236 protein-coding genes, 1 tRNA gene, 1 other RNA gene, 1 pseudogene and 4 other annotated features (2 of these 243 cut by a window edge) are annotated in these 230,686 nt (G+C 48.4%); of the genes and pseudogenes, 190 read left to right on the forward strand and 49 right to left on the reverse strand.

Annotated features, from left to right (window positions below; genetic code table 11):
• Nucleotides 1-684 carry the 5' portion of a hypothetical protein gene (locus tag LCM29_RS00905; protein WP_224860362.1) on the reverse strand. Its footprint begins 81 nt before the window's first position, so the window shows 684 of its 765 coding nt (coding positions 1-684); it begins with the start codon at nucleotides 682-684; its stop codon lies off the left edge, out of view.
• Between the two features lie 183 nt (nucleotides 685-867).
• Here LCM29_RS00905 and LCM29_RS00910 point away from each other — a divergent pair, with 183 nt between their 5' ends.
• The 16 genes from LCM29_RS00910 to mnhG all read left to right on the forward strand — a co-directional run bounded on the left by LCM29_RS00910 (nucleotide 868) and on the right by mnhG (nucleotide 14,581).
• Complete coding sequence (locus tag LCM29_RS00910; RefSeq protein WP_074032742.1) at nucleotides 868-1,257, forward strand: GntR family transcriptional regulator; 390 nt, start codon at nucleotides 868-870, stop codon at nucleotides 1,255-1,257.
• Complete coding sequence (locus LCM29_RS00915; protein ID WP_224860364.1) at nucleotides 1,244-2,125, forward strand: ABC transporter ATP-binding protein; 882 nt, start codon at nucleotides 1,244-1,246, stop codon at nucleotides 2,123-2,125. The genes LCM29_RS00910 and LCM29_RS00915 overlap by 14 nt, the downstream gene beginning before the upstream one ends.
• Complete coding sequence (locus tag LCM29_RS00920; RefSeq protein WP_224860366.1) at nucleotides 2,115-3,239, forward strand: ABC transporter permease subunit; 1,125 nt, start codon at nucleotides 2,115-2,117, stop codon at nucleotides 3,237-3,239. The genes LCM29_RS00915 and LCM29_RS00920 overlap by 11 nt, the downstream gene beginning before the upstream one ends.
• A gap of 12 nt (nucleotides 3,240-3,251) precedes the next feature.
• Entirely contained in the window at nucleotides 3,252-3,716 is a 465-nt protein-coding gene (locus tag LCM29_RS00925; protein ID WP_224860368.1) for a DUF4825 domain-containing protein, read from the forward strand.
• Between the two features lie 136 nt (nucleotides 3,717-3,852).
• On the forward strand, nucleotides 3,853-5,526 hold the full coding sequence (locus LCM29_RS00930) for an AMP-binding protein (protein ID WP_224860370.1): 1,674 nt from the start codon (nucleotides 3,853-3,855) through the stop codon (nucleotides 5,524-5,526).
• Between the two features lie 79 nt (nucleotides 5,527-5,605).
• A complete protein-coding gene (locus LCM29_RS00935; protein ID WP_224860372.1) occupies nucleotides 5,606-6,184 on the forward strand; it encodes a TetR/AcrR family transcriptional regulator in 579 nt (192 codons plus the stop codon).
• A gap of 80 nt (nucleotides 6,185-6,264) precedes the next feature.
• Complete coding sequence (locus tag LCM29_RS00940) at nucleotides 6,265-7,038, forward strand: electron transfer flavoprotein subunit beta/FixA family protein (protein WP_031421365.1); 774 nt, start codon at nucleotides 6,265-6,267, stop codon at nucleotides 7,036-7,038.
• A gap of 14 nt (nucleotides 7,039-7,052) precedes the next feature.
• A complete protein-coding gene (locus LCM29_RS00945; RefSeq protein WP_224860374.1) occupies nucleotides 7,053-8,018 on the forward strand; it encodes an electron transfer flavoprotein subunit alpha/FixB family protein in 966 nt (321 codons plus the stop codon).
• A gap of 107 nt (nucleotides 8,019-8,125) precedes the next feature.
• Nucleotides 8,126-8,440 carry a thioredoxin gene (trxA, locus tag LCM29_RS00950; RefSeq protein ID WP_015881090.1) on the forward strand — a complete coding sequence of 105 codons (315 nt, stop codon included), beginning with the start codon at nucleotides 8,126-8,128 and terminating at the stop codon, nucleotides 8,438-8,440.
• Nucleotides 8,441-8,786: 346 nt separating this feature from the next.
• A complete protein-coding gene (locus tag LCM29_RS00955) occupies nucleotides 8,787-11,228 on the forward strand; it encodes a Na+/H+ antiporter subunit A (RefSeq protein ID WP_224860376.1) in 2,442 nt (813 codons plus the stop codon).
• A complete protein-coding gene (locus LCM29_RS00960) occupies nucleotides 11,200-11,637 on the forward strand; it encodes a Na(+)/H(+) antiporter subunit B (protein WP_214785305.1) in 438 nt (145 codons plus the stop codon). Before LCM29_RS00955 ends, LCM29_RS00960 begins: the two co-directional genes overlap by 29 nt.
• A complete protein-coding gene (locus LCM29_RS00965) occupies nucleotides 11,637-11,978 on the forward strand; it encodes a Na(+)/H(+) antiporter subunit C (RefSeq protein ID WP_015881093.1) in 342 nt (113 codons plus the stop codon). Before LCM29_RS00960 ends, LCM29_RS00965 begins: the two co-directional genes overlap by 1 nt.
• Nucleotides 11,971-13,455, forward strand: a complete 1,485-nt coding sequence (locus LCM29_RS00970) for a Na+/H+ antiporter subunit D (RefSeq protein ID WP_224860378.1) — start codon at nucleotides 11,971-11,973, stop codon at nucleotides 13,453-13,455. The genes LCM29_RS00965 and LCM29_RS00970 overlap by 8 nt, the downstream gene beginning before the upstream one ends.
• 7 nt (nucleotides 13,456-13,462) lie before the next feature.
• Nucleotides 13,463-13,948 (forward strand): Na+/H+ antiporter subunit E, encoded by a 486-nt coding sequence (locus tag LCM29_RS00975; RefSeq protein WP_224860380.1) that lies wholly within the window; start codon nucleotides 13,463-13,465, stop codon nucleotides 13,946-13,948.
• The gene (locus LCM29_RS00980; RefSeq protein ID WP_026826530.1) at nucleotides 13,948-14,244 is read left to right on the forward strand and encodes a Na(+)/H(+) antiporter subunit F1; all 297 of its coding nucleotides are present in this window, start codon (nucleotides 13,948-13,950) and stop codon (nucleotides 14,242-14,244) included. Before LCM29_RS00975 ends, LCM29_RS00980 begins: the two co-directional genes overlap by 1 nt.
• The gene (gene mnhG, locus LCM29_RS00985) at nucleotides 14,222-14,581 is read left to right on the forward strand and encodes a monovalent cation/H(+) antiporter subunit G (RefSeq protein ID WP_015881097.1); all 360 of its coding nucleotides are present in this window, start codon (nucleotides 14,222-14,224) and stop codon (nucleotides 14,579-14,581) included. Before LCM29_RS00980 ends, mnhG begins: the two co-directional genes overlap by 23 nt.
• Nucleotides 14,582-14,623: 42 nt before the next feature.
• Here the strand turns inward: mnhG and LCM29_RS00990 are convergent, their stop codons facing one another.
• The gene (locus LCM29_RS00990) at nucleotides 14,624-15,937 is read right to left on the reverse strand and encodes a dihydrolipoyl dehydrogenase family protein (RefSeq protein WP_224860382.1); all 1,314 of its coding nucleotides are present in this window, start codon (nucleotides 15,935-15,937) and stop codon (nucleotides 14,624-14,626) included.
• Nucleotides 15,938-16,007: 70 nt separating this feature from the next.
• Between LCM29_RS00990 and uvrC the strand changes: the two genes are divergently transcribed.
• Both uvrC and LCM29_RS01000 read left to right on the forward strand, forming a co-directional pair.
• Nucleotides 16,008-17,798 (forward strand): excinuclease ABC subunit UvrC, encoded by a 1,791-nt coding sequence (uvrC, locus tag LCM29_RS00995; protein WP_224860384.1) that lies wholly within the window; start codon nucleotides 16,008-16,010, stop codon nucleotides 17,796-17,798.
• Entirely contained in the window at nucleotides 17,795-18,571 is a 777-nt protein-coding gene (locus tag LCM29_RS01000) for an aminoglycoside adenylyltransferase domain-containing protein (protein ID WP_224860386.1), read from the forward strand. Before uvrC ends, LCM29_RS01000 begins: the two co-directional genes overlap by 4 nt.
• 25 nt (nucleotides 18,572-18,596) lie before the next feature.
• On the opposite strand, the gene LCM29_RS01005 is transcribed toward LCM29_RS01000, so the two are convergent.
• Complete coding sequence (locus LCM29_RS01005; protein ID WP_224860388.1) at nucleotides 18,597-18,989, reverse strand: YslB family protein; 393 nt, start codon at nucleotides 18,987-18,989, stop codon at nucleotides 18,597-18,599.
• Between the two features lie 222 nt (nucleotides 18,990-19,211).
• Between LCM29_RS01005 and LCM29_RS01010 the strand changes: the two genes are divergently transcribed.
• The 24 genes from LCM29_RS01010 (at nucleotide 19,212) to LCM29_RS01125 (ending at nucleotide 44,333) form a co-directional block, all read left to right on the forward strand.
• Nucleotides 19,212-19,829, forward strand: coding sequence for a succinate dehydrogenase cytochrome b558 subunit (locus LCM29_RS01010; RefSeq protein ID WP_015881102.1), 618 nt, complete (start codon nucleotides 19,212-19,214; stop codon nucleotides 19,827-19,829).
• A gap of 16 nt (nucleotides 19,830-19,845) precedes the next feature.
• On the forward strand, nucleotides 19,846-21,603 hold the full coding sequence (sdhA, locus tag LCM29_RS01015) for a succinate dehydrogenase flavoprotein subunit (protein WP_074032768.1): 1,758 nt from the start codon (nucleotides 19,846-19,848) through the stop codon (nucleotides 21,601-21,603).
• Between the two features lie 8 nt (nucleotides 21,604-21,611).
• The gene (gene sdhB, locus LCM29_RS01020; RefSeq protein ID WP_193343274.1) at nucleotides 21,612-22,400 is read left to right on the forward strand and encodes a succinate dehydrogenase iron-sulfur subunit; all 789 of its coding nucleotides are present in this window, start codon (nucleotides 21,612-21,614) and stop codon (nucleotides 22,398-22,400) included.
• Nucleotides 22,401-22,408: 8 nt separating this feature from the next.
• Nucleotides 22,409-22,849 (forward strand): acyl-CoA thioesterase, encoded by a 441-nt coding sequence (locus LCM29_RS01025; RefSeq protein WP_224860390.1) that lies wholly within the window; start codon nucleotides 22,409-22,411, stop codon nucleotides 22,847-22,849.
• A gap of 74 nt (nucleotides 22,850-22,923) precedes the next feature.
• Nucleotides 22,924-23,187 (forward strand): phosphocarrier protein HPr, encoded by a 264-nt coding sequence (locus tag LCM29_RS01030; RefSeq protein WP_015881106.1) that lies wholly within the window; start codon nucleotides 22,924-22,926, stop codon nucleotides 23,185-23,187.
• A gap of 113 nt (nucleotides 23,188-23,300) precedes the next feature.
• Complete coding sequence (gene racE / locus LCM29_RS01035; protein ID WP_224860392.1) at nucleotides 23,301-24,104, forward strand: glutamate racemase; 804 nt, start codon at nucleotides 23,301-23,303, stop codon at nucleotides 24,102-24,104.
• Complete coding sequence (gene rph / locus LCM29_RS01040; protein WP_214760500.1) at nucleotides 24,097-24,846, forward strand: ribonuclease PH; 750 nt, start codon at nucleotides 24,097-24,099, stop codon at nucleotides 24,844-24,846. Before racE ends, rph begins: the two co-directional genes overlap by 8 nt.
• Nucleotides 24,843-25,433 carry an XTP/dITP diphosphatase gene (locus tag LCM29_RS01045; protein ID WP_224860394.1) on the forward strand — a complete coding sequence of 197 codons (591 nt, stop codon included), beginning with the start codon at nucleotides 24,843-24,845 and terminating at the stop codon, nucleotides 25,431-25,433. Before rph ends, LCM29_RS01045 begins: the two co-directional genes overlap by 4 nt.
• Before the next feature lie 5 nt (nucleotides 25,434-25,438).
• Entirely contained in the window at nucleotides 25,439-25,951 is a 513-nt protein-coding gene (locus LCM29_RS01050) for a metallophosphoesterase family protein (protein ID WP_224860396.1), read from the forward strand.
• 60 nt (nucleotides 25,952-26,011) lie between these two features.
• Nucleotides 26,012-26,085 (forward strand) — tRNA-Arg (locus LCM29_RS01055).
• 124 nt (nucleotides 26,086-26,209) lie between these two features.
• Entirely contained in the window at nucleotides 26,210-27,121 is a 912-nt protein-coding gene (locus tag LCM29_RS01060) for a hypothetical protein (protein WP_214749751.1), read from the forward strand.
• A gap of 89 nt (nucleotides 27,122-27,210) precedes the next feature.
• Entirely contained in the window at nucleotides 27,211-28,503 is a 1,293-nt protein-coding gene (gene tig / locus LCM29_RS01065) for a trigger factor (RefSeq protein WP_214695268.1), read from the forward strand.
• Between the two features lie 211 nt (nucleotides 28,504-28,714).
• Nucleotides 28,715-29,983, forward strand: coding sequence for an ATP-dependent protease ATP-binding subunit ClpX (gene clpX, locus LCM29_RS01070; protein WP_015881113.1), 1,269 nt, complete (start codon nucleotides 28,715-28,717; stop codon nucleotides 29,981-29,983).
• A 73-nt stretch (nucleotides 29,984-30,056) separates the two neighbouring features.
• The gene (gene lon, locus LCM29_RS01075; protein ID WP_214760505.1) at nucleotides 30,057-32,357 is read left to right on the forward strand and encodes an endopeptidase La; all 2,301 of its coding nucleotides are present in this window, start codon (nucleotides 30,057-30,059) and stop codon (nucleotides 32,355-32,357) included.
• Nucleotides 32,358-32,951, forward strand: a complete 594-nt coding sequence (gene yihA / locus LCM29_RS01080; RefSeq protein ID WP_074032795.1) for a ribosome biogenesis GTP-binding protein YihA/YsxC — start codon at nucleotides 32,358-32,360, stop codon at nucleotides 32,949-32,951.
• Nucleotides 32,952-33,061: 110 nt separating this feature from the next.
• Entirely contained in the window at nucleotides 33,062-34,231 is a 1,170-nt protein-coding gene (locus tag LCM29_RS01085) for an AI-2E family transporter (protein WP_224860398.1), read from the forward strand.
• Between the two features lie 184 nt (nucleotides 34,232-34,415).
• Nucleotides 34,416-35,762: a glutamyl-tRNA reductase gene (gene hemA, locus LCM29_RS01090; RefSeq protein ID WP_214760507.1), complete on the forward strand. Its 1,347-nt coding sequence runs from the start codon at nucleotides 34,416-34,418 to the stop codon at nucleotides 35,760-35,762.
• Nucleotides 35,763-35,815: 53 nt separating this feature from the next.
• Nucleotides 35,816-36,733, forward strand: a complete 918-nt coding sequence (hemC, locus tag LCM29_RS01095) for a hydroxymethylbilane synthase (protein WP_224860400.1) — start codon at nucleotides 35,816-35,818, stop codon at nucleotides 36,731-36,733.
• A gap of 25 nt (nucleotides 36,734-36,758) precedes the next feature.
• Nucleotides 36,759-37,391, forward strand: a complete 633-nt coding sequence (locus LCM29_RS01100) for a uroporphyrinogen-III synthase (protein WP_224860402.1) — start codon at nucleotides 36,759-36,761, stop codon at nucleotides 37,389-37,391.
• Entirely contained in the window at nucleotides 37,388-38,368 is a 981-nt protein-coding gene (hemB, locus tag LCM29_RS01105) for a porphobilinogen synthase (protein WP_224860404.1), read from the forward strand. Before LCM29_RS01100 ends, hemB begins: the two co-directional genes overlap by 4 nt.
• Nucleotides 38,365-39,669 carry a glutamate-1-semialdehyde 2,1-aminomutase gene (gene hemL, locus LCM29_RS01110; protein ID WP_031421390.1) on the forward strand — a complete coding sequence of 435 codons (1,305 nt, stop codon included), beginning with the start codon at nucleotides 38,365-38,367 and terminating at the stop codon, nucleotides 39,667-39,669. The genes hemB and hemL overlap by 4 nt, the downstream gene beginning before the upstream one ends.
• 47 nt (nucleotides 39,670-39,716) lie before the next feature.
• Nucleotides 39,717-39,940: a binding site (T-box leader), on the forward strand.
• 57 nt (nucleotides 39,941-39,997) lie between these two features.
• A complete protein-coding gene (locus LCM29_RS01115; RefSeq protein WP_224860406.1) occupies nucleotides 39,998-42,649 on the forward strand; it encodes a valine--tRNA ligase in 2,652 nt (883 codons plus the stop codon).
• A 94-nt stretch (nucleotides 42,650-42,743) separates the two neighbouring features.
• Nucleotides 42,744-43,496: a hypothetical protein gene (locus LCM29_RS01120; protein WP_224860408.1), complete on the forward strand. Its 753-nt coding sequence runs from the start codon at nucleotides 42,744-42,746 to the stop codon at nucleotides 43,494-43,496.
• 81 nt (nucleotides 43,497-43,577) lie between these two features.
• Entirely contained in the window at nucleotides 43,578-44,333 is a 756-nt protein-coding gene (locus LCM29_RS01125; RefSeq protein WP_224860410.1) for a hypothetical protein, read from the forward strand.
• Nucleotides 44,334-44,349: 16 nt separating this feature from the next.
• On the opposite strand, the gene LCM29_RS01130 is transcribed toward LCM29_RS01125, so the two are convergent.
• The 4 genes from LCM29_RS01130 to LCM29_RS01145 all read right to left on the reverse strand — a co-directional run bounded on the left by LCM29_RS01130 (nucleotide 44,350) and on the right by LCM29_RS01145 (nucleotide 46,417).
• Nucleotides 44,350-44,526 carry a hypothetical protein gene (locus LCM29_RS01130; RefSeq protein ID WP_224860412.1) on the reverse strand — a complete coding sequence of 59 codons (177 nt, stop codon included), beginning with the start codon at nucleotides 44,524-44,526 and terminating at the stop codon, nucleotides 44,350-44,352.
• Nucleotides 44,523-44,717 (reverse strand): hypothetical protein, encoded by a 195-nt coding sequence (locus LCM29_RS01135; protein ID WP_224860414.1) that lies wholly within the window; start codon nucleotides 44,715-44,717, stop codon nucleotides 44,523-44,525. Before LCM29_RS01135 ends, LCM29_RS01130 begins: the two co-directional genes overlap by 4 nt.
• On the reverse strand, nucleotides 44,714-44,890 hold the full coding sequence (locus tag LCM29_RS01140; RefSeq protein WP_224860416.1) for a hypothetical protein: 177 nt from the start codon (nucleotides 44,888-44,890) through the stop codon (nucleotides 44,714-44,716). The genes LCM29_RS01135 and LCM29_RS01140 overlap by 4 nt, the downstream gene beginning before the upstream one ends.
• 90 nt (nucleotides 44,891-44,980) lie before the next feature.
• Nucleotides 44,981-46,417 (reverse strand): protein adenylyltransferase SelO, encoded by a 1,437-nt coding sequence (locus LCM29_RS01145; RefSeq protein ID WP_224860418.1) that lies wholly within the window; start codon nucleotides 46,415-46,417, stop codon nucleotides 44,981-44,983.
• Between the two features lie 109 nt (nucleotides 46,418-46,526).
• On the opposite strand from LCM29_RS01145, the gene LCM29_RS01150 reads away from it, so the two are divergent.
• A complete protein-coding gene (locus tag LCM29_RS01150) occupies nucleotides 46,527-47,741 on the forward strand; it encodes a bifunctional folylpolyglutamate synthase/dihydrofolate synthase (RefSeq protein WP_224860420.1) in 1,215 nt (404 codons plus the stop codon).
• 668 nt (nucleotides 47,742-48,409) lie between these two features.
• The gene (locus tag LCM29_RS01155; RefSeq protein ID WP_224860422.1) at nucleotides 48,410-49,336 is read left to right on the forward strand and encodes a hypothetical protein; all 927 of its coding nucleotides are present in this window, start codon (nucleotides 48,410-48,412) and stop codon (nucleotides 49,334-49,336) included.
• A gap of 45 nt (nucleotides 49,337-49,381) precedes the next feature.
• Here LCM29_RS01155 and LCM29_RS01160 read toward each other — a convergent pair whose 3' ends face one another.
• From LCM29_RS01160 to LCM29_RS01170, 3 genes are read right to left on the reverse strand one after another with little or no spacing between them, the layout of a single operon-like run.
• A complete protein-coding gene (locus LCM29_RS01160) occupies nucleotides 49,382-51,019 on the reverse strand; it encodes a hypothetical protein (protein ID WP_224860424.1) in 1,638 nt (545 codons plus the stop codon).
• A 16-nt stretch (nucleotides 51,020-51,035) separates the two neighbouring features.
• Entirely contained in the window at nucleotides 51,036-51,596 is a 561-nt protein-coding gene (locus LCM29_RS01165; protein ID WP_224860426.1) for a PilW family protein, read from the reverse strand.
• Complete coding sequence (locus LCM29_RS01170) at nucleotides 51,538-51,987, reverse strand: prepilin-type N-terminal cleavage/methylation domain-containing protein (RefSeq protein WP_224860428.1); 450 nt, start codon at nucleotides 51,985-51,987, stop codon at nucleotides 51,538-51,540. Before LCM29_RS01170 ends, LCM29_RS01165 begins: the two co-directional genes overlap by 59 nt.
• A gap of 158 nt (nucleotides 51,988-52,145) precedes the next feature.
• Between LCM29_RS01170 and LCM29_RS01175 the strand changes: the two genes are divergently transcribed.
• The 11 genes from LCM29_RS01175 (at nucleotide 52,146) to radC (ending at nucleotide 62,709) form a co-directional block, all read left to right on the forward strand.
• Nucleotides 52,146-53,357 (forward strand): G5 domain-containing protein, encoded by a 1,212-nt coding sequence (locus tag LCM29_RS01175; RefSeq protein ID WP_224860430.1) that lies wholly within the window; start codon nucleotides 52,146-52,148, stop codon nucleotides 53,355-53,357.
• On the forward strand, nucleotides 53,354-53,638 hold the full coding sequence (locus LCM29_RS01180; protein WP_214760538.1) for a hypothetical protein: 285 nt from the start codon (nucleotides 53,354-53,356) through the stop codon (nucleotides 53,636-53,638). Before LCM29_RS01175 ends, LCM29_RS01180 begins: the two co-directional genes overlap by 4 nt.
• A 1-nt stretch (nucleotide 53,639) precedes the next feature.
• Complete coding sequence (locus tag LCM29_RS01185) at nucleotides 53,640-55,310, forward strand: GspE/PulE family protein (protein ID WP_214819407.1); 1,671 nt, start codon at nucleotides 53,640-53,642, stop codon at nucleotides 55,308-55,310.
• On the forward strand, nucleotides 55,303-56,340 hold the full coding sequence (locus tag LCM29_RS01190; protein ID WP_214749689.1) for a type IV pilus twitching motility protein PilT: 1,038 nt from the start codon (nucleotides 55,303-55,305) through the stop codon (nucleotides 56,338-56,340). Before LCM29_RS01185 ends, LCM29_RS01190 begins: the two co-directional genes overlap by 8 nt.
• Nucleotides 56,341-56,346: 6 nt before the next feature.
• A complete protein-coding gene (locus tag LCM29_RS01195; protein ID WP_214785280.1) occupies nucleotides 56,347-57,564 on the forward strand; it encodes a type II secretion system F family protein in 1,218 nt (405 codons plus the stop codon).
• A 142-nt stretch (nucleotides 57,565-57,706) separates the two neighbouring features.
• Nucleotides 57,707-58,207 carry a prepilin-type N-terminal cleavage/methylation domain-containing protein gene (locus LCM29_RS01200; RefSeq protein ID WP_224860432.1) on the forward strand — a complete coding sequence of 167 codons (501 nt, stop codon included), beginning with the start codon at nucleotides 57,707-57,709 and terminating at the stop codon, nucleotides 58,205-58,207.
• A gap of 83 nt (nucleotides 58,208-58,290) precedes the next feature.
• On the forward strand, nucleotides 58,291-59,043 hold the full coding sequence (locus LCM29_RS01205) for a prepilin peptidase (RefSeq protein WP_224860434.1): 753 nt from the start codon (nucleotides 58,291-58,293) through the stop codon (nucleotides 59,041-59,043).
• Between the two features lie 13 nt (nucleotides 59,044-59,056).
• Nucleotides 59,057-60,625, forward strand: coding sequence for a pilus assembly protein PilM (gene pilM, locus LCM29_RS01210; protein ID WP_224860436.1), 1,569 nt, complete (start codon nucleotides 59,057-59,059; stop codon nucleotides 60,623-60,625).
• Nucleotides 60,622-61,329 carry a hypothetical protein gene (locus LCM29_RS01215; protein WP_224860438.1) on the forward strand — a complete coding sequence of 236 codons (708 nt, stop codon included), beginning with the start codon at nucleotides 60,622-60,624 and terminating at the stop codon, nucleotides 61,327-61,329. Before pilM ends, LCM29_RS01215 begins: the two co-directional genes overlap by 4 nt.
• A gap of 142 nt (nucleotides 61,330-61,471) precedes the next feature.
• Nucleotides 61,472-62,056, forward strand: coding sequence for a Maf family protein (locus LCM29_RS01220; protein WP_224860440.1), 585 nt, complete (start codon nucleotides 61,472-61,474; stop codon nucleotides 62,054-62,056).
• A gap of 23 nt (nucleotides 62,057-62,079) precedes the next feature.
• On the forward strand, nucleotides 62,080-62,709 hold the full coding sequence (radC, locus tag LCM29_RS01225; RefSeq protein WP_224860442.1) for a RadC family protein: 630 nt from the start codon (nucleotides 62,080-62,082) through the stop codon (nucleotides 62,707-62,709).
• 337 nt (nucleotides 62,710-63,046) lie between these two features.
• On the opposite strand, the gene LCM29_RS01230 is transcribed toward radC, so the two are convergent.
• Nucleotides 63,047-63,550, reverse strand: a complete 504-nt coding sequence (locus tag LCM29_RS01230) for a hypothetical protein (protein ID WP_224860444.1) — start codon at nucleotides 63,548-63,550, stop codon at nucleotides 63,047-63,049.
• Nucleotides 63,551-63,595: 45 nt separating this feature from the next.
• On the reverse strand, nucleotides 63,596-64,783 hold the full coding sequence (locus LCM29_RS01235) for a hypothetical protein (RefSeq protein WP_224860446.1): 1,188 nt from the start codon (nucleotides 64,781-64,783) through the stop codon (nucleotides 63,596-63,598).
• Nucleotides 64,784-65,206: 423 nt separating this feature from the next.
• Between LCM29_RS01235 and LCM29_RS01240 the strand changes: the two genes are divergently transcribed.
• The 13 genes from LCM29_RS01240 (at nucleotide 65,207) to LCM29_RS01300 (ending at nucleotide 75,390) form a co-directional block, all read left to right on the forward strand.
• Nucleotides 65,207-65,647: a hypothetical protein gene (locus LCM29_RS01240; RefSeq protein ID WP_224860448.1), complete on the forward strand. Its 441-nt coding sequence runs from the start codon at nucleotides 65,207-65,209 to the stop codon at nucleotides 65,645-65,647.
• 197 nt (nucleotides 65,648-65,844) lie between these two features.
• Nucleotides 65,845-66,882 (forward strand): rod shape-determining protein, encoded by a 1,038-nt coding sequence (locus LCM29_RS01245; RefSeq protein WP_214695333.1) that lies wholly within the window; start codon nucleotides 65,845-65,847, stop codon nucleotides 66,880-66,882.
• Nucleotides 66,883-66,895: 13 nt separating this feature from the next.
• Nucleotides 66,896-67,786, forward strand: coding sequence for a rod shape-determining protein MreC (gene mreC / locus LCM29_RS01250; protein WP_074035245.1), 891 nt, complete (start codon nucleotides 66,896-66,898; stop codon nucleotides 67,784-67,786).
• Nucleotide 67,787: 1 nt separating this feature from the next.
• Complete coding sequence (gene mreD / locus LCM29_RS01255) at nucleotides 67,788-68,282, forward strand: rod shape-determining protein MreD (RefSeq protein WP_083600174.1); 495 nt, start codon at nucleotides 67,788-67,790, stop codon at nucleotides 68,280-68,282.
• A gap of 5 nt (nucleotides 68,283-68,287) precedes the next feature.
• Entirely contained in the window at nucleotides 68,288-68,956 is a 669-nt protein-coding gene (locus tag LCM29_RS01260) for a septum site-determining protein MinC (protein ID WP_224860450.1), read from the forward strand.
• Nucleotides 68,957-68,961: 5 nt separating this feature from the next.
• Nucleotides 68,962-69,819 (forward strand): septum site-determining protein MinD, encoded by an 858-nt coding sequence (minD, locus tag LCM29_RS01265; protein ID WP_214695335.1) that lies wholly within the window; start codon nucleotides 68,962-68,964, stop codon nucleotides 69,817-69,819.
• A 43-nt stretch (nucleotides 69,820-69,862) separates the two neighbouring features.
• Entirely contained in the window at nucleotides 69,863-71,188 is a 1,326-nt protein-coding gene (locus LCM29_RS01270) for a ribonuclease E/G (RefSeq protein ID WP_224860452.1), read from the forward strand.
• 55 nt (nucleotides 71,189-71,243) lie between these two features.
• Nucleotides 71,244-71,316: a sequence feature (ribosomal protein L21 leader region), on the forward strand.
• 15 nt (nucleotides 71,317-71,331) lie between these two features.
• Entirely contained in the window at nucleotides 71,332-71,640 is a 309-nt protein-coding gene (gene rplU / locus LCM29_RS01275; protein WP_015881153.1) for a 50S ribosomal protein L21, read from the forward strand.
• A 3-nt stretch (nucleotides 71,641-71,643) separates the two neighbouring features.
• Nucleotides 71,644-71,979 carry a ribosomal-processing cysteine protease Prp gene (locus LCM29_RS01280; RefSeq protein WP_074035231.1) on the forward strand — a complete coding sequence of 112 codons (336 nt, stop codon included), beginning with the start codon at nucleotides 71,644-71,646 and terminating at the stop codon, nucleotides 71,977-71,979.
• A 12-nt stretch (nucleotides 71,980-71,991) separates the two neighbouring features.
• A complete protein-coding gene (rpmA, locus tag LCM29_RS01285; protein WP_015881155.1) occupies nucleotides 71,992-72,273 on the forward strand; it encodes a 50S ribosomal protein L27 in 282 nt (93 codons plus the stop codon).
• 66 nt (nucleotides 72,274-72,339) lie between these two features.
• Nucleotides 72,340-72,780 (forward strand): Spo0B domain-containing protein, encoded by a 441-nt coding sequence (locus LCM29_RS01290; protein WP_224860454.1) that lies wholly within the window; start codon nucleotides 72,340-72,342, stop codon nucleotides 72,778-72,780.
• Nucleotides 72,781-74,070 carry a GTPase ObgE gene (obgE, locus tag LCM29_RS01295; RefSeq protein ID WP_074035227.1) on the forward strand — a complete coding sequence of 430 codons (1,290 nt, stop codon included), beginning with the start codon at nucleotides 72,781-72,783 and terminating at the stop codon, nucleotides 74,068-74,070. It abuts the gene before it with no gap.
• 51 nt (nucleotides 74,071-74,121) lie between these two features.
• Nucleotides 74,122-75,390 (forward strand): hemolysin family protein, encoded by a 1,269-nt coding sequence (locus tag LCM29_RS01300; protein WP_318247825.1) that lies wholly within the window; start codon nucleotides 74,122-74,124, stop codon nucleotides 75,388-75,390.
• 43 nt (nucleotides 75,391-75,433) lie between these two features.
• On the opposite strand, the gene LCM29_RS01305 is transcribed toward LCM29_RS01300, so the two are convergent.
• The 4 genes from LCM29_RS01305 to LCM29_RS01320 all read right to left on the reverse strand — a co-directional run bounded on the left by LCM29_RS01305 (nucleotide 75,434) and on the right by LCM29_RS01320 (nucleotide 78,660).
• On the reverse strand, nucleotides 75,434-76,207 hold the full coding sequence (locus LCM29_RS01305) for an NUDIX domain-containing protein (RefSeq protein WP_214695345.1): 774 nt from the start codon (nucleotides 76,205-76,207) through the stop codon (nucleotides 75,434-75,436).
• Nucleotides 76,208-76,326: 119 nt separating this feature from the next.
• Nucleotides 76,327-76,905 (reverse strand): DedA family protein, encoded by a 579-nt coding sequence (locus LCM29_RS01310; RefSeq protein ID WP_224860458.1) that lies wholly within the window; start codon nucleotides 76,903-76,905, stop codon nucleotides 76,327-76,329.
• Nucleotides 76,906-77,012: 107 nt separating this feature from the next.
• Complete coding sequence (locus LCM29_RS01315; protein ID WP_214695354.1) at nucleotides 77,013-77,552, reverse strand: transcription repressor NadR; 540 nt, start codon at nucleotides 77,550-77,552, stop codon at nucleotides 77,013-77,015.
• Nucleotides 77,530-78,660 carry a cysteine desulfurase family protein gene (locus tag LCM29_RS01320; RefSeq protein ID WP_224860460.1) on the reverse strand — a complete coding sequence of 377 codons (1,131 nt, stop codon included), beginning with the start codon at nucleotides 78,658-78,660 and terminating at the stop codon, nucleotides 77,530-77,532. Before LCM29_RS01320 ends, LCM29_RS01315 begins: the two co-directional genes overlap by 23 nt.
• A gap of 95 nt (nucleotides 78,661-78,755) precedes the next feature.
• Between LCM29_RS01320 and LCM29_RS01325 the strand changes: the two genes are divergently transcribed.
• From LCM29_RS01325 to yajC, 8 genes are all read left to right on the forward strand, one after another.
• Complete coding sequence (locus LCM29_RS01325; RefSeq protein ID WP_224860462.1) at nucleotides 78,756-80,189, forward strand: L-aspartate oxidase; 1,434 nt, start codon at nucleotides 78,756-78,758, stop codon at nucleotides 80,187-80,189.
• Nucleotides 80,143-81,012, forward strand: coding sequence for a carboxylating nicotinate-nucleotide diphosphorylase (nadC, locus tag LCM29_RS01330; RefSeq protein WP_224860464.1), 870 nt, complete (start codon nucleotides 80,143-80,145; stop codon nucleotides 81,010-81,012). Before LCM29_RS01325 ends, nadC begins: the two co-directional genes overlap by 47 nt.
• The gene (nadA, locus tag LCM29_RS01335; RefSeq protein ID WP_224860466.1) at nucleotides 80,975-82,054 is read left to right on the forward strand and encodes a quinolinate synthase NadA; all 1,080 of its coding nucleotides are present in this window, start codon (nucleotides 80,975-80,977) and stop codon (nucleotides 82,052-82,054) included. The genes nadC and nadA overlap by 38 nt, the downstream gene beginning before the upstream one ends.
• A gap of 703 nt (nucleotides 82,055-82,757) precedes the next feature.
• Nucleotides 82,758-83,345 (forward strand): Holliday junction branch migration protein RuvA, encoded by a 588-nt coding sequence (gene ruvA, locus LCM29_RS01340; RefSeq protein WP_015881166.1) that lies wholly within the window; start codon nucleotides 82,758-82,760, stop codon nucleotides 83,343-83,345.
• Between the two features lie 10 nt (nucleotides 83,346-83,355).
• Nucleotides 83,356-84,357 carry a Holliday junction branch migration DNA helicase RuvB gene (ruvB, locus tag LCM29_RS01345; protein WP_214695364.1) on the forward strand — a complete coding sequence of 334 codons (1,002 nt, stop codon included), beginning with the start codon at nucleotides 83,356-83,358 and terminating at the stop codon, nucleotides 84,355-84,357.
• Nucleotides 84,358-84,360: 3 nt separating this feature from the next.
• Entirely contained in the window at nucleotides 84,361-85,419 is a 1,059-nt protein-coding gene (queA, locus tag LCM29_RS01350) for a tRNA preQ1(34) S-adenosylmethionine ribosyltransferase-isomerase QueA (RefSeq protein WP_412093967.1), read from the forward strand.
• Nucleotides 85,416-86,561 carry a tRNA guanosine(34) transglycosylase Tgt gene (tgt, locus tag LCM29_RS01355; protein WP_015881169.1) on the forward strand — a complete coding sequence of 382 codons (1,146 nt, stop codon included), beginning with the start codon at nucleotides 85,416-85,418 and terminating at the stop codon, nucleotides 86,559-86,561. The genes queA and tgt overlap by 4 nt, the downstream gene beginning before the upstream one ends.
• 84 nt (nucleotides 86,562-86,645) lie before the next feature.
• On the forward strand, nucleotides 86,646-86,924 hold the full coding sequence (gene yajC / locus LCM29_RS01360) for a preprotein translocase subunit YajC (protein ID WP_031421435.1): 279 nt from the start codon (nucleotides 86,646-86,648) through the stop codon (nucleotides 86,922-86,924).
• Nucleotides 86,925-86,943: 19 nt separating this feature from the next.
• On the opposite strand, the gene LCM29_RS01365 is transcribed toward yajC, so the two are convergent.
• Nucleotides 86,944-88,101 (reverse strand): NAD(P)-binding domain-containing protein, encoded by a 1,158-nt coding sequence (locus tag LCM29_RS01365; protein WP_224860468.1) that lies wholly within the window; start codon nucleotides 88,099-88,101, stop codon nucleotides 86,944-86,946.
• Between the two features lie 180 nt (nucleotides 88,102-88,281).
• Here LCM29_RS01365 and LCM29_RS01370 point away from each other — a divergent pair, with 180 nt between their 5' ends.
• Nucleotides 88,282-90,054, forward strand: coding sequence for a methyl-accepting chemotaxis protein (locus LCM29_RS01370; protein ID WP_224860470.1), 1,773 nt, complete (start codon nucleotides 88,282-88,284; stop codon nucleotides 90,052-90,054).
• Nucleotides 90,055-90,089: 35 nt separating this feature from the next.
• Here the strand turns inward: LCM29_RS01370 and zupT are convergent, their stop codons facing one another.
• Entirely contained in the window at nucleotides 90,090-90,950 is an 861-nt protein-coding gene (zupT, locus tag LCM29_RS01375; protein ID WP_224860472.1) for a zinc transporter ZupT, read from the reverse strand.
• A 211-nt stretch (nucleotides 90,951-91,161) separates the two neighbouring features.
• Between zupT and secD the strand changes: the two are divergent.
• The 8 genes and pseudogenes from secD (at nucleotide 91,162) to LCM29_RS01420 (ending at nucleotide 103,795) form a co-directional block, all read left to right on the forward strand.
• Nucleotides 91,162-93,379: pseudogene (secD, locus tag LCM29_RS15285) on the forward strand (protein translocase subunit SecD).
• Nucleotides 93,380-93,478: 99 nt separating this feature from the next.
• Entirely contained in the window at nucleotides 93,479-95,773 is a 2,295-nt protein-coding gene (gene recJ / locus LCM29_RS01390; protein ID WP_224860478.1) for a single-stranded-DNA-specific exonuclease RecJ, read from the forward strand.
• Between the two features lies 1 nt (nucleotide 95,774).
• Nucleotides 95,775-96,293 carry an adenine phosphoribosyltransferase gene (locus tag LCM29_RS01395; RefSeq protein WP_074035183.1) on the forward strand — a complete coding sequence of 173 codons (519 nt, stop codon included), beginning with the start codon at nucleotides 95,775-95,777 and terminating at the stop codon, nucleotides 96,291-96,293.
• 189 nt (nucleotides 96,294-96,482) lie between these two features.
• The gene (locus LCM29_RS01400) at nucleotides 96,483-98,672 is read left to right on the forward strand and encodes a RelA/SpoT family protein (protein ID WP_074035181.1); all 2,190 of its coding nucleotides are present in this window, start codon (nucleotides 96,483-96,485) and stop codon (nucleotides 98,670-98,672) included.
• 16 nt (nucleotides 98,673-98,688) lie between these two features.
• Nucleotides 98,689-99,132, forward strand: a complete 444-nt coding sequence (gene dtd / locus LCM29_RS01405) for a D-aminoacyl-tRNA deacylase (protein WP_224860480.1) — start codon at nucleotides 98,689-98,691, stop codon at nucleotides 99,130-99,132.
• A 38-nt stretch (nucleotides 99,133-99,170) separates the two neighbouring features.
• Nucleotides 99,171-99,405 (forward strand) — a binding site (T-box leader).
• A 43-nt stretch (nucleotides 99,406-99,448) separates the two neighbouring features.
• Nucleotides 99,449-100,729: a histidine--tRNA ligase gene (gene hisS / locus LCM29_RS01410; protein ID WP_214794588.1), complete on the forward strand. Its 1,281-nt coding sequence runs from the start codon at nucleotides 99,449-99,451 to the stop codon at nucleotides 100,727-100,729.
• Nucleotides 100,726-102,498: an aspartate--tRNA ligase gene (gene aspS, locus LCM29_RS01415; RefSeq protein WP_224860483.1), complete on the forward strand. Its 1,773-nt coding sequence runs from the start codon at nucleotides 100,726-100,728 to the stop codon at nucleotides 102,496-102,498. Before hisS ends, aspS begins: the two co-directional genes overlap by 4 nt.
• 169 nt (nucleotides 102,499-102,667) lie before the next feature.
• Nucleotides 102,668-103,795, forward strand: coding sequence for a hypothetical protein (locus tag LCM29_RS01420; protein ID WP_224860485.1), 1,128 nt, complete (start codon nucleotides 102,668-102,670; stop codon nucleotides 103,793-103,795).
• Nucleotides 103,796-103,884: 89 nt separating this feature from the next.
• Here the strand turns inward: LCM29_RS01420 and LCM29_RS01425 are convergent, their stop codons facing one another.
• The 3 genes from LCM29_RS01425 to LCM29_RS01435 all read right to left on the reverse strand — a co-directional run bounded on the left by LCM29_RS01425 (nucleotide 103,885) and on the right by LCM29_RS01435 (nucleotide 105,331).
• On the reverse strand, nucleotides 103,885-104,724 hold the full coding sequence (locus LCM29_RS01425) for an alpha/beta fold hydrolase (protein ID WP_224860487.1): 840 nt from the start codon (nucleotides 104,722-104,724) through the stop codon (nucleotides 103,885-103,887).
• A 62-nt stretch (nucleotides 104,725-104,786) separates the two neighbouring features.
• Nucleotides 104,787-105,008 (reverse strand): hypothetical protein, encoded by a 222-nt coding sequence (locus tag LCM29_RS01430; protein ID WP_224860489.1) that lies wholly within the window; start codon nucleotides 105,006-105,008, stop codon nucleotides 104,787-104,789.
• Nucleotides 104,981-105,331, reverse strand: a complete 351-nt coding sequence (locus LCM29_RS01435; protein WP_214748512.1) for an iron-sulfur cluster biosynthesis family protein — start codon at nucleotides 105,329-105,331, stop codon at nucleotides 104,981-104,983. Before LCM29_RS01435 ends, LCM29_RS01430 begins: the two co-directional genes overlap by 28 nt.
• Nucleotides 105,332-105,451: 120 nt before the next feature.
• Here LCM29_RS01435 and LCM29_RS01440 point away from each other — a divergent pair, with 120 nt between their 5' ends.
• Nucleotides 105,452-107,164, forward strand: coding sequence for an ABC transporter ATP-binding protein (locus LCM29_RS01440; RefSeq protein WP_214875321.1), 1,713 nt, complete (start codon nucleotides 105,452-105,454; stop codon nucleotides 107,162-107,164).
• Nucleotides 107,165-107,265: 101 nt separating this feature from the next.
• The gene (locus tag LCM29_RS01445; protein WP_224860491.1) at nucleotides 107,266-108,306 is read left to right on the forward strand and encodes an alcohol dehydrogenase family protein; all 1,041 of its coding nucleotides are present in this window, start codon (nucleotides 107,266-107,268) and stop codon (nucleotides 108,304-108,306) included.
• 28 nt (nucleotides 108,307-108,334) lie between these two features.
• Here the strand turns inward: LCM29_RS01445 and LCM29_RS01450 are convergent, their stop codons facing one another.
• Nucleotides 108,335-108,988 carry a YczE/YyaS/YitT family protein gene (locus tag LCM29_RS01450; RefSeq protein WP_224860493.1) on the reverse strand — a complete coding sequence of 218 codons (654 nt, stop codon included), beginning with the start codon at nucleotides 108,986-108,988 and terminating at the stop codon, nucleotides 108,335-108,337.
• Nucleotides 108,989-109,324: 336 nt separating this feature from the next.
• Here LCM29_RS01450 and LCM29_RS01455 point away from each other — a divergent pair, with 336 nt between their 5' ends.
• From LCM29_RS01455 to LCM29_RS01465, 3 genes are all read left to right on the forward strand, one after another.
• The gene (locus tag LCM29_RS01455) at nucleotides 109,325-110,539 is read left to right on the forward strand and encodes a DASH family cryptochrome (RefSeq protein WP_224860495.1); all 1,215 of its coding nucleotides are present in this window, start codon (nucleotides 109,325-109,327) and stop codon (nucleotides 110,537-110,539) included.
• Between the two features lie 74 nt (nucleotides 110,540-110,613).
• Nucleotides 110,614-110,800, forward strand: a non-coding RNA gene (gene ssrS, locus LCM29_RS01460) — 6S RNA.
• 95 nt (nucleotides 110,801-110,895) lie between these two features.
• On the forward strand, nucleotides 110,896-111,663 hold the full coding sequence (locus LCM29_RS01465; protein ID WP_214819470.1) for a ThiF family adenylyltransferase: 768 nt from the start codon (nucleotides 110,896-110,898) through the stop codon (nucleotides 111,661-111,663).
• 12 nt (nucleotides 111,664-111,675) lie between these two features.
• Here the strand turns inward: LCM29_RS01465 and LCM29_RS01470 are convergent, their stop codons facing one another.
• Entirely contained in the window at nucleotides 111,676-112,992 is a 1,317-nt protein-coding gene (locus LCM29_RS01470; protein WP_224860497.1) for a replication-associated recombination protein A, read from the reverse strand.
• A gap of 60 nt (nucleotides 112,993-113,052) precedes the next feature.
• Between LCM29_RS01470 and cymR the strand changes: the two genes are divergently transcribed.
• The 4 genes from cymR to LCM29_RS01490 are packed head-to-tail and all read left to right on the forward strand — an operon-like array spanning nucleotide 113,053 to nucleotide 116,407.
• Nucleotides 113,053-113,460 (forward strand): cysteine metabolism transcriptional regulator CymR, encoded by a 408-nt coding sequence (gene cymR / locus LCM29_RS01475; RefSeq protein WP_026826435.1) that lies wholly within the window; start codon nucleotides 113,053-113,055, stop codon nucleotides 113,458-113,460.
• Nucleotides 113,461-113,478: 18 nt separating this feature from the next.
• Nucleotides 113,479-114,615, forward strand: a complete 1,137-nt coding sequence (locus LCM29_RS01480; RefSeq protein WP_224860499.1) for a cysteine desulfurase family protein — start codon at nucleotides 113,479-113,481, stop codon at nucleotides 114,613-114,615.
• Complete coding sequence (mnmA, locus tag LCM29_RS01485; protein ID WP_214785248.1) at nucleotides 114,616-115,737, forward strand: tRNA 2-thiouridine(34) synthase MnmA; 1,122 nt, start codon at nucleotides 114,616-114,618, stop codon at nucleotides 115,735-115,737. It abuts the gene before it with no gap.
• A 10-nt stretch (nucleotides 115,738-115,747) separates the two neighbouring features.
• On the forward strand, nucleotides 115,748-116,407 hold the full coding sequence (locus tag LCM29_RS01490; RefSeq protein ID WP_214760583.1) for a tetratricopeptide repeat protein: 660 nt from the start codon (nucleotides 115,748-115,750) through the stop codon (nucleotides 116,405-116,407).
• Nucleotides 116,408-116,464: 57 nt separating this feature from the next.
• Here the strand turns inward: LCM29_RS01490 and LCM29_RS01495 are convergent, their stop codons facing one another.
• Nucleotides 116,465-117,013, reverse strand: a complete 549-nt coding sequence (locus LCM29_RS01495) for a VOC family protein (RefSeq protein WP_224860500.1) — start codon at nucleotides 117,011-117,013, stop codon at nucleotides 116,465-116,467.
• Between the two features lie 115 nt (nucleotides 117,014-117,128).
• Here LCM29_RS01495 and LCM29_RS01500 point away from each other — a divergent pair, with 115 nt between their 5' ends.
• The 15 genes from LCM29_RS01500 to LCM29_RS01570 all read left to right on the forward strand — a co-directional run bounded on the left by LCM29_RS01500 (nucleotide 117,129) and on the right by LCM29_RS01570 (nucleotide 133,679).
• The gene (locus LCM29_RS01500; RefSeq protein ID WP_224860502.1) at nucleotides 117,129-117,815 is read left to right on the forward strand and encodes a hypothetical protein; all 687 of its coding nucleotides are present in this window, start codon (nucleotides 117,129-117,131) and stop codon (nucleotides 117,813-117,815) included.
• Nucleotides 117,816-117,885: 70 nt separating this feature from the next.
• Entirely contained in the window at nucleotides 117,886-120,093 is a 2,208-nt protein-coding gene (locus LCM29_RS01505) for an ATP-dependent RecD-like DNA helicase (protein ID WP_224860504.1), read from the forward strand.
• Between the two features lie 309 nt (nucleotides 120,094-120,402).
• Nucleotides 120,403-123,045 (forward strand): alanine--tRNA ligase, encoded by a 2,643-nt coding sequence (alaS, locus tag LCM29_RS01510; RefSeq protein ID WP_224860506.1) that lies wholly within the window; start codon nucleotides 120,403-120,405, stop codon nucleotides 123,043-123,045.
• Nucleotides 123,046-123,082: 37 nt separating this feature from the next.
• On the forward strand, nucleotides 123,083-123,349 hold the full coding sequence (locus LCM29_RS01515) for an IreB family regulatory phosphoprotein (RefSeq protein WP_015881196.1): 267 nt from the start codon (nucleotides 123,083-123,085) through the stop codon (nucleotides 123,347-123,349).
• Between the two features lies 1 nt (nucleotide 123,350).
• Nucleotides 123,351-123,773, forward strand: coding sequence for a Holliday junction resolvase RuvX (gene ruvX / locus LCM29_RS01520; protein ID WP_015881197.1), 423 nt, complete (start codon nucleotides 123,351-123,353; stop codon nucleotides 123,771-123,773).
• Nucleotides 123,774-123,786: 13 nt separating this feature from the next.
• Nucleotides 123,787-124,083 (forward strand): DUF1292 domain-containing protein, encoded by a 297-nt coding sequence (locus LCM29_RS01525; RefSeq protein ID WP_078146594.1) that lies wholly within the window; start codon nucleotides 123,787-123,789, stop codon nucleotides 124,081-124,083.
• A gap of 67 nt (nucleotides 124,084-124,150) precedes the next feature.
• Complete coding sequence (mltG, locus tag LCM29_RS01530; RefSeq protein WP_214695437.1) at nucleotides 124,151-125,293, forward strand: endolytic transglycosylase MltG; 1,143 nt, start codon at nucleotides 124,151-124,153, stop codon at nucleotides 125,291-125,293.
• A gap of 62 nt (nucleotides 125,294-125,355) precedes the next feature.
• Nucleotides 125,356-125,997, forward strand: coding sequence for an O-methyltransferase (locus tag LCM29_RS01535; protein WP_224862724.1), 642 nt, complete (start codon nucleotides 125,356-125,358; stop codon nucleotides 125,995-125,997).
• 16 nt (nucleotides 125,998-126,013) lie between these two features.
• Complete coding sequence (udk, locus tag LCM29_RS01540) at nucleotides 126,014-126,649, forward strand: uridine kinase (RefSeq protein WP_074035132.1); 636 nt, start codon at nucleotides 126,014-126,016, stop codon at nucleotides 126,647-126,649.
• A 66-nt stretch (nucleotides 126,650-126,715) separates the two neighbouring features.
• Nucleotides 126,716-127,189 carry a transcription elongation factor GreA gene (greA, locus tag LCM29_RS01545; protein ID WP_074035127.1) on the forward strand — a complete coding sequence of 158 codons (474 nt, stop codon included), beginning with the start codon at nucleotides 126,716-126,718 and terminating at the stop codon, nucleotides 127,187-127,189.
• A 54-nt stretch (nucleotides 127,190-127,243) separates the two neighbouring features.
• Nucleotides 127,244-127,945: a 5'-methylthioadenosine/S-adenosylhomocysteine nucleosidase gene (mtnN, locus tag LCM29_RS01550; RefSeq protein WP_224860508.1), complete on the forward strand. Its 702-nt coding sequence runs from the start codon at nucleotides 127,244-127,246 to the stop codon at nucleotides 127,943-127,945.
• Nucleotides 127,946-128,030: 85 nt separating this feature from the next.
• A complete protein-coding gene (locus LCM29_RS01555; protein WP_224860510.1) occupies nucleotides 128,031-128,990 on the forward strand; it encodes a beta-ketoacyl-ACP synthase III in 960 nt (319 codons plus the stop codon).
• A complete protein-coding gene (gene fabF / locus LCM29_RS01560) occupies nucleotides 128,987-130,219 on the forward strand; it encodes a beta-ketoacyl-ACP synthase II (RefSeq protein ID WP_214695452.1) in 1,233 nt (410 codons plus the stop codon). The genes LCM29_RS01555 and fabF overlap by 4 nt, the downstream gene beginning before the upstream one ends.
• A 66-nt stretch (nucleotides 130,220-130,285) precedes the next feature.
• A complete protein-coding gene (locus LCM29_RS01565; protein ID WP_224860512.1) occupies nucleotides 130,286-131,818 on the forward strand; it encodes a peptide ABC transporter substrate-binding protein in 1,533 nt (510 codons plus the stop codon).
• Nucleotides 131,819-132,020: 202 nt separating this feature from the next.
• The gene (locus LCM29_RS01570; RefSeq protein ID WP_224860514.1) at nucleotides 132,021-133,679 is read left to right on the forward strand and encodes a peptide ABC transporter substrate-binding protein; all 1,659 of its coding nucleotides are present in this window, start codon (nucleotides 132,021-132,023) and stop codon (nucleotides 133,677-133,679) included.
• Nucleotides 133,680-133,785: 106 nt separating this feature from the next.
• On the opposite strand, the gene trpS is transcribed toward LCM29_RS01570, so the two are convergent.
• Nucleotides 133,786-134,787 (reverse strand): tryptophan--tRNA ligase, encoded by a 1,002-nt coding sequence (gene trpS, locus LCM29_RS01575; protein WP_214815784.1) that lies wholly within the window; start codon nucleotides 134,785-134,787, stop codon nucleotides 133,786-133,788.
• Nucleotides 134,788-134,838: 51 nt separating this feature from the next.
• Nucleotides 134,839-135,045: a binding site (T-box leader), on the reverse strand.
• Between the two features lie 42 nt (nucleotides 135,046-135,087).
• Nucleotides 135,088-135,456 (reverse strand): DUF3899 domain-containing protein, encoded by a 369-nt coding sequence (locus LCM29_RS01580; RefSeq protein ID WP_224860516.1) that lies wholly within the window; start codon nucleotides 135,454-135,456, stop codon nucleotides 135,088-135,090.
• A gap of 269 nt (nucleotides 135,457-135,725) precedes the next feature.
• Here LCM29_RS01580 and LCM29_RS01585 point away from each other — a divergent pair, with 269 nt between their 5' ends.
• The 5 genes from LCM29_RS01585 (at nucleotide 135,726) to LCM29_RS01605 (ending at nucleotide 141,650) form a co-directional block, all read left to right on the forward strand.
• Nucleotides 135,726-137,345, forward strand: coding sequence for a peptide ABC transporter substrate-binding protein (locus tag LCM29_RS01585; RefSeq protein ID WP_224860517.1), 1,620 nt, complete (start codon nucleotides 135,726-135,728; stop codon nucleotides 137,343-137,345).
• 306 nt (nucleotides 137,346-137,651) lie between these two features.
• A complete protein-coding gene (gene opp3b / locus LCM29_RS01590) occupies nucleotides 137,652-138,578 on the forward strand; it encodes an oligopeptide ABC transporter permease (protein WP_214695468.1) in 927 nt (308 codons plus the stop codon).
• Nucleotides 138,578-139,603 (forward strand): oligopeptide ABC transporter permease, encoded by a 1,026-nt coding sequence (gene opp3C / locus LCM29_RS01595; RefSeq protein WP_412093968.1) that lies wholly within the window; start codon nucleotides 138,578-138,580, stop codon nucleotides 139,601-139,603. The genes opp3b and opp3C overlap by 1 nt, the downstream gene beginning before the upstream one ends.
• A gap of 23 nt (nucleotides 139,604-139,626) precedes the next feature.
• Nucleotides 139,627-140,700 carry an ABC transporter ATP-binding protein gene (locus LCM29_RS01600; protein ID WP_214695470.1) on the forward strand — a complete coding sequence of 358 codons (1,074 nt, stop codon included), beginning with the start codon at nucleotides 139,627-139,629 and terminating at the stop codon, nucleotides 140,698-140,700.
• Nucleotides 140,700-141,650, forward strand: a complete 951-nt coding sequence (locus tag LCM29_RS01605; RefSeq protein WP_074035095.1) for an ABC transporter ATP-binding protein — start codon at nucleotides 140,700-140,702, stop codon at nucleotides 141,648-141,650. The genes LCM29_RS01600 and LCM29_RS01605 overlap by 1 nt, the downstream gene beginning before the upstream one ends.
• Before the next feature lie 79 nt (nucleotides 141,651-141,729).
• Here the strand turns inward: LCM29_RS01605 and LCM29_RS01610 are convergent, their stop codons facing one another.
• Entirely contained in the window at nucleotides 141,730-142,263 is a 534-nt protein-coding gene (locus tag LCM29_RS01610) for an HD domain-containing protein (protein WP_074035089.1), read from the reverse strand.
• A gap of 220 nt (nucleotides 142,264-142,483) precedes the next feature.
• On the opposite strand from LCM29_RS01610, the gene LCM29_RS01615 reads away from it, so the two are divergent.
• The 4 genes from LCM29_RS01615 to LCM29_RS01630 all read left to right on the forward strand — a co-directional run bounded on the left by LCM29_RS01615 (nucleotide 142,484) and on the right by LCM29_RS01630 (nucleotide 145,322).
• Nucleotides 142,484-142,621, forward strand: a complete 138-nt coding sequence (locus LCM29_RS01615; RefSeq protein ID WP_015881216.1) for a hypothetical protein — start codon at nucleotides 142,484-142,486, stop codon at nucleotides 142,619-142,621.
• 177 nt (nucleotides 142,622-142,798) lie between these two features.
• A complete protein-coding gene (spxA, locus tag LCM29_RS01620; protein WP_015881217.1) occupies nucleotides 142,799-143,197 on the forward strand; it encodes a transcriptional regulator SpxA in 399 nt (132 codons plus the stop codon).
• Between the two features lie 171 nt (nucleotides 143,198-143,368).
• Nucleotides 143,369-144,025 (forward strand): adaptor protein MecA, encoded by a 657-nt coding sequence (gene mecA, locus LCM29_RS01625; RefSeq protein ID WP_214695474.1) that lies wholly within the window; start codon nucleotides 143,369-143,371, stop codon nucleotides 144,023-144,025.
• A 64-nt stretch (nucleotides 144,026-144,089) separates the two neighbouring features.
• Nucleotides 144,090-145,322 (forward strand): DUF2254 domain-containing protein, encoded by a 1,233-nt coding sequence (locus LCM29_RS01630; RefSeq protein ID WP_224860519.1) that lies wholly within the window; start codon nucleotides 144,090-144,092, stop codon nucleotides 145,320-145,322.
• Nucleotides 145,323-145,360: 38 nt separating this feature from the next.
• Here the strand turns inward: LCM29_RS01630 and LCM29_RS01635 are convergent, their stop codons facing one another.
• Nucleotides 145,361-146,086 carry an SDR family NAD(P)-dependent oxidoreductase gene (locus LCM29_RS01635; RefSeq protein WP_224860521.1) on the reverse strand — a complete coding sequence of 242 codons (726 nt, stop codon included), beginning with the start codon at nucleotides 146,084-146,086 and terminating at the stop codon, nucleotides 145,361-145,363.
• An 83-nt stretch (nucleotides 146,087-146,169) separates the two neighbouring features.
• Here LCM29_RS01635 and cls point away from each other — a divergent pair, with 83 nt between their 5' ends.
• The 3 genes from cls to pepF are packed head-to-tail and all read left to right on the forward strand — an operon-like array spanning nucleotide 146,170 to nucleotide 150,575.
• Complete coding sequence (gene cls / locus LCM29_RS01640) at nucleotides 146,170-147,681, forward strand: cardiolipin synthase (protein WP_214695480.1); 1,512 nt, start codon at nucleotides 146,170-146,172, stop codon at nucleotides 147,679-147,681.
• Nucleotides 147,682-147,693: 12 nt separating this feature from the next.
• The gene (locus LCM29_RS01645; protein ID WP_224860523.1) at nucleotides 147,694-148,788 is read left to right on the forward strand and encodes a competence protein CoiA; all 1,095 of its coding nucleotides are present in this window, start codon (nucleotides 147,694-147,696) and stop codon (nucleotides 148,786-148,788) included.
• Nucleotides 148,773-150,575, forward strand: coding sequence for an oligoendopeptidase F (gene pepF / locus LCM29_RS01650; RefSeq protein WP_224860525.1), 1,803 nt, complete (start codon nucleotides 148,773-148,775; stop codon nucleotides 150,573-150,575). The genes LCM29_RS01645 and pepF overlap by 16 nt, the downstream gene beginning before the upstream one ends.
• A gap of 204 nt (nucleotides 150,576-150,779) precedes the next feature.
• On the opposite strand, the gene LCM29_RS01655 is transcribed toward pepF, so the two are convergent.
• Nucleotides 150,780-151,553: a DsbA family protein gene (locus tag LCM29_RS01655; RefSeq protein ID WP_224860527.1), complete on the reverse strand. Its 774-nt coding sequence runs from the start codon at nucleotides 151,551-151,553 to the stop codon at nucleotides 150,780-150,782.
• 86 nt (nucleotides 151,554-151,639) lie between these two features.
• Nucleotides 151,640-152,221, reverse strand: coding sequence for a CYTH domain-containing protein (locus LCM29_RS01660; RefSeq protein ID WP_224860529.1), 582 nt, complete (start codon nucleotides 152,219-152,221; stop codon nucleotides 151,640-151,642).
• 109 nt (nucleotides 152,222-152,330) lie between these two features.
• On the opposite strand from LCM29_RS01660, the gene LCM29_RS01665 reads away from it, so the two are divergent.
• The 6 genes from LCM29_RS01665 to LCM29_RS01690 all read left to right on the forward strand — a co-directional run bounded on the left by LCM29_RS01665 (nucleotide 152,331) and on the right by LCM29_RS01690 (nucleotide 156,325).
• Nucleotides 152,331-152,975 (forward strand): GTP pyrophosphokinase family protein, encoded by a 645-nt coding sequence (locus LCM29_RS01665; RefSeq protein WP_015881226.1) that lies wholly within the window; start codon nucleotides 152,331-152,333, stop codon nucleotides 152,973-152,975.
• Between the two features lie 12 nt (nucleotides 152,976-152,987).
• Complete coding sequence (locus LCM29_RS01670) at nucleotides 152,988-153,785, forward strand: NAD kinase (RefSeq protein ID WP_214695497.1); 798 nt, start codon at nucleotides 152,988-152,990, stop codon at nucleotides 153,783-153,785.
• A 3-nt stretch (nucleotides 153,786-153,788) separates the two neighbouring features.
• Nucleotides 153,789-154,661: an RluA family pseudouridine synthase gene (locus LCM29_RS01675; RefSeq protein ID WP_224860531.1), complete on the forward strand. Its 873-nt coding sequence runs from the start codon at nucleotides 153,789-153,791 to the stop codon at nucleotides 154,659-154,661.
• Nucleotides 154,662-154,836: 175 nt separating this feature from the next.
• Nucleotides 154,837-155,166, forward strand: a complete 330-nt coding sequence (locus tag LCM29_RS01680; protein WP_214695505.1) for an ArsR/SmtB family transcription factor — start codon at nucleotides 154,837-154,839, stop codon at nucleotides 155,164-155,166.
• A gap of 110 nt (nucleotides 155,167-155,276) precedes the next feature.
• Nucleotides 155,277-156,140, forward strand: coding sequence for a permease (locus LCM29_RS01685; protein ID WP_224860533.1), 864 nt, complete (start codon nucleotides 155,277-155,279; stop codon nucleotides 156,138-156,140).
• Between the two features lie 20 nt (nucleotides 156,141-156,160).
• Nucleotides 156,161-156,325, forward strand: coding sequence for a hypothetical protein (locus LCM29_RS01690; protein WP_224860535.1), 165 nt, complete (start codon nucleotides 156,161-156,163; stop codon nucleotides 156,323-156,325).
• Between the two features lie 62 nt (nucleotides 156,326-156,387).
• Here the strand turns inward: LCM29_RS01690 and LCM29_RS01695 are convergent, their stop codons facing one another.
• Complete coding sequence (locus LCM29_RS01695; protein WP_224860537.1) at nucleotides 156,388-157,554, reverse strand: FtsW/RodA/SpoVE family cell cycle protein; 1,167 nt, start codon at nucleotides 157,552-157,554, stop codon at nucleotides 156,388-156,390.
• Nucleotides 157,555-157,703: 149 nt separating this feature from the next.
• On the opposite strand from LCM29_RS01695, the gene fabI reads away from it, so the two are divergent.
• Both fabI and LCM29_RS01705 read left to right on the forward strand, forming a co-directional pair.
• Nucleotides 157,704-158,477, forward strand: a complete 774-nt coding sequence (fabI, locus tag LCM29_RS01700) for an enoyl-ACP reductase FabI (protein ID WP_214695521.1) — start codon at nucleotides 157,704-157,706, stop codon at nucleotides 158,475-158,477.
• 83 nt (nucleotides 158,478-158,560) lie between these two features.
• Nucleotides 158,561-158,749: a hypothetical protein gene (locus LCM29_RS01705; protein ID WP_074035057.1), complete on the forward strand. Its 189-nt coding sequence runs from the start codon at nucleotides 158,561-158,563 to the stop codon at nucleotides 158,747-158,749.
• 2 nt (nucleotides 158,750-158,751) lie between these two features.
• Here the strand turns inward: LCM29_RS01705 and LCM29_RS01710 are convergent, their stop codons facing one another.
• Nucleotides 158,752-159,261, reverse strand: coding sequence for a YjcG family protein (locus tag LCM29_RS01710; RefSeq protein WP_214695523.1), 510 nt, complete (start codon nucleotides 159,259-159,261; stop codon nucleotides 158,752-158,754).
• 175 nt (nucleotides 159,262-159,436) lie between these two features.
• Here LCM29_RS01710 and LCM29_RS01715 point away from each other — a divergent pair, with 175 nt between their 5' ends.
• The 7 genes from LCM29_RS01715 to LCM29_RS01745 all read left to right on the forward strand — a co-directional run bounded on the left by LCM29_RS01715 (nucleotide 159,437) and on the right by LCM29_RS01745 (nucleotide 165,028).
• Nucleotides 159,437-159,982 (forward strand): phosphatidylglycerophosphatase A, encoded by a 546-nt coding sequence (locus LCM29_RS01715; protein WP_015881233.1) that lies wholly within the window; start codon nucleotides 159,437-159,439, stop codon nucleotides 159,980-159,982.
• On the forward strand, nucleotides 159,982-160,569 hold the full coding sequence (locus LCM29_RS01720; protein ID WP_224860539.1) for a phosphatase PAP2 family protein: 588 nt from the start codon (nucleotides 159,982-159,984) through the stop codon (nucleotides 160,567-160,569). The genes LCM29_RS01715 and LCM29_RS01720 overlap by 1 nt, the downstream gene beginning before the upstream one ends.
• Entirely contained in the window at nucleotides 160,566-161,102 is a 537-nt protein-coding gene (locus tag LCM29_RS01725; RefSeq protein WP_224860541.1) for a hypothetical protein, read from the forward strand. Before LCM29_RS01720 ends, LCM29_RS01725 begins: the two co-directional genes overlap by 4 nt.
• Complete coding sequence (locus LCM29_RS01730) at nucleotides 161,095-161,286, forward strand: hypothetical protein (RefSeq protein ID WP_224860543.1); 192 nt, start codon at nucleotides 161,095-161,097, stop codon at nucleotides 161,284-161,286. Before LCM29_RS01725 ends, LCM29_RS01730 begins: the two co-directional genes overlap by 8 nt.
• Before the next feature lie 160 nt (nucleotides 161,287-161,446).
• A complete protein-coding gene (locus LCM29_RS01735) occupies nucleotides 161,447-163,471 on the forward strand; it encodes a BglG family transcription antiterminator (RefSeq protein ID WP_224860545.1) in 2,025 nt (674 codons plus the stop codon).
• Nucleotides 163,468-163,734 carry a PTS sugar transporter subunit IIB gene (locus LCM29_RS01740; protein WP_214739852.1) on the forward strand — a complete coding sequence of 89 codons (267 nt, stop codon included), beginning with the start codon at nucleotides 163,468-163,470 and terminating at the stop codon, nucleotides 163,732-163,734. The genes LCM29_RS01735 and LCM29_RS01740 overlap by 4 nt, the downstream gene beginning before the upstream one ends.
• Nucleotides 163,735-163,765: 31 nt before the next feature.
• Entirely contained in the window at nucleotides 163,766-165,028 is a 1,263-nt protein-coding gene (locus LCM29_RS01745) for a PTS ascorbate transporter subunit IIC (RefSeq protein ID WP_214748392.1), read from the forward strand.
• 48 nt (nucleotides 165,029-165,076) lie between these two features.
• Here LCM29_RS01745 and LCM29_RS01750 read toward each other — a convergent pair whose 3' ends face one another.
• Entirely contained in the window at nucleotides 165,077-165,364 is a 288-nt protein-coding gene (locus LCM29_RS01750) for a hypothetical protein (protein ID WP_015881237.1), read from the reverse strand.
• Between the two features lie 273 nt (nucleotides 165,365-165,637).
• A complete protein-coding gene (locus LCM29_RS01755) occupies nucleotides 165,638-166,369 on the reverse strand; it encodes a hypothetical protein (RefSeq protein WP_214748386.1) in 732 nt (243 codons plus the stop codon).
• A gap of 149 nt (nucleotides 166,370-166,518) precedes the next feature.
• Here LCM29_RS01755 and LCM29_RS01760 point away from each other — a divergent pair, with 149 nt between their 5' ends.
• From LCM29_RS01760 to nadE, 8 genes are all read left to right on the forward strand, one after another.
• Nucleotides 166,519-167,094, forward strand: coding sequence for a GNAT family N-acetyltransferase (locus LCM29_RS01760; RefSeq protein WP_214695532.1), 576 nt, complete (start codon nucleotides 166,519-166,521; stop codon nucleotides 167,092-167,094).
• Nucleotides 167,091-167,810 carry an alpha/beta fold hydrolase gene (locus LCM29_RS01765; protein ID WP_224860547.1) on the forward strand — a complete coding sequence of 240 codons (720 nt, stop codon included), beginning with the start codon at nucleotides 167,091-167,093 and terminating at the stop codon, nucleotides 167,808-167,810. The genes LCM29_RS01760 and LCM29_RS01765 overlap by 4 nt, the downstream gene beginning before the upstream one ends.
• Complete coding sequence (locus tag LCM29_RS01770) at nucleotides 167,797-168,357, forward strand: NADPH-dependent FMN reductase (RefSeq protein WP_224860549.1); 561 nt, start codon at nucleotides 167,797-167,799, stop codon at nucleotides 168,355-168,357. The genes LCM29_RS01765 and LCM29_RS01770 overlap by 14 nt, the downstream gene beginning before the upstream one ends.
• 68 nt (nucleotides 168,358-168,425) lie before the next feature.
• Nucleotides 168,426-168,665, forward strand: a complete 240-nt coding sequence (locus LCM29_RS01775) for a hypothetical protein (protein WP_074035023.1) — start codon at nucleotides 168,426-168,428, stop codon at nucleotides 168,663-168,665.
• 85 nt (nucleotides 168,666-168,750) lie between these two features.
• Complete coding sequence (locus tag LCM29_RS01780) at nucleotides 168,751-169,842, forward strand: virulence factor (protein WP_224860551.1); 1,092 nt, start codon at nucleotides 168,751-168,753, stop codon at nucleotides 169,840-169,842.
• 245 nt (nucleotides 169,843-170,087) lie between these two features.
• On the forward strand, nucleotides 170,088-170,282 hold the full coding sequence (locus tag LCM29_RS01785) for a hypothetical protein (protein ID WP_224860553.1): 195 nt from the start codon (nucleotides 170,088-170,090) through the stop codon (nucleotides 170,280-170,282).
• A gap of 99 nt (nucleotides 170,283-170,381) precedes the next feature.
• Nucleotides 170,382-171,176, forward strand: coding sequence for a BsuPI-related putative proteinase inhibitor (locus tag LCM29_RS01790; RefSeq protein ID WP_224860555.1), 795 nt, complete (start codon nucleotides 170,382-170,384; stop codon nucleotides 171,174-171,176).
• A gap of 111 nt (nucleotides 171,177-171,287) precedes the next feature.
• Complete coding sequence (gene nadE / locus LCM29_RS01795; protein ID WP_224860557.1) at nucleotides 171,288-172,103, forward strand: ammonia-dependent NAD(+) synthetase; 816 nt, start codon at nucleotides 171,288-171,290, stop codon at nucleotides 172,101-172,103.
• A 45-nt stretch (nucleotides 172,104-172,148) separates the two neighbouring features.
• On the opposite strand, the gene LCM29_RS01800 is transcribed toward nadE, so the two are convergent.
• Nucleotides 172,149-172,535 (reverse strand): disulfide bond formation protein B, encoded by a 387-nt coding sequence (locus LCM29_RS01800; RefSeq protein ID WP_214748368.1) that lies wholly within the window; start codon nucleotides 172,533-172,535, stop codon nucleotides 172,149-172,151.
• 108 nt (nucleotides 172,536-172,643) lie between these two features.
• On the opposite strand from LCM29_RS01800, the gene LCM29_RS01805 reads away from it, so the two are divergent.
• The 6 genes from LCM29_RS01805 (at nucleotide 172,644) to tnpB (ending at nucleotide 179,511) form a co-directional block, all read left to right on the forward strand.
• Nucleotides 172,644-173,522, forward strand: coding sequence for a LysR family transcriptional regulator (locus LCM29_RS01805; RefSeq protein ID WP_214785219.1), 879 nt, complete (start codon nucleotides 172,644-172,646; stop codon nucleotides 173,520-173,522).
• Nucleotides 173,519-174,640, forward strand: a complete 1,122-nt coding sequence (locus LCM29_RS01810) for an N-acetyldiaminopimelate deacetylase (RefSeq protein ID WP_074035009.1) — start codon at nucleotides 173,519-173,521, stop codon at nucleotides 174,638-174,640. The genes LCM29_RS01805 and LCM29_RS01810 overlap by 4 nt, the downstream gene beginning before the upstream one ends.
• A 259-nt stretch (nucleotides 174,641-174,899) precedes the next feature.
• Nucleotides 174,900-176,288, forward strand: a complete 1,389-nt coding sequence (locus LCM29_RS01815) for a cytochrome ubiquinol oxidase subunit I (protein WP_224860559.1) — start codon at nucleotides 174,900-174,902, stop codon at nucleotides 176,286-176,288.
• Nucleotides 176,289-176,302: 14 nt separating this feature from the next.
• Nucleotides 176,303-177,334, forward strand: coding sequence for a cytochrome d ubiquinol oxidase subunit II (locus LCM29_RS01820; protein ID WP_214748358.1), 1,032 nt, complete (start codon nucleotides 176,303-176,305; stop codon nucleotides 177,332-177,334).
• Between the two features lie 129 nt (nucleotides 177,335-177,463).
• Nucleotides 177,464-178,126: a potassium channel family protein gene (locus tag LCM29_RS01825; protein WP_074035000.1), complete on the forward strand. Its 663-nt coding sequence runs from the start codon at nucleotides 177,464-177,466 to the stop codon at nucleotides 178,124-178,126.
• Between the two features lie 290 nt (nucleotides 178,127-178,416).
• Nucleotides 178,417-179,511 (forward strand): IS200/IS605 family element RNA-guided endonuclease TnpB, encoded by a 1,095-nt coding sequence (tnpB, locus tag LCM29_RS01830; RefSeq protein ID WP_224860561.1) that lies wholly within the window; start codon nucleotides 178,417-178,419, stop codon nucleotides 179,509-179,511.
• Between the two features lie 117 nt (nucleotides 179,512-179,628).
• On the opposite strand, the gene LCM29_RS01835 is transcribed toward tnpB, so the two are convergent.
• Nucleotides 179,629-180,417: a Cof-type HAD-IIB family hydrolase gene (locus tag LCM29_RS01835; protein ID WP_224860563.1), complete on the reverse strand. Its 789-nt coding sequence runs from the start codon at nucleotides 180,415-180,417 to the stop codon at nucleotides 179,629-179,631.
• A 200-nt stretch (nucleotides 180,418-180,617) separates the two neighbouring features.
• On the opposite strand from LCM29_RS01835, the gene rnjA reads away from it, so the two are divergent.
• Entirely contained in the window at nucleotides 180,618-182,285 is a 1,668-nt protein-coding gene (rnjA, locus tag LCM29_RS01840; protein WP_015881254.1) for a ribonuclease J1, read from the forward strand.
• 60 nt (nucleotides 182,286-182,345) lie between these two features.
• Nucleotides 182,346-183,803: a phospholipase D family protein gene (locus LCM29_RS01845; protein ID WP_224860565.1), complete on the forward strand. Its 1,458-nt coding sequence runs from the start codon at nucleotides 182,346-182,348 to the stop codon at nucleotides 183,801-183,803.
• Between the two features lie 39 nt (nucleotides 183,804-183,842).
• Here LCM29_RS01845 and LCM29_RS01850 read toward each other — a convergent pair whose 3' ends face one another.
• Nucleotides 183,843-185,468: an alpha/beta hydrolase gene (locus LCM29_RS01850; RefSeq protein ID WP_263600774.1), complete on the reverse strand. Its 1,626-nt coding sequence runs from the start codon at nucleotides 185,466-185,468 to the stop codon at nucleotides 183,843-183,845.
• A 1-nt stretch (nucleotide 185,469) separates the two neighbouring features.
• Nucleotides 185,470-186,009: a peptide deformylase gene (gene def / locus LCM29_RS01855; RefSeq protein ID WP_214783980.1), complete on the reverse strand. Its 540-nt coding sequence runs from the start codon at nucleotides 186,007-186,009 to the stop codon at nucleotides 185,470-185,472.
• A 331-nt stretch (nucleotides 186,010-186,340) separates the two neighbouring features.
• Here def and pdhA point away from each other — a divergent pair, with 331 nt between their 5' ends.
• The 4 genes from pdhA (at nucleotide 186,341) to lpdA (ending at nucleotide 191,195) form a co-directional block, all read left to right on the forward strand.
• The gene (pdhA, locus tag LCM29_RS01860) at nucleotides 186,341-187,426 is read left to right on the forward strand and encodes a pyruvate dehydrogenase (acetyl-transferring) E1 component subunit alpha (protein WP_015881258.1); all 1,086 of its coding nucleotides are present in this window, start codon (nucleotides 186,341-186,343) and stop codon (nucleotides 187,424-187,426) included.
• A gap of 3 nt (nucleotides 187,427-187,429) precedes the next feature.
• Nucleotides 187,430-188,407 (forward strand): alpha-ketoacid dehydrogenase subunit beta, encoded by a 978-nt coding sequence (locus tag LCM29_RS01865; protein ID WP_074034993.1) that lies wholly within the window; start codon nucleotides 187,430-187,432, stop codon nucleotides 188,405-188,407.
• A gap of 78 nt (nucleotides 188,408-188,485) precedes the next feature.
• Nucleotides 188,486-189,778 carry a dihydrolipoamide acetyltransferase family protein gene (locus LCM29_RS01870; protein ID WP_214819549.1) on the forward strand — a complete coding sequence of 431 codons (1,293 nt, stop codon included), beginning with the start codon at nucleotides 188,486-188,488 and terminating at the stop codon, nucleotides 189,776-189,778.
• Nucleotides 189,779-189,782: 4 nt separating this feature from the next.
• Nucleotides 189,783-191,195, forward strand: a complete 1,413-nt coding sequence (lpdA, locus tag LCM29_RS01875; RefSeq protein ID WP_074034989.1) for a dihydrolipoyl dehydrogenase — start codon at nucleotides 189,783-189,785, stop codon at nucleotides 191,193-191,195.
• A 20-nt stretch (nucleotides 191,196-191,215) separates the two neighbouring features.
• Here the strand turns inward: lpdA and aac(6') are convergent, their stop codons facing one another.
• Nucleotides 191,216-191,665 (reverse strand): aminoglycoside 6'-N-acetyltransferase, encoded by a 450-nt coding sequence (gene aac(6') / locus LCM29_RS01880; RefSeq protein WP_224860569.1) that lies wholly within the window; start codon nucleotides 191,663-191,665, stop codon nucleotides 191,216-191,218.
• Nucleotides 191,666-191,740: 75 nt separating this feature from the next.
• Here aac(6') and LCM29_RS01885 point away from each other — a divergent pair, with 75 nt between their 5' ends.
• The gene (locus tag LCM29_RS01885; protein WP_074034985.1) at nucleotides 191,741-192,046 is read left to right on the forward strand and encodes a DUF3055 domain-containing protein; all 306 of its coding nucleotides are present in this window, start codon (nucleotides 191,741-191,743) and stop codon (nucleotides 192,044-192,046) included.
• Between the two features lie 118 nt (nucleotides 192,047-192,164).
• Here LCM29_RS01885 and LCM29_RS01890 read toward each other — a convergent pair whose 3' ends face one another.
• Nucleotides 192,165-193,646, reverse strand: a complete 1,482-nt coding sequence (locus LCM29_RS01890; protein WP_214760628.1) for an aminotransferase class I/II-fold pyridoxal phosphate-dependent enzyme — start codon at nucleotides 193,644-193,646, stop codon at nucleotides 192,165-192,167.
• A gap of 159 nt (nucleotides 193,647-193,805) precedes the next feature.
• On the opposite strand from LCM29_RS01890, the gene LCM29_RS01895 reads away from it, so the two are divergent.
• The 3 genes from LCM29_RS01895 (at nucleotide 193,806) to LCM29_RS01905 (ending at nucleotide 195,830) form a co-directional block, all read left to right on the forward strand.
• A complete protein-coding gene (locus LCM29_RS01895; protein ID WP_224860571.1) occupies nucleotides 193,806-194,072 on the forward strand; it encodes a UPF0223 family protein in 267 nt (88 codons plus the stop codon).
• A 237-nt stretch (nucleotides 194,073-194,309) separates the two neighbouring features.
• Nucleotides 194,310-194,498: a hypothetical protein gene (locus LCM29_RS01900; RefSeq protein WP_015881266.1), complete on the forward strand. Its 189-nt coding sequence runs from the start codon at nucleotides 194,310-194,312 to the stop codon at nucleotides 194,496-194,498.
• 78 nt (nucleotides 194,499-194,576) lie between these two features.
• Nucleotides 194,577-195,830, forward strand: coding sequence for an inositol monophosphatase family protein (locus tag LCM29_RS01905; RefSeq protein ID WP_224860573.1), 1,254 nt, complete (start codon nucleotides 194,577-194,579; stop codon nucleotides 195,828-195,830).
• 61 nt (nucleotides 195,831-195,891) lie between these two features.
• Here LCM29_RS01905 and LCM29_RS01910 read toward each other — a convergent pair whose 3' ends face one another.
• On the reverse strand, nucleotides 195,892-196,068 hold the full coding sequence (locus LCM29_RS01910) for a DUF5325 family protein (protein WP_214748310.1): 177 nt from the start codon (nucleotides 196,066-196,068) through the stop codon (nucleotides 195,892-195,894).
• A 163-nt stretch (nucleotides 196,069-196,231) separates the two neighbouring features.
• Between LCM29_RS01910 and typA the strand changes: the two genes are divergently transcribed.
• Both typA and LCM29_RS01920 read left to right on the forward strand, forming a co-directional pair.
• Nucleotides 196,232-198,076, forward strand: coding sequence for a translational GTPase TypA (gene typA, locus LCM29_RS01915; protein WP_214819560.1), 1,845 nt, complete (start codon nucleotides 196,232-196,234; stop codon nucleotides 198,074-198,076).
• 87 nt (nucleotides 198,077-198,163) lie between these two features.
• Nucleotides 198,164-198,508, forward strand: coding sequence for a YlaH-like family protein (locus LCM29_RS01920; RefSeq protein WP_074034961.1), 345 nt, complete (start codon nucleotides 198,164-198,166; stop codon nucleotides 198,506-198,508).
• A gap of 36 nt (nucleotides 198,509-198,544) precedes the next feature.
• Here LCM29_RS01920 and LCM29_RS01925 read toward each other — a convergent pair whose 3' ends face one another.
• A complete protein-coding gene (locus LCM29_RS01925; protein ID WP_214819563.1) occupies nucleotides 198,545-198,745 on the reverse strand; it encodes a YlaI family protein in 201 nt (66 codons plus the stop codon).
• A gap of 115 nt (nucleotides 198,746-198,860) precedes the next feature.
• Between LCM29_RS01925 and LCM29_RS01930 the strand changes: the two genes are divergently transcribed.
• Entirely contained in the window at nucleotides 198,861-199,310 is a 450-nt protein-coding gene (locus LCM29_RS01930) for a hypothetical protein (protein WP_224860575.1), read from the forward strand.
• A gap of 33 nt (nucleotides 199,311-199,343) precedes the next feature.
• Nucleotides 199,344-200,660 carry a PhoH family protein gene (locus LCM29_RS01935; RefSeq protein ID WP_214695586.1) on the forward strand — a complete coding sequence of 439 codons (1,317 nt, stop codon included), beginning with the start codon at nucleotides 199,344-199,346 and terminating at the stop codon, nucleotides 200,658-200,660.
• 38 nt (nucleotides 200,661-200,698) lie between these two features.
• Here the strand turns inward: LCM29_RS01935 and LCM29_RS01940 are convergent, their stop codons facing one another.
• Nucleotides 200,699-201,895 carry a multidrug efflux MFS transporter gene (locus tag LCM29_RS01940; RefSeq protein ID WP_214760428.1) on the reverse strand — a complete coding sequence of 399 codons (1,197 nt, stop codon included), beginning with the start codon at nucleotides 201,893-201,895 and terminating at the stop codon, nucleotides 200,699-200,701.
• 100 nt (nucleotides 201,896-201,995) lie between these two features.
• Nucleotides 201,996-202,463: a hypothetical protein gene (locus tag LCM29_RS01945; protein WP_224860578.1), complete on the reverse strand. Its 468-nt coding sequence runs from the start codon at nucleotides 202,461-202,463 to the stop codon at nucleotides 201,996-201,998.
• Between the two features lie 172 nt (nucleotides 202,464-202,635).
• Between LCM29_RS01945 and LCM29_RS01950 the strand changes: the two genes are divergently transcribed.
• From LCM29_RS01950 to LCM29_RS01965, 4 genes are all read left to right on the forward strand, one after another.
• Nucleotides 202,636-202,914 (forward strand): YlaN family protein, encoded by a 279-nt coding sequence (locus LCM29_RS01950; protein ID WP_015881276.1) that lies wholly within the window; start codon nucleotides 202,636-202,638, stop codon nucleotides 202,912-202,914.
• Nucleotides 202,915-203,000: 86 nt separating this feature from the next.
• Nucleotides 203,001-204,236: an FtsW/RodA/SpoVE family cell cycle protein gene (locus LCM29_RS01955; protein ID WP_224860580.1), complete on the forward strand. Its 1,236-nt coding sequence runs from the start codon at nucleotides 203,001-203,003 to the stop codon at nucleotides 204,234-204,236.
• Nucleotides 204,237-204,271: 35 nt separating this feature from the next.
• A complete protein-coding gene (locus LCM29_RS01960; protein WP_224860582.1) occupies nucleotides 204,272-207,706 on the forward strand; it encodes a pyruvate carboxylase in 3,435 nt (1,144 codons plus the stop codon).
• 54 nt (nucleotides 207,707-207,760) lie between these two features.
• The gene (locus tag LCM29_RS01965) at nucleotides 207,761-209,113 is read left to right on the forward strand and encodes a cryptochrome/photolyase family protein (RefSeq protein ID WP_224860584.1); all 1,353 of its coding nucleotides are present in this window, start codon (nucleotides 207,761-207,763) and stop codon (nucleotides 209,111-209,113) included.
• A gap of 32 nt (nucleotides 209,114-209,145) precedes the next feature.
• On the opposite strand, the gene LCM29_RS01970 is transcribed toward LCM29_RS01965, so the two are convergent.
• Complete coding sequence (locus LCM29_RS01970) at nucleotides 209,146-210,051, reverse strand: COX15/CtaA family protein (RefSeq protein ID WP_214783952.1); 906 nt, start codon at nucleotides 210,049-210,051, stop codon at nucleotides 209,146-209,148.
• A 333-nt stretch (nucleotides 210,052-210,384) separates the two neighbouring features.
• On the opposite strand from LCM29_RS01970, the gene cyoE reads away from it, so the two are divergent.
• From cyoE to LCM29_RS02015, 9 genes are all read left to right on the forward strand, one after another.
• Entirely contained in the window at nucleotides 210,385-211,308 is a 924-nt protein-coding gene (gene cyoE / locus LCM29_RS01975) for a heme o synthase (RefSeq protein WP_224860586.1), read from the forward strand.
• 97 nt (nucleotides 211,309-211,405) lie between these two features.
• The gene (coxB, locus tag LCM29_RS01980) at nucleotides 211,406-212,383 is read left to right on the forward strand and encodes a cytochrome c oxidase subunit II (protein ID WP_074035327.1); all 978 of its coding nucleotides are present in this window, start codon (nucleotides 211,406-211,408) and stop codon (nucleotides 212,381-212,383) included.
• Nucleotides 212,384-212,421: 38 nt separating this feature from the next.
• Nucleotides 212,422-214,290 carry a cytochrome c oxidase subunit I gene (ctaD, locus tag LCM29_RS01985; protein WP_224862726.1) on the forward strand — a complete coding sequence of 623 codons (1,869 nt, stop codon included), beginning with the start codon at nucleotides 212,422-212,424 and terminating at the stop codon, nucleotides 214,288-214,290.
• The gene (locus LCM29_RS01990) at nucleotides 214,291-214,917 is read left to right on the forward strand and encodes a cytochrome (ubi)quinol oxidase subunit III (RefSeq protein WP_214875353.1); all 627 of its coding nucleotides are present in this window, start codon (nucleotides 214,291-214,293) and stop codon (nucleotides 214,915-214,917) included.
• 1 nt (nucleotide 214,918) lies between these two features.
• The gene (locus tag LCM29_RS01995) at nucleotides 214,919-215,248 is read left to right on the forward strand and encodes a cytochrome C oxidase subunit IV family protein (RefSeq protein ID WP_214691743.1); all 330 of its coding nucleotides are present in this window, start codon (nucleotides 214,919-214,921) and stop codon (nucleotides 215,246-215,248) included.
• Between the two features lie 134 nt (nucleotides 215,249-215,382).
• The gene (locus LCM29_RS02000; protein WP_214691744.1) at nucleotides 215,383-216,306 is read left to right on the forward strand and encodes a cytochrome c oxidase assembly protein; all 924 of its coding nucleotides are present in this window, start codon (nucleotides 215,383-215,385) and stop codon (nucleotides 216,304-216,306) included.
• Nucleotides 216,307-216,329: 23 nt separating this feature from the next.
• Nucleotides 216,330-216,791, forward strand: a complete 462-nt coding sequence (locus tag LCM29_RS02005) for a DUF420 domain-containing protein (RefSeq protein WP_214691745.1) — start codon at nucleotides 216,330-216,332, stop codon at nucleotides 216,789-216,791.
• A gap of 21 nt (nucleotides 216,792-216,812) precedes the next feature.
• Complete coding sequence (locus LCM29_RS02010; RefSeq protein ID WP_074034929.1) at nucleotides 216,813-217,427, forward strand: SCO family protein; 615 nt, start codon at nucleotides 216,813-216,815, stop codon at nucleotides 217,425-217,427.
• A gap of 5 nt (nucleotides 217,428-217,432) precedes the next feature.
• Nucleotides 217,433-217,708, forward strand: a complete 276-nt coding sequence (locus tag LCM29_RS02015) for a hypothetical protein (protein ID WP_074034927.1) — start codon at nucleotides 217,433-217,435, stop codon at nucleotides 217,706-217,708.
• A 56-nt stretch (nucleotides 217,709-217,764) separates the two neighbouring features.
• Here LCM29_RS02015 and LCM29_RS02020 read toward each other — a convergent pair whose 3' ends face one another.
• The 3 genes from LCM29_RS02020 to LCM29_RS02030 all read right to left on the reverse strand — a co-directional run bounded on the left by LCM29_RS02020 (nucleotide 217,765) and on the right by LCM29_RS02030 (nucleotide 219,362).
• Entirely contained in the window at nucleotides 217,765-218,118 is a 354-nt protein-coding gene (locus LCM29_RS02020) for a hypothetical protein (protein WP_224860588.1), read from the reverse strand.
• Between the two features lie 42 nt (nucleotides 218,119-218,160).
• Complete coding sequence (locus LCM29_RS02025) at nucleotides 218,161-218,523, reverse strand: YugN family protein (protein ID WP_015881291.1); 363 nt, start codon at nucleotides 218,521-218,523, stop codon at nucleotides 218,161-218,163.
• Nucleotides 218,524-218,627: 104 nt separating this feature from the next.
• Nucleotides 218,628-219,362, reverse strand: a complete 735-nt coding sequence (locus LCM29_RS02030; RefSeq protein WP_224860590.1) for an ATP-grasp domain-containing protein — start codon at nucleotides 219,360-219,362, stop codon at nucleotides 218,628-218,630.
• 153 nt (nucleotides 219,363-219,515) lie between these two features.
• Here LCM29_RS02030 and LCM29_RS02035 point away from each other — a divergent pair, with 153 nt between their 5' ends.
• The 5 genes from LCM29_RS02035 to LCM29_RS02055 are packed head-to-tail and all read left to right on the forward strand — an operon-like array spanning nucleotide 219,516 to nucleotide 222,311.
• Nucleotides 219,516-219,965 carry a YlbF family regulator gene (locus tag LCM29_RS02035; protein ID WP_015881293.1) on the forward strand — a complete coding sequence of 150 codons (450 nt, stop codon included), beginning with the start codon at nucleotides 219,516-219,518 and terminating at the stop codon, nucleotides 219,963-219,965.
• Complete coding sequence (locus tag LCM29_RS02040) at nucleotides 219,949-220,203, forward strand: YlbG family protein (protein ID WP_143406649.1); 255 nt, start codon at nucleotides 219,949-219,951, stop codon at nucleotides 220,201-220,203. Before LCM29_RS02035 ends, LCM29_RS02040 begins: the two co-directional genes overlap by 17 nt.
• Before the next feature lie 52 nt (nucleotides 220,204-220,255).
• Entirely contained in the window at nucleotides 220,256-220,822 is a 567-nt protein-coding gene (gene rsmD / locus LCM29_RS02045) for a 16S rRNA (guanine(966)-N(2))-methyltransferase RsmD (RefSeq protein WP_214691750.1), read from the forward strand.
• Between the two features lie 5 nt (nucleotides 220,823-220,827).
• Nucleotides 220,828-221,322 carry a pantetheine-phosphate adenylyltransferase gene (coaD, locus tag LCM29_RS02050; protein WP_074034918.1) on the forward strand — a complete coding sequence of 165 codons (495 nt, stop codon included), beginning with the start codon at nucleotides 220,828-220,830 and terminating at the stop codon, nucleotides 221,320-221,322.
• Nucleotides 221,319-222,311 carry a SepM family pheromone-processing serine protease gene (locus tag LCM29_RS02055; RefSeq protein ID WP_224860592.1) on the forward strand — a complete coding sequence of 331 codons (993 nt, stop codon included), beginning with the start codon at nucleotides 221,319-221,321 and terminating at the stop codon, nucleotides 222,309-222,311. Before coaD ends, LCM29_RS02055 begins: the two co-directional genes overlap by 4 nt.
• Here LCM29_RS02055 and LCM29_RS02060 read toward each other — a convergent pair.
• Nucleotides 222,290-223,420: a nucleotidyltransferase family protein gene (locus LCM29_RS02060; RefSeq protein ID WP_224860594.1), complete on the reverse strand. Its 1,131-nt coding sequence runs from the start codon at nucleotides 223,418-223,420 to the stop codon at nucleotides 222,290-222,292. The two genes, LCM29_RS02055 and LCM29_RS02060, sit on opposite strands and share 22 nt — an antisense overlap.
• A gap of 156 nt (nucleotides 223,421-223,576) precedes the next feature.
• On the opposite strand from LCM29_RS02060, the gene LCM29_RS02065 reads away from it, so the two are divergent.
• The 8 genes from LCM29_RS02065 to LCM29_RS02100 all read left to right on the forward strand — a co-directional run.
• Nucleotides 223,577-224,104 carry a YceD family protein gene (locus LCM29_RS02065; protein ID WP_074034907.1) on the forward strand — a complete coding sequence of 176 codons (528 nt, stop codon included), beginning with the start codon at nucleotides 223,577-223,579 and terminating at the stop codon, nucleotides 224,102-224,104.
• A gap of 22 nt (nucleotides 224,105-224,126) precedes the next feature.
• Nucleotides 224,127-224,300, forward strand: coding sequence for a 50S ribosomal protein L32 (rpmF, locus tag LCM29_RS02070; RefSeq protein WP_015881300.1), 174 nt, complete (start codon nucleotides 224,127-224,129; stop codon nucleotides 224,298-224,300).
• Nucleotides 224,301-224,421: 121 nt separating this feature from the next.
• A complete protein-coding gene (locus LCM29_RS02075) occupies nucleotides 224,422-225,261 on the forward strand; it encodes a 2-dehydropantoate 2-reductase (RefSeq protein WP_224860597.1) in 840 nt (279 codons plus the stop codon).
• A complete protein-coding gene (locus LCM29_RS02080) occupies nucleotides 225,255-225,614 on the forward strand; it encodes a DUF3397 domain-containing protein (RefSeq protein ID WP_214783918.1) in 360 nt (119 codons plus the stop codon). The genes LCM29_RS02075 and LCM29_RS02080 overlap by 7 nt, the downstream gene beginning before the upstream one ends.
• A 24-nt stretch (nucleotides 225,615-225,638) precedes the next feature.
• Nucleotides 225,639-227,195: a bacillithiol biosynthesis cysteine-adding enzyme BshC gene (bshC, locus tag LCM29_RS02085; protein WP_224860599.1), complete on the forward strand. Its 1,557-nt coding sequence runs from the start codon at nucleotides 225,639-225,641 to the stop codon at nucleotides 227,193-227,195.
• 159 nt (nucleotides 227,196-227,354) lie between these two features.
• Entirely contained in the window at nucleotides 227,355-228,287 is a 933-nt protein-coding gene (gene rsmH / locus LCM29_RS02090; RefSeq protein ID WP_214783915.1) for a 16S rRNA (cytosine(1402)-N(4))-methyltransferase RsmH, read from the forward strand.
• A 23-nt stretch (nucleotides 228,288-228,310) separates the two neighbouring features.
• Nucleotides 228,311-228,673: a cell division protein FtsL gene (gene ftsL, locus LCM29_RS02095; RefSeq protein ID WP_214691757.1), complete on the forward strand. Its 363-nt coding sequence runs from the start codon at nucleotides 228,311-228,313 to the stop codon at nucleotides 228,671-228,673.
• Nucleotides 228,673-230,686: the 5' portion of a penicillin-binding protein gene (locus tag LCM29_RS02100; protein ID WP_214819591.1), read on the forward strand. 134 nt of this gene lie beyond the right edge of the window; only the first 2,014 of its 2,148 coding nucleotides appear in the window; it begins with the start codon at nucleotides 228,673-228,675; its stop codon lies beyond the right edge, outside the window. The genes ftsL and LCM29_RS02100 overlap by 1 nt, the downstream gene beginning before the upstream one ends.

Here is a 230,686-nt window from a genome sequence, read left to right on the forward strand (position 1 = left end):
ACGGTCGTATTCGTTCAAATCCTCAATCGTCCGCACGTCGAGGAATGAAGGGTCGATATCAGACGCTGCACGCGTGAACATCATATACCGTTCCGTATAGTCGTCATTGCCACCTGGTTTCCCGTCGAACGAGAAATGGATCGAGTAGACGTCAGGCTCGATGTCACGCATGACGTTGAGAATGCGCTGTTTCTGTTCGTCCGTGTTGTTCCAGTCTTCATGAAACATGATTGAGACGTCGAGATACGTCTCCGGATTCGTCTCATAGATAGACGTCGGGGTCGTGGTGACGTTCGCTTGCGCATCATCGGACACACCGGTTGGCACCTCTGCCCGGACGGTCTCTTCCTCTTTTAGGATTTCTTCCGACACGAGCCGTTCGTGAATTGTCCGCTCCGCCTCGCGTTCCCAATACGTCTCGAGCACGTTGTCATGGATGGAGCCGTCGCCATACGTCTCTAGAAAATAAGTGCCGGCGAATGGTTCTTTTGTCAATGTCACTTCCCCGACATAACCGCCCATCTTCCAATCCCGTGACAGTTCGATGTCGGGTTGTTCCTGATACGTTTCTTTTACATAAGTACTATATGCATCTCGTGCCTCGGATTTCTCAAGTGTCGTATACGTAAAGAAGCTAGCAGCGAGAAGCCCGCCGACAATGCCTGCCACGATTCGTTTTTTCATCCATTCGTCACCTCTTTCCCAATGTACCTCATATATCGAGGAGAAACCTCGGTCCAAAGTCTTATTCAAATCATTTCCATTTCCCTGTAAACTGAAAGTGCCCTCGAAATACTATTGCAATTACGTGTACTAATACATATAATACACTTAAAGAGTGACATTGACTATGAGAGGGTGTGACCCATGTTATACAAAATTGATATGAAGAGTTCAGAACCGCTTTACGAACAAATCGTCAATCAAACGAAAGAACTCGTCATCCGCGGCATCTTACGTCCGGGAGACAAGGTGATGTCTGTACGCGAACTTGCCACCGACCTCGTCATCAATCCAAATACGGTCAGTAAGGCGTATCAGGAGTTGGAGAGACTCGGTCTCCTCGAGATGCGACGCGGGCGCGGGACGTTCGTCTCCGAAGATTGGGTAGACGATGATGCATCAAGAGAACCGGTCATCGCATCAATCAAGAAGATCGCGATTGATTGCCATTATGCGAATGTGCCGTTAGAAGAAGCCATCGACGTATTGCGGACCGAATATGAGAAAGTAGGGGAAGCCAATGCTGAAAGTTGAGCAATTGAGTAAACAAATCGACCGTCAGACGATTTTGGACGGAATTGACTTTACCGTCGAATCAGGAGAAATCGTTGCGCTTGTCGGGCGTAACGGTGCCGGCAAGACGACACTTCTCCGGACAATGGTCGGAATCATCCGCCCCGATCAGGGAGACGTGTTATATGGAACGAAAAGTATCTTTAAAGACGCAGGATTGAAGCGGGACGTCATCTTCGTACCGGATTCAGCGGATGCACTCAAACACTACACGGTGAACGAAGCGACCGACTTATACGAATCAATCTATCCATCGTTCAATCGTTCCGCTTTCCGTGAGACGTTGACGCGTTACAACATTGAGAACAAAAAGATTCGCCAACTGTCAAAAGGACAGAAGGCGCTCGTCACGTTATCGCTCGCTTTCGCCGTCCAAGCGAAATACTATCTGCTTGATGAACCGACGGACGGTTTAGACGTAGTTGCCAAGTCAGACGTGTTGAAACTGATGATCGCCCAGGTCGAGAAACGGAACTGCTCGATTATCGTCTCGAGCCACCAATTACACGAACTCGAACGAATCGCCGACCGTATCATCATGATCGAGAGCGGACGCGTCAAAGCAATCATGTCGCTTGAAGAGGCGCGTGCCCTCAGCATTAAGTGGCAAGTCGTCTTCAACGACCATGTCCCGGTCGAATTGCTCGAACGAAAAGATATCGAAATCATCAGCGTGACTGGACGTGTCGTGCTGTTCATGGCGAAAGAACGGACGGAGGAGCTCGAGACGTTCATCGATTCATACAATCCGATGCTCATCGAAGAGATCCCGATGTCTCTCGAAGACGTATTCCGTATCCAGTTAGGAGGAGAAGCTCATGCTGTCTAAAGTGTTGTTGAAGAAAGATTGGAAACAAGTGTCGCTGCTTTGGATCTTGCTCGTCTTCTTAGGAATCGTCGCCTTCACGGTGCCGGTATGGACGGATATGTATGCGTACGAACAACAGATTCTTGAAATTAAACAAAACCCGAGCGACTTCCCAGATATCGTGACAGGTGATGTGAACGAGATGGTGCCGGAAGACTTCTTCGGGGATGGATCTGGATACGGATACCTCGGAGGTCTGAACGGACTCATTCCGTCAGGCGGTGTCATTTTCTTGTTTGTCATCTTTGGTGCCCTCATGGCGTCCGTGTTGATCGGAAGTGAACGCAATAGCCAAATGTCCGATTTCACGATGTCGTTACCGTACACGCGTACCCAGCTATACATATCGAAATGGGTGCTCGGTGCGACAGGAATTGTAACATCGACCTTGATTGGTGGGACGTTGATGTTCCTCATCATCCGCTTCTCCGATTACTCCTTCTTGATGGAAGGAAAAGAGTTCAAGGTGATCGCGATGATTCTATTCTTGATGCTATCTGGAATTTCGTTCTTCTCGCTCTCATTATGGATGGGATCGTTTGGCGGAGAGTCCATCTCACAAGTCATCTGGACGTTTGTCGCGCTCATCTTTCCGATGGGGATTTTACTCCTCGTCCAAGGTTCACTCTATGCGTTTTTCCCAGATCGACTCTTCTCGTTTGTTGATGAAGCGTTCGAGAGTATCCCGATGCGAATTTTGTCACCGCTAAACAATATCTTCAATGTCGATATGTATTCAGTGTATACCGATCAATCGGTGTGGAATGACTTTATCACGTACGCCCCGATCCTTGCGATTGCGAACATCGTGCTCACATTTGGTCTCGGGTTGTGGATGTTTAAGGAAGCACCACAAGAGAACAACGGACGCTTCTTCATGTTCTCGAGCTGGTTGTGGCTCATCCATATCGTCATCGTCATTTGCTTCGCGATGTTAGGTGGCGTATTGTTCTCGGTCATCTCGTACCCGCAAAACATGATCTTGTATGTGATTGGATTTGTGATTGCGGCCTTCCTGGCTCACTTACTCGCCAAACGCTTGCTCTACCGCTTCAACTTGAAACTCAAATCGTAAGGAGGGACACCTATGAAACGCTTCTGTCTGTTGCTCGTTCTCGCCATCTCACTAGTAGGTTGCACGAATCCGGAACCGAACGCCTTTGAATATAGAGGTTCGAAAGTCGGGGACAATGCCGCCGTCGTCGGGATTGCCGGGAGCTTACCGCTACACGAATGCTATCAATCGGTCGAGTTGCAGACGAAGAAGCGTCCTTATGGGTTGACCGTCCGTTACGAAGATCCAGGAATGGAGCGAGCGGAGCAAGAGCGTCTTGCGATTCGGAATGCGGCTACTTACTTCACGCTCATTCCGAATGCGGAAATCGTCCGCTTCGCCTTCCCGAACCGGACGTATGCCTTCTCTAGACCAGAGATGGAGGCGTGGTTCGGAACGGATTTCTCGAACATCCGTCACGAGAATGAGTTACAACAATTAATGAATCAGAAGCTTGAACAGCTGGATTCGAACAATTCCTATTTTAGGCGGGTATAACAGCGATTGGATGACAAATCCAATCGCTTTTTTTGATATTTTCTGAAAATTATCGGGTAAAGGGTAGATGAAAGCGTTTTCTTAGCATTATAATGGAGTTAACTGAATGAGTATTCATTTCCAAGGAGGAACAGCGATGAACAAACCGTGGTTACAAGATTATCCAGAAGGTATGCCCCAGTCGATTGATTACGAGGTAAAGCCGCTCTATGAGGCATTGTCTCGCGCAGCAAAGGATTATCCGAATCGTACGGCCGTCTCCTTTATCGGGAAAGAGTGGACATTCGCGGAGATCGATGATGCCGCACGTCGACTCGCCACGATGCTCCAAGCGAAAGGACTTGAAAAAGGGGACCGCGTCAGCCTCATGCTTCCGAACTGTCCTCAATACGTCATCTCGTTCTATGCCGTGCTCTATGCAGGAGGGACGGTCGTCCAGACGAACCCGCTTTATACGGAGCGGGAGCTTGATAACCTCATCACGGATGCGGGCGTCAAAATTGTCATCACCCTCGACTTGCTCTATCCGAAAACGCTTCGCGTCAGTGAAAAGACGGAGATCCAAACCGTGATCACGACAAGTATCGCCGATTACTTACCGTTCCCGAAAAACAAGCTGTATCCGATCAAAGTGAAACGAGAAAATAATATCGTGATCGACACGACCGGCTCGACGCCGTTTAAAGACTACAAAGACTTTAATCCGGTCACGCCGCTCGACATCAATCCGAAAGAAGACGTCGCGGTTCTTCAATATACAGGCGGGACGACGGGACTTCCGAAAGGCGTCATGTTGACCCACTTCAACTTGACGGCGAACGCGGACCAAATCACGAACTTATTCTATAAGTATAATCGCGGGGACGAGAAGCGCGTCTTGTGTGTCGTTCCGTTCTTCCACGTCTACGGGATGTCGTGCTGTCTGAACTTCGGTGTCACGAACGGGTATGAGCTCGTCCTCGTGCCGCGCTTCGAAGTGACGGATGTCCTGAAGACGATTCAGAAGAAAAAGCCGCACTTCTTCCCGGGCGCTCCGACGATGTACGTCGGGATCTTGAACGACCCGAAACTGAAAAAATACGACTTGTCATCCATTGAAGCGTGTATCTCTGGTTCGGCACCGCTTCCGATTGAGGTACAAGAGGAGTTCGAGAAGATCACAGGTGGTCGCATCGTCGAAGGATATGGTTTGTCTGAGACGTCGCCGGTTACGCACGCAAACTTCTTATGGGATAAGCGAATCGTCGGCTCAATCGGTGCGCCGCTGTCGGATACTTCTGCTAAAATAGTAAAAGCAGACGGAGAGACGGAAGCAGATATCGGGGAAATCGGTGAAATCATGCTGAGTGGTCCACAAGTCATGAAAGGCTATTGGCAAAAACCGGAGGAGACGGCAGCCGTCTTGAAAGATGGATGGCTCGCGACGGGTGACCTCGGTTATATGGGTGAGGATGGATTCTTCTATATTGTCGACCGGAAGAAAGATATGATCATCGCCGGTGGATTCAACGTCTATCCACGTGAAATCGAAGAAGTGCTCTACGAACATCCGGCCGTCAAGGAAGCGGTCTGTATCGGTGTCCCTGACCCGTATCGTGGTGAGACGGTCAAAGCGTTCATCGTCCTTCGTGACGGGTCGAGCGTGACTGAAGAACAACTCGACAAGCATTGTCGTGAGAAGCTCGCGGCTTATAAAGTGCCGAAGCTGTACGAGTTCCGTGACGAGTTGCCGAAGACGTTCGTCGGTAAGATTTTACGCCGTGTCCTCGTCGATGAAGAGAAGGCGAAACAAGTGAAACAAAGCAGTTGACACCAAGCGTACGCATGATAGAATAATAAATGAATGAACCATCATTCATTTTTCTGCAGCGGTAAGGAGCTTGGGGTTAATGACAAATCATATTTCGAAAAGTGACCGAATCATTGATGCGGCGGTCAAAGTAATTGCCAATCACGGCTATCACGGTGCAAAGGTGACAGCCATCGCCAAAGAGGCGGGTGTCGCGGACGGCACGATCTATTTGTACTTCAAAAACAAGGAGCATCTCTTGATCGAGTTGTTCCAAGCGAAGATGGGGTTGTTCATCGACTACTCGAAACAACAAATCGGGAAAGAGACGACAGCCGGAGATCAGTTGTATCAGTTGATCGAATCACACTTAAAACAACTGTCGGCCGATTACGACCTTGCCGTCGTGACACAAATCGAACTGCGACAGTCGAACTTGGTGCTTCGCCAAAAAATCGGAGAAGTGCTCAAACCATACTTGAATTTAATCGATTCGGTCGTCAAACACGGAATCGAGACAGGAGAGTTCGACAAGGATCTAGATTATCGACTCGCCCGTCAGATGATTTTCGGCACAATCGATGAGGTTGTGACGAGCTGGATGGCGAGCGGCTTCAAATATGACTTGATGTCGACGCTTCCGAATGTGCACCATATGTTAAAGAAGGGGCTTACTTAACAGTGAGCCCTATCACTAGCTCAAAAAATGAATGCTGATTCATGAATGATGGGAAAGAATTGACTAAAGGGGGATCAACCATGAATATTTTTGTTTTGCTGAAACGTACGTTTGATACTGAGGAAGCGATTCAGCTCGAGAATGGGGAAATTCAAGAAGACGGCGCTGAGTTCATCATCAACCCGTATGACGAATATGCGGTCGAAGAAGCGATTCAAAAACGTGACGCACTCGGGGGAGAGGTCACGGTCGTCACGGTAGGACCGGAAGACGCGGACAAAGAGCTTCGTACAGCACTCGCCATGGGAGCGGACAAAGCTGTTCGTATCTCGATCGAGGACGATGTCGAAGATGCGGACCACGTCACGATTTCAAAAGTGCTCGCCACATACTTGAAAGAACAAGATGCAGACCTCATCTTTGCAGGGAACGTTGCAATCGATGGCGGTAGCGGACAAGTCGCACCACGTGTCGCAGAACTTCTCGACATGAACTACGTGACGACGATCACGGCTCTTGAAATCGACGGCACGACGGCTACGGTCACACGTGACGTCGAAGGGGATACAGAAGTCATCGAAGTTGCACTCCCACTTCTCGTGACGGCGCAACAAGGGTTGAACGAACCACGTTACCCGAGCTTGCCAGGGATCATGAAAGCGAAGAAAAAACCACTCGAAGAACTTGAACTCATGGACATCGACCTCGATGAAGATGAAATCGAAGCGAAAATCGAGACGATCGAACGATTCTTACCAGAAGAGAAGAAAGCCGGCCGTATCCTTGAAGGCGACATGTCGACACAAGTGAGCGAGCTCGTACAACTTCTTCGCACGGAAGCGAAAGTCATTTAAGGGGGAGATCATAGATGAGAGCTTTAGTACTCGCAGAAGCGCGTGAAGGCGCGTTACGTAACGTATCATTCGAAGCCATCGCTGCGGCGAAGCAATTGACAGACGATGTGACGGCAGTCGTGATTGGGGATCACGTGCAATCACTCGCGCAAGAACTTGGGGAGTATGGCGCAAGCCGTGTCCTCGTCGTTGAAGACGATCGCCTCAAACACTATACGCCAGACGGCTACGGGCAAGTGCTCCGTCAGTTGATCGAGCAAGAAAGTCCGGACATGATCGTCCTCGGACACACAGCACTCGGGAAAGACATCGCACCGAAACTCGCGGCACGTCTCGATGCTGGACTCATCAGTGACGTCGTCTCTATCGAAGGAACAGGTCGTGACGCTGAATTCGTTCGCCCAATCTACTCAGGGAAGGCGTTCGAGAAAGTGAAGTTCAAAGACTCGGTCATGTTCTTCACAATTCGTCCGAACAACATCGACGCACTCGCGCGTCAAGCAGGTGCAAGCGTCTCAGTTGAAACGCCAGCAGTCGAATTGAAAGACCTCGCGATGATCGTCAAAGAAGTCGTTCGTAAGGCGACTGGGAAAGTCGACTTGGCGGAAGCGAAAGTCATCGTCGCAGGCGGACGTGGCGTGAAGAGCGAAGACGGCTTCAAACCACTTGAAGAGTTGGCTGAACTTCTCGGAGGAGCGGTTGGTGCTTCACGTGGAGCATGTGACGCCGACTACTGCGACTATGCGCTTCAAATCGGACAAACGGGTAAAGTCGTCACACCAGACCTTTATATCGCGTGCGGAATCTCTGGGGCAATCCAACACTTGGCAGGGATGAGTAACGCGAAGGTCATCGTCGCGATCAACAAAGATCCGGAAGCGAACATCTTCAGCGTGGCGGATTATGGCATCGTCGGTGATTTGTTCGATGTCGTTCCAATGTTGACAGAAGAGTTCCGCAAGCACCTCGTCAATAGCTAATAAGCAAAACGTTTTGGGGTTGTTACCCTCCGTGGTATACTCTGAACATGAATTGCATGAGAGTTCTACATCAGGACTCTCTCATCTTATTGGGGAGGTTTTTACAAATGGCTATTAAACACGCAACGACTCAATCGTTTGAACAAGATGTAAAAGAGGGCGTAGTCCTCGTTGATTTCTGGGCAACTTGGTGTGGACCATGTCGCATGATCGCGCCAGTTCTCGAAGAACTCGATCAAGAAATGGGTGACCAAGTCCAAATCGTGAAACTCGACGTCGACGAAAATCCTGAAGTCGCAGGTGCTTTCCAAATCCAAAGTATCCCGACACTCATGATGTTCAAAGATGGCGAGCCTGTTTCGAAAACAATGGGCTTCCAACCAAAAGAAGCATTGAAAGAGTTTATCGCAACAGCACAATAATTGCGTAGCAGCCGATTGAAATCGGCTGCTTTTTTGTTTTGTCGAGCGGAAAAGAAGGAAAAGGACAGGCAAGTAGGGAATAGGTTGAGTTATTCCACACCCCCTCATTCACGGAAAAATCCGATACATATCGTCTGATTTCAAAATTTTTTTGAAGAAATTCCGTCGGCTTCCTTCATATTTAAAAGATTCGGAATTTTAGTGAGGGCGTGCGCGGACTGGAAGCTTTTATCATGGAAACAGACTGAAAATTTACGCTATACTCATGAGGAAGACATGATGGAGTCAAGTGACCTTACTTTACGGCTCGATCTATTGTACGACTCTGTTCGAAGGAGGAATTTTCTTGTCGCTGTTACATTTAGCTATTTTGTTGCCGCTTCTCGCGGCACCGTTCATCCCGTTCTTGTTTCGGGGGATGAAGCAAATTCATACAGGCTGGTTCGTCTTGATCGTACCGGTCGTGCTCGTCACCTACTTCGCCGGATTCATTCCGATCACGAGTGCAGGGGACGTCGTGACAGAGACGATTGCGTGGATGCCGTCCCTCGGGATCAACTTCACGGCATACGTTGACGGACTCAGTCTACTGTTCGCCCTCCTCATCACGGGGATCGGCGCACTCGTTGTCTTATATTCCATTTACTATTTGAATAAGGACAAAGAGTCACTCGGGCATTTCTATGTGTATCTCTTGATGTTCATGAGTGCGATGCTCGGGGTCGTTCTCTCGGACAACATGATTGTCATGTATATGTTCTGGGAGCTCACATCGATTTCATCATTCCTGTTGATTGGTTACTGGTATGAGAAAGAGCGTTCACGTTACGGCGCACAGAAGTCGATGCTTCTTACCGTATTCGGTGGATTGTCGATGCTCGGGGGGATCGTCTTACTCGAGTCGATGATTGGTTCGTACAGCATTCGTGATATGGTCACGAACTCTGGCGTCATCGCCGAGAGCCCGTTCTTCCTTGTCGCGATGGTTCTCATCTTGCTCGGGGCGTTCACGAAATCAGCGCAGTTCCCGTTCCACATCTGGTTACCTGACGCGATGGAAGCACCGACTCCGGTCAGTGCGTACCTCCACTCGGCAACGATGGTCAAGGCGGGTCTCTACCTCGTGGCCCGTATGAGCCCGGTGTTCCAAGAGTCATCGGTCTGGCTATGGACGATTGCCGGAGTCGGGATGTTCACGATGTTCTGGGGCTCGTTCAACGCCGTGAAGCAGACCGACTTGAAGGGAATCTTGGCATTCTCGACAGTCAGTCAGCTCGGGCTGATCATGTCACTCCTCGGTCTTGGTGCGGCTGCGCTCCACTATGACGGAATGGATGACAATATCTTTATGGTCGCGACGATCGCAGCAATCTTCCATTTGATTAACCACGCGACGTTCAAAGGCTCGCTCTTTATGATGGCTGGGATCGTCGACCACGAGACGGGCACACGTGACATTCGTAAGCTTGGCGGTCTGATGACGGTCATGCCGATCACGTTCACGATTGCCGTCATCGGTTCATTATCGATGGCCGGTCTTCCGCCGTTTAATGGTTTCTTAAGTAAAGAGATGTTCTTGAAGGCGACGACGAAAGTCTTCTCGGCCGACTTCTTCGCGCTCGATACGATTGGAATTTTGCTTCCGGTCATTGCATTTGTCGGAAGTGTGTTCACGTTCATCTACAGCATCATGCTGTTCACACGGACGTTCATGGGCAAGGCGAAGTTCGACCAATTGCCGAAGAAACCGCATGAGGCGCCGATCGGCATGTTGATTTCGCCGGCCATCCTCGCGCTTCTCGTTGTCGGTCTCGGGTTCTTCCCGAACGTCTTGTCGAACTCGCTCATCAAACCAGCCGTCGAGTCGATCTATCCGACACTCGTCGCACAAGGGCAAGAAGTCGATGTTCATATCTATTTCTGGCACGGTTTGACGCCAGAGTTGTTCATGACGATCGGGGTCGTCCTTCTCGGTTCGTTGCTATTCTGGCAAATGGGCAAATGGATGGGGATCTACAACCGCATCCCACACCGTTTGACGCTCAACGGGATGTACGATGGTACGCTCGTCTGGTCGAATAAGGCAGCATACCGCTTTAAAGACAACTACATGACTGGCTTCATCCGGTCGTACTTGATCTATATTTTCGTCTTCCTCTCAGGCATGATGCTCTTTAGCATCTGGTGGTTCGACATGTACCGATTCTCGTTCGAGAACTTGGCAGAGATTGCACCATATGAATATGTGCTCGGAGCCGTCGTCATGCTTGCGGCGCTCGCGATTCTATTTATGCGTTCGCGTCTACCGTCCATCATCTTACTCGGGGTTGTCGGGTACGGCGTGGCACTGTTCTTCGTCTTCTTCGGTGCACCTGACTTGGCACTCACACAGCTCGTCATCGAGACGGTCTCGGTTGCCTTGTTCTTGCTCGTGTTCTATCACATGCCGGACATCAGCAAGAAGGAAGTACGGATGCGTTTTAAAGTCGGGAATGCCATCGTGGCCATTCTCGTCGGGACGACCGTGATGCTTCTCAGCTTCATGGCGCTCACGAACAAATCGCTCACCTCGATCTCCGAGTATTACAAAGAGAACGTGTATGAGCTTGCAGCAGGTAAAAACATGGTCAACGTCGTCCTCGTCGATTTCCGTGGATTTGATACTTTGTTTGAAATCGTCGTTCTCGGAATTGCGGCTTTCGGGATCTACACGATGATTAAATTTAGAACAACACGACGTACGAAAGGAGAAGGTGCACATGAAGCAAAACAGCAAACGCGTCAATGACGTTATTTTGCAGACGGCCGCGATTATCATTTTCTTCATCATCGTCATCTTCTCGATCGATTTGTTCTTTGCCGGTCATTATTCACCAGGTGGAGGGTTCATCGGTGGATTGATGACATCCGCGGCACTCGTCTTGTTGCTACTCGCATTTGATTCGAAGACGCTCGCGAACGTGCTCCCAATCGACTACCGTCTCATGACGGCAAGTGGATTGTTGATTGCACTCGCGACAGGTCTTCACTCGGTATTCTTGGGTCGTCCGTTCTTGACGCATGCTTACGGGAAGTTCGACTTACCACTTCTCGGTGAACAGACGCTCCACACGGCGATTGCGTTCGACTTAGGGGTTTATCTCGTAGTCATCGGAATCACCTTGACGATTATACAAACGATTGGAGAGAGTGAATAATGGAAATCTTCGTTAGCATCATTATCGGTGTCTTGACGATGTGTGCCGTCTATCTTGTTCTCTCAAGAAGTTTGTTACGCATCATCATCGGCACAGCCTTGTTCAGTCACGCGGCACACCTTCTCGTCTTGACGACGGCAGGTTTGAAGACAGGGGCAGCCCCTGTCCTCGTCGACGGTGTGACTGAATTCACAGACCCGTTACCGCAAGCGCTCGTCTTGACGGCAATCGTCATCAGTTTCGGGGTGACGGCGTTCTTCCTCGTACTTGCCTACCGCACGTATCAGGAGCTCAGCACGGACAATATGGAAGAAATGAAAGGAACAGAATCGTATGATTAACTTACCGGTCTTTCCAATCGTCATTCCTGCGCTTGCGGCCATCATCATGATGTTCATGCCAAAACGGGTCCAGCTGCAGCGTGTGATGGCTCTTGGAGCTTTAGTTATTACGGCGATCGTGTCACTCTTCCTTGTGCACACGGTCTCCACGGAGGGGATTCAAACCCTCAACCTCGGGAACTGGCAAGCGCCGTTCGGGATCACACTCGTATCGGATATGTTGTCAGCCCTACTCGTGACGACGTCGACTCTCCTCACGCTCTTCATCGTGTGGTTCGCCGTCCATTACTTCTCAGATTCATATGAAGGCAACTACTTGTACATCTCGATGCTCTTCTTGCTCGTCGGGGTGAACGGTGCCTTCACGACAGGTGATATTTTCAACTTGTTCGTTTTCTTCGAGGTTTTCTTGATGTCTTCATACGTGTTGATTGTGCTTGGTGGACGTGGCGTCCAGTTACGTGAGTCCATCAAATACTTGCTCGTGAACATCATCGCCTCGGCACTCTTCGTCATGTCGGTCGCCTTGCTCTATGGCGTTACAGGTACGCTCAACTTGGCAGACTTGGCGATGAAAATCCCACTCGTCGATAACCCGGACGTCATTACCGTCATCGGTGTAATGTTTGTCATCGTCTTCGGGATGAAAGGGGCACTCGTCCCACTTCACTACTGGCTCCCTGGGGCGTATGTAGTCGCACCGACACCGATTCTCGCGATGTTCGGTGCACTCCTGACGAAAGTCGGGGTCTACTCGATTTTACGGACGTACACGTTACTCTTTGACGGGAACGGTGAGTTTTTACAGACGTTCCTCATGGTGCTCGCTGTCTTCACGATCTTCATCGGGATGACAGGGGCCATCGCTTATAACGACGTGAAGCTGATCATCATATACAACATCATGATTGCGGTCGGGGTCATTTTGTACGGGATCTCGGTCAACACGCAGACGTCCCTTGAAGGGTCGCTCTACTACTTGATTCACGATATGATCATCAAGGCAGTTCTCTTCATGCTCGTCGGGATGATGATTGGGATCACCAAATCCGGTCAATTGCGCGATATGGGTGGACTCATCACACGCTTCCCGCTGTTCGGATGGACGTTCTTCATCGCAGCGCTCTCGCTTGCAGGGATTCCGCCACTCAGTGGATTCTTCGGGAAGTTATTGATCGTATCAGGTGGGATGGACGAAGGAGAACTGTTCGGACCACTACTTGTCCTCTTATCAAGTCTCTTCGTCCTCTATTCGGTCATGAAGATTTTCTTGAACGGATTCTGGGGAGAGGCGAAGCATGAGTATGACGGACCACTCGTCCCATATACGAAACGTTTGATTATACCGGTCTTCTTGTTGCTCATCATTGCGGTCGCATACGGATTTGGGGCAGAAGCCATCCATCCGTATATCACGCAAGCAATTGAGCCGCTCGTCAATCCAGAAATCTATATCGATGCCGTGATAAAGGAGTGAAATACAGATGGCTTATCAACTATTGATTAACTTTTTCTTGGCGTTCATCTGGATGTTCCTCACGGGATCGTTCACAACGAGCGGATTCTTCGTCGGGTATATACTCGGATTGCTCATCTTGTTCATGATGCGCCGATTCTTCAAATCAGGGGGAGGCAGCTTTTACTTTGCACGCGTCTGGCGTCTGTTCAAACTGCTCCTCATCTTCATCCGAGAACTGTTCCTCGCGAACTTCGAGGTGTTACGTCTCGTCCTTAGTCCAAAGCTGAAGATTCAACCAGGAATCTTCCGGTATGAGACGTCTCTCGACAAAGGCTGGAAAGTCAGCTTGCTCTCGATGCTGATCACGCTCACACCAGGGACGCTCGTCGTTCAGGTGTCAAAAGACAATTCCGTGCTCTATATCCACGCGCTCAACATGCCGGATAAGGAAGCATTACAAAAAGATATTTATGATAACTTTGAATCAAGCATTAAGGAGGCGACAGAGTGATGGATTTACTAGACATTCTCATCTACATCTCGCTCGCCATTCTCTTGCTTGCGATGTTGATGATGTTGTATCGCGTCGTCAAAGGACCGACGACGGCAGACCGGGTCATCGCCCTCGACTCAATCGGGATCGCGCTCATCTCGGTCGTCGCGTTACTGTCGATCCTGCTCGATACGACGTTATATTTTGAAGTCATCTTGCTACTCAGTATTTTGGCCTTCATCGGAACGGTGGCGTTCTCGAAATTCTTAGAGAGGGGAGAGATTATCCAACATGACCGCGACAATGATCTTTGATCTCATTACCGGCATCTTCACGATCATCGGCGTCTTCTTCACGGTCGTCGCCGCGATCGGTCTCATCCGTCTCCCAGATATTTATTCGAGAACACACGCTGCCTCAAAGAGTGCGACACTCGGTGTCATGTTCGTCCTCTTTGCGGCCGTCCTTCACGTATATGTCGATGAACGGGTATTTGATGCAAGACTCTTGCTCGGTCTCTTCTTCGTCCTCTTGACGGCTCCTGTTGGGGGGCACCTCATCTCACGTGCGGCGCATGCGAAAGGGGTCCCGCTTTGGGAGAAGTCATTACAAGACGCATTGAAAGAAGACAAGGATAAAGGAATCGAATAAGAGAAAGACGGGATTCGCCATGAGGCGAGTCCCGTCTTTTGTTTAGATCAGATAGGTCAGGTCGGAGGCAGCCGTCGGATAGGCGACTTCTAAGTGCTTCACGTGTTGATGCGACAGTTTGTTCTGTATAATGAAAGAGAACAGATTGATGAGTTCCGGGGCATGGTGTCCAATCAGATGTGCCCCGATGATATGACCTTCCGCACTCAATAATACTTTCGAATAGGCGGTCGCGTCATTGATGCGTGAATAGGTGAGGAAATGGGACATGTCCGTTTCTTTCACGTCGAAGTCGATTCCTTCTGTCTCCGCTTCCTCTACGGTAAGACCGACTTTGGCAATCGGTGGCGTCGCATAGACGATGGTCGGTGCCGGACGCTCCGGGAGTGCCCGCGTATTCCCGTGAAGCATGTTCAATGCAGCGAGACGACCTTCCTGACCGGCGAACGGAGTGAGGGCAGGATTTGGACTGTTAGCGACGTCTCCGGCGGCGTATATATTCGGATTGCTCGTCTGGAGATGCTCGTTCACCTGAACACCATGATGATCGGCGTTGACGCCTGCTGCTTCGAGATGAAGTCGCTCGATGCTTGGAATTCGCCCGGTGGCGTTAAGGACAACTCCTTCAAGGGTAGAGTCATCTGATAACGTTAAGACGTTCCCGTCGATTCGTGTCGGTTCGACGTCGTGTCGGACGGTGATGCCGATTCGCTTCGACTCCTCGACGAGCCGATGGACGACGTTCGGGTCGAATGCCTTCAGCGCACGTGAACGAACGAGAAGGGTCACGTCGCTTCCGAAGCGGCGGAAGATATGAGCGAATTCAAAAGCGATATAGCCGGCACCGACGATGTGAATCGCTTCAGGTAAGACGTCGAGGTCGAACACATCATCGCTCGTGATCGCTAGTTCACCACCAGGGATGTCGAGAGGGCGTGGTGTTTGACCCGTCGCGATTAAAAATTGAGGGGCGGAGAGCTCATGACCATCGATGACGATCGAGTCTTCATCGATAAAGTGAGGCTCCCCTTGATATAAATCAATGTTCATCTCGTTCCAATGTTGCGTTTTTGACGTAGGAATCGAGAAGCGATATTCATCAATCCGCTTTTTAAAGGACGACCAATCGAGGGATAGGCTTCCTTCGACGCCGAGATCGCGCATACGTTCCGTGCGGGCGAGTAGTTCGGCACCTTCGGCGAGCATTTTTTTCGGGTCACATCCACGTTGAGGACACGTTCCTCCGAACGTCCAGTTTTCAATGATGGCAATTTCTTTACCGGCTTCGCGTAAAATGGAAGCGGCTTGCCCCGCTGCGGATCCGCTACCGATAATGATGACATCGTATCGTTTCATAATATAAAATCCTCCTCTGACGAGATATCACACTCTTTTTCCCGTCCAGGAGGAAGCTAAACTGAGGTGAATGGAATTGAGTCATACCGACCACATTAAACATAAATTGGCACTACTCCCGGACGAACCGGGTTGCTATCTGCACAAAAATGAATATGGCGAGGTCATCTATGTAGGGAAAGCAAAAAACCTCAAGAATCGGGTCCGCTCTTACTTCACGGGCGCGCACGACATCAAGACGATGCGTCTCGTCGCAGAGATTCGTGACTTTGAGTACATCGTGACGGCGAGCGAACTCGAGGCGTTGCTCCTTGAAATGACGCTCATCAAAAAGCACGACCCGAAGTACAACATTCGCCTGAAAGACGACAAGACGTATCCATACATCAAAATTACGAACGAACCGTATCCGCGTCTATTGACGACACGGAAGTTAAAGAAAGACGGTGGACATTACTTCGGACCGTATCCGAATGCTTACGCGGCGAACGAGACGAAACGTCTGCTCGATAAACTCTACCCGCTCCGTAAATGTCAGCCGATGCCAAAGAAACTTTGTCTCTATTATCACATCGGGCAGTGCTTAGGACCTTGTGAGCTCGCGGTCGACACGGATTCGCAAAAAGAGATCGTCAACGAGATTCGTCGTTTCCTGAACGGTGAGACGAGTGAGACGCTCGCCAAGCTGAATGTGGAGATGGGACGTGCCGCTGAAGACATGCAGTTCGAGCGGGCTGCTGAACTACGCGACCAGATTCGAGCGGTCGAATCGATCATGAATAAACAGAACATGATTACGGCCGACCCGACGGCGCGAGACGTCTTCGGTTATACGCTTGACCGAGGCTGGATGTGTGTCCAAGTATTCTATATGCGTGGCGGGAAGATGATCGAGCGAGACGTCTCTCTCTTCCCGATGCATGGGGAACCTTCCGAAGAGCTCGAAAGTTTTATCGTTCAGTTCTATGAACAAAACGTCGTGCCGAAAGAAATTCTTGTACCCGAAACGGTCCGCCTCGATTTATTAAATGACGCCATCGGCACGAAAGTGATGCAACCGAAACGTGGGGCGAAAAAGCAACTACTCGATTTGGCGACGAAAAACGCAACGATCGCCTTGAACGAGAAGTTCGAATTGCTCGCTCGGGATGAAGAGCGAACGTTACTCGCGATGCGCGAACTCGGGGAAGCAATCGGTGTTCCTAACTTGTCGCGTGTCGACATCATCGATAACGCGAACATTCAAGGGGCGGACGCTGTATCGGCGCTCGTCGTCTTTGAAGACGGGAAGCCGCTCAAGAAAGAGTATCGGAAATATAAGATTCGGACCGTCCAAGGGCCGGACGATTACGAGACGATGCGCGAAGTCGTGCGGCGACGGTTCCGCCGCCTGTTGACGGAAGACAAGCGTCTACCGGATCTCCTATTGATTGATGGAGGAATCGGGCAATTGAATGCCGCGCTCGACGTCATCCAAAATGAATTCGGACTCGATTTACCGGTCGGCTCACTCAAAAAGGATGACCGACATCGGACGAGTCAACTGTTGTTCGGTGAACATGGTGCGGTCGTGGAACTTCATCCACGATCGAGTGCCTTTTATCTATTACAGCGGATGCAAGACGAGGTCCACCGTTTCGCCATCACCTTCCACCGTAGCTTGCGGACGAAGAAGATGACGAAGTCGATCCTAGACGAGATTCCAGGAGTTGGTCCGAAACGTCGTCAACAGCTCATCCGTCATTTCGGGTCGATGAAGCAGATTCGTCTTGCCTCGCTCGAACAATTGAAAGAAGCGGGACTACCGGAAAAACTGGCGGAGACTGTCCTTCAATATGTGCACGAGGATACGGATGAATGAGACAGCTTCCGACAGACGTGGAGAATACAATCGCTTCATTCGTGAGAGCGATTGATGAATTTCTACCAACCGTTCAGCATATATACATTCATGGTTCATTAGCGATGGGTGGCTTTCATCCGAAGCGAAGTGATGTAGATTTGTTGCTCGTCGTATCGAACGCATTGACTCGGGAGGAACGACAAAAAATCATCGACTGTTGTCTTTTATACTCAAACGAACCATATCCGCTCGAACTGAGTATCATGACGATGGCCCAGCTAAAAGACTGGTGTCACCCGAGTCCCTTCGAGTTTCACTATAGTGAAGGGTGGCGTTCTCGTTTTGAAAAGGCAGGTGGGGAAGAGCGAACCGAATTGCAACAAGGATTCACCGATTCTGATTTGGCAGCTCATATGTTGATGATTTTACAACGTGGTATCACTTGGCGCGGACAGCCACTTCATCAATTGCTCTGCGGATTCGATTCTGCTCATTTTTCTGATGCGATTCGGGCAGATGCGCTCGACTGTCTCAACACAATAGAGGAAAATCCGATTTATTGCGTGTTAAACTTGGTGCGCGGATTGGCCTATGAACAAGCGCGTGCCCTGCTCTCGAAACAAGAAGCGCTCGGTTGGCTGATAGAGAACGAACATTTTCCGGGAAATGTTGTAGCGGTCGTTCGTAAGGCGACTCAGGGCTATGAAGGGGAAGACGTGACATTTGATCAACATGAACTCAACGGTTTCCGTCGCTACATGCGTCAACAACTTCAGCAGAATCAAAAATAAGAGTCGATGCGTTTGGCATCGACTCTTATTCGTAATCGTCTTTCCGGTCTAGTTGGACGGTGATTTGGACAGTTTTTCGGGCGGGATCGGCATATCCTTCCGCGACGCACTGGAAACGACCTGCAATCTGTTCGGCTAAAAATCCAGCTTCGAGCTGATAGTAACCTGTCGCCTTGGCTTGGGACGAAGGTGGTGGGATCAGTTCGTATGTAAATTTACTCCCACGTTCCTTTTTGAGCGTCAACGCTCCCCAACCTGCCTCGTCGAAGAATGCAGTCAGTTCATCGTCAGACATCGTCGGGAATTTGCGCGCGACCCGTTTTCCTGACCAATAGATGACTTGGGCGTAATCTTCACCAAGCAAGTCCGTCAACACATAGTCGCGAAGAAGTTCAATCGCGAAAATTGGTTGGCTCATCGTTTCCATTCTATCCCATCACTCCAATCTCTCTATATCATTATAACGACCAATCTGAATTTGGTCATCCTGTATTTTTGAAAAGAATGTGGCACAAATCGGCTAGGTTATCTTGTCATACAATTTTCACAAGAGTAGAATAGGAGTCAGAAAGCTATATCTGCATTTGAAAACGCTTTTATTGACAAAACGAGCCAATGCTCGTGAAAAGGGGGAACTAGAATGGCAGCGCATCGTGACTACTTCAGTCGTAAAGTCCATTCGCTACTTGGGGTCATTCCAATCGGTTTGTTTTTGATCGTTCACTTATCGGTCAACTACTACATCGTCGATGGGGTGGAGTCATTCAACAAAGCAGCAAAATTCATGGAGAACTTACCGTATTTGTACTTCCTTGAAGTGACGATTATCGCATTGCCGATGATCTTCCACGGCGTGTACGGCGTGTACTATGCGTTTCTTGGATCGATTAACTCGAACCGTTACTCATACGCACGCAACTGGTTGTATCTCTTCCAACGCTTCACAGGGGTCTTCCTCGTGATTTTTATCGCATGGCACGTTTGGGAAACGCGCTTAGCGAAATTACGCGGGGTAGAAGTCAATGCGGAGATGATGCAAAACATCGTCGACAACCCGCTCATGTTGATCTTCTACATAGTCGGAATTCTTTCGGCTACGTTCCACTTCGCGAACGGTCTTTGGTCGTTCTCGATCACGTGGGGAATCACACAGTCACCTCGTTCGCAACGTCTCATGAGCTACGTATCAGGTGTCGTGTTCTTGGCACTATCTTTTGTCGGCATCCGTTCGATTTTGACGTTTGCAGGCATCTTGTAATTAGGGGGAATTTTACATGGCAAATCAAAGTTTGATCGTCATCGGTGGCGGTCTAGCTGGACTCATGGCGACAATCAAGTCGGCAGAGATGGGTGTTCCGGTAAAACTATTCTCGCTTGTACCGGTCAAGCGTTCACATTCAGTTTGTGCCCAAGGTGGCATCAACGGGGCCGTCAACACGAAAGGGGAAGGCGATTCTCCATGGCAACACTTTGACGACACGGTCTACGGTGGCGACTTCCTCGCCAACCAACCACCTGTTCAAAAAATGGCAGAGAATGCACCAAAAATCATCCACATGTTCGACCGGATGGGTGTCATGTTCAACCGTACGCCAGAAGGTCTCTTAGACTTCCGTCGTTTCGGTGGAACGCTTCACCACCGTACGGCTTACGCTGGAGCGACAACAGGTCAACAACTTCTCTATGCACTCGATGAGCAGGTTCGTCGTTATGAAGCACAAGGTCTTGTCGAGAAATATGAGGGATGGGAATTCCTTCGTGCCGTCATCGATGAAGAAGGGATCTGCCGCGGTGCGGTCTGTCAGGATTTGCGCTCGATGGAAATTAAAGCGTTCCCATCGGACGCGGTGATCTTGGCGACAGGTGGCCCAGGGGTCATCTTCGGTAAGTCGACAAACTCGGTCATCAACACAGGACAAGCAGCGGCAGCGGTTTACCGCCAAGGTGCAGTCTATGCGAACGGGGAGTTCATCCAAATTCACCCGACTGCGATTCCTGGGGACGACAAACTTCGTCTCATGAGTGAATCGGCTCGTGGGGAAGGTGGACGTGTCTGGACATACAAAGACGGGAAACCATGGTACTTCCTCGAAGAGAAATATCCAGCATACGGAAACCTCGTACCGCGTGACATCGCGACACGTGAGATTTTCGATGTATGTGTTAACCAAAAACTCGGCGTCAACGGCGAGAACATGGTGTACCTCGACTTGTCTCACAAAGATTCGAAAGAACTCGACATCAAACTTGGTGGGATTCTCGAAATCTACGAGAAATTCGTAGGGGACGACCCACGTAAAGTACCGATGAAGATCTTCCCGGCAGTCCACTATTCGATGGGCGGACTGTGGGTCGACTACGATCAAATGACAAACATCCCTGGACTCTTCGCAGCCGGTGAATGTGACTACTCGATGCACGGTGCGAACCGTCTCGGGGCGAACTCACTCCTCTCAGCCGTTCATGGCGGAATGGAAGCAGGTCCTGCAGCGGTCAACTACATGCGTGGTCTCGACCAAGCGACAGAAAGCGTCTCAGACGCGCTCTTCAATTTCAACGAGCGTGAAGAAATTGAACGCTTCAACGACATCCTTGCGATGGACGGAACAGAGAACGCGTATCAAATCCACCGTGAACTCGGTGAACTCATGACGGATAACGTCACAGTCGTTCGTTATAACGATAAGCTCGAAGCAACGGACAAAAAAATCCAAGAATTGCGTGAACGTTTCCATAACATCTCGGCTACGGATACGGCACGCTGGAGCAACCAAGGGGCATCGTTCATTCGACAGCTCGACCACATGCTCGACCTCGCACGCGTCATCACACTCGGCGCACTCAAGCGGGACGAGAGCCGTGGGGCCCATTACAAACCGGAATTCCCGGAACGTAATGACGAGCAGTTCATGAAGACGACGATGGCACGTTACAAAGATGGGGAAGTCGATATCTCGTATGAAGACATCGATGTTTCGTTAATCCCGCCACGTAAACGGGATTACTCGAAGAAAGGGGCGAAGACGAAATGACGACGCCAATGCAATCTGAACAAAAAGACATCCGTTTCATCATCGAACGCCAAGATGGACCGGATCAAGCAACGTATACTGAAGAATTCACGGTGCCGTACCGTCCGAACATGAACGTGATCTCGGCATTGATGGAAATCCGCCGTAACCCGGTCAACGCGAACGGGGACAAGACGACACCGATCAACTGGGACATGAACTGTCTCGAGGAAGTATGTGGTGCGTGCTCGATGATCATCAACGGGAAGCCACGCCAGTCGTGTACAGCGCTCGTCGATAAACTCGAGCAACCGATCCGCCTCGCGCCGATGAAGACGTTCCCGGTTATCCGTGACCTTCAAGTCGACCGTCAGCGCATGTTCGACGCGTTGAAAAAAGTGAAGGCATGGGTTCCAATCGATGGAACGTATGACCTCGGTCCAGGACCGCGTATGCCAGAAAACAAACGCCAATGGGCGTACGAATTATCAAAATGTATGACATGTGGGGTTTGTCTTGAAGCGTGTCCAAACGTCAACGACAAATCGGACTTCATCGGTCCAGCGGCGATCTCGCAAGTCCGTCTCTTCAACTCGCATCCAACAGGTGCCTTCCACGCGGAAGACCGCCTCGAAGCACTTATGGAAGACGGCGGCATCATGCAGTGCGGAAACGCACAAAACTGTGTCGAAGTTTGTCCGAAAGGCATCCCGCTCACGACGTCAATCGCTTCGATGAACCGTCAAACGACGCTTCACTCGTTCAAACAGTTCTTCGGTAGTGACAAAGGTCGCACCGGTTCTGCGGTCGAGGCGTAAGCGAGCCGATGACCAAGTACTTTCGAGAGCCAGATTGGGAAACACGTGTCAAAGCAGGGGTCGCACTCGATGTAAAAGTTCGCTTTTCGGAGTGCGATCCGTACGGTCACATGAACAACACGATCCCGTTCATCTATTTCGAAGATGCGCGAATCGAGTTGCTAGAAGCGACAGGATTCTCCTTAAAGGACGGATTTGTCGTCGTCGCCGATGCGCAATGTGACTATGTTCGACAAGTCATGCCACGTCAACAGCTGACCGTGCATGCCAATATCTTGACGGTCGGAAACACTTCATGTGATATTCATTACGGGGCATATGACGGAGAACAACTCCTCTTCGCGGGACGAACGAGCCTCGTTCATTTGACGAAGGAAGGTCGTCCAACGGAATGGACTCCGGAATATAAAAACCGCTTGCAGAATTTTTGCGAATCCGCTATCATTTGATAATGAGTTCACAAACAAAAAATATTCTGCCGGTTCGCCTGTAGAATTGAATTTTGAAGGGAGACCATCATCTCATGGAAAAAACGTTCACAGTCGTTGCTGATTCAGGAATTCACGCTCGTCCAGCTACTCAGTTGGTTAACACAGCTTCTAAGTTCCAATCAGACATCAACCTCGAGTACAATGGTAAAACAGTTAACTTGAAGTCGATCATGGGTGTACTTTCACTCGGTATCGCAAAAGATTCTACAATCAAGATCACTGCTGAAGGTGAAGATGCAGAAGAAGCGATCAACACGCTTTCTGACATGCTCACTAGCGAAGGTCTTGCTCAGTAATTCGGGTAAGGGACGAGGCGCCATTGGCGACCTCGTCTTTTTTTGTCATGGGAACGTTTCTTTTTCCGTCTGATGTTTTTTGGTAAGATAGGTGAGAATGGAAGTGATGCAAAATGAAACGAGCGATTGGAGTCCTCGATTCAGGAGTCGGCGGGTTGACGGTAGTCAAAGAATTGATGCGCCAGCTCCCTAAAGAAGAAATTATCTATATCGGGGATACGGAACGCTGTCCATACGGACCGCGTCCGCACGATGAGATTGAAGCTTATACATGGGAACTCATTGAGTTTCTATTGAAGAAAGACGTCAAAATGATTGTCATCGCGTGTAACACGGCGACGGCGGTCGTCTTGAAAGAGGCGCGGAAACGCCTCGATATCCCGGTCATCGGTGTCATCGACCCAGGTGCCCGTGCGGCCGTCAAAGGGACGCGAAATAAACATATCGGTGTCATCGGTACGAAGATGACGATTGAGAGTGCTTCGTATGAAAAGGCGCTTCGTCACGTAGCTGGTGAGGTCGACGTGTACTCACTCGCTTGCCCACCTTTTGTGCCGCTCGTCGAAGCGGGGAACGTGTCGGGAGACCGCGTCCGTCAAATCGTGGAAGAGACGTTGCGTCCGCTACAACCTTCCGAGATGGATACACTCATTCTCGGTTGCACGCATTATCCGATTCTTGCTCCTGTCATCCAGGACGTGGTCGGACCGAACGTGCACCTCATCTCGTCTGGTGACGAGACGGCGCTCGAAGTCGCAGCGATGCTTGATTATCAAGAGCTCGAGAACGGATTAGATACCGTCCCATCCCATGCCTTTTATGCGACGGGGGATATTGAACTATTTGACCGATTGGCGAGCGAATGGCTCGGTCGTCCGGTCCATGCGGAGAAAGTCGAGGTGACCGGCATTGCGTGATACGAGACGATTTGATGAATTACGAACAGTCGAGATTGTACCGCATGTGAATAAGCATGCGGAAGGATCTGTCCTTATTTCAATCGGTGATACGAAAGTCATCTGTACAGCGACCGTCGAAGAACGTGTACCGAACTTCCTTCGCGGGAAGAAGCAAGGCTGGATCAATGCCGAGTATGCCATGTTGCCACGTGCGACAGGTGACCGGACCGTCCGAGAAGCGGTACGTGGGAAGCAATCGGGTCGAACGATGGAGATTCAACGTCTCATCGCCCGATCACTCCGCTCGGTCGTTGACTTGGAACGTCTCGGCGAACGCACGATTTGGATTGACTGTGATGTTATCCAAGCGGATGGCGGTACACGTACGGCATCCATCACAGGTGGTTTTTGTGCCCTCGTCCTCGCCGTCGATCGGTTGATCCGTCAAGGGAAACTCGACGATACACCAATCAAAGAAGGCGTCGCGGCAATCTCGGTCGGACGTACCGATGAACTCGTTCTCGACTTGGACTATATGGAAGACGCGGCGGCTGAAGTCGACATGAACGTTGTCATGACGGCGAGCGGTCGGTTCGTCGAAGTTCAGGGGACAGGTGAAGAGGCGACGTTCACGCTTCAAGAGATGAACGAGATGCTCGCGCTCGCACAACACGGAATCGAATCATTATTCAAGACGGCACAAGAGGCACTCGGTGCTTCGTGGTGGTACGTCGGAGAACGTTCGGAGGAGACATTATGAAGTTGATCATTGCGACACACAATCCTGGAAAAGTGAAAGAACTAGAAGGGATGTTGACACCGCTCGGATTTGAGGTCGAATCACTACTCGACTATCCGGATGCGCCGGAAACAGATGAGACAGGGACGACATTTGAAGAAAATGCGGCGTTAAAAGCGACGGAAGCAGCTGTCTATTTCGGGCATGCCGTTCTCGCGGATGACTCCGGTCTTGAAGTTGACGCGCTCGATGGGGCACCTGGCGTATATTCAGCTCGCTTCGCCGGTCCTGAAAAGTCGGATGAGGCGAACAATGCGCTTCTTCTTGAAAAATTGAACGGGCAAACGAATCGCGTGGCTCGCTTCGTCTGTGCCCTCTGCCTGGCGAAACCGACAGGAGAGACGTTGACCGTTCGCGGAACGATTGAAGGGACAATCGGCTATTCCCCACGTGGCGAGAACGGTTTCGGATACGACCCACTCTTTATCGTCCCATCGCTCCACAAGACGGCGGCCGAACTAGAACGTGAAGAAAAAGCGGTCGTCAGTCACCGTGGACAGGCATTACGAAAACTGGAGGCAGAAATCATTCCATTCATGAAAGGATGAAGCTTATGCGTTTTCTAATAGTGAGTGATAGTCATGGTCTGACGGAAGAATTGACAACGATTTTTGAACGACACGAGGCAGAGATTGATGACGCGTTCCATTGCGGTGATTCACAACTCGCGCTTGTCGATGAACATCTATTGCCGTATCGAACGGTCCGTGGGAATTGTGATTTTGGTGGAGACCTTCCGCTCGAACGGATTGAGACGACGGATGCCGGTACGATCCTCATCGTCCACGGGCATCATCACGACGTCAAATTCGACTTGAATCGGCTGCGTTACCGGGCTGAAGAAGTGGACGCGAACGTTGTCTTGTTCGGTCACTCGCATGTGGCGGGTGCTTTGATCGAGGATGGGGTCGTCTACATCAACCCGGGTTCGATTCGGATGCCACGGGGACGTTCGGACAAAACGTATGCGCTTCTTGACCTAGAAAACGGGGAAGCCACGGTACGTTTTTATCGCTCGGAAGACGGTTCTCACGTCGAAGATTTGGACATCGCAGGAAAACTATGAGTTTCGAATGGGAAATCAATTGACAGGAAACCATTTTTCTATTATAGTTTTCATGTCAATGTCCCAATAGCTCAGCAGGATAGAGCAACGGCCTTCTAAGCCGTCGGTCGGGGGTTCGAATCCCTCTTGGGACGCTTCCATTAAAATAGAGACGCTCTCTACGGAGAACGTCTCTTTTTTCATTTTCCGGGAAATCGATTGACAAGGAATCGCGTCCTAACGGAAGATGAAAGGGAATGGAAGAGAGGGTGAGGGAAGATGGAGAAGGAAAAGGACCAGGACTATCCGTTCCCCGGGAATTGGTCGCGTCTGCACAAGATGATTCAAGAAGCAGATGCTTCTGGGGAACGACAGCGGATCGAACCGATTTTATGGGATTGGTATCAGGCGATTCCGGGTGACCCGTTTATTTTCATGGAAATCTTCCAATGTGCGATGGAAAAACCGGACGACCCGGAAACGCTCGAGAAGTTGCAGGAACTCGTCGCCATCCAGATGGCGGAAGCGGAAGAACCGGCTTCGGGCGGATTACAGATCGCGCAGTATTACATCATGCGGGACCAGCCGTTTGAAGCGGCGCACTGGATCAACCAGTACCTCGAATGGCAAGACAAAAAAGATACGGTCAACACACAGGCACATCAAGTGCTTCAAGTGTTGAAGATGACCGAGTTTCCGGCGGCCATCGCCAAATTGAAACGGACGTTGACGCGAGGCAGTACAGGGGAACAAATCGAGGCGTTGCAACATGTCCATTTCAATATCGATTCGGTGCTCGACAATGTGTTGCATGAGCTACTCGTATCCAAGCGACCGAAGCTCGTCAAATTAATCGTGTTAGAGAAGGCTTTTGCCGAACTTGCGGTCATCAAGTGGTCGGATGGGGATTCGACGAACGAGATGTCGCAAATGGAGGCAACATCGCACATCGAGACGTGGGAGAAGACCGTCCTCTCGCTTCAAAAATCAGTTGAGGGCGATGAGATCGGGACTCAGTTGTTGATGAACTATATGTATACGCATTATCCGTATGTGCCGGCTGAAAAAGCGGACGTGGAACAGGCGCTCGTACAGGCGAAACAAGCGATTTTGCATGATGAGGCAGTCGACGGTTTGGCAGCTGCGATTTTAGAGGCGGATCTGCGCTTCACACAGGCGTTATTAGACTAAATCCTTGTGTGCATACCGAGGATTTATGCTATAATACGGATTGTTGTACATTTTTGTACGGTATAAACGAATTGTTGGAGGGACTTAGCATGACAGCAAAATGGGAAAAAACATCAGGTAGCCAAGGCGTACTCACGTACGAAGCTCCTGCAGAAGCTTTTGATAAAGCAGTTGACGCCGCATTTAAAACAGTCGTCAAAGACTTGAACGTGCCTGGCTTCCGTAAAGGTAAATTGCCACGCCCAATGTTCAACAAAATGTATGGAGAAGAAGCACTCTATCAAGATGCGCTCGACATTCTCTACCGCGACACAATCCAAGGTGCGGTTGAAGAAGCTGGTTTCGAACCAATCGCGCTCGAAAACATCGATGTAGACGGCACGCTCGAGAAAGGCAAACCAGTCGCTTTCAAAGTGACATTCGTGGTTGAGCCAGAAGCTGAGCTTGGCGAATACAAAGGCCTCGAGTACGAAGCTGTTTCAACTGAAGTAACAGAAGACGAAGTAACAGCAGAACTTGAAGCACTTCAACAGCAAGGCGCAGAACTCGCTGTTAAAGAAGGTGCAATCGAAAACGGCGATACAGCTGTATTTGATTTCGCAGGTTTCGCTGACGGTGAGCAGTTCGAAGGCGGCACAGCTGAGAACTACACACTCGAAATCGGTTCTGGTCAATTCATCCCAGGATTCGAAGAGCAAATGATCGGCATGACTGCTGGTGAAGAAAAAGACGTTGAAGTAACATTCCCTGAAGAGTACCATGCTGAAAACTTAGCGGGTAAACCAGCGACATTCAAAGTCAAACTTCACGAAGTTAAAACAAAACAAGTTCCTGAACTCGACGACGAGTTCGCAAAAGACATCGACGAGTCTGTTTCGACACTCGACGAGTTGAAAGCGAGCATCCGTGAGCGTTTAGAAGCTGGTAAGAAACAAGAAGCTGAAGGTACAATGCGCGACCAACTCGTTGAGCAGGCAACTGCTAACGCGACAATCGACGTACCACAAGTTCTCGTTGACCAAGAAGTAGACCGCATGGTACAAGAATTCGGTTCACGTGTATCTTCACAAGGAATCGACCTTAACATGTACTTCGAACTCACTGGTACTTCTGAAGAAGCAATGCGCGAAGAGATGAAAGAGCAAGCTGAAGAGCGCGTTAAAGCTCGTCTCGTCTTGAAAGCAATCGCTGACAAAGAAGCAATCGAAGTATCTGACGAAGATGCTGAGAAAGAGCTTGAAGAAATGTCTAAACTTTACAACATCGCACCGGACCAACTCCGTACGATGCTCGCTCCACAAGGCGGTCTTGAGACACTTAAAGGTGACCTCAAATTCCGTAAAGCGATCGACATCCTCGTTGAAAACGGTAAAGCGAAGTAAGTTGATTTTTAGTGGGACGACTGCTTAGCGGTCGTCCTTTTTTCTGTCACAACACTTTAAATGTGTAATTCTTTGAAGTCGCAATATGTTCATGCTACAATTATTTCAACGCAGAGATGTAAAATGTCTTTTCACGGTGCATCGCACCAGAAAATACAAATCGCGATTTATCGCACTTACATCCATTTTCACCACAGAAGGGGTGTATCGAATGTTCAAATTTAACGAGGAAAAGGGGCAACTCAAGTGCTCGTTTTGCGGAAAATCGCAAGAACAAGTTCGTAAGTTAGTCGCCGGACCAGGCGTATACATTTGCGATGAGTGTATCGAACTTTGCAATGAAATCGTTGAGGAAGAGCTCGGTGTAGAGGAAGAAGTCGAATTCAAAGACATTCCGAAACCACAAGAGATTCGTAACATTCTAGACGATTATGTCATTGGACAAGACCGTGCGAAACGTGCGCTTTCAGTCGCTGTCTATAACCACTATAAACGCATCAACGCCGGCGGCCGTTCAGATGATGTCGAACTTGCGAAGTCGAACATCGTCATGATCGGACCAACTGGTAGCGGGAAGACGCTTCTCGCCCAGACGATGGCTCGCGTCTTGAACGTCCCATTCGCAATCGCGGATGCGACAAGCTTGACGGAAGCGGGTTACGTCGGTGAAGACGTCGAAAATATCTTGCTCAAATTGATCCAATCAGCTGACTATGATGTCGAGAAGGCTGAAAAAGGAATCATCTATATTGATGAAATCGATAAGATTGCTCGTAAGTCTGAAAACCCATCGATTACGCGCGACGTATCCGGTGAAGGCGTTCAGCAGGCACTTCTTAAAATTCTTGAAGGGACGACAGCAAGCGTACCGCCACAAGGTGGACGTAAGCATCCGCATCAAGAATTCATCCAAATCGATACGACAAACATTCTCTTCATCGTCGGCGGAGCATTCGCCGGGATTGAATCGGTCGTCAAACGCCGAATCGGGAAGAAAGTCATCGGTTTCGGAAACGATCAAGAGAATCGCGAGTTGACGCAAGAAGACTTGCTCGCCCGCGCACTTCCTGAAGACCTTCAAAAATTCGGTTTGATTCCTGAGTTCATCGGTCGTTTGCCAGTCATGGCGACGCTCACGACACTCGATGAGGAAGCACTCGTTGAAATCTTGACGAAGCCGAAAAATGCCCTCGTTCGTCAGTACGAGAAAATGCTCGAGCTTGACGATGTCGAATTGACGTTCACAGACGAGGCATTGATCGAAATCGCCAAACTTGCGATCAAACGTAAGACTGGCGCGCGCGGTCTCCGCTCGATTATCGAAGAAATGATGCTCGATGTGATGTTCACTGTCCCATCGCGTGACGATATCGAGAAAGTCATCATCACAGATGAAACGATTACGGGTCTTGCCGGTCCGAAATACGTCCTTCGTGATGGTACTGTCGAACAGACAGGGGACAACAAAGAGACAGCATAATTTGTTAACGAAGAAGGCTCAAACACTCGGCACACTCCGAGTTTTGGGCCTTTTTGCACAGGAGGCGTTGTAGATGGAAAAATTACCAATCCTTCCGTTGCGAGGAGTCGTCGTATATCCGCTCATCGGTGTGACAATCGATGTCGGACGCCCGTTATCACTTCGGGCGCTCCTTGCTGCAAAGGAGCATGAAACGGATTTAATTGTCGTCACTCAAAAAGAGACCGGAAACGAATCACCAGAACCGGAAGACTTGTACACGATTGGAACGCGTGTTCATATCGCCAAGATGAGCGAATTGTCGAACGAGACGATTCGGGTTCGCATCGTCGGGAAAGAGCGTGTCCGCGTCGACTCGGTCGAATCGACGGATGAAGGCTGGTTCGCTAACGTCGAACCACTCGAGCTTGCTGAAGGGGAAGAGGTCGAGCGTACGGCGCTCGTCCGTCTGTTGAAAGAGCAGTTCGGTAAACTTGTCGCCAACATCAAAGGCATGTCCCCGGACGAACGTCGTCGTTTCGAGATGTATGAGCGACTCGAATCGCTCACGGACTATATCACGTCGAAACTAGATGTCGATGTCGAACTTCGCCAAGCGATGCTCGAAGAAGCAGATGCGGTCAAACGAGGGCTTGAACTGCTTGAAATCATCGCACACGAGGTGGAAGTGATCGAACTCGAGCAAGAGATGCGCGAGCGGACGAAGAAGTCGATTGAGCAGTCACAGCGCGAGTACTACTTACGGGAACAGATGAAGACGATTCAACAAGAGCTCGGTGACCAGACACAAGAGTCTGAGCCGAATCGCCTCCGCGAGAAGTTAGAAGCGCTCGACTTGCCAGAGACGACTCGAAAGAACGTCATGCGTGAAGCAGAGCGATTGAACGTCGTCCCACAAACGTCGCCGGAATATGCGGTCATCCGTAACTATCTCGACTGGGTCGCATCCCTTCCATGGGGCATCGAGACGGAAGACAAGCTCGATGTGAAACATGCGGCAGACGTCCTCGACGATGACCATTACGGCCTAGAATCGGTGAAAGACCGAATCCTCGAATACTTGGCCGTTCGTCAGTTGACGAACTCGCTTCGTGGACCAATCCTTTGTCTCGCCGGACCTCCAGGGGTCGGGAAGACGTCGCTCGCCCGTTCGATCGCCTCGGCGCTTGAACGTCACTTCGTTCGTGTCTCACTCGGTGGGGTACGCGATGAGGCAGAAATCCGTGGTCACCGCCGGACGTATATCGGCGCGATGCCAGGACGTGTTATCCGCGGGTTGAAGCAAGCGGAAAGCAAGAACCCGGTCTTCTTACTCGATGAAATCGACAAGATGGCTTCTGACTTCAGAGGAGACCCGGCGTCGGCGATGCTCGAAGTACTTGACCCAGAGCAAAACGTATCGTTCTCGGACCACTACATCGAAGAACCGTTCGATTTGTCGAACGTCCTCTTCATCGCGACAGCGAACGATGTCTCGCAAATTCCGGCACCGCTCCTTGACCGGATGGAACTCATCCAAATCGGTGGGTATACGGAGCTTGAGAAAGTCGAAATCGCGAAGCGTCACTTAGTGCCGAAACAGTTGAAAGAGCACGGATTGAAGAAGAGCCAATTGACGATCAAAGAAGATGCGCTCTATGAAGTCGTGCGTCGCTACACACGTGAAGCGGGTGTCCGGAACTTAGAACGCGTCATCGGTTCGCTCTGCCGTAAAGCAGCGAAACAAATCGCGATCGGTGAGAAGAAACGGGTCACGATTTCGAAGAAAGCCATCATCACGTATCTCGGAAAACCGAAGTATCGTTACGGAAAAGGAGAGACCGAGGACTCAATCGGTGCAGTGACAGGTCTTGCCTACACGGCGTTCGGTGGAGACACGCTCACAATCGAAGTGGCGCTCGCACCTGGTAAAGGCAAGCTTCAGTTGACGGGTAAACTCGGTGACGTGATGCAGGAGTCGGCACAGACGGCATATAGCTATGTCCGTGCGAATGCGGAGCGGTTCGGGATTGACCCGACGTTCTATGAGCGACAAGACATCCATATCCACGTTCCGGAAGGTGCCGTACCGAAAGACGGACCATCGGCCGGGATCACGATTGCGACAGCACTCATTTCCGCGTTGACCGGGAAGAAAGTCCATCGCGATGTCGGGATGACGGGGGAGATCACACTTCGTGGACGCGTCTTACCGATTGGTGGATTGAAAGAAAAAGCGCTCGCCGCTCATCGGGCCGGGTTGACGACCATCGTCATTCCGAAAGATAATGAGCGAGACATCGATGACATTCAAGAAACGGTGCGTGAGAAACTGACGTTCGTTCCCGTGACGACCCTCGATGAAGTACTAGATGTAGCATTTGGAGGAAATTAAATGAAGATCAACAAAGCAGAATTCGTGACGAGTGCCGTCGCGCCAGACCATTATCCGGTCCATGAGTTGCCGGAAGTGGCGCTTGCCGGACGGTCGAACGTCGGGAAGTCGTCGTTCATCAATAAGATTTGCCAACGGAAGGCGCTCGCACGGACGTCTTCAAAACCAGGAAAGACTCAGACCCTCAACTTCTTCAATATCAATGATGAAATCATGTTCGTTGACGTTCCAGGATACGGTTACGCGAAAGTATCAAAGACAGAGCGTGAGAAGTGGGGCGTCATGATGGAGCAATATTTGACGAGCCAAGAGGCACTTCGCGGCGTCGTCTTGCTTGTCGATATCCGTCATGAGCCGACGGGTGACGATGTGACGATGTACAACTTCTTGAAGCACTATGACATTCCTGTCATCGTCGTAGCGACGAAGCTCGATAAGATCAAGAAGAGCCAGCGTCAAAAGCACGAGGCAGCGGTAAAACGTAAGCTTCAGTTCGATCCATCTGACCGTTTCGTCGCTTTCTCAGCCGAAACAGCAGAAGGAAAAGACGATGCGTGGAAAGCAATTTATGCACTCATCACGGAAGGTGAATGAAGTATGGGCGAAGGGATTCCTTCGCCTTTTTGTTTTTCTCATCCCGTAAGCGGGTAATTATCGTATAATCATAGTTAGTACATAGTCATAATCGTAAACGAGGTGGAGAAATGCAGCGCATGTTTGAAAACAAATGGTACCGCGCCCTCTTTTGGACGCTGACCATCTTTTTAGTCATTTGGGTCGGAACAGAGATCTCATTCGTGTTTGAACCGATTCAAGTTATTTTGGCACTCGTCACGGTCCCACTCATTGTGGCCGGGCTCTTCTTTTATTTCTTGGTCGGCATCGTCGACTTTTTAGAAAAACGGTTGAAAGGGAAACGGGCACTCGCGGTCGCGATGACACTGATCGGTCTCGTGCTCATCTTTACCATCGTCTTCAGTATTCTCGGACCGGTCCTTGCTGAGCAGGTCACGTCGCTCATCAATGCGATGCCGAGTATCGCGAAAGAGCTTCAACAACAAGCGTTCGCCGTCCGAGACACGTTACTCCAAAACGAGTTCTTGTCGCGCTTCATGGCACAAAATGATGAGATGTTCCGCAATTTGACGACGAACATCACGTCGTATTTAGGAGATTTGTTCGGAAACATCGCGTCGTCATTCGGGCAAGTCGTCGGATTCGTGACGTCGGCGGTCATCACAATCGTCGTCATCCCGTTCATGCTTCTTTACATGTTACTTGACGGGAAGCGTCTGCCGGACGCTATCGTCAAACTCTTGCCATCAAGCTATGAGAAAGAGACGCGTCACATCTTGCATGACATGCACGAGACGGTGCGAAGCTATGTCAACGCTCAACTGCTCGTCGCGTTCTTCGTCGGGATCACGTCGCTCATCGGTCTTTGGATCGTCGGGGTAGATTATGCCATCTTGCTCGCTCTCTTCATGATGGTGACGAACATCATCCCATACGTCGGACCGTTCTTAGGTGCCGTACCAGCTGTCATCGTGGCGTTCATTCAAGATCCGATCAAAGTCATCTGGGTCATCGTCGTCATCATCATCGTGCAGCAGATCGAATCGAACGTCATCTCGCCGCTCATTCAAGGGAAGTCCTTAAAAGTACATCCGCTCACGATTATCATCGTCTTGCTCGTGGCTGGGAACTTGGCAGGGATCATCGGGATGCTCATCGCCGTACCGTTCTATGCGGTCGCTAAAACAGTTGTCCAAAATATCGTTCGTATCTATAAACTAAAAGAGCGCGAACAATATTTGGACAAAGAAGAGACGGAAAGCCCCATTATTACTGATCCAAACTCACCAAATGCATAAGAAGAAGTGTAGAAATGGGGTTTCGCCATTTCTACTTCTTTTTGTCACAAAAAGTTCTTATTTTATTTCAGGAAAATCAAACAGAAGATTATAGTTACCAGATAAGAACTGTTATAATGTACGGTAGAGATTGAAAAAAAGAAGAGACAACCGTCGGTGGATTTTAGATGAGGGGAAGAGATACATGCATATTGTCGTCGTTGGACTAAATAACAAGACAGCCCCTGTCGCGATTCGGGAGCAGTTCTCGTTTGGGGAGCAAGAAATCGTGGATGCGATGATTGCACTTCGCGAAGAGAAGAGCATTTTCGAGTCGGTTATTTTGTCTACGTGTAACCGGACGGAGCTGTACGTCGTGACAGATCAACTCCATACTGGACGTTATTACACGAAACGTTTCTTGGCGAACTGGTTCAATCTAGAGATGGAGCAGTTCACACCATACTTGTCGATTCGAGAAGGGGAAGAGGCGATTCGTCACTTGTTCCGTGTCACATCGGGCCTCGACTCAATGATCATCGGGGAAACACAAATTTTAGGTCAGGTGAAGACAAGTTTCTTCCGTGCCCAAGAGCATGGAACGACAGGAACGGTCTTCAACAAATTATTCAAAGAAGCGGTCACACTCGCCAAGCGCGCCCATACGGACACGCAAATTGGGGAAATGTCTGTATCGGTCAGCTCGGCTGCCGTGACGCTCGCACAAGAAATGTACCAACAGCTCGAAGATAAGCAAGTTGTCGTCGTCGGAGCCGGAGAAACGGGTGAACTGACAACACTCAACTTGTTCGAGGCTGGTGCCAAACAGATCGCCGTCTTCAACCGGACGGAGAGCAAGGCGAAAGCTGTTGCGGATAAGTTCAAAGGTCGTGCCCATTCGATTCGTGAAATCGCATGTGGCTTACTCGATGCGGATATTTTAATCAGTTCGACCGGGGCGAAAGACGCCGTCATCGGATATGACGATGTGGCAGCGGCACAATTGTTGCGCCGTGAACGTCCACTTCTTCTCATTGACATTGCTGTGCCGCGAGATATCGATCCAGCGGTCGCGACACTTCCAGGTGTTCATTTGTTCGATGTCGATGATTTGAATGGAATCGTCAACAAGAATCTCGAAGCTCGTCTCCTCGAGGCCGAGAAGATCGAGATGAAGATTGATGAAGCGATTCAAGAGTTCCAAACATGGCTCGTCACGCTCGGTGTCGTACCGATTATGAACGAGTTGCGTGCCCGTGCCCTTGATATTCAAGAAGACACGATGACGAGTCTAGAGCGTAAGCTCGACCACTTGTCGGCGCGTGACAAGAAAGTCATCGGGAAACATATGAAGTCAATCATCAATCAGATGCTTCGTGACCCGATTGACTACATTAAAGACGCAGCGGCACAGCCAGACGCAAACGTTCGAATTGCCCAGTTTGTCGAGACGTTCGGACTCGATGTCGAGTTGCCAGAACAGCCGGTAGACGAAGTGGAAGAAACAGATGCCACTTCTGCCAAAGCACCACTTCGCGCATTGATGCGCTAACAAGATATAAAAGGCGACATGTGTCGCCTTTTTCTATGAAGGAGAGACTCAACATGCGAAAAATCATCGTCGGCTCACGCCGTTCCCAACTTGCCATGACTCAAACGAAATGGGTCATCGAACAATTGAAACAAGCCGGAGCACAAAATGAGTTCGAGATTAAAGAAATCGTGACGAAAGGGGATCAAATCGTCGACGTACAATTGTCGAAAGTCGGCGGGAAAGGTCTATTCGTCAAAGAGATTCAACAACAGATGCTCGACGGGGACATCGACTTCGCCGTCCACAGCATGAAAGACGTTCCAGCCGAACTTCCGGAAGAACTCTATATCAGCTGCATGCCAAAACGTGTCGACGCACGTGACGTCCTTATCTGCGAGAACGGCTACACGTTCGAGACGCTTCCGAAAGGTTCAATCGTCGGAACGAGCTCGCTCCGTCGTGGGGCACAAATCTTAGCGGCACGTCCCGATCTTGAAATTCAATGGATCCGCGGAAACATCGACACACGTCTGAAGAAGTTGGATTCGGAGAACTACAACGCCATCTTGCTCGCGAAAGCCGGGCTCGAACGGATGGGGTGGACGGACCGTGTCGACTTCGAAGCGCTTGACCCGGACGTCATGGTACCTGCTGTCGGACAAGGTGTACTCGCGATCGAGAGCCGTAAAGACGATGCAGAAGTAACGGCAGTGCTTCAGTTGTTACACGATGACGTGACGGCCAAAGCCGCGACAGCGGAACGGACTTTCTTAAAAGCCATCGAAGGTAGCTGTCACGTCCCGGTCGGCGGTTACGCAACGGTCGACGGTGATGAAGTGACGCTCACGGGCCTCATCGCGTCAGTGGACGGGAAAGAAGTGCTTCGCGTGACGAAAACGTCAACGGACGGGGTCGCACTCGGAATGGACGTCGCTGAAGAATTGCTTGGACGTGGCGGGCGTGAAATCCTCGCCTCGGTCAATGAGTGACGTCTGGTACACGGGAACGAAACGAATGACCGCTTCGCAACGGGCACTGCTCGAGGCGAGCGGTCTTTCCGTTCATCATGTCCCGCTCATTCAGACGAGAGAGACGCACGTCCCACCACCCGTGGAGAGATTCGACTGGCTCGTCGTCACGAGCCAGAACGCGGTGCCCGCGCTTCGAAATCTGACGCGTGACGTCAAGGTTGCTGCTGTCGGTGAGAAGACGAAGCGGGCGCTTGAAGCGGAAGGGTTTATCGTCTCGCTCATGCCGGAGACGTATACGGGTGAGGCGCTCTTTGAGCAGTTACGCGATGTCGTTTCCGCCGATGAGGTCGTCTTGTTCGCGCGTGGCAATTTGGCGAACACGTCGCATATGACGATGCTCTCTCACGTGCAGGACTGGGTCGTCTACGAGACGATTCCAGTGCCGTTGACACCGGCGCAACAGCAACAACTCGAGGCCGTGAAGGCGCTGCTCGTCTTGAGCCCGTCGGCCGTCGAGGCGCTCACACCGCACTTGTCCCGCTTCACCGGGACGTGGTACGCCATCGGCGAAGTGACCGAACGTGCCGTCCGACAAGTGTCGACGTTACCGGTACGAGTGCCAGAATGTTATACTATGGATGCATTAATACAGTGTGTAGGGGAGGATTTTTCATGAACCAGTTTGACCGTCACCGTCGTCTTCGCTCATCGAAGTCGATGCGTGCCCTCGTACGTGAAAATCATGTTCGGAAAGAAGATTTGATTTACCCACTCTTCATCATTGAAGGGACTAACATTAAACGTGAAGTCAGCTCGATGCCTGGCGTCTTTAATTATTCACTTGACCGACTCGAAGAAGAAATCAAAGAAATCGTCGACCTCGGTCTCCAATCCGTGCTCTTGTTCGGCGTGCCGGAACATAAAGACCCGGAAGGCAGTGAAGCGTATCACGACCACGGCATTGTCCAAGAAGCAATCCGTAAAGTAAAAGAGTGGGCGCCACAGCTCACGGTCATCGCCGATACGTGCCTATGTGAGTACACGTCTACAGGTCACTGTGGCCTCGTGAAGGACGGGAACGTCGATAACGACGCATCGCTTCCACTTCACGTCCAGACGGCGATCACGCAAGCACAAGCGGGTGCCGATATCATCGCGCCGAGCTCGATGATGGACGGATTCGTCGCAGCCATCCGTGAAGGTCTCGACCAAAACGGATTCAGCCACATCCCAATCATGAGCTATGGCGTAAAATATGCGTCGGCGTATTACGGACCGTTCCGTGACGCTGCCCAATCAGCTCCTGGTGAAGGCGACCGTAAAGGTTATCAGATGGACCCGGCGAACCGTCGTGAGGCGTTCCGCGAGTCACAATCGGACGTCGAACAAGGTGCCGACTTCATGATCGTCAAACCGGCTCTCGCGTTCATGGATATCATCCGTGATATGCGCGATTCACTCGATATGCCAATCGTGGCGTATAACGTGAGCGGAGAGTACGCGATGATCAAAGCCGCGTCACTCAACGACTGGGTCGACGAAGAGCGCATCGTCATGGAGACGATGGTCGGATTCAAACGTGCCGGTGCCGATCTCATCGTTACGTATTTCGCAAAAGACGTCTGTCGCTATTTGGAAGGAGACTACGCATGACATACAACCAAACGCGCTCACAAGAAGCGTTCGAACAAGCCCGCCCACTCATGCCAGGCGGTGTCAACAGTCCGGTCCGTGCCTACAAATCGGTCGGTATGACGCCAATCTTCGCCGAACGTGGTGAAGGTTCACGCGTCTATGACATCGACGGCAACGAGTATATCGATTACGTCCTCTCATGGGGACCACTCATCCTCGGTCACCGTGACCCTGTCGTCACGAAAGCGATTCAAGAGCAAGCTGAAAAAGGCTGGACGTTCGGAACGCCGACCGAGCTCGAGACGAAGATGGCAGAACTCGTCATCGACCGCGTCCCATCAATCGAGATGGTTCGTATGGTCAACTCGGGTACGGAAGCGACGATGGCGGCACTTCGCCTCGCACGCGGCTATACAGGGAAGACGAAGATTTTGAAGTTCGAAGGATGCTACCACGGACACGGCGACTCGCTACTCATTAAAGCCGGTTCTGGTGTCGCAACACTCGGTCTCCCGGACTCACCAGGTGTACCGAAAGAACTCGCAAGCCACACGCTCACCGTTCCTTACAACGACTTGGACGCAGTCCGCGTCGCGTTTGAGAAATACGGTGACGATCTCGCTGGTGTCATCGTCGAACCAGCGGCTGGAAACATGGGCTTCGTACCACCACAACCAGGATTCCTCGAAGGACTCCGTGAAATCACGGAACAAAATGGCGCGCTTCTCATATTTGATGAGGTCATGACGGGCTTCCGTGTCGGGTATAACTGTGCACAAGGATACTTCGGTGTCACACCGGACCTCACGTGTCTCGGTAAGGTCATCGGCGGTGGACTTCCGGTCGGTGCTTACGGCGGGAAACGCGAAATCATGGAACAGATCGCGCCGCAAGGTCCAATCTATCAAGCAGGTACGCTCTCAGGTAACCCACTCGCGATGATTGCTGGTTACACGACACTCTCGCAACTGAAGCCTGAGCACTACGCGGAGTTCGAGCGTAAGGCAGACCGTCTCGCGGAAGGATTTACGCAAGCTGGTGAGAAATACAACATCCCGCACGACACGAACCGTGCTGGCTCGATGTTTGGTTTCTTCTTCACGAACGAGAAAGTAACGAACTTCGAAAAAGCGAAATCGGCGAACCTCGAGATGTTCCGTTCGTACTATCAGAAGATGGCAGCGCGCGGCGTATTCTTGCCACCGTCACAGTTCGAAGGATTGTTCCTCTCGACGGCGCATACGGATGAGGATATCGAGAAGACGATTGCAGCGGTCGAGGCGACGTTTAAAGAGCTTCAAGAAGAGTTTTCACTCTAATCTTGACTGCTGACGTTTCTGTCGCTACAATTATTTAACAGATACGATGAATTGCATTGATGAGGAGTAGTACGCATCATCCATTCCTTTTTAGAGACGCGACCGCTTGGTGAAAGGTTGCGAGGGATGGACGCGGAAGTCGCCTCGGAGCTGACTTTCTGAATGGAGTAGGAAAGTTCGGTCCATCGACCGTTATTCGATTTTGAGTGCGCCACTTTGTTGGCGAACTAAGGTGGTACCGCGGAAGATCACGGCTTCTTTCGTCCTTAGCGTATAGGACGAGAGAAGCCGTTTTTGTGTTCATTACAATATAGAGGAGGCGCCACACATGGCCCATGAGACAAATGAAATCACCATGCCGACGAAGTACGACCCAAGTGCGACGGAGTCAAAATGGTACGACTACTGGTTAGAAAACGATGTATTTAAAGCAGACGAGGACGATTCGAAACAACCGTACACAATCGTCATCCCACCACCGAACGTTACGGGGAAACTTCACCTCGGTCACGCTTGGGACACGACGCTCCAAGACTTGTTGACGCGCCTCAAGCGCATGCAAGGTTATGACGTGCTCTGGCTTCCAGGGATGGACCATGCCGGCATCGCGACACAGGCGAAAGTTGAACAAAAGCTCCGCGAAGAAGGCGTCATGCGTTACGACCTCGGACGTGAGAAGTTCCTCGAGAAGACGTGGGAATGGAAAGACGAGTACGCGAAGACGATTCGTGACCAATGGTCTAAACTCGGTCTCGGTCTCGACTATTCACGTGAACGCTTCACACTCGACGAAGGGCTCTCAAAAGCCGTTCAAGAAGTGTTCGTTCGCTTGTATGAGAAAGGTTTGATCTACCGTGGCGAATATATCGTCAACTGGGACCCGGCTCAAAAGACGGCCGTTTCGGATATCGAAGTTATTTACCAAGAAGTCGAGGGTGCGTTCTATCACATGAAGTATCCACTCGCTGATGGTTCAGGTCACATCGAGATCGCGACGACACGTCCTGAGACGATGCTCGGCGATACGGCGGTTGCCGTCAACCCGAAAGATGAGCGTTACACACACCTCATCGGCAAGACGATTATGCTTCCAGTCATGAACCGTGAGATTCCAATCGTTGCGGACGACTACGTCGACATGGAGTTCGGTACAGGTTGCGTGAAAATCACGCCGGCCCACGACCCGAATGACTTTGAAATTGGAAACCGTCACGAACTTCCACGTATCCTCGTCATGGACGAAGGCGGGAAGATGAACGAGAACGCGGGCATTTACGAAGGGCTTGATCGCTTCGAATGCCGCAAGCAACTCGTCAAAGACTTAGAGGCGGACGGCACACTCGTGAAGATTGAACCGCACACGCACTCGGTTGGTCACTCAGAGCGTTCAGGCGCAGTCATCGAGCCATACCTTTCGAAACAATGGTTCGTTGACATGGAGCCACTCTCAAAAGCGGCACTCGAAGCACAAGGAAACGCCGACACGAAAGTCAACTTCGTCCCAGAACGCTTCGAAGGCACATACCTCCGTTGGATGGAGAACATCCGCGACTGGTGTATCAGCCGTCAACTTTGGTGGGGCCACCGCATCCCGGCTTGGTATCATAACGAGACAGGTGAAGTGTATGTAGGGAAAGAAGCACCGGCGGACAGTGAGAACTGGACACAAGACGAAGACGTTCTCGACACATGGTTCTCGTCAGCGCTTTGGCCATTCTCAACGATGGGCTGGCCGGACACGGACGCACCGGACTTCAACCGTTACTTCCCGACGAGCGCGCTCGTTACGGGATACGACATCATCTTCTTCTGGGTATCGCGCATGATCTTCCAATCTCTCGAGTTCACAGGGAAGCAACCGTTCAACGATGTCCTCATCCACGGTCTCATCCGTGACTCGGAAGGACGCAAGATGTCGAAATCACTCGGTAACGGCGTTGACCCGATGGAAGTCATCGACCAGTACGGAGCGGATTCACTCCGTTGGTTCCTCCTCACAGGTTCGACACCAGGGAACGACCTTCGTTTCTATTGGGAGAAGATCGAGTCGACATGGAACTTCTCGAACAAGATTTGGAACGCGAGCCGTTTCGCTCTCATGAACATGGACGGACTCAAAGTGGAAGAAATCGACCTCACGGGCGAGAAGACGCTTGCTGACAAGTGGATTTTGACACGCTTGAACGATACGATCGACCAGGTGACACGCCTCGTCGACAAGTACGAGTTCGGTGAAGCCGGTCGTTACTTGTACAACTTCATCTGGGAAGAGTTCTGTAACTGGTACATCGAGATGGCGAAACTCACGCTCTACGGTGAGGACGAAGCAGCGAAGCACACGACACGTTCGGTCCTCGCGCATACGCTCGATTCAATCATGCGTCTCATGCACCCGTTCATGCCGTTCTTGACAGAAGAAATTTGGCAGCACTTGCCGCACGAGGGCGATTCAATCGTTCGTGCAAGCTACCCGACGCGTCGTGACGACCTTCACTTCGCTGATTCGGTTCCAGCGTTTGAAGCTGTGATGAACGTCATCCGCTCGGTTCGTAACATCCGTGCGGAAGTGAACGCACCGATGTCAAAACCAATCCAGCTCTTCATCTCGACGAGCGACGATGCGACACAAGGTTACTTGAGCGCGAACGAAATGACAATCGGCAAGTTCACGAACGCGACAGAGCTCGAAATCGGACGTGGCCTCACGGCTCCGAATAAGTCGATGTCAGCGATCATGACAGGAGCGGAGCTCTTCATCCCGCTCGCAGACCTCATCAACTTCGAAGAAGAAATCGCCCGTCTTGAAAAAGAAGTGGCGAAGTATGAAAAAGAAGTCGAGCGCGTACAGAAGAAACTCGGAAACCAAGGCTTCATCGCCAAGGCACCGGCTCACGTCATCGACGAAGAGAAAGCAAAAGAAAAAGATTACCTCGACAAGCGTGACGCGGTCCGCGCCCGTTTGGAAGAGTTGCGTAAGTAAGACATGTGCCTTCTTTGGAGATTAATTCTCTGAAGAAGGTTTTTTTGTGTTTTGGTAGAATTTGGAGAGGTGGACGTAGGAAAGGGGATACGAGATGAAACGAATCGGAGTAATGTGTGTTCTTGTGTTGGGGCTGACTGGATGTACGACATCAGAAGAGACGGAGGTCGGTACAGATATAGAGAAAATTGAAACGAGTGAGGTGGCCAAAGCACCTACGAGTGAATGGGTGGGCACGCTCATTGAAGACGTACCAAAAGGGACCGAATCGTTGGCAGATGCGGTAGTTCATCAAATCACGCTTCAATATCAAGATGGATCGGAAGGTCACCTTTCCACAAAAGACGTCATCTATGAGGCGACAGTTGGAGACATCGGATTGGTAGCGATGGCTCATCCAAACCAAACGCCTTCTTTCGGTGTCTATCACTATTCACGGGCCGGGGAATGGGTCATGCATGGGATGAAGCATTTTGGAATTACTGACGCTTCCGAAAAAAGAAGCCGCGGTTTGGTGCTCCCTCAAGATTCGATGTATACGATTGATAGTGAAATCGATGACGTGGAACGACCGGTAAAATTGTGGACGTTCTATGATGAGTCGCAACTGGTCACCATTTTGATGACCGATGCATTCAGTGTGGGCGACGGTGAGCGAATCAATCGTCAGACGGATGGAGTTGAGTATGATCGATTGAATCAGCCGAGCGGCAATGGAATCTACTACATTAGTCAAGACAAACTGATTCTTGTAACAGGAAATGTCTCGGAAGAAGAACTGTTGACACTAGCTGATTCTTTACCGGAACCTTCGTCCGTATCGTTCCCTTTCCGTGATTCAGAATAGAGATTCTTTATGTACAAAGAGATTTTGTGTTGGTGCTTTGGAGAAAGTAAACATTAGGAATCATTGTAGAGGGGATGCGAGATGAGGCGAATCGGGTTAATGTGTGTTCTTGTATTGGGGCTAGTTGGATGTACACCATCAGAAGAGACGAAGTCTGTGGAGACGGTTGAGGTGGAAAAAGTAGAGCAAGTGGAAGGGATCGATGAATCACAATTTCCCGACGCAGAAGTGACAGGGACGATGATTGCCGAAGTACCACCAGGGACAGAAAAGGTCTCGGACGTGGTCGTGGCACAAATCACTCTTCAATATGAAGATGGCTCGACAAAACAGTTGTCGAAGGATCACATTTTAACGGAGACGATGGTCGGGGGAATCGGCTTAGTTGCGATGACCGTCCCTGACCGTGCGAACCCGTTTGGCGTATTCATTCATGATGGTAAGAAGGGATGGGCGCAACGCGGGATGCAACGCTTCGGGGTACCCGATACGTCCAGTGCGTCTACTCAGGGATTAAATCTTCCAGTCAAAGAGATGGAAGTCATCAGCTCTGACTATTCAGTTAACGATTGGCCGGTGAAGCTTTGGACGTTATACGATGAGACACACCTCATCAGTATCATTGAGACGGACAATTTCACTGAAATCGAAGGGGAGATGTCGGATCAGCCAAAACCATACCTACTGGAGCAAGCATACGGGAACGGCTTATATTACTTATCTCAAGGTAAGCTGATCATCGTAACGGGAAATATCTCGGAAGAGGAGTTGTTGAAGCTAGCTGATTCTCTACCAGAACCTTCATCAGGATCGTTTCCTTTTCAGGATTCTGAATAATATCAAGGCCCGAGCGTCAAGAGCGACGTTCGGGCCTTGCTTGTACGAGCCACCAGACGATGATTCCAATGACCAATAACATCGGGAGTTGAGTATACAGTGGGGTGGTGAAACCGATTCGAAACAGGTGGACGATATACGTGGAATATAGAGTCGCACCAATCACCAAGAGAGCGATATAGATGCGTTTCATGCCTCTTCCTCTTCACTCCAAAACGGCAAGCGACCTGTTGTGATGTAGTATGAAGAAGTGAAAAGAAGACCGATTGCCACACCGGTCAACTCTGGCTGAATCGGTTGACCGACTAAAGTTAAATATAGACTATACACGACATATGATGCTGAAGCGGTGATGAGGATCATCAATGGGATCAGTTTTTTCATTTTGTGTCACTCCATTCCGACTCATTCAGATGTTTCATGTACTGGACGAACGACACGCTCAAGAAAAAGACGGGCATCGCCCAGACGATATTGCTTAAGTATGGGGTTTGCCAAAGTTCGAGTGCGAGTAAACAGGCAAATCCTAATGAGACGAGTGAGGTGAGTAAGCGCATATATAAGTACCTCCATTTTGTAATACCTTATCCTACGTTAGAAGATTGGAAAATGATTCAAAAAAAACCATCTCGCGAATACGAAATGGTTCATGTGCCACAAAACGTTTGGTACGGATACGTCCGAGTTGGACCTGCCGATACGTATTCAGACGGTTGGTCGTAGTTATAAGGGTCACGCAAAATCGTGAGTAGCGCCTCGGTCGGTCCGAAGTCGCCTCGTTCTGCTGCTTGGATTGCTTTCTCGACGTGATGATTACGTGGAATGACGGCCGGGTTGTATTGGCGCATGATTCGACGCACATCTTCATCAGGGAGGCCTTGTTCGCTCAGGCGTTTTCGCCAAGCATCAATCCATGACTTCCCGTCTTCCCGAGTTGCGAAAGGGAGCGAATCGATCTCACCGAGCGTCAACGAGCGGAACGTATTCGTATAATCTGCTTCTGTCTCCATCATTAAGCGGAGCAGTTCATCGGTGAGTGCATCGTCACCGTCTTTTCGGACGTATATGCCGATCTTATGCGCGAGTCCGGTAAAGTAGGCTTCTTTATACAACTCTGTATAGCGGGTGAGCTGTTTGTTTGCTACATCGACTGCTTCTTCTTTCGTCTCATCAAGAAGCGGCAGCAATGTCTCTGCGAGTCGGGCAAGGTTCCAAGACCCGATGTACGGTTGATTTCCGTAAGCGTAGCGCCCTTCCCGGTCGATTGAGCTGAAGACGGTCTCCGGGTGATACGTATCCATAAATGCGCACGGTCCGTAATCGAGACCTTCTCCACTGATGAACATATTGTCCGTATTCATCACGCCGTGAATGAACCCGATGAGTTGCCAGTTAGCGATGAGTCTCGCCTGTCTTTCGACGACGCGTCCGAGAAACTGTTCGTAGCGATCGGGTGCTTCAATCAAGTCTGGGTCGTGACGTTTGATTGCAAACTCCGCGAGCGCGATGACGTCATCGATGGAGCCGGCACCTGCCGCGAATTGGAATGTCCCGACACGCAAGTGACTCGAGGCGACCCGGGTCAGAATGGCTCCGTGCTTTGGACCTTGACGCATGATGGCTTCTCCAGTCTGAATGACAGCGAGTGCACGGTTCGTCGGGATGCCGAGAGCATGCATCGCCTCGCTGATGATGAACTCTCGTACCATGGGACCGAGTGCGGCCCGACCGTCACCACCTCTCGAGTACTCCGTCGGTCCGGATCCTTTGAGCTGTACATCGACACGTTTCCCGTTCGGAGTCACGTGTTCCCCAAGCATGAGGGCCCTTCCGTCCCCGAGCATCGTCAAGTTGCCGAATTGATGTCCGGCGTAGGCTTGCGAGAACGACGTCTCGGTTTGACGATTGCCGGCAAGTAAATCGATGTCTTGTTTGAGTGTTTGTGCATCAAGCCCGAGTGAAGCGGCTAATGTATCGTTAAACAAGACAAGTGTTGGATTGTCGACCGGATGGATGGGTCCACGGTCGTAAAAGATGTCACGTAGTTCGAGGTACGTCGCCTCGAAGTTCCAGTCAGTTGTCATGGCGCATGCCTCCTTCTTCGCTTCGAGTATAGCACAGACTGTTTTCCATAACGGCTGTCGTGAATTTTGATAAGATGAAACAGAAGTGTAAACAGTAGGAGTGTGGAAGATGAAGACGAGACAAGATGTATTCGATTGGTTGAGTGGACAGCTTCGCTTCGGGATCAAACCGGGTCTTGAGCGGATGAACTGGATGATTGAGCAGTTAGGATTAGAAGAACGTCCATCCATTCATGTGGCAGGGACAAACGGAAAAGGGTCGACCGTTGCATTTTTACGGGCGATGGCGATGGAGAATGGATTATCCGTCGGAACGTTCACGTCGCCTTATATCATTCAGTTCGAGGAACGGATTATGTTGAACGGGGAACCGATTCAAGAAGACGCGCTCGTCGACGTAGCGAACCGTGTCAAAGCCTGTGCGGACACGGCACCGGAGACATTGACGGAGTTTGAACTCTTGACGATGATGGCATGGTGCTATTTTGATGATACACGTCCTGATGTGATCATTTGGGAAGTCGGTCTCGGGGGACGACTGGACTCGACGAACGTGTTGACACATCCACTTGCGACCGTTGTGACATCGATCGGACATGATCATCAAGGAATACTCGGCGATACTCTTGAAGAGATTGCGATGGAGAAGTACGGCATCATGAAGCGTGACGTGCCGATGTTCCATAGTGTCGGTGAGGAAAAGTTGATTGAACTGTTGCTTCAAAAAGGAGAAGACGTAGGCGCTTCGATTCATGATGTACGAACACTTGTGACAGAAATCGAGGACGGGGCTGGGACTGTCGTTACATATGAGGGTATGCCACCTGTCGTGCTCGGGTTGACGGGTCATCATCAAGCTTATAACGGGGCATGTGCCGTCGCCGTAGCGCGTCATCTCGGTTGGAAGGAAGAGGCGATTCGGTCGGGACTTGAGCGGGCACAACATCCGGGGCGATATGAACTCGTCTCCAAACGACCACGAGTGATCTTGGATGGGGCACATAACCAGGAAGGCATCGAGGCATTGGTTGTGCAAGCTAAACAAGAGACAGATGTGACAGTCCTGACGGCGATTTTGGCGGACAAGGACCGTGACACGATGGTTCACGCGCTTCAAGAGATTGGCGACGTGTACGAGACGACGTTTGATTTTCCACGTGCGAGAACGAGAGATCATCTTGAAAGAGATGGAGCACGCTTCGTTGAATGGAAAGAATGGCTAAACGATTGGATGGAAGCGCCGACGAGTAAGACGTTGATTGTGACCGGGTCTCTGTATTTCATTAGCGAAGTAAGAACTCATTTCCAAAGTTTGAAAAAATGAACTTGTTAAATGGGATTGGAAAGGGTATGAATTAACTGAAGAAGTGTGACGACAAACCGACTGGAGGACTTTCCATGTTCAAGCATCCGAGATCCAAGTACGGCCTGATCATATTGATTGCAGCAGTATTCATCCTTTCTATTTATTCCTCAACGTTTGCTAAGAAAGATAGCGATTATCCGATAACGACACCAGTTAATGGTGAAGCCATTCGAACGATATCTCCAGACGAAGATTGGGTGCAATCAATCTTTACGTTGACGTATACCTTTGACCTCCAAAAAATTCTAAATGAAGTGAAAGGCCGTCCTAGTCTAAATTCCTATGAACTAATCAAATGGAATGCGGAAATTGTGGAGAAGATTCCTAAGGAGTTTACGTTACCTGATAATAAAGACTTACCTGAAGGTTTTGCTTTCAATAAAGAGACGCGAGAGTTAACAGGAAAGTTTTCGCTAGAATGTATGAAGGAGAAGGGGAAGAATGATAATAAATGTAACAAAGTACTGAATAAAAACTCACTGATTTCTGAATTCTCCATTCCTTTAACCGCGACAACACCTGGAACATTTACATTTAATTCAGGTAAGTTTGCGTATACCTTTTATGCGGAGCATTCTGGACAAGGTACAACGAAGCATGATCGTGACATAAATGACAGTCCAGGGATGTTATCATCTAAAACCGTTACAGTAAAAGGAACGACTTTGACCGTTCCGAATACGTTGACGTTGTATGTAGGAGAAGGGGCTAGTACGAACGTAGACGCCACAGGCGATATCGATTCCTCTAATCTAAAATGGGAGAGCGACAACGATGGGATTGTCGGACTGAAGTCAAACGGAACAACTGTATCGATTTTTCCTAAAATAGTAGGGGAGACGACAATTCGAGCGACATATACGTATCCGAATGGTTATGTCGTGAAGTCGAATGATTTAAAAGTGGTGGTCAAGTTGCCAGATCTTTCGTTAATCCCGAAACCGAATGAACTATGGGTATATCAAGATGCGCAAGGTACACTCGTCAAACAATCTGCGAGTATTACTTTAGACCAGACGAAATTAGATGGGTCGAAGTTGAGTGGACCCTTAGGAGTTGACTGGACGTCCTCATCCACTGCGTTGTCGGTCTCTAAAACTGGAACGAACGTTGCAACGGTTCGTGCCGAACATGGAAGTCAGGGTAGCGTTACCATACTAGGTAAACTTACAGATTATCCAGGGCAATCGAAAAGTACTTTGATTGACGTCAAAGAATACCCGCAGTTGATTTCAACGCCGAACGTCATCCTATACATGAGTGACAGCCCATATTCCTACAGCAAACAAATCACTTTCTATCCAGATACGGCAAACGTCACGGGCTATGGATTGAAGGTATTAGAAGGAATAGATGTGCTAAAGGTTGAACAGGGAGAACTCAAACTGTTGAAACCGGGGCTTGCAAAAGTAGGACTCGTTACACAAGACGTCAGTGCTTCATTCCCGAACGGTGGGGGTCCAGAACCAATCTCTCAATATTTCTATGTCCAAGTGAAAGATGGAACAGATCCAAACCCTGGTGTCGATACACCGGCGGGTGATTTTTACTAAGTATACGAAAAAGAAGCCGATTTGATGTCGGCTTCTTTTTTATGTTCATTGTTTGACCGGGCGTGCCGTGAATAGCTGAAGCTGGTTGGAAACAGGTAACGTATTGATTTGTTCAAACACCCCTTCGTTATACGTCATGATGAGGCGGGATTCTTCAATCTCGTCGGTCTGAGTCTGGTTACCTGGTGCGAAGTGAACTTCTTTCGCACTTTGGGCTGGTAATGGGAACGTCCCCCGAAACGTATTAATTTCTAGTGGACCACGACTATAAAGACCGCCTTTTATATTGATGAGTGAGCCAACCGCATATAGTTTACTCTTCTCCTCTGAGTCACTATATAAAAATGCTTGAAGCGGTGTCGTCGTGTGTTCAAATTCATTGATTCGATTTAACAGCACTTTCCCTTTCGCCATGAGGACGAGGGAACTGTTTTGTGACTTACTGACACCTGTAATTGTGGCACGGTCAATAAAGGCATCTTTTAAGGCGTATACAGTCGTATTGAACGCGACATTGCCTCGGATTGTGAGGTTTCCATTCACAATAAGTGGTCTACTGATTGCAATAGGACGCACCGCCTCGATGATAACGTCACCATCAAATAAGAGTGGCACGTTAGAGCTCGCGACCGATTCACTAATAATGGTTGAAGCGGCGACGGGTGATGTGATGATTTTCAGAGAATCGATCGCATCGATTTGTTGTTTGTCGACATATTCAGTCAATCCGAGATTCGGCTGCTCTAAATAAGGAGGAATTGAGATTGCTGGTATTCGTCCGCTATTAAAAATGGAAGTACCCGGCGCATTCTCGTAGCTCAGCTTTGTACCTGATTGAAAACGGTTGACGTATTGGATAATCGAATAGTCGAAATTGAATGGTGAGAAGGATGAATCAATCTCACCAATCTGTGGTTTTTCTCCTGCAATCGGTGTCGTGTCACTCGTGAAATATTCGTTTAAGTCGCAACCATCACAAGTCGCTCCAGGTGCTAAATCGATTTTTCCGTCCAAATAAAATCGACTCGTCGAACTATTTTCAAGTGATTTCTTTGTTGAACCTAGTTGGTAGAATGCGGTTCGTTGAACGTTTAATTCATCCGTCGAGGCATCACTGTTTCCGACAAAGATGTTTCCTGTGATTTTAGGTGGACCATTGACTGTCAGCTGTTCGTCAGACCCGAGTACGTAATACAAAAAAGATGGCAGGGCGGTCACGTATACTTCTTGTGTGTATGTAGCCGTTTGCGTCGGTTGCTCGGCTTTTGGGACGGTCGTTCCCGTTGCTGTCAGTGTGAGTACAGTCGTGAATGGGGCATCGGTTCGATCAGCAGTAGAGCGTTCAATCGAATAGACGATATCGTTATCTCCGGACAATTGGTTTCCGGTATATGATTGATTACTCACGAGTAACGAATTGATTTCGTCTTGGAATGCTTGCTCCGATTTCATGTAATTAGGTACATCTGCTTCAGCGTGAATCGGAAATGTTGACTTTAAATCAGCAACTAGCAGATTTAACGTACTTTTGACGTCGGCATCGAGTTGTGTCTCGTCGACGCGAATGATGGTCTGTTTATTTGTCGCTAAGTTGACTTGGATGGCAGCAAGTGACAAGACGGCTAATGCCGCCATGGTCACGAGGACAAGAATGAGGACGTAACCTCGTTCATCTTGCTTCATAGGTACAAGCTCCTTTTCAGAATGGGATGGCACTCTTGAATGTCTTCGTCTCAGATGGATCATTGGCTGGAGATAGTGTGATTGTCAGTTCAATCAAGCCAGACTTATAGTAGGATGGCTGATTGACTCTCGCTTCGACGGCACCGTCAACAATCGAAATGTCCATCGATTGAAGGACGACATCATTCGAAGAAGAGGAGAAGGAAGCAGCGGATAATGTCTTGCCGGTATCGAGATAGCCGCTTTCACGATACAAAATCCCATTCGCCGATACTTTCGGGTCATTTAAGACGTGAAACGTATAGACCCCATTACTTTCAGTCATCGCATCAAATTTCGTTTGGTTCAAGTCCTGCATGACCGAAGCAATCAAATAGTCCGCTTCTGCTCGAAGAGAACTAGAATCATTCGTCAAACGAAAGCCAAGAGTACCAGATAAAAATACCGTGATGATGATTCCAGCGAAGATGGTGGAAATAACGAGCGCCAACAACAATTCAACGAGTGTGACACCTTCTTCAGAGCGTTGTAGCTTCTGGATTGCTCGTTTCAGGGAACTTTTCATGAAGACTCGCATCGGTTACGACTCCTTTCAATGTGATTGGTTGCAGTAAAGTATCAGAGTCGACGATGATGGTCACGTCCATGACGTTCGAAGAAGTTTGAACAGACGCAATATCAATCGAATAGTCGCGACCGTTGATTGTGGCCGAGCACAAATCACATGTGCCATTCACATCTTTTTTCAGCGTATCAAGAGAAAATAAAGCATCGGTCTCCTTCGCTCGGCGTTCGATTGTATGTAATGTGTTTTGTGCAATTTGATTTGCAACCGTTCGATCTAAATCAGAAGAGGTAATTCGAAGACTTTGCGAGAAGAAACTCATCATGGCTCCTGACAAGATGGAGACGACGACAATAGAGACCAGTACTTCGACGAGCGTAAAACCTTTTTCGTTATGCGACAAGACATTGACCTCCTATTCAAAAAAAGTAAAACTTTCGGAAAATAACGTATGAAATACTGAATAAAATGTTATTTTTTGTACAATACATATTATACTAAAGTTACACACTGAACGGATACATAGAATAGAAGACATATGAAACATAGGAGGATTTTTACATGAAGCGGTATGGGATGCATCTTTTCATTCTGATCGGACTCGTCATGCTCGTGACGCTACCGACCATCGGACTCGTCAATTACTTAGATGCGTCCGCCGAGTCAAGTACTACATATGCAGATACAACAGTCGCAGGCGTCGATGTTTCCGGGATGACGAAGGAAGAGGCTGACGTTCGTCTCGATAACGCCATCAAAGATTTCAACACGATGCCGTTTTCGGTCAATCTGATGGACGGGACCGTCATTGAAATCGGAAAAGAAGTCGTGACGTTCGATGTACCGAACACGCTCGATTCCATCACAGATGAGGGTGAATACCCACTGTTGACCGCAATCGATGAATCTAAAGTTGAACCTTATCTCGATGGTCAACCTGTGACGATGACGATGATTGCCCCGGCATTGATGGAAGCGGCATCAATGCTTGAGTCAACGGTCGCATTGGAACAAGTCGCGGCGGAGAGTGAAGTCGTCGCTTCGTTTACCGTGAGCCCGACTCCGGCGATGCAGTCCACGCTCGATCGAATGAACGGATTCGAGATGGCAGCAGGTGATATCTTTAGTCTTAAATCTTTCGGGGAAGACTTTGAGGCGCTCACGACGCTCGGCTCTTCGTTCTATCGCATGTTCGCTGCCACACCGTTCGCCATTCTTGAACGTGTGCCGCATGAGACGCTCCCGTCTGGTGTCGAACTCGGATATGACACGAAAGTGGACACCCGCTCAAACTTTGCGGTACAAAACCGTGAGAAGTCATCATACGCCATTCTCGTTTTGAATGAAGGGAATGCGGTGACCGTCCAATTACTCGGTCAACCGTTTGAATCGGCTTACGAGGCGCGAGTGGAAGAAGTGACATCGGTTCCTTATCAAAAAGTCGTTCGTTTCTCGTCGTCACTTCCGTCAGGCAGCTCATCAGTCACACAATCTGGACAATCTGGCCAGTCAGGGAAGTTGTATCGTGTCAAAGTGACGGAAGAAGGAGAAACGATGGAATTGCTCGGATTTGATTTTTATGCCCCGACACCGGAAATCGTGACGAAGAGCTCGGTCCCACTTCCGCCACCTGAACCGGTCGAACCGGTCATTCCAACATTCCCGGATGAAGAGGTGGAAGAAGACCCGACTTTTGACGATGAACTAAATGACAACTTTGAAGAACCGCCCGTATTTGAAGAAGACCCTGCAGATCAGGAGGCAGTCGGATGATTGGTTATATGATTTTACTTGGTTTTTGGGTATTGGCCACATTGACGTTGTTCGCCTTGTCTGTCCCATCGATGAAGAAGCGTGAAACGAAATTACTCATCAGTGTATGGACGGCACTGCTCTCAGTGGGGATTTACTATATGGTGACGGAGTCGTTGACGCAGGCATGGTGGGCGTGGTTCCTACTCGTTGTCATATTGATTGGTGGAGTGACGGCTAGTACTTTCGTCGAAGAGAGGGAAGTCGAGCAAGAGGAGGCTCCTCAAAGGATGGTGAAGTAACGTGAGACGAACGAAACGAAGACTCGGCGAGATGCTCATCGAGGCCGGACTCATTACGACGAGTCAGCTCGATGAAGCGCTCGAACAAAAACGCCCCGGTGAAAAACTGGGAGATACACTCATTCGGTTGAACCACATTACCGAAACGCAATTGATTCAGATGATTCATGAACAACTGCATGTGCCGATTATCGAGCTGTATGCTCAGGATATCAACGTGACGGTCACGAAGCTCGTGCCGAAAGCATTGGCGCAAAAACATGACGTCATGCCATATCAATTGATTGGAAACACGCTTCATATCGCAACGGCCGACCCGCTCGATTTGATTGCGATTGATGATGTACGTCTGCAGACCGGGATGAATATCGAGATTGGTATTTCGACACGTGAACAGATTCGGAAGACGATTAGTCGTTATTATGAGATGGATCATTCACTTGTCGAGATTTTAAAAGAAGATGCACCGGAGATGGATCAACAAGAAACGATGAATCGGGACGATGCCCCGATCATTCGTCTCGTGAACCAAATCTTCCTGAGTGCAATCGATCAACGAGCTTCGGATATCCATTTCGATCCGCATGAGAAACAACTTCACGTCCGCTTTCGGATCGATGGAGATTTGCGTACGGAAACGATTTATCCGAAGAAAATCCAAAGTGTCATGCTGACACGCCTTAAAGTCATGAGTAACCTCGACATCACGGAAAGTCGTCTCCCGCAAGACGGGCGGATCAAGTATACGCTACGCAATCGCGCCTATGACTTCCGTGTGTCGACGCTCCCGACGATGTATGGGGAGAAGATTGTTATTCGAGTGCTTGACTCGTCGCAAGGGCTAACAGATTTGACGAAACTAGGATTCGGGGAACGAAACGAGCAAGCATATCGTGAAATGCTCAAACGTCCGAACGGCATTATCCTCATCACCGGTCCGACCGGTTCAGGGAAGTCGTCGACTCTCTATGCCTCACTAGTAGAGTTGAATGACGAGACGAAAAACATCATTACGGTAGAAGACCCGGTCGAGTATCAGCTCGATGGCATCAACCAAGTTCAGGTCAACTCCAAAGTCGGTTTGACGTTCGCATCCGGTCTTCGTTCGATTCTACGACAAGACCCGAACATCGTCATGGTCGGGGAGATTCGAGACACGGAAACAGCCGAGATTGCCATTCGGGCCTCACTTACGGGCCACCTCGTCCTATCGACGCTACATACAAACTCGGCCATCAGTTCCATCACCCGTCTCGTCGACATGGGGGTCGAACCGTTCCTCGTCGCCGCTTCGACGACCGGGCTCGTCGCGCAACGTCTCGTACGACGCGTCTGTCGCGACTGTGGTCAGGCAGAACCGGTCTCGAAAAGTGAACAACGTCTCTTCGAAGCAGAAGGCATTCACATCGACCGAATTGTTCGTGGAAAAGGATGTTCTTCATGCAACTCGACAGGATACCGAGGGCGTCTCGCCATCCATGAAGTAATTCCAATCAACGAAGGATTACGACGGATGATCATGAACCAGGCGACCGAGTCTGAGATGGTGGAATATGCGAAGTCACAAGGGGCGACGTTCTTATTAGCTGACGGGCTAGAAAAAGTTGCAGCCGGATTGACGACGACGGAAGAAATATTACGAACGGTCATTACGGAGAGTGCTTATGATTAATCAATCGATTGAAGTCATCTTGACGAATGCGGTCGAGCGACGCGCATCAGACATTCATTTGACGGCGGGTTCTCCACCAATCATCCGGGTGGATGGGAGTCTGATCACGATGGGCGAGGAGAAAGTGTTGCCTCAACATCTTGAAGGATACTTAAAAGAAATTATGACGGAAGACATGCGTGAACGCCTTGAACATGAGCGTGATCTCGACTTCTCGTTCGGGGTGCCGCGTGTCTCACGCTTCCGTGTTAATGCCTACTATCAACGAGGAACGATTGCAATCGCGTTCCGTTCGATTTCCGGGGAAATCCCGACATTAAATGAACTCAACTTGCCGACGGTGTTGAAGCGATTGATTGAGAAGCCGCATGGTCTTATCCTCGTGACGGGGCCGACCGGTTCTGGGAAATCGACGACGCTTGCGGCGATGATCCACGAGATCAACCGGACGCAACGTAAGCGAATCATCACGTTAGAAGATCCGATCGAGTATTTACATTCACACGATCAAAGCATCGTCGACCAACGAGAAATCGGATCGGACGTCATGAAGTTCGTGAGCGGTCTACGAGCTGCTTTACGACAAGACCCGGACGTCATTTTGCTCGGGGAGATGCGTGACTTAGAAACGATTTCGACGGCGATGACAGCAGCTGAGACGGGGCACCTCGTCATGGCGACACTCCACACGTCGAGTGCGATGTCGACTGTGAGCCGAATCATCGATGCGTTTCCGGCTGAGCAGCAAGACCAAATCCGGACGCAGCTCGCGAACGTCTTGCTCGGGGTCGTCAGTCAACGATTGTTCCCACGGATTGACGTGCCGAAAGGCCGTGTCGCCGCCATGGAGATCATGTTAGGGAACCCGGCTGTCGCCAACTTGATTCGAAATGAAAAAGAGTTCCAGCTTCCGACCGTCATCCAGACGAGTCGCCAGCATGGCATGCAGTCGATGGATGCCGCGATTGAACAGCTCGTACGGCAAGGAATCATCAATCCGAACGCCGTCCCGACAGAAGAGATGAGGTGATGAGTGATGGCGATATTTCAGTACGAAGGAAAGCTCCTGAACGGGAAGCGCAAGAAAGGTCGCATCACGGCCGTCTCGCTTCGGGAGGCAAAAGATAAGTTACGCCAAGAATCGATTCTCGTGACGGACTTGTCCGAACTTGAGTCGACCGGACTAAACAAAGAGGTCAATATCCTACCGGAACGCGTCAAAATCGAACATCTGATCATGTATGTCAGACAGTTCGCGACGCTCATCCGGGCGGGGGTGCCAATCGTCCGCGCGACGTCGATCTTGCGGGTACAGACCGAATCAAAAGTTTTGAAGAAGACGCTCAGTCAAGTCGAGGACGATTTGAAAGAGGGGATTGCCTATTCCGAGGCAATCAAAAAGCATCCACGCGTCTTTTCGAACTTCTTCAGTTCGATGGCACTTGCCGGGGAGACAAGCGGAAACTTGGAGGAGGCGCTCGACCAGATTGGGCTCCAACTCCAGAAACAGTATGATGTGAAGCGGAAAGTCATCTCTGCCCTTACGTATCCGTTGGTCGTTTCGATTGTTGCCATCGGCGTAGTCGCCTTCTTGATGGTGAACGTCGTTCCGACGTTCGCAAGCATATTTGGTCAACTCGGCGGTGAGCTTCCGCTCATCACGAGAATCGTCGTCGCCGTTTCAGACTTTATTGCTGCGTTCTGGTGGCTCTTACTCGCCATCGCCATACTCGGGGTGTTTGTGTTTACTTGGATGCTGAAGCGGGACCGGGAACGATTCGTCATCGATCGCTTGCTACTGAAGATGCCGATTTTCGGACCAATTGTGACGAAGTCGCAAATCGCGCTACTGACGCGAAGTTTAGCCGTCCTGTTACAGGCAGCTGTCCCGATTTTAACAGCCATTGAGATTACAGAACGCATCGTGTCGAACCGCGTCATTCGAAAAGGATTGACGGAGGCACGAGAAATGATGGCGCAAGGGATCCCGCTCCACGAGCCGCTCATGCGCAACTCGAACTTCCCACCACTCATGACGCAAATGATTGCGGTCGGGGAAGAAAGTGGGGATTTAGATTCGATGTTAAACGAAGTCGCCGAGTTTTATGAGACGGAAGTCGAGACGACGACGGATCGACTCAAGTCAATCATCGAGCCACTTCTCATCGTTGTCCTAGCGAGTGTCGTCGGGGTGATCGTCATCTCGATCGTCGTTCCGATGTTCCAAATCTATGGCGATATTCAAAATCAATAATCAAAATATGCAGAGTTTTGAAAATATACCTTTTCAATACTTTATTTAGAAGGTATAGTAAAATTGTTCTACTTCTAGTTTAGGTATTTTGTAATACATCTAGCTTACATGCAGCACAACACACAAAAGGGGAGAATGAATCATGGTAGAGAAGTTGAAAATGATTTGGCAAGATGCCAAACAATTAAAAGATGAGCGTGGACTCACACTCGTCGAGTTGCTCGTCGTCGTTGTTATTTTAGGAATTATCGCAGCCATCGCGGTTGTTGCGATTGGTGGGATTATTGAGAACTCGAAGAAGGATGCAATGGTTGCTGATGCGAAGCAGATGGTAAGTGCGGCGAAGTTGTATACTGCATCGAACCCTGTGACTGAGGCAACAGTTCTAGATTACAAAGTTGCTACAAATACAGCTGCAACGACTGGAACAAACCCTCAACCTGCAATTGTAGGTACGAAGTCATATATTAGTGGTATGAAAGATCCATTTGGTGGTGGTGATTACACTACTGCAACTGTAAAGGTTACACCTAACAGTGGTGAATATGTTTACGTAGTCAATTTATTAGGTACTGATTATAAATTCACAGATTCAGCAACAACTGCACTAAAAAAAGATTCTTTAGTAAAAGTCACTCAATGATGTATTCCGGCTGGCGCTGGGCACTCGCTCAGCCTAGCCGGTTTTCTGTTTTTGGCATATACTGACAAAAGGAGGATCCTCCCTTGATTGAATTGATTGGATTCTTATATAGCATCGTCCTCGGGGCGGTCATCACATCGTTCACCAACGTCGTCGGGCTCCGCGTGCCACGCAAACAATCCATCGTGACACCGCGCTCACATTGTCCGTCTTGCGGTCACGAATTGTCACCGTGGGAACTCATCCCGATCTTCGGCTATCTCGCCCTCAGAGGGAGATGCCGTGGGTGTGGCGAGCGGATCGCGCCGACGTATCCGATCTTTGAATTGCTCGGAGCCATCGGATATGGCTATAGCTTTGCACTTTACGGATTTAGCATGACGACGCTCCTCGCGTTCGCCTTCTTATCGACGCTGTTGGCGCTCGCCGTATCTGATTTATCGACGATGCTCGTACCGAACGTCATCTTGCGGATCACGGCACCAATCTTACTCGTCCTTACCTATGTGGCAGGGACCACGTGGTGGTCACCGCTTGCTGGGGCGCTTCTCGGATTTTCTCTTTTAGCGACTGTCTTTTTCGTCTCAAAAGGGGGACTTGGGGCAGGGGACGTCAAATTGTTTACTATGATTGGTCTCGTGCTCGGCCCTCGTGATGTACTCGTCGCTTTGTTCTTGTCGAGCTTGATCGGTGCGGTTGTCGGAGTGGGTTTGATTGCTTCGAAGAAAATTGGACGCAAACAACCGATTCCGTTCGTGCCATCGATCGCGCTCGGGACGATGTTGACGTTTTGGTTTAGTGAAAGCTTTTTTGATTGGTATTTTGAGTTGATGTAGGGGGAAAACGATCATGAGTCGTGGGATAGAGAAAGGGACGGTCACCTATTTTTCGTTTGATGCACTCAGCATCCACGGTGCCGTCATCAAGCAAGGTGTGTTCAAACGAAGCGCCTCGGTTCAGTTAGCGAAAGATGCGTATGGCGAAGGGAAGATTCTTGATGAGACGGCGTTCAGTCTCGCCTTCGAAGAACTCTGTCGCAAGTTAAAAGTCCGTCGTGGTATGACGTGTGCGGTCGCATTGGATGAGACGGAAGTGTTGTCACGGAAAGTCGAGATTCCTTCTACGATTCCGAAGGATGAGATCCGTGGCTATTTGTTCATGGAAATTGGCAGTTCCATCATCTTACCGTTCGACGATGTGTCGTTCGATTATGAAGTGTTAGGCGAAGACGGGGTCAAGACGGACGTCATGCTTCATGCTGTATCGATTGAACTGACGAAGTCGCTCCGCTCGTACATGAAAAAACGTGGTCTCGCGTTGAAGAAAATTACGCCACGCTCGGTCGCGGTCGCGAACGGCGTCATGCGCTTATCAGACATCGATTCGCTCCAGTCGACGCTCATTTGGCATGTCACACCATTCTCGCATCAATTGTTGGTGTTAGAAGAAGGACAGATACGCTTCATTCGTTCGATCGAGTCAGACCTTCCGTACCAAGTCGGAACGAAAGACGGCGTCGTGACGTATACATACAACGGAACGGATGAAATGAAAGTGAACCAGATGGATGACTGGTTGAACGAACTCGCCCGTTTCCTTGATTTCTATCGTTACTCGCTACGGACGGATGGTCGAGCGATTGACCACTTATACGTCTCGGGAACGGTTCCTGAAGTAGACGATCTTGTTCACATGATTCAATCCGAGTCCCTCGTCTCCGTCACACGGGTCGAACAACCGCTCGCGATTGCACATGGGACACCGCTATCGCATCAGATGCTTCCTTTACTCGGGATGGCGACGCTTCAACGGGACCAGGATACGAACTTTATCAACTCGACCGATGTGACGCTCCGTTGGCCAATCGTGACGGGACTCGTCGCACTTCTCCTCGGAGGAGGCGCGGCCGGTTATCTGTACTACGAGGTGGGGCAATTGGAAGCAGAACAAGCACGTATTGAAGAGGAACTCCAACTTGTCGAGATCTATCAAACCGAACAGGTGAACTCGAAAGCACAACAAGTGCTCTCGCTCGACCAGACCGTGACAGCGTTGACGAACATGGAGAAAGATGCGGTGCCGGCACTACGGGCGTTGACTGAACAATTGCCTCCGACGGGTTACGTGTTGACGTATAACTACGCGGACGGCTCGATTATGAGCGTACGGACACAATTTGAAACGCTCGAGGATTTGAACGCCTTCCAACGTTCGCTCATGACCGATGAACGCTTCCTTGACGTGAAGCTTCTCGGCGTGACGACCGAATTGAAGGCGGCAGAAGAGGAAGAAGAGGAAAATTCATTCGAAGAAGACCCGCTTCCACGCTATATCGGAGAGTTCACGTTCATGTTCCAAGACGTGGAGGAAGAATTGACTGAAGAAGAGGAAGCAGATGCGGAGGTGGTGAGTCAATGAAACGTTCGACAATTTATGCGTTATTTGCGATTTGCCTGCTCGCAGCCATCGTAGCACCGGCTTACTTCGGCTATACGTACTTCATCAAACAAGGAGAAGTCGAGGCGCTCGAACGTGACCTCTCGCTCGAACGGACGAAGCTAGAACTGTTGCGTCAGGAAGGGAAAGCCGTTGACGTGGCAGACTCACAAACGCTACAGACACGCGTTCCGACGGCACCTGCACTCGATACGGTCGTCGAGGCATTGTCACAGGCAAGCTTATTAGCTGGCGTCGATGTCACAAGTATCGCGTTCGCCGATGGGCTAGTAGCTGAGTCTGAGGTACCTGAAACAGTCGAGCCGTTCAATCCGGCTGACGTCAGTGAGACGAATGAACCGGCTGAACCGACAGACGTCGCACCGGTCAACGCCTCGACAATTCGTTCGACCGTGACCCTTCAAGCCGAAACGTATGATGCCCTCGTCTCGTTCTTGGAATCGATTGAGTCGATGAACCGCATCCATGTGTTGCGAACGATTCAATTCACGGGACCAGCCGAGACAGGACCGAATACAGTCGAAGAAGTACAGGCGCTTGATTTTACGGTCGAGCTAGATGCTTTCTATCGCCCGGACCTCGATCAACTCGTTCCAGATCGTTACATCCCGGAACCAGCTTTCGAACAGAAGGATATCCCGGTTTACGACTATACGACACCATGAATCGACACGTCCCTTCAAAAAAATGAAGGGGCGTTTTTTTCGACCCGAGTGATTGTATTTACGACGCGCGTTGCCTACAATCAACAGAGAAGTGTGAAACGGCAAGGAAGCCCGTTTCAGAAGAAGAGAAGGAGTCGATATAATGAATTCAACACAGAAGCGTGTCATTCTCGCCTCGATGTCACCACGACGTACGGAGTTATTGCGTAAAGCGGGAATCAAGCATGAGGTCATCCCATCGAACGTGATGGAAGGAACGGACGGCAAGGAGTCCCCGAGCGATTACGTTGCCCGTCTCGCCCGTGAGAAAGCGATGGATGTGGCACGGGATCAGCGAGATGCTATCGTGATTGGTGCGGATACGGTCGTCGTCTTAGACGGCGTCATCTTGGAGAAGCCGGCGGACCGTGAGGATGCGAAGCGGATGCTCGAACGCTTGTCCGGCTCGACCCATGAAGTGCTCACGGGCGTGAGTATCATCGGTGCGACGCAGGACTTGTTCGTCACGACGACGCATGTGACATTCGATGTGATTCCAGAGAGTTGGATGGAAGATTACCTTGATTCCTCAGAACCATACGACAAGGCGGGAGCATATGGCATCCAAGGGTCGGGTGGACTTTTCGTTGAGAAAATCGAAGGTGATTTTTATAACGTCGTCGGCTTACCGATTCATCCGCTCGTCAAGACGCTCGACCGGCATGGGGTGACACCTCGCTTCCTGTGAATGCCTTGAAAGTAGGTGAAGGAATGACCATGGTGATTGACCGTAGTGTAGAGACCGCCATCGCGAGATTGCTTCAAATTGGAGGACGGGGACCGGACCCGATGGAGACGGCACGCCGTATCTCGGACGTGTATCCGACGTTACGGGCGCTGTCACAGGCATCCGTCCATGACTTGTGCAAAATCGAAGGGATGACGAAAAAGAAGGCAGAGCAACTCCTGGCCGCATTCACGATTGGGATTCGATACGTCGAGGAACCGAAAGCGAGTATGCCGACGATTCGTTCGCCGCAAGATGCGTATGAGTTGTTGCGGGATGAGTTGAGGTTATTAAATCAGGAGCATTTCGTCTGTCTATACCTCAACACGAAAAATCAACTGATTACCCGAAAGACGCTTTTCGTCGGTGGGCTTAATTCGTCAATCGTGCATCCGCGTGACGTGTTCCGAGAAGCGCTCAAGTTATCGGCGGCGTGCTTTATTGCTGTGCACAATCATCCGAGTGGGGACGCGACCCCGAGTCGGGAAGACATCGAGGTGTCCGAACGGTTGGTTGAAGCGGGTAATATCGTCGGCATCGCCTGTCTCGATCACGTCATCATCGGGGAAGACCATTATGTCAGCATGAAGCAGCGGGGATATATGAATGGGTGAGAAGTGGGGAGCAGGCATCGTGATGTCTGCTTTTTTGTTTGTGGACATTTGTAGTTCGTTTCTCGTTTCACCTTTAATTAAGATGATTTAAACAGGATTTGATATTTATAAAGCCAACCTTTGTGATGAACATACTGCTCATTGCAGTCGAGTTGTCATACACTTTTGTAGCTGAACAGAATTGGCAATGATGCTTCTCTAGAAAATCCAAAATGTCGTGTGGGTAACGAACCTTCCACTTGAGTTAGTTCGGCCGATAGGGAAATTTCACCTTTATAAAAACCCTATCAAAGTTTAATTTCTAACTTCGATAAGGCTTTTAATTAAAATGATGTATTTAAGAATGTCTACTTGAAGTGGCAACCTCACGTCTAGTCCATAAAATATAAATGATTGCAATGGATATTGTCAGGAGAAAGTACATTATAAGCGTGTTAAAGTTAAAAAGCTGGTTGCTCATATACGTAGATTTAATACCTGTTACCCTTTTAAGATAAAGAGGATCAGACATTCCGTTTTCCCGCTCAAGGACCACCTGTTGTACATAATCTTTACGTTCATAAAATTCATCAACTTGCAGATTATATCCGATAGATAAAGCAATCGCAATAATGAACAACAGTACAATTAATGAAATTGATTTAGGGTTGAGATATTTTAGCATCTTGATCCAATCATTCACGATGAACAGTGCAAGGAATAAGAGTATAGGAATAAACAATAAAGCAGGGTTACCATTCCCGGAAATCTGCACCGGGTGCACCGTAGATAGATTTCCTATAAAAAAGGAGAGTGAAACAATGGTGATACGACATAAGGCGAAAAACCATTTTTTTATCATAAATTTCCCTCTTAAATTAAATTTGTAAACTATGTACAAAATGGATTATAGGATAAAATCAGCCTTAATCATAGTCATATATTGGTTGTTATCTGTCCATTTATAGTATTTTGTGCTGCTAGTACTACCATCAGGATCTTTGACGCCAAAATACATTCCATCTGAATTAGATGAATATGATACTCCAAGAACATAATGATAGTTAAATGCAGCGTATTGAGTGCCCCATTGTTTTTCAAAATAAAGAGCCACAGGAAATTTCCAATAACCAATCTCTTCTTTGTATATAGGGAAATTACCATAAGCTGATATTGTAGGTACTTTCCAAGCGTCAGCAAATGGGTACCTATGTTCTAAGTGTGTGTGCAAGCCCGCAGCGAAAGCAGAGGGGAGGGTACCAGCAATGGATGTATTCATCTGACGGTACATGCTATTGATAAAGAATGAAACAGAGTTATAATGTTCCGCTAGTCCATCAATCTTATATCCCTTTTTAGTTTTTAAATATTCAGCAAACATTGCTCCTGTAGTTGGACCACAAGCACTATCACCATTATTGTATACTCCGGAAGTGTTCTGGTAATAACGATCTGCATAGATTGTAGAGTAGTTGCTCGGTGTATACAGGGTAGTCAAGCTTCCTGATTCAGTGTTTTTAGTAGATGCATTTTTATTTTTATGTTTATATGTATCCCAATTCTTTTTGTTTTTAATATCATAATTAAAATAGCTACCATGCTTTTCTTTGATTTTAATCTTATTGACTGTGTTATCTTGAGAATCAGTTTCATTATTCAAAGTGTCTACAAGGACTTCTTCGTTTAGTTCAGATTCGGTTTTAACTGTAAAACCACCGTTGTAATAAATTTTTTCTTCCTTACTGTCGCTATTAGCGAACTCGCCTTCTCCAAAACTTAAAATTGGATCGAGTTCTAAATTGCTTGAAGCAACAATGTAATATTGTTTATCGCCATCAATGAGATTAAACGAATACCCGATTTGGTTATCACTAAAGTCATAAATTTTATCAAAATTATTTAATTCAGTGATTTCTACATCAGGAAGTAAATCTTCACTATAACTGAAGTTTGATACTACATTTTTAATAACACTGATATCTACTTGATTTGAATTATTAGTGCTTGACTGAGCATTGATGGAATCTGGCGAAATTAGTGGTGACGTCAAAAGGCCGGTTAATAGAGCGGGTACGAATAGTTTCTTTTTTTTCATGAAATCCCCTCCAATTTTTAAAATATGTAATTATAATAACATTCATACATCTTATAAATTACATTTTTTTTAATATTTGGATAATGAAAATACATCTCGATGAAAGATAACTAATACTTTTAATTACATTTTAATTTTCAAATCTATCAGTACTGATTGCATATCTTGTTATTTTTACTGCGATTCTTATGTTTTGAATTTAAAATCTAGTGGTGATGTAATAGCCAAAAGATCAAAATACCACCTCGTGATGGGTGATATTAAATTGCGCTTATTTCATTAAATAGAATCACTCGTATGCCTAATTTTCTTTATCATAATCCTTTTGGGTTTATTAAAGAGATTATGAAGAAGGATAAAAAATATACAATTTCCTCCAATTGAATCAGAGACTTTGGTAAGATATCAGGTGAGGTGTTCAACATGGAAAAAATCATCTGGTTGTTAATGCTCGGCGTCTCGCTCCTCGTGAGCTACGTCCATCTAGACACAACCATCTTCTCGCTCGTCCTATTCGTCTTATTTTTATTCGTGAGTACGGCACTATTCCTTCGGTTCGACGAGGACCACTGGCTCGACCGTGTCTCACCAATCGTCGGTGTCGGAGTAGGTGTTCTATCACTCATCGGCTATCTTGGTCTGGTGGTAGTCTCTTTCAATGAATTCGACCAACTCGGCATCTGGACTGTACTCGTCCGCTTACTTCTCATGTACGTTGGGATCTACATATTCGTCATGACGACGACGAGCTTTTTAGCCGGAGCGACGCGCTTAAAGCCGTCCCGCTTCTTTCGACCGGTCCTGATCTTCTCAGTCTTCTTTTACGGCGCGATGTTACTACTTCCGCTCCAACCTGGTTTGTAACCGTTCTCTCTTAGGCAGACGCCCACTCGCGTCTGCTTTTTTGATTTGCCTTTTTCCTCAAAAGAAGGCAAACTAGTAGACGGTGAGACAGGACTGAGATGCGGTTATTGTAAATAACCTGTAATCGAATGAACGTTTTCAAACATGATTTTTCCGTTATAATAAAAAATAGTGTAACGAAGAGAGGAGCAACACCTATGTTTCGTAGTTTTAACCGAGAAATCGGAATCGACCTTGGAACGGCTAACACGCTCGTTTACGTAAAGGGTCAAGGAATTGTTGTTCGTGAACCGTCCGTTGTGGCGTTCCGTACAGATACAGGTAGAATTGAGGCCGTCGGTAACCAGGCCAAAGATATGATTGGACGTACACCAGGGAACGTCTCTGCTCGTCGTCCGATGAAAGACGGCGTTATCGCTGACTTTGAAACGACAGCAACGATGATCAAATACTTCATGGAGCAAGCTCAAAAATCAAAAGGCGGTTTGTTCTCATCGAAGACGAACGTCATGATTTGTGTGCCAAGTGGCATCACGTCTGTTGAAAAACGCGCTGTTGAAGACGCTGCGAAACAAGCAGGCGCTCGTGAAGCTTATACAATCGAAGAGCCATTCGCGGCAGCAATCGGCGCAGGTCTCCCGGTTTGGGAACCGACTGGCTCGATGGTCGTGGATATCGGTGGCGGTACGACCGAAGTCGCAGTGATCTCACTCGGCGGCATCGTGACAAGCCAATCGATTCGTGTCGGTGGTGACGAAATGGATGACGCCATTATTCGTTACATCAAAAACAAGTACAACCTCATGATTGGGGAACGTACGGCCGAGACGCTCAAGATGGAAGTCGGTTCGGCGCGCATCGACGCATCGAACGAGGCAGAGAAGATGGAAATCCGTGGTCGCGATCTCGTGACAGGACTTCCGAAACAAATCGAAGTGTCGTCTACAGAAGTGTGCGAAGCACTCTCCGATACAGTCGAAGCGATCTTGGCAGGTGTCAAGCAGACGCTTGAACAAACACCACCAGAACTCGCAGCTGATGTGATGGACCGTGGAATCGTCTTGACTGGCGGCGGCGCGCTCCTCAAAAACTTGGACGACGTCATCTCAGACGAGACGCACATCCCGACACTCGTTGCGGATGAGCCACTCGACTGTGTAGCAGTCGGTACAGGAAAATCTCTTGAAATGATGGACGTCCTCCGTTCGAAATCAGGCATCTCGTCACGTCGATGAGAGGTGAGACACGATGAGCCGATTCGTACGTAATAAAAAGCTCATCATCACGCTAATTGTACTGATCTTGTTTTTCGTCATTTTAGGGGTTTCGATTCGAGGACGATCGGAATCAGCCTGGTACCAAGACGTCACGCGTGATGTGGTCGGCACGTTCCAGCGAGTGTTCGCGGTACCAATCGGATGGATGGACTCGACCGTCTCATCCATCTCGGACGTCCGCGACATCTACGAAGAGAACCGTCAACTGAAAGAACATTTGGCGAAGTATGCCGAGGTATCGGTTGAGGCAGATGATTTGCGCCGTGAGAATGAGGAGCTTCGGAAAATGGTCGAAGCGAAAGACGAGTCGTTACGCGACTTTGACCTCATTCCTGCGGAGGTCATCGGTCGGACACCGAACGATTGGCAACGCTACGTCACCATCAACGTCGGTTCTGAAAGCGGCGTTGAGAAGGGCATGGCCGTGACCGCGGCGAGCGGGATGGTCGGTCGTGTCATTCAAACGAGCGCCTATACGTCACAAGTGCAACTGCTCAGCGACAACAACCGGACGAACAACGTCTCGGCTGTCGTCAAAGATGCTGACGGCAAAGCGACGTATGGGACGATTGACGGCTTCGATACGGAGACGAACGAGTTGTTCTTCACGAAAGTATCGAATAGCGTCAAGCTGAAAGAAGGAGAAATTGTATCGACCTCTGGACTCGGGGGACGTTACCCGGCCGGACTCGTCATCGGTACGATCGAGTCGATCGAGACGGACGAATATGGCGTCTCTCAAGTCGCCCGGATCAAACCGGAGGCCGACTTTAATGAGTTCTCACAAATGTACGTGATTGATCGGACACTAGACGAACCGTTTCTAACGGGTCCCGAGGAAGGAGGAGCAGCGGGTGAGTAACATGAAAGTGTTCATCGCCCTGTTCCTCCTTTTTCTTATTGAAGGAACATGGGCATCGATTTTCTCGTGGCACTATGCCACGCCGTATCTTTTATTAACGCTAATCGGGCTGATGTTCGTCAGTCTGTATGGTCGATGGGAGACGGCGCTCGGGTTCGGTCTTGTATTCGGGTTGCTGTATGATATCGTCTACACCGACTTGCTCGGAATTTATGTATTTACTTTTTCACTCATTCCTCTCTTAGCCAGCTTCGTGTTAAAATATATAGGTGAGAACTTCTTCTCCGTCACCATCACCTTCACGTTCATGATTGTCGTATTCACAGTTGCGATATACGGGATCATGGCAGCAATCGGTGGGACGTTGATGACGATTCAAACACTATTGATTGAACAGATTCCAGGGACCGTGCTCGTCAATGCCATCGCCATCGTGATTCTTTATTATCCGATGATGCGGTATGTGACGATCCGACCTGTTGTGAAAAGAGGGTAGCCATGATGGAGCGTAAACGACACATTACGATTAAAGGACATCGCAACGGAATTGCCATTCACTTCAATCCGAAGAGTGGCATCGACGAGGTGCTTACGGACTTTGAAGCGACATTACAAGAAATGGAGCCGCCGTCCGGTAAGATTGCCCTGAAGTTGCACGCGGGTACTCGTTATCTTGACGAGGAGCTGACACGTCAAATTCGTGAGGTCGTCGCTCGTCATGGCGTTTTTTATATTGAAGACTTGTCGAGCAATGTCATGTTGACGGAAGAAGCGAAAGCGACGTACGGCAGAAAGACGTTCCACTATCATAGCGGGACGATTCGCAGTGGACAGGTCCTCGCGTTTGATGGCTCGGTGCTTGTGATTGGGGACATCAACCCCGGTTCTGAGGTTCGGGCGACAGGAAGTATTTATTGTTTGGGCACGATACGAGGAAATGTGCGTGCGGGTGTCGAAGGATGGGAAGAAGCGGTCATTACCGCGAGCCTCCTCCATCCGAAGTTTTTGGCAATCGGCGAACATGTTCTCACGTCCGACGATGAGGAAGAACTTCCTGAGATTGAGATGGGTTGTGCGTATCAGACGAATGACGGGATCGAGATGACACGTCTCCGCCACGTCATGACCGGTCTGAAAGACGCATATGCAATGGAATTACAGAGAGGGTGAGTGGAATGGAGCAAGTAGTGGAGCCTGTACATACAGAAAAAGAAGTGAAAAACGGCAGAGCCATCGTCGTGACATCAGGAAAAGGGGGCGTCGGAAAAACGACGACGACCGCCAACATCGGGACGGGGCTCGCCTTGTCTGGACACTCGGTCTGTCTCGTCGATACGGATATCGGGTTACGTAACCTCGATATCATTCTCGGACTCGACAACCGGAGCATTTATAACCTCGTCGATGTCATCACGGGACAATGTAAGTTGAATCAGGCGCTCGTTCGCGACAAACGGTTCGAAGAGATGTACTTACTTCCGGCCGCACAGTCGAAAGACAAGACGTCGGTCAATCCTGAGCAAGTGAAAGAGATTGTCGACCAACTGAAGACGGAATATGATTTCGTCTTGATTGACTGTCCTGCTGGGATCGAGCAAGGGTTCATGAACGCGATCGCTGGAGCGGACGAGGCGATTGTCGTCACGACACCTGAGAAGGCGGCCGTTCAAGACGCGGACCGCATCATCGGGATGCTCGAGCAAGCGAGTCACATCGAAGCACCGAAGCTCGTCGTCAACCGGGTGAAAAATCACCTCGTCGAATCGGGCGATATGCTCGATATCGATGACATCATGCGCATCTTGTCGATCGACCTCCTTGGCGTCGTCATCGATGATGAGGAAGTCATTGCCGCTGCGAACCGCGGGGTGCCGGTCACGATGAACCCGGACAACAATGCCGGACAAGCGTACCGCAACATCACGCGTCGCATCCTCGGCGAATCGGTCCCGCTCATGTCGATTCAGACAGAGACGGCGCCGGTCGGCTTCTGGGCACGACTCATGATGAAATTTGGAATGAAAAAAGCGTAAAGGCAACGAAAGTTGCCTTTTTCTGTCGAAAGGAGAGGTGCACATGAAGTTAATCTACGAACGAACACCTTCCATTGAACGGGCGATGCTCGTGGACGGAGAACGGTTACTCGAGGTCGAAGAACGCTTCGTCGACCAATTATCGGTCGGTACAATCGTCGAGGCTGCGATTGAACGGATCCACCCGTCACTCGGCGCGGCATTTTTGACGGACGGGGAGACGACGTTCTTTTTACCGATTGCGGAGACGCTTCGCGCACTGACCTCGTATCCGGACGTGCCGGCCATCGGACAAGCGGCGGTCGTCGGGGAAAAACGACTCGTGCAAGTGACGAAAGAAGGCATCAACGGCAAGCATCATAAAGTGACCGAAAACATTCGGTTCGGTGGACGTTACCTCGTCTACTTCCCGTACGGTCGTCGGAAACTGTTCAGTCGCAAGCTCGACCTCGTCACGCAGGACCGCCTCTCGAAGTCGGTTGCCCTTACAGAAGAGGAAGGGGTCCTGTTTCGAACGGAGGCCGGACAAGTGGCACCAGACGCCTTACAGGAAGAACTCGACCTGCTCCGCGACCGTGCGAAAGCTGTGATCGAACAACGGTACGGGCAAGACGAACTACTTTGTGAACATTTCGTACGGCGTCATGCGGTCGAATCGGTCCTCTTAAACGACAAAGAAGGACAAGCTCGCGTTGAACGCTTGGACGTTCCCGTGAAACGTCACATCGGGAAAGGGCGAATCCCAGAGGCGAAACGTCTTGACGAGGCGATTGAAAAGCTCGAGAGTCGTGCCGTTTGGTTAGATGGCGGGGCGTTCGTCTTGATCGAACAAGTCGAGACGATGACTGTCATCGACGTCAACAGTGGGAAGAACGTCGCCGTCAAAGATAAAGGACGCGCAGCCGATACAATCAATGAAGCGGCGCTCTATACGATCATGGAACAGATGCGCTTACGTAACATCGGCGGCATGATCGTCATCGACTTTTTACGCGGATCGAAAGAAGGCCAGACCCGACTTCTCAAGAAAATGAAAGAGCTCGGGGCACGTGACCCGCGACGCGTCGAAGTGTACGGATTCACACGGATGGGCTTATTCGAATTGTCACGGGAACGGACCGGACGCTCGATCCAAGACCGGATGACATATGGAGGCAAGCCATCGAAACTGGCTGTCTTCTCGCAGTTTGAACGCGCACTCCTTGACCTTAGCGGGCAATACGAGGCGGTCGTGCTCGCACTACCGAAAAAGTGGCATGCCGCTTCCTGGCATGAATTTGACATCGACGTACACCTCGTCGAAGGAGAGCCAGAGTTCGCCTTTTACGGGACGTCCGCAGAATGTCAGAATTTCTTATCTCGCCGTTGACAATGAATAATTGAGAGTGGTATTATCTATAACGTTAGTTCGTTTGGAAGCACCCAAATGGCTATAACCGCACAGAACGGGTTTTAAAGGTATTTGCCCTGCCCAGGATGGCGAGTCTGAGTTTAACAAGGAGGTGCACGTATATGTACGCAATCATCAAAACTGGTGGTAAGCAAATCAAAGTTGAAGCAGGTCAAGAGATCTACATCGAAAAACTCGATGCTGATGTCGAAGGTACTGTAGAATTCGGTGAGGTTCTTTTCGTTGGTGGTGACGATGTTAAAGTCGGCGCTCCACTCGTAGAAGGCGCTAAAGTTGTCGGTACTGTGGTAAAACACGGCCGCGCTAAGAAGATCACTGTCTTCAAAATGAAAGCTAAGAAAAACTACCGTCGTAAGCAAGGTCACCGTCAGCCTTACACGAAAGTTCGCATCGAGAAAATCGAAGCGTAAGCTATGATTCGGGTCAAGGTAAGACGAGACGAGGCGAACTCGATTCGCTCCGTCGAAGTGACTGGTCATGCCAATTTTGCAGAACCTGGTTCTGACTTGGTGTGCGCCGGTGTTTCAGCCATCATATTTGGTGCCTATAACGCCGTCGAAACGCTTGCGGGTCAATCGCTTCTTGTAGAAATGGCAGATCAAACAGAGGGTGGTTACTTTTATGTCGAGACGTATCCTGACTTATCACCGCAGGATATGGAACGCACCCAACTGTTATTAGAAGGGATGCTCGTGCAGTTAGACACGGTCGCCCAAAGCTACGGTGAATATATCCAAATTGAACAATAGGAGGTGGACCTCATGTTACAATTGAACCTTCAGTTCTTCGCTTCGAAAAAGGGAGTTGGTTCGACTAAAAACGGTCGTGACTCAATTTCGAAACGTCTCGGTGCAAAACGCGCTGACGGACAAACAGTTTCAGCTGGATCAATCCTTTACCGCCAACGCGGTACAAAGATTCACCCAGGTGAAAACGTTGGCCGTGGTGGCGACGACACTTTGTTTGCGAAAGTTGACGGCGTAGTACGCTATGAGCGTCTTGGTCGCGACAAGAAACAAGTGAGCGTTTACCCAGTCGCGTAAGTTGAACGACGCAGAAGACTCTAGCCACTTTTTTGGTTAGAGTCTTTTTTTCTAGGAGAGGATCAAATGGATTCAGAACAGACACTCGAGCTTTTATCGACCGTCCGTCACGAATGGATGAATCGGCTTCAATTGATCTCGCTCTATGCGGCACTCGATCCGACTAAGCTCGAGGAACTTTACGAACGCTATCGGAAACAGGCCGACGAGGAGAGTGCGCTCGTTCGTTTGAACGTGCCACAGACAAGCCTTGTCGTGATTCAAGCGAATTGGGAAGGACGGATGACGTATACGATTTCGACCGACCAACTCGTCATCGATGATGCGCGAGTGGCAGAGATGCTTGTCCGCTTGTTGAAAGACACGGACGGGCCGATTCATGTGACGTTCACGGACGGACTGATGGTTCGCGTCACGGGAAATGTCCCGGAAGACGTGTTCACGTCAGCCGATGTGTACGAACAGAACGTAGAGATGACTACGTTTCACATAAAGGAGGGGAAATAAATGTTTGTCGATCAGGTTAATATTTTTGTAAAAGCTGGAGACGGCGGAAAAGGGATGGTTGCCTTCCGTCGCGAAAAGTATGTCCCAGATGGTGGACCTGCAGGTGGTGACGGTGGTCACGGTGGAGACGTCGTCTTCGAAGTAGAAGAAGGATTGCGCACACTCGTTGATTTCCGTTATTCGAAGAAATTTATCGCCCATGATGGCGAAAAAGGAATGTCAAAAGGGATGCACGGACGTAAAGCGAAGCCGCTCATCGTCAAAGTCCCACCTGGCACAATCGTATTCGACGCAGAGACGGATACAGTCATCGCCGACTTGACGGAGCACGGACAACAAGCGACGATCGCTAAAGGTGGACGTGGTGGACGTGGGAACTGTCGTTTCGCGACACCAGCCAACCCAGCTCCAGAAATCGCGGAGAACGGTGAACCAGGTCAAGAGCGCGAATTGCGTCTTGAATTGAAACTCCTCGCAGACGTCGGACTCGTCGGTTTCCCGTCTGTCGGGAAATCAACACTACTGTCGGTCGTTTCTTCGGCACGTCCGAAAATCGGGGCGTACCACTTCACGACGATCACACCAAACCTCGGTGTCGTCAAGACAGCGGACGACCGTAGCTTCGTCATGGCCGACCTTCCAGGTCTCATCGAAGGGGCTAGCCAAGGTGTCGGTCTCGGTCACCAATTCCTTCGTCATATCGAACGGACGAAAGTTATTGTTCACATGATCGATATGAGTGGAATGGAAGGACGCGACCCGTTCGAAGACTACACGACGATCAACCGTGAGCTTGAGTCGTACAACCTACGACTTCTCGAACGTCCACAAGTCGTCGTCGCAAACAAAATGGATATGCCGGACGCAGAGGAACATCTTGAAGAGTTCAAGAAGAAGGTAGGAGACGATGTCAAAGTCTTCCCAATCTCTGCCCTCGCACAAGATGGTCTTCGTAACTTGTTGATCGAAGTGGCGAACTTTGTCGATACGACACCTGAATTCCCACTCGATGAGCTTGAAGAGAAGACAGCGACGCCTCGTGTCGTGTATCGTTATGAGAAGGAAGAGAAAGGTTATCAGATCCACATCGATGAATACGATCGCTTCGTCATCACGGGCCCTCGCATCGAGAAGCTCTTCAAGATGACGAACTTTGACCATGATGAGTCAATCAAACGATTCGCTCGTCAAATGCGTCAGATGGGCGTCGATGATGATCTTCGTAAGCTCGGTGCCGAAGACGGCAGCGTCGTTGCAATTCTCGACTTCGAATTCGAGTTTGTGGAGTAAGAAAAAATTATTTGTTAAGAAGAAACGGAGTGTGAAGCTAACGTGGACCCTGTGCCCTCGTCAAGTTTAATTCTATATGTAGTTCTCGTCATGTTGTCAGCGTTTTTCTCATCAGCAGAAACGGCGCTTTCGAGTGTAAACCGTGTTCGGATGATTCGAATGGCAGAAGATGGCGACAAAGCCGCCAAACGCGTCCTCAGTCTCGTCGACCGCTTTGACGATACGCTCTCGACGATCCTCGTCGGGAACAACATCGTCAACATCGGTTCGGCGACGGTATCGACCGCGATTGCCACGTCAATTTTCAGTGGCGGTACGGGACTTCTCGTGTCGACGTTCGCGACGACGGTCATCATTTTGATCTTCGGTGAGATTTTACCGAAGTCGCTCGCCAAGGAGTTTGCGGAGAAGTACTCGCTTCTCATCAGCGGGATCCTTGTCTTCCTCGTCAAAATCCTCAAACCGGTGACGATGATCTTCACCGGTTTGAAGAAGTTGACGCTTCGGATGATCGGGATGAAAGACAAGGAGCCGTCAGTCACGGAAGAAGAGTTGAAAGTACTCGTCGATATGGGGGAAGAGGAAGGTGTGCTTGGTGAGACGGAAGCTGAGCTCGTCCATAGCGCCTTCGCCTTCAACGATATTACCGTCGATGACGTCTTGACGCCGCGAATCGATATTTTGGCTGTCGACATCGACGATTCGCTCGATGAAATCAAAGACACGATTTTCAGTGGTGGACATTCACGTTTACCGGTCTACAAAGACTCGATCGACAACGTCATCGGCGTCTTGTCAGAACGTGACTTCTTACGTTCGATGATGAAGGATGAAGTGACGGATGTCCGTTCGCTCATTCGACCGCTCACGTACGTGTCACCACAGACGAAATTGATTGAACTACTTCCGATTCTCCAGCAGAAACAATCTCACATGGCTGTCGTCCTCGATGAATTCGGGGGTACGGCGGGTCTCATCACGTTAGAAGACATGCTTGAAGAACTCGTCGGCGACATCTGGGATGAGCACGACGAATCCGTCGTCTATCTCCGACGTCTCCGTGAAGGGGTCTACGAGTGTATGGCTGACATGAACGTCGATGAATTCGCGGAAGAGATGGGGATTGCGGAACCAGATGTCGATTCCAACACGATGGGCGGTTGGTTCGTTGAATTACTCGGCGACATTCCGGAGAAAGGTGCACAAGTCACGTATCAAGACATGACGTTCACCGTTCTCCACGTGGAAAAACGCCGTGTCCGGAAACTGTTAGTGGAGACTGGACAATCACAGCAAGAAGATCTACAAGAAGAAGCATAAAGAAAAGGGATGATTCGCTCATAGCGGATCATCCCTTTTTGCGTTACACCGATTGGCGTTCGATGCGCTCAATCAATTCGTATGGACGTACTTTATAGATGGCGTATGGCATATACACAGGATCGATCGCATCGAGGAAGCGCATCTGGAAGTGCTCCCGTTTGATATAGTCACCGACGTTACGCGAGTCGACTTTGTAGAATCCGACTTCCTGCGTTTCCCCGGCTTGTGGTCTGAGGTCACCGGATACATATTTCGCACGGAACGTGACGCAGAGGACGCGGGACGACACGTTTTGATAGATTCCCGTGATGCCTTCCACCTCGATTTTCACGCCTGTCTCTTCGTCCACTTCACGGTGGATGGCGTCGACGAGTGACTCATGCTCTTCCACCTGTCCGCCGGGCATTTCGAAGGAGTCGTTTCGATGCATGTTTTTGACGAGGAGGACCTCACCCGCTTCATTCGTGATATACGCTGTCACACAGACGATCGCACGTGGTGGCGTATAGTGACCGGTCGGCATCATGAACTCTTCGCTCGACTTGATATACAGGTCTTTTCCGAGGCGGGCCCGCTGTTTCATGGCGTCCCGTCGTAACGTACTGCCGCGGTAATCCCGTTCGACTTGTTCATAGTGTTCACGGTCTCGGTACTCCCATAGTGCCATGACCTCCGACTTGTCTTCGGTCACCCAGCGTCCGACGAGTCGGGCGCCATGGGACGCTTGAATCGGATAGATGTATGTATGGAAGAAGTCGGTAAATTCTTGCAGACGTTCAGGTCGAATCGTATACGTTTTACGGCGATGGAACATGGTGATTCCTCCTTTTTCGTTGTGCGGTGTCTTGTTTGTGTGACCGCGATTCGCTTACATGATTCTTATTCGACAGATGTGAGCGTTTCCCTTTCTGACAAAAAAAGAATCAGCGCAAGTTACGCTGATTCTTTCACATGTTTTGGTTGCTGACGAAGATGACGGACGACGAGGAAAATTCCGATGGCTAGCGCCAGGAAGGGCAGGATGTCGTCCATGAAGTGGCCGATCATACGCCAGTTGTTGCCGAGCATCATTCCGACATGAATGAAGATGAACGACCAGACGGCGAAAATGAAGGTCGTTACCGACAAGAACTTTCGGAAGGACAGGCGCATCACGCCGGCACTGACCGCGAAAAGCTGGCGCCAGAACAGGCTGAGGCAGACGATCCATGCCCCGTATTTCTCAAACCAGCGTTCGGCCCGCAGTTGTTTGTCTTGCCGAATCCGAAAATAACGATACAGTCTCAAGGCGACGGGACGCCCGCCATATCGACCGATCCAGTAAAGACCGATCTGACTGAGCGTGAAGGAAACCCACGCCAGTAGGAACGTCAAGAAGAAAGACGCGTCATGCGAATCGACGAGAAAGCCGCCATATGCGAGAACGAGTTCGTTCGGGATGAATTGGATGAAGATGCCGAGAGGAATGCTGAAAACACCACATACGGCAAGCATGTGCTCGAGGACGTTCATGACGAGACCTCCTTTCAAAGTGATTGCAGGAAACTTGTTCCATCCATCAGTATAACGGACATGACTGAAAAGAAAAAGAAGAGATGTCACATATTCGTGACATCTCTTCAATCTAATTCGGATACGAGAATACCAAGTCGGTCAAGCTCTTTCACCGCGGCATCAATCGCTTCCTGATGATCGGCTTCAAGTGTATGGACATGTAATCCTCCGGTCAATTGCGAGAGCGGTGAGGCCCCGTGTGCCTTGACCCGCTCGAGGAAGGCGCGGACGTCACGCCGACTCTTCACCATGAGCTGCCCTGTGATGGATCCGTAAACAGGATGATCGATGATGACGTCTTTGATGGTGACCCCTTCATCGACGATGGCGTTCATCTCTGCCTCCATCTCTTCTGCCGTATGGCGGCAAGCCACCTTTTTTGAATAAGTAGACGGGGTGAAGTCGCCGTGCAAATAAACGTAACCACGAGCGGTGGCGACGATTTGGTGACCTTTCGCTTTTAAGAGCGACAAATCTTGGACGATGACTTGGCGACTGACGGATACATGCCTTGCCAGTTCAGATCCAGTAATCGGTTCATTGCTCGATTCGATCAGTTGAAGTAAAGTGCGACGGCGTTCTTCACCGGCTAAACGTTTGTTCATGATGTTCGACTCTCCTTGCTAAAGTGACGATGGCATCGGCGAGGGCCGATGTGTCTTCGACGGTCGTTTGTGCGCCGAAGGAAATGCGGACGAGTCCGTGGCAGGCGCTCGTCTCATATCCGAGTGCTTCGAGCATGCGGTTCGGTCCGTTCTGACCGGCGCGACATGCTGACCCGGCGGATACTTGGAACCCGAGATCGTCGAGCTCGGTCATCCACCATTGTCCGTCGCGTTGATGGGATACGAAGGAAAAGATAGCGGGACTTTGTTCGTCAAACTCGAGCCAATGGACATACGCTGACGTCTTCTCTTTCAAGATAGCACGAAACGCCATGAAATTTCTCTGAAAACGTGTCAATTGATCCTGACGTTCCCCGAGCGCTTTGACGAAGGCGCTAATTCCTGGAACGTCGATCGTACCTGGACGAATCCCGTATTGGTGATGACCCGGGTAGTAAGGTGGGGGAATCAAGCGTTCCATATAGAGGGCTCCGATCCCTTTTGGTCCACCGACCTTATGAGCGCTGAACGAGTAAGCGTCGATTCCTTCAACGGAGATGGGGATTTTCCCGAGTGCCTGTACCCCGTCCACGTGAAAGAGAATCTTTTTATATTTTAGGAGACATTGGATGTGATGGAGCGGTAACACCCATCCTGTATCAGAATTGACGTGTTGGAGTGTGACGAGCCCGATGTCAAGGTCGAGTAAGTGCGTGAACGTCTCTAGATCAAACTTTCCGTCTTTCAGTTTCAATCGATGGACGATGACCCCTTCGCGTTCCCATTCTTCAAGCAGGAGGGCGACCGAATCATGTTCGTGCCAGGACGTGATGACTTCTTTTCCTTTCATGCGTTTCCGTAAGCTCGTCAGCGCGATGTAATTACTTTCAGAACCACTTCCAGTAAATAATAACTTACCACGTAAGACATCGAGTCCTAATGCTTGTTTAAGTAGTCGCCGTGCCTCTGTCAAATAATCTTCAGCCATATATCCGTGCGCGTGGAGTGATGATGGGTTCCCATAAACGTTTTTGGCCATAGCCACGTAATGGTCTAATGCTGCATGTGTCATAGGATGTGTAGCGGCGTAGTCGAAGTAGCGGTTCATCATGGACTCCCCTTTTCTCATGTTGTCTTCTACACAAAATTATGCGAAACTAGTTTACAAGTCAACATTACATATGAAAAACAGGTGATATACAAGTGTCTTTACAGATAGAGAAAACCGACATTTTGATTATTGGAACAGGACTTGCCGCCGTCACGACGGCGCTACATGTGCCATCCTCTTTGTCTGTCCTCCTCGTCTCCAAAGGGGAGGCGACGTCGACGAACTCCGATTTGGCACAGGGGGGAATTGCGAGCTCGTATCTCGAGGAGACGAGTGAGGCACATAAAGAAGACACGATGCTTGCTTCGAATCAGACATCGTGCTCAGAACGCGTCGACATTCTCGTTGAAGAAGGACGTCGAGCGATTGAAGAGATAGAACGGTTCGGTGTCCGCTTCGATCGTGACGAGGACGGGTATGCCCTCGGACGGGAAGGGGCTCATCGGTTGCATCGCATCTTTCATGCCGGGGGCGACGAGACCGGTCGACATGTCATGCGGCACTTGCGTCAGTCTTTACCGGACAACGTGAACATACTCGAACACGTCCTCGTCCATGACCTTGTGATGAAGGAAGGACGAGTCGTCGGTGCGATGGCGTTTCAGAAAGAAAAATTGCTACACATCGAGGCAGGTGCCGTCGTTCTCGCGACCGGCGGAATCGGTGGACTTGTCGATTGGACCTCGAACGCTCAGACGGTGACCGGTGACGGTCTCGTCTTGGCAAATCGATGCGGGGCCAAACTGACGAACTTACAGCGGATCCAATTTCACCCGACCTTGTTGGCCGCCGAGGAACCTCATCTCGTCACCGAGGCGCTCCGTGGTGCCGGTGCGAAGCTCGTCGATACATACGGAAACGATGTGATGGCGCATCACCCACTTGGGAGTCTCGCCCCTCGAGACGTGGTAGCCCGTGTCCTGACAGATCGAGTTGGACCCATCTTTCTCGATACGTCGGGCGTGAAGCAATTACGTGAACGGTTCCCGAAACTCGCAATGACATGTGACAAGTTAGGAATCGACCTTCGCAAAATCCCCGTTCGCCCAGGGCTCCATTTTCATATGGGCGGAATTGAAGTGGATGACGTGGGTCGAACGGACGTCGACGGTTTGTATGCCGTCGGAGAAGTGGCGGAAGCGGGTATACATGGTACGAATCGACTCGCCTCGAATTCACTCTTGGAATGCTGGGTGTTCGGAAAACGTGTCGCCGAGGCGATTCAAGTGAAGGACAGAGGCTTTGCAACGAGCGATGTGATGGCGTATGACATCTCACCTGACACGTTCCGTTCGCTCCGCCAACAAATCGGCAAATGGTTGACGATTTCACCAAATCACGACGAAATGAAATGTTTCTTACAAAATACCCAAACGTTGACCTTGACGAAACACGTGACAAGACAATTAAGTGAACAAACTTTACAACTTGATGCGGCGCGCCTCATCGCGCAAAGCATCCTCGAAATGGAGAGGTACGATGAACACGATTTATCTACGCGAACAGCTACGACAGTTTCTGATTGAGGATATCGGATATGGCGATCTATCAAGTGAACTGATCGATGAACAGGACGAGTCAGTCGCGACCATCATTGCAAAAGAGGAAGGCGTCTTCTGCGGGAAGCCGATCGTTCAAGAACTTGCTAGAATGCAACAACTCGAATTGGTGGATTGCCAAGATGACGGGAGTCGGATTGCCCCTGGCGATGAACTGATCGTCTTGAAAGGAAAGACTCGTGTCCTGTTAGAGACGGAACGTGTCTTATTGAATGTGATTCAGCGTGTGAGTGGGATTGCGACGATGACACGTCAATGTGTCGATGCGCTCGATGACGACTCGATTCACGTCACGGATACGCGGAAAACGACACCGGGACTCCGCATGCTTGAGAAGTATGCCGTTCGTATCGGTGGCGGCTACAACCATCGACTCCGCCTCGACGATGCCGTCATGATCAAAGACAACCATATCGTCGCACTCGGCGGTGTGACAGAAGCCATTCACGTCGCACGTTCGAGAGTCGGTCATACGACTCCGATTGAAGTCGAGGTCGAATCGTTCGCTCAGCTCTTAGAAGCCGTTCAAGCGAATCCGGATATTGTAATGCTCGATAATCGAACGCCGGATGAACTACGAGAATGGGTCCCGCATATTCCGGACCATATCACCATCGAAGTGTCTGGCGGCATCACGCTCGACACGATTGCCGACTATCGAGGGATTCGCATCGATGTCATCTCACTCGGTCAGTTGACCCACTCGGTACGGGCGCTCGACTGCAGTATGAATTTACAAGGAGGAATGAAACATGCAACTACTCGGAACACTCCCACCGACGTACGCTAATCTGTCAGTGGAGGAAATGGAGACGCGGATTCAAGCGGTCAAGGACCGGCTCGGGACACGTCTCTTCTTACCGGCGCATCATTATCAAAAAGACGAGGTCGTCCAATTCGCGGACGCGACAGGAGATTCGCTCCAGCTCGCGCGGCTCGCAGAACAGATGAGCGAAGCGGAATTCATCGTCTTCTGTGGCGTGCATTTCATGGCGGAGACAGCAGACATGTTGACACGCGACGATCAGATTGTCGTCTTACCTGATATGCGGGCCGGTTGCTCCATGGCAGACATGGCTGATATCGATCAGACAGAGATTGCGTGGGAAGAATTGACGGAGCAGTTCGGGGAAGGAATCATCCCGATTACATACGTCAATTCGACGGCGGCCATCAAGGCTTTCGTCGGACGTCATGGCGGGGCGACCGTCACATCGTCGAACGCACATGAGATCGTCCGTTGGGCACTAGAAGCGGGAGAGCGGATTTTGTTCCTTCCCGACCAGCATCTCGGACGCAATACGGCGTATGACCTTGGCATCCCGCTCGAGGCGATGGCCGTCTGGGATCCGCTCCGCGAAGAACTGGTGGCAGAAGGAGACCTCGAACAGATTCGGGTCATTCTTTGGAAAGGCCATTGTTCTGTCCATGAGAAGTTCACCGTCTCGCAAATTCAAGCGTTCCGTGAGCGCGAACCGGATCGTCGCATCATCGTCCATCCGGAATGCACGTTTGATGTCGTGCAGGCAGCCGACGAGGCAGGATCGACGTCATATATCATCGACAAGATTGATGCGAGTGAACCCGGGACAAAATGGGCGGTCGGGACGGAGATGAACCTCGTGAACCGATTGGCGGCGACGTACCCGCATCTCGATATCGTCTCGTTGAACCCGTTCATGTGTCCGTGTCTGACGATGAACCGAATCGACTTGCAACATCTCCTCTGGGCGCTCGAATCGCTCGAAACGGACCCTGTGAACGTCATTCGCGTCGATGCTGAGACGACAGAGTGGTCGAAACGTGCACTTGAACGTATGCTCGCACGATAATCGCTTCAGGACAGGCAAACGCCTGTCCTCAGACTGTAGACAAAGTATAGGTATAATGTCTTTTTTATGCCCAATCCGGACACGGCTCGCTTTCCTAGGGGCAAGCAGGGAGCCGCATCGCGACTGCGTCACTGCTGGGTCTCCCTTTGCTTGCTATTCCCTCAGGAGTCTCGCCTGCCCGTTCTTGGTCACCTGTTGTCCTTCATCCCAAATATAATGGTGTGAGAAGAACACACAGGGGGCGGATTTGATGATCAACAAGTCGACACAATCCATCCTTCACGGTCTGACAAACGGAACGGATGTTGAACAGCGGCCCGAGGAGGATGATCTCGGGATCGATGACGGGTGGGCTCGGCGTTTTCCCTTTCCCCTAATACATCGATTCGAAGTAAGTACCGAGCTTTTTCTTCGGCCGTCGGGGCCTTAGAAAAAGACAAATGGCCGCCAGATGACGACCGTTTGCGTTGCTCGCCCGACGGCGCCCCGACTCCTGCAGGAAAGCAATCCGACGGAGACCCAGCAGCGACTTGAGTCGCGATGCGGCTCCGGGATTGCCTGCGGAAAGCGTGAGCGCCGGAAGGACGAGTTCGAACATGTTATTTGTCAACAAGCTGAGGACAGGCAAACGCCTGTCCTTTTTTCATATCGCTCGTTATGGTACAATAAATGCAGTTTTTCCGACCGAAAAGGAGATTACACCGTGATTGAATTCGTAAAAGGACCCGTCGCCTATGTGTGTGCGGAATATATAACGTTAGATGTCTCGGGCGTCGGCTACAAAGTACATGTGCCTAACCCGTTTTTTTATCGTGAACAAGACGAACATGTAATCGTGTTTACGCATCATTACGTCCGTGAAGATCAACAGACGCTATACGGTTTCCGGTCACGCCGGGAACGGGAGCTCTTCAATAAACTCCTTAGCGTGAGCGGTATCGGACCGAAAGGGGCACTCGCGATTGTCGCCTCTGGAGATATCGACGCGTTGATCGATGCGATTGAAACCGAGAATGAGAAGTATTTGACGAAGTTCCCGGGAGTCGGGAAGAAGACGGCCAAACAGATGGCACTCGACTTAAAAGGGAAGTTATCCGAACTTGCACCGGATTATGTGCCGAACGAAGGATTGTTCGCACAAGGTGCATCAGAACTCGACGAGGCGTGTGAGGCGCTCGTCGCCCTCGGATATTCTGAACGAGAGATCGCGAAAGTCCGCAAAGCATTGAGCGGGGAAATCTTGACGACCGACGCGTACATAAAACGCGCGCTACAGCTGTTATTGAAATAAGGAGGAAGCTATGGACGAACGATTGTTGTCACAATCTCATCAGCAATATGAAGACTCTGAAGAGTGGAGCTTACGTCCGCAGCGCTTCGAGCAATATATCGGGCAGGAAAAGGCGAAAGGCAATTTGTCTGTCTTCATCCAGGCCGCCAAACTTCGCAGTGAGACGCTCGACCACGTCCTATTGTATGGACCACCGGGACTCGGGAAGACGACACTCGCGCAAATCATCGCCAACGAGATGGGCGTCGGCATAAAGACGACCGCCGGACCGGCGATTGAACGACCAGGTGATTTGGCCGCAATCCTCTCGACACTTGAGCCGGGTGATGTCTTATTTATCGATGAGATTCACCGGTTGAGTCGGACGATTGAAGAGATTCTCTATCCGGCGATGGAAGACTACTGTCTCGATATCGTCTATGGACAAGGCGAGATGGCGCGAAGCGTACGCATCGATTTGCCACCGTTCACACTCGTCGGGGCGACGACGCGAGCTGGGATGTTATCGGCGCCGCTTCGGGACCGTTTCGGGGTCACATTGAAACTTGAATACTATGAGCCACATGAACTCGCGGCCATCGTCAGTCGGACGGCCCAGCTGTTCCGCCTTTCGATCTCACCTGAGGCGAGTGGCGCGATTGCGAAGCGCTCGCGAGGGACGCCGCGAATCGCCAATCGTCTCTTGCGCCGAGTCCGTGACTTCGCGCAGGTAGCCGGCACGAAAGAAATCGATCCGGTGCTCGCATCCGATGCGCTCGACCGTCTACACGTCGATGCACTCGGACTCGATGAAGTCGACCATCGATTGCTTCGGGCCATGGTGGAGCGGTTCGGAGGTGGACCGGTCGGACTCGAGACGCTCGCCGCAACCATCGGTGAGGATGCTCAGACGATCGAGGACGTCTACGAGCCCTATTTATTGCAACAAGGGTTCTTGCAGCGGACGCCGCGAGGACGGATGATCACACAGTTTGCCAAGTCGCATTTTGGTTATGAAGAGGAAGAGGAGTAAGGTATGCAAGACATTCAATTGAACGTAAACGATTATGATTTTGAATTGCCAGAAGAGTTGATTGCCCAAGTCCCGTTGCTCGATCGGACGAGCTCGCGTCTGCTCGTATTGGACCGTGAGACAGGAGACATCGAGCATCGTCATTTCCGTGACGTGCTCGACTACTTGAACGAGGGAGATGCGCTCGTCGTCAACGATTCGCGCGTCTTACCGGCTCGTCTCTTTGGAGCGAAACAAGAGACAGGCGGGAAAGTGGAGCTGCTTTTATTGAAACAGACGGAAGACGACGTATGGGAAGCGCTCGTCAAACCGGCGAAAAAAGTTCGTGTCGGTTCCATCGTCGAATTCGGTGACGGACTTCTCCGCGCGGAATGCGTCGAGGAACTCCCGGAAGGAGGACGTCGCTTCAAGTTCGACTACGACGGTATCTTCTACGAGATTTTAGATGAACTCGGAACGATGCCACTCCCACCGTACATCCGTGAACAACTCGATGACCAGGATCGTTATCAGACGGTCTATGCGCGGGAACGAGGCAGTGCAGCCGCTCCGACAGCAGGTCTTCATTTCACAGAAGAACTGCTCGAGGCAGCGAAGGCAAAAGGGGTTCGGTTAATCCCGCTCACGCTTCACGTCGGTCTCGGCACGTTCCGTCCGGTAACGGCTGATTCGATCGAAGAACATACGATGCATAGCGAATATTTCGAGTTGTCAGCTGAATCGGCAGCTGCGCTCCGAGATATCCGGTCGAACGGAGGTCGCATCTTTGCGGTCGGTACGACTTCGACACGGACGCTCGAAACAATCATGCGAGACCATGGGGATTTCGTCGAGTCATCGGGCTGGACGGATATCTTTATCTACCCTGGTGTCGAGTTGAAGGCAATCGATGGATTGATCACGAACTTCCACTTGCCTAAATCGACACTCGTCATGCTCGTCTCGGCATTCGCGACGCGCGACATCATCTTACACGCTTATCGGACTGCGGTCGCAGAACGATACCGCTTCTTCAGTTTTGGAGACGCGATGCTCATCACGAGGAAGGAAGTAACAAAATGACAAAACACGCAGTCACATACGAACACATTCACACATGTAAACAGACCGGAGCGCGGCACGGAATCGTCCATACGCCGCACGGGTCGTTCGAGACACCGGTCTTCATGCCGGTCGGGACGCAAGCGAGCGTCAAGACGATGGCACCTGAACAGGTCAAGGCGATGGGTGCAAACATTATCTTGTCGAACACGTACCATCTATGGGTCCGTCCGGGACATGAGGTTATCAAACAAGCTGGCGGGCTTCATAAGTTCATGAACTGGGACGGCGCGATTCTCACGGACTCGGGCGGCTTCCAAGTGTTCTCGCTTGCCGATCTTCGAAACATTCAAGAAGAAGGCGTCCATTTCCGTAACCACTTGAACGGTGACAAGTTGTTCTTGTCACCGGAAAAGGCGATGGAGATTCAAAACGCACTCGGGTCGGATATCATGATGGCATTCGATGAGTGCCCACCTTATCCGGCGACACATGAATACATGAAGAAATCGGTCGAACGCACAAGCCGCTGGGCAGAACGTTGCCTTGAGGCACACGAGCGTCCAGAAGACCAAGCGCTCTTCGGGATCATTCAAGGTGGGGAATATGAGGATCTTCGTCGTCAAAGTGCACAAGACCTCGTCTCACTCGATTTCCCAGGATATGCGGTCGGCGGTCTCTCGGTCGGTGAACCGAAAGACGTCATGTATCGTGCCCTCGAGTTCACGACGCCGCTCATGCCGGAAAACAAACCACGTTATTTGATGGGTGTCGGTTCGCCGGACGCATTGATTGAAGGGTCGATTCGTGGAATCGATATGTTCGACTGTGTCCTCCCGACACGGATTGCACGGAACGGGACGCTCATGACATCGAAAGGTCGCGTCACGATCAAACAAGCGAAGTATAAGACAGACTTCGGCCCGATCGATGAGAAGTGTGACTGCAACACGTGTAAGAATTACTCACGTGCGTATGTCCATCACTTGATTCGTGCGGACGAGATGTTCGGTCTTCACTTATGTACGACACACAACCTTCACTTCCTCGTGAAGTTGATGGAGCAGGTTCGTCAAGCGATTCGCGAAGACCGTTTACTCGATTTCAAAGAAGAGTTCTTCGAAGAATACGGCTACAACAAGCCGAACGCGAAGAATTTCTAAGCAAACGTGTCGGACATTGTGTGACAATGCTTCAGTTTCACGGTATAATGAACCTGATATTGAAGGAAAGGGTGAATGTTACTCATGGAAACAATCGTTGCGTTATTACCAATGATCTTGATTTTCGTCGTATTTTACTTCTTGTTGATTCGTCCACAGACGAAACGCCAAAAAGAAGTACAAGCGATGCAAAACGCCCTCGAGCGTGGCGACAGCGTTGTCACAATCGGCGGTTTACACGGCGTCGTTCATCAAATCGAAGACACACATGTCGTTTTGAAATGCGATCAATCGCTTCTCCGTTTCAACCGAAGCGCAGTTGCGGAAGTCGTGAAAAAAGCGAATGCCTCATTTGAGGAATAAGCAAGTAAGCGTCTGACCATTATGGTCGGACGCTTTTTTGTGTGGATAGAAGTTGGGGAAGAATTCTTCGGGCGGCCTCTTGTCCACCGTAGACGGCTCTTGCGAATGGGCCGATGATCAAATCCGCATAGGCATTCGTCAAGTATAGACCAGGCGTCCATTCGAGACGTTCATTCAAGGCAGGTGTACCGCATGGCGTGAGAGGAAGATGAAGCTGATCGATTAATGGCTGCAAGAAAGTCTCTTTCACAGGGTGTGGTCGGATTCCTGTACAACAGACGACTTCTTGCCCGGCAAGTCTTTCACCGTTCACGAAAAGCGAACCACTGTCCCGCTCGACTTCTCCGATGAGATGTGTCACGGCGTTCGTTTGAATGAGGCGTTTCACTTTCAAGACGAGATCGTTTGGAGCGGACCCCGGCTTTCGTTCACGAGCGATGAATGATCGCTTTGTCGTCCAGTCTTGTTTCAGACGATGGAAGTCAATTAATCCTTTCGGTCCCATGAATTGGCGGTCGGCGTCAAATTGACTCACTTCTAGTGGTCGTCTCGTCACGAGTGTCACGTGATGACCTTGATTGACACGCTTCACGACATAGTGAAGTGCTGTGATGCCACCGCCGACGACAATCACTTCATCTGATTCGTTCGAAGGATCGTTCATGAAAACGTGTCGGCAACGTTCATCCGCCCATTCGGGTAACACGACGTTTGCGGATTGACCGATCGCGACAATGACCGAGTCCGCGACGATGAGGCGGCGGTCTGTTCGGACGTGATAGTGCGCCCCATCCTTTCGGAGCGTCATCACTCGTTCATTGCCGAGGAATCGCTCCTCGAGGCGATACGTGTCCCATAATGATTCGGCATGGTCGTTGAACAGTTCGAGTGAAGGACGACCGAACGTATCTTTGAAATGATTGGAGCGATAGGCATAACGAGACGCGAATTGCTTCAAGGCGTGCGGATTCGAAGAAACGTGGTGCACGCGAGTCGAACGAAGGTGTGACATAGATATGGATGAAGTTTGTTGTTTCCAATTCGTGAGCGGGTCGGTGTGTCGGTCGACGATCAGAACATCTTCCAGTTGCCCGCCTTGTTCCATATATGAGATGGCGAGTGTCATCCCATGGACACCTGCACCGATAATTAATAAGGATGTGTTCTCAACATTCATGTGAATACCTCTCAAAACGTAATAATTACGATTTAAAGTATACAAACATGACTTCTTTTTGTCAAAACGCAATCGAATCAACATTCATCCACCTCATTTCGAAAAATCGATTTGATTCATGAAAACGTTTGCATTAATGTCAAATTGAGAAGAAATTCGAGATGAAGGAGAACGGATGACATGGACGTGAAACGATTGGTAAGACCGATAAAGAATTGGAAAGGGGGGACATGGAAGCGGAGCGGTACAAAACAGAAGGGACGTTCTTCTCTCAGAAGACGAATGTCGATTGCGCTAGTACCCACAATTATTGCTCTCGTTCTTGTCGGGGCGCTTGGTTCATATCAACTGAGACAATCGACTGCCGCATATGACCGGGTGTTGAGCGAGGGGACGCAGGAGATGCTGTTGGCTGAAAATCTGTCGCTCGCGGTGACCGATGCGGAACGTTATTTGAACTACTATATGCTCGTTGCCAATCCGAAAACACTCATCAGTCTGCAAAGTGTCCAGGAGCAGCGTGACGAGTTGATGGCTTCACTGAAGGCATCCTCTTCAGATGAGAAGATTTTATCTTGGTTGGGCGATTTGGAGAAATTTAACGAGTTGTTGGACCGTGAAATGAATCGTGCCATCGAACTTCGCCAGCAACAAGATGAGATTGGGTATAAAACGGTTCTCAATACGAGCGTGACGCCGACGACGGACCGTGTTCGGATGACGGTGACAGACCTTGTCGAATACAAAGGTGATCTCCTTGCGTCCGAGACGAAAGCTGTACAGGCCGAAGCGGAGAGCTCGATCCTCTGGATGCTTGTCATCAGCGTCGTCGGTGTCGTGATTGGAATCCTGTCCTTGCTCGCCCTGCAACGTCTCTTCTTAAAACCGATCAACCGACTCGGTCGTCAAGCACGAATCATGGCGGGTGGCGATTTGACGGGTGAAGATATTGAGGTCGCCTCAAACGATGAACTCGGAGACCTTGTCACAGCTTTCAACGAAATGAAACATAACCTTGTCGGATTGATTCGTCGGGTAGGAGAAGCTTCAGAAAAAGTCACTGCCTATTCAGAAGAACTGTATGCGAGTACGGACCACGTGGCGACAACGACCCAAGGTGTCTCTCGTTTGTTTGAAGACATGAATGTGGCGGCCCAAGGGTCGTCTAAACGAGCGGAAGAAGGGACGATTGGCGTCAATCAAGCGGTTGATGGATTGAACCAGATTGCCGCAGCGTCACAAGGAGTGAATGAACAGACGATTCATACACTTGAAGCGGCAAACGGTGGGCTTGAGACCGTTCAATTAGCAGAGCAGCGAATGCAAGAGATTCGTCGCGCCAATGAGCTCACGCAACAGATGGTGACTCGTCTTTCGAATCAGTCGCTTGAGATTGAGAAGATTACCCGCTCCATCACGGCCATCACGGAACAGACAAACTTGCTTGCGCTCAATGCGGCCATCGAGGCGGCACGTGCGGGAGAACATGGGAAAGGTTTCGCGGTCGTCGCGGCAGAAGTGAGAAAGCTTGCCGAGGAGTCGAAGCAATCTGCCATTCAAATTCAGACCGTCGTCCGTGACATCCAGCGAGACACGGAGCAAGTCGAGACAGCGTTCGAAGAATCGAGCGTTCATGTCGAGAGTGGTGTATCACAGATGGGTGAAGTCGCCTCGGCGTTCCGTGAGATTGTATCGGTCATCGAAGAGACGTCGCGTCAGATGAGTGAGATTGCCGCGGCGACAGAAGAAGTGAGTGCCAATACGACAGAAGTTGCCGTTTCGGTCGAGGATATGTCCACGAACGCAGTCTCGACACAACGCAGCGTCGAAGAGGCGGGGGCTAATGTCGAGGAACAACTCGCGGCCATCCAAGAAATCAACAGCATCGCCGAAACGATGAGTCATATGTCGTCTGAACTAAAAGATGTCGTCCATGTGTTTAAGACGACATAACAAATGCCCTGACGCTCGCGTCAGGGCATTGCTCGTTACATTAATAAGATAAGACTCGTCGCCATGACAATCATCCCGGCGACCATTCCATACATCGAATGATGGGCATGCCCATATTCGCGGGCTGCAGGGAGCAACTCGTCGAGCGAGATGAAGACCATGATCCCCCCGACTGCTGCAAACAACAGCCCGAAGACGGTGTCGCTCAAGAACGGCATGAGAATTAAAAATCCGATGGCAGCCCCAGCTGGCTCGGCGAGACCGGATAACATCGAAAGCTTGAACGCCTTCTTCCGTGAACCTGTCGCATAATAAATCGGCACGGAGACGGCGATCCCTTCCGGAATGTTATGCAGTGCGATTGCGATAGCAATGGCCACACCGACGGTTGGGTCATCAAGCGCCGAGATGAACGTCGCAAGTCCTTCCGGGAAGTTGTGAATCCCGATGGCGAGTGCCATGAAGATCCCCATTTTCTTTAGGCGACTTTGTGTCTCAGGATGATTGATTGGAGCCGCTTCATTTGTTGCTGTCGTTGCCAACTCTTGCGTTGACGGGTCGTTCTGCATCGATTCAACGAACTTGACCTCGTGCGGGTTCTCCATTTTCGGGATGAACTTATCGATCATACCGATCAAGAACATTCCCGCGAAGAACGCGAGGACGGTGTAAATCGTTCCGGTATACTCCCCCTGTGCGCCGACAAGTTCTTCAAGCGCCTTTGGGAAAATCTCGATGAAGGATACATAAATCATGACACCGCCTGAAAATCCGAGAGAGATGGACAAGAAAGCCGTGTTCGTTCGTTTCGCAAAGAAAGCGATCATACTCCCGATTCCCGTCGCAAGTCCTGCAAACAAGGTAAGGAGAAATGCAAAAATAATTGTGCTGTCCATATGGAAAGACTCCTTTGATGTTGTGATGTTAGCTACATCATACATGAAGTTTTGCCCTTGCGCAACATTTAGTCTCGTACGCAAATTAACGCTACATTTATGTGAATAGACGTTACAATTTTAGGAAAATGATTGATAAATGTTTAGAAAATTTGTAATGTTAACGAGAGAAGTTAGATCAAGAACAGTGGTTTAGAAAGGAAATAGTCGTATGTACAAAAAAGGCAACATTGCGATTTTCGCGGTCATCATGATTGCGACAATCCTGCTCGCTGTGTTCTCGACACCTTGGGTCGTCAAGAACACGAACCTCGGACTCGACTTAAAAGGTGGATTCGAAGTTTTGTATGAAGTACAACCGCTCGAAGACGGCGACGTCATCGACGAGTCGGCGATGAATGCAACCGTTCGCGCCATCAACAACCGAATCAACGTCCTCGGTGTATCCGAACCGGACGTTCGAATCGAAGAAAACAATCGAATCCGTGTCCAGCTCGCTGGCGTATCGAACCAAAACGAAGCGCGCGAAGTCATCTCGTCAACAGCACAATTGACGTTCCGTGACGTGGATGACAATGTCTTGCTCGACGGGAAAGACTTAGCTCCTCGTGGCGCGGCACTCAGCTACAATCAGCAAGGGCAACCAGTCGTTGAGTTGACACTTCAATCGGCCGATCAGTTTGGCGAAGTGACGTCTGAAATCTCACAACGTCCTGCCCCTGAGAACCGTCTCGTCATCTGGCTTGATTACGAAGAAGGTGACACATACGAAGAAGAGATTCAAAAAGAAAACTCGAAAATCGTTTCGGATGCTTCTGTAAATGGTCCGATCTTGTCAGATAAAGCGATTATCTCTGGTGGTGGGATTGATGCGGAGAGCGGACAACGTCTTGCCGACATCTTGAACGCAGGGGCACTCCCGGTCAAACTCGATGAGATCTACTCGACGTCGGTATCGGCTCAGTTCGGTCAAGACGCATTAGAAGAGACGGTATTTGCCGCTTCAATCGGGATCATTGCCGTGTTTATCTTCATGTTGTTCTTCTATCGTCTACCAGGACTCGTGTCGATCATCACGCTTGTACTGTATATTAACTTGATCATGTTGTTCTTCAATGGAATCAATGCGGTCTTGACGCTCCCAGGGATTGCGGCACTTGTCCTCGGGGTCGGGATGGCGGTCGATGCGAACATCATCACGGCGGAACGAATCAAAGATGAGCTCCGCTCTGGGAAGTCGGTCTTGTCGGCATTCCGTGCCGGTAACCGTCGTTCCCTCAGTACGATCATTGATGCCAACTTGACGACGCTTATCTCGGCTGCGGTCTTGTTCTACTTTGGACAAAGTTCGGTCAAAGGGTTCGCCGTCATGCTCATGATCTCAATCGGGATGACGTTCATCTCGAACGTATTCATCTCACGTTATTTGATGCACCTCCTTGTCTCAAGTCGTCTGTTCGACAAACGTAAAGGATGGTTTGGTGTGAAGGAGAGTGAAATCCGTGAACTTTAAGCTTACTGAATGGAATTACGTCAAACATATGCGCACGATGTTCTTGATTTCGACGGCAATCGTCGTTCTCGGAATCGGTCTCTTGTTCTTCCGAGGATTGAACCTTGGGATTGACTTCGCCTCAGGAACGCGTGTCGAGGTTTTAACAGAAGAACGTGTCTCGCAAGAAGAGTTCACGCAAGCATTTAATGACGCAAGGATTGACCAAGAGATTTCGAGCGTCCAGTATGCAGATGAAGGACGTTTGGCATATGTCACGTTCGTCGGACAACTAGGTCAAGAAGAAGTCGCGAGCGTCAAGACGGCGTTCACGGAGCAGTTCGGCAACGACCCGAACATCAGCACCGTGTCGGCTCAAGTCGGTCGTGACTTGGCGAAAAACGCCTTGTATGCGGTAGCCGTTGCGTCGATCGGGATCATCCTGTATATCACGGTCCGTTTCCAATTCTCCTATGCGGTTGCGACAGTGGTGGCGATGTTACACGATGCCTTCTTCATGATTGTCGCATTCTCACTCTTTGGGATTGAGGTCAACTTGTATTTCATCGCAGCAATCCTGACGATTATCGGTTATTCCGTCAACGATACGATTGTTACGTTCGACCGCGTGCGGGAGAACATCACATCGTATGAAAAAGAACGGAAGATACGTTCGATGGACGTCTATGAGTCGATCATCAACAAATCGATTCAAGAGACGATTGTCCGTTCGGTCAATACCGTCATCACGGTACTCGTTACGGCGATCGCCTTATACGTGTTCGGTGCCGAGTCGATTCGCAGCTTCTCGCTTGCATTGATAATCGGACTCTTCATGGGGATGTACTCATCCATCTTCATCGCATCGTATTTGTGGCTCCTCATCAAGCGCACGACCATCAACAAGAAAAAAGATACGCCGGTCACAGAGGCGTAATGAGTGGGTCTCCCTTTAAACGGGAGACCTTTTTAAATGTCAAGACGGCACATCTTTCACGTGGTCTGCTATAATCTACAATTGATTGGAGTGAAGGACATGTACCATTCGAAGAAACAGTGGCTTTATCCGGAAACGAACCCGGACGACGTCACACGTTTACAAAACGAATTAAATATATCAGCACAACTCGCGACGTTGCTCGTTCAGCGTGGACATCAGGATGTAGAAGCGGCCAAGGCATTTTTGTATGCCGAGGAAGAACTCGTCTTTCATGACCCGTATTTGTTTGAACAGATGGAAAAAGTCGTATCCCGGATCAAGCAGGCGGCGGACGAGGGTGAGATGGTGCTCATCTATGGTGACTACGATGTCGATGGTGTCAGTGCCTCTTCGGTCATGTGGCACGCCTTGACCGAGATTGGTGTCATGGCCGAGTGCTATATCCCAAACCGTTTCACGGAAGGGTATGGACCGAACAAGGAAGCGTTCCAATGGGCAGCGAACGAAGGGTTCACCTTGGTGATCACAGTGGACTGTGGAATCTCAGGGATTGAAGAAGCGACACTGTTAAAAGACCTTGGTGTCGATTTGATCATCACCGACCACCACGAGCCGAAAGAGACATTGCCGGACGCGTATGCCATTATCCACCCACACATCGACCCGAGATATCCATACGATAAACTCGCCGGTGCAGGTGTCGCCCTCAAAGTGGCACATGCCGTTTTAGGAAGAATGCCAGAAGAACTGCTTGATTTGGCAGTACTCGGAACGATCGCCGACCTCGTCCCACTCGACGGTGAGAACCGATTGCTCGCGAAAAAAGGGATTGTGGCACTCGAAGCTTCGAAACGACCAGGTATTTTAGCACTACGTGAAGTGTGTGGTCTCGGTGATAGCGTGTTGAACGAAGAATCGGTCGGTTTCGCGTTCGGTCCACGGATCAATGCGGCGGGCCGTCTCGATTCAGCGATGCCGGCGCTTCAAATGCTCCTTGCCGAACACGTCGAAGAAGCGCTCGAACTTGCGAAACAGCTCGATAAGCAAAATAAAGAACGTCAAGATATCGTCAAAACGATTACGGCTGAAGCGAAAGAACTCGTCGAAGCATCGATGACAGAGGACCGTGTGCTCGTCGTCGCGAGTGAGAAGTGGAACCCGGGTGTCGTCGGGATCGTCGCCTCTCGTCTCGTCGAGGCGTACTATCGTCCGGTCATTCTCCTTTGCCACGACCCGGAGACGGGCAAGGCGAAAGGTTCGGGTCGCTCGATTGACGGGTTTGACTTATTTAAAGAACTCTCGAAAAATGAAGACATCTTGCCGCACTTCGGGGGGCATCCGGCCGCTGCCGGGATGACGCTTCAATCCGAGAACGTCGCCGAATTGCGTGAACGGCTGAATCGTCAAGCGGAAATAATTCCAGATGACGTATTCGTGCCACGGGTCAACGTCGATTTAAAGCTGACGGTCAATGACGTCTCGCTCGATTTGATTTCAGAGATTGCGAAATTGGCGCCGTTCGGCATGGGCAACCCGTCTCCACGCGTCGTCGTCGCAGATGCGAAACTTCGTGACATTCGTCAAATCGGACGCGATGCGACACATTTGAAAGTGCAGCTCGCCGGAGACAAGCGTGAGCTCGACGGCATCGGCTTCGGGTTCGGACATGTCGTCTCGGAAATCTCGCAGATGGCCCACATCTCGGTGATGGGCAGTCTTCAAGTGAATGAATGGAACGGGATGCGAAAACCGCAGCTCATGATTCAAGACTTACGCGTCGATGACTTCCAAGTGTTCGACTATCGCGGGAAGAAAAAATCGGTACAAGAGCTGAAAGACTTACCGAAAGAACATACGTCGTTCTTGTCGTTCCAGGGAACAATGGAAGACTACCCGCTCCATGAAGGAGACGAACCGCTCAATCGTTTCGTCGTCCTGCTCGATTTGCCTGACGATGAAGACGTTCTTGCAGAAAAACTCCATGAAGGCGTCGAGCGAATTTATTGCGCGTTCGGTCAAGGAGACTCGTTCTTTGAGCGTCTACCATCACGCGAGGATTTCCGAACGTATTATGTACACATGGCGACATGCGAACGGAAAAATCTACGTGAAAACCTGATTCGTCTGTCAAAAGAGCGAAAATGGTCAAAAAATACGATTCAATTTATGCATCAAGTATTCTCTGAACTCGAATTTCTTGTTACAATGGAAGACGGACTGCCTGGAGTCAATCCAGAAGCACCGAAACGCGATTTGACCGAGGCGCCGTGCTATCAACGCCGGATTGGGCGCCAACAACTCGAAGAGCGTTTCGTATACGCGTCATTGGCGGAGCTCAAAGAGCGGTTACAATCGTTGCGATCGAACAAGATGCAGGAGGCATACACATAAAATGGATTTCAAACATCATATTAAAGAAGTAGCGGATTACCCGAAGGAAGGAATCAGCTTCAAAGACATCACGTCACTCATGCAAAATGGCGAAGTCTATAAGAAATCGGTAGATGAGCTCGTCGCTTATGCACGTGAACGTGGAGCAGAGTTGATTGCTGGACCGGAAGCGCGCGGATTTGTCGTCGGTTGCCCGGCAGCTTATGCACTTGAACTCGGGTTCGTACCTGTACGTAAAGAAGGAAAGTTACCACGTGAGACTGTACGTGTATCATACGGTCTCGAGTACGGAACAGACATCTTAACGATGCACAAAGATTCAATCCAACCTGGACAACAAGTAGTCATCCTCGACGACTTGCTCGCAACAGGTGGTACAATTGAAGCGACAATCAAAATGATTGAACAACTCGGTGGAGTTGTGGCAGGAATCGGGTTCTTGATTGAACTCGACGGACTCGGTGGACGTGAGCGTCTTGAAGGATATGACGTCTTCTCACTCATCCGATACGAAGACTAATGTTTAAACGGGAAGCATATGCTTCCCGTTTTTGAATAGTTTTTGAGGAAAATAACCTACAACCTTTGACAGGTCGTCAGATTTTTTCGATAATGGTTATAAAAATTAGAGAATCTTGTATATAAACTACTACCATGCTGCGACGAATCTGAGTCGATAGGAGCGGTAAGAAAAAGGGTGTCGAATGTTATGACCAAAAAACAAATCGTAAGTATTGAGGATCTTCTCGACGCGCTCGGGGAGTATATGGGTGACGACGATATAGCCGAAGTGAAACGCGCTTACGAATACGCAAAACTTCATCATACCGGTCAGTTCCGACGTTCGGGCGAGCCCTATATCCTCCATCCGGTCCAAGTGGCCGGTATTCTCGTTGATATCGGCTTAGATGCCACGACGATTATCGGAGCGCTTTTACATGATGTTGTCGAAGATACGGACATTTCGTTACAGCAATTGACGGACGACTTTGGTCCGGACGTGGCCATGCTCGTCGATGGCGTCACGAAACTTGGTAAGATTAAATACAAGTCGAAAAAAGAAGAACTCGCCGAGAACCATCGGAAAATGATTATCGCGATGGCGGAAGACGTGCGCGTCATCTTGATCAAACTCGCGGACCGTCTTCACAACATGCGGACACTTCAGCATATGCCGAAAGAAAAGCAAGTCCAAAAGGCCGAAGAGACGCTAGAGATTTTTGCCCCGCTCGCACACCGGATGGGGATCTCGACGATTAAGTGGGAGCTAGAGGATATTTCGTTACGTTATATCAACCCGCAACAATACTATAAAATCGTCTCGATGATGAAACAAAAACGGACGGAACGAGAAGCACTCGTCACTTCTGTCATCACGGAAGTGAACGGAGTTCTTGAAGAAGTGCATATCGATGCCGATGTAAACGGCCGACCGAAACATATCTATTCCATCTACAATAAGATGGTGAAGCATAAAAAAGAATTCAATGAAATTTATGATTTGATGGCGGTCCGCATTATCGTCGACTCGATTCGCGATTGTTATGCGGTACTTGGGATCATCCACACGCAATATAAGCCGATGCCAGGACGCTTCAAAGATTATATCGCCATGCCGAAGCCGAACATGTACCAGTCGCTCCATACGACCGTGATCGGGCCGAAAGGTGAACCGCTCGAAGTCCAGATTCGGACGAAAGACATGCATTTCATCGCCGAATTCGGAATCGCGGCACACTGGGCGTATAAAGAAGGCAAAAACGTCTCGACGAACGGGTTCGACGAGAAGATTGCGCACCTTCGTGAGATTCTTGAATTGCAAAAAGATACGACCGATGCCGAAGAATTCATGGAGTCGCTCAAAGTCGATTTCTTTAGCGATATGCTCTACGTCTTCACACCAAAAGGGGACGTATTCGAATTGCCGAAAGGCTCTGTCCCGATCGACTACGCCTACCGGATTCATACGGAGATCGGCCATCGCATGACCGGTGCAAAAGTGAACGGACGGATGGTGCCGCTTGACTATAAACTTGAGACGGGTGACATCATTGAAATAATCACGTCGAAGCACAGTTATGGACCGAGTAAAGACTGGTTGAAACTCGCGGTTTCGAGTCAGGCGAAGAACAAGATTCGTCAATGGTTCAAACGTCAACAGCGTGAAGAGAACGTCGAGAAAGGGAAAGATCTCGTCGAGGCAGAAATCAAAAAACTTGGTTTTGAACCGAAAGAAGTGATCGATGAGCCGGCACTCAGTATCGTCGTCGAGAAGTTCAACTTCGGAAACGAGGAAGAGATGTATGCTGCTGTCGGCTATCAAGGCATCACGGCCGCTCAAGTCGCACATAAATTGACGGAGAAGCAGCGGAAAGAACCGAAGCTCGAACTCTCTGAAGCGATTAGTGAATTGAAAGTCAGTCAGGCGCCGAAGAAGAAAACGACGGAAGCGGGCGTGACAGTCAAAGGAATCGACAACATGCTCGTTCGCATGAGTCGTTGCTGTAACCCGGTCCCAGGAGATGAAATCGTCGGATACATCACCCGTGGACGCGGTGTCTCGATTCACCGGAAAGACTGCTTGAACATCGTCAACGAACAACATCCGGAGCGTCTTCTTGACGTCGAATGGGAAGTTGGACAGGCGAAAGAGAAGAACTATAACGTTGATATCGAAATCACGGGATATGATCGTTCAGGCCTCTTGAACGATGTCCTTCAGGCGGTATCGGCAACGAATACGAATATCGTGGCCGTCAGTGGTCGGGGCGACCAAAACAAACAAGCCCGCATCTCGATGACGATTTCGATTCCGAACGTGAATCACTTGCAGAAAGTCGTCGAGCGCATCAAACAAATCTCAGACGTGTATTCGGTCAGCCGAGTCATGATGACGTGACGAAAGGAAGAGGAACGTGCGTGTATTATTGCAACGAGTGAAAGAAGCATCGGTCACAGTCGAGGAAGAAGTCGTCGGGGCAATCAACGCCGGGTACTTGCTTCTCGTCGGTGTGACACATGAAGATACAGAAGAGGAAGTGAACTGGCTCGCCGACAAGGTGACCGGGCTCCGCGTCTTCGAGGACGATCAAGAAAAGATGAACTTATCGATTCAAGATGTGTCCGGTCAAATCTTGTCGGTCTCACAATTCACATTGTATGGAGATACGATGAAAGGACGGCGACCTGCTTTCACAAAGGCCGCAAAACCGGACATGGCCGAGACGCTCTATGAAAAATTCAATGAGCGACTCCGATCGAACGGGCTCGTCGTCGAGACGGGACGCTTCGGTGCGATTATGGACGTCGCACTCGTCAATGACGGACCGGTCACACTCATGCTCGAAAAAAACGCTTGACAGATGCCGGCTTGATTCGGCATCATGAAGCATATAGTCAAACACCTATGATAAAGAAGAGTACGGTCAACCCACCAGCAAAGAGAGCGATGCCTTGGCTGAAAGCATCGACTGGATGATGACCCGAACGACACTTTGGAGGTGCTCCCTTGAAAACAAGTAGGGGGAGCCGTCTCATCGGGCGTTAACCGATTTCGAGTGGCAGAGTTTCAAGTAATGGCTCTGCAACGAGGGTGGTACCACGGGAAACTTACACAGGCTCTCGTCCCTTTGCGGACGAGGGTCTTTTTGTATTTTTAAGGAGGGAAATGTGATGATGAAAGCACCACGCGGTACACAAGACCTGCTTCCGGGCACGGTCGAGACGTGGCAATATGTCGAGGAAAAACTTCGCGACATGAGCGCCCGTTACAACTATAAAGAGATCCGCACACCAATCTTTGAAACAACGAACCTGTTCACACGCAGTGTCGGGGAAACGACGGACATCGTACAAAAAGAGATGTTCACGCTCGTGAAGAAAGGGAAAGACGAGTACACGCTTCGCCCAGAAGGGACGGCGTCTGTCGTCCGTGCGTTCGTGACGAACAAGCTGTTCGGAAATCCGGACCAACCGACGAAGCTCTACTACATGGGACCGATGTTCCGCTATGAGCGTCCGCAAAAAGGCCGCTTCCGTCAGCTTCACCAATACGGTGTCGAAGCGATCGGCAGTAGCGACCCTGCCGTTGACGCTGAGGTCATCAGCCTCGCCTACTCGATCTACAAGTCGTTTGGGCTTCAGAAAATCAAAGTTGTCGTCAACTCGCTTGGGGACGCGGAAAGCCGCAACGCCCACCGCGATGCGCTCATCCGTCACTTTGAGCCGGTGGCAGGCGAACTTTGCCAAGACTGCCAGTCACGTCTTTACAAGAACCCGCTTCGCATCTTGGATTGTAAGGTTGACCGCGATCACCCATCGATGAAGACGGCACCGTCGATCCTTGAATATTTGAACGAAGAGTCAAAAGCTTATTTCGACCAAGTGCTCGCGCAGCTCGACGCACTCGGCGTTGCTTATGAAGTCGACCCGACGCTCGTTCGTGGACTCGATTACTATACGCACACGGCGTTTGAAATCATGTCCGAGGCAGAAGGATTTGGAGCCATCACGACACTTTGTGGCGGCGGACGTTATAACGGTCTCGTACAGGATATCGGTGGACCGGACATGCCGGGAATCGGGTTTGGGATCGGATTGGAACGCCTCATCCTCGCATTGGAGAATGAAGGAGTCTTACCTGAACTCGAGACAGGCCTTGATGTCTTTATCGTCGCCCAAGGCGAGAAAGAAGTCGAATTGACGGCGACACGTCTCTTGCAACTCCTCCGCATGGAAGGGTTCAAGGCTGACCGTGATTATCAAGGACGCAAGTTTAAAGGACAATTCAAACAGGCGGACCGCCTGAAAGCCAAGTTCACAGTCATCTTAGGGGATGACGAAGTCGAACGTGGGGCAGCCGCCTTGAAAGATATGACGACTGGTGAACAAGTCGACGTGCCACTCTCTGCCGTCGCAGACAAAATTCGTGAACTATCGGAAGGAGCAGGACAATGATCGGACGCACACATATGAACGGCCGCGTGACAGAGTCACTCATCGGCCAAGAAGTACAATTAAAAGGGTGGGTACAAAAACGCCGTGATCTCGGAGGACTCATCTTCATCGACCTTCGTGACCGCACAGGGATCGTCCAAGTCGTCGTACGCCCAGAAAACGAAGCAGTCCACCAACTCGCAGAAACGATTCGTAGCGAGTATGTCCTCGACGTAAAAGGAACGGTTCTCGAGCGTGAGAACAAGAACCCGAACATGCCGACAGGAAACATCGAAGTCATCGCGTCTGAGATCAACATCTTGAACGCGGCGAAGATGACACCAATCCCGATCGGTGATGAAGCGGAAAACGTCTCAGAAGACCTTCGCCTCAAATACCGTTACCTCGACCTTCGTCGTCCAGCGCTTCAAGAGACGTTCCGTCTCCGCTCGAAGACGTCGAACACGATCCGTAACTTCTTGACGGAGCAAGAGTTCCTCGAAGTCGAAACGCCGATTTTGACGAAGTCGACACCTGAAGGCGCACGTGACTATCTCGTACCGAGCCGTGTCCACGGTGGAGAGTTCTATGCACTCCCGCAATCACCACAGCTCTTCAAACAGCTGCTCATGGTCGCAGGATTTGACCGTTACTTCCAAATCGCACGCTGCTTCCGTGACGAAGACCTTCGTGCAGACCGTCAACCTGAGTTCACGCAAGTCGACATCGAGACGAGCTTCATGGACATCGAAGACTTGATGGCGATGATGGAATCAATGATGGGACAAGTTATGGAATCGACGCTCGGTCGTATGGACACACCAGCGAAGTTCGAACGTATGACACACGAAGAAGCGATGCGCCGTTTCGGTTCAGATAAGCCGGACACACGTTTTGGCCTCGAACTCATCGATGTGGCTGACGCGGTGAAAGGTGCCGGCTTCAAAGTATTTGACGCCGCACTCGAATCAAACGGACAAGTCAAAGCAATCAATGTCAAAGGTGAGGCGGACAACTTCTCACGTAAAGACATCGACAAGCTTCAAGAGTTCACAGCGGTCTACGGTGCGAAAGGTCTCGCATGGCTCAAAGTGACAGCAGAAGGCTTGAACGGTCCGATCGCGAAGTTCTTCGACGAAACGTACGCGCAGAAGTTGATCGAAGCGACGAATGCAGAAGCAGGAGACCTTCTCCTCTTCGTCGCATCGAAACCAACTGTCGTCGCAGACAGCCTTGGCGCACTCCGCGTCAAACTCGGACACGACCTCGGTCTCATCGACGAGTCGAAATTCAACTTCCTATGGGTGACAGACTTCCCACTCGTGACGTTTGAAGAAGAAGATGGTCGCTTCTATGCGAACCACCACCCGTTCACGATGCCAAACCGTGAAGACCTTCACCTTCTCGAGACGAACCCGGCAAGCGTACGCGCCATCGCGTATGACCTCGTCTTGAACGGTTACGAGCTCGGCGGTGGTTCTCAACGTATTTACGAGCGTGACATTCAGGAGCGCATGTTCAAATTGCTCGGCTTCACACAAGAAGAAGCGGTTGAACAGTTCGGCTTCTTGCTTGAAGCGTTCGAATACGGTACACCACCACACGCGGGAATCGCACTCGGTCTCGACCGTCTCGTCATGATTCTTGCAGGTCGCTCGAACCTTCGCGACACGATTGCCTTCCCGAAAACGGCGTCGGCAAGCGACTTGCTTACACAAGCACCGAGCCCGGTCGCGGACGCACAACTTGAAGAGTTGTCGATTCGTACGGCAGTAAAAGAGAAAAAATAATACGCTTTAGACAGGATTCGTCGTTCTCGACGAATCCTTTTTTATATTTTTCTGACAACTTTGTATAAGGTTATGATACGATTATGGAATAAAATGTATTTTGAAAGTAGGGGAAACGTTGAAGCGAATCAATACGTTGGCATTAGGGGTATGTCTAGGGGTTGCAACGATGGTATCCGGGTGTACGGATGACACAAAAGCTGCACCAGAAGTGGAAGAGGTTGTTCAAAAGACGGAGTCGACGACAGAAACGGCACCGGATGCACCAGCAACATCCGAACCGGAGGGAACATCGGAACCAGCCATCCGTTTACAAAGTGCGGGAGAGAGCGAATCGATTGGGGAAGTGGAATCGTATGACTTATCTCTATTCTTTGCAGATCAAGTACCGATGATCGCACCAGAGCACATCACTGGAAACCGAATCGTCTATACGGAGTTGATTGAAGAAAGCAGCAGTCAAATAAATGTGTACGATACGGAACGTAATACAAACAATCTTATTCATACGTCCTCAAAAACGATTGGGAATCTTGTCGGGATTCAAGATGAAGTGTTTTGGGTTGAATATGCACAGGCTGAAGGGTATGCATATGAGTGGTCGATTTTTACGATGTCGTTGGACGAACAAAAACCTGAACAAATAGCGGAAGGGACTAGTCGATTTGAGACGCCTGTTCCTTATGTAACAGCTTCCGATGATACCGTCACATGGGTCGATTATGAGGCGTCAGCATCGGATACGAAGACAACGGTCATGCAGTTCTCGCCGATGTCGGATTCGATTCAAACGATTGAGGAATTCACGCTCCAAGAAGAGGGAAATCGTGACGGGGAATATATCTTTGATTATCGCTCGGGTGAGGAAGGATTAATCCTACATAAAAGTGTCTTCAACGAAGGTGATCTGACGAGCCGATTAGTCACGACCGATGGTTCATTTGATGAAGAAGGTGGGGCATTGATTGATTTCGAACGAGGGAGCAAGTTTGTCTCTCTTGGTAAAGAGGGAAGAGTCGAATTTATATCCGCAACTCCGTCGCCTGTGAAGTACGTGTATAACGGTTCGCAGAAAAACATTACGTTCGATGCGTTTCGTTATTTGCGTGATGATTATATTTTGTTCCGTGAAGGGATGAATCGATTGCTTATCGCGGATTTAAAAGAAGAGACCGTTTCGTATTTACCGAATGACGGTGGAACGGTATCCAAGCCGGTCTTTAAAGATGGCAAATTAGCGTATGCTGAATTAGATGGTGAGGGATTGGTTCGTTTCTACGTCATTGATGTGAAGTAGAACAATAACCGTAATCGCTAGTACGGTTTTATGATATGAAGGGAGGAGATTCGCAAGTGCGAGCCTCCTCTTTATTTCTTGTCTCAAGTTCATACCAACCAGTTCTCTTTAATTTCTTGGACGACTTGTTCAGGTTGATCCCAATGTAACATATGAGTAGCGTTTGGCACTGCCTTCACTTTTGCACCTGTTAAGGAAGAAAAAATGTCAGCGGCACGGGATTTAAAATGCTCATCCTCTAAAGGCAGAGTCGCGCGTAACAAAATGATTGGACTTTTTTGAACATCGCTTAAAAAGTCTAGGATTTCATCACGGTACATCGATTTAACAATGGCGGCACCAGTTTTTCCTCTAGCGTGCCAATAGTAGCGGTTATCTTTATGTAGAGCAAGGTCTTGAGCGGCAAGGTCCAATAGTGGTGATCGTCTTGAGATTCCGTTATAAACAGCTACCTTCTCAAATTCTTCCCATGACTCGCAATAATCTTCAAAATCTGTCTCGTAAAAGGCAGCCTCGTTTTCGGGTGAGTCTCCACGAAGTTTTTTACTCTGATACCCACCATCAATGCATATTGATCCATTAACGCGCTCACTTTGATTGATGAGGTAATATAAATGGACAAACGACCCCCATGAATGTGATAAGAAATAAAATCGATCTACATTCAGTTTATCAAGCACACCATTTAACCAACTGCAAAAACGCGGATAGTCATAATAACAATCATCGATAAAGGCTTGGCTCATCCCGTGACCAGGTGCATCGATTGCGAGGATACAAAAGTTATTCTTGAGCGCATCAGCGATTTCAATAAAACTCAATCCGGTACTACCAAGACCATGTAGACAAAAAATAACGGGATTTTCTCGCTTCCCCCATTCAGTCACGCGAAAATCGACTTGTTGATGGTGAATCATATATCTTTTCAATCTCACTCCTCCTTAAACTTTAATATAAAAAAGGAAGGGCGTTATTAGTATATCGCCCTTCCTTATGACTTATCTTCATCGTACTGCATATACTTTGCTGTTCGCTGCAACGCAAAACCAAACGCAAACAGCGAGGCGATGACTGCGGACATCGTATAGACTGAATCGATGAACGCTAAATAAATCCCAAGCAGCCCGAGCCCGAAACTCACAAAAAAGAGAATAAGGAGTTTCGGATGTTGTTTCAGTGTCTGTTTCATCGGCTCGGAACGTTCAATTGACAACCCGTGCCGTCCGTGACGAGAAGATTCGAATTGAACACTTGTCCATCACTCTTCAAGACGAGCGTACGACGGTCTTCAAGGAAGTCGATTTTCATCTGTTCATCTAAAAATACTTTCGTCCAGTTTTTGATTAAGATCGGACCGAGGTTTGATTCGATTTCGACGTCTTCTGGGGTCTTCTCCGTGACGTATCGAATTTCGAAGATGCCACTGTTCCCACAGCCGCAACCTTCCGTCTCATAGAAAAGGTGCATTTGTCCCTCACGTTCGCCTTTCAATGACTCGATTCGTTCGAGCGCACGTTCTGTAATGTGTACATGCATGTGTATCACTCCTTACTTTCATTATACGCCGATTGAAAAAAGAATGAAAAAGGGATGCATCCTGTTTTCCACCTTTCGGAAAAAAGCGTACACTTAGAGTGTTGAGAAGGGGGAAAGAGAATGATTTCACGTTTTTTTAGTTATTATCGACCACATAAAAAGTTATTCATCCTCGATTTTTCATTCGCGATTCTCGTCGGATTGCTTGAACTCGGGTTTCCGCTCGCCGTTCAATGGTTCATCGACGACTTGTTGCCGGGTGGGGAATGGAACTGGATTATCATTGTCAGCATCGGTCTGTTGATTTTATACATATTGGCCATGATGATGCAGTATGTCGTCAACTACTGGGGGCATAAGCTCGGGATCAACATCGAGACGGACATGCGGGAAGAGTTGTTCACACATATCCATAAACAGTCGTTCCGATTTTTTGATAATCATAAGACCGGACATTTGATGAGCCGGGTGACGAACGACTTGTTCGACATCGGGGAAGTGGCGCACCACGGGCCGGAAGACTTCTTTATCGCCATCATGACGTTACTCGGTGCGTTCGGGATCATGTTCTCGATCGACCCAGAACTCGCACTCGTCACCGTTGTCGCGGTACCGTTCCTGATCATCATGATCACGTATGCGAATAAGAATATGAACAAGGCGTGGCAAAAGATGTACACGAACATCGGGGAAGTGAACGCACGTGTCGAGGACAGTGTGTCTGGGGCACGTGTCGTCCAGTCATTTACGAACGAGGCGTTCGAGATCGGACGTTTCCAAAAAGACAACAACTTCTATCGTGGCTCGAAGATTGAAGCATATCGCGTCATGAGTACATCGCTCGCGGGCATTTACATCACGACGCGTCTGATGACGTTGCTCGTCCTCGTCTACGGGGCGTACTTAACGTACGAGGGTCAGTTATCATACGGACAGCTCGTCGGGTTCATCTTGTACATGAACTTACTTATCAAGCCAATTGAAAAGATCACGGCACTTCTCGAAATGTATCCGAAAGGGATGGCCGGGTTCAAACGATTCACGCAGTTGCTCGATGAGGAGCCAGACATCGAGAATCGTGCGAATGCGATTGAAGTCGAGACGTTGAAAGGCGATATCGTCTTTGACGACGTCTCGTTTGGCTACTCGGACTACCGTCAAGTGTTGACGGATATTGACTTGTCGATCAAGGCAGGGACGACCGTCGCATTAGTTGGGACGAGCGGAGCGGGTAAAACGACCATCTGTTCACTCATCCCGCGCTTTTATGATGTGACGAATGGTGCCATCTCGATTGACGGCATGGATATCCGCGACATGACGAAAGAGAGCTTACGTCGTCAAATCGGAATCGTACAACAGGACGTCTTCTTGTTTGCCGGAACGCTACGTGAGAATATCGCTTACGGGAAGCTCGATGCGACCGATGCGGACATCATGCATGCGGTCGAGAAAGCGCATCTCGGGACGCTCGTCGAGGAACTCGAGCACGGCCTCGACACACAAATCGGGGAACGTGGACTGAAGCTCTCTGGTGGTCAGAAACAACGCATCGCCATTGCGCGCATGTTCTTGAAAAACCCACCGATTTTAATTTTGGACGAGGCGACCTCGGCGCTCGACACGGAAACGGAGGCCATCATTCAAGATTCACTCAATGAATTGGCGGCGAATCGAACGACGCTCATCATCGCCCACCGTTTAGCGACAGTAAAAAATGCCGATCGCATTCTTGTCGTGACGGCGGAAGGAATCGTAGAAGATGGAACGCATGAAGAGCTTAGCCAAAAAGGCGGCGTCTTCACGAACCTATTACAACGTCAACAACTGTAAACGGAAGGTCACCTCTCTAAAAGGTGACCTTTCTGGCGTGATATGGGTGCTTCGTGGGTAAATACATATGGATGAACGAAAGAGAAGGAGGAAGATACACCATGAAAGCTGTACAAGTCGTAGGATACGGAGATGTCGATCAACTCCAAGTGGTCGATATCCCAAAACCGACACCAAAAACTGGAGAAGTGCTGATCAAGGTACGCGCCTGTGCCATTAACAATACAGAAATATGGATGCGAGAAGGGGCGTACGGAACTGGTGAGAAGTCAGGTTGGCGTCCGGAAGGCGTTCAGTTCCCGCGTATTCCGGGATCGGATATCACAGGAGAAATCGTCGAGCTCGGGGATGGGGTCGACCAAGGGATGATGGGACGACACGTCGTCTTGTTCCCATTCACTTCGAGCGGTCCTGAACGAAAAGAACATTTGTCGGACGATATGTCCTTCATTGGGTCGGAATATGACGGAGGTTACGCAGAATATGTCGCCTGGCCGGCCGAACTTTGTTTTGATATGCCACTTGATGATTTCGTCGAAAGTGCGGTCTTTTCCGTGAGTGGGCTTACAGCGTGGCATATGAATGAACAGTTACACATCCGTTCCGGTGAGACGATTGTCGTCACTGGTGCGAGCGGTGGCGTCGGTTCGCTCAACGTTCAAATTGCGGCGAATGTGTTCGGTGCGAAGGTGTTCGCCATCGTCGGTGATTTGAAGAATGAGAGAGAGTTAAAGGCGTTTGGGGCGACGGAAGTCTTTTCTTATCGTTCTGAGACGCTTGCTGAGGACATCATCGCTGCGAACGGTGGTCCGGTCGATGCGGTGCTTGATGTCGTTGGGGATGCTTTGTTTGATGTGTCTCTTCAAGTCTTGAAGAAGGGCGGGAAGTTCTGTATATCCGGTTCTGCTGGTGGACAGACGACCCATCTCGATTTTCGGACACTCTACTTGAAGCATATCGCCATGTACGGGTCTGTACTCGGGACACGTCATGAGTTCGCTGAAATGTTGCGTTCGATTGCAGAAGGGAAGCTAAAACCGGTCATCGATCGGACGTTCCCGCTCGAAGAAGCGCGTGAGGCACAAACGTATTTCAAACAATCCGGTAAGTTCGGAAAGATCGTCTTGATTCCGAACACATAAAAAGAGAGGGGAGTGATCCCTCTCTTTTTCATGCAAATTTGACTTTCAGGCGATCGACGTAGGCGATGAACAGACGGAAGCGTTCCAACCAAAACTGGAAGAACGGACCGATGAGGAAGATGGATAGGACGGTACCGAAGAAAAGCGGTCCCCCGAGTGCCCAACCGATGAGACAAGCGATCAGCTCCATCCAAGTCCGCATGGAACGGACGGACGTTTGAAAACGGTCTGCTAATGCGAGTGTTAGTCCATCTCGTGGACCAGCTCCATATCCGACGGCGACGTACAAACCGGCTCCCATCCCCATGACGAATATCCCGAACGTGAGCCAAACGACATTTACAAATAAGCCATCGAATGTTGGGAGCCATTGCTCGTTCAAGATCAGGTTCATAAATACCCCGACAAAGACCGCGTTGACGAGCGTGCCGAATTGAGGGCGGATTCGGTCGAGTATGTATTTGAACAGGACGAGTAGAAGTCCCACGCATAAGATGACAGTTCCGATTGAAATCGGAAGGTGGTGGGCAATCCCAATATGGAGGACGTCCCACGTAGAGACACCGAGATCTGCCGTGATCATGATAGATGACCCGAGTGCGAGCAAGAACAGCCCGGTCATGAAAAGACCCCATTTGAAGAGAATACGTAAAAAGTGGATGGATCGGACTTGCACGAACATCGCCTCGTTTCCATGAAATGATTGATTTATCTTAGCACATTCGATTTGAAAACATGAAAAAAACGCCTCAGCTTGTTAGCTGAGACGCTAGATTCATTTCTTCGGTGATTTCTTTGCTTTGTTCTTTTTATAGTAATCGTAGACGAACGGTGCGACCGCCGTCGCGATTTTGATTAATGTTCCCATTTTGCCTTTCTTAGCCATTATGTTGCACCCCTTTCTCTTCTAGAACAATATATTCCACACAAATTGATTTTAAAAACATATCTCTAGCACATTCTATTCATATGGACTGCATATAAACCCATCATACTAAGGAGTGGAGGAGGTCTATTCATGAAAACAATCATTTGGTACCAAAACGATTTACGTGTCGATGATCATTTGCCCCTCGAGGAAGCATTGCGTCATGATGATCCGATTGAAGGTCATTATTTTATCAGTCCAAAACAACTTGTCGAAAATCGTTATGGCGTCATTCCGCTCGGGAGCGAACGACTCCATTTCTTGAAAGAATCGTTAGAGGATGTGGCCGGTTCATTGGATGCGCTCGGGATCCCGTTTTTTGTCCATGTCGGACATCCGCTCGAAACGCTCGACCCGACCGACCGTCTCTTGTTTCAACGGGCCATCGGGTACAATGAACGCCGGCGTGAAGAAGAGGTGATGAAAAAGTGGAAAGGGGAGTACGAGGCGTTCGGTGGATTCACGTTATTGGAAGAGGATGACATCCCGTTTGAGAAAATGCCGTTTCTCTTTACGGAGTTCCGAAAAAAGGTCGAATACGATGTCCGTCCTCGTGAACTGATTTCTCGAAAGGCGACTGCTGCCACACGCGAGGTGACGTTCCCGTTTCCGGTTCAAAAAGTCGAGCAAGACCCGAGGACAGCATTTCCGTTTAAAGGTGGCGAACTGGCTGCGAAGCGTCGGTTGAATGATTATTTGTCCGTACCGATTCGCACATATAAAGAGACGAGGAATGGGTTTGGAGTCGATGACTCGACGAAGCTGTCTGCGTATTTGGCGAACGGGTCATTATCGCCACGACGGGTATTCTTTGAACTTGAAGCGCATGAACGAACGCACGGAGTGAACGAATCGACCTACTGGCTTTACTTTGAACTGTTGTGGCGTGAATTTTTCCAATGGGTTGCTCTCGAACAAGGGAAGAAATTGTTTCGGTCACAAGGTATCCGGTCGAAGCGAAAAGACTGGCGCGTTGAGGCGGATGTCATTGAAAAGTGGCGACGGGGAGAGACGGGCGTCGATTTCGTTGATGCGTTTATGCGCGAATTGAATGCGACGGGTTGGATGTCCAATCGGGGACGACAAATCGTGGCCAATTATTTTGCCAAAGAGTTAAAGCAAGATTGGCGCTACGGGGCTGCCTACTTTGAATCGAAACTGATCGATTACGATGTCGCGAGCAATTGGGGGAATTGGGCGTACCAGGCGGGTGTCGGAAACGACTCACGCGACCGACGTTTCAACATCGATCGTCAACAGTTCACGTATGACCCAGATCGTGCGTTTCGTAACAAATGGTTGTGACCAAACTGTCACGAGAAGTCGGTGTTTCTCATTGACTTCTTTTTACAGAAGCGCTATAGTTAAATCAACAGATGGGATACCTGAGGTGTACGAGAGCCGCCTTCGTTATTTTGAGCCAACACTTTGAATACGGGAGACCGAACTGCTAACCAGATCAACTGCCTCATCACGTGCAGGAGGACTTGTGAAGGAAACGCTAGGTCACCCACCTGCATACGCAGGTTCAAAAGCAGGGCATCGTCACGGCACTCCGGGCCCCATCGATTTTTTTGTAAATACGTCGCGAGACGTCTTTTTTTTGATTATAATTCCGAGTAAAATAGTATGAGAAAATAGAATTAGTTGGAGGAAGAAATATGTTACACCAGTTTTCAAGAAATGAATTGGCCATCGGCTCTGAAGGCCTTGATGCTCTAAAGAATAAAACGGTCGCGATTTTAGGAATCGGCGGCGTCGGCTCGTTTGCGGCAGAGGCACTTGCGCGCAGTGGCGTCGGGCGCATCGTCCTCGTCGACAAAGATGACATCGACATCACGAACGTTAACCGTCAAATCCATGCATTATTGTCGACGGTCGGTCAACCGAAAGTCGAAGCGATGGGAAAACGTCTACTCGACATCAACCCGGACTTAGACCTCGTCCAATTGAAAATGTTTTATACAGAAGAGACATATGAGGAGTTCTTCGCTCAAAATATCGATTACGTCATCGACGCCTCAGATACGATTATTTATAAGATTCATTTAATCGTGGAATGTAAGCGTCGCGGCATCCCGGTCATCTCGAGCATGGGGATGGCAAACAAGATGGACCCGACACGTATCAAAGTCGTCGACATTAAAGACACGTCATACGACCCGATCGCGAAGATGGTCCGTACCCGTCTACGTAAAGAAAAAATCTACAAAGGTGTTCCGGTCGTCTTCTCTGACGAGTCTCCGATCGTGACACGCGAAGACGTGAACGAAGTCGTCGGGAAGAAAGACGCTCCGATCCGCAAAGCGAAAATGCCACCGAGTTCGAACGCGTTCGTCCCATCGGTTGCAGGACTTGTGGCTGCCGGTTACGTCATTAACGATTTGCTCGAAAAAGCGGGCGTCGAAATCAACCGCATCCAAAAATAAAACGACGCTGGCTCATTTCGAGTCGCGTCGTTTTTCCCAATAATCGAGCCGTTTTTGAATCTGTTGCTCGAATCCACGTGGTGTCGGTTTATAGTAGGTTGGTCGTTTACGGGCTAAGTTTTCTGGCCAGTAGTTTTGAGGGACGAACCCATCTTTTTCATCGTGTGGGTATTTGTATCCGACCCCGTTTCCGAGTTCGCGAGCTCCTGGACTATGAGCGTCACGGAGATGTACGGGGACAGGTCCACCCTCGACTGTCCGGACGTGATGGAGTGCCTTATCGATGGCGGTGATGACCGCATTTGATTTTGGTGAGGTCGCCAAATAGAGAACGGCTTCTGCAATCGGGATGCGGGCTTCCGGGAAGCCGATGTATTCGCTCGCTCGAGCCGCCGCATCCACGATGAGTAGTGCGTTCGGATCACTCATTCCGATATCTTCGGCGGCATGGACGTAAAGGCGACGCATGATGAAGCGCGGCGATTCGCCAGCCTCGATCATGACGGCTAACCAGTATAGCGCCGCATCGGGGTCCGACCCACGAATCGATTTGATAAACGCCGAGATGACGTCGTAATGTCGGTCACCCGTCTTATCGTATTTGATCGACTTTTGTTGAATCGATTCTTCCGCGACCTCGAGCGTGATGTGAATTTGTTCATCCACTTCTGGTGTTGTCAAGACGGCGAGTTCGAGTGCATTCAATAGGACACGGTAGTCACCATCCGCCATTTTGATATAATGGTCAGCGGCAGCTTCATCCATCTTCACCGGGTAATTTCCGAGCCCACGTGAGTCGTGTAGCGCGCGCTCAAGGACGATCCGTAACTCCTCGGCACCAGGTGGCTCAAGCCGAAATACGGTTGCCCGTGACAAGAGGGCGGCGTTCACTTCAAAGCTTGGATTTTCGGTCGTCGCTCCGATGAGGACGAGCTTTCCGGACTCAAGGGCAGGGAGGAGCGCATCCTGCTGAAGCTTGTTGAATCGATGGATCTCATCTAAAAAGAGAATCGTGCGCTCGTCCTCATAGTCAAACCGGGACTCCGCTTCACGAATGACGTTCCGCAACTCATCAAGTTTGGCTGTGACGGCGTTCAATTGGACAAATGTCGCTTTCGTGTAATTCGAAATGACACGGGCGAGTGTCGTCTTCCCGGTGCCCGGTGGACCGTATAGGATAATCGTGCCGAGTCGGTCGGCTTCGATGGCACGGCGAAGTAGCTTGCCCTCACCGATGATATGGCGCTGTCCGATGACGTCATCTAACGTTTCGGGGCGCATGCGATTGGCGAGCGGTCCGCCATTCGATTGATGAAACAAATCAGGCATACGTAACCATTCCTTTCGACAAACGTTTGTTCGATTAGTATAACAGAAGGAGACTTGAAGATGAAAATATCTACAAAAGGCCGTTATGGCTTAACGATCATGATTGCGTTGGCGCGAGAAACTGACAACAAACCGCTCAGCTTAAAGAAGATTGCGGCACGCCATGAGTTGCCGGAGCATTATTTAGAGCAATTGATTGGTCCACTCCGTAATGGGGGACTCGTCAAGAGCGTACGCGGCGCGTACGGTGGCTATCAACTCGTCAAACCGGCGGAAGAAGTGACGGCGGGTGAAATCATTCGCTTACTCGAAGGACCGTTAGCCGTGGTCGAGGATTCTGAAGCAGATGATGCGGTGAAACGGAAACTTTGGGATAAAATCAAAGAAGCCATCGATACCGTCCTTGACGAAACGACACTCGCCGATCTTGCCGAGGAAGAGTCAGACGGCTATATGTTTTATATTTAAGAACGAGGTGACCCTTACATGAACTATTTTGATCACGCTGCGACGACACCGATGCGACCAGAAGTCCTCGAGGCGATGACCCCTTACTTTTTAGAGACATACGGCAATGCGTCGAGCATTCACGGGATTGGGCGTAACGCCCGAGCGGCGCTCGACTCGTCACGTCGCGTCCTCGCGAAATGGATCGGTGCGTCACCGAACGAGATCGTCTTTACGTCAGGTGGGACGGAGTCGGATAACTATGCCTTGTTCGGTGCGGCATATGCCCATCAGGAAAAAGGCAAACACATCATCACGACAAAAGTCGAGCACCATGCCGTTCTTCATGCGATGGAACAGCTCGAGCGTGAGGGCTTCGAGGTCACGTATCTCGATGTCGATGCGTCGGGATCCGTCACTGTCGACGCCGTGCGTTCAGCCTTACGGGATGACACGATTCTCGTATCGGTCATGTACGGCAATAACGAAGTCGGGACGCGCCAACCGATTCAAGAAATCGGTGAGTTGTTACGAGACCATCACGCTATTTTTCATACCGATGCGGTACAAGCGCTCGGGACAGAAATGATTGATGTAAAGGCGATTCATGTCGATTTATTGTCGGCGTCCGCACATAAAGTGAATGGACCAAAAGGTATCGGTTTTCTTTTCATGAAAACAGGTGTAAAATTAGCGTCACGTTCTTTTGGTGGACAACAAGAACGTAAACGTCGAGCCGGCACGGAAAATGTTCCGGGTGCCGTCGGATTCCAAAAAGCAGCTGAACTCGTCATGGCAGAGCGTGAGGACCGAGTGGCTCTCTATGAGTCGCTCGATTTGGCACTACGTCAGCGCCTTGACGAATTAGGCGTATCTTATGAGGTGAACGGATCAGATCGTTTACCTCACATCGTGAACCTATACCTTCCTGGAATTGACCTTGAACCCTTCCTCATCATGATGGATATGCGGGGCATGGCGATTTCAAGCGGAAGTGCCTGCACGGCAGGGTCGGTCGAACCGTCCCATGTATTGTCGGCGATGTACGGGGATTCAGAGCGGACACGTCAGTCTGTTCGAATCAGTTTTGGCCACGGCAACTCGGTCGAGGACGCGAAACGGCTCGCGGAGCGACTACAAGAAGTCGTCTCGACATTTATGAACGGAGTGAGATAGATGAATTTACGCACGAAAGCCCCTGAAGAGACGACGGTCGTCGTCGGGATGTCAGGTGGCGTCGATTCATCGGTGACGGCCCATGTATTGAAAGAACAAGGGTATAACGTCATCGGAATCTTTATGAAAAACTGGGACGACACGGACGAAAATGGTGTATGTACGGCGACAGAGGACTATGAAGACGTCATCGCCGTCGCGAACCAAATCGGGATCCCATACTATGCGGTCAACTTTGAAAAAGAATATTGGGACCGTGTCTTTGAGTATTTCTTGGCAGAATATCGTCTCGGTCGTACACCGAACCCGGACGTCATGTGTAACAAAGAAATCAAATTCAAGGCGTTTCTTGACCATGCGCTTCGACTCGGTGCGGACTTTGTCGCAACCGGCCATTATGCACAAGTGGAATACGTCGACGGCGAACACCGCTTGTTGCGCGGAAAAGACGACAACAAAGACCAAACGTATTTCTTGAACCAACTGTCTCAAGACCAGCTCGCGCGAACGATGTTCCCGATTGGTCATATGGACAAGAAAGATGTGCGTGTCATTGCTGAAGAAGCAGGGCTCGCGACAGCGAAGAAGAAAGATTCGACCGGAATCTGCTTTATCGGAGAGCGGAACTTCAAGGAGTTCTTGTCGGAATACCTTCCGTCACAGCCAGGTGAAATGCGGACGCTCGACGGTGTCGTCAAAGGACGTCATGACGGGTTGATGTATTATACGCTCGGACAGCGGCACGGTCTCGGAATCGGTGGCGATGGGGACCCTTGGTTCGTCGTCGGGAAAGATGTCGAAAACAACGTCTTGTTCGTCGGACAAGGCTTCCATCACGACGCGCTCTATTCAGATGCGCTCCTCGCTTCGAAACTGTCTTGGACAGGGGCTGCTCCTTCAGGAGAGTTCCGGGCGACGGCGAAGTTCCGCTATCGTCAACAAGACGTGCCGGTCACGGTCGCTCCACTTGAGGGCGGCGAAGTACTCGTCAAGTTCGACGAGCCACAACGTGCCATCACTCCTGGACAAGCGGTCGTCTTCTATGACGGCGACATCTGTCTCGGTGGGGCAACGATTGACGAAGCGTACCGAAACGGAAAACGACTCGACTATATCGGATGAGGTGATTGATATGAACGCAAACGAACAAGGCATCCAAGCGATGCAACAAGGTGAATTCGAACAGGCAGCCAAACATTTCAATGAGGCGATTGAAGCGAACCCGACGGACCCGACTGGTTTCGTCAACATGGGGACGTTGCTTCAGGCGATCAACGATTACGATCGTGCCGTCATCTTTTATGACAAAGCGATTGAACTCGATGGCTCGTTCGGTGCCGCGCATTATGCGAAAGGTGCCCTTGCCTATGAACTCGAGCAATTGGAGACGGCAGAAGCGTCGCTTCGCCAAGCGCTCCTCTCGGGGATGGATGATGCCGATCTTCATTTCATGCTCGGCTTGACGTACAAAGCGATGGGTGACTTCGTTCGTGCGATGCCGCGCCTGCGTGAAGCGAAGAAACAATCGCCGGAAGACGTGGAAATCACGTTCCAATACGGACTTGCACTCGCACAAAGCGAACAGCTTGAAGAAGCGGTCGTCGCGTTAGAAGAGACGCTCGACCTCGATGCGAGCCATACGGATGCCCGTTACAACTTGGCAATCGCGTATGCGTTCTTGGGTGACCAGGAACGGACGTATGCCGAACTTCAACGCGTCTTGGAGATGCAACCGGATCACGAACTCGCACGTGATGCCATCGCGAAGATGGACGCACTGCTCGGGAACTGATCTCTTGGATAGGAAAGTGCCATCGCAATGGAGCGATGGCACTTTTTTTGATGGCAATTAAAGTTGTTTTGTCGTGATTTTGACGGGTTCCCCGGCGAAGTCGCCGTAGGCCTCGTCCATATTTTTCGTATACAGTTCGATGATGTTGTGGCTCGGGTCTTTAAAGTACGCCGAGCGTTCTTTCCCATTCTTTGTCTCGTCCTCGTCCCATGTCCGTAGTTTTACAGGCACATCGGTCTCATCTAGGATCTCGAGTGCCTTTTCAAACGACTCCATCGGAACGAAGAACGCACAGTGGACGTGGACCCCACCTTCATCATAGAGCGTGTCCCACTCGGTCACGTCCTGTTTTCGGTTCGCATCCTCTTCTTCTGTAAAGTTACGTTTTAGCCAAAGTCCTAGCCGCGTATTCCCTCCGATGTAGAGCCACGTTGCCCAAGGCTCGTTCGCTTGTTCTTGCGATTCACTTGGCTCGGCATCGTCTCCGACCCATTGTTCGACGACGGGGAGACCTAATTTCTCAGACCAAAACGAAACGGCTTCTTCCATATCTGTCACTTCTAATACAAGTTCACATAATCCGCTGACTGGAATTCGTTTACCCATATATGACTCCTCCTTCACTATGTCATTCGAACAGTTCCCGCTTTCTTCAAATCAAAAACGCGACTAGCTGTCTCAATGTCGGGGAATGACAATGGATAGAAGGAGGTCGAATCGTTTGCGAAAATTTAGCATGGTCAGTGTCATTTTATTTTTCATTATTGAGTATGTGTGGTTCACGCAATTATTTGAAACGGTGAATCAGCGACTTGCGGATGGGAAGTGGACGAACACGATTTTATATCAAGTGGTCGTCGAACCGCAGGGGCTTTTAACGCTGTTGCTCATTCTATTCGTGGCGCTCCTCATTGTCGGATGGATTGTTCATTATGTGTACGCGGAACAGAAGTCTTGGCAACTCACGTCTGAACATGTCGGGGTCGGCTGGATCGTTCCATTGATTCTTGCGATTTTAGGTTTGTTGATTCCGAACGTATACGTTCAGGTCGGGATGTTGCTCCTACAATTAACGTTCATCCTGCTCATTCCATTCATCGGACAGACCGTCCCATTCTGGAAAGTCGTGACAAATTGGTTGATTCAATTGGGGGTCATCGGTCTCGTCCTATTTGGTGCTCGGGGGATGTTGGAGGATTCGATTCGAATCGAGAAGACAGAACTCTTCACGAGACTCGAGGCGTATGAGGCGTCGGGGGACTTGGACCGAATCCAGCGGTTGATTGAAGAAGTGGACCTCGAACAAGTCGAGCGCATCTTGGACAGGGTCGACCTCGAACAACTCATTCGCATTTTGGAAGTCGTCGACCTCGACCGAATCGAGCAAATCTTGAGTCTGTTCGACTAGGTCATTTGTTCAATCGATTCATCTCGGGCTATAATGAATGATGGAAAAATAGCTGGAGGTGTCGGATATGATGGCAGCACCTTACGAGTTGACTGGAAAAGTCATTCGAGTCCTGTTTCAATCAGAAGAAGAAGCGCACACCATTGCGCTCGTACGAATAAAAGAAAAGAACTTTGAGACGGACGAGACCGAGATGGTCATCGCTGGCGTCGGGGTCGGCATCGAAAAAGGGGAAACGTATAAGGCGCACGGTCGTCTCGTCGAACATCCCCGATTCGGAAAACAGATGAAGGCCGATTGGATTCGTCGCGTCGTTCCGATGACGAAACGAGCAGCCGTCCGCTTTTTGACGAACGGCTCCTTTCCCGGAATCGGACAAAAGACCGCTCAGAAGATCGCGGATACGCTCGGGGATGATTGCATCGACCAAATCGTGAAACATCCGAGTATCTTATCAGAAGTCGAGGGGTTAAAAGAAAAGCAGGCGCGTGTGATCACGGAACGCCTGAACGTCTTATACGGGGTCGACCAACTGCTCTTGTTTCTCGCTCCGTTTGACGTGACACCGCGTCTCGCCTCAAAGATTCATAAAGAATATGAAGGACGGGCGATGGAGACGATTGAGAAGAATCCGTATGCGCTCATGTACGATGTACAAGGCATTGGATTCAAGACGGCGGATGCCATCGCCGCGCATTTCGGGATTCAAGGTATTCATCCTGAACGTATCGCGGCAGCAGTGCTTTACGTTTTAGAGCTCGAACAAGGGAACGGTCATCTCTATGTGACGGCGGAGCAACTCGAAGCGGAGATGCCTCGAATCATCGGGGCAGACCCGGGTGACGCGCTCGTCACGGCACTAGAGTCGCTTGCAAAAGACGAGCGGGTCGTCATCGATGACGGGGTCGTTTATCATCCTCGCGTGTTCCGCGCTGAACGGAAGGCGGCAGAAGAGTTGGCGCGTATTATGGCGACATCGACAACGGAAGACGTGGACATGACGACAATCTTTGACGCGGTCGGACGTGTCGAGGAGATGTTTTCGATCGAATACGCGACCCAACAGCGAGAAGCGATTGAGCTCGCGCTCAAATCACCGATCATGGTACTCACCGGTGGTCCGGGTACGGGGAAGACGACGGTCGTTCGAGGCATCATTCATGCACTGAGTGACGTATTCGACTGGAAGTTAGAGCCTGTCCCGAACCAACCGTTCCCGTTCGTCTTGGCCGCACCGACGGGTCGGGCCGCAAAGCGGCTCAGTGAATCGACGGGTCTTCCGGCATCAACGATTCACCGTCTGTTAAAGTTTGACGGAAGTTCGTTCCAAGTCGATGAGACGAACCCACTTGCGGGGAAAGTGCTCATCGTCGACGAGGCGTCGATGATTGATATCTTCTTGTTCAGAAGCTTACTCAAAGCGGTACCGAACGGCATGAAGATCTTGTTCGTCGGGGACCGCGACCAGCTCCCGTCAGTCGGACCAGGACAAGTGCTCGCCGATTTGATGGCGACAGACGGGATTCCGGTCGTCCGCCTCGACGTCGTCCACCGTCAGGCATCGGAGTCGAGTATTTTACGTCTCGCCCATTCCTTGAACGCCAAAAAGATGCCAGAAGACTTATTGGCGGCGCTCCCGGACCGTCGTTTCTACACGGCGAACCAAGAGACGGCGCTTCAAGCAATTTGTCAGATGGCAGGAGCGGCCCTCCGGAAAGGGTATTCACCATTTGATATCCAAGTGCTCGCTCCGACGTATCGAGGCGTGTGCGGAATCGATGGGCTGAACGAAGCGCTTCAACACGTGTTCAATCCAAAATCGAGTGCCCGTGAAGTGAAGCATGGGACACGCATTTACCGAAATGGCGATAAAGTGCTACAACTCGTCAACAACGCCGAGGAGAACGTCTATAACGGGGACATCGGTGAGATCACGAATATTTTCTACGCGAAAGAGAACGTTGACAAAGTCGATAAAATTTATATCCGATTCGATCAGACGGAAGTCGAATATAACCGTAGTGAATGGGATCAGTTCACCCACGCCTACGCCATCACGATTCATAAGTCACAAGGGTCCGAGTTCCCAATCGTACTCATGCCGGTCTTCTTTAACGGTGGCTTCCGCTCATCTCGAAACTTGATTTATACGGCCGTGACACGGGCGAAGAAAAGCTTGCTGTTGTTCGGGGACGTACGGGCACTCGAGGCGGCAACGCGAGAAGAAGAACCCGTACGGCGGACAAAATTGGTCGAACGCTTAGGCGGGAAGTCTTGACGTCTTCATAAGCGCATGTGATAATGACGAATAGACAACTGAAACGATACAGACGATGAAGGAAATGAGTACGTCGTCACCGCCTCTACAGAGACATCTTCCTAGGCTGCGAGAAGATGGAGGTCGGCCGACCGAAGCTATTCTGGAGTCCCCACTCAACCTGGGCGCCTCATCCACGTTAACGGATGTTCGAGGCACGGTGTTTACCGTGCGAACGAGGGTGGTACCACGAAGCGATGCTTTCGTCCCTTTCCACAGGGGCAGGCATCGCTTTTTTTCGTTTCGTTCAGAAATAAGGAGGAATTGTTCATGAAACCGCTCAAATCATTGACTGGCGCACAGATTCGCCAAATGTACTTAGATTTCTTCAAATCAAAAGGTCACAGCGTTGAGCCGAGTGCGTCGCTCGTACCGGTCGAAGATCCGACTCTTCTATGGATCAACTCTGGTGTCGCGACATTGAAGAAATACTTTGATGGACGTGTCATCCCTGCGAACCCACGAATCGTCAACGCACAAAAATCGATTCGTACGAACGATATCGAGAACGTCGGGAAGACAGCACGTCACCATACGTTCTTCGAAATGCTCGGGAACTTCTCGGTCGGAGAATACTTCCGTGAAGAAGCGATCACATGGGGTTGGGAACTCTTGACGAGTGACGAATGGTACGGTCTCGACCCAGATCGCCTCTCTGTCACGATTCACCCGGACGATGAAGAATCAAAACAAATCTGGTTGAACCTCGGCATGCCGGCTGACCGCATCATCCCACTTGAAGATAACTTCTGGGAAATCGGCGAAGGCCCATCTGGTCCGAACACCGAAATCTTCTTCGACCGTGGACCAGCGTTCGGAGACGACCCGACAGACCCTGAACTCTATCCAGGTGGAGAAAACGAGCGATACCTTGAAATCTGGAACATCGTGTTCAGCCAATATAACCATGACGGGCACGGGAACTACACAGAGCTTCCACGTAAAAACATTGATACAGGGATGGGACTCGAACGGATGGCGAGCGTCCTTCAAGACGTACCGACAAACTTCGATACCGACCTCTTCATGCCGATCATTCGTGAGACAGAAAAAATCAGTGGCGACGTATATCGTCAAGATAGCAGCAAGGATGTTGCCTTCAAGGTCATCGCTGACCACATCCGTACCGTATCGTTCGCGATTGGTGACGGGGCACTCCCGTCGAACGAAGGACGTGGATATGTCCTCCGTCGTCTTCTCCGCCGTGCGGTCCGCTATGCGAAGATGCTTGGCATCGAGCGTCCGTTCATGTATGAACTTGTCGACGTCGTCGGTGACATCATGGTCGACTTCTATCCGCAAGTGAACGAGAAAAAAGACTTCATCAAGAAAGTCATCAAGAACGAAGAGGAGCGTTTCCATGAAACGTTGAACGATGGACTCGCAATCTTGAACGAAGTCGCGAAAGCGCAAAAAGCAGCAGGAGCAAACGTGATCAGCGGTCAAGACGCGTTCCGTCTCTACGACACGTACGGTTTCCCGCTCGAATTGACAATCGAATACGCTGAAGACCATCAGATGACGGTCGATGAGGACGGCTTCAAAGAAGCGATGAATGAACAACGTGAACGTGCACGCCAAGCGCGTGCTGACGTTGAATCGATGCAAATCCAGTCTGGCGTACTCGCGGACATCACGATGCCATCGACATTCCTCGGATACAACAACCTTGAGACGAACGCGAAAATCGTCAGCTTGATTCACGACGGGGAACTCGTTGACGTCGTCGCTGCAGGGGAAGAAGCGCAAGTGATCCTCGATCAAACGCCATTCTACGCTGAGAGCGGCGGTCAAATCGGTGACAAAGGTCAAATCGTCGGCGAAGACTTCCTTCTTCGCGTAAAAGATGTGTCGAAAGCACCGAATGGTCAAAACTTGCACACGGTCACAGTCGAGTCAGGCGTCGCGAAAGCGGAAGTGGCAGTGACAGCGACGGTTGACCAAGACTCACGTCAAGCAATCGTGAAAAACCATACGGCGACGCACCTCCTTCACCGTGCCTTGAAAGACACGCTCGGCGAGCACGTCAACCAGGCTGGGTCACTCGTGACACCAGATCGTCTTCGTTTCGACTTCTCTCACTTCGGTCAAGTGACAGCTGAAGAGCTTCAATCGATTGAGCGTCAAGTGAACGAGAAGATTTGGGCATCGATCGGTGTTGACATCGAAGAAATGAACATCGCGGATGCGAAAGCAAAAGGTGCGATGGCACTCTTCGGTGAGAAGTACGGCGATGTCGTTCGCGTCGTATCGGCTGGGGACTACTCGGTTGAGCTTTGCGGTGGGATTCACGTATCTAACACGGCTGAAATTGGACTCTTTAAGATCTTGTCTGAATCAGGAATTGGCGCAGGAACGCGTCGAATCGAGGCGGTCACAGGTGCTGGCGCATACGAAGTGATGAACCAGCAAATCGAGACGCTCGAAGCGGCAGCGAAACTGTTGAAGACGAAACCTCTCGAGGTTCCAGCACGTGTTCAAGCACTCCAGGCTGAAATCAAAGATGTGGAGCGTGCTTCAGAGTCGCTCAAAGCGAAACTTGCAAACATCGAAGCTTCTTCATTGACGGATGCAATCGAAACAATCGGTGACGTTCAATTGATTGCGAAGCGTGTCGATGGACAAGACATGGACGCTCTCCGTAGCATGGTCGACGACTTGAAAGGGAAGCTCGGTTCTGCCGTGATTATCCTCGGGTCGGCGAATGGTGAGAAAGTTAACCTCGTCGCAGGTGTGACGAAAGACTTGAACGACCGTGGCTTCCATGCCGGAAAACTCATTAAAGAAGTCGCAACACGCTGTGGTGGCGGTGGTGGCGGTCGTCCAGACATGGCACAAGCAGGTGGCCGTGATGCAACAAAACTGGACGAAGCATTGAAGTTTGCTTCACATTACGTTCAATCACTGGCATAATAGAGTGTGAAGTGCAAACGGAAAGAGGTGGATTCTTGTGAGCCAAATGGATCGCACGATGCAATTCAATTTTCCAGAAGATGATCAACGTGCTAACACACGTGAGACGCTGATTACGGTATATCAAGCACTCGAGGAAAAAGGTTATCAACCGATCAATCAAATCGTGGGATACTTATTGTCAGGTGACCCCGCCTACATCCCACGTCATAATGATGCGCGAAACTTGATTCGCAAAATTGAGCGGGATGAACTTCTCGAAGAGTTGGTCAAATCGTATTTGAACGATCGTAGAGAGGATTAATATGAAGCGAGTCATGGGACTCGATGTCGGATCGAAGACAATTGGTGTCGCGGTGAGTGACCTGATGGGATGGACGGCACAAGGTGTGGAGACGGTCTATTGGACCGAACCCGACTTTGACGAAGCCGTCCGTCTCCTTCGTCCGTTTATCGAGCAGTACGATGTGAAAGAAGTCGTCGTCGGTCACCCAAAAAACATGAATGGGACAGTCGGTCCGCGCGGTGAGGCGTCAGAGGCGTTTGCCGAGGCGTTCACAGAACAGACAGGCTTACCTTGCGTGTTGGTGGATGAACGATTAACGACGATGCAAGCGGAACGGATGCTCATTTCAGCAGATGTCAGCCGCAAAAAGAGAAAAGCGGTCATCGACAAAATGGCGGCCGTGATGATTTTACAAAACTACCTGGACCGTTCCGGGAAATAAGGAGGAATCTCTCATGGCAGAAATCCGTCGTGAAGAAGAAATGTACCGTATTCCAGATGAAAATGGAGACGAGCATTTATTTGCAGAAATTTTCCGTATGACAAGCGACCGTTCGAAGAAAACATTCGTTGTACTCGAACCAGTCGGCGCTCCGGAAACAGAAGATGAAGACACAATCGAAGTATACGCATTTGAAATTGAAGAACTTGAAGATGGCGAATTCATCTTGAAGCTCGTCGAAGACGATGAAGACTTCGAAGAGGTCATGGAAGCATTCGATATCGTCAATGACGAAGTCGGTCTAGACTAAATAGGGGACGGGCGGCTAGGGATTTCCCTCGTCGCCTCTCTTTATAAAATGAACAGGGGAGAAATGCATGAATCATCCATCTATGTCAGATGAGAAACGTGCCCGCAACCGGATCGTTCGTCGCATCACGGTTGTCATCCTTGCCATCTTCCTTCTCGTCATCGCCACAGGCTCGGCACTCGCTTACGTCTTTGTGAAGCGCTCCGTCGAACCGATTGATCCGACATCGACGGAAACTGTTGAGGTCGAAGTCCCACTCGGTGCCGGTTCGGGATATATTGGTGAATTACTAGAAGAGAATGGGCTTGTAAGGAGTAGCACGATTTTCCGTTTCTATACACGCTTTAAAAACGAGTCATCGTTCCAAGCGGGGACGTATACGTTGTCACCATCTCAATCAATCGATGAGTTGATTGAAACGTTGCAAACAGGTAAAGTCATTGTGGTTCCTGATATCAAGCTCGTCATTCCGGAAGGGTTCACAATCGACCAGGTCATCGCTCGACTTGCGAAAGAGGCCGATATTCCGAAAGAAGAGATTTCCGAACAATTGAGTGACCGTGAATATATCAGTTCGCTCGTGAACGAGCATGAGATGTTGACGGAGGAAGTATTGCAGGAAGGCATTTATCATCCGCTTGAAGGATACCTGTTCCCAGCAACATATGAATTCAATAAAGGGGTAACACTCACTGAAATCATCGATGAGATGCTACTCCCTACTGAAAGTATGTATCAAGAGTACAAAGGTCGTTTGGCCGATTCAGGACGTACCTTCCATGAGACGCTCGCGCTCGCATCGGTTGTCGAGAAAGAGGCTGTGTCAACGGAAGACCGGAAAGAGATTGCCGGTGTCTTTGAAAATCGTCTGAACGACGGTATGAAATTACAGTCTGACCCGACCGTTTGGTATGGCACTGGGGAGACGTCGATTTTTACTTCATTCGCAGATTTGGAGAACGATTCCTTATATAACACGTACCGTTATGAAGGGATTCCGATTGGTCCAATCGCGGCTGTCAGTCGCGACGCGTTTGAGGCGGTACTCAACCCGAACGACACAGAGAACATTTACTTCTATGCACGCCCTCCACGTGAAGGGTTCCCGAATGGGGAAGTCTTGTTCGAAGTCAATTATGAGGACCATCAACAAAACGTCAATACGTACCGTTCCGAATGGGAAGCGTTTGAAGAAGCGAACAGTAATTGATGGGACGACCGGAAGCGGATGCTTCCGGTCGTTTGAATGAAGAGAGTTAAGAGGTGGAACGAGTGGACCATGCATCCTATGAGGGATATGTAGAACAATTGATCAACGACCGCTCTCCGCTGTTGACGGAGATGGAGGCATTTGCGCGAGAACATCACGTCCCGATCATGGACCTGACGGGCTCTGAAGTGCTTCTCTCTTTGTTGGCGATGCAGCGACCGACCCGCATCCTTGAGGTGGGGACGGCAATTGGCTACAGTGCAATCCGTATGGCAGAGTTGTTACCAGATGCCGAAATCGTCACGATTGAACGAAATGCTCGTCGATTCGAAGAGGCGACTAGTTTTATCGGACGATCTGATGTTCGCGATCGCATCAAATTGATTCACGGCGATGCCGTTGAATTGATTGGTTCGATTGAAGGTGAGTTCGATGCCGTGTTTATTGATGCGGCAAAAGGACAATATCAAAAATTTTTTGATGGGTATGGCGCTTTAGTACCAATTGGTGGTACGATTTACAGCGATAATTTGTTTTTACGAGGGGACGTCTTACTCGAAGACGTGTCAGTACTCGACCGACGTCGACGCCGGCTTGTCCGTCTCGTGAAGCAGTTTACTGAGCAATTGATGGCACGGACCGATTATCATACTGCAATTTTGCCCCTTGGTGATGGCCTAGCAATCAGTCGTAAATTACGATGAGGAGGACTTAACTTTGATGCAACATAAACCCGTCATTATTGGCGTGGCCGGGGGTACCGGATCTGGAAAAACGACCGTGGCCCGAGCGCTCGTCGATGCGTTTAAAGGTCAATCGGTCGTCATGATTGAACAAGACGCGTATTATAAAGATCAATCTGAAATGACGATGGAGGAGCGGTACAAGACGAACTACGACCACCCCTTCGCCTTTGATAACGATTTGCTAATTGAACATATCCAACAATTGCAACAACATCAGGCTGTCGAGAAGCCGGTATATGACTACGCGGCCCATACACGCTCTGATGAGACGATCTTGATCGAACCGGTCGATGTCGTCATCGTTGAGGGGATTTTAGCACTTGAAGATGCCCGTTTGCGTGAATTGATGGATATTAAGGTGTTCGTGGATACGGATGCTGACGTTCGCATCCTGCGCCGCATGCAGCGGGATATCAATGAACGTGGACGTTCGATCGATTCGGTCGTGGCACAGTACACGAATGTCGTTCGTCCGATGCATTTGCAGTTCTGCGAGCCGACGAAGCGGTATGCGGACATCATCGTTCCTGAAGGCGGAGAAAACTTTGTCGCAATCGATTTACTCGTGACGAAGATCCGTTGGGTGCTCACTGAGCGTAATCGCGCGTGAGGAAATAAATCGTTTTCAATTTACCCTAGCTGTAATATACTAGGAGACAATGAAGGAGTGACAGAAATGGCTGAAAAACAACACTATATGACGTTAGACGGAAAAGCGAAGATCGAGAATGAATTAAACGAACTGAAGACGGTCCGCCGTAAAGAAGTCGTTGAAAATATTAAGATTGCTCGTGATTTCGGTGACTTATCAGAAAACGCGGAATACGACGCGGCGAAAGAAGAACAAGCGATGGTCGAAGGACGAATCGCACAATTAGAAGAAATGCTCCGCAACGCAGTCATCATTCAAGATGATGCAGGCGATAACTCGGTTGTCTCAATCGGGAAAACTGTGACATTCTTCATCCAAGAAGATAACGAAGACGAGACATACACAATCGTCGGTGGTGCCGAGGCAGACCCGTTCACAGGGAAAATCTCGAACGAATCACCAATCGCGAAAGCACTTCTTGGCCGTACGATCGGAGATGTGGTCACGGTTCAAACACCAGGTGGCGACATGATTGTCGAAATCAAAGAAATCAAATAAGTTGTTGAGCGACCTCCATCTTGGAAGTCGCTCTCTTTCTGAGGAGGAATCGGAATGAAAGTTGGAATCATCGGTGCGATGGAAGAAGAAGTGAATTTGCTTCGGAACGAACTAACTGAACGTAAAGATACAGAAATCGCAAGCTATCATTTTTATGAAGGGTATCTTGGGAACATGCAAGTCGTCATCTTGAAGTCAGGCATCGGGAAAGTCAATGCCGCGATCGGGACAACACTTTTGATTGATAAGTTCAAACCGGACGTCGTCATTAATACGGGTTCTGCCGGCGGATTTAAAAAAGGGATGAAAGTCGGTGACGTCGTCGTCTCAACGGAAGTACGTCACCACGATGTTGACGTGACAGCATTCGGCTATGAGTACGGACAGGTACCAGGAATGCCACCAGCATATGAAGCTGATCCAAAGCTCATCAGCGTCTGTAAAGATGTGATTGAAAGCTTAACGGACGTGAACGTGCATCAAGGATTGATTGTAACGGGAGATTCGTTCATCAACGACTCAAAACGTGTAGCGGACATCCTTGGCCATTTCGATGGCGTCGCTGCCGTCGAGATGGAAGCTGCTCCAATCGCGCAAACGTGTTACCAGTTCGGTGTCCCGTTCGTCGTCACACGCTCGATTTCAGACAGCGCGGACGAAGAGGCGAACTTATCGTTTGATGAATTTTTAGAGACGGCATCGATCAACTCTGCGAAGATGGTCATGGCTGTCACGAAACGCCTCGAACAAGCTTAATCGATTGATCATGAGGAGGATGCATTGACATCCTCTTTTTATTCCCTTATATTAGTACCAGATACTAAGAATAGGGGTCGACGATATGAATATTGGAATCATCGGCATCGGATCGTTCTTACCGGACAATCGGGTGACAAATATCGATTTAGAAAAACGAATGGATACGAGCGATGAGTGGATTCGTACGCGTACAGGCATCGAGGCACGACATTTAGCAGAAAGTGACGTATCAGTCTCGGATATGGCGACACGTGCCGCAGAGCGGGCGTTACAGAGCGCTGGGGTCAGCATCGATGAGATTGAGGCGATTGTCTGTGCGACGGCGACTGCGCCAGCTTTCCCGGCAACCGCGTGCGTGGTTCAGGCGAATCTTGGCGCGAAAGCCGCTGTGGCGTTCGACGTCAGTGCAGCATGTAGCGGATTTATCTTCGCGATGGATACAGCGAAAAGTCTGATGGATTCGAAAGGCTTCAAGAAAACGCTCGTCATCGGAGCAGAGAAGATGGGAAGTTTGATTGACTGGGATGACCGGTCGACAGCTGTCCTATTCGGAGACGGAGCTGGAGCTGTCGTACTCGGGGAAGACGAGATTGCTTCAATCGACTCCATCATACTTGGAAGTGACGGGACAGGTGGCAAGCACTTGTATGAAAACGATGAAGGAAAGATCGTCATGAACGGTCGCGAAGTGTTTAAGTTCGCCGTGCGGAAAATGCCGGAAATCGTGCTCGAATCGTTAAACAAGGCCGACAAGTCGTTAAACGACCTCGACGTCCTTGTGCCGCACCAAGCAAATCGTCGAATCATCGATGCGGCGATGGAACGTTTAGATTTAGAAGATGAGAAAGTCGTCATGACCATTCAAGACCATGCGAATACATCAGCGGCATCCATTCCGCTCGCCTTAGCGGAAGCCGTCAAATCTGGTAAAATCCAAGATGGACAAACGGTCGTCATCGCAGGGTTTGGTGCCGGACTCACGTGGGGTGCAAGCTGTCTGACATGGAATCATGCAACAATTACGGAGGGGAATCATTCATGAAACGAGTAGTAGTGACAGGATTAGGAGTCGTATCACCGTTAGGGAACGACGTGTCGACAATGTGGGACCGTCTTTTAAAAGGGGACAACGCAATCGATACGTTGACGAAAATCGACATCAGCCAATATCCGGCAAAAGTCGGAGCGGAAGTGAAAGAGTGGAACATCGAACACTTGGTCGAACCAAAAGAAGCGCGTAAAATGGATTCGTTCATCCAATACTCACTTTTGGCGGCAGACGCTGCCCATAAAGATAGCGGACTCGATGTCAAAGCGATTGCGGATGAAGTCGGAACGTGGATCGGGAGCGGGATCGGCGGCGTCGAAACAATCGACAAACAGTCAGCCATCCTTCATGACCGTGGCCCTCGTCGTGTGAGCCCGTTCTTCATTCCAATGATGATTCCGAACATGGCGAGCGGACAAGTGTCGATCTACCTCGGGGCTAAAGGACCAAGTAACTGTTCCGTGACAGCGTGTGCATCAGGGACGAACTCAATCGGAGAAGCGTTCCGCGTCATTCAACGAGGAGATGCGATTGCCATGTTCGCCGGTGGAGCGGAAGCGCCGATCACACCACTCTCGTTCGCAGGCTTCTGTTCGAACAAAGCACTTTCAACGAATCCGGACCCGAATACAGCGTGCCGTCCATTCGACGAGAACCGCGACGGGTTTGTCATGGGTGAAGGCGCTGGCGTACTCGTATTAGAAGAGTATGAACATGCGAAGGCACGTGGAGCGAAAATGTATGCAGAAGTCGTCGGATACGGGATGAGTTCAGACGCCTATCACATCACTGCACCATCACCAGAAGCAGAAGGCGGGTCAAAAGCAATGAGTGAGGCGATTCGCGATGCAGGAATCAAGCCGGAAGACGTGCAATACATCAATGCACACGGTACGAGCACGCCGCTCAACGATATGCTTGAGACGAAAGCGATTCGTCGTGTGTTTGGGGAACACGCCGACAAACTCGCAGTCAACTCGTCGAAATCGATGATTGGTCATCTTCTCGGAGGAGCAGGGGGCGTCGAGGCAGTTATCACAGCCCTTTCGATTCATGAAGGGAAGATTCATCCGACAATTAACTGTGAATCACCTGCAGCCGATTGTGACCTTGATTATGTACGTGAAGGAAATCGGGAACTTGACATTCAGTATGCACTCAGTAACTCACTTGGCTTCGGGGGCCACAATGCGACACTCGCATTTGCGAAAGTGACGAACTGACGGTAGAAAAATCATTCAAAAAAGGTTAGGGTATAAGGGTTGGTCTAACAGAAAGGAGTGCAACGAATGAACAAGAAATCATTCATCGTGGCCGCCTTGTTAGGTTCAGTCCTTATCCTTTTTTTATTCATTTGGAACGAACAACGAGAGCAGTCACGTGAACTACTACTACCAGAAGAACAAACACTTACGATTCATGGAGAATCTCTTCCGACTCAACCGGACGTCATGCTCGCGATTGACCCGGCATCCCAAACCGTATTGTCACATCTATATGAGGGACTCTACCGATTCGGTGCAGATGGGGCGATTGAACCGGGACTCGTCGAGAAGTTAGAACGATCTGAAGACGGAACGGTCTATACGTTCACATTGAAAGAAAGTGTGACGACAGAAGGGAATGCAGTTACCGCGCAGACGTTCGTCGACCATTTCCGTAAACTCGTCGATGACGAGACGAACTCACCATTTAGTTTTTTACTCGCGGATGTCCAATCTGCGAAAGAAATCGGGCTAGGACAACAAGAACCGGATACGTTAGGTGTTCAAGCAAACGATGAGCGAACGCTCGAGATCACACTCATCCGTCCGATGGAAGGATTCGAAAGAATTTTTGCAATGCCAGCGTTTTTACCGCAGCCATCCGTGACAACATGGGATGAGTTAGAAACGAACGGTCCGTTTGAATTGAATCAGATAGATGATACAAGCATCTCGTTACATAAAAACGAAACGTATCGTGAGGCTGACAACGTTACGCTTGAAACGATTACCATTCGAAGTGACTCAAATCTGACTGAGACGTCTGGGATGCATCCAATTCCATATGACTTTGACACTTCTACCATTGATAAGGAAGTCATGAACATTGAGGACGTTCCGAGAAGTGGCGTGTTTTATTTAAAACCGAACGTTGAAAAAGCGCCATTCGACGATATTGCGTTTCGACAAGCCCTCGCACTGACACTTGAGCGAACGACACTCGAAGAATCGCTTGCACGAGCGGAACAAACGACCGAACGACTTCTCGTCATGGATGAAGAAGCTTCGGTTGCCGAGTTGGAAGGCGATGCCAACCAATTATTTGAAACCGTGAAAAAACGGTTAAAAACAGAAACAATCGAGATTGAATTGCTTAGCTTTGTCGATGAAGAAGCACGTGAAATTTCGACAAGATTAAAAGAGAATTTGGAACAATTGGACGGGTTGACCGTCAAGGTCGTAGAGCTTCCACTTGGAGATAAAGTTAGGAAAGAAGTCTCAGGAAATTATTCCTTTTCGTTGTCAGGATGGCAACCGGACTATCCGATGCTATCTGCCTATTTGACGCAATTCGAGTCTGACGATGTGCTCAATTCAAGTCGATATGCAAATGAGTCATACGATCAATTGATGGATCAGGCCCGCTCCACCGAGAGTTTGGACGAACGTAATATCATTTTACGAAACGCGGAAGCGAAGCTGTTAGAAGAGGCAGTTGTTATGCCAATCTATCAAGCAGGGCGTTCTTATTTAGTTGAAAAAGGATACGATCAGATCGGTTATCCGGTCATCGGTCCTTCATATGTCCTAAGCTTTTCGAAAAAATACGAAAATTGAGCTAAAGGCCCGCCGCTCTAGGCGGGCTTTTTGACTATAGAGAAAATTTTTTAGAAAAATCAAAATAAACACTTTGCAAAATTATCAGAATATTGTATTATTGCATCAACGGGATTTTGGTAACAAATACTGTCAGAAGAAATGACTGAATTTTCTACCATCATTCACTTCGTTAAAACGAAAAAATCAGGGGGTCATCGCAATGAATAAGAAAAAAGGTTTTGCTTTAGCATCTTCGGTTACACTTCTTTCAAGTGCTTTCCTAGCTGCATGTTCGACAGGGGATGAAGACACAGGGTCTTCAAACGGATCAGGTTCAGAAGGTTCTGCAGACGAAGCGCAAGTCCTCAACTTGCTCGACGGTTCAGACATTCCTTCACTTAACCCAACACTCGCAACAGACGCTGTTTCGTTCAACGTTTTAAACAACGTCAACGAAGGTCTCTACCGCATGGACGAGAACGATGAGCCAACTGCAGGTATGGCTGAAGACCACGACGTTTCAGAAGACGGGAAGACGTACACGTTCAAAATCCGTGAAGGCGCTACTTGGTCAAACGGGGAGCCTGTCACAGCGAACGACTTCGAATACGCTTGGAAAGAAGTACTCAACCCAGATAACGCTTCACAATATGCTTACGTTATGTCAGTCATCGAAGGCGCAGAAGCGTACAACACTGGCGAAGGCGAACGCGATGCAGTAGGCGTTAAAGCACTCGACGATCAAACGCTTGAAGTTAAATTGACAGCACCAGCTGACTACTTCCTCGGATTGACAAGCTTCGGCGTGTTCATGCCAAAACTTGAGTCATTCGATAAAGAGCAAGGCGAAAACTTCGGTACATCTGCAGAGACAACTCTCTACAACGGACCGTTCAAACTCGACAGCTGGGAGCGCGAGCAAGGCTGGAAAATGGTCAAGAACGAAGACTATTGGGATGCGGACACAGTTAAACTTGAAGAAATCAACGTTAAAGTCGTTAAAGAAGTTTCAACAGGTGTTAACTTGTATGAAAACGGTGACGTTGACCGCACAGGCTTGACTTCTGAGCTCGTAGCTCAATATCAAGACAACGAAGACTTCTCAACTGTCGTTGAGCCAACACTCTTCTACCTCCAGTTCAACACTGCAGTGGAAGCGCTTGACAACCAAAAAATCCGTAACGCCATTGACCGTGCGTATGACAAAACTGCCATCGCAGAAACGCTTCTTGCGAACGGTTCAATTCCTGCAAACTACTTCGTACCAAAAGACTTCGTAACAGGTCCAGACGGAAAAGACTTCCGTGAAGGAAATGGCGATATCGGCGGATACAACGTGGAAGAAGCTCAAAAACTTTGGGAAGAGGGACTTTCTGAACTCGGAACAGACAAAGTTGAGCTTGAACTCCTCAACTATGACTCAGAGTCTGCGAAGCAAATCGGTGAGTTCATCAAAGGTGAACTTGAGAAGAACCTTCCAGGTATGAGTGTTTCAATCAAGCAACAACCGTTCAACAACAAACTTGACCTTGAGAACAAAGGAGAGTTTGAATTCACATTCGCTGGTTGGGGTCCTGACTACCAAGATCCAATGACGTTCGTTGACCTCTTCGTCACAGACGGACCATACAACCGTGGTAAGTGGTCGAACGAAGAGTTCGATAAACTCATCGCAGATGCGAAAGCAAGCACAGATCCAGCTGAGCGTTGGACTCAAATGCAAGAAGCTGAGAAGATCGTTCTTGAAGAGAGCGCAATCTCACCAGTTTACCAACGTGGATCTGCTCGCCTCACGAAGCCATATGTTAAAGGCATCGTTGAGCACGCATTCGGTGCAGACTACTCTTACAAGTGGGCTTCAATCGAAGGTAAAGAATAATTTTAATTCACGCTTAAAAGAGAGAGAGGGACGCCTGTCTCTCTTTTTTATGCAATTATTTATACAAAAAAAGAACCCTCGCTTAGAGAGTTCTAACAAGACAAACTTATTTTTTTACTTTGGCACGTTTACGACTGAGACCCATCGCTTTCTCGATCTTCGCAAGATTTTTATTCGCGACAGCTTCAGCCTTGGCACGTCCTGCATCGAGAATCTCATCGAGTTCTGGAGAATCAATCAATTCATGATAACGAGCTTGAATCGGTTCGAGCAAGGCGACAACGGCTTCTGCCACATCTTGTTTAAATGTGCCGTAATTTGAATTCTCGTATTGCTTGACGAGGTCATCAATTGATGTACCTGTCGAAAGTGAATAAATTTCTAATAAGTTTGAGATCCCTGGTTTGTTCTCACGGTCGAACGAGATGACGCCACTTGAATCAGTTACGGCACTCTTGATTTTCTTGCGGATGACATTCGGCTCGTCGAGCATCGAAATGTATCCTTTGGCGTTTGTGTCGGATTTTGACATTTTTTTCACGGGATTTGTGAGAGACATGATGCGTGCGCCTTCTTTTTGAATGAGTGGTTCAGGCATCGTGAACGTTTCGTAGTAACGTTTGTTGAACCGTTCCGCCAAATCACGAGTCAATTCGATATGTTGTTTTTGGTCATCTCCGACAGGAACGAGTTCCGTATTGTATAACAAAATGTCAGATGCCATAAGTGTTGGATAAACGAACAATCCGGCTCCAACATTCTCATTGCCTTGCGATTTATCTTTATACTGTGTCATGCGACCAAGCTCACCCATTCCCGCGATGCATGTTAACATCCATCCGAGTTGAGCGTGCGCCTTCACTTCAGATTGAACGAAGATTGTCGCTTTCTCTGGGTCGAGACCAGAAGCGAGATAAAGCGCCGCTAGTTTTCGTGTGTTGTTCATTAACTCGACACGATCGAGTTGTACGGTGATGGAATGCAAATCGACGATGCAATAATACGCATTGTTATCATCTTGAAGATCGACGAATTGTTTCATCGCGCCTAAGTAGTTCCCGAGCGTCACGACGCCGGTCGGTTTGATTCCTGAAAAAATCGTTGCCATGTGTATACACCTCCGAAGAATATAAAAAAACCGCAGTCGTCCGCCCGAATAAATCGGGACGAATAACCGCGGTGCCACCCAAATTTGCATAAACTATGCCACTTGAACGCTGTAACGGGCGTGAATCGTCTCGCCATACTTACATTCAGGCGAGCCACTCCGAAGTCCATTCATTCAAGTCTTTTCATCTACTCGCAGCACCGTAGACTCTCTGAGGAAAAGGGGAATTGAATTACTTGTCTTCATCCAAGTGTTCTTATTCTGAATCTAGTTTAGCATAGGATCATGCTCTCGAAAAGATTAAATCAACGCGACGATAAACGAGAGAGCGATACTTCCCACACCGACAAACACCCAGTTCCAAGCCGATTGCTTACGAAGTTGTCGATCTTCAGGATCTTCTTCTTCATCCTCTTCATAATCCGCATCGATTTCTTTAAGCTTTGCACGTCGACTTCGCTTGAAACCGTACATGATGCCATCGAACAATCCTGTTGCACTCATATGTGAAAACATCCCGATTGCAAAAGTGAGAATACCTGAAACAAATAGGCCACCACTCAAATGAAACAGGAAAGATTCGCTTCGGAAATATGAAAAAATGGACCAAACCGTGTACAGGATTGTGACAATCCCCCAAACAATCAATATATTTCGAAACTTTTTCAACGATGTAATCTCCTTTCGCGCCATAAAGGGAACGAGTAACCGTTCCGTGTTTCTTCTATGATACTAGTAAGGCAGGGAAGAATGCGAGTATGAATTTCAAGTAGCATGGTAGCGTTTTATTATGTAGTTGACAGTTTGATTAAAAATTTCTTACAATAGCCCTAACGTTCTTTCGTCGAATACTTTATGAAATATTCAGAAAATTAAAGAAAAAGTAAGATGTTCATTCGACGAATGGCTAGCTTTTTAATACGAAAGGGGAAATCGCAATGAAGAAAAAATCGATTTTGCTCATGATGACGATCATCTTGGCACTCGGTTCAGTACTCGCGGCTTGTTCGACAGGCGGAGACTCTGATGGCGGCGGTTCTTCTTCAAACGGAGAAAAAGTTCTTCGTTTGACGGATACGTCAGACATCACAACAGCCGATCCGGCTCTTGCTACAGACGCGGTCGCATTCAACTTGATCGCCAACACCATGGAAGGTCTTTACCGTCTTGATAAAGATGGAAATGCCGTACCCGCTCTCGCTGAAGGCGAACCAGAAGTAAACGAAGATGAGACGGTTTACACATTCAAACTTCGTGACGCTGAATGGTCAAACGGAGAACCGGTTACAGCCAACGATTTCGTGTATGCATGGCAACGTGCTGTTGATCCTGCAACAGGTTCACAGTATGCATACATCATGAACACAGTTAAAAATGCTGAAGCCATCAACACAGGTGACACACCAAAAGAAGAGCTTGGCGTAAAAGCAATCGATGAGAAAACACTCGAAGTCACACTCGAGCGTCCAGACCCATCATTCCTTTCACTTACTTCATTCGGTACATTCACACCGATCAATGAAGCATTCGCTACAGAAAAAGGTGAAGACTTCACGACTGGTCCTGAAAACCTTCTTTATAACGGACCGTTCACATGGACTAAATGGGATCGTGAACAAGGCTATGTCCTAACGAAAAACGAATCATATTGGGATGCAGAAAATGTTGCTCTTGACGCGGTTGACGTGAAAGTTGTTAAAGAGACATCTACAGTCGTAAACTTGTATGAAGCTGGGGATGTTGACTATGCAGGTCTCGCATCAGAACAAGTTGCTGCTTTCCAAGAAGATGAAGATTACAACACAGGTCTTCGTTCTGCTATCGGATATTTCAAATTCAACCATGAAGATGAAATCTTCTCTGATGTGAATGCACGTAAAGCAATCGCACGTGCGGTCGATCCAACTGGAATCATCGACCAACTCTTGAACAACGGTTCAATTGCAACAACATCATTCATTCCAAAAGACTTCATCAAATATGAAGACGGAACGGATTACACTGAAGGTGTTGAGTACTTCCAAACAAACGCTGACGAAGCTGCTTCACTTTGGGAAGAAGCAACAGGCGGAGAAGCGACTACAATCGAACTCCTCTCGTTCGATAGCGAAGTTTCAAAACAAATCTCTGAGTACATGAAAGGTCAAATTGAGTCGAACTTGCCGAACGTAACGGTTGAAATCGCTCAACAACCTTTCAACAACAAACTTGAGCGTGAAGCAAACGGTGACTACCAAATGTCATTCGCACTTTGGGGACCTGACTACCAAGATCCACTTACGAACCTTGGTATCTTCACATCAGACAACGGACAAAACGACATTAACTATGCGTCATCTGAATATGACCAGTTGATTGATGAAGCGTCTGCTGAAACAAACATCGATGCACGTTATGACTTGTTCAAAGAAGCTGAGGCTCTCTTAATCGAACAAGACCAAGCGATTATGCCGATTTATCAAGCTGGTGTGGCGTACTTGATTCGTCCAAACATCGAAAACTTTAACCGTCAACTGTTCGGTGCTGATTACCAGTACAAATACGTTGATATCAAGTAATGGGATGAGGGGGCATGCGAACCGCATGTCCCCGATTTTCTAAAAAATTCTACCGAAGTAAGAGAAAATACTGTTCAAATGTTTTGTTGGTAAAGTATAATGTAGTAACAGTGAAAATTCAGAATAATCTCTGAAAAGAATATTCTTTGTTTTCAGCCGCTGTGCTAAGAGCCTTGAGATGACGTATACGCTATTCTTTCAGAATATTCCTTTCATTTTGTGAATTTGAAAAATAGGTCATATGTCATAGTGAAGCTGTTGGTGCAAGTAGTAGAAAGAATTAGAAAAAACAGGGGGTTTTTATTCATGGGACGTTATATCCTACAACGGCTGACTTACGGCCTCATCACGTTCTTCTTGATTGCCACGTTCACGTTCTTCCTGATGGACCTGCTCCCAGGTTCACCGTATCAGAACCAGGAAAAACTGACAGAATCACAAATTCAATTATTGAATGACCGCTACGGACTCAACGATCCGCTTCCGGTCCGTTATGCGACGTACATCGGAAACATGCTCCAAGGTGACCTTGGCGTTTCATTCCGTACGGCGAACCGTCCAGTAACTGAATTGATTATGGAACGAATTGGTCCTTCGGCACAATTAGGGCTCCAGGCATTAGTTCTCGGAACTCTTGTAGGCGTATTGTTAGGTGTTGTTGCGGCGATTCGTCACAATACGGTCATTGACTATGGTTCAATGTTCGTATCGGTAATCGGGATTTCTGTCCCATCGTTCGTTTTTGCAGCCCTCCTTCAGTACTATGTCGGAGTTAAATTGCAGTTGCTTCCAGTTGCATTCTGGGAAACACCAGCACATACAGTCTTACCAACAATCTCGTTGTCACTCGGTGTCACGGCAGCGATTGCCCGTTTCGTCCGAACCGAGATGTTAGAGGTTACCGGACAAGACTACGTCACGCTTGCGAAAGCGAAAGGGTTGACGGGTAACGCCATCGTGTGGAAACACATGGTTCGTAACGCGATGATTCCTGCCATCACCATCCTTGGACCGATGACAGCTGGACTCTTAACGGGTACATTCGTTATCGAGAAAATCTTCGCTGTACCAGGACTCGGTGAATTGTTCGTCACGTCAATCACGTTGAACGACTACTCTGTCATCATGGGAACGACATTGTTCTTCTCAGGATTGTTCATTATTATCATTTTGCTTGTCGACTTGCTCTATGGGGTTGTTGACCCACGTATTCGTCTTGGGGGGAATAACTGATGATTGAAAACAAAAAGAATTACGAACAGTTCGACCAAGACATGTTCACACCTGTTGAGATGAATGAGCAGCTTGGTGAACGAATCGCTGGGAAAAGTTTAAACTTCTGGCAAGATGCATGGATGCGCCTAAAGAAAAACAAAGCGGCCATCATCTCGCTATCAATTATTTTAATTCTCGTTGCACTTGCATTGTTTGGACCGATGTTATCGGCTCGTGATGCGTATGAACAAAACATTTCACAAGCGAAACTTCCTCCAAAAGTCACAGGTCTTGAATGGGCTGGATTTGATGGGATGGCGACACTCGGTGGACGCGATATCGACTTCTACGAACAAAAGAATGTAGAAGAGAACTTCTGGTTCGGTACGGATTATCTCGGACGTGATCTCTGGTCACGTATTTGGGAAGGGACTCGTATTTCCCTCTTCATCGGTTTCGTTGCGGCCATCATCGATACATTGATTGGTGTCGCATACGGTGGTGTCTCAGCTTACTTCGGTGGACGTACGGATAACATCATGCAACGTATTGTTGAGATCTTGACAGGTGTACCTAACTTGATCTTAATCATCTTGTTCATCTTAATCTTTGACCCTGGTGTATTCACCATCATCCTCGCCATGGCCATCACTGGTTGGATCGGGATGAGTCGACTCGTTCGTGGTCAGATTTTGAAACTCAAAAACCAAGAGTTTGTCTTGGCAGCTCGCACACTTGGTGCATCTAGTACGCGTTTGATTTTCAAACACTTGATTCCAAACACATTGGGTGCGATTATCATCACGCTCATGTTCACGATTCCATCTGCCATCTTCTTCGAGGCATTCCTCAGCTTTATCGGGATCGGGCTTCAACCGCCACAGGCATCACTCGGTACGTTGATCAACGATGGATACAAAGAACTACGGACATTCCCGTTCCTTCTTATTATCCCGTCGGTCATCATCGTCTTGCTCATGGTCAGCTTCAACTTGCTTGCCGATGGCTTGCGTGATGCGTTCGATCCGAAAATGCGTAAATAAAAAAGAAAGAGGGGGACTCGTGCATGGAAACGATTTTATCAGTCCGAGACTTAGAGGTCTCGTTCCACACATATGCAGGAACGGTTCAAGCCGTTCGTGGCGTATCGTTTGATTTGAAAAAAGGCGAGACGCTCGCCATCGTAGGAGAATCGGGTTCAGGTAAATCCGTCACTTCGAAGGCAATCATGCGTCTCATTCCGAACCCTCCAGGTGAAATCACGAACGGAGAAATCATGTTCGAAGGGAAAGACTTGGCGAAACTCTCGGAAAAAGAAATGCTTAAAATTCGTGGTCGCGATATCGCAATGATTTTCCAAGACCCGATGACATCACTCAACCCGACAATGACGATTTACAAACAAATCGCAGAAGGGTTGAAACAACATCAAGGGTTAACAGGTGAGGATGCGAAAAAACGTACGCTCGAATTGTTGACACTTGTAGGGATTCCAAACCCAGAAGCGCGTTTGAAGCAATATCCACACCAACTCTCTGGTGGGATGCGTCAGCGTATCGTTATCGCGATTGCACTCGCATGTAACCCGAAAGTGTTGATTGCCGATGAACCGACAACAGCACTTGATGTTACGATTCAAGCGCAAATTCTTGAACTATTAAAAGACATTCAGCAAAAAACAGGTACAGCGATTATCTTCATCACGCACGACCTTGGCGTTGTTGCGAACATGGCTGACCGTGTTGCTGTTATGTATGCAGGTCGTCTTGTCGAAAAAGGGACGGTCGATGAAATCTTCTACGAGCCACGTCACCCGTACACATGGGGACTTCTCGGTTCGATGCCGCGACCGACAGATGACCGTAACGAAGCGTTACCTGCTATCCCGGGTACGCCTCCAAACTTGCTCGATCCTCCAAAAGGGGATGCATTCGCACCGCGTAACCCATACGCGATGAAGATTGATTTTGAGAAAGAGCCACCGATGTTCCAGGTGAGTGATACACACTTTGCTTCTAGTTGGTTATTACACCCACAAGCACCAGCGGTTAGTCCGCCACGTGCGATTCGTGAACTCGCTCTCAAGTATCGTCCGGACAGTGCGTTCGCAAAATCGTTTACGAAAGGTGGTGCTGAATAATGGAACGCGAGAAATTACTCGAAGTAAAAAACCTGAAGCAGCACTTTAAAATTGGCCGTGGCCGCGTCGTCAAAGCGGTCGACGGAATCTCGTTTGATATTTTCAAAGGTGAAGTGCTCGGACTCGTAGGAGAGTCTGGTTGTGGGAAGTCTACGACAGGACGTACGATCATCGGTCTCTACGACGCGACTGACGGCGACGTTGTGTTCAAAGGCGAAAACGTCCACGGTAAAAAATCAAAAGCAGACAAGTTGAAATTCAACCGTGCTATGCAGATGATTTTCCAAGATCCATACGCATCGCTTAACCCGCGTATGACGGTCGCGGATATCATCGCAGAAGGTATTGATATTCACGGTCTTGCGAAGACGAAAGAAGATCGTATGAACCGCGTGTATGACCTTCTTGAGACTGTTGGTTTGACGAAAGAGCACGCGAGTCGTTACCCACACGAATTCTCAGGTGGACAACGTCAGCGTATCGGGATTGCTCGTGCCCTTGCGGTTGAACCAGACTTCATCATCGCCGATGAGCCGATTTCTGCACTTGACGTTTCGATTCAAGCGCAGGTCGTCAACTTGATGAAAGAATTGCAACGCGATCGCGATTTGACGTATTTGTTCATCGCCCACGACTTGTCGATGGTTAAATACATCTCTGACCGTATCGGTGTTATGTATCAAGGTCACCTCGTAGAGCTTGCGACAGCAGATCGCCTTTATGAGAACCCAATTCATGCGTACACGAAATCGCTTCTTTCAGCGATTCCGCTTCCGGACCCGGAGCATGAACGTACACGTAAACGGATCGTATACGAGTCAACTTCAAAAGGTCCAGTTGGACGTTCGGATGAAGATTCGAGTATTCCACCACTTCGCGAAGTCGAGCCAGGACACTATGTCTCGCTCACGGACGAAGAGTACGAAGCATACAAAGCACAACTCGTTTAATACGATGACCCTGACCTCTAAATGAAGTCAGGGTTTTTTAGCGCAAAAAAAATAGTCACCTAATGAGCTAGGTGACAGATTATCCGTTTGAAATACGCGGCAAATTCGAGAGACGTTCGACGATGGCGTCGATTTGACGGACACGAGCTAACGCATCCTCGATTTCCATAGTCTCATAATGGTGAAGACCACCTGGCTGCTCCACGAACGTATCTGCGTCGTGAACGAGCTGTTGAAGCGGGGTCCGTTGAATTCGACTTGGTGGTAAATAGGAATCGGTATGCAAGAGGATCATGACAGAAATCTCTTTAGCACGGGCAGGGTCTTCCCCGAGACGAATGAGTAGCTTGTGCGCCCGCTCCGCACCTTTAATCGCATGAATATCGTTCTGACGATATAAGTCATAATTCCATTTGCCTTCTGTATACCATTCATAGTGACCGATATCATGAAGTAGCGCAGCTTTCGTCGCTAGATCTGTATCGAGACCACGTTTCGTTGCCATTTCGAGAGCGCGCTCACAAACGTCTACAGCATGTTTTAAGCCTGATCGAGTTAAATATTTCTGGGTAACCGGATGTCCCATAATCGTTTCTAATGTGATTCTCATCATCGCTCTCCTCCTTAAAAGAAAAAGGTTATTTCTATAAACTATACAGGTTTCTTGTATGTAATGCAAATGATATCCGTGTAAAGAAATGTTGAATTCGTAAGAATGATTCACATTTCACAAACAAATGTGCTATAATTTACTTGTAGATTAGTGCAAGTTCAAGATTTTCAGAATCGGTAATGCTCGGTCGGTTGCTTACGCTGTATGGGGGTGAGAGGCCATGAAAGAACGTGACAAAGTTCTACGAGAGAAAAAACGACTTTTGAAAGAAGTGTTGAAGAAAAAGTTGAAAGACTTGCAAGTCAAGCCAGGGAAAGAGACGGTGTCTCAACCAGTGTCTCGAATCCCGGCATCTTGAGATGGGTCATTCAAGGTCGCATTCAACGAATGCGCCCTCTTTTCATATCTGAATGATAAAGAATATCATTGAAGTTTTAATAATTAAGAATTATTATAATTAAGTGGATGCGAATTTGGGTATACAAATAGAGTCACTTAAAAAGATGGACGCATACTCGATCAGGGAGGAAGAAAAATGGTCACACTTTATACGTCTCCAAGCTGCACATCTTGCCGAAAGGCTCGAGCTTGGCTCGAAGAACATGATATCCCGTTTACAGAACGAAATATATTTTCAGAACCGCTCTCACTTAATGAGATTAAGCAAATCTTACGTATGACAGAAGACGGAACGGATGAGATTATTTCAACTCGTTCTAAAGTCTTTTCTAAAATCGATGTATCCGTTGATGCCTTATCGCTTCAACAATTGTATGATTTGATTCAAGAGTATCCGGGCTTACTACGTCGTCCGATTTTGATTGATGAAAAACGACTACAGGTCGGATACAACGAAGATGAGATTCGTCGATTCTTGCCACGGAAGGTTCGGACGTTCCAATTGCAGGAAGCACAGCGACTTGTGAATGAATGAGAGCATACTGTTTAAGCAGTGTGCTTTTTATTATTGATTATTTCCTATAAAATATAGTTATAACCCGTCATCAAGATTGAACGATGTCAAAAAGGGTACAAAGATAAAAAGACAATTTCCCCTCTCCTCCTTATGTGAATTGGGAGCGAGGTGAGAAGGGAGTGGACAATCGTGAAAATTGAGCGCATCAATGACAATACCGTCAAATTTTTCATCACATATGTGGACATCGAAAAACGTGGCTTCGCACGTGATGAAATTTGGTACAACCGAGAACGTGGCGAGCAGCTGTTCTGGCAGATGATGGACGAGGCTCACGAACGTGAAGACATCTCGTTTGATGGTCCACTGTGGATTCAAGTCCAAGCTTTTGAAAAAGGTTTAGAAGTGACCGTGACAATTGCGAAAAATGTGATGGATACGGAAGACGATTCTGAACTCGGTTCGCTTCTTCGCTCAGCGATTGATGAAGCACGAGATCAACAATCGGTACTCGATCAATTGAGTGAGTTGGATGAACTCGAAGCGGAAGCAGATGCTTGGGCGCCACTCGCAATGGAAACAGATGATTTCGAGGCAATCATTTCACTGAGTAAGCGTGCAGGTGACACGTTCAGTGATCTTGATTTGAAACTATATCATTATCAAGACCGTTACTACTTGTGGATTGATTTCCCGGATGAAATGGAGCCTGAAGACGAAGAGAATGCACTCAGTCTTCTAGCAGAATATTTAACATTTAGTACACAGACGCAACCGATGCTTGAAGAGTACGGTAAACTCATTCTCGATGGCGACGTCTTTGCGAAAGTGCGTCATTACTTCTAAATGATCAATCGCCTGTTCAAACGGACAGGCGATTTTTTCAAATCAATGGTAAAGAGGTGTTGGTATGGTGAGACGGATTCGACTACTACTTGATGATAGTGCATGGTTCGTTCCATTCCTATATGGGATGGGGGGCATCGTGTTAACAGCGTTAACACAACTGTTCGGTGAATTTTTCCGAGATTTACTACCGGACTTTATTTATTTGGACTTGGACTCGGCGGCGTCCGTGTTGTCTTCAACGTTCACGAGTCTCATGACGATGATGACGTTTAGTTTTTCGACAATCCTCGTCGTGTTGACGACGTATTCTTCTCAGTTTTCTCCGCGGACAATCAATAACTTTTTGACGAATACATCAGCTAAGCATACGCTTGGTCTCTTCATTATGACGACCGTTTACGGGATTTCGAACTTATTCCTCGTCCGAACGGCAGATGATGGTGTCGTATTATCTTCAGGGATCAGTGTGCTCTTAGTCATTGGTTCGATTTGGGCGTTCGTCAAATTCATTCAGACCATCAGTGTCTCGATTCAGGCGGAACGCTTGTTATCTGCGTTACATAAAGAAGCCCTATCGGTAATCAGTGAGCAAAAAGACGCTATCGAGTCAGATGACGTGAATCTGGTATTACCACGCTCTGTTCATTCGTTTGAGGGTCAAGCGGTACGGGCACCTCAGACGGGGTATATCCGATTATTTTTAAGAGAGAAGCAGGGAGATCATGAGACGGACTTTGAATCGGTCGTAGCCGTTGGTGAATTTGTCGCTAAAGGGGATTTGCTTGGATTTTGGAAAGGCGAGGACAGCCCGGACATCGAACTGTTTGAAATCGGCGAAGTTCGGTCTTCGATGCAAGACCCGTCATTTGCGATCGAAAAATTGAGTGAGATTGCGTTACGCGGAATCTCTCCAGGAATCAATGACCCGAATACGGCGATTCATGCGATTCATTACATCGGAGATATTTTACGGGAACTTTGCGAACTGCCGGATGGAGATTTTTTATACTCGAACGGGAAATCTGATTGGCATGTGAAGCGAAAGACGCTTGAGACGATTCTTTTTGAATCGCTATCGCCGATGCAGACTTACGCGAGTAAAGACATCTTTGTGATGGGGTCCGTGTTCGAGGCGATTCGAATGGCGCGTCTCCAGGCACATGAGACGCTAGATTCGACGTTTGATGAGATGATTGATTATTTTGAAGATGTGATTGATTGGGAAAGTCTTCATTCGAAAGAACAGAACTATTTACGCAATAAAATAGGGAGAGCTAAAAAGATGACGACATGACAGGAGACCACCTTTTCAAAAGAAGAGGTGGTCTCTGTTCAAGAGAGCGTATATCCGCCATCGACCGTAATGGCTTGCCCATTTATATAAGTTGAGGAATCGGTTAATAAAAATTCGACGACCGGTGCCACTTCTTCCGGTAGGGCGGCATGTCCCCGGAAATGATGGGTCATTGCCTCTTTGAATTTTGCTTCTCCACCGTATAGTTTATGACTGAGCGGTGTATCGACCGGACCGAAACAGACGGCGTTGAATCGAACTTTTCCTTTCATTCGGTGTGCGAACGTTTTCGTCAAGGCAACGACAGCGGCCTTCGAGGCGGCGTAATGAGCAAGCATAGGAGGGAATTTGACGTGTCCGACGATGGCGGCGTTATTGACGACACTCGCTCCTTGAGCAAACAAAGGGATAGCGCGTTGTGTGACGGTGTTCAGTGCATAGAGGTTGATATCAAACACTTCAGTGTATGACTCTTGAGACAAACGCTCCGGTGTACCGGGTCTACCGAATGTTGCGGCATTGTTGAAAAGACCATGTAACGTCACCCCTTGTTCCTTTAAGTGTCTAAAGAGATGATCGATGTCTTCCGCTGAATGGAGATCGCACCGGATGAACGTGGCCAATCCGTTCGAATCTGATTCGAGAGAAGCCCCCCGTGTCTCATCGCGACCGATTCCGATGACACGATGTCCATTCTCGGTTAACTGCAAGGCGACGGCGCGCCCAATCCCGCTTGTCGCACCTGTGATTAGAAAAGTCCCCATAATTCATTCGCTCCCCTCAAAAAATTGGCGTTACGATGTATAATTAATGATAATACATGACAGAAACGAGGTCAGGTTATAATATGTTGCGACGCATACAAGTACTCTTTTCCCTTATTTTGCTCGCAGGACTCATTGCGATATTATCGTATTACTGGAGCTCACAAGTGATTGGGCTCTTCTCGATTCTCGTCTTTTTGACAACGTTCAGTATTTTGCTTGTGATTTTGCTTGAAAATCGCAACCCGCAACGCACGTTGATCTGGGCGATTGTCATGATTGGCTTTCCTGTCATCGGGCTATTTGCGTACTTTGTGTTCGGTCAGAACTATCGTCGTAAACGGATGTTTAAAGAGAAGGCGATGCTCGACGAAGAGACGTACTTGGCTTATCGGCAAAAAGCGATGACGCTCTCTCCGTCACTGATGTTTGCGCATGATGATTATGAGAAGTTGATGCATCTCACCTCTTCGTTGAACCAATTGCCCGTCTCTTCGAATACGTACACGCAGATTTTGACGAACGGACGTGAAAAATTCTCGAAGTTATTGCCTGCTCTGAAAGGCGCGACACGGCATATCCATTTAGAGTATTACATTTTTCGGGAAGACCGTATTTCTCGGGAAATTCAGCGTATTTTAATCGAGAAAGCCAAAAAAGGGGTCGAAGTTCGATTCTTATATGATGCCGTCGGTTCCATTCATACGAGCAGTACGTTTTTCGAGGAGATGAAACAAGCTGGCGTCCAAGTGCAGGCGTTCTTCCCAGTCGTCCTTCCGCTCGTGTCGAGTAAGACGAACTATCGAAACCATCGAAAAATTGTCGTCATCGACGGGACAGAGGCATTCACTGGTGGTTTGAACGTAGGGGATGAGTATTTAGGCGAACATTCTAAATTTGGTTTTTGGCGCGACACCCATCTTTATGTCAGAGGAGAAGGGGTTTCTGAGCTACAGTTGATTTTTTTACAAGACTGGTACTACATGACGGGAGAACGGCTGTTCACGCCATTTTATTTAGAACCGCTCGAAACGGTACGAAGCGCGAGTGGAGGTGTCCAAATCGTTGCCAGCGGACCTGATGAACCGTACGAGACGATGAAATCGATTTATTTCTCGTTGATCAATGCTGCAAAAAAGTCCGTCTATATTTCCTCCCCGTATCTTATTCCTGATGAGGACATTATGAGTGCTTTGAAGACAGCATCTCTATCGGGCATCGATGTTCGGATCGTCTTACCGAGCTATCCGGACCATAAAATCGTCTTTTATGCGAGTCGTTCCTATTATGAGGAGTTACTGTTGGCCGGGGTAAAGATTTATTTGTACGAAGAAGGATTCATGCATTCAAAAGTCATCGTCGTCGATGACGGACTTGCCACGATTGGGACTGCGAACATGGATTTTCGTAGTTTCCATTTGAACTTCGAAGTGAATGCTCTTTTGTACAACACGAATTCGGTCCATCAGTTGAAACAAGACTTATATCATGATTTCGAAGGGTCTCATGAACTTGTATTAGAAGAGTTTGCGAAGCGCTCATTTTTTATAAAACTCGTAGAATCATTGGCCAGAATGTTTTCACCACTACTATAAGGGGGGAGCAAGATGCGGTTTGCGATCGGTCGAGAAGGGGATATCGTTGATTCCTTTACTCTAAATCGAATGCAGGCGGAGCAGCTTGCTCCTTTTCGATGTCCGACGTGCCAGGAAATGTTGATTCTAAAGGAAGGAGCGAAACGTCGGCTACATTTCGCCCACATCCATACGTGTGGGAGAGCAGAATCCGTTACGCACCATCAGGATAAATGGGCAGTGTGCCAATGGCTTCAAGAAAGAGGATACCCTGCCGACCAAGAAGTGACGATTAAGAACCGTCGGGCAGACATTCTTACAAACGTGGATGAGAACCCAACCGTGTTTGAGATTCAGGCATCTCCATTGGTAGCGGAAGAGTATGTCGCACGAACGAATGATTATAAACGAGCAGGTTTGGATGTGATTTGGCTCGCGAGCGGTCTTGATTTAAAGATGAACCAATCGTTTCAACCGTGGATGCGCCTTGAACTGTTTCGGCGACATCGGTTGATGACGGTGAAAAATGGACAGTTGGTGCGTTTCAATGGGTTTCCCATTTCAATCAAGTATGGAATCGGAAATTGGGAAGTCTCTTCCTCAGTGACCACTTCCCCCTATGAAGCATATTATCGGTTCAATGCATTGGAATGGACGGAGATGATTCGACGAAAGCGAATGTCACCAATCTATCCATCCCCAAAGAATCGACGTCTCATTTTAAATCGTCTGTACCCATTAGGGGTGATCCCCGCCTTGTTACCGACAGCCTGCTATCTTCCCCTCACGTCACTTTGGGGAATACACATTCATCCGATTGAGTTTCAAATCGTCCTCTATTTAAATCGCTATGAGTCACCGAATGATTCAGTGGAATGGAGCATTCAAAAGACGTGCCGCCAGTTCGGAGTGACACCGACAAGCGACTTTTCCCAGTCATTTCATGTACAATGGAAACAACTCTTGAATGCATGTCGTCTATCGTGTGATGTCACGACTTGGGTGCTTCCAACCACCTATGAAGATGCGAGACGTCACGATACACGATTGTTTCAAGGACTTCAGCGATTGATGTTACAATCGACGAACCAATCAGAAAAGGGAGTGAACGTATGTCAGAAGTATTGACACGACAACAAGTTCCAGTCGAAGAGACGTGGAACTTAGAGACGATCTACAGTAACGACCAAGCATGGGAAGCAGATTTTCAAGCATTGAAAGAGCAGGTACCGGCATTAATCGGATTTAAAGGAAAACTCGGTGAATCGGCAGAAACGTTATACGAAGCGTTACAACTCCGTGATGAGCTTTCTCGTAAGTTACATAAACTGTATACGTACGCGCACATGCGTTACGATGAAGATACAGCGAACAGTCATTATCAGGCGTTGAATGACCGTGCAGGCTCACTCGCCTCGCAAATTTCAGCCCAACTCGCTTTCATGACGCCAGAGCTTCTTTCAATCGATGAAGCTCAAATTGAAGCCTTTATGGAACAACACGAGTCACTTCGCGTGTATCGTCATGCGTTCGATGAGTTGGCGCAAGAACGTCCACACGTATTGACGGAAGCGGAGGAAGCGATCCTTGCGCAAGCTGGAGACGTGCTCGGACAATCGAGTTCGACGTTCGGTATGCTCAATAACGCGGATTTGAAATTCCCGAAAGTGAAGAACGAAAAAGGGGAAGAGGTCGAATTGACGCACGGACGTTACATCACGTTCCTCGAATCGAGTGACCGAAGTGTCCGTGAGAACGCTTTTAAAGCGATGTACGGGACGTATGGGCAGTATTTAAACACGTTTGCCTCTACGCTCTCAGGCAGTGTGAAAAAAGATAACTTCTATGCGACTGTCCGTAAGTTTGAGAGTGCAAGACAGGCAGCCCTTCACCATAATGCGATTCCAGAGACTGTATATGACGGTCTGGTCGAAGCGGTGAACGAGCGTCTTGATTTGTTGCATCGATATGTCGCATTACGGAAACGCGCGCTCGGATTAGATGAGTTGCATATGTATGATTTATACACACCACTCGTCAAAGACGTAGAGATGAAAGTGTCGTACGAAGAAGCGAAACAGTTGATGGTTGATGGTTTGGCACCACTCGGAGAAGAGTACGTTCAAATCGTCAAAGACGGTCTCGATTCACGTTGGGTCGACGTACGAGAGACACGCGGTAAACGGAGCGGGGCATATTCATCAGGAGCATACGATACACAACCGTTCATCCTTATGAACTGGCAGGACAACGTCAACAACTTGTTCACGCTCGCGCATGAGTTCGGTCACTCGGTGCATAGCCATTACACGCGTACGTCACAGCCGTATCCGTATGGCGACTATTCAATCTTTGTAGCAGAAGTCGCGTCGACGACAAACGAAGCGTTATTGAACGACCATTTATTGAAAACGCGGACGGCAAAAGAAGAACGTCTCTACTTGTTGAACAATCAACTCGAAACATTCCGTGGGACGTTGTTCCGTCAAACGATGTTCGCTGAGTTTGAGCATATGATTCACAAGGCTGCTCAAGAAGGCGTATCGCTCACACCTGAATATTTGAATGAGACGTACTTAGAGTTGAACAAACGCTACTTCGGAGAAGAAATCGTCATCGATGAAGAGATTTCGTATGAATGGGCGCGTATCCCGCACTTCTATTACAATTACTATGTCTATCAATATGCGACGGGTATCTCAGCATCGGCAGCGTTGTCGCAACAGATCATGGAAGAGGGGGAACCGGCCGTACGTCGTTACATCGATAACTTCCTCAAAGCTGGGTCTAGCGACTATTCAATCGAGGTCTTGAAAGCGGCAGGTGTCGATATGACGACGAAAGAACCAGTCCTTAAAGCGCTTGATCAGTTCGAAGCAGTGCTCGATGAAATGGAATCATTATTGTTCTCGTGAACAATATGTGACGATATGCACAAACTAGTTGTCAGATGAAGCGGGACTAGGTATATTATAAGTGTGAAATCAATCACAAACCCCTTTATTGACCGTAAACTTTCTCCCATCTTGCAGGCCTTCCCCGGGCCTCAAGGTACGACGGCTCTTGTCCCCGCTTGAGACGTCAAAAACCCCACGGCTCCCCGGCCGTGGGGTTCTTTTTTATTTCGTTTGCGCCCATGCTTCACCGCTACATCCCGGTACAGGACGGCAGCGTTGCTGCAAGGAGAGCTTCTTCAGTTCCCGTTCAATCACAGTTTTATCTAAGTCTAGAATATACGATAGTTCAGTAATCGTCGACGCGTCATAACGAGCCAACACTTTAGCTACATCCCAGTCGGTCGAACGGCTCGGAGCGTAACCGAGCAACTCGGTCATGACCGATTGATACACGTCGTACGGATAGACACCTTCAATCTTCAATGCTTCATCGCGCGTCACGAACGTAAGAGCGGGCAATGACTCAATCTCCCAATCTTTCAGCACTTGATGATCGACTGCTAAAGCATTCAAGAGCTGGTTCGATTGAAGATCGGCTTCAAGTTCATCCAAATCAAGACCGTACTCTTTGAAAGACCGTGCGATTTCCCATAAATCAATTGAGCTTAACTGTTTACCAGAGAATAAATCATTCACATGCAAATGACGTAAAAAACGCATCGCATGACGTTTCCCTTGTAATTCTAGCGCTTTGATCATTGTGAGAAGGCGAACTTCTTCCTGACATCCGCCAACACAGCTAGGAACGGTAGAGACCATTCGGAAACGAATCACATGTCCGTATTCAATCTCTAACTTTTTGATCAGTGTCATCACGTGAAAATTTTCAGGACTCGAGATGTCCATGAAATAGAATAACTCCAATGGCTTATACGTTACTTGAATAGGAGTTTCTTCCAGTGAACAGGATGACCCATTACATTGTTCAAGTTCCATTTGTGTCGCCTCCTCTCGGCAAAAAACTCATTTAACTTTGTAAACTCATTGTAGCAACGAAAAAAAAAGGTTGGCAATGTATCTGCTCAACCTTCAGACCGACTCATTTTTAATTCCATGAATCGAACAATTTTATTTTTGGCGGGACGGTACGGGAGCCCGTGCTCTGCTAACAGTCGTTCGAATGCACGTTTGCCTGCTTCTTCATTCGTGACTTCAAATTCTATTTCATAGTCGGTCGTCTCCAAATAATGGCTTTCGTCTAAAACGAGAAGACCATCTTCCGTTTGATGTTCGGCTCGATTCGTCTCGAGGCGTCCGAGGTGTTCGAGTGCGGCATTCAGTTGAAACGGGGCGAGTGCTTGCTTCATTTGATCATCATGAATGATTCCGTACTTGAATAAGTCTTCCGCTTCTTCTTCAGTGATTGCGGCATGCGTTTCAAGTAATCCGACTTCGTTCGGTTGTTTCAATGTCAATACCTGGCCATGTTTCTTCTCACGAATTCGAAGGGCTGCACCTTGTTTTTTTAGCTGGAAGGTAGGCGTGTCGAAATAATCGTTCGCTTGCCAGCGGACTTGATCTTCTAGTTTGTAAGCTTGAATTAGTTTTTCATACTCATCTTTTGTCAACATCGATTTAAATTCAATTTCCACTTCTTGGGTCATAAATCATCGCTCCATTCTATGAACAATTGTTCGTTTATGATACCATACAAACGGATACATACGGAAAGGGCGCGTTTTTTCCGGAAAAGAACGAAAGTGGTGACAGCGTATGCAATCAGTGAACTGGGATCAGTTTTTAGTACCGTATCAAATCGCGGTAGACGAGTTGAAAGTAAAGTTAAAAGCCGTTCGTAAGCAATTCAAGTCGCAAAATGACCATTCTCCGATTGAATTTGTCACAGGTCGGGTTAAGCCAGTCGGGAGCATTCTTGAAAAAGCAAAGCGAAAAAATATTGCGGATCATGAGCTGGCGACCGACATGCAAGATATTGCTGGATTACGAATCATGTGCCAGTTTGTCGATGATATCGTTCACGTCTTGGATTTGCTTCATCGTCGGACAGATTTTAAAATAGTGGAAGAACGCAATTATATTACACATCAGAAAGATTCGGGCTATCGGTCGTATCATGTCATTATCGAATATCCGGTCCAGACGATTCATGGGGAGATTCCGACACTTGTCGAAGTGCAAATTCGTACCCTTGCGATGAACTTTTGGGCAACGATCGAGCATTCTTTAAATTATAAATATGATGGCGATATGCCTCTTGAAGTACAAGAACGATTGAGACGGGCAGCTGAGGCGGCATTTCTTCTTGATGCAGAGATGAGTCAACTCCGTGTCGAGATTCAAGACGCGCAGCAAGTGTTTCGGGATAAAGAGATGAATGTGAAAACAGACGAGGACTAGGGGGAAATCGATATGCAGTTTGCGATTGTATCGAGGGGAGATGCGCGATCAGCGGAAATCGCCCAGGAACTGACTGAAAAACTTGAAGCCGCTGGGCATACGTTATCGGAAGAACCACGCATCGTCGTGTCAGTCGGTGGGGACGGGACGATGCTACAAGCGTTCCATAAGTATATTGACCGTCTCGATGAAACGCTTCTCGTCGGCATCCATACCGGACACCTCGGTTTTTATGCGGATTGGCAACCGGATGAATTGGATGAGCTGACGGAAATGATCACGAGCGAGTCGTTCGAACCGGTCTCATACCCGCTCGTCGAAGTTCTGATCGATTACGAGAACGGAAAGACCGATCGTCAATTGGCGATGAACGATTGTACGATTAAAAACTATAAGCGGACGCTCGTCTGTGATTTGTCGATCCGCGATGATTATTTTGAAACGTTCCGTGGTGATGGACTGTGTATCTCGACCCCTTCTGGTTCGACTGCCTACAACAAAGCGCTCGGTGGTGCAATCGTCCATCCATCGATTGAAGCAATCCAAGTGACGGAAATGGCTTCTATCAATAATCTGGTCTATCGGACGATTGGGGCGCCGCTCCTTTTGCCGAAACATCATCAAGTGAAAATCAAGCCGCATACGAAAACGGAATTCGAATTGGCGTTTGACCATCAAGAAGCGTTGTCATGGTCAGACGTCGTGTCGATTCGTTGCGCGGTCGCAAAAGAAAAAGTGACGTTCGCCCGCTTCCGCCCGTTCCCATTTTGGCGGCGTGTACGCGAATCGTTCATTGAGGAAGGAAAGTAACGAATGCATGGATTTATGATTCGTCGCGTTGTGGAGAAGGCTCTTCCACTGCGCGACTTTTTAATGCAGGACCTCGGAATCTCTCGAAAGATGCTCACGCTCGTAAAGCATGAAGGAGAAATCGAAGTGAACGGGATTCATCGTACGGTTCGGCACGTTCTCGAGCCAGGAGATGAAGTAGTGGTGCGATTCCCGCCCGAGTCGCCTTCGACAGATATGGTCATCTCAAATAGATCGATTCACATTTTGTATGAGGATGAGACGGTGCTGGCGGTCGATAAACCGGCAGGAATCGCGACGATTCCATCACGACTGCATCCGATCGACACACTCGCGAACGCCGTACTCGGTTACTATCGACAAATCGGTTTGACCTCTGCGATTCATGTGATCAATCGACTTGATCGCGATACGAGCGGCGTCGTTTTGTTTGCGAAGTATGGATTCATTCACCATCGGTTTAGCGAACTCCAGAAAGCCAATGCGCTCACGCGCTCTTATGTGGCCCTTGTAGAAGGAGAAGTCCCCATCCAAACAATCGATGCACCAATTGGGCGTGCCGAGAATTCTATCATGGAACGAATCGTAACTGAAGACGGACAACGAGCTGTTACACATATACTCGATTGTCGGCAATTTGGTGGCGACTCATTGTTGACGATTCAACTCGAAACGGGACGTACCCATCAAATCCGCGTTCATTTGCGTCATATCGGTCATCCGCTGATTGGAGACTCGATGTATGGGGGAGCGGCTCGAATGTCACGTCACGCCCTTCACAGCGCCTCTGCGCACTTTATTCATCCGATGACAGGGGAAAAAGTGATGATTGAAGCACCAATCCCGGAAGATTTTTTAAACGTGACAAACGATTGACTGGAACGTTCGAACAGGCGTGATGAGATTTCTCATTGCGCCTGTTTCGCATATTTTGAAACGTAAAGGTCGTTGCGAATTATACATCAATTTTTTTGATTAAAATGATTGTTTTTCTTCATGGGATGAAGTACGATTTGATTAATCAATAAAAGTTGATGAAAGGGGTGTTCGAATGAGTAATCAACTAGAGTCATCCATCGATTCGTCGCTACAGGATACGTTCGCACATTATGAGGCGAGATTTAAAGCGTTAGCCGATCAAAAGCGTCTGCTTATATTGAATCAATTGTGCGCTGGACCAATCAACGTTGTTGATTTATCAGAGATATTCGATATGCCACAATCCAAGCTGTCGTATCACTTGAAAATCTTATTGACGGCGAACCTCATTACGAAAGAGACAAAAGGGACGTGGAGTTATTACCAAATCAACGAAAAGGAAGTGAATCATCTTCTGTCCCCAGAATTATGTTGTTTGTTCAGACCTAACGATGTTTGTTAGGTCTATCAATTGAATTATTAATCAATTTTTTTTGATGATTAAATCAATATAATTTGATTTAATCATCAAGCATGTAAAAATCAACCTTATTGAAATGGAGGTACAGCCCGATGATCGACATACTAAAAAGTTTTAGCATCCTTGCACTTGAATTGACCATTTTATTTTTCGTTATTTCTTTTGTGATTCACATCTTACAAGCATACATTCCTTACGAGAAAATCGAGAAGAGGATGACCGGAAACAATCGGATAGGGGCGAGTATAGTAGCAATTGTCTTCGCTTTTATTACCCCGTTTTGTTCCTGTTCAACGATTCCGATCGTTGTGAATTTATTAAAAAATAAGATTCCATTTTCCATCGTAATGGTTTTTCTTTTTGCCTCACCAGTGCTTGACCCGACGATTATAACGGTGATGGGAGTCGTGATGGGATGGGAAATTGCAGGCCTTTATACGTTCATCACGGCTATCTGTTCAATCATCATCGGATTCACTTTGGACCACTTCGGTTTTGAGAAGTATGTCAAACGCGTCACGATGACAGGGTTTAATTCGTCAACTAGTACCTTCAATTGGTCAGAGGCATGGAACGAAACGTGGCAATTGATGAAGAATGTGTATCCCTACTTGATCATTGGCGCAGCAATCGGGGCATTGATCCATGGTGTTGTGCCGACTGAATGGATTGTGACGTGGTTCGGTCATGATGCTTGGTGGTTGATTCCGATTGCGGCAGTGATTGGGATCCCCTTATATATTCGATTGTCGAGCATGATTCCCATCTCTCAAGTATTGATTATGAAAGGGATGGCGCTAGGTCCTGTCATGGCCATGATGATCAGTTCAGCAGGGGCAAGTTTACCAGAAATCGTACTGATGAAATCGATATTTAGAAAGAAACTCATTATCGCATTCATCTTGTCTGTTCTGTCGATGTCGATGATATCAGGAATCATGTTTTACTTTGTGTGAATCTTGAGGAGGTGAAAAACATGTTGAAATTCTTCAAAAAACAATTATCTAAACCGACGGCTACATCGTGTTGCACGGTGAACATTCAAGAGGTTGAAAGTGAGGAGAATCATTCGAACTGTGATTCTGAAATACTTGAGGATAACGAGCAAACAGGAGATTACTTAAAAGAAAAATCTGAATGAGTAAACTCATCATAAAAGGATCGAAGCGACATTGCTTCGATCCTTTTACATCACGATGAATATTAATCGTCATCAAACATATAGGTTTTTGATTTAGAGGCTACGTTCATGACGAGACCGATGGCAATCATGTTCATGATAATCCCCGTTCCTCCGTAACTGACGAACGGCAGGGTGAGTCCGGTGATTGGCAACACACCAATCGTCATCCCGATGTTTTGGAACACTTGGAACGTGAACATAGCGATGACGCCGGTGACGATGTAACTTCCGAACGCACTACTTGACTCAAGCGCAATATGAATCATGCGATAGAGGAACAAGAAGAAGACGATAATCACGAGCGCCGCGCCGATGAACCCGTAATGCTCGGCGATGACAGCGAAGATGAAGTCCGTCTGTGATTCCGGTAGATAGACGAGTCCTTGTCCATATCCGGCTCCGAACATTTGACCGGATCCAATCGCCTGTAATGATTTGATCAGTTGGAACGCTAAGTCGTCCGAATACTCATAAGGATAGATCCATGCCTGGAATCGGTTCAGGGCGTGGCCTGGTACGAACGCCTGTAGCACTTCAAAATGAGAGAAGAATAGATACATGAACGTTCCGATGGACAAAGCGGCTGCGCTGAACAGACCGAGTAACCATTTCCAGCCGATACCAGAGACAATGATGATTGCACCGAGCATCGTCATCAAGACGAGTCCAGTCCCTAAGTCTGGTTGCGTCACAATCAGACCGAGTGGCGGAATGGCGACTAACACCAATTTGACTAACAGCCACGTGTCGAGTTGAGACGAGCCGTATCGCTTGTTGTGGTCATATACAATCGTTGACATTGAAATGAGAAGGAACAACTTCATGAACTCTGCCGGTTGGAAACTGAATCCCGGTACGTTATACCATCCATACGCTCCATTAATGTTCGGGACGAGTGTCGTATCGCGGAGCGGGATGAGTCCGACGAGCAAAAGGAGACCGAATGCATATAAGTACCAATGGATTTTTCGGAGCTGCTCGTACTCGATTGTCATGATGGCAAACATCGCGAAAAAGCCGATGACGTACCGAATACCCTGTTCGAGAGCGAAGTTGATATGTTGAAGTCGGGTCGGCAACATCGGTTGTGCCGTATAGATTGCACCGAGGCTGATGATCATCAATAGGAAGACGATGGTCAACAGCGTCGTGTCTAAACTTTTAAAATATGATTGAATACGGTTCATAATGGAGTCGAGTCACCCTTTCTATACGTATTTTATCTTACCGCAACTTAAAAAAATCGCAATACGAAACGAGTCAGTTGACAAAACAGAAACCTTTCTGTAATCTGAGAACAGATATTATCACCAGGTACTAAAAAGGGGAGTTTATGATGTCAATTTTTCCAACGTTAACGAATAAAACTTATGTCGTCATGGGGATTGCCAACAAGCGTTCCATCGCATGGGCGATTGCCAAAACACTTGATGAAGCGGGAGCGAAGCTCGTATTAACGTATGCGGCAGAACGTTTCAAGTCAAGTCTTGAATCACTTGCGAGCGAGTTGAAACAAGAAGCGATTTTGCTCGAGTGTGACGTAACAAATGATGAAGCGATTGAAACGACATTCCGTTCAATCCATGAACAAGCAGGGGAGATTCAAGGGATTGCTCACTCGATCGCGTTTGCGGATAAAGAAGCGCTTCGCGGCGAATTCTCGGAAATGACACGTGGACAATTCGCGCAGGCGTTAGACATCTCGGCGTACAGTTTGACGGCTGTCGTGAAAGCGGCGAAACCATATTTCGCATCTGATGCCTCGGTGATCACGTTGACATACCTCGGTGGGGAGCGCGTCGTTCCGAACTATAACTTGATGGGTGTCGCAAAAGCGGCGCTTGACTCAAGCGTCAAATACTTGGCAAACGAGTACGGTCCGCACGGCGTTCGCGTCAATGCAATCTCGGCTGGTCCGATTCGCACATTGTCGGCTAAAGGGGTAGGCGATTTTAACAGTATCCTCTCGGAACTTGAACAAAAAGCGCCGTTACGTCGAAACGTCTCTGCCGAAGAAGTTGCATCGACAGGACTCTTCCTTCTCTCGGGAATGGGAAGTGGCGTCACGGGTGAAGTGATTCACGTCGATAGCGGATACCATATTTTATAAGTTTGGGAAATGGCGCAGTGATGCGCCATTTTTGTATTATCTAGCGGTTGAATGGGGTAAGGACCTATGAAGGAGGTCAGATCATGGGTCCTTATCAGATTGATTTTACTGTCGTTCAGTACGTCAACCGCCAAGTCCAGCCTTCAGGTCGAGCCAGCATCGAACCAGTGACGCGCATCAAACGCGTTCAACGTATCCGACCTCGGCGGGAAGAATGGTTAGAAGAAGAGCAAGAAAAAAACCCCGGTCGTTTTGTCGACCGGAGCATATAAGATTAGCCTCGGAAACGGAACGTCTCATAGACGTTCCATGTTTCATTTTCGAGTTCGTACATGACAGCCATCCGAGTGATCGTTTCTTCGAAATGGACTTGCTCCATCCGCATCCGTTCAAGAACATCGAACAGTTCGGCATCGGTCAAATCTTGACCGATTGTGATATGTGGCAAGAATTCATATTTTGGTGCCTGACCGAGCACGTCTTCGTGAAGTCGCTGCTGCAGAGCAGAAAGTTCACGTGTCGGCAACACTTTCAAATACAGCACGTTGTTCGTCGGCGCAAAAGAGCGGACACCATCAACTTTTAACTGAATCGGTTTAGTCGAATCCGCGACTTGTTGCAAGTACTCCAGTACTTTTGGCAAGTCCTCTTCTGACACCTCCGTCCGTTCCTTGATGGTCACGTGAGGTGAAATCAACGCATATTTTGTGTCATAACGTTTTCGATAAGAGTTCGCAAAATCTTGCACTTGTTTAGACGGAAATAAGACTACCCCAATCTTCATTCCTCTTCCCCCTTTAATCGTTTAACCTACATGTTTATGATGACCGATTTAATGAGGGAAGTCAAAGCAGGGTTCGTCTTTTTTCGATTTTTCAGTATAATGGTTATATTAACTAGAGAGATGATGACTCTCTGAACGAAGGGATGTGAAGCGGGATTTTAATCCTGCGCCTATTATGAAACACGTACCACACTCACGAGACGTCCGAGAAGCAGCTCGTGCTCGTTTGCTCGAGCGCGGCGTCACGATTGAATCGATTGCCGAAATCGTCTATCAGATGCAGGCGCCTTACTCGCCGCATCTTTCGTTAAAAGATTGTATGGATTCCGTCGAGGCGGTTCTCGACAAACGCGAATTGCAACACGCCATTCTCGTCGGATCGGAGCTCGATATGTTGGCGGAGAAGGGTCAACTATCTGAACCGCTCTTATCCATCATCGCATCTGACGAAGGCTTATTTGGAGTGGATGAAACGATTGCGATCGGTGCCGTGAACACATATGGTTCGATTGCCGTAACGACGTTCGGGTACTTAGACAAGGCCAAGATCGGCATCATCAAACAGCTTGATACGAAAATGGATGACGGGCAAGTGCATACGTTCATGGACGACCTCGTCGGCGCGATTGCGGCAAACGCGTCTGGACGATTGGCACACCGTCTTCGTGATATGGTCGACTTCGGAGAAGAAGAGATGCGTGAACGAAAAGGGTTATATTGATGAAATTGACACCGATGCAGGTGGTCATCACCGGGACGATTGCATATGTGATCGTGTCGGTGTTTGTCGTTTTGGGAGCAGTCGGCCCTATGAATACGTTCGTGTATGAATTGTTACAGCCGTTACCCGATCGTGTATTTGCATACGTCACAGAATTAGGGAGCGCTCAAGTCATAGTCGGGCTCTCGATTTTAGGTTTATTGTTTTGGTTGTGGCGCGGTAACCGCGTCGAGGCATGGCGACTCGCGCTCGTTGGGATTGGGACACTTCTTTTCACACAAGTGCTAAAGCTCGTTTACGGAATCGATCGCCCGCTTATTGATGCGTCCCTCGATGCGACGACATATAGCTTTCCGAGTGGACATGCATCAGGATCGCTGGCGTTATACGGATTGATGGCTTATGTCTTATATCGCAAGAGACAGTCAACATTCGCCGTCATCGTACTTGTGTGCCTCGTCCTTGCGGTATCACTCAGTCGAGTCATCTTGAACGTTCATTACTTTAGTGACGTGATTGGGGGATGGCTCGTCGCGCTGACTATGATTGCCTTATCTGAATGGGTTATAAGGAGGAAATCGGTTTGATCGTCGTGGTAGATGTAGAGAAGTGGTTATTTGTTCAAAAGAAAGAAGCGGATGAATCATCAGTCCCTACAATTTTAGTAGAGAAGAAAATTGTAGGGGCCACGTGGTTCACTTCCATGAAGATTTTATTCCAATTAAAAAAATGGACGGGTCAACGTCAGTTCATCCCTTTGTTAGCTTATGATGAGGAGACTTATCGCTCGTATGAGGTTTTCCACGTTGATGCCGTCCCACCGATGGCGCTACTTGATGGGGGACGGACGTTACTCGTAAATAATCAACGAGACGAGTCGTACGTTTCCGCCTTACAAGAAAGTGGGCACGTCTCGGAGACGTCAATCTTATCGTTTGCGCTCGACTATGTCGAAAAGATAACGAATGAGCGTGTCGTCTTTGCGGGAGATGAGACCATCGATGCTGCTCACATCGTTCCGAATGAGTTATGGGATGCGACAGATCGATTGAATTCTGGATATCGCTTGTTCGAATGGATTCGAGAAGAAGACTCACGTAAGGAGAATGGACATGACTGATTGGGAAATGACGTTTCAGCAATTACTCGATAAAGAAGTGGATGAAGTTCAAGTGCCCCGAGAAGATTTTTTGAACGTTCGAACAATCTTGATTGAGAAAGGTTGGCTCTTGCAAGTTGTAGGAGAAGCCAAGCACGGCGGGATCACGATTTATCGTCGCCATCCGGTTGCACCGACTTCTTAACCGAAAAGAGATGAACGAATGGGAAACGATTCGTTCATCTCTTTTTCTTTTGTTCATGTACAGACAGAAGTTTGTGGAGGTGTCTCCGAAAAGTCTGTCGTAACCGCTTACATTTTTTAAGCAGATTCGTTTTATACTACAGGTGTAGGAGGCCTCTACCATGCAATTGAATGAAAAAAGTAAACGAATATTAAATGTCATCCTGCATGAAAAGCAGATGACCATCGAAACGTTAACGATGATGCTCCCATATTCTCGTCGAACAATCGAATATGAACTGGAGCGTATTCAGGAATGGCTTAATGATTCTTGTCTATCCAATATGAAGGTGGATGGGGCAAAAATTGAATTGACAGTGACAGAAGCATTGATTGAGCAAGTGGAACGTGCGGAATTAGTTTGGTCAGAAGAAGAACGTGAGCTTGTCATCACGCTCTATGCCATGACACAAGAAGAGTTTCTCTCAAGTTTTCACTTTCAACATTTGTTAGATGTGTCCAAATATACCGTTCAAGAAAGTTTAAATACGATCAAGAAAAAGGCTGCACAATTCGGTCTCGATTTCTCTTATACGAGAAAAGAAGGCTATCGGTTTAACGGTCATTTCCAAACGATCACGTTGTATGTGTATCGGACGATTGAACAATTACTCGATAAATCGACGTTCTCACAATTACTCGACCTATGCTTTGACGATTGGCAAGAGGAGTTCAAAGAGCGAGTCCGTCAGATTGAGCAGTTTGAAACCCTCAAACAGTTTCAATTTGTGGAAAGTCATCGCGAAAAAATGGCCTATTTCCTTCTGATTGGTTCGAGATTATCGCCGGATACATTCGTTCGTGATGAGGACTCTTGGTTGCCGGAAAAAGTTGAACAGTCTGTAAGGACGCACTTTCAAGATGTGCCACAACTGTGGGATATGTTGATGATGCTCATCCAAAGTGGTCCGAAAGTGTCGGAAGAGATGGATGAAACGGTTCAACAAAATCTTGCTGCTACGATGATTCAGGTGATTGAGCGATTCGAGGGATTGAGTTGTACACGTGTCATTGAACGGGAGGCATTATGTGAGAAATTAGTGCTTCACGCCAAAGCGACACTTAAACGTGTTCATACGGAAGTCATGCCGCCAGAAGAGTTAGAAAGATATGTATTGAAAGAGCACCGGGTATTGAATGTGATTGTCGATCGTTCACTCGACCCAATCCGAAAACAAATTCAGGCAGAACTTCCGAAAACGGAAGTCATGTATTTCACGTTGCATTTTGCAGCGCATCTTCATCAACAAGGGCAACATCTTGATGAGAAAATGAAAGCGATTGTCGTATGCCCGAGCGGGATTAGCGTGTCGCATATGCTCGACCATATTCTGAAGAATCAATTTCCGGACTTTGTATTTTTACCACCAATCTCGCAACGTGACGTGTCAGAATTTGCTCCACTTGTCGATTTGATTTTCACAACGGTCCCCTTGCCGTTGTCCGTTCAACAACAGGCACATGTGACACTCGTTCCGACACTTCCAACAAGGCTCGAACAACTTGCTTTGAAGCGACAAATTCATCAGCGCTTTCTTTCGAATGGGGGACTCGCTCGATTAGATGTGTCTGACATTCTCGAAGTGGTGAAAAAATATGCGACGGTCCATCAAGAATCGCAATTGAGAAAAGAATTAAATCATCTCATCCAAGATGAAACGACGACAGATGAATGGAAAGGGGGACAACCCGTGCTAAATCAACTCGTAACAAAAGATGAAATTCAAATTCGCGATCATGTATCGAATTGGCAGGAGTCCATTCGTCTCGCGGCCGAACCACTTGTCCAAAACGGATCGATCGACACACGTTACGTTGAAACGATGATTGAGAACGTAGTAGAACATGGTCCATACATCGTTCTCATGCCTCAGATTGCCATCCCGCATGCGCGACCAGAAGATGGTGTGAATCAACTGGGGATGAGTGTCCTAAAACTAACAGAACCGGTCTTCTTCCCAGGGGATAAACCAGTCCGTGCATTCTTTGTGCTCGCGGCCATTGATCAAACTACTCATTTAAAAGCACTTGCACAGTTGACAGAGTTATTAGGAAACGAACAAGACGTGTCCCTCGTATTAGAAGCAGACACGGTAGAGAAAATTGTTGAGATACTCGATCGATATTCAGAGGAGGAAGAAAAATGAAAAAGATTTTAGTAGTATGTGGGAACGGATTAGGGTCAAGCTTCATTATGGAGTTGAACGTGAAAAAAGCGCTTGAACAAATGGGGAAAGAGGCGGATGTTTCACATACAGACATTGCGACAGCGCGAACTGAACCTGCTGACATTTACCTTGGGGCACAAGATATCATTGGCACACTCGATGATGGGGCGAAAGAAATCGTTGCACTTGAGAATGTCATGAACATTGAGGAAATTAAATCAAAACTTGAAGGAAAAGTATAACTAAAGAATTCATCGTAAAGGGGGAGCGCTTATGCTTGATTTGATTATGCGAGATATATTGGGGACACCAGCCATACTGGTCGGTTTGTTCGCACTCATCGGGCTCGTTTTACAGAAGAAAGACATTGCTTCCATCGTCTCTGGTACGCTGAAGACAATTATGGGGTTCGTGATTATCGGAGCGGGGGCCGGCGTCATCATTGCGGCTCTCGATATTTTCGGACAGATGTTCGACGAGGCGTTCAGTATTCGGGGAGTCATCCCGAACAACGAAGCGATTGTCGCAGTTGCACAAGACGCATTTGGCGTTGAAACAGCTATGATCATGGTCTTCGGGATGGTCATGAATATCGTGCTGGCTCGCATCACGCCATTTAAATACATTTTCTTGACGGGTCATCATACGTTATTCATGGCGAGCTTACTTGCAGCCATTCTTTCCGTATCTGGTCTTGATGGTACACTCTTGATCATCATTGGATCGGTATTGCTTGGACTTTGTATGGTCTTATTCCCAGCCCTACTTCAACCGTTCGTTCGACAGATTACGGGATCGGATGATTTTGCGGTCGGGCACTTTGGCTCACTTGGTTACTTTATCTCTGGAACGATCGGAAAATATGCCGGGAACAAAGAGCACTCGACGGAACAAATTCAAGTACCAAAGCAACTTGGCTTTCTACGAGACACATCCGTCGCCGTCTCGTTGACGATGACTTTATTATTTGTGGTCGTCGCCATCTTTGCGGGACCAGCATTTGTGGAAACGGAATTATCAGGTGGGTCGAACTATATCGTCTTCTCCATCATCCAAGCGATTACATTCGCTGCAGGGGTATATATCGTTCTTGCCGGTGTACGGATGTTGATTGCAGAAATCGTTCCGGCCTTCAAAGGGATTGCCGATAAAATGGTACCGAACGCAAAACCTGCGCTAGATTGCCCGACCGTCTTCCCATTTGCACCGAACGCGGTCATCATCGGATTTTTAGCGAGCTTTGCAGCTGGACTGTTCTCGATGTTCCTTTTACCTTTATTCGGTTTGGCTGTCATTGTACCGGGACTGGTTCCACACTTCTTCACAGGAGCGACAGCAGGAGTATTCGGGAACGCTACCGGTGGACGTCGCGGAGCGATTCTTGGATCGATCGCCAACGGGGTATTAATCAGTTTCTTACCGGCTCTCCTCTTACCGCTTTTGGGGAATCTCGGGTTTGAAAGTACGACATTTGGAGATTCAGACTTTGCCCTCGTCGGTATTTTGGTTAGTTGGCTCGTTTCATTGTTCTCATAATATGAAAAATGAGGTCTTTCTCCCATCTGGAGACAAGACCTCATTTTTTTACGCGTTCGAAGCGAGTTTAATTTTTTGTCGTTTCATCTTGTGGAGTAACCATGCATAGAGGACTTCACAAGAGTTGTGAGGAAGGGTCAGTTCCACGAGTGGGTGGGCATGACCAAATATAGTGAAGCGCGAATGGTCCTCGTCGAGCAGAGAGACTTGAATGTCAGTCGCATCCTGAAGTGAAATGCGTTGTTCCCCTGCGTGAGCATCTTTAAGTTTCAGCATTTTTCCATTCGTCGCAAACTTGGTGAACGAAGAGACTCCTTGTACTTTCAGTTGTTCCATTTCGTGTATCTATCCATCCGCGTGATGAATAGATTTTCACCTCGCTTTCTCTATATTGCCTTCCATTCCTCCAGAAGGTTATTCCTAGTATAACGCCTCGTCCGAAAAAGAAAAGTGTTAATTTAACAAAAAATTAAGACAATTTGTTATCAATTTTTAAGAATAGCGTTCATACCCGTTCATGAAGGGAATTGACTTGAAACAATCGGTCTGAAAATAACAAAAAAGAACCTCGTTTTCAGAGGTTCAATTCCATTTCTTACATCCATGACCTTATAACCGTTCAATGTGCCACGTGCGACGACGATACAATAGCTGACCTTTCAGCGCGATTGATTCTTTTTTGGCGTCAAAGTCTTCTTCGAGGACGGACATGTCTTCGTAGCGACCGGCCACATAGAAGGAAATCACGATTTGACGATTGAACAGGCTTCGTTTCGTGTGATCAAAATCGATGATGAGCCCTTGAGGTGCCAAGTCGAGCAACTCATCGATGACAGGGAGCGGTATCGGGACGAAGCTAATGTTACGGATGTCTCGGTCCAATTTGCTTTGCAACATGTTTTGAACGAAACGATTGATCGTCGACCAATCACGGATGTAGAGACTGCTGTGACGGTCGTTCGCTTCATTGAAGAACGCAATCTCATTATCAAGTGAATCTAGAAACGGCTTCTTAATCCCGCGCTCCATATGACTTAAAAATAGGATCTCTGCGATTTCGTGATCCGACAGCGTCTCAAGCGTATTGTAGTCTGGGAAATCAATTGCAGTGAATGTCGTTTGGTTATTTAAATACTTAGACGAGAATGAAGAGAGCTCATGCGCTTCGATATATCGGAAACGCGACCTAGAAGATTGCCTCATTCCTTTAATATCGGTTCGACAAATGATCATTGGTCTCGTGACGGAAAGGGCCTCTGTAATGTCGGCCAATGTCACGCCATGTAGCGTAAAGCGCTGGACATCTCGGTCTTGTTTTAAATAAAAGAGTTGTTTTGACATATGGTATCCCCTCGGTTTGACATTCTACATTCATAGTAGCAAAAACACATGATTTCCGCTATCTTGAGACGGTTCAAGAGGGTTGAGTTCGATACATTTGGGAAAATAGAAGTATACTTGAGGAAACGAAAAGGAAAGGCGGGTTCCACATGTGGGGATTGAAACGTAGTTTTCCTGAGCTCGCTACGCCCCGGTTTATCCTGCGAGAGCTAGAACCGCGTGATGCTAGAGCACTTTATACCATCTTATCCACTGAAGAAGTGATGCGTTATTATGGGTCGGACCCGTTGCTTGCTGTTTATGAGGCGAAAAATGTCATCGCCTATTTTAAAGACCAGTTTCAACAAGGCAAAGCGATTCGCTGGGCCATCTGTGATCGATTGACAAACGAGTTGATCGGCACAATCGGGTTTCATAATTGGACACCCCAGTATTACCGGGCTGAAATCGGATTTGAAGTCTCGCCCCATTATTGGAGACAAGGGGTGGCATTTGAAGCGGCGACTGCCGTCATCCAACATGGATTCGAAGAGTTCAAGTTTCACCGAATCTCCGCCTTGGTGGCACCAGGAAATGAAGGGTCGAATCGCCTCGTTCAAAAACTCGGATTTATAGAAGAAGGCCTCTTACATGATTATGCATACAGCCATGGTCGGTTCATGGATTTGACAATGTATCGGCTACTCAAAACAGAATGGGAAGAAAAGGAGCACTCAATGATATGAAAGCACTCGTATTGTTACATGGATTGTGCGGTTCGCCAACATATTTTGAACAGCTAGAACCGTTATTGAATGCCGAAGTTCATGTATTCACACTTCCGGGTCATGCAGGAACGGAAGTCGGACCAGAAACGATGGACCAGTTCGCAGATTGGGTCATGGAAGAGATTCGACTCCGAAACCTTGAACAACCACTCGTTATCGGACATTCGTTTGGAGGATATGTGACGACCAACCTCGTTCGTCGATATCCTGAAGAACTATCCGGCTTTGGGTTGATGCATTCGACCGCTGCCTCTGATTCAGAAGAAGCAAAAGAAAAACGGAACGGGGCAATCAATAAAGTCATTGAAGAAGGGGTGAAGCCGTTTATCGACGGGATGATCCCGAATGTCTTTTCGAAGGAGTCAAATCCTGCACTCATCGAACAAGCAATCGAGATTGGATACGAGATGTCAGTTGAAGGGGTTGTAAACGCACAACGAGCAATTCGTGACCGTGAAGACGAAGTCGATACTGTTCAGGCGACTAAACTCCCTGGTTTATTCATTTATGGGGAGAAAGATCCGAATATGGACGAGACACGAGCATTTTTAGGTGCTGATAGTCATACGAAAGTGATTTTCCCATACAGTCACATGGGGATGATGGAAGGTCCTGAAGAGGAAGCGGAAATCGTGAATCAGTGGATTCAGGAGGTAGAGAATGGGAAAATATAAATTAGTCGCCATGTCAGGGAGTCTTCGAAAGAAATCATTTAATACCGCTCTTTTGCATTCGATTATTGAACTGGCTAAAGATGATTTTGATATTGAAGTCGTCTCCATCGAGCTCCCGCTGTTCAACGACGATTTGATTGATCCGGATGAACCGGAAGTTGTGGCCGCTTTGAAGCAAGCCGTTCGAGAAGCCGATGGATTATTGATTGTTACACCTGAATATAACCATAGCATCCCTGGTGTCTTAAAGAATGCAATCGACTGGTTATCGCTCGAGCCGGGGACGCCACTTCGAGATAAACCGGTCATGATTGCTGGTGCCTCACCAGGCATCCTCGGAACGGCCAGATGTCAAATTCATCTCCGACAAGTATTTGCCACAAATCGTGCAAATGTTTTACCAGGAAATGAAATTTTCATTACACATTGTAAGGAGAAGATTGACGATACGGGATTACACGATAAGAAATCGATTCATCAAATCAATAAAACATTATCCGAGTATCGTAAATGGATTGAATTTTGGAAGCGTAACGCAAAAAATTAACTTGAAGTCGCTCTTTTTGTTTGATAGAAAGGAATTGTGAAAACAAACACAAGAGGAGCGACACCAAAATGGAAACTTACATCGAACTGTACAATGGCGGCGAATTAGGTGATCGGGCGGTAATGAACGATGGAATGACGTTTGGACGGATGACGATTGTTGAATTGTTTTATCAATCCAATCATATTTTTGGTTACGTAAAAGAGAATGGTGAAAAACGTTTCTTCCTTGAACCGATTTCAGAGGACGACACGTTTACTGTGGATGGTACGACGTATTCACTCCAACAGTTTATCGCGTTGTTCTAAATAGAATAGATGGGTGACTCGAACGCAAGCGACTCGCTTGCGTTTTTTTGTCATTTTCGTCACGATTGAGAGTGAGGTGATGAGGATGAAACTAGTAGCAATTGAACCGACACCAAGTCCGAATAACTTGAAGATCATTGTGGATCCTCCGTTTGAAGGGAGAGGCACCACATATGACAAAGCGAGTACGGATGCCCCAGCCATTATTCAAGAAATCGTTGGGCTTCGAGGCGTCAAATCCGTATATGCGGTATCTGATTTTCTCGCTGTCGAGCGTCATCCAAAACATGACTGGCATGACGTGATGAATGAAATCCGACGGGCGTTCGGGGAACAAGTCGAGGAAGTCGAATCTGCACAGATGGATACAGACTATGAACCGGTCCATGTATCCGTTCAGTTCGTGCTCGATGTCCCGATGCAGTTGAAACTCGTCAAAGGGGACGAGGAAAAACGGATCGGGCTGTCGAAACGATTCGTCGACGCTGCCATGGAAGTTCAAGCACAAGTGAAGAATGTCATTCAAGACCGCCGTTGGGTGGAGCAAGCCCCGCGCTATGGTGAGCTGGATGAGGTCAGTGTCGTCGCTCAAGAAGAATTAGAAGCTGCGTATCCAAAAGAACGTGTGGAACGCATCGTGGCTCGAGCGTTTGGGCGCGAAGCTGACTTTGAAGCAAATGCGAACCACTTGCAATCTGACAATTGGAAAGACCGGATGGCTTTCTTAGACGAATTAGACATTCAAGACGAGAATATGGTGTATTTCCGCCGTGCACTCGAAGATTCCGTGATGGCGATTCGCCGACAAGCTGTCGTCATGATCGGGATGTTTGAAGAACGTCGTGAGGAATATGTCACATATATTGAACAAGCACTCGTAGATGCATCTCCGATCGTGCGACGTACGGCCGGGGATACGGTCTCAGATTGGGCGTTACCTCAATCTCAACCTTCGATGATTGAAGCGCTGAAAGACAAGAATAAACTCGTTCGTTGGCGTGCGGCTCGTTTCTTATTCGATTGTGGAGACGAACGCGCTGTTCCGGCTTTGACAGTTGCCGAACAAGACCGCGAATTTGAAGTTTCGTTGCAGGCACGACTCGCGAAAGAACGCATTACAAGCGGAGAAACGGCTCTCGGAACAGTATGGCAACAAATTTCAAACCGTACGAAGTGATGTTTCGTTCGACATGTTATGAATCAATTTCATTTACATTTTCAGGAAAGGAGAGGGGTCCGCAAGGCGGATTCCCTCTCTTTTTCGATCTCTTATATGCACATTTCACCATTTGACTAACATTTGATGTAAGCGTTTCGACAATAGGTAAAATGTCACTGTTCCCCTGTCGAACGATAGGACCTACATCTTGGTTTCATATTGGTACACTAGGTTTATCACAGATGAACAAAGGAGCCATACTTATGATGTTGTTTGCAGAAACGCCTGAACTTGTAGCTTATAAAGAAGTGGTAGGAGAGACGATGGTCGTCACGTTTGAATCGAAGCATAGTGAGACGTTCTCCATTTCGGCTCAAGTCCGGTCTGATCTCGATATCGCTGATTCGTTGTTCATGACCGGTTGGCAACAGTACATGGAACAAGCTAAAGTTTCGTAAAAAAGGTAAATAATATAAGGGAAATCATTACAAACGTCTGCACATTGTATACACTAGTGCTATAGACGTTTTTTTATTTTGTTGAGGAGAGTGGGATCCATGAAAAAAACTTGGTTACTCGCCGTCGTGACGGCAATCATACTAGTCGTAGCAGGATGTGGAAAAGAAGAGGCGAAACCGAGTCAAGTGAATAGCGATTCGTCTGAACCACCAGCTCCATTAACACTTGATACGGAAATGGCATATGATGCTTCAGCCAATACATTATCGGCAACTGTCAAGATGACAAACCCGAATGAAGAGGCGGCGAAGGTGACGTTCAATTCATCACAACGCTTCCAATTGATTATCAAACAAGGGGACGAAACCGTGTTTGACTATGGTAGTGAATATATGTTCACGGAATCGATTATCGAAGAGACGTGGGAAGCGGATGAACAAAAGATCTTTGATGAGGTATTCCCATTAGAATTGGCAGCCGGTGAATACTCGGTCGAAGTGATCGGACTCGGTCAAGTCGATGGGGCACCAGAAATCGCTGTGACGGATGAGACGTCCTTCACAGTTGAACGGGCTGTAGAAGAGCCAGAAGAGGACACTACAGAAACTCCAGAAGAAACACCTGCATCTGAACCGCAAACAGACGGTGCGTTCCGCGATGTGACAATCGATGTGAATGATACGATGATTCAAGTCAGTGGCTTCACGGAAGAAGTAGAGTTTGAATGGTCTGTGTCAGACGGGCATAACTTATTTGCACAAGGTGCGGCAGAAGTAACAGGCGGAAGCTTCACATTTGGTGTATTGCTCGATGAAGCACCAGCAGAAGGTCAAAAATTATTCCTCGAATTGACACCGATTGGTGGAGAAGTTACGTCATTCCAAATTCAATAATCATGAGACGGAAACGATTGTTTCCGTCTTTCTTTTGTATATCGCTAGTTGACGGGGTTTGTGAATTATCAGACAATAAAACGAAATGAGAGAATTATGGGAGGGTCATTCATGCAACAACATATTATCGAATCAACACATGTCAAACCGACCATCGATCCGCAGGCGGAGATTCGTCAACGAATCGATTTCTTAAAAGCGTATGTGAAACGTGCCGGTGCAAAAGGACTTGTCCTTGGGATTTCAGGTGGACAAGACTCGAGTTTGGCAGGGAAACTGTGTCAGCTCGCCATGGAAGAACTACGAGCAGAAGATGCGGGGGACTACACGTTTTATGCGGTAAGGTTACCGTATGGCGAACAACATGATGAAGATGATGCCCAACTCGCCCTCGAGTTCATCCGTCCGGACAAGTCCCTCACTGTCAATATCAAGCATGCCGTCGACGCATCGGTAGAAGCGTTCCGACAAGCGACGGGTCTTGAGTTGAGTGACTTCCATAAAGGGAACACGAAAGCGCGTGAACGGATGAAGGCGCAATATGACATCGCGGCAACGTTTGGTGCCCTTGTCGTCGGTACGGACCATGCAGCGGAATATGTGACGGGATTCTATACGAAACACGGAGACGGGGCGTGTGACCTCACACCGTTGACTGGTTTGAACAAACGTCAAGGGAAAGCGTTGCTTCACGAACTAGAGGCGCATGAACGAGTCATTTATAAAGTGCCGACAGCAGATCTTGAAGACGGTCGTCCTGGACTTCCTGACGAAGTGGCGCTTGGCATGACATATGACCAATTAGATGATTATTTAGAAGGTAAATCCATCGATCCGGTGATTGCAGAGCGGATTGAGACGATTTTCAAACGTTCACGTCATAAGCATCATATGCCTGCTTCACTGTACGACGAGTGGTGGCAATAAGAGAAAGGAGAAGCTATCTTGATGACGGCTTCTCCTTTGTATGTCTTACGCTTTTTTGAACGGAACGAATTGAATGATAAGAATACATGTAAAGGCGATAAAACTGAGAAGTGGGATGGTAACAAAACCAAAGTAATTCACCCAGCGAATGAGACAGTCGTTCGTGCAGAAGGCTTCTCCGTTCGGAATACGTTCTAGGATGACGTGATAAAGACTGATACACCAGCCGGCGCCGGCCATGATTCCAACGAACAATCGATTCACGTCGCGAGCAGTCAACATGATTGTCAAGTAGTAGATGGCGAGTGGATACATAAAAATGCGTTGGAACCAACACAGTTTACATGGTAAAAAGAGCATGACTTCAGAGAAGTAAAGGCTGCCAAGCGTCGCGACGGTCGCAACGATAAAGGCGAAATGATGACGTTGCATCAGATTTCCTCCTAACAATCAAATTGATGAATAAACATGATATGATACATTGAAACAAATACTTATTCAGTATACAATCTTTCAAACGATAGAGAAACAGGTGACGTCATGCAAGTATCGGAAGTAGAAGTGTTGATTATCCTTGCAGAAGAATTGAATATGCGCAAAGCGGCGGAGCGGTTATTCGTCTCCCAACCGGCGCTCAGTCAACGGCTCGTGACGATTGAACATCAATGGGGAAAAAAAATCTTTGTCCGTTCGACACGTGGTCTTGCCTTGACGCCAGACGGGGAGAAGATCATCGAGTTCGCCAAGAAAATGTACAGTGAAGAACAAGAGTTACGAAGCGAGCTGACGGCAAATCCAGGAGAAGTATATGGAACGTTAAAGATTGCTGTCGCTTCCATCATGGGTCAGTATTGGCTCCCGAAAGTGTTAAAGACGTTCGTGGAGCGATATCCGTCTGTCCGTGTCAAGTTAGTCACCGGATGGTCGAGTGAAATGATGCGTTACATGCTTGAGGAGAATTTTCATATCGGCATCATTCGAGGGAATCCGGATTGGCGCGGTGAGCGCATGAAGCTGTTCTCTGACTCCTTACACTTGGTCGATTTAAAAATGACAGACCTGTCCCAACTAAAAAATAACGAACGCTCATTTATTCAGTTTAAGAGCGACTCGACATATTACCAGGAAATATTAGAATGGTGGCAGGAACGATTTTCGAGCCCGCCGCTCACCACACTCGTCGTCGACCAGATTGAAACGTGTAAACAGATGGCGTTACATGGAATCGGATTCGCCATCTTACCGGAGTCGACCATTAAAGATGTCAATGAAATGAACAAGATTCCGTTGACGTCCTCGAGTGGTGTCCCGCTCGTTCGGGACACATGGATGCTGTCGACAGAATCGATGTTGGAATTGGCACAAGTACAAGCATTTTGGAACATTGTTGAAGAAGTTACGAAGGAGACTGAATCATGAATTGGGCAATCGAAGCAAGAAGACAACTGCATTTAATCCCGGAAGCCGGATATGAAGAATTCAAAACGCAAGCGACTCTCGAACAACTGATTCGTTCGCTCGATTCGCCGCGTGTTCATATCACGCACTGGCGGACGGGCCTTTTCGTTCGCGTGGATGGTCTCGTCGGGGAGAAGACGATTGGGTATCGAGCCGACATGGATGGGCTACCGATTACCGAGGAGACCGGATTGGAGTTTGCATCGATTCATGAAGGTATGATGCATGCGTGCGGCCATGATGTCCATATGTCTATCGCGCTCGGATTGATCAAACGAGCGGTCGAAGTCCCGTTCAACCACCATCTTGTCGTCTTCTTCCAACCGGCTGAAGAAGGGCCGGGCGGGGCCGAACCGATGGCGAAATCCGAATTGTTCTATCACTTCCGTCCGGACGCGCTATTCGGATTACATGTCGCTCCGGAATATCCGGTCGGGATGGTAGCCTCTAGACCGGGTGTATTATTCGCAAGTGCACGTGAACTCCATATTACGATTCATGGGAAGGGAGGGCACGGCGCATTCCCTCACGCAGGAATTGATGCCGTTATCGTCCAAGCCGCCCTCATCATGCAACTGCAAACCATCGTGTCACGAAACATTGATCCGATGGGAAGTGCGGTCGTCAGCATCGGGAAAGTCGCAGCGGGAACAAAAGAGAACATCATCGCCGATACAGCCAAGTTAGATGGAACGGTCCGCGCGTTATCTGACAAGGAGATGGTTGTACTTGAAAGCCGGATTCGTCAAATCATCGCCGGTGTCGAAATGACGTACAACGTTCAAATCGACCTTGAATTCGGAAATCGCTATCATGAGGTCGTCAACGATGAGCGCTATCTTTATCAGTTCGAAGAAGCGGTCGAAGAGGTAGGATATTCGTATAAGACATGTGTTCCCGCCATGACAGGGGAAGACTTCGGATATATGCTGAAACAAGTTCCTGGATTTATGGTTTGGTTAGGTGTGAACGATATGGGGTCGGGTCTTCATCAATCGACACTCAATCCAGACGAACGAGCGATTGAAGTAGCCATCGAATTGTTTGATCACTATTTCCGTACGGTCATGATTCAATAACACGAAGCGGTCTCTGTTGAGACCGCTTTTAGTGTGCCCAAAAAAGAGTGAAGTGTGAGCAAAGAGGGAATCAAATATGAATGTAAAGCGACAATTCTGTGGCTATTGCTCAAATGTGAACATTTTGCAAACTCGAGCATTGAGACATTACAGCGCAATATAAAATCATTATGATGGAAGTATCGAAGGGTATTCATCTGTGATTGTCGTTTCATACATGGGTTCGAAGCGATAGAGAGAGATAGGAGGTAATCAATAGATGTTTCAAGATCCTGTCCTGATGAGCCGAGCATTAACGGCACTCACTTTAGGTTTTCATGTGATTTTTGCCACACTCGGCGTCGGGGTTCCACTTTTAATCTTATTGGCAGAATTTTTAGGAATTCGTAAAAAAGACCCGAAATATACCCTCATGGCTCGCCGGTGGTCACGCGGTTATGTCGTGACTGTAGCAGTTGGGGTTGTAACGGGTACAGCAATCGGTCTTCAGCTTTCGCTATTATGGCCGAACTTGATGCGCGTTGCGGGTCAAACGATTGCACTTCCACTATTCATGGAGACGTTCGCTTTCTTCTTTGAAGCGATTTTCCTCGGAATTTACTTGTACACGTGGGATCGGTTTAAAAATCCGTGGCATCATATGCTTCTCGGGATTCCAGTCGCAGTCGGTGCATTGTTCTCAGGGTTCTTTATTACAACGGTAAACAGCTTTATGAACCAACCGGTAGGATTTGATATCGTTGACGGTCTTTTGGCAAACGTCAGTCCGCTTGAGGCGATGTTCAGTCCAGCTATGCCGACGAAGATGGCACACGTATTGACGTCTGCGATTCTAACGTCTGCGTTCATCCTAGCGGCGATTGCAGCTGTACAGTTGTTACGTCAACGTCGTAATCAACTCGACAAGATGTCAATCGAATATCACAAAAAAGGTCTTCGCTTGACGATGACAGTCGCTTTGATCTTTGCGATTGCGACAGCACTTGTCGGAGACTTCTCAGGTAAGTATTTGGCACAATATCAGCCGGATAAATTAGCAGCAGCGGAATGGCACTTTGAAACCTCCTCCGAGGCTGAGTTGATTCTTGGTGGTTGGTTAGAAGATGACGGTGAAGGCGGATACGAAGTTCGAGGCGCCTTAAAGATTCCTTACGCGCTTTCAATTCTTGCTGGTGGTGTTCCAAACTATGAGGTGACAGGTCTCAATGAATTTGCGAAAGAGGACCAGCCACCGCTCTTTGTTCACTACTTGTTTGATGCGATGGTCGGAATCGGGATGCTTCTAGCGCTGATTTCCTTCCTGTTCGTATTAGGGCGTTATATTAAACGTTTGAACCAGTTCAGTAAACCGATGCTCTTTGCGATTGCAGCCGGTGGACCGCTTGCGATGGCAGCGATTGAATTCGGTTGGTTCTTCGCTGAATTTGGTCGTCAACCGTGGGCGCTTTATGAGTTGATGCGTACGAGTGAAGCAGCTACGACATCGGCGAATGTCGGTTGGATGCTTGTCGCTTTCGCGATCCTCTATGCGGTGCTCGGAACAGTCACAGTGGTCGTTCTATCACGTCTGTTCAAAGAGAACCCAGTAGGGAAAGAACTAAAACAATCCGAACATCGTGGTGAAGCGATGTTTGCGGATGAAGTGTGATCGGAGGGTATGACATGCAAATTCAAGAGTTAGGGATTGCCGTCTTATGGACGTTCTTATACGGCTATCTCATCGTCGCATCGATTGACTTCGGTGCTGGCTTCTTCGCATTCTATAGCCGTTATACAAAACGGGATCACTTGGTGAACCGTCTCGTTAAACGGTATTTGTCACCGACTTGGGAAGTAACGAATGTGTTTTTCGTCTTCTTCTTCGTCGGGATTGTCGGATTCTTTCCGGATACAGCTTATTACTATGGAACGGCGTTACTCGTTCCGGCATCCGTCGTGTTGATTTTACTTGCGATTCGCGGTAGCTTTTACGCATTCGCGAACTATGGGTCGAAAGAAAGCACGCTGTATATGTTCCTATACGGAGCCACAGGATTACTCATCCCAGCTTCGATGTCGACCGTATTGACGGTCAGTCAAGGTGGATTCATCACCGAGACGGAAAACGGCGTCTTCTTTGACGGCGCGAAGTTGTTCACCAATTTTTATTCATGGACAGTTGTCATCTTGGCGATTGTTTCAGTCCTCTATATTAGCGCGATGTTCCTCTTGTTCTATGCGGACAAAGCACGCGATCAAAATGCGGTCGAACTCGTCAGAAAATGGGCGCTCTTCTGGAGCGTTCCGACGATTATTGCTTCTGGGCTCGTCTTCTTCGGTTTGAAGTCGCAGGCGGCTTGGCACTACGAGAGCATCTTAGGAGGAAACTGGTGGTGGTTCGCAATGAGCTTCCTCTTCTTCGCGATTGCCGTCTCATTCGTTTATATGAAGCGAAATTACGGGATTGCTTTCTTGATGGTCATGGGACAATTCTTTATGGCATGGTTCGGCTACGGATATTCACACTTACCGTATATCTTGTATCCGTATATCGATATCAATGGAAGTGTCGTCAACGAGTCGATGGCGGTGGCACTCGTCGTCGTATTCATCTTAGGATTGCTCCTTCTCGTTCCGGCGCTCTACTTGTTGCTCCGTTTGTTCCTGTTTGACAACGATTATGTACGCGGGAAACGTTCGAGCGGAAAAGCATGACTTTAAAAGATGGGATTTCCTTCATATGAAGGAGATCCCATCTTGTTTTATGTAGAGTTTTGAAAGGGAATCAGTTACACTGAACGAAGAATCAAGAAGAGACCATGTGTAGGAAAGGGATGTAGGATTATGACAGGTGAATTTGCAGTCATTGGGTTAGGGCGATTTGGTGGGTCAATCGTCCGTGAGTTGTCTTCAAACGGATACGATGTTCTTGCCATCGATTCAGATGAGGAACGCGTCAATGAGTTTATGGGTTTAGCCACTCATGCCGTAATCGCGGATACGACAGATGAAAACGTGTTGAAGAGTTTAGGGATTCGTAACTTTGAACACGTCATCGTTGCCATCGGTGAAAACATTCAAGCTTCGATTTTGACGACGTTGATCTTAAAAGAACTTGGTGTCCAAATCATCACTGTCAAAGCGACAAATGATTACCATGAAAAAGTTCTCCGTCGCATCGGTGCAGATAATATCGTCCACCCAGAACGAGATATGGGCGTTCGAATCGCAAACGGGTTGATGAGCCAGAGCATTTTAGATTATCTTGAATTATCAAATGAACATTCAATTGTTGAAATCAAAGCGTCAGATAAGTTGTCGAATAAATCACTTATCGATTTGGACTTCCGTGCGAAGTATGGGGTCAACATTGTCGCCATTCGTCGTGATGACGATGTCATCATTTCGCCGCAGGCAGATGAGATGATCTTATCGGAAGATATTTTGATTATCATCGGAAAAGATACCGATCTCGATAGACTTGAACGGACGTTACGTTCGAAATAAAAAAAGACCTCTTGAGCGATACCGTGATCGTTGAATCGATTGATCCAACTCGGCGGTTTGACGCAAGAGGTCTCTTTTTTAACTATATCAGGCGAGAATTCTCCCTCCTCTAAGCGTCTCGGGGCGTAGCCCGGCGTAGGTGGGGGATGAATCGCCCGGTCCAAAACTCTTTTTCCCTGTGACAGATATGACGAACAGAAGTTCGCGATTCTGTCGGATTCTCCCTCCCCCTCCGCGGGTATCGGATGAGGAGGACACATCACGATCTTCTGGAGGGAGAAGGGATAGATATGCTGAAAGGCTACACATACAGGCTCCATCCGACGCCGGCACAGGCCGAGTTCCTCATCAAGACGATCGGCTGCGCCCGGTTCATCTACAACAAGCTGCTCGAGGACCGCATCGCCATCCGCGAGGAGGCGAAGGCGGGGAGCGGAACGAGACGGAAACCGGCGACACCCGCCTCCTACAAGCCCCTCTTCCCGTTCCTCGCCGAGGCGGACAGCCTCGCGCTCGCGAACGCGAACGCGAAGCTGAACCTCGACACCGCGTTCGCGAAGTTCTTCGCCGGGACGGCCGGTTTCCCGGTGTTCAAATCGAGACGACGGTCGCGCGCCTCCTACACGACGAACAACCAGCACGGCACGATCCGCATCGAGGCGGGCAAGGTCCGTCTGCCGAAGGTCGGGTTCGTGCGGTTCACCCAACATCGTCCGTTCGAGGGCGTCATCCGGTCGGCGACGGTGTCGATGACGAGGACGGGCAAGTTCTTCATCTCCATCCTCGTCGCACAGGACGATGAACCATGGATCCCAGCCGAGCACAAGGTCGGGATCGACCTCGGTCTGGGACACTTCGCCGTCATGACGAACGACGCGATGGTCTCGGAGAAGATCGACAACCCTCGCTTTCTTCGAAAATCCGAAGCGAAGGTCAAGAAGGCGCAACGCGCGCTGTCACGCAAGAAGATCGGGAGTAAGAATCGTGAAAAAGCCAAATTACTTTTGGCTAAGAAACACGAAAAGATTGCCAACCAACGCAAGGACTTCCTTCACAAGCTGTCGAGACGAATCGTTGACGAGAACCAAGTCATCGTCGTGGAGACATTGAAGTCGAAGGACATGATGAAGGATCACAAGGTGGCGAAGTCCATCGGGGATGTCAGTTGGTACGAGTTCGTCCGTCAACTTGAATACAAATCAAACTTCTACGGACGGACGCTCATCAAGGCGGACCCCTGGTACGCATCCACTCAGATCTGTTCCACTTGCGGCGTGAAAGGTCAGAAGAAGACGATGGATGTCCGTGAATGGACGTGTGCCTGTGGCGCGCATCATGACCGTGACATCAACGCGAGCATCAACCTATTGATGTTGGCCGACTGAACATCCTTCAGGGTGGGAACCACCCGACGAGCTTGGTAAACAACCGTGGCTAGTAAGAGCACGGTCTTCCCAAGAAGCTCCCCCTTCAATTTGCGAAGCAAATAAGAGGCGAGTAGTTCACATTAATTTCATCGCTTTCAGTCCATATTCGATGCCATCTTCAAGAATCGATTTCGTCACAAAGTCCGCAACGTCTTTCGCTTCAGAACGAGCATTTCCCATGGCAATCCCTGTCCCCACATATTGGAGCATGGCCAAGTCGTTCAAAGCGTCTCCAAACGCGTACGTATTCTCGAGTCGATAACCGTTCGCTTCGATAAAGTGACGAATGCCGTCGGCTTTACTTGCACCTTTATTGATGACGTCCATCGCATGTGGATGCCAGCGGATGAAGTCGAACTCATGATAGGCGTCGAGATAGTGATGCTCATCTTCAGGTGTACAGTAAAGGAGCGTCTGATAGACGTCTTCTTCTGCGTGGAAGTTTGGTTCGTAGCGCGGAATCGGCATGTCGAGTTCTCCGAGAGATTGCTTGACGATAGCGTCATCCGGTTTTGAAGCGCCGCCGCGATCTTGTCCCAGATAGACGAGGGTATGGTTGTTCGAAGTGGCATGAGTCGTCAAACGACCGAGTGCATCTTTAAATAGCGTGTTACGATATACGATTTCACCTTTATGCACGACGATTTGACCGTTGTAACAAACAAGGCTATCGATTCCGACTCGTTCCGGGATATCCGATAACATCGCTGGTCCTCGTCCCGTCGCGATAAACGTCTCAACTCCGTTTTCACGAAGCGCTTGAATCGCTGAAATCGTTGAAGGTGGAATATAGCTACCTTCATGCAAGAGTGTGCCGTCAATGTCGAAAAAAACAACTTTTTGATCTTCCATTTGATTCACCATTCTTTCTCTTTGTCTAAAAAATATGTTTTCCGATCCCACTAAAAGGATAACACGAAATAGGGAAACTACCACGAATATCACATCGTTAGTGAAATATTGCCATGATATGAGCTATAATGAAAAAAGAATCTTACGGACATATTCGAGAATCACTTATGTTTCACATAGATGTATTAATAATTGAAGTAAGGAGAGATTAAATGAAGTTTGTTAAGAACCACCAAACAGCCGTGTTCGCATTAGGCGGACTAGGAGAAATCGGGAAGAACACATACGTTGTTCAATTCCAAGATGAAATCATCGTCATCGATGCGGGAATCATGTTCCCAGAGGATGACTTGCTTGGGATTGACTATGTGATTCCGGATTACTCGTATTTGATTAAAAACAAGGACAAGGTAAAAGGGGTATTCATCACGCACGGTCACGAAGACCATATCGGGGGAATTCCATTCTTACTTAAGCAAGTTCAGTTACCGATTTACGCGACAAAACTTGCGCTTGGTTTGATTAAAGTAAAACTCGAGGAGCATGGATTGTTGCGTGAGGCGGAACTCCACGAAATCGATGAGGATTCACTCATCAAATTCCGTAAAACGAGCATTTCGTTCTTCCGTACGACGCACTCGATTCCGAACTCGCTCGGTGTTGTCGTCAAAACACCACAAGGGAACATCGTCCATACAGGTGACTTCAAGTTCGACTTCACACCAGTCGGTGAACCTGCCGATCTCGCCAAGATGGCGGAGATTGGAAAAGAAGGCGTGCTCTGTCTCTTGTCTGACTCGACAAATGCGGAAGTCGAAGGCTTCACGATGAGTGAGAGCGTCGTCGGGGGAACGATTAGCGAGACGTTCCGTAAAGCAGACGGTCGAATCATCTTCGCCACATTCGCATCGAACATTTATCGTTTACAACAAGTCGTCGATGCGTGTGCTGAGACAGGACGTCATCTCATGATTTTCGGTCGTTCGATGGAGAAAGTTATGACAATCGGGCAAGAACTCGGATTCATCAACGTTCCGAAAGGGATGATCATTGAAGCGAATCAAATGCGTCACTATGACCCGAACGAGATTGCCATTCTTTGTACCGGTTCACAAGGTGAACCGATGGCCGCGCTTAGTCGTATCGCGAACGGGACACACCGTCAAGTGTCGATCATCCCGGGAGATACGGTCATCTTCTCATCTTCTCCGATTCCGGGGAACGCCATCTCGGTCGGGAAGACGATTGACCAGCTGTATAAAGCAGGGGCTGACGTCGTGTACGGGAAGTTGACGAACATCCACACGTCTGGACACGGTTCGCAACAAGAACAGTTGTTGATGATTCGTCTCCTCAATCCGAAATTCTTTATGCCGATTCACGGGGAGTATCGCATGTTGAAGAAACATGCGGAGCTCGCTGAATCAGTCGGGATTCCAAAAGAGAATAGCTTCGTCATGGATAACGGAGAAGTGCTCGCTGTCGATTCTGAGTCGGCTGCGGTCACTGGTAAAATTTCTGCGAACGCCGTTTACATTGATGGGAATGGAATCGGCGATATCGGGAATATTGTATTAAGGGATCGTCGTATCCTTTCTGAAGATGGACTCGTCGTCGTTGTTATCAGTATCGATGGCAAGACACGTAAACTCGTTTCAGGACCGGATATCATCTCACGTGGGTTCGTCTATATGCGTGAATCAGGTAGCTTGATTCGCGACGGCGAACGTTTGTTGAAGAAAACCGTCGAGCAAGGGTTGTCAAATAAACAGATGAAGTGGTCGGAGATGAAGCAACTCGTATCCGATACGCTCACACCATATTTGGCACAAAAGACGCGGAGACACCCGATGGTCCTGCCGATTATTATGGAAGTATGATTGAACGGGCTGTAGGTGACTACAGCCTGTTTTTTTAACCGCAAAGGAGGAGGGGAACTCATGGCTAAAGAAAAAGGGAAAAAAGGATGGTTCAAGTGGGGATTGGCCATCATCGCTGTCATTTTTCTCATCACACTTGTGTATCACCAAGTAAAACCGTTACCGGATGGGGTGTCACGACAATCTGAACCTTATCTCATTTCGGATGATCAAATCGACTTTCTTCATGATTTGACATATCAAGGAGAGGATACGGAGATTGTCGAGCAAGAAATTTTTAATGAAGTCGAACGAGCGATTCGGGAAGCTGAGGAATATATCGTCATGGACTTTTTCTTATTCAACCCTTATTCGAATGAAGACCGGCAATATCCGGATATCACGGCGCGATTGTCATCAGCGCTGCTAGAGCAAATGGAGCGATACCCGGACTTGAAAGTCGTCTTTATTACAGACGATATCAATACGACGTATAACGGGCACGTTTCCGACCACTTCGATGTGCTAGAAGAGGCGGGGGTGGAAGTTGTGTACACGAATCTCGACGCACTTCGCGACCCAAACATTTTGTACTCCACGTTTTATCGGATGGCGCTTCAATGGTTTGGGGATAGTCAGGACGGATGGTTGCCGAATCCGATGGCCTCGTCGGCACCGGATATTACCGTTCGGGCGTATTTAAGATTGCTGAACATTAAAGCGAACCACCGAAAAGTGATGGTGACAGAAAATGAAGGGTTCGTATTATCGGCGAACCCGCATGATGCGAGTGGGTATCACTCAAATGTCGGTGTTCATTTAAAAGGACCCATTTTAAAAGAGATAGCTAAAGGGGAACAAGCAGTCGCGACGTTCTCAAAAGGCGATGCACGACGTTTCCCGGACGATGACGCATTATCGAAGATCGAGAGCGCGCCGAACGATGCGCCGATGGAGATTCGTTACGTAACGGAAGGAAAGATTCAGGAGTCGGTGCTCGATGCGATGAATGGAGCGGAAGACGGAGATACGATTTGGATCGGCATGTTCTACTTGGCTGACCGAAATATTATTCAAGCGATTGAGGATGCCGCTGGCCGAGGTGTGACCGTGAACATGATTCTCGACCCCAATACGAACGCTTTTGGTCGCTCAAAATCGGGATTGCCGAACTTACCTGTAACGGCAGAACTGAATACCGTCAATCCTGAACAGATCGAAATTCGTTGGTATGATGTCGGCAAGGAACAATATCATCCAAAAATCCTATATGTGGATGGAGAAGAAAAGACAGTCGTCTTAGGTTCCGGAAATTATACGACACGAAATATGAACGATTACAACCTAGAAGCAGACGTCGAGGTAAAAGGAGAAGAGGATACAGCTTTCTTTGACGAGGTAGACGATTATTTCAATCGCTTATGGAATAACGAGAATGGAACGTACACAGTGGCATATGACGAGATTCAAACCGACATCCCACTTGGAAAGTACGTGATGTATTGGCTTCAAAAAGTAACATGGACGATGACGTACTAAAAAACAGCTATCCTCAAATTGGGGATAGCTGTTTTGACGTTAGTTCGTCTCGATTGGATTAAACTCGTTCGTGTATTCGTATAAGAATTTCCCAGACTCTTTCAAGACGTCACTCTTACGGTGAAGCGAGAAGTGATCGTACGGTACGGTCTCTGTCTGAATATTATTCGTATACTTTTCGAGTAACAGAGAACTTGACGGCTCAATCAGATTAAACTCGCCGCCTCGTCCAGAGAAGGATAGCACTTGTACGGATCGTGGCCATGTCTCAAGTTTTGACTGGAACGCTTGTAGCCCGTCCGAGTTAGGTGATAAGTCACGGATGGCAGGGCTACCTGTGTTGATTCCAAAGTTACTAGCCGATAGGCCAAAGTTTGCGAGTCGAGTGCCGCCGAATGGACTATCAAACGTGACGAACTTATCGACGATGTATGTTTCCTGGTTCAAAATGTAGTTGGCAGCCGCAACGCCACCCATACTATGACCGAGGATATACATGCGATCGAATGAGCGGTTTCTCGTTTTCTTATACGTTTCAATTGCTGAATTTAACCATTTTGTTTGATTGTTCAAAGAAGCTTCTGCATCCTCGAACTCGATTCGAACGATTGGACGATTCGAGCTGTAGTCATAAATTTCGCAGTCGGTTTTTCCTTTGACGGTAACCGTACAAAGGGCACCGTCGGTTGCTTGGCCACTCTCTTCCATCGCTTGCGAGAAGCGGAGGAACGTTCGGTCAGTCCCGAGTAGACCATGCACCGCGAAAGTAGGGATAAACTCGTTCGTCTGCGACGCTTGGCGAATCGCCTCGGTTTGTCGCTCATTCGCCAATTCTTGTCGGAATGTCCCGACAATCAATACGAGTGAAAGGGAGACAATCAATAACCCTAACAGGCGCGAACGAATCGATGTTTCCCTAGGGTTACCGATGTTTTTTCGATATTTACGCCAAATGAAATACCCTAAAATAATCGCAGAGACAAATACGATGATGGTGATCACCCATGCTTTAACGTTTGGCACATGGGCGACGAGTGTTAAATTATTTTGGCGTCCCCCGTACACTTGCCACTCGACATGCTTCATGGAGCGAAGGTCAAGGCCAGTCCCGTCTTCCACGAACACGCCGGTCGGAACGGTTAAATTAAAGCGGATATCGGCTTGCCGGATATATCGTTCCGCTAATTTCTTAGGTGAACCCGACAGTTCGACACCAGGTAAGTCAACCTGATCTAGTCGAAGATCGAGGTTCGTCTGCATCGTGTAAGAGTCGAACCAGATGCCCTCTCGTTGCTCGATATCGAATTGAATGTCAGGTGGGACGAGAATTCCGGCTGGACCGGTTTTCCATTCTTCTTTAATCTGTTGTAACTCATCCACATTGCGGAACGTCTTCTTCAAGACCATCCCTTCATAATCATCGGCGCTCGAATAATCTTCAGTCTCGTACCCATTATCCTCGGCCTGCTCCTTCCACGTATCCCAGTCGAGTCTGAGATTGAGCAACTTCATCACTGGGTGGTCGCGGAAAGCATAAGTGGTTTCGAGTGAAACGGATTGATCGTAATGCACGGTCGCATCGTAATTAATGCGCACACATCCGCCGATTAAAAGAAATAAAAATGGGAATAGTAACAACAGTGCCCTTTTTCTCGAGCTAAACATGTTAGATCGGTTCGCCGTATGTGTCTAGCGGATTCGACGTATTGATTCGGTCATAGAATAAAATACCGTCCAAATGGTCGAGCTCGTGCTGACACACGATCGCGCGCATACCCCGAAGACGAAGCTTAATTGGTTGTCCGTCTCGGTCAAACCCTTCTAATGTGATTCGACGAAAACGAGGTACATTTCCTTTGACCACGCGGTCGACCGACAAACATCCTTCCCCACCATTTAAAAATGTCTGTTCGACAGAGTGGCTCGTGATTTTAGGATTGAAAATCGAGAGTTTGAACGTTTCTTCCTCTTCTTGTAGCAAGACTGTGAAGAAACGACGGGTTACACCGAGTTGTGGCGCGGCGATTCCGACACCACCTCGTAACTCGTATTTTTCGCTCATCTCTGGGTCTTGACTATTGACGAGGAACGTCTCCATCTCGTCGAGTAGCGCCAAGTCCTCTTCGGTTGGCGGAATCGGTACTTCAATTGAACGTGCGCGAAGTCGTTCGTCTCCTTCGCGAATGACGTCTTTCATCGTTAACATGTGCAACTTCCTTTCTATAAAACGTATATGATTGATTATATCATATTTAAAGAGAGAAGAATGTGGATGGTACAGAAGGTGAAACGAAAATGATACAGAGACAAAATGAATGTCATATCCCTTGAATGTAAGCGTTTTATTTCAGTAAGCATATTTTTTGCGTTATTATAACAACCCGTTTTATACTAACTAGGAAACGGCAGGAGAGCATAACTTTCCTGAATTACGTTAATACAGATTGCTTTTTTGGACAGATACACGTAAGATTTGAGATAGTGTTTGATCACAAAAAAGACAATTGTCTCATAGTTGAAAGGATGAGGTGAAACGAATGAACAACGTTCAGGTACTTCAAAACGTGGAAGAAAACTTCCAAACGTTCCGTATTCTCGACGAGAAGGGTGAGGTCGTCAACCAAGACGCAATGCCTGACCTAACGGACGAGCAACTTCAGGAACTCATGCGCCGCATGGTCTATACTCGAATCTGGGACCAACGCGCCATCTCACTTAACCGTCAAGGACGCCTAGGATTCTACGCGCCAGTGGCAGGTCAAGAAGCGACGATGATCGGGACGCAATACGCGCTCGACAAAGAGGACTGGATCCTTCCAGGATACCGTGATATTCCACAACTCGTATTCCACGGACTTCCGCTTTATCAAGCGTTCTTGTTCTCACGTGGACACGTGGCAGGAAACCGCATCCCTGAAGGTGTCAACGTATTGATGCCGCAAATCATCATCGGTGCACAAATCATTCAAACTGCGGGTGTGGCTATGGGCCTCAAACGCAACGGCAACAAAAATGTCGCTATTACTTACACAGGTGACGGTGGCTCATCACAAGGTGACTTCTACGAAGGATTGAACTTTGCAGGTGCATTCAAATCACCAGCAATCTTCGTCGTTCAAAACAACCGCTTCGCTATTTCGACACCAGTTGAGAAGCAAACAGCAGCTAAAACGATCGCGCAAAAAGCTGTTGCAGCTGGAATCAACGGAATCCAAGTAGACGGAATGGACGTTCTTGCAGTGCTTGCAGCGACACAACAAGCTCGCGTAGACGCACTCGAAGGAACACCGACACTCATCGAGTCACTCACTTACCGTTACGGACCACACACGCTCGCTGGGGATGACCCAACACGTTACCGTACAAAAGAACTCGACACAGAGTATCAAGAAAAAGATCCACTCGTACGTTTCCGTCTCTTCCTCGAGAACAAGAAACTCTGGAACGAAGACATGGAGAACGAAGTGATCGAGCAAGCGAAAGCTGATGTGAAAGAAGCAATCAGCCAAGCTGACAAAGAACCAAAACAAAAAGTTTCGGACTTCATCAACAACATGTTCGAAGAACTTCCTTCAAACTTGAAAGAACAGCTTGAAGAATATACTGCAAAGGAGTCGAAGTAAGTTATGGCTCAAATGACAATGATCCAAGCGATTACTGATGCGATGCGCGTTGAAATGAAACGCGACGAGAAAGTACTTCTCTTCGGAGAAGACGTTGGTAAAAACGGTGGGGTATTCCGTGCAACGGAAGGCCTCCAAGACGAGCTCGGCGAAGACCGTGTCTTCGACACGCCACTCGCTGAATCAGGGATTGGTGGTCTTGCAATCGGTCTAGGTCTTACTGGATTCCGTCCGATTATGGAAGTTCAATTCTTCGGATTCGTATTCGAAGTATTTGACTCAATCGCAGCTCAAATGGCACGTATGCGTTACCGTTCAGGCGGCGCTTACAGCCAACCGATCACAATCCGTTCACCATTCGGTGGTGGAGTTAAGACACCTGAGCTTCACGCGGACAGCCTTGAAGGTTTGATGGCTCAGACACCTGGTCTTAAAGTCGTTATTCCATCGACTCCTTACGATGCAAAAGGTTTGTTGATCGCGTCAATCCGTGACAACGACCCAGTTGTGTTCCTCGAGCACATGAAATTGTATCGTTCATTCCGTGGCGAAGTGCCTGAAGGTGATTACACAATCGAACTCGGTAAAGCAGATGTGAAACGTGAAGGTACAGACGTTTCAATCATCACTTACGGTGCGATGGTGCACACTTCACTTAAAGCAGCGGAAGAACTCGAAAAAGAAAACATCAACGTTGAAGTCATCGACCTCATGACAGTGAGCCCGCTTGATATCGACACAATCGTAGAATCTGTTAAGAAAACAGGTCGTGCGATCGTCGTTCAAGAGGCACAACGTCAAGCAGGTATCGCTGCAAACGTTGTAACTGAAATTCAAGAACGCGCAATTCTTCACCTCGAAGCACCAGTTCTTCGAGTAACTGCACCAGACACAGTCTTTGCATTTGCACAAGGTGAAGACATGTGGTTACCAGACCATAAAGATGTCGTTGCAAAAGTTAAGGAAGTTGTGAACTTCTAAGATCGTGTTGAATAAACGATGAGGGAGAATGTTCTCCCTTGTCGTGTTTACATGATGAATTGATGGGAGGAAAAACCAGTGGCAGTATTTGAATTTAAATTACCAGATATCGGTGAAGGTATTCACGAAGGTGAAATCGTCAAGTGGTTCGTAAAAGCAGGGGATACGGTCAAAGAGGACGATGTTCTTTTAGAAGTACAAAACGACAAAGCAGTCGTTGAAATCCCAGCTCCAGTCGACGGTACAGTCAAAGAAGTTAAAGTTTCTGAAGGTACAGTTGCCGTAGTCGGCGACGTCCTCATTTCGTTTGACATCGAAGGCGACGCACCAGCAGGTGAAGAAGAAGAAGCACCTGAACAACCGAAAGCAGAAGAGAAGACAGAAGACGTGAAAGAAGATGTGAAAGAAGACGCGCCACGCGACGTTCAACTTCACAAATCTGAGCGTGTCATCGCAATGCCATCTGTCCGTAAATATGCACGTGAAAAAGGTGTCGACATCCGTGAAGTAAACGGTTCTGGCGACAACGGTCGCGTCTTGAAAGAAGACATTGATGCATTCGCGAACGGTGAAGCACCGTCTGCAGAAGCTACAACAGAGAAAACAGATTCTGTAGCACCAGCAGCAGCTGCGAAAACGGAAATCAAGCCTTACGAGTCAGCGACTCCAGAACTTGAAACACGTGAGAAAATCCGTGGAATCCGTAAAGCCATCTCGAAAGCTATGGTTAACTCGAAACACACTGCACCACACGTTACGCTCATGGACGAAGTCGACGTTACAAAACTCGTCGCACTCCGCAAAGACTTCAAACAAGTCGCGGCTGACCAAGGCGTGAAACTCACGTACTTGCCATTCGTCGTGAAAGCATTGACTGCTGCAGCGAAAGCATTCCCAACAATCAACGCTTCAATCGATGATGTGAACGAAGAAATCGTTTACAAAAACTATTACAACATCGGTATCGCAGCTGACACGGACAACGGACTCGTTGTACCAGTCGTAAAAGATGCAGACCGTAAATCAATCTATGCACTTGCTACAAACATTAACGAACTTGCAGGTAAAGCTCGTGAAGGTAAGCTCGCTGGGGAAGACATGAAAGGCGGATCGATCACAATCACAAACATCGGTTCTGCTGGTGGACAATGGTTCACACCTGTCATCAACCACCCAGAAGTTGCAATTCTCGGTATCGGTCGTATCGCTGAGAAAGCTGTCGTGAAGAACGGTGAAATCGTTGCTGCGCCAGTACTTGCACTTTCATTCAGCTTTGACCACCGCCTCATCGACGGTGCGACTGCACAAAACGCTCTTAACATGGTGAAACGCTTGCTCGAAGACCCAGCACTTCTAATGATGGAGGGATAAGAACATGGTAGTAGGAGAATTCGCACAAGAAACTGATTTGCTTGTCATCGGTGCCGGTCCTGGTGGATACGTTGCCGCAATCCGTGGCGCACAGCTCGGAATGAAAGTAACAATCGTTGAGAAAGGCAACTTCGGTGGCGTCTGCCTAAACGTCGGATGTATCCCATCGAAAGCGTTGATCACAGCTGGACACAACTTCCAACACGCTAAAGGACATGATTCAATGGGAATCTCGTCTGACAACGTGTCAGTGGACTTCACAAAAGTTCAAGACTGGAAACAGTCAGTTGTTAACAAATTGACTGGCGGTGTCAAAGGTCTCCTCAAAGGAAACAAGATTGAAATCGTTCAAGGTGAAGCTTTCTTCGCTTCTGAAGACACAGTTCGTGTCATCACAGAAGACAGCTCAACTCCTTACAAATTCAAAAAAGCGATTGTTGCGACTGGTTCTACACCAATCGAGATCCCATCGTTCAAATGGTCAAAACGCGTCCTTTCTTCAACTGGCGCATTGGCACTTCCTGAAGTACCGAAGAAACTCGTCGTCATCGGCGGTGGATACATCGGTATGGAGCTCGGTACTGCATACGCTAACTTCGATACAGAAGTAGTTGTTGTAGAAGGCGCTAGCGACATCTTGTCTGGTTTCGAACCACAAATGACGCAAATCGTTAAGAAAAAACTCAAACAAAAAGGTAACGTCACAATCCACACAAACGCACTTGCTAAAGGTGTCGAAGAAACGGAAGACGGCGTAACTGTTAAGTTTGAAGTAAACGGTGAAGAGCAATCTGTTGAAGCGGACTATGTCCTCGTCACAGTTGGTCGTCGTCCAAACACAGGCGACATCGGTCTTGAGAACGCGGACGTTAAAATCAGCGACCGTGGAATCATCGAAATCGATGACCAATGTAAGACTTCGAACGAAAACATCTATGCAATCGGTGATATCGTTCCTGGACCACCACTTGCACACAAAGCATCTTACGAAGCGAAAATCGCAGCTGAAGCAGCAGCAGGTAAGCCAGCTTACCTCGACTACTCTGCAATCCCTGCAGTCGTCTTCACAGATCCTGAACTCGCAACTGTTGGTTACACAGAACCACTCGCAAAAGAAGAAGGACTCGAAATCACAGTTTCGAAATTCCCATTTGCAGCGAACGGTCGTGCACTTGCACTTGATGAGCCAGACGGCTTCATGAAGCTCATCACTCGCAAAGAGGACGGTCTCTTGATCGGTGCCCAAATCGCGGGTACTGGCGCATCAGATATGATTGCTGAGCTTGGTCTCGCAATCGAAGCTGGTATGACTGCTGAAGATATCGCACTTACAATCCACGCTCACCCATCACTCGGTGAGATGGCAATGGAAGCTGCTGAAATCGCAATGGGTATGCCAATCCACGTCGTTAAATAAGCACGCTAGAAAAAACTCTCTCACGTTTTGTGAGAGAGTTTTTTGATATAGGTGACGACGCGTTCAACTTCCTGGAATCCAATCTTCTCATGGAACTGTTGACTGTTCTCGTTTTCAAGTTCGGTATCCGATGCCAGTTCGATACAACCATGACGTGCAGCGAACATTGACGCAGCATCAATCAGACGGGCAGCGACACCTCTCTGACGCTCGGATTCAACAACATAGATTCCTTCCACATAGGCTGTCGGAGACATGCTTGAACCTGGCACGTAGTCATGCCGGAAGCTGAGCTGGCAAAATCCAATCGCTTTTGTGTCATAGGATGCGATGAAATAATGCATTTTTTTTGAAGCAAGACCGAGTTTGACTTCCATCCGCAATTCCTCAATCGGGGCGTCGGGCCATAGCTCATGCATCAATTGCGCGAGTGCTTCTTGGTTTGACGGTTTGGCATACTCAATTTTCATGATGACTCTCTCCTTAGGTTTCATACTTGTAGTATAAAGGAAAATACTTGTGAAGAGAGAAGGGAGGGAATCCTGATGGCATTCGATGAGGAGTTATTATATACCGTATCCGAGACGAGTCGTGTACGTTTCACCGGGATTGAGACAGAAGCTGCCCGCTATGACTTTGGTTTCGTCTATACACATCAATTCATGGGCAAGGTATTAGTTGTCTGTATGCAAACGGGTCAATCGGCCCTTCTTGATCTGCATGCGCTAGAAGAGCCCCGTCAATTGTATCCGATGCTCGGCATTAACTTGAATGATACAGAACACGTCGCTGAATTTTTACGACTCTGCCTAGTTGAAAAAACAGAAGCATCTGAAGAAATTGACACTTGAAAACATGTAAGCGTTTTCTTATAATAAGCAATAGGGGAAGCAATTCGATCATCTACAGCCACCTTTTCTGAGATGACATAAAAAATGAGCCGGTCACGATGACCGGCTCATTTTTTATTTAGCGAATCGCTTTTGTTTGTTGGATGACTTTAATCATTTGAAGAGACTCATCTTCAAGACCTTGAACCGGGAGACCGGCTTCGATGTTGGCCATGATGTATTCGAGTGTCGACGTTGTGATCAATTCACCTGGAATGATGATTGGAATTCCTGGTGGGTACACCATAATGAATTCAGCTGAAATGCGTCCGACGGCGTTCTCAAGAGGGATCGTCTCCGTCTCTTCATAAAATGCATCACGCGGGCTAAGAGCCAATGGCGGGATTTCAGGAAGCATGATTGAGAGTGAGTCATTCCCAGACTTCTGATAAACGGACACGACGTCACGCATCGCTTCAATCAATGCTTGAATCGTCGACTCATCGTCTGCTGACGTAACAATGAAGAGCACGTTCAATAAATCTGACATTTCGACTTCGATGCGGTGTTTCTCACGAAGGTACTTCTCGACTTCAAATCCTGTCACACCGAGCTCGCGAACCGATACGAGAACTTTTGTCTCATCGAGTGCATAAGTCGATTCTGAGTGAAGCTCCGCGTGTCCGTAAACCGACAAGTTTGGCATTTGACCGATTGCTGTCCGTGCTGCTCGAGCAAGGTCAAGCGCACGTTCGTTCATCATATGACCTTTCGTCGCAAGCTGTCGACGCGCCGCATCAAGAGAAGCAAGGAGCAAGTATGATGTTGAAGTCGTCGTGATCATCGAAAGCATCGCATGAATCCGCTCTGGTGAAACGAGACCGCGGCGTACGTTCAAAATGGAACTCCCTGTCATCGATCCGCCAAGTTTATGCACGCTCGTTGCCGCCACGTCCGCTCCTGCTTGCATCGCCGAGAGTGGGAGTTCATCGTGAAACGGAAGATGGACGCCGTGTGCCTCATCGACAAGTACGGGCACATCTTGTGCATGAGCGACGTCAACGATTCGCTCCAAATCACCCGCGACACCGAAATAAGTCGGGTTGATGACAAGTACGGCTTTTGTATCCGGATGAAGCTCGAGTGCACGTTCTACAGCACTTGCTGTAATCCCGTGCGCGATGCCGTACGTCTCATCGAATTCTGGGTGGATGAAGACCGGGTGTGCACCCGTCAAGACGAGCGCGGACATGACCGATTTGTGCACGTTACGTGGAACGATGATTTTCTCATTCGGTCCGACGACGCCCATGATCATCGCCATGATGGCACTCGACGTTCCTTGAACGGAGAAAAAGGTCTCATCAGCACGGAACGCCTCTGCCGCCAAGCGTTCCGCTTCAGCGATTGCCGCTTTTGGATGATGAAGGTCATCGAGTGGGGCAATGTTAATCAAATCAATTTTTAGGGCGTTTTCGCCAATAAAGTCACGAAACTCCGGGTCCATCCCTTTCCCGCTCTTGTGACCAGGAATATGGAACGCAATCGGATTTGAGTCGACATGTTCAAGTAACGTGTCAAATAGTGGCGTTTCGAGCTGAGTAGCACCTTTTAATTTCAATCGTAAATCCCCCTTGGAATCAGTTTATTTATTAGATGAATGATATCGTTACGTTATATGTTGATTTTAAAAAAAGAAGCAACAAAAAAACTATAGAGATTTCTGACGTAACTTGCAATAGTTTTTTTTGTTGATACAATGAGTGTCGAGGTGAACAATATGCAAATCAATTATCCGATTAATCCGGATTGGACGACCGATGAATTGATCGAGGTCGTCGAGTTTTATAATGTCGTTGCACAAGCGAACGAAGGTGGAGTCGAGCGTGAGGTTTTCCTAGACGCGTATCGAGCTTTCAAGCAAATCGTAACATCTAAGTCAGAAGAGAAACAACTGAACGCGGTTCACGATGAACAGACTGGATATTCTACGTATCGTACCGTTCAAGTAGCGATGAAGTCATCGAGCAAAATGATTAAACTGTAAGTCGGAGCATGCCCGTGCAAATTCAGGCATGCTTTTTTGTTATTTCTTCTTAAAAGTCGGGTACAGTTACCTAACACTTATTCAGGTTTAAGGGGATTAAAATTGGGAATATATCCATTAAGATAAAAAATTCAAAATAGTCAGACAATTATCTTTCTTTTTCGAATTTTATCTGATATACTCAATTCAACTCACTAAACCGTAACTTGTAGCCCAACAAAAGGAGTGTGGCATCTTATGAAACAAGTGATTGAGGCATTCAAAAGAAAAGACGCAGAAAAACGGATTCCGGTGCTGCGCTTGGAGATTGATTATGAATTGGCAACCCTTTTCGATGCGATGGCGTCACAGGATGATGCTACAGTTCAGGCTAGCAAGCATCGGTTGGAGAAGTACCGCCAAGAATTATTGCGTCTCGAAGCCTAACCATTACACACACATTCAACCAGTATTCCGAGCGGATACTGGTTTTTGTTTGGTACAATACAGTTGAGGTGATCACAGATGATAGAATGGTTTGCAGTCGATTTAATCAAACAGGCGGGAGAGCTGATTCGTCGCGAGATTGATCAACATTATGAAGTGGAACGAAAGACCGGAAAAGGAGACTTGGTCACTGAAATTGACCGAGCGGTGGAACAGCTGATTGTCCGCCGTATCCAAAACCGATTCCCGGACCATCAAATCATGGGGGAAGAAGGAACGACGGATACGCCAGACACGTTATCAGGAACGGTCTGGTTCGTCGATCCAATTGATGGGACGTTAAACTTTATTCATCAGAAGCGTATGTTCGCCATCTCGGTGGCCGTGATGGTCGATGGAGTCGTAGAGTACGGATTCGTCTATGACGTGATGGCGGATGAGATGTTTATGGCTAGAAAAGGGTATGGTGCGACATTGAACGGACGGACATTGACGTATCTACATGAACATCATGTACGAGATGCATTTTTAAGTATGAATGCGACGTGGGTCACTCCGAACCATCAAATTGCCCCGGAAATCCTTGCCCCGATTGTTCGAGATTCGATTGGGACACGGGCGCATGGCGCTGCCTCGCTTGAGCTTGCTTGGCTCGCCGCAGGACGAGTGGACGGATACATTACGATGCGCAATATGCCGTGGGATTATGCTGCAGGGAAATTGCTCGTCGAAGAAGTGGGTGGACGGGTCGTTTCCTTATATGGGGAAACGATTCGATACGATGGGAGAACATCTGTATTGGCAGGAAGCGAGACATTCGTCAATGACGTCATCAAACACTATGTCATCGCAAAAGGGGTGACCCCCGAAGCGAAGCCGGATCTTCAAATCGTGGAACATGAATCGTATGAAGAAATTCGTGATTTACTCGTTTTAGCGAATCCGAATGAAGCGATGGTGCGAGAACAGTTTCAAACAGGACGAACGTTTAAAGCGTTACTCGGAGGAGAAATCGTCGGTGCCTATATGCTCGTATCGCACGGGGCAGGACGGGTCGAGCTTGTCAATATCGCGGTGAAGCCGGAGAGACAAAACCAAACGATTGGTCAGCGGATGCTACAAGACGCGGTAAAACGGGCGACGACACTTGGCGGTCAAGAACTCCTCGTTTGTACGGGGAATTCAAGCATCATGCAATTGCGTTTTTATCAACAAGCCGGATTCCGATTTGATTCTGTGGAACGTGATTATTTTATCCAATATGGATACGATCCGATCGAGGAGGATGGTTTGGTCTTACGTGACCGCATCTGTTTGACGCGTCCGATTTGAGTTATCAAATAAAAGGAAAGAGGGTTGCTCTGACGAAAGTCGGGCAACCCTATTGTGTTTATTAAGATTGACGGTCGGAAAGAATGCGACGACGTAATTGAATACCAAAGAACGTCGCGACACCACTAAGTACGAGACTGCCTAAAATGATGGCGGCGCTTCCTTCGGCCACCCCAATGCCGATGCCGACAAATCCAGCGACGACGGCCATGGCAATCAATAGAAACATAAGCTGCATGGAGACTCCTCCTTATTTTCTCTTCTCTACCCCATTGTATGATAAAAAACGTCCAATGAAAACGTTCACAGTCGATTCCACTCGACAAAGGTACTGTGACGTGTGCTATACTCTTAAAGTTGAAGAAAAGCTGAAACTTTTTAAATAAGAGAGGAATAACTACATGAACGTAAGAACAAACCTTCGTAACGTAGCCATCATCGCTCACGTTGACCACGGTAAAACAACGTTAGTCGATGAATTATTGAAACAGTCTGGTACTTTCCGGACGAACGAGGCAGTCGCAGAACGCGCGATGGACTCAAACGATATCGAACGTGAGCGCGGAATCACAATTCTCGCGAAAAACACGGCAATCGATTACAAAGACACTCGCATTAACATCGTAGATACTCCAGGTCACGCAGACTTTGGTGGGGAAGTTGAACGAATCATGCGTATGGTTGATGGCGTTATCCTCGTCGTCGATGCGCGTGAAGGCTGTATGCCACAGACTCGCTTCGTATTGAAAAAAGCACTCGACCAAGGACTTCGTCCGATCGTCGTTGTTAACAAAATCGATAAGCCGATGGTTCGTCCACTCGATGTTGTCGATGAAGTCGTCGATCTCTTGATCGATCTTGGCGCAGATGAAGATCAACTTGAATTCCCTGTCGTCTATACATCGGCTGTCAGCGGTTCAAGTTCGTTCGATCCTGATCCAGCAAACCAAGAAGACACGATCACACACGTGCTCGATACAATTCTTGAAAACACACCAGCTCCAGTGGATAACTCAGATGAGCCACTTCAATTCCAAGTGACGATGCTCGACTACGATAACTACCTCGGTCGTATCGGTGTAGGTCGCGTCTTCCGTGGGAAAATCAAAGTCGGTGAGCAAGTATCACTCTGTAAGACAGATGGTACGGTGAAGCAACTCCGTGTCACGAAATTGTTCGGTTACTTCGGCCTCAAGCGCGTTGAAATCGAAGAAGCTAAAGCAGGTGACTTGATCGCTATCGCCGGGATGGAAGACATCAACGTTGGTGAGACAGTTACGCCAGTCGGTAAAGAAGAGCCACTTCCGCTCCTTCGTATCGATGAGCCAACACTTCAAATGCGCTTCATGACGAACAACTCGCCGTTCGCAGGACGTGAAGGGGACTTCGTCACTGCACGTAAGATCGAAGAGCGTTTGATGAAACAACTTGAGACAGACGTGTCACTTCGTGTGGAAAACACGGATTCTCCTGACCAATGGATCGTATCAGGACGCGGTGAGCTTCACCTCGGTATCTTGATCGAGAACATGCGTCGTGAAGGCTACGAGCTTCAAGTATCGAAGCCACAAGTTATCATCCGTGAAGACGAAAACGGTACGAAAGTTGAGCCGTTTGAGCGCGTGATCATCGACGTACCAGAAGAGTACACAGGTTCAGTCATGGAGTCGATCGGTCTCCGTAAAGGTGAACTTGCCAACATGAACACGAACGATAACGGTCAGACACGTATGGAATTCATCGTTCCATCACGCGGACTCATCGGTTACCGTAACGAATTCTTGTCGGCGACACGTGGATACGGAATCTTGAACCACACGTTCGAAGAGTACCGTCCGTATATCGCAGCTGATATCGGTGGTCGTCGCAGTGGTGTTATGGTTTGTATCGAAAACGGGAAGTCAACGGCTTACTCAATCGGTGCACTCGAAGACCGTGGAACGATCTTCATCGAGCCAGGTACGGATGTATACGAAGGAATGATCATCGGTGAATGTAACCGTGACGTCGACCTTGCGATTAACGCCGTTAAAGGGAAGCAATTGACAAACATGCGTGCTTCAGCAAAAGACTCGACACAAGTCTTGAAACGTCCGCGCGTCTTCTCACTTGAAGAGTCGCTCACGTTCTTGAACGATGATGAGTACTGTGAAATCACGCCAGAGTCAATCCGTCTTCGTAAGAAAATCTTGAACAAGAACGAACGCGAGAAAGCTGACAAGCGTCGTAAACTTGGTAAAGAATAAGTAGTAGAAAAGGGAACGCTTCGGCGTTCCCTTTTGCATGGAATAGTGTAGAATGGATGTGTATGAAATAAAGGGGGACTCTTTGTCTTGAAAGCTTCTCAAACAATCGATATCACACAAATTGATGTTCCGTGGATTGCCTCGATGCTAGGTGTCGGGAGCGACCCGAACGATTTTTCGGTCGGATTCAACGCACTCGTTGTCACGGTCATCTTACTGACGATTCTCGTCTTTAAGCTTGGTTTTGCAAAACAATTGGCATGGTGGAAATCACTCATCGTCTATATTCTACTTGCACTTGGTGCAGGGACGATGGCGCTCGTCTTTTTCACATGGCCGATTCCAGAAGTACTTGCTGTCATGGCCATCGTGTTGGCCATCTATCGCGGTCGTCTCTGGTGGAACCGTCGTCAGGATGCAGTCGAGTCATAAAAAATACGGGCGTCTCTTCGGAGGCGCCCGTTTTCATTACCAATTTCGCTTTTGTCGAAATGTAGGATATAACTTGAATTGTCCAGATGCGGCGCGTTCAGCCGTACGTTCGCTGATTCGCTCCTGACAGTCTTGACACATATACGTTTTAGCCGGCTTGTTGCGCAATCGTTTTGCTTCAAACGACCATGAGTCGATTGTTTCGATTTTATCGCAAAGAGAACATTTTACACGCATCTTCTCACCTTCCTCTATAGGATGAGTATAGCATGATTTCATTCGTTGAAAGCAGGGAATTGAATCGATAAGGGAGAATGGTACAACCATACCCGGTTAAAAGGAGGGGAGTTGAATGGCGAGTAAGGCAACGTTTGAATTGACAGCCGCTCAACAGCGATTGTTGAATGACATGCCGTTAACATTTCTCGTCGGTTTTGATGAGGCAAAGCGTTGGCCAATCAGCCACGCCATCAGTTGGGTGCAAGCACTCGACAAGGACACGATGCGGTTCGCATTAACCAAGAATTCGCACATCGTGACGATTTTATCGACCGAAAAGACAGCGGGTCTCATCTTTATCGAAGATGGTCAGTCCTATCATGTTCTACTTTCATCCATCCAAGAATTTGAGCCAGCGGTAAAACCGAGCCTTCATCTTCGTTTTTTTGAAGGACATGTCGAAGAAGTGAGGAACATCTCATTTTATGGTGCAGCATACGCTCAGCCCGAAATTACGAAAACGTATGATATTCGTGCGGCGGAAAAGTTAGACCGTGAAGTAAAAGAAAGTCTTCATTCTTGATTACCATCCTATAGTCGAGGGGCGGCAAAGTCTATGAAAAAAACGTATGTACTCGATACGAACGTACTCTTACATGATCCGCTATCCTTATTTCAATTTGAAGAACATGATGTGGTCATCCCGGCCATTGTCTTAGAAGAACTTGATGGTAAAAAACGAAACATGGATGAGGTCGGGCGGAACGCCCGTGAAACGTCGCGTGTTCTAGACCAACTCCGAACATCGGGGAAACTTCATGATGGCGTCCCACTTGAAAACGGTGGACGTCTCTTTGTCGAGATTGGACACGAACACGAAGTCGATATTCCATTCGACGTGATGACGAACGATAACCGCATCCTACTCGTTGCCTTAAAATTAATGAAACAATACGAGCATGACACGAACCATAAAGTCGTCGTCGTCTCAAAAGATATATTGGTCCGTGTGAAGGCGGACGCAATCGGAATTGATGCAGAAGACTATCTGACCGACCATATCGTCGATACGACGAATTTGTATGCCGGCTATCGTGAAATCGAGGTCGATCAATCACTTATTGATGAATTTTATAAAGTACGCCAACTTCCGACATCCGCATTGACGAAACAAACGTTATATCCGAATTCGTTCGTCGTGTTAAAAAGTAACGTGTCGAAAGCGAGTGCGCTCGCGGTTGTCGACACGCTCCAACCGATTGTTCGTCCGTTAGCGCTCGACGCTGACCACATCTGGGGAATTCATCCACGAAACGTCCAGCAGCGGATGGCGCTCGACTTATTGTTGCGAGATGACATTCCGTTCGTCACGTTACTTGGGAAAGCGGGAACCGGAAAGACGCTCCTTGCTCTAGCGGCAGGACTCTCACTCGTTGAGGACGAGCAACGATACAACAAGCTCGTCGTTGCCCGACCGGTCGTCCCGATGGGGAACGATATCGGCTACTTGCCAGGTGAGATGGAAGAAAAATTACGTCCATGGATGCAACCGATCTATGATAATCTAGAATTTCTCTTCAGTGCCAATTCAAAAGATGAGCTAGGAAATATTCTGGCTGGCATGAAATCGATTCAACTCGAAGCGCTCACTTATATTCGAGGAAGAAGCATGCCCGACCAGTTCATCATCATCGACGAAGCTCAAAACTTAACGAAACATGAAATCAAGACGATTCTTACCCGTGTCGGGGAGAACTCGAAAATTGTTCTCGTCGGTGACCCGTACCAAATCGACCATCCGTATTTAGATGAATATTCGAACGGATTGACATACGCCGTTGAACGATTCAAAGGACAAAATGTCTTCGGTCACGTCCAACTTGTAAAAGGGGAACGTTCGTCTCTCGCAAGATTGGCGGCCGACTTGTTATAAGCGAGATAAACAAATAACGCCGAGCTAAACGCTCGGCGTTATTTTGTATCGAGTTGTAGCGATTGGACGTTCGTCCGTTCTAAAAAGGCGTTTGAAATCATGATCAATCCTGTGACGATGAACAGTGCGGAAAATCCGAAGTGTGCCACGATTTGAGATCCAAATAGCGGTCCGAGTAGATTTCCCATGAACTGAGCGGACTGATTATATGAAAAGATTCTTCCGGTTGCAGCGGTTGGAGTATGCTGTCGCAGCAACGACTGAACGGATGGCATCAACGCAGCGGTCGCAAATCCAATCCCGAAGCGTAACAGAATGAGTTGGGTCGTCGAGGTGACGAACGCTTGCGGGATTAAGAATAAACTGTAGAGTAGCAGTGCCCAAAATAAGATTCGTTCTGCCCCGTATCGGTCCGATAATCGTCCGAGACGCTGCGCCGAAAAGAGAGCGGCGAGCCCAGGGGCAGATGCGACAATCCCTGCCATGAAGGCAAGTGCGGTCGTATGCGGATTTAATTCACGTACATATAACGTCAAGAGTGGTCCGATTGATTGTGTTGAGAACTGGATGAGGAACGTTGTCACAAACAACCCGACAATCAATTGCGGATGCCGCAGTGAGGCGAAAATGGACTTCACTGAAGCGAGTTCTTCACGTTTCACTGGGACAAAGTCTTCTTTTACGAACCAGAGCGTGATGAGGAATGTTAGGAAGAGTGCACTTCCGGTAAAGAGAAAAACGGATCGAAGCCCAATCCAGTCTGCAAGCAGTCCGCCGATGAGCGGACCGAGTAGACCACCGGTGATTCCACCGGTCGACAAGGTACCGAGCGCCCAGCCACTTTTCTCTTTTGGGGTTTGGGAAGCGACTAAGGTGATACCGGCTGAGATAAATCCAGAAACGGCACCCATGAGTAAACGCAACCCGACCAGTTGATACACGTCTTGCACAAAACTAATGAGAAACATCACAATAGCCATTCCGAGGCTTGCTCGGATAAGCATCAACTTTCTTCCTTTTTGGTCAGCCAGACGTCCCCACATCGGGGAAACGATGGCGGCCACGAGGAACGTCGCGCCGAACGCGATCGCCGACCAAGTGACGACATGGTCAGGGTCCTTTACCCCGAGTTGTTCAATAAACAACGGTAGGAAGGGGAGGACGAGACTCATTGAAGCGGCGGTCAAGAAGCTACCGATCCAAACAACTATTAAATTTCGTTTCCAAAGAGGCATCGTAAGCGTCACGACCTTTCTTATTCAATTTGTAGTCAATACACTACATATTACACTTTGTGAAGTAAAAAGTCCAAAAAATGAGAAGGAAAGTTCCTTCTCATTGATTGCTCAGTACGGTTATGTGATTCACTTGGCGAATGACCTGGTCTTCATATAATACATAGACCGGTCCGTCAGCGAGTACTTTCCCGTCTTTTGAAAATTGTAAGTACACGCGTGATGCTTCACTAAGCGACAGCGTCAACACCGTTTCTCCGTAAAAACGGACGTGTGTGGCCAAATCAATTGGTTCGGCATTGTTCAAAAATGGTGCGAGCGGCATCGCGAACGAATCGCGCAATGCTGCGTCTTTATCTTGACGAGACATCGGCTTATTGTGGTCGATTCTTGTTCCTTGCGATAGACCATCGTCCCATGCTTTCCCCATTTTCGCATAGTAGGCCTCACGGTCATTCTCGGTCACCGAGTCCAATTCTTCAATCTTTCGTTTTCGGTCGTCAAAAATCCATACGGTCGGGTCAATCGTCAAACTGTGACGAACCGCTCCGTCTAGTGGAAAAATCATGCTAACATCCCCCTTTATACACATTACACGTTTCATTATAGCGCTCTTTCTCGTAAAATGGAAAAGAGGAAGAATGTCGCAATCATCTATACTGTACATTGAATTATGATGAAAGATAATGTACAGTTGAGTTATGACAAACAGTCTGTCATCGTACGGAGGAGGGGTCGTAGTGGCGACAAATTTGGCTGCAATCCAACGGGAGCAAGCGCTTCAGTTACTCGAGGCGGATGCTGAAAAAATCCGTTGTCTGATTGAAGTGCAGTTAGAAAACCTAAAAATGCCGAAGTGCCCGCTTTATGAAGAGGTGCTTGATACACATATGTTTGGACTATCGCGCCAAATTGATTTTGCGGTTCGTCTTGGACTCATTTCAGACATTGAAGGTAAAGGACTGCTCGATTCATTGGAACAAAAGTTGTCTGCCTTGGCAGAAGCTTCAGAATTATGAACCTTATACTCAAACTGTGCAAGTGGCGCTGTTTGAGTATTTTTTTATAAAGGTTGTCGGATTGTTTTACATAAGGAAGTGAATACATGAAAACACGGTTTCGGTATTTTGATTTTGCGTTGTTTTTGTCAGTGCTCTTACTCGTCGGGATCAGCTCGATCATGATTTACAGTGCGAGCGTTTGGAATCGTGGGGACTATGCGAATAGCAGCTTGTTCTATCGCCAGCTCGTCTACGTAGGAATTGGGATCTTTGTTTACTTGATTGCGACGTTGTTCCGCTATGAGATGTTTCGGAAGAAAGGCATTCGTCTCAGTCTCTATGCGGTCTCTGTCATCTTGCTATTTGTCACTTGGGCGATGCCGCCATTGAACGGGGCACGGGCTTGGCTCATCATCGGCGGATTTACTATTCAACCGGTCGAGATTGCTAAATTCGTTCTCATCATACTGCTTGCGAACTATTACCACGAGCTATGGAATAATGAGTTGAAAGGACTACCGGGGCGTCTAGCTCGGGCTGCCATCGTGAAAAAAGGATGGCGTGCTCAAATTGGTGCCTTCTTCTTAGTACCGATTCTTTTTTACTTCTCGTTCTACGCCATCGCCATCAATGGACAGCCGGATATGGGGGGATTATTCGTCCTCGGATCCATCATGCTTCTCATGTGGTTCGGTGTCGGGGCACCATTACGGATTTTGATTCCTGGGATTTTAGCCGGTGTCGGTACGGTCTTCTTATTGTTCACGACAATCTTTTCTGAGAATCAACGGAGCCGGATTGAGGTTGTATTCAACCCGTTCATGGACCCGGAAGGTTACGGTCATCAGTTGCTCATGTCGATCATCTCAATCGTACATGGAGGATTGACGGGTGTCGGGCTCGGGAACAGTTTTCAAAAGTATGGGTATTTGCCAGAACCTGAAACCGACTATATTATGTCGATCATTGCTGAGGAGTTAGGGTTCTTCGGTGTGTTGACGGTTTTGGTACTGCTCTTCTTCATCGCGTTTCGCGCGATTCATATTGCCAATCATGCGGATAGTCATTTTGCGATGTTCGTCTCGTTTGGGATTGCATCACAGATCATCATTCAAACAGCCATCAATATCGGTGCGATGTCTGGTTGGTTCCCAGGGACAGGGGTGACCTTGCCGCTGGTCAGTTATGGGGGGACGTCGCTGATCATGATGATGGGTGTTCTCGGGGTACTTAGTAGTATCTCGATGCGTAACCGTCATCGAGAAGCGACACGACGAGAAGAAATTCGGGTGAAGTCCGAAGAGAACGTTCAACGTTCATCGCTTCATGTGGTCAGGTAAGAAACATTTAAATTAATTTAACGGGGGGATTTCATTTGAAACCAATTAAAAAGTTACTTGTTGCAAACCGTGGGGAGATTGCCATTCGCGTATTTCGAGCGGCAACTGAGTTAGGCATTCGGACTGTAGCCGTCTATTCGCAAGAAGATAGCGGTTCATTACATCGCTTTAAAGCCGATGAAGCCTACTTGGTAGGACTCGATAAGAAGCCGATTGATGCGTACCTCGATATCGAAGGTGTCATTCGTATCGCCAAGGAATCAGGTAGTGACGCGATTCACCCGGGATATGGTTTCCTTTCAGAAAACATTGACCTCGCACGACGTTGCCGTGAAGAGGGCATCATCTTTGTGGGTCCACACGAGTCGCACTTGCATGCGTTCGGGGACAAAGTGCGGGCACGTCAGAGTGCGATTGCTGCAGGTCTTCCTGTCATCCCAGGCTCGAACGGTCCGCTCACATCGTATGAAGATGCAGAAGCGTTTGCGAACGAACACGGCTTCCCACTCATGGTCAAAGCATCAATGGGTGGCGGAGGACGCGGGATGCGTGTCATCCGTACAGAAGCGGAAATGAAAGATTTGATTGAACGTGCGAAATCGGAAGCGAAACAAGCTTTTGGTTCTGATGAAGTGTACATAGAGAAATTAGTCGAACGTCCGAAGCACATCGAGGTTCAAATTCTCGGAGATGAGCACGGTCACATCATTCACTTGTTCGAGCGTGACTGTTCGGTGCAGCGCCGACATCAAAAGGTCGTCGAAGTGGCACCATGTGTGACGTTATCCGAAGAATCACGTCAAGCGATTTGTGATGCGGCGGTTCAACTCATGCGTCACGTCGGATACGTCAACGCTGGTACGGTCGAATTTTTAGTGACGGAAGACGAATCATTCTACTTCATCGAAGTAAACCCACGCGTCCAAGTTGAGCATACGATCACAGAGATGGTCACAGGGTTTGATATTGTCCAAACGCAATTGATGATTGCACAAGGAGAATCGCTTCACGGTGATATGATTCAAATGCCGAAGCAAGAGGACATTAAACTTCTCGGTTATGCGATTCAATCACGTGTTACGTCAGAAGACCCAGGGAACAACTTCATGCCTGATACTGGGAAAATCATGGCATACCGTTCTCCAGGTGGTTTTGGTGTCCGTCTTGACGGCGGAAACGCGTACGTCGGTGCAGAAATTTCACCGTACTACGATTCACTTCTCGTGAAACTGTCGACGCATGGTATGACATTCGAACAAGCCGCTTCGAAAATGGTCCGAAACTTGAACGAGTTCCGAATTCGTGGAATCAAGACGAACATCCCCTTCTTGATTAACGTCATGAAGCATCCGAACTTCATCAATGGGGACTACAACACGTCATTCATCGATGAGACGCCAGAACTGTTCGTCTTCCCGAAACGAAAAGACCGTGGTACGAAGTTGTTGAACTATATCGGCGATGTGACAGTGAACGGATTCCCAGGAGTCGGTCTGAAAGACAAGCCGATCAGCCGCTCGGTACGTATCCCGCAAGACCTACCGACAGAAGCAAAACCGGGAACGAAACAAATCTTGACGGAACTCGGTCCAGACGGCCTGGCTGACTGGATCAAACGTCAACCGGAACTGTTATTGACGGATACGACGATGCGTGACGCGCACCAGTCATTGCTTGCGACGCGCATGCGGACGCAAGACATTCTCAATATTGCAGAGCCGACAAGCAAACTGATGCCAGAATTGTTCTCAGTCGAAGCATGGGGTGGAGCGACGTTCGATGTCGCATACCGCTTCTTGTCAGAAGACCCATGGGTACGTCTCATGAAGCTTCGTGAGAAGATGCCGAACGTCTTGATTCAAATGTTGCTTCGCGGCGCGAACGCGGTCGGGTATAAAAACTATGCGGACAACGTCATTGAGAAGTTCGTGCATGAAGCGGCGTATGCAGGAGTCGACGTATTCCGAATCTTCGACAGTCTTAACAACCTAGAGTCGATTCAATTAGCAATCGATGCGACGCTACCGACAGGAAAAGTAGCGGAGGCGGCGATTTGTTATACAGGTGACTTGTATGACGGAAACCGTCCGAAATACCATCTTCCGTACTACATTGACCTTGCGAAGAAACTTGAAGCGAGTGGTGCGCATATTCTAGCTATTAAAGATATGGCCGGCTTATTGAAGCCGGAATCAGCCTATGCGCTCGTGTCAGCATTGAAAGATGCGGTCGATTTGCCGATTCACTTGCATACACACGATGCTTCAGGGAACGGGATCTTCACTTACGCACGTGCGACGGATGCTGGTGTCGACATCGTCGACGTTGCCGCAAGCTCGATGTCAGGGATGACATCGCAACCTTCAGGTGGAAGTTTAGTCTACGCGCTCAACCACCACGAACGTCAGCCGAAGATTGATCCGAAACAATATGAAGTGATCAGTGATTACTGGCAAGACGTGCGCCACAACTACGAACCGTTCGAAAGTGATATGCGCGCACCGCATCCGTCTGTATACGAACACGAGATGCCAGGTGGTCAATATTCGAACCTTCAGCAACAAGCGAAAGCAGTCGGGCTTGGAGACCGTTGGGGAGAAGTGAAGGCGATGTATGCCCGTGTCAACATGTTGTTCGGTGATATCGTCAAGGTCACCCCTTCTTCGAAAGTCGTCGGTGATATGGCGCTCTTCATGGTGCAGCACAACTTGACAGAAGAGGATGTGATGACGCGTGGCCATCAACTCGACTTCCCAGACTCGGTCGTCGAGATGATGCGCGGCGAGTTAGGTACACCTCCTGGCGGTTTCCCGAAAGATGTCCAACAAGTCATCTTAAAAGGGGAGGAGCCACTGAACGTTCGTCCTGGTAAACTAATCAAGCCATATGACTTTGAATCAGCACGCCAAGAGTTGTTCGAGAAGTTTGAGCGACCGGTCACAGACTTTGAGCTTCTCGCCCACGCGCTCTATCCGAAGGTATACGAAGACTATGTCAAACATACGACGACATACGGTGACGTATCCGTCCTCGACACGTTGACGTTCTTCTACGGATTAAACGTTGGTGAGACGATTCAAGTTGAAATCGAGACAGGGAAGACGTTGATCATCAAGCTCGTACAAGTGAGTGCGGCAAACGAAGATGGCATTCGTCTCGTCTCTTATGAGATGAACGGCGTACCGCGTGAAATTGAGATTAAAGACGTGAACGTCAAATCAGCGACAACGAGCCGTCCGAAAGTGGATCGTTCGAACCCGAAACAAGTCGGTGCCTCGATGCCAGGCTCTGTTTTGAAAGTGTTGGTCGAGCCAGGAAGTCGTGTTCATCGTGGTGAACAGCTACTCGTCACGGAAGCGATGAAAATGGAAACGACGATTCAGGCAGCACAAGATGGCGAGATCAAAGCCATCCATATTAAAGAAGGCGACACAATACAAAGTGACGACTTGTTGATTGAATTTGTATAATCAAAAGAAGCATAGTTCGCTATGCTTCTTTTTTTGTAGATGGGAGTGGAAATGATGAAACGAGTATGTTGGTTTAGATCTGATTTTAGATTGACCGATAATCATATGCTTCACCGTGCGCTGAACGATATGGAAGAGGGGGATGACCTCGCTTTCGTCTTTTGGCTAAACCCGAAATACTGTGATCCGTTCGAAGTCCGTCACGATTATTTCTTCTCGACGATGCGAACGTTTATGGATGATTTGGAAACAAAAGGGTTGGGGCTTCGAGTGCTTGTTGCGGAAACGGAGAAGAATTTCGTAGAACAGCTCGGGGAGATGGATGTGCTATATTTCAATGCGGAGTATGTGGAACCGTTCAAACAGCGAGACGACCGTGTCATCGAGGCACTTGGTGAAGAAGTCAAAGTCGTCCGACTCCTTGACCGGCATCTGTTTCATCCCGATGCGTTCAGTACGAAGAGTGGAGATCCGTATAAAGTGTTCACCCCGTTCAAAAAAGCGGCTTATGCTGAGCAACCGCCGAAACCGTACGATGTCGATATCAATCGTTTAACAGATTTCATCAGCTCGAAAAACGAGCAGCCGAGTGAACTGAAAGACTTGTTCAAACGCTGTGAGCGAGAGTGGAAAGGGTTAGGGGAGACCGAGGCGAAGAAACGGTTGACGCGTTTCGTCAATGATCGGATGGTCGATTATGATGAAAAGCGTGACATCCCGAGTATTGCCGGGACGAGCCGATTATCCCCATACTTACGGACCGGTGTATTATCGATTCGTACGATCGCCGAGCAGGTGCTGGCCGCCAGAAAATCTAAAGGACGCGACACGTATTACGACGAACTGTTGTGGCGCGAATTTTATTATATGGTGATGGCGAAGTTCAAAGGGTTGAAAGATCAACCGTTCAATGACAAATACAAATCGCTCGAATGGGAAGATGATGAGGAACAGTTCGAAAAGTGGTGTAACGGGGAGACGGGTTATCCAATCGTCGATGCGGCGATGCGTCAATTGAACGAGACCGGATGGATGCACAACCGTCTACGCATGATTGTCGCATCTTTCTTGACGAAACACCTTCTTCTAGATTGGCGGAAAGGGGAACGGTATTTTGAACGAAAGTTGATTGATTACGAGCCCTCTTCAAATATCGGGGGTTGGCAATGGGCCGCCTCGGTCGGGACGGACGCGGTTCCGTATTTCCGTATCTTCAATCCGACGACGCAATCTGAACGGTTCGACCCAGATGGGACGTTCATCCGGAAGTATGTGCCGGAGCTGAAACATGTGACAGACAAATCGATTCATTTTCCGAACCCGTCAGAGCGAGACAATTATGCGATGCCGCTCGTCGACCATAAAGAAGCGCGAGAGCGTGCCCTCGAACGATTTAAAGAATTGTAAACAAAAAAGCGCCGCGGCGCTTTTTTACTTACTTATCCGTTCATGTCTTTTAATTGTGAATCACTTTGTCGGTCCGTCGAACGGTACGCGTGGTAAGCGAGATAGGACAGGATGCCGAAGTAACAAGTGATCAAGAATGCATGGAGGAGCGGCACATATGTGGCATGCCCGCCGAGTACGATCCATGCGCCAGTCCCGACTTGAAGAAGAATGAAGAAAAGGGACGCCATCATGCCGCGTTCGATTAATCGATTCATCTCTTTTCGAGCAAGATAGAGGACATACAATGTGTACAAGACAAGTAGTCCAGCCATCACACGGTGACCCATTTGAACATAAGACTCAAACGTCCATACTTCTTGTTCACAAATCGGCCAACCGACACAAGCGTATGTAGCACCGAGGTGACGGACATAGGCTCCTGTGTACACGACGATCATCGTGTAAATCGAAAGACCGTAAAGATGAGATCTCAACCGTCTCGATACGACTTTATGCTCTCGGTCACCTTCGAATAATAGAATCGTCAAAATGAGTAGCGATGCAAACGAGACGAGAGAAATCCCGAAGTGAAGGGCCAAGATGGCATCTGATTGTTGCCAAATAACCGCCCCTGCTCCGATGATCGATTGGATGAGCATAAAGATAAATGCAAGAAACGCAAAGATTTTTACATCGACACGATGTTTGACCGCGATGAACGTCCAAATGGCGAGTGCGATGATCAAGAGACCTTCGATTCCCGAGACGACGCGGTGACTGTACTCGATCATCGTCTCAACACTTGGATTGGTCGGAATCAACTTACCGTGACAGAGTGGCCAGTCTGTTCCACAACCATCCCCTGAGTCTGTCTTCGTCACGGTTCCACCCATGATGAGGACAAGCATCATTCCGAGGGTGACAAACCCTGAGAAAAACGCGAGTTTTTTATGCATGCAATACCACCTGCTTCTAATCAAAATCCGTTAAAAATGTACCTTGTTTATTTATATTTTTTTCGCCATACTTATTATACGGCTTTCCGTTCAAAAAACGAAATGGAAAAGCTTGCAATCGTTATCAAAAACGTTATTCTAATATTAGTAAGGCACATAAGGTGTGACAAATATCACACTATTGACACAAAAAACTCGCTATTTTACAAGCATAAAGGGCGTATTTTATAAAAAAATATGGTATCTTTGTAGAGAGTTAAGTGTATTTTGTTCATATTGTGTTTTTTCTGTGAAGAGAATGCGAGGATTTCGTGATTATGTGGGGGGGTCAGTATGACAAAAGTCAACCCAGGAATGACTGTAGATGTAGAATATACAGAGTCAACGTCATTCCGAGATTACGTCGCCTTAGCGAAAATGGGAATCGTTCGTGCCAACTTGATGTTGGTGTTTGCAGGTTTCTTCGTGGCAGCGACGTATCAGAGCGATACGCCAGTCCTTTATTTGTTTGAAGTTTGGCCACAGCTCTTATTAACGATGTTAGGAAGCGCACTCGTGATTTCGGGGAGTTGTTACCTAAACAACTTTGTGGACCGAGATATCGATTACTTAATGGATCGTACGGACAATCGACCGAGTGTAAACGGCAAGATTTCAGGGGAGAAGATTTTACTCCTCGGATTGACACAACTTGCGTTAGGAACTCTGTTATTGCTCCTTGTATCGTACGTCGCCGCTGTATTCGGTTTAATCGGGGCATTTTTTTATGTCGTGATTTATACGATGTGGCTGAAGCGTACGAGTACGCTCAATACGGTCGTCGGTAGTATTTCAGGAGCCGTTCCACCGCTCATCGGTTGGGCAGCGCTCGACCCAGCACTTCATATCGATGCGTGGCTCATGTTTCTTGTCATGTTCTTATGGCAACCACCTCACTTCCTAGCGCTCGCTATGCGACGCACAGAAGAGTATCGAGCGGCAGGCATTCCGATGCTTCCGGTCGTGAACGGATTTGCCATCACAAAACGGCAAATCATCTGGTGGATTGCGACGCTGATTCCGGCATCGCTCTTATTTATGCACTATGGTCTTGTTTACTTGACAGTCGCAGCCGGTTTAGGGGGCTACTGGTTGTATCTCGGATTGAAAGGATTCAATGCCGAGGACGAAATTAAGTGGGCAAACAAAATGTTCTTCTATTCATTAATTTATTTAGTCGTGTGGATTATCGCGCTGATTTTGACAGCACTCTGGTGATCGCACTCACTATATAGAAAACCATTACACATCATTTTGGGAGAAAGTGGGGATTGTTGTGAAATCATTTAAGAAGCTTCTGTTTGGCATCGTCCCGATGATGATGTTCGCAGTCCTGTTGTCAGGTTGCGGTCAAGAGGGATTGTCTGCATTGAAGCCGATGGGAGAAGGCGCTGAGCTTCAGCTCCGCATCATTCTCATCAGTTTGGCGATCATGCTCTTCGTACTCATCATCGTATCGGTCATTTACGTGTACGTGCTCATGAAGTTCCGTCGGAAAGATGAATCGATTCCGAAGCAAGTTGAAGGTAGCAGTACACTTGAGATGATTTGGACAGTCGTTCCGATTATCCTTCTCATCATTCTCGCTGTTCCGACAATCACAACGACTGTTGAACTCGCGAAAGCGAAAGAAGCGAAAAAAGAAGAAGAAATCAACGTTACAGCAAACTTGTACTGGTGGGAATTTGAATATCCAGAAGCAGGTGTTGTGACAGGTCAAGAACTCGTCATCCCAGTTGGAAAACGAGTCGGCATCAACTTGACATCAAAAGATGTCATTCACTCATTCTGGGTACCAGCTTTATCTGGTAAAACAGATACGAACCCAGGACTTGATAACGAAATGTGGTTACATGCAAATGAACCAGGTACTTACTACGGGAAATGTGCAGAGCTTTGCGGTCCGTCACATGCCCTTATGGACTTTAAAGTCATCGCGCTCGAGCAAGAAGAATATGATCAATGGCTCGCTGACATGAAAGCCAAGCAAGACGAGAACGGTGAGAAACTCGTCGCAGACAACACGAACTTGACGACAGGTGAAGAAGTGTATGTTCAAAGCTGCTTGAGCTGTCACGGCGGCGGTAAAGTTGCACCAAGTTTAACGAACTTCGGCGATCGCGAATGGCTCGCAGGTTACCTCGAAAACAACGAGGACAACTTGAAAGAGTGGATTCGTAACCCGCAAGATAAGAAACAAGGGGCTCTCATGCCAGGTTTCAATGAAGGTCAAATCAGCAACGAAGAATTAGACGCACTCGTTGACTTCTTGTATGAGCAGAAGATTGACTAACGGGAAAAGGGGGATTTCACGTGGCACAGACCACTGCAATGCAGCAATCGCGTAAATACAATGGCATCATGGATTGGATTACGACGGTTGACCACAAAAAAATCGGTATTTTGTATTTGTTCTCAGGAATCTTCTTCCTCCTTCTCGGTGGAATTGAAGCATTACTGATTCGTTGGCAACTTGTTAAACCAATGAACGATTTCGTCAGCGGTGAAACGTTTAACCAATTAATTACGATGCACGGGACGACGATGATCTTCCTAGCGGCGATGCCGATGCTATTCGGTTTCATGAACGCCGTCGTACCACTTCAAATCGGGGCACGCGACGTCGCGTTCCCATTCATTAACTCATTAGGTTTTTGGTTGTTCTTCTTCGGTGGAGTCATGCTTAACTTGAGCTGGTTCTTCGGAGCAGCACCGAACGCAGGGTGGACAGCTTACGCTCCACTTTCGACACAACCGGAAGCAACAGGGGTAGACTTCTACGCCCTCGGTCTTCAGATTTCAGGTTTCGGTTCATTGATGGCCGGGATTAACTTCCTCGTCACCATCTTGAACATGCGTGCGCCAGGTATGAAGCTCATGCGCATGCCGCTCTTCACATGGACGACTTTCGTTGCATCGGCATTGATCGTCTTCGCATTCCCGCCACTTACGGTCGGATTGTTCATGTTGATGTTCGAGCGACTCTTTGGAGCCGCATACTTCGACCCAGCACTTGGTGGGAACGTTGTCATCTGGGAACACCTTTTCTGGATCTTCGGTCACCCGGAAGTATACATTTTGATCTTACCGGCATTCGGTATTTTCTCGGAAATCATTCCTACATTTGCGCGTAAACGCCTCTTCGGTTACACGACGATGGTCTTCGCGACAATGCTTATCGGTTTCCTTGGATTCATGGTTTGGGTTCACCACATGTTCACAGTCGGTCTCGGTCCAGTTGCGAACTCAATCTTCGCTGTTGCGACGATGGCGATCGCCGTACCGACCGGTGTTAAAATCTTTAACTGGCTCTTCACTCTGTGGGGCGGTCAAATTAAATTCAACGTGGCGATGCTTTACTCAGTCGCGTTCATTCCTTCATTCCTCGTTGGTGGGATGACAGGGGTTATGCTTTCAGTTGCACCAGCTGACTACCAGTACCACGACAGCTACTTTGTTGTCGCTCACTTCCACTACGTTATCGTAGGTGGGGTTGTATACGGTCTCTTCGCAGGTCTTTACTACTGGTTCCCACTCATGTTCGGAAAAGCCCTTTCTGAAAAGCTTGGATACTGGCAGTTCTGGTTGTTCTTTATCGGGTTCCACTTGACGTTCTTCCCGCAACACTTCCTCGGATTGTTCGGTATGCCACGTCGAGTCTTCACATACCTCGATGGTCAAGGTTGGGATACACTCAACATGCTTTCGACAATCGGTGCATTCTTCATGGGTGTGTCAACGATTGTCTTGCTCATCGCTGTCGTGAAAGCATTCTTGTCAAAAGAACGCGTCAAACCAGATCACTGGGGAGACGGACGTACGCTTGAGTGGACACTTCCTGTTCCGACTCCAGAGTACAACTTTGCACAAACGCCACTCGTTAAAGGACTTGATACGTTCTGGCTCGAGAAAATGGCAGGAAACAAACGCGTGTCAGTCGCTGAAGAAGTTTCGGACATCCACATGCCGAACAACTCGCTCATTCCGTTCTTCATGTCACTCGGCCTCTTTATCGCAGGACTTGGAGCAATCTTCCACTTGGATAACGCAGTCGTCGGTTGGTCATTGATTGGATTTGGATTAGCGATGACGTTCGTCTCGATGTTCCTACGTTCTTGGATTGACGATCACGGCTACTACATTCCGAAGTCACAAGTCGAAGCAGACTTGAAAGCGATTCGTGAGAAAGGAGAACAATAAATGGCACATGCAGTTGAAAAACACCCAGTGACCGGTATCCCGGCCAATCCAGAGAAAGCAACGCTGGAAGGGAAAAATAAATATGTGGCCTTCTGGTTCTTCCTTGGTGGAGAGACAGTCCTCTTCGCCTCGCTCTTTGGAACGTACGTTGGTCTCTTGAACTCTGGTGCGCCAGAGGAGTTACGCTCGTATAACATTTTTGAAATGGAGCTCGTCTTCATCATGACGATGCTCCTCCTCACAAGTTCACTGACAAGTGTACTTGCGATGATGAGTATGAAAGCAAACAATCCAGGGCGTATGAAGCTTTGGTTGATTGTGACGCTCCTTCTTGGTGCAGGATTCCTTGGTGCTGAGATTTACGAGTTCATTCACTACTACCACATCGGTCACACGTTCACGTCGAGCGCATTCGGTTCAGCCTTCTACACGTTGGTCGGCTTCCACGGCGCGCACGTTACGTTCGGTCTCCTTTGGATCACGACACTCTTGATTCGCAACTGGAACCGTCCGATCGATGTGTACAACGCACCGAAGTTTTATGTATCAAGTCTTTACTGGCACTTCATCGATGTTGTTTGGGTCTTCATCTTCTCAATCGTCTACCTCTTAGGGATGGTGAACTAATATGGAAAAACGAGCAATGAACGAATCGCACAAACAATTAGAGCTTGAAGTAAAAGCAGAATCGAAGCGCGAGTATCAACTTCAGTTGATCAGCTTCGCCATGATGATTTTACTCACGTTCGTGGCATTCGGTGCCGTTTATGCGGAACTGATGCCAGTCTGGGCAGCAGGTGGTTTCTTAATCATCTTGGCGGTCATTCAAGTCTTCCTACAGTTGTATATTTTTATGCATATGAATAACCGTGGGAACACATGGATCGTCGGTATGATGTGGTTAGGCATCTTCGTCGCCATCATCACGGTCGCGGCACTACGCTTACTCATTTGGTAATTGTGACAAAGGATTGAACATCTGTGGAAACACGGATGATTCGGTCCTTTTTCCTTTACTTCAAAAATGAATGAATAGTAATCTTGAAGTGAACGGTTTCAAAGGTTAGGGAGAGAAAGAAAAGGGGTGAACGGATGCTCTGGAATACGTCGGAGCTGCTCAATCAATTTGATTGGCTCACGTTATGGAGTCCGCTGTTCGGATTGCTCATGGTCGGGATTTATGTGTTATACGCCGTCGTGACAGAGAGAATGGCGAAGCGAGGATATGCCTCGACCACGTTATTACAAAAGTTTAGTATGTTGTTTGCGATTGTCTTGTATTATATCGGTTTCGGAAGTCCAATCGATGTGTTGGCACATATCATTTTATCGGTGCATATGTTCCAAATGGTGCTCGTCTATATTTTGGCACCCGCACTCGTCGTTTATGGTCTACCGTACTGGGTGTTTGAAAAAGTACTTAGCTTTAAATTCATTGGGCCAACGTTTAAGTTTTTAACAAAGCCACTCATCGCGCTCATTTTATTCAACGCATTGTTCTCGATTTATCACATGCCGGTCGTATTTGACTATGTCTTGACGAACTATGGCGTACACCGCATCTTCCACGGTGCTTTAGTCGTCTTTAGTTTGACGATGTGGTACCCGGTCATCGTTCCGCTCGTTACGGACGAAGAGGAAGGCATGTCCGACTTAAAACGAATGGTGTATATCATCGCCAATGGAGTGTTGTTAACACCAGCCTGTGCGCTCATCATCTTCAGTCAAACGACGCTATATAACGCGTATACGGACCCGGAGACGTTCGCTAGGGTACTTGGATATTGTCTACCGAATGGGGACGTGTCGGGGATTAACTTAGAGGCGCTCATGGGAGCGACGAACAGTGCCCTCGAAGATCAACGATTCGGTGGCGTTTTGATGAAACTCGGTCAAGAGATCGTTTACGGCTTCTTTTTCGGCTGGACGTTCTTCGGTTGGGTACGCCGTACGAAATCTCTTGCGCTCGATGAAGGCATGTCTTTCACTCCGCAAGAAACAAACGAGAAAAATTAAACAGAACAAAAGGGGAAACATTGATGAACTATCTTGCCTTAATTAGTGTGTCATTCATCGTCATCAGTGCGATTCTTGTCGCCATCGGATGGGTGATCATCGCAAAAGACCGTAGCAACATCGAAAAACATAAGAAAGTGATGACGGCGGCCGCGATTGCAGCGACGACATTCTTTATCCTTTACGTCTCACGCACGATTTTCGTCGGGAATACGGCATTCGGCGGACCGGATTCTGTCAAACCGTTCTATCTCGGCTTTATGATCTTCCATATCCTACTCGCGACTACAGGTGGTGTCCTTGGATTGATCACCTTGTATCTCGGTTATAAAAACAAGATTGAGAAACACCGTAAAATCGGACCGAAAGCATCAGTGATTTGGTTCTTCACAGCGATCACAGGTGTGACGGTTTATATTCTTCTCTATGTGGCATATGACCCGGGTGAAACGACGAACGTATTCCGCGCGATAATCGGAGGATGATCCATAGAGAGGGAGAGTTGTATGAAACGGAATAGCTATATGACGGTCGGTTTGACCGTCCTGACGCTCGTTGTCATCGGAGTAGCCGTGTATTTTGTATTCTTCAACCAAGACGACTTGCCGGTCATCCAAGAGCCAACCCCGTTCACATTGACGAACGCATTGAATGAAGAAACATACAATTCCGATAATGGAAAAGTAAAAATTGTCACATTCTTTTATACGAACTGCCCTGATATTTGTCCGCTCACGCTACGTGATTTTATGAAGCTTGAGAAAGAGTTGAAGGCAGAGAATCTATATGGTTCAGACGTAGAGCTCGTCGCCATCACGGTCGACCCGAAAGTGGACACGGTCCCCGTACTCAAAAACTATGGGGAAGCGTTCCAGGCGGAGCCAAACGGATGGAAGATGTTGACGGGAGATCAGGTCGACATCGATCGAATCACACGACAGCTGCAATTTTATTATTCGAAGGCGAACAGCGGGCTCGTGACGCATGCGACGACGATGTACGTCATCGACCGTCATCATGATGTTCGTGCCGTCGCTCAGATGGCGACAGCAGGGGATGAACCCGTTGATATCGAATCTATCATGGAGGACGTTAAAGTACTCGCGAATGAAAAGGAGTGATCACCATGAACGATACGATGGCTGTGATTGGGAATGACTATTCATACGGAGACGTGACGATTGCAGAACGGGCGATTGAAGATTTGATCGCATGTAGCGCCATTGAGTTCGGCTTAAAAGAAGTGAAAGTCGTATCTCAATCGAAAGACCATTATGATTATCGAATCATTGCATCTTTACCACTCGTCGAGGCGGAGCGATTGTATCGCTACGTTCGAGACCAATTTGATTTATTGCTCGGTCAGGTCGATGTGACGTTGACCATCATTGCGACCAACTAATATAAGCCCACAGAGACGAATCGTCTTCTGTGGGCTTTGTTTTATCATCGTATTTTTTAGTGAGCTTGATAAAGGATTAATATCCTATTTTTTTGTGGATCATGAAAAAGTTCTGCGAAGAAGCAATATCCATTTTCAAAGTCATCTAAATCTGCTTCATTGGAAAGTACGATGTGTGTCCTGAATGACTCGCTCCATTGAGTTCGGATATCACTCATTGCTTGAGGCTCTAATAGATCTCTATCTTTCATTTGATAAGTTGAGATATAAAGAGTCTGGATTGATTCAGAAAAAATCATTTGTTCCAATTCATGAATTGAATCAGGAAGATGAATCATTTTTAACTGGATGCGTGATGCTCCGATGCATAAGCGCTTACTCTCTTTTTCAAGATAGATTGAATTCTTCAAGGCTGTGAACCTCCGATATAGCCTAAAAAGAAACCCCTTTGCTTATGCAAGGGGTTTGACTTCTAGTGTTTCTGCAAGTGCCTTTAGGCGACGTTCGCAGTCACGGACGATTTCTTCTGGGAAGACTTCATCGTATTCAACGCCGTGTGGGTAATAATGCTTTCCTAAAATCGGTGTGAGCATTTTGACTACAGCGTGACGATCCTCGATTTGACCTTCGATTGCGTATACAGGTAAGCGAAGATAGAATGTTTCGCCAGTCGATTGTTTCTCATATTTCATATCATACGTGGCACGCTCGTAATCCCAAGCACCTTCACGGATGAAATGATGATGATCCATGATCGTCTCGAGCAAACCAAAACGGATTTCTTTTCCCTCGATGTGGAACTGCTCAAATTTCATCATAATCCCCCTTTTCGAATAAACCTCATATGTCATCATACCATATTCAAAAACGTTCTTGGAATAACGTGTGTTCAAATTGTGAAAAAAAGATGAACGATTGATTAGCTTAGTGTAGTTAGATATTCCTCGATTTTTTGAGGAAGTTTTACCCCGAGTGGGAGTAGTCCTTCCGAACCGAAAAAGACGTTGAACTCCAAAATATAAAATCCGTCTTCTGTCACGATGACGTCAAACGCCGCGTGGTTGATGTGTAACGTATTGGCAATCGTTTGAACTTCTTTGACGACGTATTCGGGAATGTCTTCGTAAGAGAAGTTAGCTCCTTGGGCGACATTGTTCAAAAATGCCTCGCTGACGCGCCAATAGGCACCGACAACTTCTTCACCAATGATGATGACTCGTAAGTCACGATCATTCGGGATGAACTCTTGGACATAAAACGTATCATGGTTCTCGACATATTCTAACCAGTCTTGGTCATTCTTGATCAGCCAAACCCCTTGGCCCATTGAAGATTTGGCTTTTTTGGCGACGAACGGGTATTGGAACTCTTCCAAAACACGTTCGATTGTGTAAGGGTTTTTTCCATAGATGAGCGTCTTCGGAATACGATGAGGATAGGTCGCTTTGAAGGCACGTGTCATCTCGATTTTGTCGTGCCCGAGATGATATGTCGCCGGAGATGGGAAAATGGCTTTGTTCATTCCGTAAATGATGGAGTTGACCATCCAGTACTCGGGGAACAAAACGAGGTCAGCTTCGCGTACTTTATCGAGTTGATCATAATAATATTCAGGCTTCGCATAATCCGTCTTGATTCCGGCTGATCGAATCATATTAAAAGAAACTTTTTTCATATACAGACGCACTGGGTACGTCTATTCACTTCCTTTCTACATTGAACGCCTTGCGGTCAACTTCAATTATAGTGTGGATTGCTTACATAGGGAAACAATTGTGGTAAAATCATGGCAGAAAGGGTGAGGGGTATGATAATCACTGAACAGACGATTGCCCTGCTCGATCAAACTGAAGAATTGACCGATTTGATTGAAGCAAGCGAATCGTTTCAAACATATATTCAAACGAAAGCGGCACGTCTCGCATCACAAGAAGCGAAGGAAATCGAGCGCGAGTTCCTAAAGATGAAAGAGGACTATGAGTACGTCCAGCGGTTCGGGAAGCACCATCCGGACCACGATCGCATCAAAAAAGAGATGCATCTCATCAAACGTCGTCTTGACGTTCAGCCGGAAATTGCTGCGTTCAAAAAAGCAGAACGAAGCTTGGATAAGTTGTTAGGGGAAGTGAGTGAACTATTAGCACATTCAGTCTCTCCTAAAATCAAGGTCCCGACTGGTAATCCATTCTTTGACGAAGGTGGATGTTCCGGTGGTGGCAGTTGCGGAGGAGGCGGAAGTTGTGGATGCGCCGTCTAAGTTGAATGAACGGATCGGTTTCGTCGTATACGTGAATTCCTTGAAACAAGTGAAAGCGTTAAGACGTTATGCGAATCTGTACTTTGTCTCAAAACGAGAGAAGTATGCGTTTCTTTATACAGACCTCGAAGGTCATGAAGCTGTACTCGAACAAGTAAAGGCATTGCCGTTCGTGGAAGCGGTCGTTCGGAGCGAGCGTCCATTCATTTCCGAAACGTACGAGACAAAATCGAAATAAACAAAAAGATGAAGGTGGCATCACCTTCATCTTTTCTGCTGGAGGGAAAGACATGCGTGTCATATCTGGAGAACGAAAAGGGACCCGTTTAAAGGCGGTCCCAGGAACGGCTACGCGGCCGACAACAGATAAAGTAAAGGAATCGTTATTCAACATCATTGGACCCTATTTTTCTGGTGGGAAAGCGTTAGACCTCTATGCGGGCAGTGGTGGACTTGGCATCGAGGCGTTGTCGAGAGGGTGTGACGAAGCGGTGTTTGTCGACCGTCAACCGAAAGCCGTGCAAACGATTCAAGAAAACTTGCGGGCGACCCACTACGAAAAGAAGGCGAACGTGTATCGTCAAGACGCCAAGGCGGTGCTCGAACAGCTTCGCGCACAGAAGGAACAGTTTAAGCTGATCTTTATGGATCCCCCGTATCATGCGGAAGAGCACGAGGCTTTCTTACGATTGATTGATGAAGCTGACATGTTGATCGATGTTGGCGTCATCGTCTGTGAACACGGGAGTGACGTGACATTGCCGGAACGTATCGGACGACTTGAACGAATTAAAGAACAGCGATACTCAGAGGTGATCACCATCAGCTTTTATGAGTATGCATCGATTGAGGAGTGAAACAAATGAAGCGGATTGCGATTTGCCCGGGGAGCTTTGACCCGATCACAAATGGACATTTAGACATTATCGAACGAGCGGCGGCCATCTTTGACGAAGTCATTGTCGCCGTCCTTGAAAATTCCAGCAAGGCCCCACTATTTGATGTGGAAGAACGATTAGGACTCATCCGAGAGGTGACGACACATCTTCCGAACGTGTCGGCTGACGCGTTCGGTGGACTTCTCGTCGAATATGCCGCCGAGCGAGAAGCGGCAACGATTGTACGTGGACTGCGGGCCGTATCTGATTTTGAATATGAACTTCAAATCGCATCAATCAACAAGAAATTGAATGAGAACGTGGAAACATTGTTTATGATGACGAACAGTCAATACTCATTCCTTAGCTCATCTATCGTGAAAGAAGTAGCGAAATATGGTGCATCAGTTAATGAACTCGTCCCAGAGCAAGTCGAAGTCGCGTTACGTAAAAAGTATCAAGTGAGTTCTGGACAATGAAATCACTAAAAATCGGGCTTGGTCTGCTCGTCACCGTTCTTCTATTTCTCTTCGTTCCGCTCCCTTATTACATTTCTTCACCTGGTGCGGCGACGTCGATTGAAGAATTCTTGACCGTAGAAGGTGGCGAAAAGGATGAAGGGGAACTGATGATGGTGACCATCTCGCAACGGAGAGCGACACCATTTTGGTTAGTGGAGAGTTGGGTCACACCGTTCACAGAAGCCAATTTATCTAGTCGTTATTTATACGATGGAGAAAGCGAGGCGGACTACGACAGACGTCAACAACTTTTGATGGACTCTTCTCAACAAGCGGCAATCCAATATGCTTATGAGCTCGCTGACGAAGAAGTGACGGTCGATTTTGAAGGAATTTACGTCTCTGCGCCGATTCCGGGCTCTCTCGCAGCCAACGTCTTAAAGCCGGGTGATGTCATTACGGCAATCAACGGCATGTCATTTGCGACACGTATGGACTTTTTAAATCGGGTGATGGAATCGGATGCCGGTGATGAAGTCGAGCTGACAATCGAGCGAGACGGGGAGGAGCGTGTCGTGCAGACGCTTATTCAACCGATTGACCAGAGTGGTGACCGCGTCGGGATTGGTATTTATGAGCCACTTCCTGTCCAGGAGATCACAGCAGACCCTAAAGTCGATGTCGCTTTGACGAATGTCGGGGGACCGTCCGCAGGATTGATGTTCACGTTAGAAATTTATGACCAGTTGACACCGGGCGATTTGGCGAACGGAAAGCGAATCGCTGGCACGGGAACCGTCGATGAGGAAGGAAATGTCGGACCAATCGGAGGCGCGTGGCAAAAGATTGTCGCAGCGGACGAGGAAGGGGCCGAAGTCTTTTTCGTCCCGGCCGGTTCAAATTATGAGGAAGCGCTTGAATCGCGCGACCGTCTCGACAGTGACATAGAAGTCGTCCCTGTCAAGAAGGTAGAAGATGCAATCCGTTATTTAGAAGAGATGAACTGAGGTCGCTGGCGGTATTCAATCAATGTGTCGTTATGAAGCGGCAGTCGATACGCCTCAGTGACACGCGCTTCAAAATCGAGCCGTTCATCGTATTTACCGATGAGCGGCAATTCTTGTTTCACATCCCGTAATGCCACACGACCGATGTCATTAAACGCGAGCGGTCTCACGTAGGGAACATCATCAAAGCGAGTCGGTGCTTCTTCTTTTAACCAGTGCAGAAGAATGGACACGAACGCTCGTTGAATCGATGTGCGTGTATAGCGACGTGTCGAAACGGATGTGAGGGCATGTTCAAACGATGTTTCGAATCCGGCTCGTTTCAGGCGAGGTGCGAGGGATGTGTCGATGCCGACGAGCTCGCTCAACGTATGGAGCGGCAACGTGCGGAGTTTGTATTGTAAGACGGGCCAAAACAGTTCCCAATGCGTCATCGATTGCGACTGGAACATCGCTTCTGTCGATGCAGGAACGGCACGAACTTCACCCGTTTCTAGGTAATGGGCCCGGATGCCGGTGGCCGACATGACGTCTGTGAGTGAGGTGTCGTGATAATCTGCCCCGAGACGCTTCACCGTATGTAACTGAATCGTCTTTGCTGCTTTGGCGTAATGATACGCCAAAATATTGTTAGGGCGTGTCAAATCAAACGACGGATAGACGGTACGGAAAGCCCGACTTGAAGCTTGCGCCGACGAATGACCCTCTTGTAGTGCTTGGTGGAGTGCCTCTTTATATAGAGATGTCTCTTCGACATTTGACTGCGCTGCATGAAGAATGGCGTCGACATCTCCGCTTTCGCTTCCGAACGATAGCGTTTGGCATCGGAGTTGTTCGGCGATTGAGACGGCAGACATGGCGAAGCGGTCCGCCCGTTGTACCCCATACTTGGTCGGTAGTTCGACGACGAGGTCGATTGCCCCGCTCTCGACGGCCGCTCTTGCCCGTTTCCACTTATCGAATGAGGCTGGTTCTCCTCGTTGAGTGAACTGGGCACTCATGATGGCAATTATGGCATCAGCCCCGGTTTCTTGACGTGCGGTTTGCGCTTGATAATAGTGTCCGTTGTGAAACGGATTGTACTCTGCGATAATGGCCGTCTTTTGCATGATTTACTCCTTTGCATTGTCGTATGGATTGGTGTAAGATGAGTAAGTACGCTTTGGCAAAGCGCCGTCGTCAACTGATTTTAGTGTAAAGAAAAAACATTGACAAAACAAGTTGGCCTATCTATAATTCATATTGTTGCAATTGAGGTGATTCGGATGAAATGGTCTATTGCACAGCTACTTAAGCTCCGAAACCAGGGTGACGGTTTTACGATCGATGAGATGGTAGAACTACCAGAGCTGACTCAGCTCCATCCGGATATCCGTTCGATTCGCCCGGTGCATGTGCACGGGGATGCATCGTTCACATCTAATCAAGTTACATTCAATCTGAAGATTCAAGGTGATCTGACGTTGCCAGATGCGCGAACGTTAGAAGACGTCACTTATGAATTTGATATTGAATCGCTCGAGCCTTTCTTTTTGGAGAATGGGCGTTATACGGAGCAATTCGATGACGTGAATTTGCCAGAAGGAAATACAATCAGTCTTGTACCGATTGTAAAAGAGCTCATCATGTTAGACGTCCCGATGCAAGTTTATGGGAACGAAACAGACAAAACTCAGGTTGAAGGGGAAGGCTGGACGCTCACTGACGAACAGCCGGATGCCCAACCAAAAATTGACCCGCGATTCGCGGGACTGGCCGACCTGTTCTCGAAAAAAGAGAACGAGGAAGGTTAACTTTTCAAGGAGGTGGACAACGATGGCAGTACCATTCCGTAGAACGTCGAAAACTCGCAAACGTCTTCGTCGTACTCACTTCAAACTCAACGTACCTGGTATGAACGAGTGCCCGAACTGTGGCGAAATGAAACTTTCACACCGTGTTTGCAAATCTTGCGGACATTACAACGGTAAAGAAGTAACAAGCAAATAATGCGAGAAGAAGTGATCTGATATCAGGTCACTTCTTTTTTTGTTTGTCATTTTTGGGTCATGGCAAGAAGATGTGGTAAACTTTTTGTGCGAAAATAGTTCTATTCAGGAGGAAAGCATGTATGAACTCCATCAAACGGATTGGCATCATCGGGAACGGGGCGGTCGGACTATTGATGGCATCCTTGCTCGCTGATGATTATGAGGTGACGGTATACGGACGAAGCGGATCACCTGAAAAGATTTTAATCACACGGACAGGTTTGACGAGTGGGTCAGCATATGTATCGCTACAATCTAGTGCCACATTAGAAGAAACTGACCAAGATCTCTTTTTTGTCACGACGAAAGCCCATCAAGTCGAACAGGCGACGGCACGACTCTCTGGAGCAGTTCCGGTCTTCATTTGCTCGAACGGGATTGCCCATCTGGATTATGCGAAACAACATGGTTTTCATTTAGGTGTCGTCGAACACGGGGTGACGAAACAAGGAAACACCATCGAGCATCGTGGACTCGGGCGTATTCGAATCGGGAGCATGACAGGTCTCCTTCCAATCACACTTCAAGATAGTCCACTTCAGGTCATCTGGGAAGAAGACATCGAACAAGTCGTGATCGAAAAGCTATTTGCGAATGCGATCATCAATCCCATCACAGCACTATGCCGTGTTACGAATGGTGCGCTCGCAAACGCGCCATATCGTGAGATTGCGCATTCCATCTACGAGGAACTAACGCCGCTATTTTCAAAGCGTGTCTCGTATGCTTATATCGAGTCGATCATCGAACGCACTGCCGAGAATCGATCTTCTATGTTGCGTGATCTTGAAGAGGGACGACCGACAGAAGTGGATGCGATTCTAAAACCAGTGATTGAGAAAGCCGAACAAATGAAGATTTCACTTACAGTTATCCCCCTGCTACATAAACTGATTATAGGAGCGAGCGCATCGTGCTAGTGTATATCGTTTCATTTCCACTCATCTTATGGTTTATGGTGTATATGATACTTAGAAAAATTATGCCGAAATCAATCAACTCATTCAAACTCGCCTGCGATGCCGGGGTCGTACTCTGGTTCTATGCATGCGGCGTTTTACTTGAGGCCATCTTCGGGACGGAAGTGTTTCTTCTATTGCTTGCGGTATGTTGCGCCATCTTTCCGATCAATGCGATCTGGCAGCGGATTCGTTATGAGGAAGTGTTGTTCACGAAGATGTTCGTCCACGGCTGGCGCTTGCTCTTTTTACTCCTAGTCCCGACGCATGCGATTTTGTTTGCGATCGGCGTGGCCCAAGAAATGATTCGTTGATTGATTGAAAGGAAGTTGTTATACGTGAAGATAGAAGCATTTGATGCCCTATATGCACCCACATCCCCGATGATACAAATTGAAGAAGGGTACGGGCGCTGGCTCGATTATCGAGGCATGGATGAAGTCGAGAAGCGCGCAACGGAGATTGCAGGACGCTCATACGACCATCTCCATGAACTCGTCCACATTTTAAAACAGCAGCAACGGCAGTTCGGGGAACTATCGGAACGTCTATCAGCGAATCTTGATTTGCTCGAACAGCGTGAAGCATACGCCATGGTGACCGGGCAACAAGTCGGCGTGTACGGAGGTCCTCTATTCGCTGTATATAAATTGCTAGCGGTCATCAAACGAGCGAAAGAGGCGGAAGCGAAGCTCGGCAAACCGGTCCTTCCGATTTTCTGGATGGCGACGGAAGATCATGACTTTGCGGAAATCAATCATGTCTTCACGACCCAGACGTTTTCGAGAACGTTAAAAAAAGATGCACTATCCACGCTTCCGCTAGCAGGGAAAGCTTCTGTAGGGGAGCTTGAGTTCGACCGAGTGAAACTTGAACTGGTACAAATGGCGCAACGGATGTTGTTGAACGAGACGGAGACACCTCATACATTACGTCTGTATCAGGAGTTGATTGAACTCATTCAAGGAAGTCATTCGTTCGCGCAATTCTTTGGAGGAATGATGCGCCGTTTCGTAGGGAACGACTTTTTGTTGTTTGACCCGCACGCGAGAGACGTACGCGCACTTGAACGTCCAATGTTCCGTCGACTGATTGAGCAACATGACGCATTGCAACAAGCGCTCGAACATGCCTTTGAAGACGGCATGCCATCCGTCGAGTTAAATAAAGAGGCGGCGCATCTTTTTTACCATGACGGGACGCGTGAGCTGCTCACAAAAATCGACTCGGTATACACGACAAAACGTGGACATCGATTCACGGAGACCGAATTGCTCAATGAAATCGAGGCACACCCAGAACGCTTTTCAAACAACGTTGTCTCTCGACCGCTTATGCAAGACTATTTGTTTCCGACGCTCGGTTACGTCGCTGGTCCTGGAGAAATCGCCTACTGGCTGCAACTCCGTCCGTTATTCCACGAGATTGGATGGAAAATGCCGCTACTTTTACCACGCCTCGGTGGTTTAATCGTTTCGAGTAACGATGAAAAGAAATTACGACAAGAAGGCGTCACACTTGAGGAATATATGAAACACCCACTGCCTGATCATCCGTTTGATGATGAGGCGTTCGAAGCGAAGCTGTATGCGTATCGGACACTCACGGAGGCGGTCAGCCGGGAAGCCCGTAGCCACGGCAGACGATTCGAGTCGAAGTCGAGGCACGTTCTCGAACGGTTGGCAGATGAGATGCGTGCCGAGGCGAAACGTGATCAATATCGACTGAACGCACGCCGCATTCAGCTTTCGACTCGACTCTTCCCGATGAATGCACCTCAGGAGCGTATTTTATCGATGGTTCCAATGTTGAATCGCCATGGTCTCGACGTTTTTGAGCGGATGAAGCACGCTTATGAGCAATCAGAAGCGGAGCGATGTTTGTTCAAGGTATAACCTTTTTTTGAACAGCTCTTGACATTTGTCAGGAGCTTTTTTTTGTTGTTACCTTTTTGTTTCCTCTTTTCGCTAAAAACCTGTACGGACCTTGACATTTTTATGATAAAGTAAGTGTAATAAAACAGTTGAAATATGTAGGTTGAGAGGGTTTTTTGAATGTTTGAGCATGAAACGGTTTTAAAAATGGAGTCCATTGAGGGATTGAACATCAAACCAGATGGGGTATATGTGGACTGTACGTTAGGTGGAGCGGGTCATAGTGAAGAAATCGCAAAGCGTTTAACGACGGGACAACTATATGCGTTCGACCAAGATGACGTCGCACTCGCGCACGCGAAAGAGCGATTGGCTCCTTATGAAGGCCGTGTGACGTTTATAAAGAGCAACTTCGTTCACTTGAAAGAAGAACTCGCCGAACATGGCGTGACGAAAGTGGACGGCGTACTATTCGACCTAGGCGTTTCATCGCCACAGCTTGATGAGGCAGAACGTGGATTCAGTTACAACTACGACGCGCCGCTCGATATGAGAATGGATCGCTCGCGAGAGTTTTCAGCTTATCATGTTGTGAATGAATGGTCGTTTGGAGAACTTGCTCGTATTTTCTTTACATACGGGGAGGAAAAGTTTTCAAAACAAATCGCACGAAAGATTGAGCAAGCCCGTGCCGATAAACCGATTGAGACGACGTTTGAGCTTGTCGACTTAATTAAAGAAGCGATTCCTGCACCAGCAAGACGCAAAGGCGGTCATCCAGCGAAACGAACGTTCCAAGCGATTCGAATCGCCGTCAATGACGAGTTGAACGTATTCGACCGTGCCGTTCAAGATGCGATTGATTTACTCGCAGTGAACGGACGCATCTGTGTCATTACGTTCCATTCATTAGAAGATCGAATTTGTAAACAAGTGTTTAAAGAACGGAGCCAACACCCGCCGTTACCACCAGGATTGCCGGTCATTCCGAAAGAGTTCGAACCTGAACTCAAATTGATCACACGCAAACCAATCGTGGCGAGTGAAGGAGAACTCGAAGATAACCGTCGTTCACGCTCGGCAAAACTGAGAGTGGCCGAAAAACAAAAATAATCACTTTGTAGGAGGGATACCTGATGCCAGAAGCTGCCCGTAAGGCGTTGCAGCCTCAAGTTACACCGAATCGAAATCCGATTCCGCAAGAACGACCAATACCTGCTCCAAAACGACGCACGTTGACCTTGTTTGAATCGATCCTGTATCCAGTGATGATTGGTTCAGTGGTCATGTTCGGTGGCATCACGGTGTCAAAACACAACGAAGCGTATAACATTATGCGTGATACGGCAGCCGTCAACCAGCAGGTAAATGGGGTTGCAAAAGAAAACGAAGAACTAAAGTATGAAATCGCCCAACTAAGCTCGCCAGAACGAATTTACGCGATTGCCGAGAAGCTCGGAATGAAATTCAATGAGAAGAACGTCAAGGTGATTGATTGATGAATTCTCTACAACAGAGTAAAAAAAGAGTGGCGTGGGTAGCGATTGTCTGCTTCACCCCGCTCTTTTTATTTTTTGTCGGATGGTTTCTTTACTTGTCTGTCACCCATACATATAAAGGCGAGAATATGTTGGCGTTCGCTGAAGAGCAGCGGTGGAAGGCAGTCAGTACGTTAGAAGCCGAACGAGGCGAAGTGTACGACCGTTTTGGTCAACCGATTGCCATCAACATTCCATCGTATCGACTTGTCGCCGTGTTAAAACTTGGTGGCGAGCGGGTCGAAGGGAAGACGCTCATGCCAAACGAGTTTGAAGAAGCCGCGAAACAACTCGCGACCGTGCTTCCGATGACAGAGGCCGACATCTTAAAGCGACTTGAGCAAAATGTCGACCGCGGCCAAATCGAGTTCGGGGTTCCGGGGCGTGATTTGACCGTTGAACAAAAAGAAGAAATCGAAGCGTTCGAACTTCCGGGTATCACGTTCGTCGAAGAACCGAAACGTTACTACCCGAATAAAGTATTCGCATCTTCTGTCATCGGCTATGCGCAAAAGATTGACCAAAACGGTCGGATCGAGCTCGTGGGTGAACTTGGAATCGAAAAATCGCTCAACGACATTTTAAGTGAGTCGTACGGCTTGTACCGATTTGAGAAAGATTTGGCGGGGCGTGAGCTCGTCTCGAGCGATGAACAATTAAAAATCGAGCCAGAAGACGGGGCTGATGTGCAACTGACGATTGATCATCGGATTCAACAGCTGCTCGAGACGAAGATGAATGAGTTATATGAGGAGTATGAACCGAAAAATGCGACGGCCATCATCATGGATCCGAAAACAGGGGAAATCATCGCCTTATCGGACCGTCCATCTTTCGACCCGAATACGCGTGAGATTTCCTCATACAGTAACTTCTCGGTCTCGTCTCGCTTTGAGCCAGGGTCAACGATGAAAATTTTCACGTTGGCGGCTGCAATCAACGAGGGCGTATATAACCCGAACGAGTTGTACAAGTCAGGATCATACAAATACGGTAAGACGGTATTCAATGATTACAACATTACCGGATGGGGTACCATTCCTATGGTAGAAGGCGTCTGGCACTCGTCGAACGTCGCGTTCTCGATCTTAGCGAACGAACGACTCGGTCTCAGTCGCTATGAAGATTACTTCAAAGCGTTCAAGTTCGATCAACGGACCGGAATTGATTTACCTGGTGAGGTAAACAGTCAATTCGACTTTGAGAGTCCGATGAACGTCTTGATCACAGCTTGGGGACAATCGACCGCGGTGACACCGATGCAAATCTTGCAGGCGACATCTGCGATTGCAACGGACGGCACCATGAAACAACCGCACGTCATTAAGAAGATTGTCAACAGCGAGACGGGCGAAACGATTCGGACGACGAATCCGAAAGAGGTCGGTCAACCGATAACTGCAGAGACTGCGAAAAAGACGCGTGAAGCACTTGACGGTGTCGTCAATAGCGATGTGGGAACAGGCCAATTGTATGCGTTAGATAACTATCAAGTGGTCGGGAAGACGGGTACTGCCCAAATCGCTGAGAACGGAAAGTATTTGAGCGGACAGTACATTCACTCATTCGTCGGGATGGCACCGGAAGACGATCCGGAACTCGTCATGTATATCGCGGTCGATCGTCCGAACAGTGACTCGTCAACAACGGGTCCACGCATCATGGCACCACTCTTCAAAGATGTGATGGATGTCGCGTTACGTTACCGGAGTGTCGAGCCTGAAAAGCAAGAAAAAGCGGTTGAGGCCTCGACAAAGACGGTGACATCGTATATTGGTAAAAATCGTGAAGATGTCGTAAAAGAGGCGACTGACAGTTCGTTCAATCCGATCGTCTTAGGTGACGGGGATGAAGTGACGGCTCAAAGTCCTGTAAAGGGACAATCTTATGTCGTCGGTGAACGACTGTTGCTAAAAACGAGTAATTCGTTTACGATGCCAACATTAAAAGGGTGGTCGTTACGTGATGTGAAAC

The organism is Exiguobacterium aestuarii (assembly GCF_020171655.1).
GTDB classification, from domain to species: domain Bacteria; phylum Bacillota; class Bacilli; order Exiguobacteriales; family Exiguobacteriaceae; genus Exiguobacterium; species Exiguobacterium aestuarii_A.

Coding starts and splice junctions, on each gene's coding strand:
- LCM29_RS00910 (WP_074032742.1), top strand. CDS start 868: ATGTTATACAAAATTGATATGAAGAGTTCAGAACCGCTTTACGAACAA.
- LCM29_RS00915 (WP_224860364.1), top strand. CDS start 1,244: ATGCTGAAAGTTGAGCAATTGAGTAAACAAATCGACCGTCAGACGATT.
- LCM29_RS00920 (WP_224860366.1), top strand. CDS start 2,115: ATGCTGTCTAAAGTGTTGTTGAAGAAAGATTGGAAACAAGTGTCGCTG.
- LCM29_RS00925 (WP_224860368.1), top strand. CDS start 3,252: ATGAAACGCTTCTGTCTGTTGCTCGTTCTCGCCATCTCACTAGTAGGT.
- LCM29_RS00930 (WP_224860370.1), top strand. CDS start 3,853: ATGAACAAACCGTGGTTACAAGATTATCCAGAAGGTATGCCCCAGTCG.
- LCM29_RS00935 (WP_224860372.1), top strand. CDS start 5,606: ATGACAAATCATATTTCGAAAAGTGACCGAATCATTGATGCGGCGGTC.
- LCM29_RS00940 (WP_031421365.1), top strand. CDS start 6,265: ATGAATATTTTTGTTTTGCTGAAACGTACGTTTGATACTGAGGAAGCG.
- LCM29_RS00945 (WP_224860374.1), top strand. CDS start 7,053: ATGAGAGCTTTAGTACTCGCAGAAGCGCGTGAAGGCGCGTTACGTAAC.
- trxA (WP_015881090.1), top strand. CDS start 8,126: ATGGCTATTAAACACGCAACGACTCAATCGTTTGAACAAGATGTAAAA.
- LCM29_RS00960 (WP_214785305.1), top strand. CDS start 11,200: ATGAAGCAAAACAGCAAACGCGTCAATGACGTTATTTTGCAGACGGCC.
- LCM29_RS00965 (WP_015881093.1), top strand. CDS start 11,637: ATGGAAATCTTCGTTAGCATCATTATCGGTGTCTTGACGATGTGTGCC.
- LCM29_RS00970 (WP_224860378.1), top strand. CDS start 11,971: ATGATTAACTTACCGGTCTTTCCAATCGTCATTCCTGCGCTTGCGGCC.
- LCM29_RS00975 (WP_224860380.1), top strand. CDS start 13,463: ATGGCTTATCAACTATTGATTAACTTTTTCTTGGCGTTCATCTGGATG.
- LCM29_RS00980 (WP_026826530.1), top strand. CDS start 13,948: ATGGATTTACTAGACATTCTCATCTACATCTCGCTCGCCATTCTCTTG.
- mnhG (WP_015881097.1), top strand. CDS start 14,222: ATGACCGCGACAATGATCTTTGATCTCATTACCGGCATCTTCACGATC.
- LCM29_RS00990 (WP_224860382.1), bottom strand. CDS start 15,937: ATGAAACGATACGATGTCATCATTATCGGTAGCGGATCCGCAGCGGGG.
- uvrC (WP_224860384.1), top strand. CDS start 16,008: ATGGAATTGAGTCATACCGACCACATTAAACATAAATTGGCACTACTC.
- LCM29_RS01000 (WP_224860386.1), top strand. CDS start 17,795: ATGAGACAGCTTCCGACAGACGTGGAGAATACAATCGCTTCATTCGTG.
- LCM29_RS01005 (WP_224860388.1), bottom strand. CDS start 18,989: ATGAGCCAACCAATTTTCGCGATTGAACTTCTTCGCGACTATGTGTTG.
- LCM29_RS01010 (WP_015881102.1), top strand. CDS start 19,212: ATGGCAGCGCATCGTGACTACTTCAGTCGTAAAGTCCATTCGCTACTT.
- sdhA (WP_074032768.1), top strand. CDS start 19,846: ATGGCAAATCAAAGTTTGATCGTCATCGGTGGCGGTCTAGCTGGACTC.
- sdhB (WP_193343274.1), top strand. CDS start 21,612: ATGCAATCTGAACAAAAAGACATCCGTTTCATCATCGAACGCCAAGAT.
- LCM29_RS01025 (WP_224860390.1), top strand. CDS start 22,409: ATGACCAAGTACTTTCGAGAGCCAGATTGGGAAACACGTGTCAAAGCA.
- LCM29_RS01030 (WP_015881106.1), top strand. CDS start 22,924: ATGGAAAAAACGTTCACAGTCGTTGCTGATTCAGGAATTCACGCTCGT.
- racE (WP_224860392.1), top strand. CDS start 23,301: ATGAAACGAGCGATTGGAGTCCTCGATTCAGGAGTCGGCGGGTTGACG.
- LCM29_RS01045 (WP_224860394.1), top strand. CDS start 24,843: ATGAAGTTGATCATTGCGACACACAATCCTGGAAAAGTGAAAGAACTA.
- LCM29_RS01050 (WP_224860396.1), top strand. CDS start 25,439: ATGCGTTTTCTAATAGTGAGTGATAGTCATGGTCTGACGGAAGAATTG.
- LCM29_RS01060 (WP_214749751.1), top strand. CDS start 26,210: ATGGAGAAGGAAAAGGACCAGGACTATCCGTTCCCCGGGAATTGGTCG.
- tig (WP_214695268.1), top strand. CDS start 27,211: ATGACAGCAAAATGGGAAAAAACATCAGGTAGCCAAGGCGTACTCACG.
- clpX (WP_015881113.1), top strand. CDS start 28,715: ATGTTCAAATTTAACGAGGAAAAGGGGCAACTCAAGTGCTCGTTTTGC.
- lon (WP_214760505.1), top strand. CDS start 30,057: ATGGAAAAATTACCAATCCTTCCGTTGCGAGGAGTCGTCGTATATCCG.
- yihA (WP_074032795.1), top strand. CDS start 32,358: ATGAAGATCAACAAAGCAGAATTCGTGACGAGTGCCGTCGCGCCAGAC.
- LCM29_RS01085 (WP_224860398.1), top strand. CDS start 33,062: ATGCAGCGCATGTTTGAAAACAAATGGTACCGCGCCCTCTTTTGGACG.
- hemA (WP_214760507.1), top strand. CDS start 34,416: ATGCATATTGTCGTCGTTGGACTAAATAACAAGACAGCCCCTGTCGCG.
- hemC (WP_224860400.1), top strand. CDS start 35,816: ATGCGAAAAATCATCGTCGGCTCACGCCGTTCCCAACTTGCCATGACT.
- LCM29_RS01100 (WP_224860402.1), top strand. CDS start 36,759: ATGACCGCTTCGCAACGGGCACTGCTCGAGGCGAGCGGTCTTTCCGTT.
- hemB (WP_224860404.1), top strand. CDS start 37,388: ATGAACCAGTTTGACCGTCACCGTCGTCTTCGCTCATCGAAGTCGATG.
- hemL (WP_031421390.1), top strand. CDS start 38,365: ATGACATACAACCAAACGCGCTCACAAGAAGCGTTCGAACAAGCCCGC.
- LCM29_RS01115 (WP_224860406.1), top strand. CDS start 39,998: ATGGCCCATGAGACAAATGAAATCACCATGCCGACGAAGTACGACCCA.
- LCM29_RS01120 (WP_224860408.1), top strand. CDS start 42,744: ATGAAACGAATCGGAGTAATGTGTGTTCTTGTGTTGGGGCTGACTGGA.
- LCM29_RS01125 (WP_224860410.1), top strand. CDS start 43,578: ATGAGGCGAATCGGGTTAATGTGTGTTCTTGTATTGGGGCTAGTTGGA.
- LCM29_RS01130 (WP_224860412.1), bottom strand. CDS start 44,526: ATGAAACGCATCTATATCGCTCTCTTGGTGATTGGTGCGACTCTATAT.
- LCM29_RS01135 (WP_224860414.1), bottom strand. CDS start 44,717: ATGAAAAAACTGATCCCATTGATGATCCTCATCACCGCTTCAGCATCA.
- LCM29_RS01140 (WP_224860416.1), bottom strand. CDS start 44,890: ATGCGCTTACTCACCTCACTCGTCTCATTAGGATTTGCCTGTTTACTC.
- LCM29_RS01145 (WP_224860418.1), bottom strand. CDS start 46,417: ATGACAACTGACTGGAACTTCGAGGCGACGTACCTCGAACTACGTGAC.
- LCM29_RS01150 (WP_224860420.1), top strand. CDS start 46,527: ATGAAGACGAGACAAGATGTATTCGATTGGTTGAGTGGACAGCTTCGC.
- LCM29_RS01155 (WP_224860422.1), top strand. CDS start 48,410: ATGTTATCATCTAAAACCGTTACAGTAAAAGGAACGACTTTGACCGTT.
- LCM29_RS01160 (WP_224860424.1), bottom strand. CDS start 51,019: ATGAAGCAAGATGAACGAGGTTACGTCCTCATTCTTGTCCTCGTGACC.
- LCM29_RS01165 (WP_224860426.1), bottom strand. CDS start 51,596: ATGCGAGTCTTCATGAAAAGTTCCCTGAAACGAGCAATCCAGAAGCTA.
- LCM29_RS01175 (WP_224860430.1), top strand. CDS start 52,146: ATGAAGCGGTATGGGATGCATCTTTTCATTCTGATCGGACTCGTCATG.
- LCM29_RS01180 (WP_214760538.1), top strand. CDS start 53,354: ATGATTGGTTATATGATTTTACTTGGTTTTTGGGTATTGGCCACATTG.
- LCM29_RS01190 (WP_214749689.1), top strand. CDS start 55,303: ATGATTAATCAATCGATTGAAGTCATCTTGACGAATGCGGTCGAGCGA.
- LCM29_RS01195 (WP_214785280.1), top strand. CDS start 56,347: ATGGCGATATTTCAGTACGAAGGAAAGCTCCTGAACGGGAAGCGCAAG.
- LCM29_RS01200 (WP_224860432.1), top strand. CDS start 57,707: ATGGTAGAGAAGTTGAAAATGATTTGGCAAGATGCCAAACAATTAAAA.
- pilM (WP_224860436.1), top strand. CDS start 59,057: ATGAGTCGTGGGATAGAGAAAGGGACGGTCACCTATTTTTCGTTTGAT.
- LCM29_RS01215 (WP_224860438.1), top strand. CDS start 60,622: ATGAAACGTTCGACAATTTATGCGTTATTTGCGATTTGCCTGCTCGCA.
- LCM29_RS01220 (WP_224860440.1), top strand. CDS start 61,472: ATGAATTCAACACAGAAGCGTGTCATTCTCGCCTCGATGTCACCACGA.
- radC (WP_224860442.1), top strand. CDS start 62,080: ATGACCATGGTGATTGACCGTAGTGTAGAGACCGCCATCGCGAGATTG.
- LCM29_RS01230 (WP_224860444.1), bottom strand. CDS start 63,550: ATGATAAAAAAATGGTTTTTCGCCTTATGTCGTATCACCATTGTTTCA.
- LCM29_RS01235 (WP_224860446.1), bottom strand. CDS start 64,783: ATGAAAAAAAAGAAACTATTCGTACCCGCTCTATTAACCGGCCTTTTG.
- LCM29_RS01240 (WP_224860448.1), top strand. CDS start 65,207: ATGGAAAAAATCATCTGGTTGTTAATGCTCGGCGTCTCGCTCCTCGTG.
- LCM29_RS01245 (WP_214695333.1), top strand. CDS start 65,845: ATGTTTCGTAGTTTTAACCGAGAAATCGGAATCGACCTTGGAACGGCT.
- mreC (WP_074035245.1), top strand. CDS start 66,896: ATGAGCCGATTCGTACGTAATAAAAAGCTCATCATCACGCTAATTGTA.
- mreD (WP_083600174.1), top strand. CDS start 67,788: ATGAAAGTGTTCATCGCCCTGTTCCTCCTTTTTCTTATTGAAGGAACA.
- LCM29_RS01260 (WP_224860450.1), top strand. CDS start 68,288: ATGGAGCGTAAACGACACATTACGATTAAAGGACATCGCAACGGAATT.
- minD (WP_214695335.1), top strand. CDS start 68,962: ATGGAGCAAGTAGTGGAGCCTGTACATACAGAAAAAGAAGTGAAAAAC.
- LCM29_RS01270 (WP_224860452.1), top strand. CDS start 69,863: ATGAAGTTAATCTACGAACGAACACCTTCCATTGAACGGGCGATGCTC.
- rplU (WP_015881153.1), top strand. CDS start 71,332: ATGTACGCAATCATCAAAACTGGTGGTAAGCAAATCAAAGTTGAAGCA.
- LCM29_RS01280 (WP_074035231.1), top strand. CDS start 71,644: ATGATTCGGGTCAAGGTAAGACGAGACGAGGCGAACTCGATTCGCTCC.
- rpmA (WP_015881155.1), top strand. CDS start 71,992: ATGTTACAATTGAACCTTCAGTTCTTCGCTTCGAAAAAGGGAGTTGGT.
- LCM29_RS01290 (WP_224860454.1), top strand. CDS start 72,340: ATGGATTCAGAACAGACACTCGAGCTTTTATCGACCGTCCGTCACGAA.
- obgE (WP_074035227.1), top strand. CDS start 72,781: ATGTTTGTCGATCAGGTTAATATTTTTGTAAAAGCTGGAGACGGCGGA.
- LCM29_RS01305 (WP_214695345.1), bottom strand. CDS start 76,207: ATGTTCCATCGCCGTAAAACGTATACGATTCGACCTGAACGTCTGCAA.
- LCM29_RS01310 (WP_224860458.1), bottom strand. CDS start 76,905: ATGAACGTCCTCGAGCACATGCTTGCCGTATGTGGTGTTTTCAGCATT.
- LCM29_RS01315 (WP_214695354.1), bottom strand. CDS start 77,552: ATGAACAAACGTTTAGCCGGTGAAGAACGCCGTCGCACTTTACTTCAA.
- LCM29_RS01320 (WP_224860460.1), bottom strand. CDS start 78,660: ATGAACCGCTACTTCGACTACGCCGCTACACATCCTATGACACATGCA.
- nadC (WP_224860464.1), top strand. CDS start 80,143: ATGAACACGATTTATCTACGCGAACAGCTACGACAGTTTCTGATTGAG.
- nadA (WP_224860466.1), top strand. CDS start 80,975: ATGCAACTACTCGGAACACTCCCACCGACGTACGCTAATCTGTCAGTG.
- ruvB (WP_214695364.1), top strand. CDS start 83,356: ATGGACGAACGATTGTTGTCACAATCTCATCAGCAATATGAAGACTCT.
- queA (WP_412093967.1), top strand. CDS start 84,361: ATGCAAGACATTCAATTGAACGTAAACGATTATGATTTTGAATTGCCA.
- tgt (WP_015881169.1), top strand. CDS start 85,416: ATGACAAAACACGCAGTCACATACGAACACATTCACACATGTAAACAG.
- yajC (WP_031421435.1), top strand. CDS start 86,646: ATGGAAACAATCGTTGCGTTATTACCAATGATCTTGATTTTCGTCGTA.
- LCM29_RS01365 (WP_224860468.1), bottom strand. CDS start 88,101: ATGAATGTTGAGAACACATCCTTATTAATTATCGGTGCAGGTGTCCAT.
- LCM29_RS01370 (WP_224860470.1), top strand. CDS start 88,282: ATGGACGTGAAACGATTGGTAAGACCGATAAAGAATTGGAAAGGGGGG.
- zupT (WP_224860472.1), bottom strand. CDS start 90,950: ATGGACAGCACAATTATTTTTGCATTTCTCCTTACCTTGTTTGCAGGA.
- recJ (WP_224860478.1), top strand. CDS start 93,479: ATGTACCATTCGAAGAAACAGTGGCTTTATCCGGAAACGAACCCGGAC.
- LCM29_RS01395 (WP_074035183.1), top strand. CDS start 95,775: ATGGATTTCAAACATCATATTAAAGAAGTAGCGGATTACCCGAAGGAA.
- LCM29_RS01400 (WP_074035181.1), top strand. CDS start 96,483: ATGACCAAAAAACAAATCGTAAGTATTGAGGATCTTCTCGACGCGCTC.
- hisS (WP_214794588.1), top strand. CDS start 99,449: ATGAAAGCACCACGCGGTACACAAGACCTGCTTCCGGGCACGGTCGAG.
- aspS (WP_224860483.1), top strand. CDS start 100,726: ATGATCGGACGCACACATATGAACGGCCGCGTGACAGAGTCACTCATC.
- LCM29_RS01420 (WP_224860485.1), top strand. CDS start 102,668: ATGGTATCCGGGTGTACGGATGACACAAAAGCTGCACCAGAAGTGGAA.
- LCM29_RS01435 (WP_214748512.1), bottom strand. CDS start 105,331: ATGCATGTACACATTACAGAACGTGCGCTCGAACGAATCGAGTCATTG.
- LCM29_RS01440 (WP_214875321.1), top strand. CDS start 105,452: ATGATTTCACGTTTTTTTAGTTATTATCGACCACATAAAAAGTTATTC.
- LCM29_RS01445 (WP_224860491.1), top strand. CDS start 107,266: ATGAAAGCTGTACAAGTCGTAGGATACGGAGATGTCGATCAACTCCAA.
- LCM29_RS01450 (WP_224860493.1), bottom strand. CDS start 108,988: ATGTTCGTGCAAGTCCGATCCATCCACTTTTTACGTATTCTCTTCAAA.
- LCM29_RS01455 (WP_224860495.1), top strand. CDS start 109,325: ATGAAAACAATCATTTGGTACCAAAACGATTTACGTGTCGATGATCAT.
- LCM29_RS01465 (WP_214819470.1), top strand. CDS start 110,896: ATGTTACACCAGTTTTCAAGAAATGAATTGGCCATCGGCTCTGAAGGC.
- LCM29_RS01470 (WP_224860497.1), bottom strand. CDS start 112,992: ATGCCTGATTTGTTTCATCAATCGAATGGCGGACCGCTCGCCAATCGC.
- cymR (WP_026826435.1), top strand. CDS start 113,053: ATGAAAATATCTACAAAAGGCCGTTATGGCTTAACGATCATGATTGCG.
- LCM29_RS01480 (WP_224860499.1), top strand. CDS start 113,479: ATGAACTATTTTGATCACGCTGCGACGACACCGATGCGACCAGAAGTC.
- mnmA (WP_214785248.1), top strand. CDS start 114,616: ATGAATTTACGCACGAAAGCCCCTGAAGAGACGACGGTCGTCGTCGGG.
- LCM29_RS01490 (WP_214760583.1), top strand. CDS start 115,748: ATGAACGCAAACGAACAAGGCATCCAAGCGATGCAACAAGGTGAATTC.
- LCM29_RS01495 (WP_224860500.1), bottom strand. CDS start 117,013: ATGGGTAAACGAATTCCAGTCAGCGGATTATGTGAACTTGTATTAGAA.
- LCM29_RS01505 (WP_224860504.1), top strand. CDS start 117,886: ATGGCAGCACCTTACGAGTTGACTGGAAAAGTCATTCGAGTCCTGTTT.
- alaS (WP_224860506.1), top strand. CDS start 120,403: ATGAAACCGCTCAAATCATTGACTGGCGCACAGATTCGCCAAATGTAC.
- ruvX (WP_015881197.1), top strand. CDS start 123,351: ATGAAGCGAGTCATGGGACTCGATGTCGGATCGAAGACAATTGGTGTC.
- LCM29_RS01525 (WP_078146594.1), top strand. CDS start 123,787: ATGGCAGAAATCCGTCGTGAAGAAGAAATGTACCGTATTCCAGATGAA.
- mltG (WP_214695437.1), top strand. CDS start 124,151: ATGAATCATCCATCTATGTCAGATGAGAAACGTGCCCGCAACCGGATC.
- udk (WP_074035132.1), top strand. CDS start 126,014: ATGCAACATAAACCCGTCATTATTGGCGTGGCCGGGGGTACCGGATCT.
- greA (WP_074035127.1), top strand. CDS start 126,716: ATGGCTGAAAAACAACACTATATGACGTTAGACGGAAAAGCGAAGATC.
- mtnN (WP_224860508.1), top strand. CDS start 127,244: ATGAAAGTTGGAATCATCGGTGCGATGGAAGAAGAAGTGAATTTGCTT.
- LCM29_RS01555 (WP_224860510.1), top strand. CDS start 128,031: ATGAATATTGGAATCATCGGCATCGGATCGTTCTTACCGGACAATCGG.
- fabF (WP_214695452.1), top strand. CDS start 128,987: ATGAAACGAGTAGTAGTGACAGGATTAGGAGTCGTATCACCGTTAGGG.
- LCM29_RS01565 (WP_224860512.1), top strand. CDS start 130,286: ATGAACAAGAAATCATTCATCGTGGCCGCCTTGTTAGGTTCAGTCCTT.
- LCM29_RS01570 (WP_224860514.1), top strand. CDS start 132,021: ATGAATAAGAAAAAAGGTTTTGCTTTAGCATCTTCGGTTACACTTCTT.
- trpS (WP_214815784.1), bottom strand. CDS start 134,787: ATGGCAACGATTTTTTCAGGAATCAAACCGACCGGCGTCGTGACGCTC.
- LCM29_RS01585 (WP_224860517.1), top strand. CDS start 135,726: ATGAAGAAAAAATCGATTTTGCTCATGATGACGATCATCTTGGCACTC.
- opp3b (WP_214695468.1), top strand. CDS start 137,652: ATGGGACGTTATATCCTACAACGGCTGACTTACGGCCTCATCACGTTC.
- opp3C (WP_412093968.1), top strand. CDS start 138,578: ATGATTGAAAACAAAAAGAATTACGAACAGTTCGACCAAGACATGTTC.
- LCM29_RS01600 (WP_214695470.1), top strand. CDS start 139,627: ATGGAAACGATTTTATCAGTCCGAGACTTAGAGGTCTCGTTCCACACA.
- LCM29_RS01605 (WP_074035095.1), top strand. CDS start 140,700: ATGGAACGCGAGAAATTACTCGAAGTAAAAAACCTGAAGCAGCACTTT.
- LCM29_RS01610 (WP_074035089.1), bottom strand. CDS start 142,263: ATGATGAGAATCACATTAGAAACGATTATGGGACATCCGGTTACCCAG.
- LCM29_RS01615 (WP_015881216.1), top strand. CDS start 142,484: ATGAAAGAACGTGACAAAGTTCTACGAGAGAAAAAACGACTTTTGAAA.
- spxA (WP_015881217.1), top strand. CDS start 142,799: ATGGTCACACTTTATACGTCTCCAAGCTGCACATCTTGCCGAAAGGCT.
- LCM29_RS01630 (WP_224860519.1), top strand. CDS start 144,090: ATGGTGAGACGGATTCGACTACTACTTGATGATAGTGCATGGTTCGTT.
- LCM29_RS01635 (WP_224860521.1), bottom strand. CDS start 146,086: ATGGGGACTTTTCTAATCACAGGTGCGACAAGCGGGATTGGGCGCGCC.
- cls (WP_214695480.1), top strand. CDS start 146,170: ATGTTGCGACGCATACAAGTACTCTTTTCCCTTATTTTGCTCGCAGGA.
- LCM29_RS01645 (WP_224860523.1), top strand. CDS start 147,694: ATGCGGTTTGCGATCGGTCGAGAAGGGGATATCGTTGATTCCTTTACT.
- pepF (WP_224860525.1), top strand. CDS start 148,773: ATGTCAGAAGTATTGACACGACAACAAGTTCCAGTCGAAGAGACGTGG.
- LCM29_RS01655 (WP_224860527.1), bottom strand. CDS start 151,553: ATGGAACTTGAACAATGTAATGGGTCATCCTGTTCACTGGAAGAAACT.
- LCM29_RS01660 (WP_224860529.1), bottom strand. CDS start 152,221: ATGACCCAAGAAGTGGAAATTGAATTTAAATCGATGTTGACAAAAGAT.
- LCM29_RS01665 (WP_015881226.1), top strand. CDS start 152,331: ATGCAATCAGTGAACTGGGATCAGTTTTTAGTACCGTATCAAATCGCG.
- LCM29_RS01670 (WP_214695497.1), top strand. CDS start 152,988: ATGCAGTTTGCGATTGTATCGAGGGGAGATGCGCGATCAGCGGAAATC.
- LCM29_RS01675 (WP_224860531.1), top strand. CDS start 153,789: ATGCATGGATTTATGATTCGTCGCGTTGTGGAGAAGGCTCTTCCACTG.
- LCM29_RS01680 (WP_214695505.1), top strand. CDS start 154,837: ATGAGTAATCAACTAGAGTCATCCATCGATTCGTCGCTACAGGATACG.
- LCM29_RS01685 (WP_224860533.1), top strand. CDS start 155,277: ATGATCGACATACTAAAAAGTTTTAGCATCCTTGCACTTGAATTGACC.
- LCM29_RS01690 (WP_224860535.1), top strand. CDS start 156,161: ATGTTGAAATTCTTCAAAAAACAATTATCTAAACCGACGGCTACATCG.
- LCM29_RS01695 (WP_224860537.1), bottom strand. CDS start 157,554: ATGAACCGTATTCAATCATATTTTAAAAGTTTAGACACGACGCTGTTG.
- fabI (WP_214695521.1), top strand. CDS start 157,704: ATGTCAATTTTTCCAACGTTAACGAATAAAACTTATGTCGTCATGGGG.
- LCM29_RS01705 (WP_074035057.1), top strand. CDS start 158,561: ATGGGTCCTTATCAGATTGATTTTACTGTCGTTCAGTACGTCAACCGC.
- LCM29_RS01710 (WP_214695523.1), bottom strand. CDS start 159,261: ATGAAGATTGGGGTAGTCTTATTTCCGTCTAAACAAGTGCAAGATTTT.
- LCM29_RS01715 (WP_015881233.1), top strand. CDS start 159,437: ATGAAACACGTACCACACTCACGAGACGTCCGAGAAGCAGCTCGTGCT.
- LCM29_RS01720 (WP_224860539.1), top strand. CDS start 159,982: ATGAAATTGACACCGATGCAGGTGGTCATCACCGGGACGATTGCATAT.
- LCM29_RS01730 (WP_224860543.1), top strand. CDS start 161,095: ATGACTGATTGGGAAATGACGTTTCAGCAATTACTCGATAAAGAAGTG.
- LCM29_RS01735 (WP_224860545.1), top strand. CDS start 161,447: ATGCAATTGAATGAAAAAAGTAAACGAATATTAAATGTCATCCTGCAT.
- LCM29_RS01740 (WP_214739852.1), top strand. CDS start 163,468: ATGAAAAAGATTTTAGTAGTATGTGGGAACGGATTAGGGTCAAGCTTC.
- LCM29_RS01745 (WP_214748392.1), top strand. CDS start 163,766: ATGCTTGATTTGATTATGCGAGATATATTGGGGACACCAGCCATACTG.
- LCM29_RS01750 (WP_015881237.1), bottom strand. CDS start 165,364: ATGGAACAACTGAAAGTACAAGGAGTCTCTTCGTTCACCAAGTTTGCG.
- LCM29_RS01755 (WP_214748386.1), bottom strand. CDS start 166,369: ATGTCAAAACAACTCTTTTATTTAAAACAAGACCGAGATGTCCAGCGC.
- LCM29_RS01760 (WP_214695532.1), top strand. CDS start 166,519: ATGTGGGGATTGAAACGTAGTTTTCCTGAGCTCGCTACGCCCCGGTTT.
- LCM29_RS01765 (WP_224860547.1), top strand. CDS start 167,091: ATGAAAGCACTCGTATTGTTACATGGATTGTGCGGTTCGCCAACATAT.
- LCM29_RS01770 (WP_224860549.1), top strand. CDS start 167,797: ATGGGAAAATATAAATTAGTCGCCATGTCAGGGAGTCTTCGAAAGAAA.
- LCM29_RS01775 (WP_074035023.1), top strand. CDS start 168,426: ATGGAAACTTACATCGAACTGTACAATGGCGGCGAATTAGGTGATCGG.
- LCM29_RS01780 (WP_224860551.1), top strand. CDS start 168,751: ATGAAACTAGTAGCAATTGAACCGACACCAAGTCCGAATAACTTGAAG.
- LCM29_RS01785 (WP_224860553.1), top strand. CDS start 170,088: ATGATGTTGTTTGCAGAAACGCCTGAACTTGTAGCTTATAAAGAAGTG.
- LCM29_RS01790 (WP_224860555.1), top strand. CDS start 170,382: ATGAAAAAAACTTGGTTACTCGCCGTCGTGACGGCAATCATACTAGTC.
- nadE (WP_224860557.1), top strand. CDS start 171,288: ATGCAACAACATATTATCGAATCAACACATGTCAAACCGACCATCGAT.
- LCM29_RS01800 (WP_214748368.1), bottom strand. CDS start 172,535: ATGCAACGTCATCATTTCGCCTTTATCGTTGCGACCGTCGCGACGCTT.
- LCM29_RS01805 (WP_214785219.1), top strand. CDS start 172,644: ATGCAAGTATCGGAAGTAGAAGTGTTGATTATCCTTGCAGAAGAATTG.
- LCM29_RS01810 (WP_074035009.1), top strand. CDS start 173,519: ATGAATTGGGCAATCGAAGCAAGAAGACAACTGCATTTAATCCCGGAA.
- LCM29_RS01815 (WP_224860559.1), top strand. CDS start 174,900: ATGTTTCAAGATCCTGTCCTGATGAGCCGAGCATTAACGGCACTCACT.
- LCM29_RS01820 (WP_214748358.1), top strand. CDS start 176,303: ATGCAAATTCAAGAGTTAGGGATTGCCGTCTTATGGACGTTCTTATAC.
- LCM29_RS01825 (WP_074035000.1), top strand. CDS start 177,464: ATGACAGGTGAATTTGCAGTCATTGGGTTAGGGCGATTTGGTGGGTCA.
- tnpB (WP_224860561.1), top strand. CDS start 178,417: ATGCTGAAAGGCTACACATACAGGCTCCATCCGACGCCGGCACAGGCC.
- LCM29_RS01835 (WP_224860563.1), bottom strand. CDS start 180,417: ATGGTGAATCAAATGGAAGATCAAAAAGTTGTTTTTTTCGACATTGAC.
- rnjA (WP_015881254.1), top strand. CDS start 180,618: ATGAAGTTTGTTAAGAACCACCAAACAGCCGTGTTCGCATTAGGCGGA.
- LCM29_RS01845 (WP_224860565.1), top strand. CDS start 182,346: ATGGCTAAAGAAAAAGGGAAAAAAGGATGGTTCAAGTGGGGATTGGCC.
- LCM29_RS01850 (WP_263600774.1), bottom strand. CDS start 185,468: ATGTTTAGCTCGAGAAAAAGGGCACTGTTGTTACTATTCCCATTTTTA.
- def (WP_214783980.1), bottom strand. CDS start 186,009: ATGTTAACGATGAAAGACGTCATTCGCGAAGGAGACGAACGACTTCGC.
- pdhA (WP_015881258.1), top strand. CDS start 186,341: ATGAACAACGTTCAGGTACTTCAAAACGTGGAAGAAAACTTCCAAACG.
- LCM29_RS01865 (WP_074034993.1), top strand. CDS start 187,430: ATGGCTCAAATGACAATGATCCAAGCGATTACTGATGCGATGCGCGTT.
- lpdA (WP_074034989.1), top strand. CDS start 189,783: ATGGTAGTAGGAGAATTCGCACAAGAAACTGATTTGCTTGTCATCGGT.
- LCM29_RS01885 (WP_074034985.1), top strand. CDS start 191,741: ATGGCATTCGATGAGGAGTTATTATATACCGTATCCGAGACGAGTCGT.
- LCM29_RS01895 (WP_224860571.1), top strand. CDS start 193,806: ATGCAAATCAATTATCCGATTAATCCGGATTGGACGACCGATGAATTG.
- LCM29_RS01900 (WP_015881266.1), top strand. CDS start 194,310: ATGAAACAAGTGATTGAGGCATTCAAAAGAAAAGACGCAGAAAAACGG.
- LCM29_RS01905 (WP_224860573.1), top strand. CDS start 194,577: ATGATAGAATGGTTTGCAGTCGATTTAATCAAACAGGCGGGAGAGCTG.
- LCM29_RS01910 (WP_214748310.1), bottom strand. CDS start 196,068: ATGCAGCTTATGTTTCTATTGATTGCCATGGCCGTCGTCGCTGGATTT.
- typA (WP_214819560.1), top strand. CDS start 196,232: ATGAACGTAAGAACAAACCTTCGTAACGTAGCCATCATCGCTCACGTT.
- LCM29_RS01925 (WP_214819563.1), bottom strand. CDS start 198,745: ATGCGTGTAAAATGTTCTCTTTGCGATAAAATCGAAACAATCGACTCA.
- LCM29_RS01930 (WP_224860575.1), top strand. CDS start 198,861: ATGGCGAGTAAGGCAACGTTTGAATTGACAGCCGCTCAACAGCGATTG.
- LCM29_RS01935 (WP_214695586.1), top strand. CDS start 199,344: ATGAAAAAAACGTATGTACTCGATACGAACGTACTCTTACATGATCCG.
- LCM29_RS01940 (WP_214760428.1), bottom strand. CDS start 201,895: ATGCCTCTTTGGAAACGAAATTTAATAGTTGTTTGGATCGGTAGCTTC.
- LCM29_RS01945 (WP_224860578.1), bottom strand. CDS start 202,463: ATGATTTTTCCACTAGACGGAGCGGTTCGTCACAGTTTGACGATTGAC.
- LCM29_RS01955 (WP_224860580.1), top strand. CDS start 203,001: ATGAAAACACGGTTTCGGTATTTTGATTTTGCGTTGTTTTTGTCAGTG.
- LCM29_RS01965 (WP_224860584.1), top strand. CDS start 207,761: ATGAAACGAGTATGTTGGTTTAGATCTGATTTTAGATTGACCGATAAT.
- LCM29_RS01970 (WP_214783952.1), bottom strand. CDS start 210,051: ATGCATAAAAAACTCGCGTTTTTCTCAGGGTTTGTCACCCTCGGAATG.
- cyoE (WP_224860586.1), top strand. CDS start 210,385: ATGACAAAAGTCAACCCAGGAATGACTGTAGATGTAGAATATACAGAG.
- coxB (WP_074035327.1), top strand. CDS start 211,406: ATGATGATGTTCGCAGTCCTGTTGTCAGGTTGCGGTCAAGAGGGATTG.
- ctaD (WP_224862726.1), top strand. CDS start 212,422: ATGCAGCAATCGCGTAAATACAATGGCATCATGGATTGGATTACGACG.
- LCM29_RS01990 (WP_214875353.1), top strand. CDS start 214,291: ATGGCACATGCAGTTGAAAAACACCCAGTGACCGGTATCCCGGCCAAT.
- LCM29_RS01995 (WP_214691743.1), top strand. CDS start 214,919: ATGGAAAAACGAGCAATGAACGAATCGCACAAACAATTAGAGCTTGAA.
- LCM29_RS02000 (WP_214691744.1), top strand. CDS start 215,383: ATGCTCTGGAATACGTCGGAGCTGCTCAATCAATTTGATTGGCTCACG.
- LCM29_RS02005 (WP_214691745.1), top strand. CDS start 216,330: ATGAACTATCTTGCCTTAATTAGTGTGTCATTCATCGTCATCAGTGCG.
- LCM29_RS02010 (WP_074034929.1), top strand. CDS start 216,813: ATGAAACGGAATAGCTATATGACGGTCGGTTTGACCGTCCTGACGCTC.
- LCM29_RS02015 (WP_074034927.1), top strand. CDS start 217,433: ATGAACGATACGATGGCTGTGATTGGGAATGACTATTCATACGGAGAC.
- LCM29_RS02025 (WP_015881291.1), bottom strand. CDS start 218,523: ATGAAATTTGAGCAGTTCCACATCGAGGGAAAAGAAATCCGTTTTGGT.
- LCM29_RS02030 (WP_224860590.1), bottom strand. CDS start 219,362: ATGATTCGATCAGCCGGAATCAAGACGGATTATGCGAAGCCTGAATAT.
- LCM29_RS02035 (WP_015881293.1), top strand. CDS start 219,516: ATGATAATCACTGAACAGACGATTGCCCTGCTCGATCAAACTGAAGAA.
- rsmD (WP_214691750.1), top strand. CDS start 220,256: ATGCGTGTCATATCTGGAGAACGAAAAGGGACCCGTTTAAAGGCGGTC.
- coaD (WP_074034918.1), top strand. CDS start 220,828: ATGAAGCGGATTGCGATTTGCCCGGGGAGCTTTGACCCGATCACAAAT.
- LCM29_RS02055 (WP_224860592.1), top strand. CDS start 221,319: ATGAAATCACTAAAAATCGGGCTTGGTCTGCTCGTCACCGTTCTTCTA.
- LCM29_RS02060 (WP_224860594.1), bottom strand. CDS start 223,420: ATGCAAAAGACGGCCATTATCGCAGAGTACAATCCGTTTCACAACGGA.
- LCM29_RS02065 (WP_074034907.1), top strand. CDS start 223,577: ATGAAATGGTCTATTGCACAGCTACTTAAGCTCCGAAACCAGGGTGAC.
- rpmF (WP_015881300.1), top strand. CDS start 224,127: ATGGCAGTACCATTCCGTAGAACGTCGAAAACTCGCAAACGTCTTCGT.
- LCM29_RS02075 (WP_224860597.1), top strand. CDS start 224,422: ATGAACTCCATCAAACGGATTGGCATCATCGGGAACGGGGCGGTCGGA.
- rsmH (WP_214783915.1), top strand. CDS start 227,355: ATGTTTGAGCATGAAACGGTTTTAAAAATGGAGTCCATTGAGGGATTG.
- ftsL (WP_214691757.1), top strand. CDS start 228,311: ATGCCAGAAGCTGCCCGTAAGGCGTTGCAGCCTCAAGTTACACCGAAT.